The organism is Microbacterium sp. LWH7-1.2 (assembly GCF_038397755.1).
Taxonomy (GTDB): domain Bacteria; phylum Actinomycetota; class Actinomycetes; order Actinomycetales; family Microbacteriaceae; genus Microbacterium.
Window position 1 is genome coordinate 3,238,503 of the sequence record NZ_CP151637.1, and the last position, 222,910, is coordinate 3,461,412.

Annotated in this window: 209 protein-coding genes and 1 riboswitch (2 of these 210 only partly in view); of the genes, 131 read left to right on the plus strand and 78 right to left on the minus strand. The window is 70.7% G+C overall.

The window, feature by feature from the left end:
* Window positions 1–348 carry the 3' portion of an aminomethyl transferase family protein gene (locus MRBLWH7_RS15030; RefSeq protein ID WP_341995866.1) on the plus strand. The gene continues 1,059 nt to the left of window position 1, outside the view, so 348 of the gene's 1,407 nt are visible here — the last part of the coding sequence; its start codon lies off the left edge, out of view; it ends in the stop codon at window positions 346–348.
* A 178-nt stretch (window positions 349–526) separates the two neighbouring features.
* On the opposite strand, the gene MRBLWH7_RS15035 is transcribed toward MRBLWH7_RS15030, so the two are convergent.
* From MRBLWH7_RS15035 to MRBLWH7_RS15045, 3 genes are all read right to left on the minus strand, one after another.
* Entirely contained in the window at window positions 527–1,312 is a 786-nt protein-coding gene (locus MRBLWH7_RS15035) for a DUF1932 domain-containing protein (RefSeq protein WP_341995869.1), read from the minus strand.
* A gap of 10 nt (window positions 1,313–1,322) precedes the next feature.
* The gene (locus MRBLWH7_RS15040; protein WP_341995870.1) at window positions 1,323–2,219 is read right to left on the minus strand and encodes an IclR family transcriptional regulator; all 897 of its coding nucleotides are present in this window, start codon (window positions 2,217–2,219) and stop codon (window positions 1,323–1,325) included.
* Between the two features lie 89 nt (window positions 2,220–2,308).
* A complete protein-coding gene (locus MRBLWH7_RS15045) occupies window positions 2,309–3,703 on the minus strand; it encodes an aminomethyl transferase family protein (RefSeq protein WP_341995873.1) in 1,395 nt (464 codons plus the stop codon).
* Window positions 3,704–3,956: 253 nt separating this feature from the next.
* Here MRBLWH7_RS15045 and MRBLWH7_RS15050 point away from each other — a divergent pair, with 253 nt between their 5' ends.
* From MRBLWH7_RS15050 to MRBLWH7_RS15070, 5 genes are read left to right on the plus strand one after another with little or no spacing between them, the layout of a single operon-like run.
* Window positions 3,957–4,736, plus strand: a complete 780-nt coding sequence (locus MRBLWH7_RS15050) for an ABC transporter ATP-binding protein (protein ID WP_341995875.1) — start codon at window positions 3,957–3,959, stop codon at window positions 4,734–4,736.
* Complete coding sequence (locus tag MRBLWH7_RS15055) at window positions 4,723–5,433, plus strand: ABC transporter ATP-binding protein (protein ID WP_341995877.1); 711 nt, start codon at window positions 4,723–4,725, stop codon at window positions 5,431–5,433. Before MRBLWH7_RS15050 ends, MRBLWH7_RS15055 begins: the two co-directional genes overlap by 14 nt.
* Before the next feature lies 1 nt (window position 5,434).
* Complete coding sequence (locus tag MRBLWH7_RS15060; protein WP_341995881.1) at window positions 5,435–6,322, plus strand: branched-chain amino acid ABC transporter permease; 888 nt, start codon at window positions 5,435–5,437, stop codon at window positions 6,320–6,322.
* The gene (locus MRBLWH7_RS15065) at window positions 6,322–7,434 is read left to right on the plus strand and encodes a branched-chain amino acid ABC transporter permease (RefSeq protein WP_341995883.1); all 1,113 of its coding nucleotides are present in this window, start codon (window positions 6,322–6,324) and stop codon (window positions 7,432–7,434) included. The genes MRBLWH7_RS15060 and MRBLWH7_RS15065 overlap by 1 nt, the downstream gene beginning before the upstream one ends.
* A gap of 42 nt (window positions 7,435–7,476) precedes the next feature.
* Window positions 7,477–8,748, plus strand: coding sequence for an ABC transporter substrate-binding protein (locus tag MRBLWH7_RS15070; RefSeq protein WP_341995885.1), 1,272 nt, complete (start codon window positions 7,477–7,479; stop codon window positions 8,746–8,748).
* A 68-nt stretch (window positions 8,749–8,816) separates the two neighbouring features.
* On the opposite strand, the gene MRBLWH7_RS15075 is transcribed toward MRBLWH7_RS15070, so the two are convergent.
* Window positions 8,817–9,476 (minus strand): GntR family transcriptional regulator, encoded by a 660-nt coding sequence (locus tag MRBLWH7_RS15075; RefSeq protein WP_342002080.1) that lies wholly within the window; start codon window positions 9,474–9,476, stop codon window positions 8,817–8,819.
* 178 nt (window positions 9,477–9,654) lie between these two features.
* Here MRBLWH7_RS15075 and MRBLWH7_RS15080 point away from each other — a divergent pair, with 178 nt between their 5' ends.
* The 3 genes from MRBLWH7_RS15080 to MRBLWH7_RS15090 all read left to right on the plus strand — a co-directional run bounded on the left by MRBLWH7_RS15080 (window position 9,655) and on the right by MRBLWH7_RS15090 (window position 14,578).
* Complete coding sequence (locus MRBLWH7_RS15080; RefSeq protein WP_341995888.1) at window positions 9,655–11,178, plus strand: aldehyde dehydrogenase family protein; 1,524 nt, start codon at window positions 9,655–9,657, stop codon at window positions 11,176–11,178.
* Between the two features lie 48 nt (window positions 11,179–11,226).
* The gene (locus MRBLWH7_RS15085) at window positions 11,227–12,111 is read left to right on the plus strand and encodes a PaaX family transcriptional regulator C-terminal domain-containing protein (protein WP_341995889.1); all 885 of its coding nucleotides are present in this window, start codon (window positions 11,227–11,229) and stop codon (window positions 12,109–12,111) included.
* A gap of 94 nt (window positions 12,112–12,205) precedes the next feature.
* Window positions 12,206–14,578, plus strand: a complete 2,373-nt coding sequence (locus tag MRBLWH7_RS15090) for a DUF6351 family protein (RefSeq protein WP_341995891.1) — start codon at window positions 12,206–12,208, stop codon at window positions 14,576–14,578.
* A 175-nt stretch (window positions 14,579–14,753) separates the two neighbouring features.
* Here the strand turns inward: MRBLWH7_RS15090 and MRBLWH7_RS15095 are convergent, their stop codons facing one another.
* From MRBLWH7_RS15095 to MRBLWH7_RS15110, 4 genes are all read right to left on the minus strand, one after another.
* On the minus strand, window positions 14,754–15,335 hold the full coding sequence (locus tag MRBLWH7_RS15095) for a PadR family transcriptional regulator (RefSeq protein WP_341995893.1): 582 nt from the start codon (window positions 15,333–15,335) through the stop codon (window positions 14,754–14,756).
* Between the two features lie 150 nt (window positions 15,336–15,485).
* The gene (locus MRBLWH7_RS15100; protein ID WP_341995894.1) at window positions 15,486–16,892 is read right to left on the minus strand and encodes an aminomethyl transferase family protein; all 1,407 of its coding nucleotides are present in this window, start codon (window positions 16,890–16,892) and stop codon (window positions 15,486–15,488) included.
* A gap of 68 nt (window positions 16,893–16,960) precedes the next feature.
* The gene (purU, locus tag MRBLWH7_RS15105) at window positions 16,961–17,836 is read right to left on the minus strand and encodes a formyltetrahydrofolate deformylase (protein ID WP_341995896.1); all 876 of its coding nucleotides are present in this window, start codon (window positions 17,834–17,836) and stop codon (window positions 16,961–16,963) included.
* On the minus strand, window positions 17,833–18,654 hold the full coding sequence (locus MRBLWH7_RS15110; protein WP_342002082.1) for a methylenetetrahydrofolate reductase: 822 nt from the start codon (window positions 18,652–18,654) through the stop codon (window positions 17,833–17,835). Before MRBLWH7_RS15110 ends, purU (MRBLWH7_RS15105) begins: the two co-directional genes overlap by 4 nt.
* Window positions 18,655–19,049: 395 nt before the next feature.
* Here MRBLWH7_RS15110 and MRBLWH7_RS15115 point away from each other — a divergent pair, with 395 nt between their 5' ends.
* From MRBLWH7_RS15115 to MRBLWH7_RS15135, 5 genes are all read left to right on the plus strand, one after another.
* On the plus strand, window positions 19,050–20,042 hold the full coding sequence (locus MRBLWH7_RS15115; RefSeq protein ID WP_341995898.1) for an ABC transporter substrate-binding protein: 993 nt from the start codon (window positions 19,050–19,052) through the stop codon (window positions 20,040–20,042).
* 92 nt (window positions 20,043–20,134) lie between these two features.
* Window positions 20,135–20,974 (plus strand): ABC transporter permease, encoded by an 840-nt coding sequence (locus tag MRBLWH7_RS15120; protein WP_341995900.1) that lies wholly within the window; start codon window positions 20,135–20,137, stop codon window positions 20,972–20,974.
* On the plus strand, window positions 20,971–21,795 hold the full coding sequence (locus MRBLWH7_RS15125; protein ID WP_341995903.1) for an ABC transporter permease: 825 nt from the start codon (window positions 20,971–20,973) through the stop codon (window positions 21,793–21,795). Before MRBLWH7_RS15120 ends, MRBLWH7_RS15125 begins: the two co-directional genes overlap by 4 nt.
* Complete coding sequence (locus MRBLWH7_RS15130; RefSeq protein WP_341995904.1) at window positions 21,788–22,609, plus strand: ABC transporter ATP-binding protein; 822 nt, start codon at window positions 21,788–21,790, stop codon at window positions 22,607–22,609. The genes MRBLWH7_RS15125 and MRBLWH7_RS15130 overlap by 8 nt, the downstream gene beginning before the upstream one ends.
* Entirely contained in the window at window positions 22,606–23,433 is an 828-nt protein-coding gene (locus MRBLWH7_RS15135; protein WP_341995905.1) for a PaaX family transcriptional regulator C-terminal domain-containing protein, read from the plus strand. Before MRBLWH7_RS15130 ends, MRBLWH7_RS15135 begins: the two co-directional genes overlap by 4 nt.
* 94 nt (window positions 23,434–23,527) lie before the next feature.
* On the opposite strand, the gene menE is transcribed toward MRBLWH7_RS15135, so the two are convergent.
* Genes menE through MRBLWH7_RS15160 form a run of 5 tightly spaced genes read right to left on the minus strand, consistent with a single transcriptional unit; the run spans window position 23,528 to window position 28,612 of the window.
* Entirely contained in the window at window positions 23,528–25,051 is a 1,524-nt protein-coding gene (menE, locus tag MRBLWH7_RS15140; RefSeq protein WP_341995907.1) for an o-succinylbenzoate--CoA ligase, read from the minus strand.
* Window positions 25,052–25,103: 52 nt separating this feature from the next.
* Window positions 25,104–25,556, minus strand: coding sequence for a MaoC family dehydratase (locus MRBLWH7_RS15145; RefSeq protein WP_341995909.1), 453 nt, complete (start codon window positions 25,554–25,556; stop codon window positions 25,104–25,106).
* 50 nt (window positions 25,557–25,606) lie between these two features.
* Window positions 25,607–26,797 carry an acyl-CoA dehydrogenase family protein gene (locus tag MRBLWH7_RS15150; RefSeq protein WP_341995911.1) on the minus strand — a complete coding sequence of 397 codons (1,191 nt, stop codon included), beginning with the start codon at window positions 26,795–26,797 and terminating at the stop codon, window positions 25,607–25,609.
* Between the two features lies 1 nt (window position 26,798).
* Window positions 26,799–27,686, minus strand: a complete 888-nt coding sequence (locus MRBLWH7_RS15155) for an amidohydrolase family protein (protein ID WP_341995913.1) — start codon at window positions 27,684–27,686, stop codon at window positions 26,799–26,801.
* Complete coding sequence (locus MRBLWH7_RS15160) at window positions 27,683–28,612, minus strand: SDR family oxidoreductase (protein ID WP_341995915.1); 930 nt, start codon at window positions 28,610–28,612, stop codon at window positions 27,683–27,685. Before MRBLWH7_RS15160 ends, MRBLWH7_RS15155 begins: the two co-directional genes overlap by 4 nt.
* A gap of 124 nt (window positions 28,613–28,736) precedes the next feature.
* Between MRBLWH7_RS15160 and MRBLWH7_RS15165 the strand changes: the two genes are divergently transcribed.
* On the plus strand, window positions 28,737–29,201 hold the full coding sequence (locus MRBLWH7_RS15165) for a MarR family winged helix-turn-helix transcriptional regulator (protein ID WP_341995917.1): 465 nt from the start codon (window positions 28,737–28,739) through the stop codon (window positions 29,199–29,201).
* A gap of 28 nt (window positions 29,202–29,229) precedes the next feature.
* Here MRBLWH7_RS15165 and MRBLWH7_RS15170 read toward each other — a convergent pair whose 3' ends face one another.
* From MRBLWH7_RS15170 to MRBLWH7_RS15180, 3 genes are all read right to left on the minus strand, one after another.
* Window positions 29,230–30,456 (minus strand): MFS transporter, encoded by a 1,227-nt coding sequence (locus MRBLWH7_RS15170; RefSeq protein ID WP_341995919.1) that lies wholly within the window; start codon window positions 30,454–30,456, stop codon window positions 29,230–29,232.
* Between the two features lie 165 nt (window positions 30,457–30,621).
* Window positions 30,622–31,806 carry a 4-hydroxybenzoate 3-monooxygenase gene (locus tag MRBLWH7_RS15175; RefSeq protein WP_341995921.1) on the minus strand — a complete coding sequence of 395 codons (1,185 nt, stop codon included), beginning with the start codon at window positions 31,804–31,806 and terminating at the stop codon, window positions 30,622–30,624.
* Between the two features lie 136 nt (window positions 31,807–31,942).
* Window positions 31,943–32,695, minus strand: coding sequence for an IclR family transcriptional regulator (locus tag MRBLWH7_RS15180; RefSeq protein ID WP_341995923.1), 753 nt, complete (start codon window positions 32,693–32,695; stop codon window positions 31,943–31,945).
* Window positions 32,696–32,743: 48 nt separating this feature from the next.
* On the opposite strand from MRBLWH7_RS15180, the gene MRBLWH7_RS15185 reads away from it, so the two are divergent.
* From MRBLWH7_RS15185 to MRBLWH7_RS15230, 10 genes are all read left to right on the plus strand, one after another.
* Window positions 32,744–33,502, plus strand: coding sequence for an IclR family transcriptional regulator (locus tag MRBLWH7_RS15185; RefSeq protein WP_341995926.1), 759 nt, complete (start codon window positions 32,744–32,746; stop codon window positions 33,500–33,502).
* A gap of 249 nt (window positions 33,503–33,751) precedes the next feature.
* The gene (gene pcaH, locus MRBLWH7_RS15190) at window positions 33,752–34,621 is read left to right on the plus strand and encodes a protocatechuate 3,4-dioxygenase subunit beta (RefSeq protein WP_341995928.1); all 870 of its coding nucleotides are present in this window, start codon (window positions 33,752–33,754) and stop codon (window positions 34,619–34,621) included.
* Entirely contained in the window at window positions 34,621–35,205 is a 585-nt protein-coding gene (gene pcaG / locus MRBLWH7_RS15195; protein WP_341995930.1) for a protocatechuate 3,4-dioxygenase subunit alpha, read from the plus strand. Before pcaH ends, pcaG begins: the two co-directional genes overlap by 1 nt.
* Window positions 35,195–36,598 (plus strand): lyase family protein, encoded by a 1,404-nt coding sequence (locus MRBLWH7_RS15200; protein ID WP_341995932.1) that lies wholly within the window; start codon window positions 35,195–35,197, stop codon window positions 36,596–36,598. The genes pcaG and MRBLWH7_RS15200 overlap by 11 nt, the downstream gene beginning before the upstream one ends.
* The gene (locus MRBLWH7_RS15205; RefSeq protein ID WP_341995934.1) at window positions 36,595–37,392 is read left to right on the plus strand and encodes an alpha/beta fold hydrolase; all 798 of its coding nucleotides are present in this window, start codon (window positions 36,595–36,597) and stop codon (window positions 37,390–37,392) included. Before MRBLWH7_RS15200 ends, MRBLWH7_RS15205 begins: the two co-directional genes overlap by 4 nt.
* Window positions 37,389–37,790, plus strand: coding sequence for a 4-carboxymuconolactone decarboxylase (gene pcaC / locus MRBLWH7_RS15210; RefSeq protein WP_341995937.1), 402 nt, complete (start codon window positions 37,389–37,391; stop codon window positions 37,788–37,790). The genes MRBLWH7_RS15205 and pcaC overlap by 4 nt, the downstream gene beginning before the upstream one ends.
* 252 nt (window positions 37,791–38,042) lie before the next feature.
* Window positions 38,043–38,804: a 3-oxoacid CoA-transferase subunit A gene (locus MRBLWH7_RS15215; RefSeq protein WP_341995939.1), complete on the plus strand. Its 762-nt coding sequence runs from the start codon at window positions 38,043–38,045 to the stop codon at window positions 38,802–38,804.
* Window positions 38,805–38,815: 11 nt separating this feature from the next.
* On the plus strand, window positions 38,816–39,484 hold the full coding sequence (locus MRBLWH7_RS15220) for a 3-oxoacid CoA-transferase subunit B (protein WP_342002084.1): 669 nt from the start codon (window positions 38,816–38,818) through the stop codon (window positions 39,482–39,484).
* A gap of 1 nt (window position 39,485) precedes the next feature.
* The gene (locus MRBLWH7_RS15225) at window positions 39,486–40,658 is read left to right on the plus strand and encodes a thiolase family protein (RefSeq protein WP_341995941.1); all 1,173 of its coding nucleotides are present in this window, start codon (window positions 39,486–39,488) and stop codon (window positions 40,656–40,658) included.
* Between the two features lie 161 nt (window positions 40,659–40,819).
* Window positions 40,820–41,578: an IclR family transcriptional regulator C-terminal domain-containing protein gene (locus MRBLWH7_RS15230; protein WP_342002086.1), complete on the plus strand. Its 759-nt coding sequence runs from the start codon at window positions 40,820–40,822 to the stop codon at window positions 41,576–41,578.
* A 115-nt stretch (window positions 41,579–41,693) separates the two neighbouring features.
* On the opposite strand, the gene purU (MRBLWH7_RS15235) is transcribed toward MRBLWH7_RS15230, so the two are convergent.
* The gene (gene purU, locus MRBLWH7_RS15235) at window positions 41,694–42,569 is read right to left on the minus strand and encodes a formyltetrahydrofolate deformylase (protein ID WP_341995942.1); all 876 of its coding nucleotides are present in this window, start codon (window positions 42,567–42,569) and stop codon (window positions 41,694–41,696) included.
* Between the two features lie 97 nt (window positions 42,570–42,666).
* Between purU (MRBLWH7_RS15235) and MRBLWH7_RS15240 the strand changes: the two genes are divergently transcribed.
* Complete coding sequence (locus MRBLWH7_RS15240; protein WP_341995944.1) at window positions 42,667–43,671, plus strand: hotdog domain-containing protein; 1,005 nt, start codon at window positions 42,667–42,669, stop codon at window positions 43,669–43,671.
* On the opposite strand, the gene MRBLWH7_RS15245 is transcribed toward MRBLWH7_RS15240, so the two are convergent.
* Window positions 43,655–44,059: a MerR family transcriptional regulator gene (locus MRBLWH7_RS15245; RefSeq protein ID WP_341995946.1), complete on the minus strand. Its 405-nt coding sequence runs from the start codon at window positions 44,057–44,059 to the stop codon at window positions 43,655–43,657. The two genes, MRBLWH7_RS15240 and MRBLWH7_RS15245, sit on opposite strands and share 17 nt — an antisense overlap.
* A 78-nt stretch (window positions 44,060–44,137) precedes the next feature.
* Between MRBLWH7_RS15245 and MRBLWH7_RS15250 the strand changes: the two genes are divergently transcribed.
* Entirely contained in the window at window positions 44,138–45,349 is a 1,212-nt protein-coding gene (locus MRBLWH7_RS15250; RefSeq protein WP_341995948.1) for an MFS transporter, read from the plus strand.
* A 24-nt stretch (window positions 45,350–45,373) separates the two neighbouring features.
* Here MRBLWH7_RS15250 and MRBLWH7_RS15255 read toward each other — a convergent pair whose 3' ends face one another.
* A complete protein-coding gene (locus MRBLWH7_RS15255; protein WP_341995950.1) occupies window positions 45,374–46,327 on the minus strand; it encodes a LysR family transcriptional regulator in 954 nt (317 codons plus the stop codon).
* 213 nt (window positions 46,328–46,540) lie between these two features.
* On the opposite strand from MRBLWH7_RS15255, the gene MRBLWH7_RS15260 reads away from it, so the two are divergent.
* The 4 genes from MRBLWH7_RS15260 to MRBLWH7_RS15275 are packed head-to-tail and all read left to right on the plus strand — an operon-like array spanning window position 46,541 to window position 51,727.
* The gene (locus tag MRBLWH7_RS15260) at window positions 46,541–47,842 is read left to right on the plus strand and encodes a DUF6379 domain-containing protein (RefSeq protein WP_341995952.1); all 1,302 of its coding nucleotides are present in this window, start codon (window positions 46,541–46,543) and stop codon (window positions 47,840–47,842) included.
* Window positions 47,843–47,860: 18 nt separating this feature from the next.
* Window positions 47,861–49,342 carry a DUF6379 domain-containing protein gene (locus MRBLWH7_RS15265; RefSeq protein ID WP_341995954.1) on the plus strand — a complete coding sequence of 494 codons (1,482 nt, stop codon included), beginning with the start codon at window positions 47,861–47,863 and terminating at the stop codon, window positions 49,340–49,342.
* Entirely contained in the window at window positions 49,335–50,258 is a 924-nt protein-coding gene (locus MRBLWH7_RS15270; protein WP_341995956.1) for an alpha/beta hydrolase, read from the plus strand. The genes MRBLWH7_RS15265 and MRBLWH7_RS15270 overlap by 8 nt, the downstream gene beginning before the upstream one ends.
* On the plus strand, window positions 50,255–51,727 hold the full coding sequence (locus MRBLWH7_RS15275; RefSeq protein WP_341995958.1) for a family 43 glycosylhydrolase: 1,473 nt from the start codon (window positions 50,255–50,257) through the stop codon (window positions 51,725–51,727). Before MRBLWH7_RS15270 ends, MRBLWH7_RS15275 begins: the two co-directional genes overlap by 4 nt.
* A 374-nt stretch (window positions 51,728–52,101) precedes the next feature.
* On the opposite strand, the gene MRBLWH7_RS15280 is transcribed toward MRBLWH7_RS15275, so the two are convergent.
* A complete protein-coding gene (locus tag MRBLWH7_RS15280; protein WP_341995959.1) occupies window positions 52,102–53,403 on the minus strand; it encodes an ABC transporter substrate-binding protein in 1,302 nt (433 codons plus the stop codon).
* A gap of 150 nt (window positions 53,404–53,553) precedes the next feature.
* Window positions 53,554–56,757 carry a glycosyl hydrolase gene (locus MRBLWH7_RS15285; protein ID WP_341995961.1) on the minus strand — a complete coding sequence of 1,068 codons (3,204 nt, stop codon included), beginning with the start codon at window positions 56,755–56,757 and terminating at the stop codon, window positions 53,554–53,556.
* 153 nt (window positions 56,758–56,910) lie between these two features.
* Here MRBLWH7_RS15285 and MRBLWH7_RS15290 point away from each other — a divergent pair, with 153 nt between their 5' ends.
* The 13 genes from MRBLWH7_RS15290 to MRBLWH7_RS15350 all read left to right on the plus strand — a co-directional run bounded on the left by MRBLWH7_RS15290 (window position 56,911) and on the right by MRBLWH7_RS15350 (window position 69,148).
* Entirely contained in the window at window positions 56,911–57,873 is a 963-nt protein-coding gene (locus tag MRBLWH7_RS15290; protein WP_341995963.1) for a sugar ABC transporter permease, read from the plus strand.
* Window position 57,874: 1 nt separating this feature from the next.
* Window positions 57,875–58,711: a carbohydrate ABC transporter permease gene (locus tag MRBLWH7_RS15295; RefSeq protein ID WP_341995965.1), complete on the plus strand. Its 837-nt coding sequence runs from the start codon at window positions 57,875–57,877 to the stop codon at window positions 58,709–58,711.
* 98 nt (window positions 58,712–58,809) lie between these two features.
* Window positions 58,810–59,604, plus strand: coding sequence for a TIM barrel protein (locus MRBLWH7_RS15300; RefSeq protein ID WP_341995967.1), 795 nt, complete (start codon window positions 58,810–58,812; stop codon window positions 59,602–59,604).
* Entirely contained in the window at window positions 59,601–61,127 is a 1,527-nt protein-coding gene (locus MRBLWH7_RS15305; protein ID WP_341995969.1) for a GMC oxidoreductase, read from the plus strand. Before MRBLWH7_RS15300 ends, MRBLWH7_RS15305 begins: the two co-directional genes overlap by 4 nt.
* Window positions 61,128–61,201: 74 nt before the next feature.
* On the plus strand, window positions 61,202–61,606 hold the full coding sequence (locus MRBLWH7_RS15310) for a DUF6379 domain-containing protein (RefSeq protein ID WP_341995971.1): 405 nt from the start codon (window positions 61,202–61,204) through the stop codon (window positions 61,604–61,606).
* The gene (locus MRBLWH7_RS15315; protein WP_341995973.1) at window positions 61,603–62,709 is read left to right on the plus strand and encodes a sugar phosphate isomerase/epimerase; all 1,107 of its coding nucleotides are present in this window, start codon (window positions 61,603–61,605) and stop codon (window positions 62,707–62,709) included. The genes MRBLWH7_RS15310 and MRBLWH7_RS15315 overlap by 4 nt, the downstream gene beginning before the upstream one ends.
* Window positions 62,706–63,752, plus strand: coding sequence for a sugar phosphate isomerase (locus tag MRBLWH7_RS15320; protein ID WP_341995975.1), 1,047 nt, complete (start codon window positions 62,706–62,708; stop codon window positions 63,750–63,752). The genes MRBLWH7_RS15315 and MRBLWH7_RS15320 overlap by 4 nt, the downstream gene beginning before the upstream one ends.
* Entirely contained in the window at window positions 63,745–64,530 is a 786-nt protein-coding gene (locus tag MRBLWH7_RS15325; protein WP_341995977.1) for a nuclear transport factor 2 family protein, read from the plus strand. The genes MRBLWH7_RS15320 and MRBLWH7_RS15325 overlap by 8 nt, the downstream gene beginning before the upstream one ends.
* Before the next feature lie 9 nt (window positions 64,531–64,539).
* Window positions 64,540–64,956 carry a DUF6379 domain-containing protein gene (locus tag MRBLWH7_RS15330; RefSeq protein WP_341995979.1) on the plus strand — a complete coding sequence of 139 codons (417 nt, stop codon included), beginning with the start codon at window positions 64,540–64,542 and terminating at the stop codon, window positions 64,954–64,956.
* Window positions 64,953–66,143 carry a Gfo/Idh/MocA family oxidoreductase gene (locus MRBLWH7_RS15335; RefSeq protein ID WP_341995982.1) on the plus strand — a complete coding sequence of 397 codons (1,191 nt, stop codon included), beginning with the start codon at window positions 64,953–64,955 and terminating at the stop codon, window positions 66,141–66,143. The genes MRBLWH7_RS15330 and MRBLWH7_RS15335 overlap by 4 nt, the downstream gene beginning before the upstream one ends.
* A 61-nt stretch (window positions 66,144–66,204) precedes the next feature.
* Window positions 66,205–67,212: a sugar phosphate isomerase/epimerase family protein gene (locus MRBLWH7_RS15340; protein WP_341995984.1), complete on the plus strand. Its 1,008-nt coding sequence runs from the start codon at window positions 66,205–66,207 to the stop codon at window positions 67,210–67,212.
* 70 nt (window positions 67,213–67,282) lie between these two features.
* On the plus strand, window positions 67,283–68,152 hold the full coding sequence (locus MRBLWH7_RS15345; protein WP_341995986.1) for a ThuA domain-containing protein: 870 nt from the start codon (window positions 67,283–67,285) through the stop codon (window positions 68,150–68,152).
* A 3-nt stretch (window positions 68,153–68,155) separates the two neighbouring features.
* Window positions 68,156–69,148: a Gfo/Idh/MocA family oxidoreductase gene (locus MRBLWH7_RS15350; RefSeq protein WP_341995988.1), complete on the plus strand. Its 993-nt coding sequence runs from the start codon at window positions 68,156–68,158 to the stop codon at window positions 69,146–69,148.
* A 22-nt stretch (window positions 69,149–69,170) separates the two neighbouring features.
* Here MRBLWH7_RS15350 and MRBLWH7_RS15355 read toward each other — a convergent pair whose 3' ends face one another.
* From MRBLWH7_RS15355 to MRBLWH7_RS15365, 3 genes are all read right to left on the minus strand, one after another.
* A complete protein-coding gene (locus MRBLWH7_RS15355) occupies window positions 69,171–70,310 on the minus strand; it encodes an ROK family transcriptional regulator (protein WP_342002088.1) in 1,140 nt (379 codons plus the stop codon).
* A 132-nt stretch (window positions 70,311–70,442) separates the two neighbouring features.
* On the minus strand, window positions 70,443–71,504 hold the full coding sequence (locus tag MRBLWH7_RS15360) for an ABC transporter permease (protein WP_341995990.1): 1,062 nt from the start codon (window positions 71,502–71,504) through the stop codon (window positions 70,443–70,445).
* Window positions 71,501–72,976, minus strand: a complete 1,476-nt coding sequence (locus MRBLWH7_RS15365) for a sugar ABC transporter ATP-binding protein (protein ID WP_342002091.1) — start codon at window positions 72,974–72,976, stop codon at window positions 71,501–71,503. Before MRBLWH7_RS15365 ends, MRBLWH7_RS15360 begins: the two co-directional genes overlap by 4 nt.
* 297 nt (window positions 72,977–73,273) lie before the next feature.
* On the opposite strand from MRBLWH7_RS15365, the gene MRBLWH7_RS15370 reads away from it, so the two are divergent.
* Window positions 73,274–74,320 carry a substrate-binding domain-containing protein gene (locus MRBLWH7_RS15370; RefSeq protein ID WP_341995991.1) on the plus strand — a complete coding sequence of 349 codons (1,047 nt, stop codon included), beginning with the start codon at window positions 73,274–73,276 and terminating at the stop codon, window positions 74,318–74,320.
* 117 nt (window positions 74,321–74,437) lie between these two features.
* Window positions 74,438–75,583, plus strand: coding sequence for a Gfo/Idh/MocA family oxidoreductase (locus tag MRBLWH7_RS15375; protein ID WP_342002093.1), 1,146 nt, complete (start codon window positions 74,438–74,440; stop codon window positions 75,581–75,583).
* Between the two features lie 18 nt (window positions 75,584–75,601).
* Here the strand turns inward: MRBLWH7_RS15375 and MRBLWH7_RS15380 are convergent, their stop codons facing one another.
* Both MRBLWH7_RS15380 and MRBLWH7_RS15385 read right to left on the minus strand, forming a co-directional pair.
* The gene (locus MRBLWH7_RS15380) at window positions 75,602–77,053 is read right to left on the minus strand and encodes a DUF6379 domain-containing protein (protein ID WP_341995992.1); all 1,452 of its coding nucleotides are present in this window, start codon (window positions 77,051–77,053) and stop codon (window positions 75,602–75,604) included.
* Between the two features lie 118 nt (window positions 77,054–77,171).
* The gene (locus MRBLWH7_RS15385) at window positions 77,172–78,449 is read right to left on the minus strand and encodes an ROK family protein (protein ID WP_341995994.1); all 1,278 of its coding nucleotides are present in this window, start codon (window positions 78,447–78,449) and stop codon (window positions 77,172–77,174) included.
* Between the two features lie 103 nt (window positions 78,450–78,552).
* Here MRBLWH7_RS15385 and MRBLWH7_RS15390 point away from each other — a divergent pair, with 103 nt between their 5' ends.
* The 10 genes from MRBLWH7_RS15390 to MRBLWH7_RS15435 all read left to right on the plus strand — a co-directional run bounded on the left by MRBLWH7_RS15390 (window position 78,553) and on the right by MRBLWH7_RS15435 (window position 90,107).
* The gene (locus tag MRBLWH7_RS15390; RefSeq protein WP_341995996.1) at window positions 78,553–79,584 is read left to right on the plus strand and encodes a Gfo/Idh/MocA family oxidoreductase; all 1,032 of its coding nucleotides are present in this window, start codon (window positions 78,553–78,555) and stop codon (window positions 79,582–79,584) included.
* A complete protein-coding gene (locus MRBLWH7_RS15395; protein WP_341995998.1) occupies window positions 79,581–80,363 on the plus strand; it encodes a hypothetical protein in 783 nt (260 codons plus the stop codon). The genes MRBLWH7_RS15390 and MRBLWH7_RS15395 overlap by 4 nt, the downstream gene beginning before the upstream one ends.
* A gap of 105 nt (window positions 80,364–80,468) precedes the next feature.
* Window positions 80,469–81,488 (plus strand): VOC family protein, encoded by a 1,020-nt coding sequence (locus tag MRBLWH7_RS15400; protein WP_341996000.1) that lies wholly within the window; start codon window positions 80,469–80,471, stop codon window positions 81,486–81,488.
* A 97-nt stretch (window positions 81,489–81,585) separates the two neighbouring features.
* On the plus strand, window positions 81,586–82,545 hold the full coding sequence (locus tag MRBLWH7_RS15405; protein ID WP_341996003.1) for a fumarylacetoacetate hydrolase family protein: 960 nt from the start codon (window positions 81,586–81,588) through the stop codon (window positions 82,543–82,545).
* 103 nt (window positions 82,546–82,648) lie between these two features.
* Window positions 82,649–83,647: a cyclase family protein gene (locus MRBLWH7_RS15410; protein WP_341996005.1), complete on the plus strand. Its 999-nt coding sequence runs from the start codon at window positions 82,649–82,651 to the stop codon at window positions 83,645–83,647.
* 39 nt (window positions 83,648–83,686) lie between these two features.
* Window positions 83,687–84,820, plus strand: a complete 1,134-nt coding sequence (locus MRBLWH7_RS15415; protein ID WP_341996007.1) for an FAD-dependent monooxygenase — start codon at window positions 83,687–83,689, stop codon at window positions 84,818–84,820.
* Window positions 84,817–85,821 (plus strand): amidohydrolase family protein, encoded by a 1,005-nt coding sequence (locus MRBLWH7_RS15420; protein WP_341996009.1) that lies wholly within the window; start codon window positions 84,817–84,819, stop codon window positions 85,819–85,821. Before MRBLWH7_RS15415 ends, MRBLWH7_RS15420 begins: the two co-directional genes overlap by 4 nt.
* On the plus strand, window positions 85,818–86,786 hold the full coding sequence (locus MRBLWH7_RS15425; RefSeq protein ID WP_341996011.1) for a fumarylacetoacetate hydrolase family protein: 969 nt from the start codon (window positions 85,818–85,820) through the stop codon (window positions 86,784–86,786). Before MRBLWH7_RS15420 ends, MRBLWH7_RS15425 begins: the two co-directional genes overlap by 4 nt.
* A gap of 220 nt (window positions 86,787–87,006) precedes the next feature.
* Window positions 87,007–88,494, plus strand: a complete 1,488-nt coding sequence (locus MRBLWH7_RS15430; protein ID WP_341996013.1) for an MFS transporter — start codon at window positions 87,007–87,009, stop codon at window positions 88,492–88,494.
* 17 nt (window positions 88,495–88,511) lie between these two features.
* Complete coding sequence (locus MRBLWH7_RS15435) at window positions 88,512–90,107, plus strand: GMC oxidoreductase (protein ID WP_341996015.1); 1,596 nt, start codon at window positions 88,512–88,514, stop codon at window positions 90,105–90,107.
* A gap of 117 nt (window positions 90,108–90,224) precedes the next feature.
* On the opposite strand, the gene MRBLWH7_RS15440 is transcribed toward MRBLWH7_RS15435, so the two are convergent.
* The 3 genes from MRBLWH7_RS15440 to MRBLWH7_RS15450 form a co-directional block, all read right to left on the minus strand.
* On the minus strand, window positions 90,225–90,992 hold the full coding sequence (locus MRBLWH7_RS15440; RefSeq protein WP_341996017.1) for an SDR family oxidoreductase: 768 nt from the start codon (window positions 90,990–90,992) through the stop codon (window positions 90,225–90,227).
* 80 nt (window positions 90,993–91,072) lie between these two features.
* Window positions 91,073–92,692 (minus strand): peptide MFS transporter, encoded by a 1,620-nt coding sequence (locus MRBLWH7_RS15445; protein ID WP_341996020.1) that lies wholly within the window; start codon window positions 92,690–92,692, stop codon window positions 91,073–91,075.
* Window positions 92,693–92,811: 119 nt separating this feature from the next.
* On the minus strand, window positions 92,812–94,152 hold the full coding sequence (locus MRBLWH7_RS15450) for an MFS transporter (RefSeq protein WP_342002095.1): 1,341 nt from the start codon (window positions 94,150–94,152) through the stop codon (window positions 92,812–92,814).
* Window positions 94,153–94,359: 207 nt separating this feature from the next.
* Between MRBLWH7_RS15450 and MRBLWH7_RS15455 the strand changes: the two genes are divergently transcribed.
* Window positions 94,360–95,073, plus strand: coding sequence for a GNAT family N-acetyltransferase (locus MRBLWH7_RS15455; RefSeq protein WP_341996022.1), 714 nt, complete (start codon window positions 94,360–94,362; stop codon window positions 95,071–95,073).
* Between the two features lies 1 nt (window position 95,074).
* On the opposite strand, the gene MRBLWH7_RS15460 is transcribed toward MRBLWH7_RS15455, so the two are convergent.
* Window positions 95,075–95,278, minus strand: a complete 204-nt coding sequence (locus MRBLWH7_RS15460; protein WP_341996024.1) for a hypothetical protein — start codon at window positions 95,276–95,278, stop codon at window positions 95,075–95,077.
* Between the two features lie 2 nt (window positions 95,279–95,280).
* The gene (locus tag MRBLWH7_RS15465; RefSeq protein ID WP_341996026.1) at window positions 95,281–96,087 is read right to left on the minus strand and encodes an SDR family oxidoreductase; all 807 of its coding nucleotides are present in this window, start codon (window positions 96,085–96,087) and stop codon (window positions 95,281–95,283) included.
* Between the two features lie 161 nt (window positions 96,088–96,248).
* Between MRBLWH7_RS15465 and MRBLWH7_RS15470 the strand changes: the two genes are divergently transcribed.
* From MRBLWH7_RS15470 to MRBLWH7_RS15515, 10 genes are all read left to right on the plus strand, one after another.
* On the plus strand, window positions 96,249–97,166 hold the full coding sequence (locus MRBLWH7_RS15470; RefSeq protein ID WP_341996027.1) for a cyclase family protein: 918 nt from the start codon (window positions 96,249–96,251) through the stop codon (window positions 97,164–97,166).
* A gap of 71 nt (window positions 97,167–97,237) precedes the next feature.
* Window positions 97,238–97,402 carry a hypothetical protein gene (locus MRBLWH7_RS15475; RefSeq protein ID WP_341996028.1) on the plus strand — a complete coding sequence of 55 codons (165 nt, stop codon included), beginning with the start codon at window positions 97,238–97,240 and terminating at the stop codon, window positions 97,400–97,402.
* A gap of 39 nt (window positions 97,403–97,441) precedes the next feature.
* A complete protein-coding gene (menC, locus tag MRBLWH7_RS15480) occupies window positions 97,442–98,575 on the plus strand; it encodes an o-succinylbenzoate synthase (protein ID WP_341996032.1) in 1,134 nt (377 codons plus the stop codon).
* Between the two features lie 65 nt (window positions 98,576–98,640).
* Window positions 98,641–99,579, plus strand: coding sequence for a hypothetical protein (locus MRBLWH7_RS15485; RefSeq protein ID WP_341996034.1), 939 nt, complete (start codon window positions 98,641–98,643; stop codon window positions 99,577–99,579).
* A 62-nt stretch (window positions 99,580–99,641) separates the two neighbouring features.
* The gene (locus MRBLWH7_RS15490; protein WP_341996036.1) at window positions 99,642–100,019 is read left to right on the plus strand and encodes a DUF4870 domain-containing protein; all 378 of its coding nucleotides are present in this window, start codon (window positions 99,642–99,644) and stop codon (window positions 100,017–100,019) included.
* Between the two features lie 75 nt (window positions 100,020–100,094).
* Window positions 100,095–101,912 carry a glycoside hydrolase family 15 protein gene (locus MRBLWH7_RS15495; protein WP_342002097.1) on the plus strand — a complete coding sequence of 606 codons (1,818 nt, stop codon included), beginning with the start codon at window positions 100,095–100,097 and terminating at the stop codon, window positions 101,910–101,912.
* Between the two features lie 84 nt (window positions 101,913–101,996).
* The gene (locus MRBLWH7_RS15500; RefSeq protein WP_341996038.1) at window positions 101,997–103,334 is read left to right on the plus strand and encodes an alpha-hydroxy-acid oxidizing protein; all 1,338 of its coding nucleotides are present in this window, start codon (window positions 101,997–101,999) and stop codon (window positions 103,332–103,334) included.
* Between the two features lie 63 nt (window positions 103,335–103,397).
* A complete protein-coding gene (locus MRBLWH7_RS15505) occupies window positions 103,398–105,257 on the plus strand; it encodes a substrate-binding domain-containing protein (RefSeq protein ID WP_341996040.1) in 1,860 nt (619 codons plus the stop codon).
* Window positions 105,258–105,268: 11 nt separating this feature from the next.
* Window positions 105,269–106,309: a hypothetical protein gene (locus MRBLWH7_RS15510; RefSeq protein WP_341996042.1), complete on the plus strand. Its 1,041-nt coding sequence runs from the start codon at window positions 105,269–105,271 to the stop codon at window positions 106,307–106,309.
* Window positions 106,310–106,378: 69 nt separating this feature from the next.
* Window positions 106,379–107,764, plus strand: coding sequence for a glycine--tRNA ligase (locus tag MRBLWH7_RS15515; RefSeq protein ID WP_341996044.1), 1,386 nt, complete (start codon window positions 106,379–106,381; stop codon window positions 107,762–107,764).
* 81 nt (window positions 107,765–107,845) lie between these two features.
* On the opposite strand, the gene MRBLWH7_RS15520 is transcribed toward MRBLWH7_RS15515, so the two are convergent.
* Window positions 107,846–108,436 carry a TetR/AcrR family transcriptional regulator gene (locus MRBLWH7_RS15520; RefSeq protein ID WP_341996046.1) on the minus strand — a complete coding sequence of 197 codons (591 nt, stop codon included), beginning with the start codon at window positions 108,434–108,436 and terminating at the stop codon, window positions 107,846–107,848.
* Between the two features lie 62 nt (window positions 108,437–108,498).
* Here MRBLWH7_RS15520 and MRBLWH7_RS15525 point away from each other — a divergent pair, with 62 nt between their 5' ends.
* Window positions 108,499–109,281, plus strand: coding sequence for an SDR family oxidoreductase (locus tag MRBLWH7_RS15525; protein ID WP_341996048.1), 783 nt, complete (start codon window positions 108,499–108,501; stop codon window positions 109,279–109,281).
* 205 nt (window positions 109,282–109,486) lie between these two features.
* On the opposite strand, the gene MRBLWH7_RS15530 is transcribed toward MRBLWH7_RS15525, so the two are convergent.
* Together MRBLWH7_RS15530 and MRBLWH7_RS15535 are read right to left on the minus strand one after the other, a co-directional pair.
* The gene (locus MRBLWH7_RS15530; RefSeq protein ID WP_341996050.1) at window positions 109,487–111,001 is read right to left on the minus strand and encodes an SPFH domain-containing protein; all 1,515 of its coding nucleotides are present in this window, start codon (window positions 110,999–111,001) and stop codon (window positions 109,487–109,489) included.
* A 60-nt stretch (window positions 111,002–111,061) separates the two neighbouring features.
* Complete coding sequence (locus tag MRBLWH7_RS15535) at window positions 111,062–111,529, minus strand: NfeD family protein (protein WP_341996052.1); 468 nt, start codon at window positions 111,527–111,529, stop codon at window positions 111,062–111,064.
* 245 nt (window positions 111,530–111,774) lie between these two features.
* On the opposite strand from MRBLWH7_RS15535, the gene MRBLWH7_RS15540 reads away from it, so the two are divergent.
* The 3 genes from MRBLWH7_RS15540 to MRBLWH7_RS15550 all read left to right on the plus strand — a co-directional run bounded on the left by MRBLWH7_RS15540 (window position 111,775) and on the right by MRBLWH7_RS15550 (window position 115,377).
* The gene (locus MRBLWH7_RS15540; RefSeq protein WP_341996054.1) at window positions 111,775–112,791 is read left to right on the plus strand and encodes an ATP-binding cassette domain-containing protein; all 1,017 of its coding nucleotides are present in this window, start codon (window positions 111,775–111,777) and stop codon (window positions 112,789–112,791) included.
* Complete coding sequence (locus MRBLWH7_RS15545) at window positions 112,788–113,609, plus strand: ABC transporter permease (protein ID WP_341996056.1); 822 nt, start codon at window positions 112,788–112,790, stop codon at window positions 113,607–113,609. Before MRBLWH7_RS15540 ends, MRBLWH7_RS15545 begins: the two co-directional genes overlap by 4 nt.
* 178 nt (window positions 113,610–113,787) lie before the next feature.
* Window positions 113,788–115,377, plus strand: a complete 1,590-nt coding sequence (locus tag MRBLWH7_RS15550; RefSeq protein WP_341996058.1) for a DUF222 domain-containing protein — start codon at window positions 113,788–113,790, stop codon at window positions 115,375–115,377.
* 61 nt (window positions 115,378–115,438) lie between these two features.
* Here MRBLWH7_RS15550 and MRBLWH7_RS15555 read toward each other — a convergent pair whose 3' ends face one another.
* The 3 genes from MRBLWH7_RS15555 to MRBLWH7_RS15565 are packed head-to-tail and all read right to left on the minus strand — an operon-like array spanning window position 115,439 to window position 119,533.
* Entirely contained in the window at window positions 115,439–118,477 is a 3,039-nt protein-coding gene (locus tag MRBLWH7_RS15555) for an ATPase (RefSeq protein ID WP_341996060.1), read from the minus strand.
* A 52-nt stretch (window positions 118,478–118,529) separates the two neighbouring features.
* Window positions 118,530–118,952, minus strand: a complete 423-nt coding sequence (locus MRBLWH7_RS15560; protein ID WP_341996062.1) for a DUF1801 domain-containing protein — start codon at window positions 118,950–118,952, stop codon at window positions 118,530–118,532.
* 14 nt (window positions 118,953–118,966) lie between these two features.
* On the minus strand, window positions 118,967–119,533 hold the full coding sequence (locus MRBLWH7_RS15565; RefSeq protein ID WP_341996064.1) for an HhH-GPD-type base excision DNA repair protein: 567 nt from the start codon (window positions 119,531–119,533) through the stop codon (window positions 118,967–118,969).
* 52 nt (window positions 119,534–119,585) lie between these two features.
* Here MRBLWH7_RS15565 and MRBLWH7_RS15570 point away from each other — a divergent pair, with 52 nt between their 5' ends.
* From MRBLWH7_RS15570 to MRBLWH7_RS15600, 7 genes are all read left to right on the plus strand, one after another.
* Complete coding sequence (locus MRBLWH7_RS15570; protein ID WP_341996066.1) at window positions 119,586–121,076, plus strand: FAD-dependent oxidoreductase; 1,491 nt, start codon at window positions 119,586–119,588, stop codon at window positions 121,074–121,076.
* Between the two features lie 99 nt (window positions 121,077–121,175).
* On the plus strand, window positions 121,176–121,565 hold the full coding sequence (locus MRBLWH7_RS15575; RefSeq protein ID WP_341996069.1) for a hypothetical protein: 390 nt from the start codon (window positions 121,176–121,178) through the stop codon (window positions 121,563–121,565).
* 4 nt (window positions 121,566–121,569) lie between these two features.
* Complete coding sequence (locus tag MRBLWH7_RS15580) at window positions 121,570–121,971, plus strand: phage holin family protein (protein WP_341996071.1); 402 nt, start codon at window positions 121,570–121,572, stop codon at window positions 121,969–121,971.
* Window positions 121,961–122,260 (plus strand): hypothetical protein, encoded by a 300-nt coding sequence (locus MRBLWH7_RS15585; protein ID WP_341996073.1) that lies wholly within the window; start codon window positions 121,961–121,963, stop codon window positions 122,258–122,260. The genes MRBLWH7_RS15580 and MRBLWH7_RS15585 overlap by 11 nt, the downstream gene beginning before the upstream one ends.
* A gap of 182 nt (window positions 122,261–122,442) precedes the next feature.
* A complete protein-coding gene (locus MRBLWH7_RS15590) occupies window positions 122,443–123,291 on the plus strand; it encodes a uroporphyrinogen-III synthase (protein ID WP_341996075.1) in 849 nt (282 codons plus the stop codon).
* Between the two features lie 7 nt (window positions 123,292–123,298).
* Window positions 123,299–124,282, plus strand: a complete 984-nt coding sequence (gene cofD / locus MRBLWH7_RS15595; protein ID WP_341996077.1) for a 2-phospho-L-lactate transferase — start codon at window positions 123,299–123,301, stop codon at window positions 124,280–124,282.
* 2 nt (window positions 124,283–124,284) lie between these two features.
* Entirely contained in the window at window positions 124,285–125,028 is a 744-nt protein-coding gene (locus MRBLWH7_RS15600) for a sulfite exporter TauE/SafE family protein (protein WP_341996079.1), read from the plus strand.
* A 9-nt stretch (window positions 125,029–125,037) separates the two neighbouring features.
* Here the strand turns inward: MRBLWH7_RS15600 and MRBLWH7_RS15605 are convergent, their stop codons facing one another.
* The 5 genes from MRBLWH7_RS15605 to cofG are packed head-to-tail and all read right to left on the minus strand — an operon-like array spanning window position 125,038 to window position 131,031.
* A complete protein-coding gene (locus MRBLWH7_RS15605; RefSeq protein ID WP_341996081.1) occupies window positions 125,038–125,469 on the minus strand; it encodes a cupin domain-containing protein in 432 nt (143 codons plus the stop codon).
* A 9-nt stretch (window positions 125,470–125,478) separates the two neighbouring features.
* Entirely contained in the window at window positions 125,479–126,159 is a 681-nt protein-coding gene (gene cofC / locus MRBLWH7_RS15610) for a 2-phospho-L-lactate guanylyltransferase (protein ID WP_341996083.1), read from the minus strand.
* A complete protein-coding gene (gene fgd / locus MRBLWH7_RS15615; protein ID WP_341996085.1) occupies window positions 126,156–127,166 on the minus strand; it encodes a glucose-6-phosphate dehydrogenase (coenzyme-F420) in 1,011 nt (336 codons plus the stop codon). The genes cofC and fgd overlap by 4 nt, the downstream gene beginning before the upstream one ends.
* Window positions 127,163–128,632 carry an NAD(P)/FAD-dependent oxidoreductase gene (locus tag MRBLWH7_RS15620; protein ID WP_341996087.1) on the minus strand — a complete coding sequence of 490 codons (1,470 nt, stop codon included), beginning with the start codon at window positions 128,630–128,632 and terminating at the stop codon, window positions 127,163–127,165. Before MRBLWH7_RS15620 ends, fgd begins: the two co-directional genes overlap by 4 nt.
* The gene (gene cofG / locus MRBLWH7_RS15625; RefSeq protein ID WP_341996089.1) at window positions 128,629–131,031 is read right to left on the minus strand and encodes a 7,8-didemethyl-8-hydroxy-5-deazariboflavin synthase CofG; all 2,403 of its coding nucleotides are present in this window, start codon (window positions 131,029–131,031) and stop codon (window positions 128,629–128,631) included. Before cofG ends, MRBLWH7_RS15620 begins: the two co-directional genes overlap by 4 nt.
* A 104-nt stretch (window positions 131,032–131,135) precedes the next feature.
* On the opposite strand from cofG, the gene MRBLWH7_RS15630 reads away from it, so the two are divergent.
* Window positions 131,136–131,600, plus strand: coding sequence for a hypothetical protein (locus tag MRBLWH7_RS15630; protein WP_341996090.1), 465 nt, complete (start codon window positions 131,136–131,138; stop codon window positions 131,598–131,600).
* Window positions 131,601–131,644: 44 nt separating this feature from the next.
* Here MRBLWH7_RS15630 and MRBLWH7_RS15635 read toward each other — a convergent pair whose 3' ends face one another.
* Both MRBLWH7_RS15635 and MRBLWH7_RS15640 read right to left on the minus strand, forming a co-directional pair.
* Complete coding sequence (locus MRBLWH7_RS15635; protein WP_341996092.1) at window positions 131,645–132,463, minus strand: ABC transporter permease; 819 nt, start codon at window positions 132,461–132,463, stop codon at window positions 131,645–131,647.
* Window positions 132,460–134,388: an ATP-binding cassette domain-containing protein gene (locus MRBLWH7_RS15640; protein ID WP_341996094.1), complete on the minus strand. Its 1,929-nt coding sequence runs from the start codon at window positions 134,386–134,388 to the stop codon at window positions 132,460–132,462. The genes MRBLWH7_RS15635 and MRBLWH7_RS15640 overlap by 4 nt, the downstream gene beginning before the upstream one ends.
* A 147-nt stretch (window positions 134,389–134,535) precedes the next feature.
* On the opposite strand from MRBLWH7_RS15640, the gene MRBLWH7_RS15645 reads away from it, so the two are divergent.
* From MRBLWH7_RS15645 to MRBLWH7_RS15660, 4 genes are all read left to right on the plus strand, one after another.
* On the plus strand, window positions 134,536–135,609 hold the full coding sequence (locus MRBLWH7_RS15645; RefSeq protein WP_341996096.1) for an enoyl-CoA hydratase/isomerase family protein: 1,074 nt from the start codon (window positions 134,536–134,538) through the stop codon (window positions 135,607–135,609).
* 39 nt (window positions 135,610–135,648) lie between these two features.
* Complete coding sequence (locus MRBLWH7_RS15650) at window positions 135,649–136,494, plus strand: LssY C-terminal domain-containing protein (RefSeq protein WP_341996098.1); 846 nt, start codon at window positions 135,649–135,651, stop codon at window positions 136,492–136,494.
* Window positions 136,491–137,015, plus strand: a complete 525-nt coding sequence (locus tag MRBLWH7_RS15655; RefSeq protein WP_341996100.1) for a hypothetical protein — start codon at window positions 136,491–136,493, stop codon at window positions 137,013–137,015. The genes MRBLWH7_RS15650 and MRBLWH7_RS15655 overlap by 4 nt, the downstream gene beginning before the upstream one ends.
* A gap of 87 nt (window positions 137,016–137,102) precedes the next feature.
* A complete protein-coding gene (locus MRBLWH7_RS15660; protein ID WP_341996102.1) occupies window positions 137,103–138,029 on the plus strand; it encodes a DnaJ domain-containing protein in 927 nt (308 codons plus the stop codon).
* 41 nt (window positions 138,030–138,070) lie between these two features.
* On the opposite strand, the gene MRBLWH7_RS15665 is transcribed toward MRBLWH7_RS15660, so the two are convergent.
* A complete protein-coding gene (locus MRBLWH7_RS15665) occupies window positions 138,071–139,237 on the minus strand; it encodes an ROK family transcriptional regulator (RefSeq protein WP_341996104.1) in 1,167 nt (388 codons plus the stop codon).
* Between the two features lie 82 nt (window positions 139,238–139,319).
* Here MRBLWH7_RS15665 and MRBLWH7_RS15670 point away from each other — a divergent pair, with 82 nt between their 5' ends.
* On the plus strand, window positions 139,320–141,506 hold the full coding sequence (locus MRBLWH7_RS15670; protein ID WP_341996106.1) for an alpha-galactosidase: 2,187 nt from the start codon (window positions 139,320–139,322) through the stop codon (window positions 141,504–141,506).
* A 48-nt stretch (window positions 141,507–141,554) separates the two neighbouring features.
* On the opposite strand, the gene MRBLWH7_RS15675 is transcribed toward MRBLWH7_RS15670, so the two are convergent.
* A complete protein-coding gene (locus MRBLWH7_RS15675) occupies window positions 141,555–142,235 on the minus strand; it encodes a FadR/GntR family transcriptional regulator (protein ID WP_341996109.1) in 681 nt (226 codons plus the stop codon).
* Between the two features lie 75 nt (window positions 142,236–142,310).
* On the opposite strand from MRBLWH7_RS15675, the gene MRBLWH7_RS15680 reads away from it, so the two are divergent.
* The gene (locus MRBLWH7_RS15680; RefSeq protein ID WP_341996111.1) at window positions 142,311–143,159 is read left to right on the plus strand and encodes an amidohydrolase family protein; all 849 of its coding nucleotides are present in this window, start codon (window positions 142,311–142,313) and stop codon (window positions 143,157–143,159) included.
* 4 nt (window positions 143,160–143,163) lie between these two features.
* Here MRBLWH7_RS15680 and MRBLWH7_RS15685 read toward each other — a convergent pair whose 3' ends face one another.
* Window positions 143,164–143,925 (minus strand): SDR family oxidoreductase, encoded by a 762-nt coding sequence (locus MRBLWH7_RS15685; protein ID WP_341996114.1) that lies wholly within the window; start codon window positions 143,923–143,925, stop codon window positions 143,164–143,166.
* Entirely contained in the window at window positions 143,922–144,782 is an 861-nt protein-coding gene (locus MRBLWH7_RS15690; protein ID WP_341996116.1) for a fumarylacetoacetate hydrolase family protein, read from the minus strand. The genes MRBLWH7_RS15685 and MRBLWH7_RS15690 overlap by 4 nt, the downstream gene beginning before the upstream one ends.
* 137 nt (window positions 144,783–144,919) lie before the next feature.
* On the opposite strand from MRBLWH7_RS15690, the gene MRBLWH7_RS15695 reads away from it, so the two are divergent.
* The 3 genes from MRBLWH7_RS15695 to MRBLWH7_RS15705 are packed head-to-tail and all read left to right on the plus strand — an operon-like array spanning window position 144,920 to window position 147,606.
* Window positions 144,920–146,215 (plus strand): L-fuconate dehydratase, encoded by a 1,296-nt coding sequence (locus MRBLWH7_RS15695; RefSeq protein ID WP_341996117.1) that lies wholly within the window; start codon window positions 144,920–144,922, stop codon window positions 146,213–146,215.
* Complete coding sequence (locus MRBLWH7_RS15700; RefSeq protein ID WP_341996119.1) at window positions 146,202–147,179, plus strand: aldo/keto reductase; 978 nt, start codon at window positions 146,202–146,204, stop codon at window positions 147,177–147,179. The genes MRBLWH7_RS15695 and MRBLWH7_RS15700 overlap by 14 nt, the downstream gene beginning before the upstream one ends.
* A gap of 13 nt (window positions 147,180–147,192) precedes the next feature.
* Window positions 147,193–147,606, plus strand: a complete 414-nt coding sequence (locus MRBLWH7_RS15705) for an RbsD/FucU domain-containing protein (protein WP_341996120.1) — start codon at window positions 147,193–147,195, stop codon at window positions 147,604–147,606.
* A 19-nt stretch (window positions 147,607–147,625) separates the two neighbouring features.
* Here the strand turns inward: MRBLWH7_RS15705 and MRBLWH7_RS15710 are convergent, their stop codons facing one another.
* Window positions 147,626–149,275, minus strand: a complete 1,650-nt coding sequence (locus MRBLWH7_RS15710) for a D-alanyl-D-alanine carboxypeptidase (RefSeq protein WP_341996122.1) — start codon at window positions 149,273–149,275, stop codon at window positions 147,626–147,628.
* Between the two features lie 36 nt (window positions 149,276–149,311).
* A riboswitch (TPP riboswitch) is annotated at window positions 149,312–149,421 on the plus strand.
* Between MRBLWH7_RS15710 and MRBLWH7_RS15715 the strand changes: the two genes are divergently transcribed.
* From MRBLWH7_RS15715 to MRBLWH7_RS15725, 3 genes are all read left to right on the plus strand, one after another.
* Entirely contained in the window at window positions 149,414–150,058 is a 645-nt protein-coding gene (locus tag MRBLWH7_RS15715; protein WP_341996125.1) for an ECF transporter S component, read from the plus strand. (Overlaps the previous riboswitch by 8 nt.)
* A gap of 1 nt (window position 150,059) precedes the next feature.
* A complete protein-coding gene (locus tag MRBLWH7_RS15720) occupies window positions 150,060–151,535 on the plus strand; it encodes an ABC transporter ATP-binding protein (protein ID WP_341996127.1) in 1,476 nt (491 codons plus the stop codon).
* On the plus strand, window positions 151,532–152,332 hold the full coding sequence (locus MRBLWH7_RS15725) for an energy-coupling factor transporter transmembrane component T (RefSeq protein ID WP_341996129.1): 801 nt from the start codon (window positions 151,532–151,534) through the stop codon (window positions 152,330–152,332). Before MRBLWH7_RS15720 ends, MRBLWH7_RS15725 begins: the two co-directional genes overlap by 4 nt.
* Before the next feature lie 128 nt (window positions 152,333–152,460).
* Here the strand turns inward: MRBLWH7_RS15725 and MRBLWH7_RS15730 are convergent, their stop codons facing one another.
* Genes MRBLWH7_RS15730 through MRBLWH7_RS15740 form a run of 3 tightly spaced genes read right to left on the minus strand, consistent with a single transcriptional unit; the run spans window position 152,461 to window position 154,058 of the window.
* On the minus strand, window positions 152,461–152,967 hold the full coding sequence (locus tag MRBLWH7_RS15730) for an SRPBCC domain-containing protein (protein WP_341996131.1): 507 nt from the start codon (window positions 152,965–152,967) through the stop codon (window positions 152,461–152,463).
* Window positions 152,964–153,689: an aminoglycoside 3'-phosphotransferase gene (locus MRBLWH7_RS15735; protein WP_341996133.1), complete on the minus strand. Its 726-nt coding sequence runs from the start codon at window positions 153,687–153,689 to the stop codon at window positions 152,964–152,966. The genes MRBLWH7_RS15730 and MRBLWH7_RS15735 overlap by 4 nt, the downstream gene beginning before the upstream one ends.
* An 18-nt stretch (window positions 153,690–153,707) precedes the next feature.
* A complete protein-coding gene (locus MRBLWH7_RS15740) occupies window positions 153,708–154,058 on the minus strand; it encodes a DUF488 family protein (protein ID WP_341996135.1) in 351 nt (116 codons plus the stop codon).
* Between the two features lie 57 nt (window positions 154,059–154,115).
* On the opposite strand from MRBLWH7_RS15740, the gene MRBLWH7_RS15745 reads away from it, so the two are divergent.
* From MRBLWH7_RS15745 to MRBLWH7_RS15755, 3 genes are all read left to right on the plus strand, one after another.
* Entirely contained in the window at window positions 154,116–154,631 is a 516-nt protein-coding gene (locus MRBLWH7_RS15745; protein ID WP_341996137.1) for a hypothetical protein, read from the plus strand.
* Between the two features lie 119 nt (window positions 154,632–154,750).
* The gene (locus tag MRBLWH7_RS15750) at window positions 154,751–155,527 is read left to right on the plus strand and encodes an SDR family NAD(P)-dependent oxidoreductase (RefSeq protein ID WP_341996139.1); all 777 of its coding nucleotides are present in this window, start codon (window positions 154,751–154,753) and stop codon (window positions 155,525–155,527) included.
* 8 nt (window positions 155,528–155,535) lie between these two features.
* Window positions 155,536–156,318, plus strand: a complete 783-nt coding sequence (locus MRBLWH7_RS15755; RefSeq protein ID WP_341996141.1) for an enoyl-CoA hydratase/isomerase family protein — start codon at window positions 155,536–155,538, stop codon at window positions 156,316–156,318.
* A gap of 105 nt (window positions 156,319–156,423) precedes the next feature.
* On the opposite strand, the gene MRBLWH7_RS15760 is transcribed toward MRBLWH7_RS15755, so the two are convergent.
* Window positions 156,424–157,659 carry an IS30 family transposase gene (locus tag MRBLWH7_RS15760; RefSeq protein WP_341996143.1) on the minus strand — a complete coding sequence of 412 codons (1,236 nt, stop codon included), beginning with the start codon at window positions 157,657–157,659 and terminating at the stop codon, window positions 156,424–156,426.
* A gap of 59 nt (window positions 157,660–157,718) precedes the next feature.
* Here MRBLWH7_RS15760 and MRBLWH7_RS15765 point away from each other — a divergent pair, with 59 nt between their 5' ends.
* Together MRBLWH7_RS15765 and MRBLWH7_RS15770 are read left to right on the plus strand one after the other, a co-directional pair.
* On the plus strand, window positions 157,719–158,570 hold the full coding sequence (locus tag MRBLWH7_RS15765) for an NAD(P)-dependent oxidoreductase (RefSeq protein ID WP_341996145.1): 852 nt from the start codon (window positions 157,719–157,721) through the stop codon (window positions 158,568–158,570).
* Window positions 158,571–158,707: 137 nt separating this feature from the next.
* The gene (locus tag MRBLWH7_RS15770; protein ID WP_341996147.1) at window positions 158,708–159,094 is read left to right on the plus strand and encodes a VOC family protein; all 387 of its coding nucleotides are present in this window, start codon (window positions 158,708–158,710) and stop codon (window positions 159,092–159,094) included.
* A 22-nt stretch (window positions 159,095–159,116) separates the two neighbouring features.
* Here MRBLWH7_RS15770 and MRBLWH7_RS15775 read toward each other — a convergent pair whose 3' ends face one another.
* Window positions 159,117–159,998, minus strand: coding sequence for an HAD family hydrolase (locus tag MRBLWH7_RS15775; protein ID WP_341996149.1), 882 nt, complete (start codon window positions 159,996–159,998; stop codon window positions 159,117–159,119).
* Window positions 159,998–160,636, minus strand: a complete 639-nt coding sequence (locus tag MRBLWH7_RS15780) for a LysE family translocator (RefSeq protein WP_341996151.1) — start codon at window positions 160,634–160,636, stop codon at window positions 159,998–160,000. Before MRBLWH7_RS15780 ends, MRBLWH7_RS15775 begins: the two co-directional genes overlap by 1 nt.
* Window positions 160,637–160,700: 64 nt before the next feature.
* Here MRBLWH7_RS15780 and rlmN point away from each other — a divergent pair, with 64 nt between their 5' ends.
* From rlmN to MRBLWH7_RS15815, 7 genes are all read left to right on the plus strand, one after another.
* Window positions 160,701–161,966 carry a 23S rRNA (adenine(2503)-C(2))-methyltransferase RlmN gene (gene rlmN / locus MRBLWH7_RS15785; RefSeq protein ID WP_341996152.1) on the plus strand — a complete coding sequence of 422 codons (1,266 nt, stop codon included), beginning with the start codon at window positions 160,701–160,703 and terminating at the stop codon, window positions 161,964–161,966.
* 119 nt (window positions 161,967–162,085) lie between these two features.
* Window positions 162,086–163,714 carry a DUF4407 domain-containing protein gene (locus tag MRBLWH7_RS15790; protein ID WP_341996154.1) on the plus strand — a complete coding sequence of 543 codons (1,629 nt, stop codon included), beginning with the start codon at window positions 162,086–162,088 and terminating at the stop codon, window positions 163,712–163,714.
* A gap of 271 nt (window positions 163,715–163,985) precedes the next feature.
* Complete coding sequence (locus MRBLWH7_RS15795) at window positions 163,986–165,719, plus strand: ABC transporter ATP-binding protein (protein ID WP_341996156.1); 1,734 nt, start codon at window positions 163,986–163,988, stop codon at window positions 165,717–165,719.
* A complete protein-coding gene (locus MRBLWH7_RS15800) occupies window positions 165,716–167,842 on the plus strand; it encodes an ABC transporter ATP-binding protein (RefSeq protein WP_341996158.1) in 2,127 nt (708 codons plus the stop codon). The genes MRBLWH7_RS15795 and MRBLWH7_RS15800 overlap by 4 nt, the downstream gene beginning before the upstream one ends.
* 53 nt (window positions 167,843–167,895) lie before the next feature.
* Window positions 167,896–168,909 (plus strand): aldo/keto reductase family protein, encoded by a 1,014-nt coding sequence (locus MRBLWH7_RS15805; RefSeq protein ID WP_341996160.1) that lies wholly within the window; start codon window positions 167,896–167,898, stop codon window positions 168,907–168,909.
* Window positions 168,910–168,912: 3 nt separating this feature from the next.
* Window positions 168,913–169,389, plus strand: a complete 477-nt coding sequence (locus tag MRBLWH7_RS15810; protein WP_341996162.1) for an NUDIX domain-containing protein — start codon at window positions 168,913–168,915, stop codon at window positions 169,387–169,389.
* Window positions 169,390–169,460: 71 nt separating this feature from the next.
* Window positions 169,461–169,823 carry a VOC family protein gene (locus MRBLWH7_RS15815; RefSeq protein WP_341996163.1) on the plus strand — a complete coding sequence of 121 codons (363 nt, stop codon included), beginning with the start codon at window positions 169,461–169,463 and terminating at the stop codon, window positions 169,821–169,823.
* A gap of 51 nt (window positions 169,824–169,874) precedes the next feature.
* On the opposite strand, the gene MRBLWH7_RS15820 is transcribed toward MRBLWH7_RS15815, so the two are convergent.
* On the minus strand, window positions 169,875–170,261 hold the full coding sequence (locus MRBLWH7_RS15820) for a hypothetical protein (protein WP_341996165.1): 387 nt from the start codon (window positions 170,259–170,261) through the stop codon (window positions 169,875–169,877).
* Window positions 170,262–170,280: 19 nt separating this feature from the next.
* Here MRBLWH7_RS15820 and MRBLWH7_RS15825 point away from each other — a divergent pair, with 19 nt between their 5' ends.
* Window positions 170,281–171,747 (plus strand): PLP-dependent aminotransferase family protein, encoded by a 1,467-nt coding sequence (locus tag MRBLWH7_RS15825; protein WP_341996167.1) that lies wholly within the window; start codon window positions 170,281–170,283, stop codon window positions 171,745–171,747.
* A gap of 3 nt (window positions 171,748–171,750) precedes the next feature.
* Here MRBLWH7_RS15825 and MRBLWH7_RS15830 read toward each other — a convergent pair whose 3' ends face one another.
* The 4 genes from MRBLWH7_RS15830 to MRBLWH7_RS15845 are packed head-to-tail and all read right to left on the minus strand — an operon-like array spanning window position 171,751 to window position 175,355.
* Window positions 171,751–172,281 (minus strand): ribonuclease H, encoded by a 531-nt coding sequence (locus MRBLWH7_RS15830; RefSeq protein WP_341996170.1) that lies wholly within the window; start codon window positions 172,279–172,281, stop codon window positions 171,751–171,753.
* Between the two features lie 10 nt (window positions 172,282–172,291).
* On the minus strand, window positions 172,292–172,801 hold the full coding sequence (locus MRBLWH7_RS15835; RefSeq protein WP_341996171.1) for a helix-turn-helix domain-containing protein: 510 nt from the start codon (window positions 172,799–172,801) through the stop codon (window positions 172,292–172,294).
* Between the two features lie 14 nt (window positions 172,802–172,815).
* Window positions 172,816–174,435 carry a polyketide antibiotic transporter gene (locus MRBLWH7_RS15840; RefSeq protein ID WP_341996173.1) on the minus strand — a complete coding sequence of 540 codons (1,620 nt, stop codon included), beginning with the start codon at window positions 174,433–174,435 and terminating at the stop codon, window positions 172,816–172,818.
* A complete protein-coding gene (locus MRBLWH7_RS15845; RefSeq protein WP_341996175.1) occupies window positions 174,432–175,355 on the minus strand; it encodes an ABC transporter ATP-binding protein in 924 nt (307 codons plus the stop codon). The genes MRBLWH7_RS15840 and MRBLWH7_RS15845 overlap by 4 nt, the downstream gene beginning before the upstream one ends.
* 83 nt (window positions 175,356–175,438) lie before the next feature.
* Here MRBLWH7_RS15845 and MRBLWH7_RS15850 point away from each other — a divergent pair, with 83 nt between their 5' ends.
* Window positions 175,439–175,858, plus strand: coding sequence for a DUF1801 domain-containing protein (locus MRBLWH7_RS15850; RefSeq protein WP_341996177.1), 420 nt, complete (start codon window positions 175,439–175,441; stop codon window positions 175,856–175,858).
* On the opposite strand, the gene MRBLWH7_RS15855 is transcribed toward MRBLWH7_RS15850, so the two are convergent.
* Window positions 175,859–176,437, minus strand: coding sequence for a hypothetical protein (locus MRBLWH7_RS15855; protein ID WP_341996179.1), 579 nt, complete (start codon window positions 176,435–176,437; stop codon window positions 175,859–175,861). It lies immediately after the preceding gene.
* 187 nt (window positions 176,438–176,624) lie between these two features.
* On the opposite strand from MRBLWH7_RS15855, the gene MRBLWH7_RS15860 reads away from it, so the two are divergent.
* The 6 genes from MRBLWH7_RS15860 (at window position 176,625) to MRBLWH7_RS15885 (ending at window position 182,688) form a co-directional block, all read left to right on the plus strand.
* A complete protein-coding gene (locus MRBLWH7_RS15860) occupies window positions 176,625–177,260 on the plus strand; it encodes a GntR family transcriptional regulator (RefSeq protein WP_341996181.1) in 636 nt (211 codons plus the stop codon).
* Between the two features lie 10 nt (window positions 177,261–177,270).
* Window positions 177,271–178,797: an MmgE/PrpD family protein gene (locus MRBLWH7_RS15865; protein ID WP_341996182.1), complete on the plus strand. Its 1,527-nt coding sequence runs from the start codon at window positions 177,271–177,273 to the stop codon at window positions 178,795–178,797.
* Entirely contained in the window at window positions 178,797–179,696 is a 900-nt protein-coding gene (gene prpB / locus MRBLWH7_RS15870) for a methylisocitrate lyase (protein WP_341996183.1), read from the plus strand. The genes MRBLWH7_RS15865 and prpB overlap by 1 nt, the downstream gene beginning before the upstream one ends.
* A gap of 102 nt (window positions 179,697–179,798) precedes the next feature.
* Window positions 179,799–180,989 carry a bifunctional 2-methylcitrate synthase/citrate synthase gene (locus tag MRBLWH7_RS15875; RefSeq protein WP_341996184.1) on the plus strand — a complete coding sequence of 397 codons (1,191 nt, stop codon included), beginning with the start codon at window positions 179,799–179,801 and terminating at the stop codon, window positions 180,987–180,989.
* Between the two features lie 4 nt (window positions 180,990–180,993).
* Entirely contained in the window at window positions 180,994–181,449 is a 456-nt protein-coding gene (locus tag MRBLWH7_RS15880) for a hotdog fold thioesterase (RefSeq protein ID WP_341996185.1), read from the plus strand.
* Window positions 181,450–181,512: 63 nt separating this feature from the next.
* On the plus strand, window positions 181,513–182,688 hold the full coding sequence (locus MRBLWH7_RS15885; RefSeq protein ID WP_341996186.1) for a thiolase family protein: 1,176 nt from the start codon (window positions 181,513–181,515) through the stop codon (window positions 182,686–182,688).
* Between the two features lie 18 nt (window positions 182,689–182,706).
* Here MRBLWH7_RS15885 and MRBLWH7_RS15890 read toward each other — a convergent pair whose 3' ends face one another.
* Window positions 182,707–182,937, minus strand: coding sequence for a YkvA family protein (locus MRBLWH7_RS15890; protein WP_341996187.1), 231 nt, complete (start codon window positions 182,935–182,937; stop codon window positions 182,707–182,709).
* Between the two features lie 255 nt (window positions 182,938–183,192).
* On the opposite strand from MRBLWH7_RS15890, the gene pulA reads away from it, so the two are divergent.
* Complete coding sequence (gene pulA / locus MRBLWH7_RS15895) at window positions 183,193–188,916, plus strand: pullulanase-type alpha-1,6-glucosidase (protein ID WP_341996188.1); 5,724 nt, start codon at window positions 183,193–183,195, stop codon at window positions 188,914–188,916.
* Window positions 188,917–188,968: 52 nt separating this feature from the next.
* On the opposite strand, the gene MRBLWH7_RS15900 is transcribed toward pulA, so the two are convergent.
* From MRBLWH7_RS15900 to MRBLWH7_RS15915, 4 genes are all read right to left on the minus strand, one after another.
* Window positions 188,969–189,319, minus strand: a complete 351-nt coding sequence (locus MRBLWH7_RS15900) for a hypothetical protein (protein WP_341996191.1) — start codon at window positions 189,317–189,319, stop codon at window positions 188,969–188,971.
* A 9-nt stretch (window positions 189,320–189,328) separates the two neighbouring features.
* Window positions 189,329–189,700, minus strand: a complete 372-nt coding sequence (locus tag MRBLWH7_RS15905; protein ID WP_341996193.1) for a VOC family protein — start codon at window positions 189,698–189,700, stop codon at window positions 189,329–189,331.
* Between the two features lie 39 nt (window positions 189,701–189,739).
* Window positions 189,740–190,729 (minus strand): IS481 family transposase, encoded by a 990-nt coding sequence (locus MRBLWH7_RS15910; protein WP_341995282.1) that lies wholly within the window; start codon window positions 190,727–190,729, stop codon window positions 189,740–189,742.
* A 117-nt stretch (window positions 190,730–190,846) separates the two neighbouring features.
* Window positions 190,847–191,026 (minus strand): hypothetical protein, encoded by a 180-nt coding sequence (locus tag MRBLWH7_RS15915; protein WP_341996195.1) that lies wholly within the window; start codon window positions 191,024–191,026, stop codon window positions 190,847–190,849.
* Between the two features lie 201 nt (window positions 191,027–191,227).
* Here MRBLWH7_RS15915 and MRBLWH7_RS15920 point away from each other — a divergent pair, with 201 nt between their 5' ends.
* The 4 genes from MRBLWH7_RS15920 to MRBLWH7_RS15935 all read left to right on the plus strand — a co-directional run bounded on the left by MRBLWH7_RS15920 (window position 191,228) and on the right by MRBLWH7_RS15935 (window position 194,819).
* Entirely contained in the window at window positions 191,228–191,560 is a 333-nt protein-coding gene (locus MRBLWH7_RS15920; RefSeq protein ID WP_341996197.1) for a YciI family protein, read from the plus strand.
* Window positions 191,561–191,779: 219 nt separating this feature from the next.
* Window positions 191,780–192,952, plus strand: a complete 1,173-nt coding sequence (locus tag MRBLWH7_RS15925; RefSeq protein WP_341996199.1) for an acyl-CoA dehydrogenase family protein — start codon at window positions 191,780–191,782, stop codon at window positions 192,950–192,952.
* Window positions 192,953–192,976: 24 nt separating this feature from the next.
* Window positions 192,977–193,876 (plus strand): 3-hydroxyisobutyrate dehydrogenase, encoded by a 900-nt coding sequence (gene mmsB, locus MRBLWH7_RS15930; protein WP_341996201.1) that lies wholly within the window; start codon window positions 192,977–192,979, stop codon window positions 193,874–193,876.
* A gap of 142 nt (window positions 193,877–194,018) precedes the next feature.
* Complete coding sequence (locus MRBLWH7_RS15935) at window positions 194,019–194,819, plus strand: enoyl-CoA hydratase (RefSeq protein WP_341996203.1); 801 nt, start codon at window positions 194,019–194,021, stop codon at window positions 194,817–194,819.
* Window positions 194,820–194,959: 140 nt separating this feature from the next.
* Here MRBLWH7_RS15935 and MRBLWH7_RS15940 read toward each other — a convergent pair whose 3' ends face one another.
* On the minus strand, window positions 194,960–195,496 hold the full coding sequence (locus MRBLWH7_RS15940) for a MarR family transcriptional regulator (RefSeq protein WP_341996205.1): 537 nt from the start codon (window positions 195,494–195,496) through the stop codon (window positions 194,960–194,962).
* 179 nt (window positions 195,497–195,675) lie between these two features.
* Here MRBLWH7_RS15940 and MRBLWH7_RS15945 point away from each other — a divergent pair, with 179 nt between their 5' ends.
* From MRBLWH7_RS15945 to MRBLWH7_RS15955, 3 genes are read left to right on the plus strand one after another with little or no spacing between them, the layout of a single operon-like run.
* Window positions 195,676–196,452, plus strand: coding sequence for an electron transfer flavoprotein subunit beta/FixA family protein (locus MRBLWH7_RS15945; RefSeq protein ID WP_341996207.1), 777 nt, complete (start codon window positions 195,676–195,678; stop codon window positions 196,450–196,452).
* Between the two features lie 10 nt (window positions 196,453–196,462).
* The gene (locus MRBLWH7_RS15950) at window positions 196,463–197,428 is read left to right on the plus strand and encodes an electron transfer flavoprotein subunit alpha/FixB family protein (protein WP_341996209.1); all 966 of its coding nucleotides are present in this window, start codon (window positions 196,463–196,465) and stop codon (window positions 197,426–197,428) included.
* 6 nt (window positions 197,429–197,434) lie between these two features.
* Window positions 197,435–199,183 (plus strand): cytochrome b/b6 domain-containing protein, encoded by a 1,749-nt coding sequence (locus tag MRBLWH7_RS15955; RefSeq protein ID WP_341996211.1) that lies wholly within the window; start codon window positions 197,435–197,437, stop codon window positions 199,181–199,183.
* 9 nt (window positions 199,184–199,192) lie between these two features.
* On the opposite strand, the gene MRBLWH7_RS15960 is transcribed toward MRBLWH7_RS15955, so the two are convergent.
* Window positions 199,193–199,873, minus strand: a complete 681-nt coding sequence (locus MRBLWH7_RS15960) for a pentapeptide repeat-containing protein (RefSeq protein WP_341996213.1) — start codon at window positions 199,871–199,873, stop codon at window positions 199,193–199,195.
* 257 nt (window positions 199,874–200,130) lie between these two features.
* On the opposite strand from MRBLWH7_RS15960, the gene MRBLWH7_RS15965 reads away from it, so the two are divergent.
* The 3 genes from MRBLWH7_RS15965 to MRBLWH7_RS15975 are packed head-to-tail and all read left to right on the plus strand — an operon-like array spanning window position 200,131 to window position 202,948.
* Window positions 200,131–201,396 carry a histidine kinase gene (locus tag MRBLWH7_RS15965; RefSeq protein ID WP_341996215.1) on the plus strand — a complete coding sequence of 422 codons (1,266 nt, stop codon included), beginning with the start codon at window positions 200,131–200,133 and terminating at the stop codon, window positions 201,394–201,396.
* Complete coding sequence (locus MRBLWH7_RS15970; RefSeq protein ID WP_341996216.1) at window positions 201,384–202,094, plus strand: response regulator transcription factor; 711 nt, start codon at window positions 201,384–201,386, stop codon at window positions 202,092–202,094. The genes MRBLWH7_RS15965 and MRBLWH7_RS15970 overlap by 13 nt, the downstream gene beginning before the upstream one ends.
* On the plus strand, window positions 202,091–202,948 hold the full coding sequence (locus MRBLWH7_RS15975; RefSeq protein WP_341996218.1) for a DUF4097 family beta strand repeat-containing protein: 858 nt from the start codon (window positions 202,091–202,093) through the stop codon (window positions 202,946–202,948). Before MRBLWH7_RS15970 ends, MRBLWH7_RS15975 begins: the two co-directional genes overlap by 4 nt.
* A gap of 175 nt (window positions 202,949–203,123) precedes the next feature.
* Here MRBLWH7_RS15975 and cofE read toward each other — a convergent pair whose 3' ends face one another.
* On the minus strand, window positions 203,124–203,936 hold the full coding sequence (gene cofE / locus MRBLWH7_RS15980) for a coenzyme F420-0:L-glutamate ligase (RefSeq protein ID WP_341996220.1): 813 nt from the start codon (window positions 203,934–203,936) through the stop codon (window positions 203,124–203,126).
* A gap of 101 nt (window positions 203,937–204,037) precedes the next feature.
* Window positions 204,038–204,544: a GNAT family N-acetyltransferase gene (locus MRBLWH7_RS15985; protein WP_341996222.1), complete on the minus strand. Its 507-nt coding sequence runs from the start codon at window positions 204,542–204,544 to the stop codon at window positions 204,038–204,040.
* Window positions 204,545–204,691: 147 nt separating this feature from the next.
* Here MRBLWH7_RS15985 and MRBLWH7_RS15990 point away from each other — a divergent pair, with 147 nt between their 5' ends.
* Window positions 204,692–205,252 carry a thioesterase family protein gene (locus tag MRBLWH7_RS15990; RefSeq protein WP_341996224.1) on the plus strand — a complete coding sequence of 187 codons (561 nt, stop codon included), beginning with the start codon at window positions 204,692–204,694 and terminating at the stop codon, window positions 205,250–205,252.
* A 20-nt stretch (window positions 205,253–205,272) separates the two neighbouring features.
* On the opposite strand, the gene MRBLWH7_RS15995 is transcribed toward MRBLWH7_RS15990, so the two are convergent.
* Complete coding sequence (locus tag MRBLWH7_RS15995; RefSeq protein ID WP_341996226.1) at window positions 205,273–205,587, minus strand: ATP-dependent DNA ligase; 315 nt, start codon at window positions 205,585–205,587, stop codon at window positions 205,273–205,275.
* Between the two features lie 137 nt (window positions 205,588–205,724).
* On the opposite strand from MRBLWH7_RS15995, the gene MRBLWH7_RS16000 reads away from it, so the two are divergent.
* Complete coding sequence (locus MRBLWH7_RS16000) at window positions 205,725–206,513, plus strand: EAL domain-containing protein (protein ID WP_341996228.1); 789 nt, start codon at window positions 205,725–205,727, stop codon at window positions 206,511–206,513.
* A gap of 45 nt (window positions 206,514–206,558) precedes the next feature.
* Here the strand turns inward: MRBLWH7_RS16000 and MRBLWH7_RS16005 are convergent, their stop codons facing one another.
* Window positions 206,559–206,816 (minus strand): hypothetical protein, encoded by a 258-nt coding sequence (locus MRBLWH7_RS16005; RefSeq protein WP_341996230.1) that lies wholly within the window; start codon window positions 206,814–206,816, stop codon window positions 206,559–206,561.
* 42 nt (window positions 206,817–206,858) lie between these two features.
* On the opposite strand from MRBLWH7_RS16005, the gene MRBLWH7_RS16010 reads away from it, so the two are divergent.
* Window positions 206,859–207,161, plus strand: a complete 303-nt coding sequence (locus MRBLWH7_RS16010; protein WP_341996232.1) for a hypothetical protein — start codon at window positions 206,859–206,861, stop codon at window positions 207,159–207,161.
* Here the strand turns inward: MRBLWH7_RS16010 and MRBLWH7_RS16015 are convergent.
* On the minus strand, window positions 207,153–209,102 hold the full coding sequence (locus MRBLWH7_RS16015; RefSeq protein ID WP_341996234.1) for a diguanylate cyclase: 1,950 nt from the start codon (window positions 209,100–209,102) through the stop codon (window positions 207,153–207,155). The genes MRBLWH7_RS16010 and MRBLWH7_RS16015 overlap by 9 nt on opposite strands.
* Window positions 209,103–209,316: 214 nt before the next feature.
* Between MRBLWH7_RS16015 and MRBLWH7_RS16020 the strand changes: the two genes are divergently transcribed.
* Window positions 209,317–209,919: a hypothetical protein gene (locus tag MRBLWH7_RS16020; RefSeq protein WP_341996237.1), complete on the plus strand. Its 603-nt coding sequence runs from the start codon at window positions 209,317–209,319 to the stop codon at window positions 209,917–209,919.
* A gap of 49 nt (window positions 209,920–209,968) precedes the next feature.
* A complete protein-coding gene (locus MRBLWH7_RS16025; protein WP_341996238.1) occupies window positions 209,969–211,330 on the plus strand; it encodes a hypothetical protein in 1,362 nt (453 codons plus the stop codon).
* On the opposite strand, the gene MRBLWH7_RS16030 is transcribed toward MRBLWH7_RS16025, so the two are convergent.
* From MRBLWH7_RS16030 to MRBLWH7_RS16045, 4 genes are read right to left on the minus strand one after another with little or no spacing between them, the layout of a single operon-like run.
* Window positions 211,234–211,758: a hypothetical protein gene (locus MRBLWH7_RS16030; protein WP_341996240.1), complete on the minus strand. Its 525-nt coding sequence runs from the start codon at window positions 211,756–211,758 to the stop codon at window positions 211,234–211,236. The genes MRBLWH7_RS16025 and MRBLWH7_RS16030 overlap by 97 nt on opposite strands.
* On the minus strand, window positions 211,743–212,312 hold the full coding sequence (locus MRBLWH7_RS16035) for a hypothetical protein (protein WP_341996242.1): 570 nt from the start codon (window positions 212,310–212,312) through the stop codon (window positions 211,743–211,745). Before MRBLWH7_RS16035 ends, MRBLWH7_RS16030 begins: the two co-directional genes overlap by 16 nt.
* The gene (locus MRBLWH7_RS16040; RefSeq protein WP_341996243.1) at window positions 212,302–212,967 is read right to left on the minus strand and encodes a hypothetical protein; all 666 of its coding nucleotides are present in this window, start codon (window positions 212,965–212,967) and stop codon (window positions 212,302–212,304) included. Before MRBLWH7_RS16040 ends, MRBLWH7_RS16035 begins: the two co-directional genes overlap by 11 nt.
* A 49-nt stretch (window positions 212,968–213,016) precedes the next feature.
* Window positions 213,017–213,913, minus strand: a complete 897-nt coding sequence (locus tag MRBLWH7_RS16045; RefSeq protein ID WP_341996244.1) for a LysR family transcriptional regulator — start codon at window positions 213,911–213,913, stop codon at window positions 213,017–213,019.
* Between the two features lie 158 nt (window positions 213,914–214,071).
* Here MRBLWH7_RS16045 and MRBLWH7_RS16050 point away from each other — a divergent pair, with 158 nt between their 5' ends.
* Complete coding sequence (locus MRBLWH7_RS16050) at window positions 214,072–217,821, plus strand: bifunctional proline dehydrogenase/L-glutamate gamma-semialdehyde dehydrogenase (protein ID WP_341996246.1); 3,750 nt, start codon at window positions 214,072–214,074, stop codon at window positions 217,819–217,821.
* 309 nt (window positions 217,822–218,130) lie between these two features.
* On the plus strand, window positions 218,131–220,362 hold the full coding sequence (locus MRBLWH7_RS16055; RefSeq protein WP_341996248.1) for an alpha/beta hydrolase-fold protein: 2,232 nt from the start codon (window positions 218,131–218,133) through the stop codon (window positions 220,360–220,362).
* A 116-nt stretch (window positions 220,363–220,478) separates the two neighbouring features.
* On the opposite strand, the gene MRBLWH7_RS16060 is transcribed toward MRBLWH7_RS16055, so the two are convergent.
* Window positions 220,479–221,501 carry a LacI family DNA-binding transcriptional regulator gene (locus MRBLWH7_RS16060; RefSeq protein ID WP_341996250.1) on the minus strand — a complete coding sequence of 341 codons (1,023 nt, stop codon included), beginning with the start codon at window positions 221,499–221,501 and terminating at the stop codon, window positions 220,479–220,481.
* A 168-nt stretch (window positions 221,502–221,669) separates the two neighbouring features.
* On the opposite strand from MRBLWH7_RS16060, the gene MRBLWH7_RS16065 reads away from it, so the two are divergent.
* On the plus strand, window positions 221,670–222,647 hold the full coding sequence (locus MRBLWH7_RS16065) for a sugar phosphate isomerase/epimerase family protein (protein WP_341996252.1): 978 nt from the start codon (window positions 221,670–221,672) through the stop codon (window positions 222,645–222,647).
* A protein-coding gene (locus MRBLWH7_RS16070; RefSeq protein WP_341996254.1) for a dihydroxyacetone kinase family protein crosses the window boundary here: on the plus strand, window positions 222,644–222,910 show its 5' end (the start). 1,479 nt of this gene lie beyond the right edge of the window; 267 of the gene's 1,746 nt are visible here — the first part of the coding sequence; its start codon is at window positions 222,644–222,646; its stop codon lies off the right edge, out of view. Before MRBLWH7_RS16065 ends, MRBLWH7_RS16070 begins: the two co-directional genes overlap by 4 nt.

Here is a 222,910-nt window from a genome sequence, read left to right on the forward strand (position 1 = left end):
GACCGCGAGGGCCCCGGCTACCAGTTCTTCGACCTGCCGAACGCGAACTACGGCTCCTCCAACTACGACGCTGTGATCGACGCTGCTGGCAGCACCGTCGGCCTGTCGCTGTTCACCGGCGTGACGGCGAACGAGAAGCGTGGGCTGTCGCTCGCCACCGTCGACCGCGACGTGCCGATCGGCGCCGAGGTGCGCGTCGTGTGGGGCGAGCCCGACGGCGGCTCCGGCAAGACGACGGTCGAGCCGCACGAGCAGATCGAGGTGCGCGCGGTGGTGAGCCCCGTGCCCTACGCCGAGACCGCACGCCAGGAGTACCACGGCGGCTGGCGCACCGCCGGCACGGCGTAAACGCAGGCGCATCCGTTCGGGGGCCGCGCCACGCGGGGTGCGTGCGTCGATTCCGCGTGTTGCGGCACGTGAGGGCGCCGCTTGCGGGGCCGGCGGGGTCCGAGCCGGCGGGGTTTCGGGGGCCGCGACACGCGGGGTGCGCGCGTCGATTCCGCGTGTTGCGGCCCCTGAAGCGGGCTCAGGGGGCGGGGTGGTGGCGGTCGGCGACGAGGCGCTCGAACCAGGCGAGCGTCGCGCGGGTCATGTCGGCGGGCTGCCCGGAGGACTCGAGCGCCGAGAGAGCGGCGCGCACCTCGTGCTCACGGCGGACGGCGTGGGTCGTCGAGCCCTCGACCAGGCGATCGATGAGCGCGGCGCCCTCGGGACCGAGTTCCTCGGACATCTGAGCGTGCAGCCAGTCCTCGGCGCCCGCGGCCCGCGCCGCGCCGAGTCCTTCGAGCACGAGCGCCGCGAGACCCTTCATGAACACGCTCCGCAGCAGCCGTAACCGCGCCGCCTCGCCGGCGTCGCCCTCGACGACCTCGACCGGCACCTCGAACGGGCCGACGAGCGCGGCGAACTCGCGTGCTCCGGGCCCGCTCGCGAGCAGCGGCGTGCGGTGCCCCGCGCGCATCACGGGCGCCAGCACCGCGACATCCGCCATCGCGAGTCCGCGGTCGGCGGCGAGGCGCGCGATGCGCTGCTTGAGCTCGGGCGCCGCGGTGTTGAGGTCGGCGTAGACCGCGCCCTTCCCGACGTGCGGAAGTGCGTCACGGGCGACGGATGCTGCGGCGTGGCCTGTCACAAGGCTCAGGGCGACGTCGGCCCCGGCGAGCGCGTCGGCGAGGGAAGAGAACTGCGGCACGTCGGGATCGCCCAGCTCGTGGGCGGGGTCGAACCCGCGGACGTCGGCACCGGCATCGGCGAGGCCCCGCGCGTAACGGCGGCCGGCCTCGCCGAGTCCGAGGATCGCGATCGTCGTCATGGCCGAAACCCTAGAGCACGGCGCGGGGACCGGAGGAGGGAAGGGAGCCGGCATCGTGCGGGTCGGTGTCGAGGCTCTCGAGGTACTCGATCGACCGGCGTGAACCGCTCACGAGCGAGCGGATGCCGTGGGTGCGCTCGTCGACGTCGGGCCGGTACGCGACCGCGAGGTCGTGCGCGATGCCGGCGGCCGCACGGCGCAGCAGCTCGACGTAGCCGTGAGGTGAGACGCCGTCATTCGGCACCACCACGCCGATCGCGGCGTACACGGTCCCACCCGGGCCCATCACGGGCACGGCGATGCCGCGCGATTCGGGATGGATCGCCCCCTCGGTCACGGCATACCCCTCCTCGCGCACGCGTCGCAGCTCGTCACGAAGCTCCGCCCCCGTGTGGATGGTCCGATTGGTGTAGGTCCGCAGCCCGTGCGCGACGACCTCGCTCACGAGCGCCGCATCCGCATGAGCCAGCAGCACCAACCCGCTCGACGAGGCGTACAGCGGGATGCGGCCGCCGATGAGCGTCGCGTTCACGACGGCTTCGCGGGTCGACATCCGGTCGATGAAGAGCACGTCGCGCCCGCTCAGCACCCCGAGCTGGGTGTGCTGGCGCACCCGCTCGTGCACCGCCCCGAGCCACGGTCGCGCGATCTCGCGCAGCCCCACCGCGCCGGGCGTGCGGCTGGCGAACTCCCACAGCCGCACGCCGAGGCGGTACGTGCGATCCGGGAGGCGCTCGAGCAGGCCCTCGCGCTCGAGCTCGGCGATCAGGCGGTGCGCCGTCGAGCGCGGCACATCGGCGGCGTCGGCGATCTCGCTGAGCGTCAGGAACGGATGCCACGCATCGAAGCTCTCGAGCACGCGCAGGTGCCGGTGAAGCACCGACTCGCCCGCAGATCCTCGTGCCACGACATCCTCCTCGACGCCGCCATGCTAACCCCGCTCCGGCGTCGTGGTTCCGCTCAGCGGAAGCCGGGCTTCCCAGCCATGAGCGCGGCTCATGTGTTCTGGCGGTACACCGTCCGGGCGAAGTCGTGGTACGGCGCCGGCGCGACGGTCGCGCGGATGCGCACCTGCCGGTGCGCCGCCTCCACGGAGTCCTTCTTCGAGATGGGGTCCTCACCCCACACGACCTCGACCTCGTCCCCGTCACGGATGCCGGCGTCCAGGGTCGCCAGCGACATGTAGAGCTGGTCGTACGCCACGTACCCGGCATCCGTCGAGATCCCGACGCGCTCGCCGTCCTTCCGGATCTCGTCCATCTGGTAGAGCCCGTACCGCGCCTTCGGGAAGTCGAGGTACTTCGCGGGCGTCCCCGGCTCGAGCTGCGAGCGCACGACGGCCGCGACGTCGTCGGCGTTCCAGATCAGCGTGACCTTGCGGCGCCGCGGGTTCTCGGCGTGCCTCTCGAGCGCCTCGCGCCCGTGGAAGTCGTGGTCGAAGCGCACCGAGCGGCCGAGGCCGATGTCGAACGGCGTCATGTAGTAGTCGTGGATGTCGGTCGAGTACAGCGATCCACCCACCGAGCCGATGCGCGCGGCGGGGAGCCACTCGCGGTACTCGGCGAAGTCGTCGTCGAAGACGGCGGGGAACGGTGTCGGCACCCAGCCCGACTCGAGCGGCGACGACGAGTACGCCTTGGCGCCGACGCGGCGGATGCCGTGCTCGTCGCCGGCCTCCATGAGCGCGTTGAGCACGACCTCGTTGTCCTCCCACGGCCCGTAGAACTCGAAGCCGGGCTGTCCGGCCATGCCGTGGCGCAGCGCTTTGACCGGGCGTCCCGCGATCTCCACGTCGCCGATGTGGAAGAACTTGATCTCGGGCGCCGGCCCGCCGAACACCTTCTCCATGACGAGGTCGGCGTGCGGTCCCTGCAGCTCGTAGCGGTAGAACGTGGGCGGGCCCTGCCGCATGTGCGAGTTCGCCTCGAGCCGGTAGCGCACGTCCTTTCCGTCCGACTGCGCCTTCTCGATGTTGAAGCGCACCCAGTCGATGAGGATGTGGTGCCCGATCAGCACGAGGCCCTCGGGACCCTCGGCGTTGTAGAACAGGATGCCGTCGCCGATGAGGTAGCCGTCCTGGTTCACCGAGATCAGCTGCTTCGCGACGCCCGGGCGGAAGGTCGTGAACGTGTTCGGCGAGATCGAGCTCAGGAGCGGGATCAGATCGTCGCCGTCGAGGAACAGCTGCGTCATGTGGTGCGACTGGTCCATGAGCGCCACGGACGTGTTCCACGCGCGCTGCTCGTCGCGCCAGTTGGTGAATTCCGGCGCCACGGGGAACGTGAACGCCGGCCAGTTCTGGTTGCGCAGCAGCTCGACGGGGCTGCCGGCCCGGTCGATCGCCTGAGCGAGGGACTCGGCCGTCGTGTCGGTCGTCGTCGTGGTGATCATCGTCGACCCTCCTTCGTGGTTGGGGAAGCTGCGGTCAGCGTAGGAGCGCCGCGGCCCGCCTGGTCGAACCATTTCCATTGGGCGGAAACGGATGCTGCGCCCCCGGCGGCCGCGGGCCAGCATCGAGTCGCAACATCACGGTCGGGGAACTTCACACCAAAATCGTTGACAATCCGGCCGCAGATCCGTAGCTTTCGGAGCAGGGGGAGGACTCGAGTCCCCTGATCGACCGCGACGACGCGAAAGGTGGAGCATGGGTGCTCGGCTCGCAGTCCGGGACGTCAGCCTTCACTTCGGTGGCGTCAAGGTCCTCGAAGACGTGACCTTCACCGTCGAGGCGGGGCAGATCTTCGGCCTCGTCGGACCGAACGGCGCCGGCAAGACGTCGCTGTTCAACTGCGTCAGCGGGCACTACCGACCGAGCGCCGGCTCGATCACGATCGACGACGACGAGGTGCTCGGCTCGGCCCCCGCCTCTCTCGCGCGGAAGGGCGTGGCGCGCACGTTCCAGCATCCCGCGCTCCAGCTGCGGGAAACGGTGCTCGAGAACGTGCTGCTCGGCGGGCACAGCCGGCTGCCCGGCGGCCCATGGGAATGGTCGCTGCGGCTGCCGCGCACGGGGCGATCCGAGAAGGCGCTGCGCGCGGAGGCTCTCGAGCTCCTCGAGGCCCACGGCCTCGGGTGGGCGGCGAAGACCCGCGCCGACGAGCTCTCGCACGGACTGCACAAGGGCGTGGAGATCTGCCGGGCCCTGCTCATGAAGCCCCGCCTCCTGCTGCTCGACGAGCCGGCGGCGGGCCTGCCGCACGCCGAGGTCGAGCAGCTGATCGAGACCGTGCGGCGGGTGCGCGACGATGACATCACCGTCGTGATCGTCGAGCACAACATGGGGCTCATCTCGGCCCTCACCGATCGCGTCGTCGTGCTCGACCACGGGCGCAAGCTCATGGAGGGCTCGGCGGCCGAGGCGCAGGCCGATTCCCGGGTCATCGAGGCGTACCTCGGGAAGGACGCGGTCGATGACGCTGCTTGAGGTCGCCGACATCCGCGCGTTCTACGGGCGCGTGCAGGTGCTCGAGGGTGTCTCGCTCGCCGTGCCCGAGGGCGGCGCCGTCGGCATCCTCGGCGCCAACGGCGCCGGCAAGACGACCACGCTCCGCGCCGTGTCGGGCACCGTGCGGTCCACCGGCACGATCCGCTTCGACGGCAAGGACCTGCGGGGACTCCGCCCCGACCAGGTCGCTGCGCTCGGCATCGCGCACGTGCCCGAGGGGCGCGGCACCCTCGCCGACCTGACGGTGCGCGAGAACCTGCGGGTGGGCGCGTACCACCGCAAGGACGCCAAGGCCATCCGCACCGACATCGACTACTGCCTCGACCTCTTCCCGCAGCTGCAGGACCGCATCCGCTCCACCGGGTCGGCGCTGTCGGGCGGTGAGCAGCAGATGCTCGCCATCGCCCGCGGGATCATGGCCCGGCCCCGGCTGCTGCTGCTGGATGAGGCATCACTCGGCCTTGCTCCCGGCACGGCGAAGACGGTGTACCAGGCGATCGGCCGGCTGCGCACCGAATCCGGCATCGCGATGGTCGTGGTCGAGCAGAACGCCAACCTCGCCTTCACCCTCGTCGACAGCGCGACCGTGCTCGAGACGGGGCGCAACGTCCTCACCGGCTCGACCGCGGAGCTCAAGGGCATGGACGAGATCCGCCGCGCGTACCTGGGAGGCTGACGTGAACCCGGGTACCTTCATCCAGCTCGTGATCGACGGCCTGTCGACGGGGTCGATCTACGCGGCCCTCGCGCTCGCCATCGTGCTCGTGAACCAGGCGACCGGGCTCATCAACTTCGCGCAGGGCGGCATGGCCGTGCTCTCGGCCTACATCGCGTGGTCGCTCAACGGGTTCGGCGTCCCGCTCATCCTCGCGATCCTCGCCGCCGTCGTCGTCTCGTTCTTCCTCGGCGCGCTGATCGAGCGTTACCTCATCCGCCGCTTCGAGCGGGGCGACCCCGATACCGCGGTCGTCGTCACGATCGGTCTGCTGACGCTCATCACGGGTCTCTGCGCCTGGATCTGGACGTACAACAACCGGCTCTTCCCTTCGCTCTTCCCCCTCGAGACGATCAAGGTCGCCGGTGCCGTCATCAGCGTCCGCTCGCTCGGCACGATCATCGTGATCGTCGTGATCATGGGGCTCATGCAGGCGCTCTTCCTCGGCACGAAGCTGGGCCTCGCGCTGCGGGCCGTCGCGATCAACCCTGCCTCGGCCGCGTTCTCGGGCATCAACGTGGGCCGCAACCTCATGGTGGGCTGGGGCCTCGCCGCCGTGCTCGGCGCGGTGGCGGGCGTGCTGGTCGCCCCGCAGCTGACCCTCACGCCCGGGATGATGGACTCCGCCCTCGTGTACGCGCTCGCCGCCTGCATCCTCGGTGGCCTCTCCAGCCCGATCGGCGTCGTCGTGGCGGCGTGGCTGATCGGCGTGCTGGAGAACCTCGCGGCCGTCTACATCCCCTTCATCGGGCACGACCTCAAGATCGCCGTGCCCTTCATCCTCATCTTCGTGGTGCTCCTCGTGCGGCCACAGGGCCTGTTCGGCCGGAAAGCGGTGGTGCGCGTCTGATGCCTTCGACCGCGGAGTTCTCGAACCGGACCCCCTTCCTCGACCGGGGGTGGGTGCGGTGGGCGGCGCTCGGTCTCATCGTCGTGCTGATGATCGTCGTGCCGCTGATCCTCCCCGAGTTCGCCAACCAGACCATCGCCCGCATCGGCGTCTTCGCGGTGGCGGTGCTCGGCCTCAACGTCGTGATGGGGTACACAGGGCAGATCTCGCTCGGCCAGATCTTCTTCGTCGGGGTCGGCGCCTACGCCACCGCGTTCGGCGTCAACGCCGACTGGAACATCCTGCTCGTCTTCCTCTTCGCGTGCGCGCTGCCCGCAGTGCTCGGCCTCATCGTGGCGCTCGCCGCCGCACGGCTCGGCGGCCTCGCGATCGCGATGGTGACGATCGCGCTGCCGCTCATAGGGGTGCCGCTGGCCAAGCGCCTGTCGGACTTCACCGGGGGATCGCAGGGCACCTCGGCCCGGTTCTCGGACGCACCGGAGTGGACCGGGCTCTACGACGACCAGTGGCAGCTCTACATCGTCTTCCTCATCGGCGGCATCACGTTCCTCCTCACACGCAACCTCGTGCGCGGGAAGTACGGCCGGGCCTTCGCGATCGTGAAGGGCAACGAGGCCGTGGCGGGGTCGATGGGGATCTCGCCGTACCGGTACAAGGTGCTCGCGTTCACGATCGCCTCGCTCATCGGCGGCGTCAGCGGCTTCCTCTACATGGTCGTCGTCCAGTACACGTCGCCAGAGACGATGAGCTTCGGCCACTCGATCGAGCTCCTGGCCTCCATGGTGATCGGCGGCGCCGGCAGCATCGTCGGCTCGATCCTCGGCGGCATCTGGTACGTGCTGGTGCCGCAGATCACGAACATCATCGACCCGAACATCACCGCGATGCTGCAGGGCGCCATCCTCCTGATCGTGCTCTTCGTCCTTCCCGGCGGCCTGGTGTCGCTGCCGAGGCTGTGGCGTCGCCGCCGCCGGGGCGCCGACTCTCCCCGCGGCCCCGGCGCCACCGGAGCAGGCGCGCGGACGGATGCTGCAGCATCCGTCTCCGGATCCTCGACGGTCGGCGACGCCCTGGGCGCGCCGCCCGGCTCGCCGCCCCCGTCGAAGCCATGACCTTCCCGAACGCAGCCACAGAAAACACAGAGAGGCAGGACCATGAGCACGAAACGCAGGAAGATGCGCGTCGCCTCGGTCGTCGCCGGGATCGGCGTCATCGCCGTGCTCGCCGCCGGCTGCTCGCGCGGCGGCGGCACACCGAACAGCACCGAGGACGGCGGCTCCGCCGAGGCGAGCCCGGGCATCACCGACTCGTCGATCACGCTCGGCATCACGACCCCGCTCTCGGGACCGACCGCCGGGCCCGGCACGTGCACGGTCGCCGGCATCACCGCGTACTTCGGCGCCAAGAACGCTGAAGGCGGGGTGGAATTCGGCGACGGCAACACCCGCACGGTCGAGATCGAGGCGCTCGACGACGAGTACGACCCGCAGAAGGCCAAGGCGAACTACGACCAGCTGAAGAGCAGCGTGTTCGCGATGACCTCCGGACTCGGCACGCCGACCAACCGTGCCTGGCGCGAGGCGGCCATCGCCGACGAGGTGCCGCAGGTGCTGATCCAGACGGGCGACCCCATCTTCAGCAGCCAGGAGGAGAGCCCGTGGCAGCTCGGGTTCGTCCCGATCTACCAGAACGAGGGCCAGGCGTTCGGCGAGCTGCTGGCCGGGTCGGCCGAAGAGCACACGGTCGCGATCCTGTCGCAGAACGACGACTACGGCGAAGGCTACGTCGAGGGCTTCAAGGCCGCGATCGAGGGTGCCGACAACATCGAGGTCGTCAAGGAGCTCACGTACGAGGCCACCGACACCTCGGTCGACGCGCAGCTCACCGAGCTCGCCGGCTCGGGCGCCGACGTCTTCTTCAACGCGATGTCGATCACGCCGCTCGTGATCTCGTCGCTGCAGAAGACGCAGGAGCTCGGCTGGCTGCCCTCGTGGTTCCTGCCGTCGAACACGTCGAGCCCGAGCGCGATCCTCGAGCCCGGTGGCGCGGCGGCGTTCCCCGGCGTGTACACGGTGGCGTTCGCGCAGTCCGCGGCCGCCCCGACCTTCGCGGAGAGCGAGGAGGGCGCCGCGTTCCTCGAGCAGCTCAAGGAGTACGCGAACTACCCGGACGTGCCCGCGTTCCCGCACTGCGTGTGGTCGTACCAGATCGGCGCGACGCTGGAGGAGGTGTTCGGCAACATGACCGAGCCCACGCGCGAGAACTTCATGGAGGCGCTGCGCGACGTCTCGGGCTTCACCGCTCCGCTGATGCTCGAGGGCTCCACCGTCGACACGACCGAGGACGGTCAACCCGCCGTCTCGACCGTGCAGGTGCAGAAGTACAACGGCAAGGGCTACGCCCCCGCCGAGTCATGGGATCAGTGACCTGAGGACACGAGGAGGGGCGGGCGGAGGCATCCGTCCGCCCTCTCTTCTTTGATCTGGGTGAAGGCTCACTCCATGCCGTGCAGGACCTCGACGATGCCCGAGAGGTGGGCGCGAGTCGCTGCCTCGGCGGCGTCGGGGTCCTTCGCCAGGATGGCGTCGATGATCGCGATGTGCTCGGGCGCCGACGTCGCGGCGCGGCCCGGGTGGAACGCGAGCCGGAACTGGTGGCGGGCGGACTGCGCACGCAGGCGCTCCAGTAGCTGCGTCGCGGTGGCGTGGTGGCTGAGGTCGCGGATGCGGCGATCGAGCTCCTGGTTGAGGCGCGAGTACGCCATGAGGTCTCCCGACCCGATCGCCGCCGCGATCTCGGTGCGCAGCGCCCGCAGCTCGTCGGCATCGGCGGGCGTGAGATTCTCGGCGGCCTTGCGGGCGCAGAGGGTCTCGAGCCCGATGCGCACCTCGACGATCTCGATCGCCTCGTCGACCGTGATCGCGCGCACCCGCGCGCCGCGGTTGGGGAGGCGCTCCACGAGCCCTTCGCCGGCGAGGTTCAGCAGGGCGGTGCGCACGGACGCCCGCGAGGCCCCGTACCGCTCGCTCAGATCGGCCTCGATGAGGCGCTGGTGGGGTGCGAACTGGGCGTCGAGGATCGCCTCGCGGATCACCTGCGTCAGGTCGGGGCGCTCGGCGATCTCGTCGTCGCTCAGCACGGCAGCATCCGTCATCTCGGCCAACCCCCTTCAGCGCCTTCGTCCGTGCACTGACACTATCTCGCGGGAGAGCGGTCATCGCGAAGATCTCATACGAAACTCGCGCGAAAATCGTCGACAATCTTGATTCATGCCCATGGGGGAGGCACGCTGGGAGTGGTGTCGATCCGCGCCGACCCGAGGCGGATCCACGTTGGACAACACGGAGAGGTGGACGTTCATGGGCGAGGCGGCGATGGGGACTTCGGTCCGGACGGGGCTTTACATCGGGGGTGAGGAGCGGTTCACCGACGACGTGCTGACGATCCCCGACCCGGCGAAGCCGGGTGCGATCGTGGGTGAGGCGGCCGCCGCGACGGAGTCGGATGTGAAGGATGCCGTGGCCGCGGCGAAGAAGGCCTTCCCGGCGTGGGCGGCGCTCACGCCTCAGGAGCGTGCTGCCGCCATGGCCGACGCGATCGCCGGGATCGCCGACGACCGCGACGAGGACGCGGCGGTCCTGTCGCAGGAGAACGGCAAGATCCGCATGGAGGCGTGGATCGACGCTCTCGTGTTCGAGATCCGCTGGAACCTCGCGCTGATGCTCGCCGACGAGGTCGATGCGTCCAAGACCCTGCCGCCGGTTCCCGGCGCGATCCCGGTGTCGACCGACGTGACGTACCAGCCGCTGGGTGTCGTGACCGTGATCGTGCCGTTCAACTGGCCGATCGCGATCCTCGGTGCCTCCCTGCCGCACGCACTGCTGGCGGGCAACACCGCGATCGTGAAGCCGCCGCCCTCGACGCCGCTGGCCACGACCCGCGTCGTGCAGCGCGTGGCCGAGAAGCTGCCGCCCGGCGTGCTCAACGTCGTGACGGGCCGCGACCAGGACATGGCGGGGCTCATCCAGAGCCCCGACATCGCCAAGGTCTGCTTCACGGGCAGCGTCAACGGCGGCAAGCGGATCATGGAGATGGCTTCGAAGACGCTCACCCGCGTCACCCTGGAGCTCGGCGGCAACGACGCGGCGGTCTTCCTCGAGGACGCGATCCTCGATGACGCGCACCTGGACCGCCTGTACGCGGCGATCTACGACACGACGGGGCAGATCTGCATGAACGCGAAGCGCGTCTTCGTGCACCGCTCGCGCGCCGACGAGCTCATTGCGGGGCTGTCGGCCCGACTCGAAGCGGCCCGGCTGGGCTACGGCCTCGACGAGGGCACGACGATGGGGCCGCTGCATCAGCCGGCGCAGAAGGCGTTCGTCGACGAGATCATCCAGGAGGCGAAGGATGCCGGCGCCGACGTCCGCGAGTTCGGCGAGCTTCCCGGTGGCGAGCTCGAGGGCGGCAACTTCGTGCGGCCGGCGATCGTCGTCGACCCCGACCCGCAGCTGCGCGTCGTCACGCAGGAGCAGTTCGGACCGGTCATCCCGGTGATCCGGTTCGACGACGAGGCCGAGGCCGTGCGTCTCGCCAACGACACGTGGGGCGGGCTCTGCGGCTCGGTGTGGACCGGCTCGCCCGAGGCGGCGCAGCGCGTCGGCTCGCAGCTGGTGTGCGGCTACGTGTGGGTCAACGACCACGGCGCGACCAGGCTCGACCTGCGCGCGCCGTTCGGTGGCATGAAGCAGTCCGGCTTCGGCCGGGAGCAGGGGATCGAGGGCGTCCGCGCCTTCCAGGACACCCGCTCCATCGCCACCCTCGACCCGGAGGTGCTCGCCTCGATGGCCCACTGACGCGGAGCGACATCATCCCGTCGGTGCGCCGATGGGATGATGTCACGCATGACTCTCGCCGAGGACGCCGCCGACGCGCCCGAGTTCCGCAGGGTGTCGCCGGTCCGACAGGTCCTCACCGTCTTCGGCGACTACTGGTGGGGCGTCGACGATGCTCTTCCGACCGGCGCGCTCGTGACCGCGCTCACCGACCTCGGGCTCAAGGAGGCCGCCGCGCGGGCGACGCTGGGGCGCATGGTGCGGGGCGGGCTGCTGGGCGTCGAGCGGGCGGGCCGGCGGACGACCCACAGCCTCACGCCGCGGGCTCTGGACATCGTCGAGGAGGAGGGCGCCTGGCTCGAATCGTTCGGTCTCGTCGAACCGGCGTGGGACGGGTTGTGGACGGTGCTCGCCTTCTCGATCCCTGAATCCGAGCGATCGTCGCGGCATCTCGCGCGGTCCCGGCTGCGCTGGCTCGGGTTCGCGCCGCTGTACGACGGCGTGTGGGTGTCGCCGCGGGATCGCGCCGCGGCGGCGATGTCCGAGCTTCGGGACCTCGGCGTCAGCGACGTCACGGCGATGCGTGCCACCCTCCAGACGACGATCGCGGGTGGTGCGCAGTCGGCCTGGAACCTCGACGACATCGCCGCGGAGTATCGGCGATTCGCCGCCGGCATGAAGCCAGGGCAGCCGGATGGGCCCGTGGCGGCCTTCGTCGAGCGCATGCGGCTCATGCTGGGCTGGCAGACGTTCCGCCTGCTCGACACGGGCATGCCCGCCGAACTGGTGCCCGGCGATTGGCCCCGTGCGGCCACGCGTCGTGCGTGGGCGTCGCGCTACAACGAGCTCGGGGACGCCGCAGAGAGCCGCATCCGCACGCTCGTCGGCGAGATCGACGCCGACCTCGCGCAACGGGTCACGCGACGCCGGATGGTGGAGGACTACGACACTTAATCTTTCGTTGACGAGCGTCACTGCGAGTTCTACTCTGTCGCGTAGGCGGCAGCGACGATGCTGCGCCATGACGACGACGTCGACGGAGGGTGCAATGAAGAGATCCAGAACCGGGCCGCTCGCATCAGGGGTGCTCGCCTCGGCGGGACTGATCCTCGCCGGCCTGTCGCTGCCGACCGCGGTCAGCGCTGCGCAGCCGGTCACGATCGAGATCGAGTCGGGACGCGCAGACAGCGTCTCCGGCGGCGACGCCCTGGTCTCGATCGCCGGCGCCCGCGACGACTTCCGCATCGTGTCGGCCGGTGTCGATGTGACCGAAGCGTTCCACCCGGTCGACGGGCGCCTGATCGGGCTGGTCGACGCACTGCCGCTGGGCGTCAGCGAAATCCAGGTCACCAAGAAGAACGGTCAGGTGCAGGCCGCGCTCGAGGTCGAGAACCACCCCATCACCGGTCCGGTGTTCTCGGGGCCGCAGCATCCGATGTACTGCACGGCGGCCGGTGCACCGTGGAACCTGGGTGCGGTCGACGAGGACTGCCACGTCGCGGCTCCCTCGGTCAGCTACCGCTACCGCACCACTGCCGGGCAGTTCGCCGACTATCCGACCGACGGATCCACCCCGGCAGGCCTCGCCACCACCACCGTGGACGGCGTCACGGTCCCGTTCATCGTGCGCATCGAGCGCGGCACCATCAACCGCGCGGTCTACGAGACCGCGGTGCTCCACGTCCCCGGAACCGCCGAGCCCACACCGTGGGCGGCCACCCCGGGCTGGAACGGCAAGCTCGCCTACACCTTCGGCGGCGCGTGCGGCGTCGGCTACTGGCAGGGCAGCAGCACCGGCGGCGTGCAGAACGACCTCTTTCTGAGCCGCGGCTACGCCGTCGCGTCAGCGACGTTCAATGTCTACGCGCAGAACTGCAACGACGTCACGAGCGCAGAGACCGCGATGATGGTCAAGGAGCACATCGTCGAGCAGCTCGGACCCATCGATTACACGATCGGGTCGGGCGGATCGGCGGGCACCATGCAGCAGCTGCTCCTCGCCAACAACTACCCGGGCATCCTCGACGGCGTCCTGGGTGAGATCGGATACCCCGACGAGCGGTCGACCACGATCGGCGGCCACGACTGCCGAGGCCTCCTCAACTACTGGAACTCGCCCGCCGGTGCCGGCTGGACCGACGCGCAGAAGGTCGCGGTGACGGGGCACGCCGTACCGGGAACGTGCTTCGGCTTCACCTTCTTCGACGGCGTCGACGACCCCAACCGCGGTTGCAACCCGGCGATCCCCGTCGCCGACCGCTGGTCGCCGAGCAACCCCGAGGGTCTGCGCTGCACGATCGCCGACATGGTGAAGAACGTCTACGGGACGGATGCCGAGGGCCGCGGTCTGCGCGTGGAGCCCGACAACGTCGGCGTGCAGTACGGCTGGAACGCCCTCGAGAGCGGAGCGATCACAATCGAGCAGTTCGTCTCGCTCAACGAGCAGGTCGGCGGCATGGGCGTGGACGGCAATCGCACCGCGGCGCGCTCGGAGGCGAGCGTCGAAGCGATCGAACGGGCGTACGCGACCGGGCGCATCAACATGATGACGGGCGGTCTGGCGTGGACGCCGGTGATCGAGATCCGCAACTACACCGACCCCACGGGCGACTTCCATGAGCGCTACCGGTCGGCGATCATCCGCGAGCGCATGCTCGCGGCGTACGGCGACGCCGGAACGCACGTCAACTGGACGGGCGCGAACATCGGCGCCAACACCAACCAGATGCGGGTCGCGGCGCTCGACAAGCTGGAGGACTGGCTCGACGCGATCGAGGCGGCGGGCGGGCCGGGCGACCGCGCGCGCACCGTGGCAGCACGGCCGGCCGACCTCGTCGACGGCTGCTTCGACGCGCAGATGGCCTTCATCGCCGAGCCGCTCGATTACGACGACCCCTCGACGGCATGCAACACGCTGTACCCCTACCACTCGCAGCCGCGGGCGGAGGCGGGCATGCCGCTCATCGCGGACGGATTGAAGTGCGCGCTGACGCAGCCGGTGCGCACCGACTATCCCGCGATGGACGATGCGCAGTGGGCACGACTGCTCGCGACGTTCCCGTCGGGCGTCTGCGACTGGGGCCAGCGCCCGCAGGGGTACACACCGCTCGAGGGCACCTGGCTCGACTTCGGGACGACCGAGGCCGTGACCGCCGCCGCGCCCGAGGTCGCGGGCACCCCGCGCGTCGGCGAGGTGGTGACCGCCCAGGTCGACGCGCCGGCGGGCGCGGCGATCGCCTACCAGTGGATCGCGGACGGCGTGCCGATCGACGGCGCCACCCAGGCGTCGTTCGGCCCCACGGCCGACCTCGTCGGAGCGCAGCTCCGTGTGAGAGTGACGGTGTCGGCGGACGACCGCGTCTCGCAGACGCTGCTCTCCGCCGAGACGGAGAAGGTGAAGAAGGCGCCGGGCCAGCCCTGACCCTCGCATCCGCATCCCCCTGGCCGACGCGTCGGCCAGGGGGATGCGGCGTTCGGCCCCGGGCAGCTTCGCCGTTCGGGGCGTGCGGCGCGCGTTCGGGGCGTGCGGTACGCGCCCCGAACGTGCTCGGTACGCCCCGAACGAGAGGATCCGCTCCGACCGGGGGAGCGCCGGGTCAGGACCCCAGGCGGTCCACCAGCGTCAGCCCCCGGCGAGCCCACGCGATCTCGCCCTGGGCGCGCTCGACGAGGCCCTCGTAGGCGAAGCGCTTGTAGGCGATGGTGCGCTCGCGCTCGGTGTCGGGTGTCACCGCGAGCCGGCGGACCAGCATGGGGTTGGCGACGGCGTCGATGCGCTCGAGCTCGCCCTCCCACTGCGCCAGCTCGCCTTCCCACTGGGCGATGTGCCGCTCGAGGAAGGTGCGGGCGACCTCGGGGGTCGCCGTCTCGAGGTAGGCGGCCCGCAGGTGCGCCGGGTCGCGCACGCGCTGATAGTCCAGGGGAGCGGCCATCCAGTCGAGGAAGGCCTGGTTGCCGGCATCCGTCACGTGGTACATCCGCCGCGTGCCGCGCTCGCCGCGCGTCTGCTCCTCGCCCTCGATCAGGCCGAGCTCCTCCATCTTGCGCAGCTCGGGGTAGATCTGGGAGTCGGGCGCGTGCCACACGTGTCCGACGGACTGGTGGAATTGCTTCTGCAGGTCGTAGCCCGAGAGCGGGCCGACCCGCAGGATCGCCAGCAGTGCGTAGCGCAGGCTCATCAGGTGCTCTCCTTCCTCGCCCGAGGGTAGCGGGGCAGCGGGACCATCCCCGTCATCGAGCGGGCGAAGGGACGCGAAACGCGCCTGAGCCTTCGCGAAGGTCAGGCGCGTTTCGACTCGCTCGCTCGGCGACCGGAGGGCGCGCCCCGGTCAGGCCGGCTGGTACTGGGTGCGCCAGCCGCCGTGGTAGGTCTGACGGGCGACCGTCGAGTACGGCACGGGCGAGACGACCGCGCGCACCTCGAGCTGCCGGTGCGGCTCCACCGAGGCCTTGGTGGTGCCGCCGTTCGGCTCGCCCCACACGACCGTCACCTCGGCGCCCTCGGGCACGTCAGGGTTCACGGTCGCCAGCGACAGGGCGCGCTTCTCGTTCGCGCTGTACCCGGTGAACATCGAGAAGCCCACGACGTTGCCGTCGGCGTCCGTCACCGAGTCGTAGTTCGCCGACCCGTAGTTCGCCAGCGGCAGGTCGAAGAACTTGTAGCTCTCGTTCTCGGTGTCCAAGAGCGACGAGAAGATCTTCGTGACGTCCTCGGCGTCCCACGCGAGGGTGACCTTGCGGCGCTGCGTCGCGGGATCGATCTTCTCGAGGGCGTCGCGGCCGATGAAGTCGTGGTCGAACTTCACGAACGAGCCGTACCCGAGCTCCCACGGGGTCAGGTAGTAGTCCGAGATGTCGTCCGACACGAAGGACCCTGCCAGCGTGCCGGTCGCCTCGTAGCTGTCGACGCCGAGCCACTCGCGGTAGCCGCGTTCCTCCTCGCCGGAGTAGATCGCCGGCAGCGGCGACGGGATCCAGCCGGACTCGAGGGTGTTCGACGGGTACGCGCGGGAGCCGACCGGCACGAGCCCGAACTCCTGGCCGGCCTCGACGATGATGTCGCGCACGCGGTGGTGGTCCTCGTACGGGCCCCATATCTCGAGGCCGGGGGCGCCCGCCATGCCGTGACGGAGCGTGCGGACGTTGGCGCCGCCGATCTGCATCTCGGACATGCTGAAGAACTTCAGCTGCTCGAGCGGCCCGCCGTTGAGCTTCTCGATGACCTGCCACGCTGCCGGACCCTGGATCTGGAACCGGTAGTAGCGGCGGCTCACCGCATCGCCGTAGGGGCGCGAGGGCGAACGGCGGTCGACGGTGACGTCGAGGTTCGAGTAGCCGCCGGTCTCACCGTGGTACATCAGCCAGTTCGAGGCGGGCGCGCGGCCGACGTAGACATACTCGTCCTCCGCCTCGTGGAAGAGGATGCCGTCGCCGATGACGTGGCCCGACGCGGTCGTCGGCACGTACTGCTTGGCGCGGTTCACCGGGAAGGTCGCGACGGAGTTGATCGCCGTGTCGGAGATCAGCTTGATCGCGTCCGAGCCCTTCAAGAACACGTTGTCCATGTGGTGCGACTGGTCGTAGAGCACGGCGGTGTCGCGCCACGCCCTCTGCTCCTTGATCCAGTTCTGGAAGTCCGCGGGGACCACCGGGTAGATGTACGAGCCGATCTGCGAGTTGCGCAGCATCTCGACGGCGTTCTGCGCGTCGAGCAGCTCCTGCAGATTCTTCGCCATGATGAACCTCTCTGTTCTGGGTGTTGGGTCGGAGACGGATGCCGCGGCCCCGCGGCATCCGTCGTCGTTCAGGTGAAGACGATGGTGTGGTTGCCGTGACGGATGACGCGGTCTTCGGCGTGCCACTGCACGGCGCGGGAGAGCACCGCGCGTTCGACGTACGCTCCGCGAGCCTGCAGGTCGGCGGCCGTCATGGCGTGCGTGACCCGGGCGACGTCCTGCTCGATGATGGGTCCTTCGTCGAGGTCTTGGGTGACGTAGTGGCTCGTCGCGCCGATGAGCTTGACGCCCCGCTCCTTCGCTTTGCGGTACGGGGCCGCGCCGATGAAGGCGGGCAGGAAGGAGTGGTGGATGTTGATCACCGGCACCCCCACATCGTCGAGGAACGAGTCGGAGAGGATCTGCATGTAGCGCGCCAGCACGACGAAGTCGACGTTGCCCCTGAGCAGCTCGACGATCCTCGCCTCGGCGGCGGACTTGTCGGGACCCTGCGAGGGCACGTGGAAGAACGGGATGCCGAAGCTGCGGACGTCCTCGGCGGTGTTGGTGTGGTTGGAGATGACCATCGGGATGGTGACCGGCAGCTCGCCGCGGCGGTGCCGCCACAGCAGTTCGAGCAGGCAGTGGTCGCTCGTTGAGGCGAGAATCGCCATGCGCTTGGGGATGGACTGGTCGGTCATCCGCCACTGGAGGCCGAGCGGGTCGAGCGTCTCGTCGAGGTCGGCCTCGATCTCGGGGAGTGCCGCCTGCAGGTCGGGGCGGTGGAACACCACGCGCTGGAAGAACTCGCCGCCCTCCGGGTTGTCGGAGTACTGATCGAGGGTCACGATGTTGCCCTGGTTGCGGGCGACCAACGCCGTCACCGCGGCGACGATGCCCGACCGATCGGGCCCGTGCACGATGAGGCAGGCGTGATCCCGCCGCACCTCGAGGTGGGTCGTCATCGACGAGCCCCCGAGGACTGCGCCGCGACGAACTCCCGCGCCCACTGCGATGTGGCGAGAAGGCCGCCGAACGTGTAGAAGTGCAGCTTCACGTCGCCCGACTTCGGGTCGTCGGCCAGCAGCGTGGCGAGGTCCGACACGAAGCGGTCGGGTCCGGCGGTGCCCATGAGGTTCGTGAGCGAGAAGCCGTACTTCTTCACGATCATGGCGTTGGCGCCGATGCCGAAGCGGCGGGCGAAGCCCAGCAGTCGCTTGATGCCGGCGGGTCCGGGGGTGCCGATCCGGATCTGCGCGTCGATGCCGCGCTCGCGCACCTGGTCGATCCACGTCATGACGGGTTCGGTGTCGAAGGCGAACTGGGTCAGGACCACGGCATCCAGTCCCTCCTGTGCGAGTGCGAGCGCCTTCTCGTCGAGGTGGCGCCACAGCACGTCGTCCGGGATGTCGGGGTGCCCCTCGGGGTAGCCGGCGATCGAGACCTCTCGCACGCCGAACCTCTGCAGCACGCCCGAGCGGATGACGGTGAGGGAGTCGGGGTAGGGGCCTTCGGGCTCGGCGGGGTCGCCGCCGACCGCGAACACGTGCTCGGTCGCGCCGACCTCCTGCAGCCGGCCGAGGAACTCCTCGAGCTCGTCCTGCGATCGCAGCCGGCGCGCCGAGAGGTGGGGGACCGGGACGAAACCCAACTCCTTCACCGCCTTGGCCGCAGCCACCCGCATCTCGAGGTCCTCGTTGCCGAGGAATGTCACGTTGATCTTCGTCCCCTGCGGGATCATGTCCCGAGCCTCTTCGAGGCCGGCGATGTCCTTGCCGGTCATCTCGAGCGAGAAGCCGTCGACGAGAGCGGCGGCCTTCGGCGAGACGGGATTCTGGTGTGCCACTGATCGAGGTCCTTTCCTCGGCGCGGGCGCCTTCGCACCGCGGGGAGTGATGTCAGATTACCTATGGACATAGGTAATGGCAATAGTCAACTGGGTGACGATGCCCGGCAATCCTCCGGGACGGCGCCCGGCGGTGCTCGCCTCGGTTCCGTTGAACGGATGCTGGCGGCCGTTAGTTCAAGTGAAGCGTGACGGGCGTCACGAAACGGTTGACAATCACCCGCATCTGGCGGACGATGACTTATGTCCGGCACGCCGAGGTGAGGACTCCGGCTCTTCGTCGGACGAAACCCGGCCGCCGGCGGACCCGCACCGTCACGAGAGGCCCGTCAATGAAGAAGAGTCTTGTCACCCTCGGCGTTCTCGCCGTCGCCGCGCTCGCCCTGAGCGGCTGCACCGATTCCGGCGCCGATCCCGCGTCCACCGCCACGTCCACCGGTGACGCCGGGGACGCGGGCGAGCTGACGAAAGTCCGTGTGGCCGCGCTGCCCATCGCCGAGACCGGCGCCCTGTGGGCGGCGATCGACGAAGGCATTTTCGAGGAGCACGGTCTCGAGATCGAGGTCGTGCCCTCCCAGGGCGGCGCGAACGCCATTCCCGCGCTCCTCAGCGGCGACATCCAGTTCGCGATCGGCCAGCCGTTCGGGCCCATCCGCGCCGACCAGCAGGACCTCGGCGTCGTGATCGTCGGGAACTACGCCAACAGCCTCCCAGACGAGACCGACGTGAACGCGGTGGTCGCGCTCGGCGACTCGGGCATCATGCGGCCCGCCGACCTCGCCGGCAAGAAGGTGTCGGTGAACACCATCGGCGCCGCCGGCGACCTCACGATCCGCAAGGCCGTGCAGGACGACGGCGGGGACCCCTCGACGATCGAGTTCGTCGAGGTCGCGTTCCCCGACGTCCCGGCTCAGCTCGAGGCGGGCACCATGGACGCCGCGTGGGCACCCGACCCGTTCCGCGCGATGATCGTCGGGGACGGCGGGGTGTCGGTCGTGCAGCCGTACCAGGCGACGATCCCGGGGCTCTCGGTGCTCACGAACATCACGACGCAGACGCTCATGGACGAGGACCCCGACCTGGTGACGGCGTACTCCGAGGCGATGGCCGAGGCGCTGGACTGGGCGGCCGGCAACGAGGATGCCGTACGCGCCGCGATCGCGACCAACCTCGACATCCCGGAGGAGGCCGCGGCGGGCATCACGCTCCCCACCTTCACGTGGGACCTCGCCGGCGCCGGCATCGAGGACCTCGGCGCTCTCGCCGTCGAGTTCGCCTACATCGAAGCCGAGCCCGACTACGACCGCCTGCTCCAGCAGCAGTAACCGCATGAGTGAGGGGACGGATGCCTCGGCCCGAGGCATCCGTCACCTCCCGCGCCCTTTCGTCCCCTCGCCTCCACCAGATCGGACCCCCGATGGCCACCGTTGACGCTCCCCTGATCGTCGCCGCGCCGCCGCCCCCGCGCAGCGTCCGCCGGTCGCGCACGCTGCGCAAGTTCGCGCTCGGCGTCGCCGGCATCCTCGGATTCCTCCTGACCTGGCAGCTGCTGCCCACGCTGGGCATCGTCGACCCGCGCTACTTCCCGGCCGCGACCACGACGCTCGCGGAGCTCGGTCAGCAGATGCGCGACCTGGAGTTCTGGCGCAATGTCGGACGCACCATGACCGCTTGGGGCATCGGCCTGGTGATCGCCACCGTGCTGGCGGTCGTGCTCGGCACCGTCATCGGACTCGTTCCCTTCCTCCGCCGGGCGACCCACACGACGGTGGAGTTCCTGCGCCCGATCCCCTCGGTCGCGCTCATCCCGCTCGCGATCCTCCTGTTCGGCCTGCGCATCGAATCCGCGCTCGTCATCATCGTCTACGCCAGCTTCTGGCAGGTGTTCATCCAGGTTCTCTACGGCGTCGCCGACGTGGACACGGTCGCCCGCGACACGGCGCGCAGCTTCGGGCTGTCGCGAGGATCGCGCATCGTCAACCTGGTCTTCCCTACCGCGCTGCCGTACCTCATGACGGGCCTCCGCCTCGCGGCCGCGGTCGCGCTGATCCTCGCGATCACCGCCGAGATGTTCATCGGCAATCCCGGCCTCGGTCGCGAGATCGTCTTCGCGCAGTCGGCGGGCGATTGGCCGGCCGTGTACGCCCTCGTCATCGTCACGGGCGTGCTCGGGCTCATCATCAACCTCGTCTTCCGCGCGATCGAGCGGCGCTCGCTCGCGTGGCACCAGTCGGTGCGAGGGGAGGAAGTGCTGTGACCCTCTATACGAGCACCGTCGTGACGCCGCGCCGAGCATCGCGCGTGTGGGTCAAGATCGGCGAGAACACGCTCTACGCCATCGGCCTGCCCTTCATCCTGCTGATCATCTGGGGCATCTGGGCGACCCTTGCGCCGGCGAAATTCTTCCCCGCGCCGCTGGAGATCCTCGACGCCTTCATCGACACCTGGGTCGGCCCCGCGTTCGTGACCGATGTGCTGCCGAGCCTCGGCCGCCTGGCCATCGGCATCATCATCTCGATCGTCGTCGGCATCGTCGGCGGCACGGTAATCGGTCTCAACCGATGGCTCCGCGAACTGCTCGAGCCCATGCTGGAGTTCTTCCGCGCGGTTCCGCCGCCGGTGCTCCTGCCCATCGTGGTGGTGCTGATGGGCCCCACCGACGCGATGAAGATCGTCGTGATCGTCGTGGGCTCGGTGTGGCCGATCCTGCTGAACACGATCGAGGGGGTGCGCGCCACCGATTCGGTGATGACGGAGACGGCGCGGTCGTTCGCGCTGACCTCGGGGGAGCGGCTGCGCTACCTGGTGCTCCCTGCCGCCAGCCCGCGCATCATGGCGGGCGTTCGGCAGTCCCTTTCCATCGCCTTGATCCTCATGGTGATCTCGGAGCTGGCGTACTCGTCCTCTGGCCTGGGCTATCAGATCGTCTTCTTCCAGCGGAACTACCTCATCGCCGAAATGTGGAGCGGCATCCTGCTGCTGGGACTCATCGGCATTCTTCTCGCAGCGATCTTCGGCTTCGTCGAGCGACGAGTGCTGCGCTGGTACCACGGAATCAAGGAGGTGGAGCGTGCCTGAATCGCTTCGAACTGCACAGACGCTTCTCAACGTCGAGAACCTGCGCAAGGTGTACGAATCATCGACCGGGAACGTCGAGGCGATCGGCGACATCGGATTCCGGATGAATTCCGGCGAGCTGGTGTGCATCGTCGGCCCCTCGGGGTGCGGCAAGACGACGCTGCTGAAGTGCATCGCCGGTCTGCTCAAGCCGACGTCGGGAATGGTCGAGCTCGACGGCAAGCGCGTCACCGGCCCGCCGCCGAAGATGGCGCTCGTGTTCCAGGAGTACGGCCGCAGCCTGTACCCGTGGCTGACCGTGCGCGGCAACGTCGAGCTGCCGCTCAAGCACAAGAAGCTCTCGCGTGCCGACCGCGACAGGCTGATCGACGACGCCCTGACGGCGGTCGGACTCGACCATGCGGCGGGAAGCTACCCGTGGCAGCTCTCGGGAGGAATGCAGCAGCGCGTCGCTATCGCCCGCGCGGTCGCGTACCAGCCGGAGGTGCTCATCATGGACGAGCCGTTCGCCGCCGTCGACGCGCAGACGCGTGCCGACCTCGAAGACCTCGTGCGGACTCTGCACCGCGAGCGCGGCATGTCGATCCTGTTCGTGACGCACGACATCGACGAGTCGGTCTACCTCGGCGAGCGCGTCATCGTGCTGTCGAAGTCTCCGACGTGGGTGCAGGAGGACCTCGCGATCGACCTCGCCCCCGAGCGCGATCAGATCACGACGCGGGCGCTGCCCCGCTTCGCCGAGCTGCGTACACACGTCTACGAGCAGATCCAGCGCGCCAAGCGCGGTGAGGCCGTCCGTCCGGGGGCCGCGTGAGCGTCGTCACCCCCGCCGACGCGTCGGTCCTCACGCGCAAACCGCGTCAACTGCTGCTGGCGTTCTTCGGCGAGTTCGTGTGCGACCGCTACTTCGAGCCGCTGCGCGCAAGCGTTCTGATCGGCGCTCTCGAAGTCGCCGGCGTCGCGGCGTCGGCGGTGCGGGTGAATCTCGACCGCATGGTGTCCAGCGGCATGCTGGAGCGCCGCCGCCTGGGTCGCGAGATCGGGTTCGAGCTCACCGCGCACGGCAGCGAGGTGCTGCGGGAGGCGGCTGTCCGCGTCAACGGCCCTGACCCCTTCGAACCGCAGGGCGACGGCTGGACTCTGGTGACCTTCAGCGTGCCGGAGCACCAGCGCGACCTGCGTCACCGTCTGCGGGCGGCCCTCACGTGGGCGGGCTTCGCCGTGCTGCGCGACGGACTGTGGATCGCGCCCGGAGCCGTGGATCTCGCCGCGGCGCTCGGCGCGATCATCCCCGACCTGCCGCCGGGTTCCGTGAACGCCTTCTCGGCGTCGGAGCTCGACGGGTTCCCCATGGCCGAGACCGTGCGCGTCGCCTGGGACATCGAGGGCATCCGGGCCGCCCACGCCGAGTTCATCGAGCACTGGGAGCGGGAGGACGCGGCATCCGAGCTCCCGGCCGTCACGGCCCGCACGCTGCTCGTCGCCGACTGGCTCGCCCTGCTGCGCGCCGACCCGCGCCTGCCCCGGCAGTACATGGGCGAGGACTGGCCCGCCGACCGCTCGTTCGAGCTCTTCACACGGCGGCATCGGGAGTTCGCGTTCCCTGCGGTGCGCGACTTCGCCGGACTCGTCGACTGAATCCCGTGGACGCTTCGCGGCTCAGGTGACGCGGGAGGCGACGTCGGCGGGATCCACGTCCTCACCGCGCACCAGCGCCTCGAGCACGGCCGCGTTATCCGCTCTCCCGGAAGCGGGCGCGGAGGTCGGCCTTGCGGACCTTCCCGGAGGCCGTGCGGGGCAGGTCCTCGACGACGACGACGTTCTTGGGCAGCTTGTAGCGTGCGAGCAGGCCGTCGAGGTGGGCGCGAACGAACTCCGTGTCGACCTCGGCGCCCTCACGGAGCGTGACGACGGCCCAGGGGACCTCGCCCCAGCGCTCGTCGGGCACGCCGACCACCGCGACGCCCGAGATGCCCTCGATGTCGGCGATGAGATTCTCGACCTCGGCCGGGTAGATGTTCTCGCCGCCCGAGATGATCATGTCCTTGAGACGGTCGGCGATGTAGAGGTAGCCGTCGGCGTCGAGGTAGCCGAGGTCGCCGGAGCGGAACCAGCCGTCGTCAGTGAACGTCGCCGCGGTGGCCTCGGGCTGATCGTGGTAGCCGAGGAAGACGTTGGGTCCGGCCACCTCGATCTCGCCGACGGTGCCGCGCGGCACCACCTCGCCGTGCTCGTCGGTGATCCGCACCTCGGTGAAGAAGTGCGGCAGCCCGACGCTGCCCTGCTTCTCGCGGGTCATCGCGGGTGAGAGCGACGTCGCACCGGGGGAGGTCTCGGTCATTCCGTAGCCCTGTGAGAACGACAGTCCGCGCTCCTCGTAGGCGTTGAGGATCCGCGTCGGCACGGCCGATCCGCCGCATGTGAGCTTCTCCAGGGTCGAGAGATCGGTCGTCGCCCAGGCGGGATGGTCTGCCATCATCTGGTACGTCGTGGGAACGCCGCTCAGCATCGTGATCCTGCGCTCCTGGATGAGCGAGAGCGCGCGGCCCGGCTCGAAGCCCTTCTCGAGCACGAGGGTCGCTCCCTTGAGGAGCACCGGCAGCGCGCCCATGCCGAGTGAGGCGACGTGGAAGAGCGGCGAGATCATCAGCGACACGTCGGTCGAGACCACGTCGTAGTCGACGATGCAGTTGAGGGCGACCCATGTGAGGTTGCCGTGGCTGAGCACCGCCCCCTTCGGCTTGCCGGTCGTTCCGGACGTGTAGATGATGGCGGCCGGGTCGTCGAGCGTGACATCGGCGACGGTGTGCCCACCGGGTGCGTCCGCGACGAGCCGCGCCAGCCCGGGATGCTCGGGAAGGCCCTCGCCCGTTGCGATGACGTGGGCGATGCGGCCGGCCTCCACGCCCGGCATCGCGCGCGGGAGGAACTCGGCATCGAGCACCACGGCGCGCGCGCCGGAGTCGACGAGCACGTGCTGCATCTCGGGCGCCGCGAGCCGGGTGTTCACCGGCACGAACACCGCTCCCAGCTGTGCGGCCCCGAACATCACCTGCAGGAACTGCGGGCTGTTCTCGCCGATGTAGGCGACGGCGTCGCCGTGGCGGATGCCGCGGTGCCACAGCACGGCGGCCACCCGGTCGGCGGCGTCCGCCAGCTCGCGGTACGTGAGCTCGCCGTCGCCGAAGACGACGGCCGTCTTGCCGGGGTCCTTCAGGCGCCGTTTGGCGAGCCAGAACCCGATTCCCCTGTGCATCGTTGCGGAGTCCTCTCCCTCGAGGAGGTGGTGTGTGCTCGGACCCGGTGGGTCAGGCGTAGAACCGGTACAGGCCGCGCGCGACCACGGCCGGCTTGCCGCCGCCCTCGATCTCGATGGTCTGGTCGACGGCGAACTGGTAGCCGCCGGCGATCTCGGTGACCTCGGCGATCACCGCGCCGCCGCGCACCCGGGCGCCGACCTTTACCGGCGACACGAAGCGCACCTTGTCGAGGCCGTAGTTGACCCGCGTGGTCACTCCCGTGACGTCGAACAGCTCCGACCAGAACTTCACGGTCAGCGACAGAGACAGGAAGCCATGCGCGATCGCACCGCCGAACGGCCCCTCGGCCGCCCGCGCGGGGTCGACGTGGATCCACTGGTGGTCGTCGGTGGCGTCGGCGAAGAGGTTCACGCGCTCCTGTGTGACCTCGAGCCACTCGGTCCAGCCGAGGTCGGTGCCGGCGAGGCCTGCGACGTCGGCGTAGTCGACGGTGGTGGTCATGGGTTCTCCTTCGATGGGTCGGCGCTTCGACGGGGCTCAGCGACCAGCGGTCAAGTGAACGCGGACGCGCCCGTCAGGGCGCGGCCGACGATGAGGGCGTTGATCTCGTGCGTGCCCTCGTACGAGTACACGGCTTCGGCGTCGGTGAAGAACCGGGCGACGTCGTGCTCGAGCAGGATGCCGTTGCCGCCGAGCACCTCGCGGCCGAGCGCGACGGTCTCGCGCGCGAGGCGTGCGGTCTGCAGCTTGGCCAGGGCGGAGTTCTCGTCGGCGTACTCGCCCTGGTCCTGCCGGGCGGACAGCTGCACCACGAGCGCGAGGGAGGCGACGGTGTTGCCGAGCATGCGCGCGAGCTTCTCCTGCACGAGCTGGAAGCCGCCGATGGGTCGCTCGAACTGGTGCCGCTCCCGCACGTAGCGCACGGCGGCGTCCAGCGCGCCGGCCTGCAGGCCGGCGGCGATCCAGGCCACATCGGACCGCATCGCCCGCAGGATCCGCGCCACGTCGCGCCAGCCGTTCACGTTCCGGAGGCGCTGCGCCTCGGTCACCCGCACGCCCTCGAGCGTGATCACCGCGTTCTGCATGGGACGAAGCGCGACCTTGCCGCCGATCGCCTCGAGTCGCACGCCGGTCGCGTCGGTGGGCACGAGGAACGCCTTGACCGCGTGGTCGTCCACGTCGCGGGCGAAGACGACGAGCACATCGGATGCCGCAGCCCCGCCGATCCACTTCTTGCGGCCGTCGATCACCCACGCGTCGCCCTCGCGGCGCGCGGTGGTGGCGAGACCTCCGGCGATGTCGGACCCGTGCTCGGGCTCGGTGAGCGCGAACACGCCCTTCAGCTCGAAGCTGCGCACGCGCGGGTCGAGCTCTGCCGCCTGCTCGGGCGACCCGCCGAGGGCGATCGCGGTGCGGAACAGCCCGGACTGCGCGTTGTAGAGCGTCGCCACCGACACGTCGGTGCGCGCCAGCACGTAGTTGCGGAACCCGGAGTACACGCTCGACGCCGCCTCCGCGGCATCCACCCCCGCCGGCTGCATGAGGTCGAGCGGGATGAGCGCCTCGAGGACCTCGGCCGGCATGGTCGCTGTCTCCCACGCCTCGGCGAGGAGGGGGCGGATGCTGCGCTCCAGCGTCTGCTGAAGACGCCCGAGCGCCGCTCGCGCGGCGGGGCTCAGATGCGCCTCCGCGATCGCGTACGGGTCGAACCCGAACGTCGCATCCGCCTCGAGGGTGGGCATGTCAGCCGCCCAGTCCCAGCAGGCGCACCGCGTTGTCCTTCAGGATGCCGGGCATCGCCTCGGGCTTGAACGAGCCGACGGTCTCGGCATCGCGCATCCAGCGGTCGGGGGTGAGCAGCGGGAAGTCCGAGCCGAAGAGCACGCGGCGCGTGAGGTAGGAGTTCGCGGCGCGCACGAGAGATTCGGGGAAGTACTTCGGGCTCCAGCCCGAAAGGTCGATCCACGTGTTGTGCTTGTGGGTGGCGACCGAGAGCGCCTCGTCCTGCCAGGGCACCGACGGGTGGGCCATGATGATCTGCAGCTCGGGGAATCGGGCCGCGACGGGGTCGAGCAGCATGGGGTTCGACAGGCCCAGCAGCAGGCCGCGCCCGCCCGGCAGACCCGCGCCGATGCCGGTCTGCCCGGTGTGGAAGAGGGCGACGACGCCGGCGTCCTGCAGGGTCTCGTAGAGCGGTGCGTACGCCGGGTCGGAGGGGTCGAACCCCTGCACGGTCGGGTGGAACTTGAAGCCGCGCACGCCGTGGTCCTCGATGAGGCGGCGTGCGTCATCGACAGCGGTCGCCTTGAGCGGGTCGACCGAGCCGAAGGGGATGAGCACGTCGTTGTTTCGTGCAGCGCCCTCGGCGATCTCGGCGCTCGAGAGCGGCGAGTGCCCGAAGTTCGTCTCGGCGTCGACCGTGAAGACCACGGCCGCCATCCGCCGCTCGCGGTAGTACGCGGCGACCGCGTCGAGGTCGGGGTGGGGTGCGTCGGTGGTGAAGTACTTCGCCGCAGCGTCGCGGAGGTCGTCGGGAAGCGACGAGTGTCCGTGGCGGTCGACCTCGATGTGCACGTGCACGTCGATCGCGGTGATCGCGTCGAGGTCGATCGCGGGTTCGTAGCGGGTCACGGGCGCTGCAGCTCTTCGGGGAGCGGCGGGAACTTCTCGCCGACGGACTGCAGGGGTCCCGCCGCCTCGGCGAAGCCGGACGCGAGGTCGTCGTACGACCAGCCGCCATCGCTGTAGGCGGTCGCGACGGCTTCGGGGTGCGACCACAGCTGCAGCCTGTCGCCGCCGATGCCGATGGCCTGACCGGTGACGGCGGCCGCAGCATCCGACGCGAGATACGCGATGAGCCCCGCGACGTCGTCCGATGTGCCGAACCCGAGGTCGTGGCGGAAGAACGCGGGCATCGGCTCGCCGGCGGCGTCGGCCTCGACGGCGGCGGCGAAATAGGGCACGGTGGCGGTCATGGCGGTCGCGGCGACCGGGATGACCGCGTTGGCGGTGATGCCGGCGCGCTTGAGCTCGAGCGCCCAGGTGCGCACCATGCCGACGATGCCGGCCTTCGCGGCGGCGTAGTTCGTCTGGCCGAAGTTGCCGCGCTGACCGGTGGGGGAGCCGATGCAGATGATGCGGCCGGGCACCTCGTTCTCGCGCATCCAGGTCGCCGCCTCGCGCACGCAGGTGAAGGTGCCGCGCAGGTGCACGTTGATGACGGTGTCGAAGTCGTCGTCGCTCATCTTCCACAGCACCGTGTCGCGCAGCACGCCGGCGTTGGTGACGAGGATGTCGAGCCGTCCGAACGTATCGACCGCGGTGCGCACCAGCTGCCGCGCGGTCTCGGTGGGGCCGACCGGTGCGACCATTGCGACCGCGCGGCCGCCTTCGGCCTCGATCGTGGCGACGGCGTCGGCGGCGGTGGGCTCGTCGACGTCGTTGATCACGACGGCGGCGCCCTGGCGGGCGAGCTCCTGGGCGTAGGCGAGGCCGAGGCCGCGGCCCGAGCCGGTGACGATGGCGACCTTGCCGTCGAGCGGTGCGTCGTGAGGCATGGGTGAGACTCCTTCGTTCCGAGGCCGGCGGCTCGCCGCAACCGTGCCCGAGCACCATTGAAGTCCGGATCGTTGAAAAAGTCAATCATTCAGATCGTCATGGAATTGAGCTAGCATCGTGGCCATGCCGAAAGCCGCAGACGTCGCCGCCTCGCGAGGCCTCCGCGCGTCGGCGCTCACGGACGACCTGAGCTTTCTGCTGGCGCGCGCCAACGCCATCGCGCTGGCCGCGGGCAACGCGGCGCTGTCCGAGCACGGGCTCAAGGCGCGGTCGTACTCGGTGCTGGTGCTGACCTCGGGCGATGCCCGGCCCTCGCAGCGCGAGCTCGCCGAGTTCCTCCGGCTCGACCCGAGCCAGGTGGTGAGCCTCGTCGACGACCTGCAGGCCCGCAGGCTCGTTGAGCGTCAGCCCGATCCGGCCGACCGGCGCGCGAACGTCGTCGTGGCGACAGAAGCCGGACGGGCACTGGTCGTGGCCGCCGGCGAGGCCGCGCGCGCCGCGGAGGAGCGCGTCCACGGCGACCTGTCGGAGTCCGAGCGGGCGACCCTGGCCACCCTGCTGCGAACGCTCGCCTTCCCGTCCGACTGACGCCGCGGCGCGGCATCCGTCCCCGTCGTCATCGACGTTCGAGGACGTAGCGGTCGCGGCCGGCGAACACGCCGACCAGTGTCAGGGCCACGAGGACGGCGAGCACCAGGGCGAGCGACGCCGCCCAGCCGCCGGTGAGGCTGTGCAGACCGCCGAAGGCGATCGGTCCCAGCGCCGCGATGACGTAGCCGACCGACTGCGACATTCCCGACAACGCCGCGGACGTGTCATGGTCGCGAGCGCGCTGGGCCATGAGTGTGAGCGACATGGCGAGGGTCGCCCCGCCGGTGAGCCCGATGAGCGACCCCCATGCCAGGACGCCATCGGGCGCGATCATGAGGCCCACGACGCCGACGATCGCGAGCGAGGGGATGAGCGCAGGCGCCCACCGTTCGAGCCCGCCTCGCAGCGCGAGCGGCAGCAGCAGGCAGCCGGCGAGCGAGAACAGCTGGTACACCATGACGTCGATGCCGGCGACGACCTCCGAGCGCCCGATCGACATCGACAGCGGGGCGAGCCAGGTCACGAACATGTAGAACATCGATGCCTGCAGCCCCATGTAGGCGGCGACCAGCCACGCGATCGGGTCGCGCCAGATGCCGGTGCGTCCGCGCGGCGCCTTCGACCGGTCGTGCGCACGGGCGACCCCGCGGTGCGCCCACCACCAGGCGACGATCGCGAACGGCAGGAGCGCGGCGCCGGTGACGAGCAGCGCGAAGCGCCAGCCGGCCGGATCGCCGCCGAGCTCGATGTGCGAGATCGGCACGACCACGCCCGATGAGACCGCGCCGAGACCGGCGAGCAGCGCCGTGTACGCCGCTGTCACGGCGGGCACGTGGCCGGAGAACTCACGCTTGACCACGGCGGGCATGAGCACGTTGATGATGGCGATCCCGATGCCGATGACCGCCGTGCCGATCCAGAGGCTCGCCACCGGGCCCGGGATCGAGCGCACGAGCGTGCCGACCAGCAGCACCAGCAGCGACCACAGCAGCACTCGCGGCTGCCCGAACCGGCGGCTGAGGTCGTGCGCGAGCGGCGAGAAGAGCGCCCATGCGACGAGCGGCACCGCCGCGAGCAGACCCAGCGCCGAGACCGACATGCCGGTGTCGGCGCCGATCTGGTCGAGGAGGGGCCCGAGTCCCGTGATCGCCGGCCGCATGTTCATCGCGACCAGGCACACGGCCGCGAGCAGCATCAGGGCCGACGCCGTGCGCGACGGCTCGGCTCGCGCGGTCCGCGACGATGAGGCCATAGGCATCGGACTATAGCCGAGGCCCAGGCCGCGGCATCCGCCCACTCCCGTTGAGCGGCAATGCCCGGTCGTCGGGGTTCGGGGCGCGGCGTGTGCGTTCGGGGCGCGCGGCGTGCGCCCCGTCTGCACGCACTGCGCCCCGAACGGACCTCACGCACCGCCGCGTCAGGCGAGGCCCTCGAGGGGCCAGCCGGTGTACGCCTCCGCGAGGTATCGTCGGCCGGCTTCGGACTCGACGACCGACCGCAGCTCGCCGAGCTGGCGGAGGCGATCGAAGTCCGACGCGTCGGGCGCGACGTGGAGCATGCTGGTCATCCACCACGAGAAGTGCTGGGCCTTCCAGATGCGGTGCAGCGCCTTCTCGGGGAAGGCCTCGATGAGCCGGTCGTCGTTCTCGAGCAGCAGGGCGCGCAGCGCCCGCTCGAGCACGAGCACGTCGGCGACGGCGAGGTTCATGCCCTTCGCGCCGGTCGGGGGCACGGTGTGCGCGGCGTCGCCGATGAGCGCGACACGGCCGTGCAGCAGCTCGTGGGCGACGAAGCTGCGGAAGCGCAGCACGTCGCGCTGGAAGATCCGGCCCTCCTTGAGGGTTGTGCCGGGCACCCGCTTCTGCAGCTCCTCCCACAGCTGCTCCTCGCTGAGGGCGTTCGGGTCGGCGTCGGGGTCGCACTGGAAGTACATGCGCTGCACCGTCGCGCTGCGCTGGCTGATGAGCGCGAACCCGTCGGGGGAGTTGCTGTAGATGAGCTCGTCGGCGCTCGGGGGCGCCTCGCACAGGATGCCGAACCACGCGAACGGGTACTCGCGGAAGTAGCCGCCGGTGGACGACCCGGTCACCGCCTCGCGTGCGACGCTGCGCGATCCGTCGGCGCCGACGACGAACTCGGCCTCGATCTCGAGCGGGGCGCCGTCGGCGTCGGTCGCGATCACGCGAGGGAGGTCGGATGCCGCGTCCTCGACGCGCAGGGCAGTCACGCCGAAGCGGAGATCCTGGCCCTTGTCGAGGCGCACGGCGATGAGGTCCTTGAGGGCCTCGTGCTGCGGGTAGAGCCACACGCCGCGGCCGACGAGATCGGCGAAGTCGATGCGGTGCCCGTGGCCGGCGAACCGCAGCTCGATGCCGTCATGGCGATTGCCGACCGTGCGCACGCGGCTCGAGGCCCCGGACGAGTCGAGCACCTCGACGGTGCCCTGCTCGAGGATTCCGGCGCGGATCGTGGTCTCGATCTCCTCGCGCGAGCGCTGGTCGATGACGACCGACTCGATGCCGGCGATCCCCAGGAGGTGCGACAGCAGCAGACCGGCCGGGCCGGCGCCGATGATGGCGACGCGGGTGCGGATCGTGGACATGGACGTCTCCTTCGACGTTCGGGAACGGATGCCTCGGCCCAGTGTCCCCCCGGCCATGCCGCCGTGGTGATGGATTCCCGTTCATCGGGACAGCCTCGGCGTCCTCGATTGAGGATCGGGGAAGCGGTGGGAGAGATCAGCGGCGGTCGGCGCGAAGTGCGGACTCGATGCCCGCCGCGGCGTCGCGCAGGGCCTCGATCGCGGCTGCCGGATCGGTCTCGCGCGGGAGCACGACCGACAGCGCGGCGACGACCTCGCCCGCGTCGCGGATCGGCACCGCCACGCCGGTCGACACGGCCTCGATGGAGCCGGGCGCCACGACCACGCCGGCGCGGCGCACGTCGGCGATGAGGCGGCGCAGGCGCGCGGCATCCGTCACCGTCTCGGGGGCGAGGGCGCGCAGCGGACCGGCGAGCACCCGCTCGCGCAGGGTGGATGGGGCATGCGCGAGCAGGACGAGGCCCGACGACGAGGCATGCAGCGGCAGGCGGCCGGCGATGCGGGTGATGTTGGCGCCGGCGTCGGGGTGGGAGAGGCGCTCCAGGAAGAGGGCCTCGTCCTGCTCGAGCACGGCGAGCTGCGTGTGCTCCCGGATGCGCGCCTGCACCCGCTCCATGTGGGGGAGCGCGGCCTGGCGGAGGCGCAGCGCCGTCGAGCCCCGCAGGGCCAGCTCCCACAGCCGCATGCCGAGGTGCACGCGGCGGTCCTCGTCGCGTTCGAGCAGGCCCGCGTCGACGAGCTCGTCGACGATGCGGTGCGCGGTCGACGACGGCAGCCCCGCACGACGGCCGATCTCGGCGGCAGACTGCATCGAGCGCTCCGCGGTGAAGGTCTCGAGCACGCGCACGATGCGGTCGGTCATCGAGTCGCCGGAGGGCGAGTTGGCCATGCGCCCACTCTGCCATCCGGGCCGGGTAACGTCGCTCGGGGAGGATCCATGGCGGAGGGCGAGGGTGTGCTCGAGCGCACGCTGCGCGTGCTCGGGTGCTTCACCGACGACGAGCCGGCGGTCACCGCGACGAAGCTCGCGGCCCGCACGGGACTCGCGTCATCGACACTGCACCGCCTGCTCGCGACGCTCGTCGCGGAGGGCCTGCTCACCCGCGGACCCGGCCACACGTACGCGATCGGGCCGCGGCTGTGGGAGCTCGGCGAGCTCTCGCCGCTGTCGCTGCGCCTGCGCGAGACGGCGCTGCCGCACATGGTGCGGCTGTACGAGGCGACCGGCGAGAACGTGCACCTCGCGGTGCTCGACGGTGCGACCCCCGAGACCTCGACCGCCCTCTACGTCGGTCGCCTCACCGGCCGCCAGTCCATCCCGACCTTGAGCCGCATGGGCGGTCGCGGCCCCCTGCACACGACCGGCGTGGGCAAGGCGCTGCTCGCGACGCGCGACGAGGGGTGGCTGCGGCAGTACTTCCAGGCGCCGCTCGAGCGCGAGACCGTGAACTCGATCGCGACCGAGCCCGAGCTCCGCGCCGACATCGCGCGCACCCGGGCGCTCGGCTATGCGACGACGCGTGAGGAGATGACCCTCGGCAACGTCTCGGTCGCTGCGGCACTGCCGCGCGTCGAGGGCCTGCCGCCGGTGGCGCTCGGACTCGTCGTGCACCTCGGGCGCGCCGACGAGCGGCGGCTCGGCCCGCTGGTGGTGCAGACCGCGAAGGACCTCCACCACGACCTCCGCGGTGCGTGACCCCGGCCTCCCGACGGTTTGGGGCGCATACTGTGCGTTAGGGCGCACGTCGCGCGCCCCGAACGCACGCTCCGCGCCCCGAACGCACGCTCCGCGCCCCGAACGCACGCTCTGCGCCCCAAACCCGGGGATGGACACTGATGCTGCGGCCTCACGCCTCCCCGGATTCCCGCTGAGTGGGAATCCACGGCGCCGTGGCCGCTCCGGAGTGCGACCCTGGGACGACCCGAGTCGTCGAAGGAGACCTCTATGACCGCGACCCAGCCCGATTCCCGGGGCGAGGAGGCGTTCTCGTCGTCGGTGGTGCTCGAGCAGACCGTGGCGGCGCCCGAGTCGCTGCTGGCATCGCCCGACCAGCTGACGCAGAACGAGATCACCCAGGAGATCGTCGACTACCACGCCGCCACCGCGCGGCGCGAGGCCGCCGGCGAGAAGCTCAACATCAGCCTCCACGACTTCCCGCCGTACCGGTCGAGCCTGCTGCGCCACCCGACCAAGAACCCCAAGCTGGTCGATCCCGAGACGATCGAGCTGTGGTCGCCGGCGTTCGGGCAGCGTGATGTCGCCGCGATCGAGTCCGACCTGACGCTGCAGCACATCGGCGAGCCCCAGGGCGAGCGCATGACGGTCGAGGGCCGCCTCCTCGACTCGTGGGGGCGACCGCTGGCGAACCAGCTCGTCGAGATCTGGCAGGCGAATGCCGCAGGCCGCTACATCCACCAGCGGGATCAGCATCCCGCCCCCCTCGACCCGAACTTCACCGGCGCCGGACGCACCGTCACCGACGACAACGGGTACTACAAGTTCACGACGATCAAGCCGGGCGCCTACCCGTGGAAGAACCACGTGAACGCGTGGCGCCCCGCCCACATCCACTTCTCGATCTTCGGCTCGGGCTTCACTCAGCGCCTCGTGACGCAGATGTACTTCCCGGGCGACCCGCTGTTCCCGCTCGACCCGATCTACAACACCATCTGGCGCCAGAAAGACCGCGACCGCCTGATCGGCCTGTACGACCACGACCTGTCGGTGCCGGAGTTCTCGATGGGCTACCGCTTCGACATCGTCGTGGACGGCCCCGATGCGACCTGGTTCGAGCCCGAAGAAGGAGAGCACTGATGGCCGGCGCAACCCGCACCAAGCGCGATCTGGGTCCTGCGACCCACGAGCCCACCGGTGGGCAGACCGTCGGCCCGTTCTTCGCCTTCGGCCTGGACTTCGACAAGAAGCACCAGGTCGTCTTCCCGCACAGCCCGGGGTCGGTCGTGCTCGGCGGCACCGTGTTCGACGGCGCCGGCAACCCGATTCCCGACTCGGTGATCGAGATCTGGAGCGCCGACGAGAACGGCGAGGTCCCTCGCGCGCACGGTGCGTTCCGCCGCGACGACCACTCGTTCACGGGCTTCGGCCGTGCGGCGACCACCGACGTCGGTCGCTACGAGTTCTGGACCCGCAACCCCGGTCCGGTCGACGGGGGCGCACCGTTCTACTCGGTGATCGTCTTCGCTCGCGGTCTTCCCGACAAGCTCGTGACGCGCATCTACCTGCCCGAGCACGAGGACCTCCTCGCCGCCGACGCACTCCTGTCCTCGCTCGACGAGGACGAGCGCGCTACGCTCATCGCGACGCGCCTGCCGGACGGCAACCTGCACCACGACATCCACCTGCAGGGCGAGAAGGAGACCGTGTTCCTTGCCTTCTGACCGTGACCGGCCCGCACTCGATGCGGGCCTGCTCTCGCCGGTGACCGTCGGTCACGACGAGACGGTGACGGATGCCGCGTACCTCGACGCCCTTGTGACCGCGGAGGTCGCGCTGGCGCGGGCCTTCCGCGAGACCGGTCTCGCGCCCGACGAGGCGGTCGACGAGATCGAGACGGAGTTCGGCTGGCAGGGCGCGCTGCGTGGATGCCGCGACCACGGGGTCGACGCCGCGACGCTGGCCGCCGCTGCGGTGGCGGGCGGCAACCCGGTGATCCCGCTCGTGGGGCGCCTCAAGGAGCGGGTCGGAATCGACGCGCGCGTGTGGGTGCACCGCGGTGCGACGAGCCAGGACATCGTCGACACCGCCGCGATGGTGGTCGCACGCGCGGCCACGAGCCGCGTCGTCGCGGCTCTCGTGCACACCGGGGTCTCGCTGCGCTCCCTGGCCCGTTCGCGTCGCGACGAGGTCACTGCGGCGCGCACGCTGACCCAGCACGCGGTGCCGACGACCGTCGGACTGCGGGCTGCCGGGTGGCTGCGGGGTGTCGAACGTGCCAAGGAGCGCGTCGAAGACGTGCAGCACCGGCTGCCGGCCCAGCTCGGCGGTGCCGCCGGAACACTCGCGTCGTTCGCCGAGATCGGCGGAGCCGATGCCGCGGCCGCCCTTCCCGCCGCCTTCGCCCACGAACTCGGGCTCGCCGCGCCCGATGCCCCGTGGCACACCAGCCGCTGGCCGATCACCGAACTGGGCGACGCGCTCGTGCAGGCGATCGACGCCGTCGGCAAGATCGCCACCGACGTCGCAACCCTCAGCCGCACCGAGATCGGCGAGCTCGCCGAGGGCGCCGGCGGCGGGTCGTCGGCGATGCCGCAGAAGCGCAACCCCGCAGCATCCGTCCTCATCCGCTCGGCTGCGCTGCGCGCGCCCCAGCTCGGCGCCACGCTGCATCTCGCATCGGCCCTCGCCGCCGACGAGCGCCCTGACGGCGCGTGGCACGCGGAATGGCCGACGCTGCGCGAACTGCTGCGGCTCGCGCTCGGCGCGACAGCCCACGCCGCGACGCTCGTCGCCGACCTGCACGTCGACACGGATGCGGTCGCCCGCAACCTCGCGGCCACCGGAGGGCTCATCGTCTCGGAGCGCCTCTCGATCGTGCTCGGGCCGGTGCGGGCAGCGGCAGGCGTGGCGGACCTCGTGACCGCAGCCGCCGCGGGCGGCGATCTGGCCGCACTTCTCGCCGCGTCGCCCGACGTCGCCGCCGCCGCCGCGGAGCGCGGGGTGACCCCCGAGGCACTCGTCGCCGACCTGCTCGACCCCGCCCGCTACACCGGACTCTCCGGCCGTCTCGTCGACGAGGCTGCCGCACCCACCGCAGAGGAGGACGACGCGTGACCGTCCCCGCCATCTCCCTCACCGGCCCCGCCGGCCCCTCGACGACCTCGGGGACGACGGGCGCGCCGCTGCTCGTGCTCGGCCCGTCGCTGGGCACCTCGACGCTCCTGTGGGACCGTGTGATCCCGGCGCTCGCCGAGCACTACCGCGTCGCCCTGTGGGACCTGCCCGGTCACGGCGCCGCGCCAGCGTCGACCGAGGGGTTCACGATCGCCGAGCTCGCCGACGCCGTCGCCGCTGCGATCGACGGACCGTTCCTCTACGCCGGGGTCTCACTCGGGGGCGCCGTCGGGCTCGAGCTGCTGCTGCGCCACGGCGACCGGATCGGCGCCGCGGCGATCCTGTGCTCGGGCGCGAGGATCGGCACGCCTGAGGGCTGGCACGAGCGGGCCGCGCAGGTGCGGGCGCAGAGCACGTCGAGCCTCATCATCGGGTCCGCGCAGCGCTGGTTCGCGCCGGGCTCGATCGAGCGCGATCCCGATCTCACCGGGCGGCTCCTGCACGTGCTGCAGAACACCGACGACGAGAGTTACGCCCGCTGCTGCGACGCGCTCGCCGCCTTCGACGTGCGCGACCGGCTGGGCGAGATCGCCACCCCGGTGCTCGCGGTGTGGGGCGATCACGACGCGGTCACACCCGAGGCATCCGCTCGCGAGATCGCCGCGGGTGTGCAGCGCGGCGAGGCGATCGGGATCCCGGATGCCTCGCACCTGGCGCCCGCGGATTCCCCGGCGGCGACCGCCGCGCTGCTGCTCGACTTCTTCGGCACGGTCGCCGCGGAGCGTGCCGCGTGAGCCGGCCAGAGGGTGAAGGCCTCACCGACGCCGAGCGCTACGACCAGGGCATGGTCGTGCGTCGCGAGGTGCTGTCGGATGCGCACGTCGACCGCGCGATCGCCGGCACGACCGAACTGACCGCCGACTTCCAGGACTTCATCACCCGCGTCGCGTGGGGCGACATCTGGTCGCGCCCGGGGCTCGACCGCCGGTCACGGTCGGTGGCAGTCCTCACGGCGCTCATCGCGCTCGGACACCACGAGGAGCTCGCGATGCACCTGCGCGCGGCCCTGCGCAACGGGCTCACGGTCGACGAGATCAAGGAAGTGATCCTGCAGGCCGGGCTGTACTGCGGAGTCCCGGCCGCCAACACCGCGTTCCGCATCGCGAAGGACGTGTTCGCCGAGGTCCAGTAGCCGGCCCTGGCACTGGTTCGGGGCGCGCGGCATCGGTTCGGGGCGCGCGGCGTGGGTTCGGGGCGGGCGGCGTGCGCCCCGAACGCGCGTGATGCGCCCCGAAACCGAGAGGGCGACGGATGCTGCGGCCCCCCAGGCGCTCTCGCAGGCCGGGCGCCGGCGGGGCGGGGGTACCGGCGCCTCTGAGCCGGGAGTACAATAGATCGCAGAGCGTACATGTGTTCGCACAGCGAACAGCAAGGAGGCGAGTACATGATCGACAAGACCGTGGGCTCGGTCGAGGAGGCTGTGGCCGGCATCCGCGACGGGGCGACCATCATGATCGGCGGCTTCGGGCGGGCCGGGCAGCCCGTCGAGCTCATCGACGCCCTCATCGCGCAAGGTGCGACCGATCTCACGATCATCAACAACAACGCGGGCAACGGCGACGTGGGGCTCGCCGCACTCCTCGCGAAGAAGCGGGTGCGCAAGATCCTCTGCTCGTTCCCCCGCCAGCATGACTCCTGGGTGTTCGACGGCCTCTACCGCGCCGGCGAGATCGAGCTCGAGCTCGTGCCGCAGGGCAACCTGGCCGAGCGCATCCGCGCGGCGGGGGCGGGCATCGGCGCGTTCTTCTCACCCACGGGCGTCGGCACACAGCTGGCGGAGGGCAAGGAGATCCGCGAGATCGACGGCCGCGTCTACGCGCTGGAGTACCCGATCAAGGCGGACTACGCCCTGGTGAGCGCGTACCGCGCCGACCGGTGGGGCAACCTCGTCTACCGCCAGACCGCCCGCAACTTCGGCCCGATTATGGCAGCGGCCGCGACCACGACGATCGTGCAGGTCGACGAGCTCGTCCCGCTCGGCGCGCTCGATCCGGAGGCCGTCGTGACCCCCGGCATCTTCGTCGACCGCGTCGTCGCGGTGGGGGAGCGCGCGTGGCTCGACCAGGGCGGGTTCACCGGCGGCGTGGACATCGAAGGGCGCCCGATCGCCGGCGCCGCAGCATCCGGGACGGAGGTCGACCAGTGACCGACACGACCATCGCCACCCGCATCACGCGTGAGCAGCTCGCCGCGCGCATCGCGGCGGACATCCCCGAGGGCTCGTACGTCAATCTCGGCATCGGAGCGCCGACGCTGGTGGCCGACTACCTGCCCGAGGACCAGGAGATCATCCTGCACACCGAGAACGGCATGCTGGGCATGGGGCCGTCGCCCGCCGAGGGCGAGATCGATCCCGATCTCATCAACGCCGGCAAGCAGCCGGTCACCGCTCTCGCGGGCGCCGCGTACTTCCACCACGCCGACTCGTTCGGCATGATGCGCGGTGGACACCTCGATGTCTGCGTGCTCGGCGCGTTCCAGGTGTCGCAGGGCGGCGACCTCGCGAACTGGTCGACGGGCGCTCCCGGCGCCATCCCCGCGGTCGGCGGCGCGATGGACCTCGCCATCGGCGCGAAGAACGTCTACGTCATGACCGACCTCCTGACCAAGACCGGCGAGTCGAAGCTCGTCGAGGCGTGCACCTACCCGCTCACCGGCGTCGGCTGCGTCACGCGGGTCTACACCGACCACGCTGTCTTCGACGTCACACCCGAGGGCTTCGCGGTGCGCGAGGCCTTCGGCGACAACACCGTCGAGCTCCTCGCCGAGCTGACGGGCCTGGAATTGACGGATGCTGCGGCCCGCGGCATCCGGGAAGGTGAGTGACATGACCACCTACGTGTACGACGCCGTCCGCACGCCCTTCGGCCGCGCCGGCGGGGCGCTCGCGGGCGTCCGCCCCGACGACCTGGCGGCCGTGGTGATGAAGGCGACGATCGAGCGGACCGGCCTCGAACCCGGCCGCGTCGACGACGTGATCTTCGGCGACGCGAACCAGGCAGGCGAAGACAATCGCAATGTCGCGCGCATGGGCGCTCTGCTCGCCGGCTTCCCGACGTCGGTGACCGGCGTCACGGTCAACCGGCTGTGCGCCTCGTCCGTCGAGGCGGTCATCCAGGGCTCGCGCGCGATCGACGCGGGCGACGTCGATGTCGTTCTGGCGGGCGGCGTCGAGTCGATGAGCCGCGCGCCCTTCGTCGTCGAGAAGTCGCCGCGGCCGTGGCCGAGCGTCGGCAACCAGACGCTGTGGAACACGTCGATCGGGTGGCGGATGACCAACCCGAAGCTGCCGAAGCACTGGACGATCTCGAACGGCGAGTCCGCCGAGCTCATCGCCCGTGAGTGGGGCATCTCACGCGACGCGCAGGACGAGTTCGCAGTGCGCTCGCACCGGCTCGCCGCCCAGGCGTGGGCGGAGGGCGTGTACGACGCCGAGACGGTGCAGGTGCCGGGCGCCGAGCTCTCCCGCGACGAGGGCATCCGCGACGACACGTCGGTGGAGAAGCTGGCGGGGCTCAAGGCGCTGTTCGCCGCCGACGGCGAGGGCAGCGTCACGGCGGGGAACTCGTCGCCCATCAACGACGGCGCCTCGGCGGTGCTGCTCGGTCGCGAGGGCGTGCTGCCGACCGAGCCGCTCGCCCGCATCACCGGTCGAGCCGCGCACGGCGTCGACCCCGACCAGTTCCCGATCGCGCCGATCGACGCCGCGAACAAGGCGCTCGCGCGCGCCGGGCGCAGCTGGGCCGACGTGGACTTCGTGGAGCTCAACGAGGCCTTCGCATCCCAGTCGCTGGCCTGCCTGGCGGGCTGGCCCGACCTCGACCCCGAGAAGCTCAACATCCACGGCGGGGCACTCGCGATCGGCCACCCGCTCGGGGCGTCGGGCGGCCGCATCATCGGCCACGCCGCGCACGAGCTCGCCCGCCGGGGCGGCGGCGTCGCGGTCGCGGCCATCTGCATCGGCGTGGGCCAGGGCCTCGCCGTCGTGCTCGAGCGCTGAACCGGGGCCCCTGCGTGGCACTGCAGCAATTGCGCGACACGCCGGCGGACGGTCGGCGGCGGGGCGGATAGGGTGAGCCGGTGACCGACGACGCGGGCCGCATCAATGACAGCGCCGCAGACCCAGGCAAAGACAGCGCCGCAGCCCCGGGCAAAGACACCATCCAGTCCCTGGTGCGCGGGCTTGCGGTGATCCGGGCATTCGACGCAGAGCACCCCGACCTGACCCTCAGCGAGGTCGCCCGCCGCGCCGCCATCCCGCGTGCCGCCGCGGGTCGCTTCCTGCGCACCCTCGAGGACCTGGGCTACGTCCGCGGGTCGGCGGGGTCGGGCGTCGGCCGGACGTTCGCGCTGACCCCGCGCGTGCTCGAACTGGGCTTCAGCTACCTGTCGGCGCTGTCGATCCCCGAGATCGTGCAGCCCCACCTCGAGCGGCTGTCGCGCGAGGTCGACGAGAGCGTCTCGGCCGCGGTGCTCGACGACGGCGACATCGTCTACATCGCGCGCGTTCCGACCCGGCGCATCATGAGCGTGCGGATCACGATCGGCACCCGCTTCCCAGCCTTCGCCACGTCGATGGGCCGCGTGCTGCTGGCGGGCCTGCCGGCTGCCGCGCTCGACGAACTGCTCGCAGCATCCGTCCTCCCGTCCCTCACCGAGCGCACTGTGACAGACGCGGCGCAGCTGCGTGCGGAACTCGACCGCGTGCGCGCAGAGGGCTGGTCCCTCGTCGACGGCGAACTGGAGCCGGGCCTGCGGTCGGTGGCCGTGCCGCTGCGCGATCGCCGGGGCGACGTCGTCGCCGCGGTCAACGTCTCGACCAGCGCCACGCGCGACACTGTCGAGCACGTGCTCGAGCGCCACCTGCCCGCGCTGCAGCAGACGGCCGCCGCGATCGACGCCGAGCTGCGGCTGGTCTGACCCCCGGCCCTCGAAGATTCAGGAGAAACCGCGTCGCCGCGAGCCTGCGCGGCTCGATGTGCGGCGTTCGTCCTGAATCCTTGACGTGCGACCGCGGGGCCTACGGCTGCGCGCGTCAAAACACGATCGTGTGGTTGCCGTGGCGGATGACGCGGTCCTCGGCGTGCCACAGCACCGCGCGGGAGAGCACCTGGCGCTCGACGTCGGCGCCGCGGCGGGCGAGCTCCGAAGCCGAGTCGGCGTGCGTCACCCGGACGGTGTCCTGCTCGATGATCGGGCCCTCGTCGAGGTCGTCGGTGACGTAGTGCGACGTCGCGCCGATGAGCTTGACGCCGCGCTGCTTGGCCTTCTTGTACGGCTCGGCGCCGATGAAGGCGGGCAGGAACGAGTGGTGGATGTTGATCACCGGCACCCCGAGCTCGGCGAGGAAGTCGCCGGAGAGGATCTGCATGTAGCGGGCCAGCACCACGAAATCCACGTTCCCGCGCAGCAGCTCGAGGATCTTCGCCTCGGACGCCGACTTGTCGGGACCGGCGACGCCCGGCACGTGGAAGAACGGGACGCCGAACGACCGCACGTCCTCGGCGGAGGCGGTGTGGTTCGAGATCACCATCGGCACCGTCACGGGCAGATCGCCCCGGCGATGGCGCCACAGGAGGTCGAGCAGGCAGTGGTCCTGCTTCGACGACAGGATCGCCATGCGCTTGGGCACCGACTGGTCGGTCAGCGACCACTCCAGGTCGAAGCCGGCGAGCGTCCCGGCGATCTCGTCTTCGATGCGCGGGCGGTCGGCCGCGAAGCCCGGCCGGTGGAAGACGACCCGCTGGAAGTACGCACCGCCTTCAGGGTTGTCGGAGTACTGGTCGAACGCGACGATGTTGCCGCCGATGCGCGTGATCATCGCCGACACGGCCGCCACGATTCCCGGCTGGTCGCTGCCGTGGACGATGAGGCAGGCATGGTCGGGATTCAGGTGCGGAGAGGCGGCCATTGTTCGATTCTGCCCTGTGCGAAGGAACGCCGCTTCTTGAGGCCGGCCCGCGCGACATGCAGGGGCGGACGGATGCTGCGCCCCGTACCCTGACGGCATGAGCACCGCTTCGCAGGGCAGAGCCGCGGCGCGCGACGACCGCATCACGCTGCGGTTCATGGCGGTCCCCGCCGACACCGCCGCCGGCGGACACTCGGTCGCCGCCGGCAGCGTCATGGAGTGGATCGACAAGGCCGGCTACGCGTGCGCCGTCGGCTGGGCCGGGGCGTACTGCGTCACCGCGTACGTCGGGAACGTGCGCCATCGGCGGCCGATCGCTCCAGGGAGCCTCATAGAAGTGCAGGCCCGCATCGTCTACACCGGCCGAACCAGCATGCACGTGGTGGTCACCGTGTCCTCGACCGGGGTCAGCGAGCGCCTCTACACGCCGGCGACGACGTGCATCCTCGTCTTCGTCGCGAAGGGCGCCGACGGACGCCCCACCGAGGTACCGGCGTGGCACCCCGTGACCCGCTCCGACCACAAGCTCGCCGAGGGGGCGCTGGAGCGCATCGAGTCGCGCGCCGAGATCAAGCGCCTCATGCTGGCGGAGGACTATACGGATGGCTCTACCGCCCCGCGCGCGATGCTGAAGTTCCTGGCGCCGCCCGGCGTCGTGAACTTCGGCGGCAAGGCACACGGCGGCACGGTCATGCGCTGGATCGACGAGGCCGGTTACGCGGTCGCGGCGGCGTGGGCGATGGACGGCGAGGATGCCAGCGCCGCGATCGGCGTCTACTCGGGCGGCATCCACTTCCTCGCGCCGGTCGTGATCGGGCACCTCGTGGACGTGGACGCGCGCATCGTCTACACGAGCCGACACAGCATGCACGTCAGCACGCGCGTGTGGACCGCTGATCCGCGCACCCCCGACGACCGCACGCTGACCACGCAGTGCCTCAGCGTCTTCGTCGTCCCCGGCGCCGACGGCGTCGCTCAGCCGGTCCCGCAGTGGACGCCGGAGCTCGCGGAAGACGAGCGGCTGCAGGAGCACGTGCGCGAGATCATGGCACTGCGCGAGGAGATCGTGCCGATCGCCGCCTCGCTCACGCTCGAGCCGTAGCCGGCTCGCGAACCTGGGCCGCGCCGACCAGGTCGCCGTTGCGGGTGAGGTCGAGGTAGCGAGCGACCGCGTCGCGGCTCTTCGTGAGGCACGCCAGGCGGTCGTCGAGGGCGATGAGCTCGGTCGCGAGCATCTCGGCGAGCTCGCGCGAGCACGTCGGCTGTGCCATCGCGCACTGCCGCTCGACGTCGAGCACGACCTTCGCGAGGCGCGTCGACAGCCCCGCCTGGACCAGGCCACGCGCCCGCGTGGCCCGCTCGACGTCGGCCTCATCGTACGCGCGGTAGCCGTTCGCCGAACGCTCGGACGCCAGCAGTCCCTGGTCCTCGTAGTAGCGCAGCATCCGTGCGGGGATGCCGGTGCGCTGCGACAGTTCGCCGATCTTCATGCCGCTGTGCCCTTCGCGTCGATTCGAGTCAGGCGAAAGCTTGACATTGACATTGGTGTCAAAGTTTAGCCTCGCTGCATGACCTCGTCCACCGCCTCCGTCGCACTGCCCGACACCTCCGTCTCGCGCTTCCCGCTCGGCCCCCTCCTGCTGCTCTCGTCGGGTGTCTTCGTCACCGTCACCGCCGAGTCGCTGCCGGCTGGCCTCATGCCCGAGATGGCCCGCGACCTCGGGGTCGATCCCCTGCGCGTCGGGCTGCTGGTCTCCGTCTGGGCGATCGTGGTGATCGCCACGAGCATTCCGCTCACGCGGGCGACGCGCCGCATCGACCGCCGCGTCGTCGTCGCGGTCTCGCTCGCAGTCCTCGCGGCGGCCAACGTCGCCACGGCCTTGGCGCCCACGTACGAATTCGCGTTCGCGACGCGGGCGGTCGCCGCGGTCGCACACGGGGTGTTCTGGGCGATCGTCATCGTGTACGCGTCGTCGCTGCTGTCGGGTGGGCAGTTGGGCCGCGGACTCGCCCTCGTCACCGGCGGGGGCACGGCGGCCACGGTGCTCGGCCTCCCGGTCGCGACGGCTCTCGCGCAGCTGACGAGCTGGCGCGTCTCGTTCGCGGTGATGGGGGCCGGGATGCTGCTGCTCGCCGCCGTCGTGTACCGCCGGCTGCCGCGGTCCAAGGTCGAGCCGGTGGCTGCGGGCCGGCGCGAGCCGCTGCGCCACGACCGGTCGCTGCCGCCACTGATCGCGTTCGGCATCGCGGGGCTGCTGATCGGCCTCGCGCAGTTCCTCGCCTTCGTCTACATCCGGCCGTACCTCGCCGAATCTGCGGGCATCGCGGACGGCTGGGCCAGCGTCCTGCTCTTCGTGTTCGGCGCCGCCGGCACGGTGGGAGTCGCGGTGGCAGGCATGCTCGCCGACCGGTTCCCGCGGACGGCCCTGACCGCGACGCTGCTGGTGTTCGTCGGCGCCTTCGCCGCCCTCGCGCTCCTGCCGCGCGCCCCGTTCGTCGTCGTGATCGCTTTGGCGCTCTGGGGCGCCGGCACCGGCGCGATGTTCCCGCTGATCCAGACGGCGCTCATGCGCGCAGCATCCGATCGCCTCCGCGACCTCGCGAGCGCGTCCATCGTGGTCCTCTTCAACGTCGGGATCGCGGGCGGTTCATGGGCCGGCGGCCAGCTCACCGCAACCTACGGGCCGACGGCGAACATGGCGGTCTCGGCGGCGGTCGTGCTGCTGGCGGCGGGCCTCACCGCGCTGGGCGCCGGACTCGCGACGCCACGAGGCGCGTGAGGCCGGCGCCGCCCGGGCCACGTGTCAGGCCGGCCCGCTCACCTGAGACGACGGACGATTCGACACGGATGCTGCGGCCTGCTCGAAGATGCCGCGCATCCACGCGTGCTCGGGGTCGCGGCCGTGCACGGGATGCCACCACAGCGCGTTCACGACGGGTGTGGCGTCGAAGGGCGCCTTCAGCGTGCGCACTCCCGCCACAGATTCGGCGACGTGGGCCAGTCCCGCCTGGATCAGGCCGAGGCGATCGGTGCCTGCGATGAAGTGCGGCAGCGCAAGGAAGCTCTCGACGACGGCCTCGACGTGGGGCTCGATCCCGAGCTGCTGCAGCTGGCGGGCCGCCGAGGTGAACGCCGTGCGCGATTGGTAGGTGAAGACCCACGGCAGCGCGCCGAGCACGTCCATCGTCAGCTCGTCGCCGACCAGCTCGTTCGACGCCGAGGCCACGACCACCCAGCCGTCCCGCCACAGGTCCGCATAGGGAAGGTCCACCAGGTAGCCGTGCGGGATCACCATGCCGTCGGCTGAGCGCAGCCGGTTGAGCGCGTCGTCCACGATCGCCGGGTTGTGCAGCATGAAGCGGAAGCGCACACCGGGCGCGGCTTCCGCCGCGAGGCGTGACACCTCGCTGCCGATCGTCGCGAACCCGTAGTCGGACCCGTAGATCGAGAACTCGCGCGTCGAGTCCCTCGGGCTCCACGTCGCCTGACTTTCGAACACCCGGCGGGCGGCTTCGAGAGCCGTCGTCGTGTGCTCGGTGAGGCGGAGTGCGAGTGGGGTGAGCTCGTAGGTGTTGCCGCGGCGGGCGAGGATCTGGTCGTTGAAGTGCGTGCGCAGTCGGGCGAGCGAGGCGCTGAGCGCCGGCTGGCTCAGGTGCAGGCGCTCGGCCGCACGCGTCACGCTGCGCTCGGTCAGCAGCGCGTCCAGGGCGACCAAGAGGTTCAGGTCGAGCCGGGAGAGGAGCGGTTGATCGGACACGACGATGTGCTCCTCCGGGGTTCGAGATGCCTGCGCCCAGTGTATCCGTGCAATCTATGCGGGGTGGAGGTGACATCGCTCGCAACGATGCGCCGATGGTGAGGCGATTATGCGCACATCACACTTACTTATGTCTAAATAATGCCTAACCTTGATATCCTCAGGAGGACACCCGGCCCGCGAACGCGGTCCCGACCCAGAGAGCGAGCATCGATGCTTCTCGAGAGAGATCTCATCCAGTCCGTCGGCTTCCGCAACGTGCGCGAAGGGGGCGAGATCACCGGCTTCCAGTTGCGCCTGCGCATGCCGTCGTACCGCGGGATGGCGGCATCCCTCATCGATGGCGTCGCGGTGCGTGTCGGCGACCTCGTCGACGTCCCCGCGGATGTGCCCCGATGGACCTTCGCCGGCCGCACGTACTCGCTGCAGGAGCTCTGGGACTCCGAGGGCGTGCGCTGGCCGCTCGAAGAGGCGGCGATCGTCACCGTGCCGCATCCGGGCGGGCTGCCGGAGGGCACGCACGAGGTGTCGATCCAGCTGCGGCTGCGCACGTCGTACATCCCTCAGGAGCATCAGCCCTCGATGTACGACGTCTCGCGGCACATCACCCTCACCTCGTCCGAGGAAGGCGGCCCCTTCAAATACGGTGTCAGCCTCTACAGCTTCATGACCGACTACGGCACCGTGATGGACCTCGAGACCGCGCTCGCCGCGGTGGCCGACGTCGGCGCGACCGGTGTCGAGATCCTCGGCGAAGGACACATCGAGCGGTACCCCGAGCCCCCGACCGAGTGGATCGACCGCTGGTTCGCGCTGCTCGACAAGTACGCGCTCGAGCCGACGAACTACGGCTCGTGGATCGACACCCGCCTGCACTCGAGCGGCCTGAACGCCCGCGACCTCACGGCAGCCGAGGGCGCGGCGATGCTGCAGCGCGACCTGCGTCTCGCGAAGCTCCTCGGGTTCCGATTCGTGCGACCGAAGATCGGCGTGGTCACGAGCGACCTCATCCCGCATCCCATCTGGACCGAGTCCGTCGAGCGGTCGCTCGACCTCGCCGCCGAGCTCGACGTCGTGATCTGCCCCGAGATCCACGCGCCGACGCCGATCAAGCACGAGGTCGTCGACGACTACATCGAGCTCATCCGGCGCACGGGCACGAAGCACTTCGGCCTGCTGCTCGACACGGGCATTTTCCAGGACCGCCCGATCCCGCTGAAGCCCGGTGAGCTGCCCGGCCGCCGGCCGGCGTTCATGGACGGGATCGCCGTCGACCCGGCCGACATCGCCGACATCGCGGAGCACGTCGTCTTCATCCAGGCCAAGTTCCACGACATCGACGAGAACCTCGAAGACCAGCAGATCCCCTGGGAGCCGGTGCTGCGCGCCCTCAAGGGTGCCGGCTACACCGGCTACTTGTCGAGCGAGTACGAGGGCGAGCGCATCCCGTGGCGCTCGATCGAGCAGGTGCGCCGCCAGCACTCGCTCATCCGCTCGATCGCCTCCCGCCTCTGACCCCGAAACGAGACAGCAATGCCCAACGGACTCATCGCCGACGACAGCCTGCGCCCGCACCCCGAGGGTCTGGCGCTGAAGCTCACCCTCCCCTGGTACCGGAGCCTGTGGCTCTCGTCCGTCTCGACGCTGCGCGTCACCCTCGACGGCGTCGAGATCCCGGCCGACGACCTCGCGTTCGAGCTCGGAGGGACCCGCTACGCCATCGCCGAGCTGCCGCAGCAGAGCGAGACGCTGTGGTTCCTGCAGCAGCATCCGCTTCTCATCGTCCGCCGCGACCAGCCCTTCGCTCTGGGCGAGCAGCACGAGGTCGAGATCTTCGGCGAGCTGCGCCTGCCCTACATGCAGATCGCACCCGGCCAGGACGGCGGGCCGGGCATGTACGTGCCGAACATCGTGCGCCAGTCGCTCACGCTGACGGTGACGGAGACGGATGCTGCGCCCCCGGCGACAGCGACCGACATCGCGCCCCCGCCGCCGGCGTCGGACGACGACCCCTTCAAGCTCGGCCTCACGCTGTACTCGGCGAGTGCGGAGTTCCGCGCCGGCTGGTACGACTTCGACGGGCTGCTCGATCGCGTGGCCGAGCTGGGCATCGGTCCGGGCATCGAGATCGTCGCGTCGCAGGTGCTGCCGACCTATCCCGTGGTGTCGGACGAGTTCGTCGCGCAGTGGCGCGCCGCGTTCGACAAGCACGGGTTCGACGCCAGCTCCTTCGGGGCGAACCTCGACATGGGGCGCCGGCGCGATCGCGACATGACCCCCGACGAGGAGTTCGAGTTCAGCGAGCTGATGTTCCAGGGCGCGAAGAAACTCGGGTTCCCGCTGGTGCGCATCCAGTCCGCGAAGCCGCAGCTGCTGCGCCGGCTGCTGCCGGTGGCGGAGCGCCTGGAGCTGCAGCTGGCGTACGAGATCCACGCCCCGATGGGGCCGAATGCCGAGCCGATCATGAAGGTGCGCGACACCTACGCCGAGCTGGACTCGCCGCTGCTCGGCTTCGTCGCCGACTTCTCGTCGACGATGCACAGCATGTCGCCGACGCTGCTGCGCGCCGTGCGGCGCGCGGGCCTGGATGACGACGCGCTGGCTGAGCTTCAGCGCATCTGGTCGACCGACGCCACCATGCAGCAGCGGCAGCAGGAGTTCATCGGGTACCTGAAGGGCCGAGACTTCGATCCGGGTCGGCTCGGCTCGTTCGCCCACCTGGCTTTCAACATGCACGGCCACGTGGACCCCCGCGAGTGGGCCGACATCGTGCCGCAGATCCTGCACGTGCACGCGAAGTTCTACGACATCGACCAGAACGGTCAGGAGCCCGCCATCGACTACCCCGAGCTGGTGCGCGTCTTCGTCGAGGGCGGCTACCGCGGTTACTGGTCGAGCGAGTGGGAAGGCCACGCGTTCGCCGAGCTCGGCGAGGTCGACCCCCTGCTGCTCGTGCGCCAGCAGCACGATCTCATCCGCCGCTCGATGCACGCGGTCGCAGGCGCCCGTGTCTGACACCGAGGTCGACTTCCGCACGCTGCCGCTTCCCGAGGTGCTGCGCCTGTTCCGCGAGAACGGCGAGCCGTCCGACCCGCGTCCCGACATCGACACGTCATCCCTGAAGCGCCGCTTCCCCCGGCTCGGGAACGTCGAGGCGCGCGACCTGAAGATCGACGGTGGCGTTCGGCCGGTGCCGGCGCGCCTGTATCGGGATGCCTCCGCCGAGGCGTGCGGTCGTGCCCTGGTGTGGGTGCACGGCGGCGCCTTCATCGGCGGACACCTCGACATGCCGGAGTCGAACTGGCTGGCTCTCGAGCTCGCCGCGCAGGGCATTCCCGTGCTGGCGCTCGACTACGTCAAGTGCCTCGGCGACGTGCACTTCCCCGAGCCGTCCGACGACGTGCTCGCGGGGTGGCGGTACGCCGTCGCGCACACCGAGGAGCTGTTCGGGGTGCCGGCCGGCTCGGTGCTCCTCGGCGGGGCGAGCGCGGGCGGCAACCTCACTGCGGGTGTGGTTGCGCGGCTGCGGGATGCCGGTGCCGGCGTCCCGGCAGGGCTCATCCTGGTGTATCCCGTGGTGCACCCCAACGGTCCTGAGGCGTCGGCCGAGGTCGACCCCGAGTCCGAGCATGGTCACTTGGCGCTCAACTTCGCCGGATCCCGGGACGGCCTTCGCGACCCTCATGCTTTCGCGGCGCTGGGACCGGTCGAGGGCTTTCCCTCGACGATGATCGTGGTCTGCGAGCGTGACCAGTTGCGTCCGTCGGGGGAGGCGTTCGCGACCCAGTTGGGGGATGCCGGCATCCCGAGCGCGCTCCACCTCGAGCGGGGCGCCGACCACGGCCACATCAACGAACCTTCGGACCCGACCGCGCTCCCCACGATCGCGGCGATCACGAAGTGGATCGGCGGAGGGGTGGCGACATCATGACCACCTACACGAACCCGGTCCTGGCCGGCGACCGGCCCGACCCCGCGATCATCAAGGTCGGCGACGAGTACTGGATGACGTACTCGTCGTTCGAGGCGGCGCCGGGGCTGCTGCTCTACCGCTCGAGCGACCTCGTGAACTGGACGTACGTGACGGCGGCGTTGCCCGAGCCGGTCGGCAACACGTTCGCGGTCGACATCGCCGAGCACGACGGGCGGTTCTTCATCTACATCCCGTTCATCCCCACCGCATGGTCCGACCTCACCGAACCGTCGATCTTCGTGATCCATGCCGACTCGATGAAGGGGCCATGGTCGGAGCCGATCGATCTCGGCATCCGGCGGGCGATCGACCCTGGCCACGTCGTGGGCGAGGACGGTCGGCGCTACCTGTTCGTCAGCGGCATCCGTCGCACCGCGCTCAGCGACGACGGACTTTCGACCGTGGGCGAGCTGGAGAAGGTCTACGACGGCTGGCGCTACCCGGACGAGTGGGTGACCGAGGCGTACGCCCTCGAAGGGCCGAAGCTCTTTCGGCGCGGGGAGTGGTTCTATCTCGTGAGCGCCGTCGGTGGCACGGGCGGCCCGCCCACCGGTCACATGGTGATCGTCGCGCGGTCGCGATCGGTGCACGGACCGTGGGAGAACCACCCGCGCAATCCCGTCGCGCGAACGACGGATGCCACGCAGAAGTGGTGGTCGCGCGGCCACGCGACGCTCGTGCCAGGGCAGGGTGGGTCCGTGCTCGACGACGACTGGTGGATGGTGTCGCACGGGTACGAGAACGGCTACCGCTCGCTGGGACGGCAGATCCTGCTCGAGCCCATCCGCTGGAGCTCCGATGGCTGGCCCGAGGTCTCCGTCGACGATCCGGGCGGGGAGCTCGAGGCTCCCGCGGGCGCGGCGGAGCAGCATCCGGCGTCGTCCTTCGCCGACGACTTCTCCGAGCTGCGGCTCGGCGAGCGGTGGGCTTTCCACGCTCCCGAGCATGACGAGGTCGCGCGCCTGAGCCTCGATGACGGGCTCGTGCTCGCCGGCAAGGGGTCGTCGCCGGCGGATGCCTCCCCTCTCGCGATCCTCACCGGCGAGCATTCGTATGAGGTCGAGGTCGACGTCGAACTCGACGGCGACGTCGAAGCCGGGTTGCTCCTCTTTTTCAACAACCGTCTCTTCTGCGGCATGGGGATCGACGGCGAGCGCATGCTGAGCTTCTCGGGCGGCATCCGCACGCACTGGCGCGAGCCGGCGCCGGCCGTCCGCCGTCTGCAGCTGAGACTGCGCAACGACGAGCACATCGTCACGGGGTGGTACCGCGAGCCCGGCGACGAATGGACCCGGCACCATGTGCGCTACGAAGCCTCGGGTTACCACGCGAACACTGTGGGCGACCTGCTCAGCCTGCGGCCGGCGCTCTACGCCGCGGGCGCCGGATCTGCGCGGTTCCGCGACTTCCGCTACACGGTGCTCTGAGAGCTCGGGCGGGTGTTCTGCACCGCTCCGCGCTGCAGCGCGTTGGACGGGCCGTGCGGTCCATCGCTTCTCCTTCTCACTCCTTGAACAGGCTTGCTGCCCGGGGGACCTTCGGCGACTCGCATTCGGGGGCCGCGACACGCGGGGTCGCGCGGGCCATTCCGCGTGTTGCGCCACCCGAGGGGGCGACCCGGCGCGACCTCTCGGTTCGGCGACTCGCATTCGGGGGCCGAGACACGCGGGGTCGCGCGGGCCATTCCGCGTGTTGCGCCACCCGAGCCGGGCGGCCCGAGAGCCAGGGCGGGGTGTGTGACGACGATGCCGCCCGAGGCCGAAGCCCCGGGCGGCATGTCCCCCCATCAGTCAGCGCGTGCTCAGCTGTCCCAGGCGGCGTCCATCTCCTCGAGCACCTGGTCGACGGTCTTCTGACCGGTCAGCAGTCCCTGGACGCCGACGCCGAGCGACTCGTAGACCTTCGGGTTCGGCCACGTGGCGTTGGGCAGCCCCGCGTAGTCGCCGTTCTCGAGCAGGTCGCCGATCGGCTCGTAGATGGGCAGCAGGTTGTCTGCGGTGGCACCCGAGATCGAAACGAAGCCCGATAGGTCGGCGAAGGCCTGCGCCTCTTCCGGAGTCGCCAGCCAGTCGAGGAACTCCTGCGCCGACGCCTTGACGTCGTCCTCGGATGCCGCGTTGACAGCCCAGGCGTAGTTCGCCGAAGCGAGGGTGTAGGGCTCGCCGCCGTCGGCGGGCGGGAATGCCTGCACCGTCAGGTCGAGACCCGTTCCCGCCGCGATGGAGGACGCCGCGGAGCCGGGGACCGCGGCGGTGAGCGACGACTGCGACCCGATGCCCTGGGTGATGGAGTCGAACGTGCCACCGGCGACGCCGTCCTGGAAGCATCCGCCCTCGTTCATCTCGATGACGTCCTCGAGAACGTCGCGCCAGCCGCTGTCGGTGAAGGTGACGTCGCCGGCGGCACGCTGCTCGTTCCAGTCCGGCGTCTCGGCGTACACGCGGGTCGCCGAGACCAGCATCGAGAAGAGACCCGTGTTGAACGGCACGCCGCCCGCGAGCACCGTGAAGGTCTTGCCCCCATCGCGCGCCGTGGTGCAGGCCTCGAGGAGCTCCTCGTACGTGCCCGGGTACTCGTCGATCCCGGCCTCTTCGCCGCCGGGGCCGTTGTAGATGAAGCCGACGGGCACGAGAGCAGCGGGCTGCGCGTAGATGCTCCCGTCGTAGGTGTATTCGGCCTCGGTTCCAGCCGGGATCGTGGCGGCGGAGGTCTCGTTCAGCGGCTCGAGGAAGCCGGCCTCGGCGAGATTCACCACGGAGATCGGCTGGCCGGTGCCAGGAGCGAGGATCATCATGTCGGCCGCATTGCCGGCCTGCAGCTGCGTCGTGACCTGCGTGTTGTACGCGTCGGAGGGGTACGGGATGACCTCGATCTCGACGCCGGTCTGCTCGGTGTACTTCGCAGCGGTCTCGCCCCAGTAATCGTCCTGGTCGTTCGCTTGAGCGACCATGAGCGAGAAGCCGGCGGCGGTGTCGCCCCCGTCGCCGTTGCTGTTGCCGCCGTCATCGGCGCCGCCGCCGGAACAGCCGGCGAGGATGAGGACTCCTGCGATCGGGGCCGCAAGGAGCGGCCACCGGAGCCGGGAAGCTGTGTGCTGTGGCATTTCGACCCTTTCGTGACTTCGTTGTCGCCAGCTTCGGGTTGCTGGCTCGGCCGCTGGCCGCGAAATCACTCTGACACACATTCGCCAGTTTCCGACATTAGTATCGTTTATGTGAGGCAATAGCCCGGCTGATCCGCAGATTCGGCCCGGTCAGCCGTGCTTCTCGATGTGCAGCTCGACGGGCCCCGCGAGACCCGCCGGCAACGGTTCCGCCGACGGTTCGAACACCCCGGTCATCGGAGCGAAGATCTCGCCGGAGAGGCGGCCGGCCTCCGCGATGAGCCGGTTGCGCCACGGCGTGGCCACTTCGACCTCGATCGTGTTGTCACCACCTCGGACAGCGTATGTCACCTCGACGCGGAAGGGCGCGGTCCAGGCGATGCCGCAGTCGACGCCGTTGACGAGCACCCGCGCGATGTCGCGGACGCGACCGAGGTCGAGCCAGACGCGATCCCCCAGGGGCCGGGAGCTGAGGGTGAACCCGGCTCGGTAGACGGCTGTCCCCGAGAAGCTCCGTGCAACGTTGTCGAGCTCGGTCCACAGCGCGGGGCCGGCGGGGAGCGCGACATCCGCCCGGGCCGGGAGCGCGAGCGACCATTCCTCGCCGACGGAGAGGATCTCGACGGATGCCGCGGCCGCGTGTGGTTCCCGCCCTGAGGGCACCACGAACACCGACCCGGAAGCGGGCAGCTCGACGTCGAGGAGAATGCGGCCGTCCTCACCGCGGCTGCCGGACAGCGGGTCGGCGCGCAGGGCCACCGGGTCCCACAGGCTGAGCGGGCCGACAGCCTCGGGCACGGAGATGCGCACGCGCACGTCCTCGGCGGCCGGGTTGGCCAGGAACGTGATCCGCCGCCCGTCCACCCTGCGCGCGATGGTCCGGATCGGCGGGCCCTCGATCTCGAAGTCCGAGCGCAGGCTGAGCACGTGCAGGGCGTGGGCGAGATCCGACGTGGTGATCACGCGCCCGCGGTCGCGTGCGGCATTCCAGATCCGGTCTCTCAGACGGCCGAACTCGCCGTCGTCATCGGCGAGCGACGGCGACCCCTGTGGGGGGAGCCCCACGATGGTCGCGCCCCGATCCGCGAGCAGTTCGAGGCGACGCAGCGTCGCCACCGTCAGGCGCCGGCTGGATCCGCCGAGGAACAGCAGCCGGTAGCGTGCGCCCATCGAGCGCAGATCGCCGTCTTCGACCCGCAGGAGCGCGAGCGCGTCGGGCCCGACGTAGTCGAAGTCGAACCCCGCCGGGACGGAGGTGTCCACGGCGTGGTCGAACAGGCCGGTGACCGGCGCCTCCTCGCCGACGAAGACGGCGATGTCGACGGCGGGCTCGCCGGCCGAGAGCAGGGCGGAGCAGCGTGCGAGGTAGTCGATCCACGGACCCGCCATCCCCGCCCAGGTCTCGTTGACGGTGAACGCCTGACCGAGGAACGGCGCGAGCGCCACGCCGGGCGGGGCAGCGGCGAGCGGCTGATGAGGGGACGTGTGGATGCAGAAGCGCGTGACTCCGAGCGCGAGCTGCAGATCGGCGACGTGCTTCAGACTGCGGGGCGACGACGCCCACGGCCGGTCGAAGCTCGTGAACGCCTCGGCGCCGGTCCAGCCCTTGCCGTGGACGTGGGCGACGGATGCCGCCCCCTTGAGGTCGGCCACATACGTGGGGTGCGGACCCGACTCGGGGTCGAACGTCCACATGGCGCCCATGGGCACGTCGGCGTGCGACCGCATCGCGAGATCGTCCCCGAGCTGAGGGCGCCCGTCCTCGAGCGCCTCGGCGTAGTAGGTCATCCCGCGCCGATGCGCTTCCGCCGCGAGCGTGCCGTAGTACTCCGTGGCGAGGAGTTCGCTGAGCGTGCGCCGGTAGTCGTAGAGGAAGCGATCGGATGCCTCCGCCCCGCCGACCAGATAGCCCGCGAGCGCCGGCAGCCAGGGGAGGGGATCGTAACCGCGGAGCTCGCGGAAGCGCTCGCCGATGTCGTCCGTCCAGTTCTGGCTGCCGGCTTCGATGCTGTCGCTGAGAAGGGCATCGAAGGTCTCGGCCCCGAACCGCGCGAGGTGATGCGAGAGGAACGCCGCGACGCGGCCGCCATCGAGCTTGTCCACCTCGAGCCCGGTCGAGTCGGCGAGGGCGGGGCCGTTCGTCTGCCCGGTGAGGGAGGCGCCCAGTCGGAGGACGCGCCATCGTCCGGGCGGGGCATCCCATTCCAGCCGGTCGCCCACCACGAGGGCTGTGAGGTCGTGCACCTCGGAAGGACGAATGGCGGCCGCGTCCCCCTCTTCGGGGGTGTCCACGGCGTAGTAGTCGGGGACGACTCCGAAGCCCGCCTTGACCTCCGCGTGGTGGATCCGCCCGCCCGCGAACAGCGCGAACTCGGAGACGACGAACGCGTCGCTCCGGCGGAGCACCGGCGGCACGCGCACGCCGTCGGCGACCGGTGGAAGCGCCTCCGCCGCGCTCGCCCCCGACAGGACGAGGCGGAAGCGGCGGGCCGTCACGGGGGCGAACGCGGCCGTGCGCGCCGGCACCGTCGTCGCGTTGAGTGTCGCGATCGTCCGGTAGTCCCCGTCGTCGTCGCCGGCCTCCAGCACGGCGTCCGGCGGTGGCGCGGCGCCGAAGCCGCGGGGGCCCGGGAGGCCCACCGTCACCGCCCCGACGGTGACCGGCTCGTCGAACTCCGCTTCGATCCAGGCGGACGACCACGCGTCCGGGTCCCTGGGCAGTGAGACCGCGGTGTCGAAGGAACCGTCGGTGAGGCTGGCGGAATCGGCCACCGCGGCAGACGCGCGGATACGGGTCGGTCGCAGCGCGTCGTGCGTGGCCTCGGCGGGGAAGGCGATGACGCGCCACCCGGTCGCCCAGGGCTCGCCGGCGGCCGCGCCCCACCTGGCGGCGTCCTGGAAGAGACCGGCCACGGCGGGCAGCGCCGGCAGGTCGATGGTGCGACGGCCCTCGCCGTCGATCACCGTCTCGGACCACACGATCTTCTTCATGGCGTCCCGCGGCTCGACCCAGGGGCCGCCTGTCGCGCTCCAGCCGGCCGACGTCGCCACCGCGAGCTCGAGACCGAGCTCGCCGGCCGTCCGAACGGCCGTCTCGATCGCCTCGCGCCATGCCGCGGATCCGGGACGGACCGGGGCCGGCACGACCAGGGGCACGCCCATGCCCCCGTCGAAGAGCTGGACGCCGCGCACGCCGACGCCGTGAAGCCACGTGAGATCGCGGACGATCCCGACCGGATCGATGTTGCCGTCCATCCAGTGCCACCACGCCCGCGGGCGCGCGGCGTCGGGCGGGTCGACGAACTTCGCCCACAGATCGGAGAGAGCGGGCGACGTCGGCGCTGGCTGCGGCATGGTGCTCATCCTCTCCGCCCGGCCCGGCGATCCCGGGCCCGCGCCACTTATATCCGATATCGCTAAAACCAATGTGTGCTTTCGACGCAAGTGTGTGAAAGTGGCATCAGCGCCGCCGAAGCCGGGGCGCGTGACGACGAGGTCAGAGAGCAGATGACAGTGACGATCGAGCGCGATGCCACTCGCACCCTCACGGTGCCTCCCGATGCACGCCGCACTCCGCGCCCACGTGGCCGCAAGCCGCTGATCAGCTACGGGCATTGGTGGTGGGCGCTGCCGGCGATCATTTTGGTGATCGCCGTGCACTACGCCGCCACCCTCACCGGCGGCTTCTTCGCCTTCACGAACTGGACGGGGCTGGGCGACTGGGAGTTCATCGGGCTGGACAACTTCGTCCGGATCTTCAACGACCCGCTGATGGTCGGCGCCGTGGTCAACACGCTGTTCCTCGCGTTCGGCTCGGTCATCCTCACGAACATCCTGGGTCTCGGGTTCGCCCTCGCGATCAACCGCACCCTCAAGACGCGGTACATCCTGCGCACGCTCCTCTTCCTCCCCGTCGTGCTGAGCCCGCTGGCCGTCGCCTACGTGTGGAAGTTCATCTTCCAGTTCAACGGCCCGCTCAACGGGTTCCTCGGGGCGATCGGCCTGGAGTCATGGCAGAAGGTGTGGCTGGCCGACCCGACCTGGTCCATCTGGGCGATCCTCCTCACCGTCGTCTGGCAGCAGACCGGCTTCGTCATGGTCATCTACCTGGCGGGCCTCGCGTCGGTCCCCGTGGAGATCGAGGAGGCGGCGGCCCTCGACGGTGCCAACATCTGGCAGAGATTCCTGCACGTCACGGTGCCGGCCATCCGTCCCTCCATCGCCATCGCCACGACGCTCGGCATCATCCAGGGCCTGCGCATCTTCGACCAGATCTTCGCCTTGACCGGCGGCGGACCGGCCGGCGCCACCGAGACGCTCGCGACGCAGGTCTACAAGCAGGCCTTCTCGCTCGGCCAGTTCGGCTTCGGCTCGGCGCTCGCGCTCGTGCTGACGCTCATCATCCTCGTCTTCGCCATCCTCCAGCAGTACGCCACCCGCGACCGCGACGCCGTCGGAAGGGCCGCCTGACATGTTCCGCTACACCAAGCTCACCGCGGTCCGCGAGGTCGCCATCTGGGTCGTGACCCTGCTCGGGCTGCTGCCCTTCTACTTCCTCATCGCCACCGCGTTCAAGACCGACCAGGAGGCGCTCACGACGAGCGCGATGGCGCCGCCGTCGTCGCTGGACTTCAGCGCCTTCGTCGAGGTCCTCACCACCGGCGGCCGCAACAGCATCCCGATGAGCATCCTCAACAGCGTCATCATCACCGGCGGTGCCATCGCAGGCCTCGTCCTCTTCGGATCGGTCGCCGCGTACGTGATCACGCGGCGGACGCGGGCGTGGACGAACCTCACCTTCTATCTGGTGCTCATCGCCATCATCCTTCCGGCCCAGCTCGGAACCGTGCCGCTGTACATCGGCGCGCGCTCGGTGGGGCTCACCGGCAACGCGATCGGCATGATCCTGCTGTGGATCGGCATCCTTCTGCCGCTCTCGGTCTTCCTCTACGCGAGCTTCTTCCGGGGGCTCACCACCGAGTACGAGGAGGCCGCCGTGATCGACGGCGCGTCGCCGACCCAGGCCTTCTTCCGGGTCGTGCTCCCGCTCATGGCGCCGGCCACCGGCACGGTCGCGATCCTCGCGGGCCTCATCGTCTGGAACGACTTCTTCAACTCGCTGATCTTCCTCGGCGGATCCACGACGCAGACGCTTCCCGTCGCGATGTACACGTACGTCGGCGGACTCGTCTCGGCGTGGAACAAGATCTTCGCCGTCGTGATCATCTCGATGATCCCGATCCTGCTGTTCTACATGTTCGCGCAGAAGAAGTTCATCCAGGGCTTCGGCGGAGGCCTGAAGGGCTGACGTCGCGGCACCGATTCGGGGGCGGCCGGATCGTCGAGCGGACGGCTGAGAAGCATCCGCACGTCGCCCACTCATCCGACACACCGACCGGAGACGTCATGTACCAACTCGCACCCAATATCGAGCTCCTCTTCACCGAGGCGGGCGATTACCACGACCGCGTGCGGGCGGTCGCCGCCGCCGGCTTCACGGCCGTCGAGATGTGGGGGCCGACCGGCGTCGATGCGCCCGCGACGCCGAAGGACCTCCCCGCACTGAAGGCCGCTCTCGAAGAGACCGGCACGCAGCTCACCGCGCAGCTCGCGGAACCGCGGACGCAGTTCATGATCCCGCCGTGGGACCACTCGGAGTTCTATCGGAAGCTCGATGAGGGCGTCGGGATCGCGCAGGACCTCGGCTGCCCCCGGATCGTCGTGGGCAGCGGCACCGGTTTCGGCGGCTGGAAGCGCCAGGTGCAGCTCGACAAGCTCATCGAGATCTACCAGAAGGCGGTTGCGCAGATCGACGGCTCGGGAATCACCCTCGTGCTCGAGCCGGTCAACGTTCGCGTCGACCACCCGGGATCCCTTCTGGACCGGACGGCCGAGGCCGTCTACGTGGCCCGCGGCGTGGACTCGCCCTCCTTCGGCGTGCTCTACGACATCTACCACTCCGCCGTCGAGGGTGAGGACATGGCCGCCGAGCTCGCGAACGCCGGCGACATCGTCAAGTACGTCCAGCTGGCCGACGCGCCCGGTCGCGGCGAGCCGGGCAGCGGCTCGCTGGACTGGGCCGAGCGCCTCGGCATCCTCCGCTCCGCCGGCTACGACGGGCCGATCGGCCTCGAGTACTACCCGACGCAGGAGTCCGAGGCATCCGTCGCCCTCATCCGCGACGTGGCGACATCCGCATGAGCAGGTACCCGGAGTCCGTCGATGTCGCCATCGTCGGCAGCGGACCTGCGGGTGCGACGTACGCGCGCATCCTCAGCGAGCGGGCGCCCGAGGCGTCGATCGCGATGCTCGAGGTCGGCCCGACGGTGTCTGACCCGCCCGGCGCCCACGTGAAGAACATCGAGGACGCCGAACTCCGCGCCCGGGCGCAGCGAGCGTCGGAGGGCCCCGGCGCGGGCGAGGCGACCGTGAACAATCCGGGTGCGGTGACCTCAGGCATGCGTCGCGCACGACCAGGCACCTTTCTGCTCGCCGACGGCTACCAGATCGACGGCGAGGACGGCCTGCCGGTCGCCGCCTTCTCGAGCAATGTCGGCGGCATGGCGGCGCACTGGACGGGGGCGTGCCCGCGCCCGGGCGGGAGCGAGAGGATCGCCTTCCTCCCCGACCTCGACGAGCTGCTCGACGAGGGCGATCGCCTCTTGGGCGTGACGACGGATGCCTTCGACTCGGCGCCGTTCACGGCGCTCGTGCGCGATCGGCTCGCCGCCGCGGTGGACGAGGGGCGTGTCGACGAGACCCGCGTGCAGCGGATGCCGCTGGCGGTGCATCGGCGCGAGGACGGCCGGCTGGTGTGGTCGGGATCCGATGTCGTGCTGGGCGATGTCACCCGGGAGAACCCGAACTTCTCGCTCTTCGACGAATCGCTCGTGACGCGGGTGATCGTCGAGGGCGGCCGCGCGACCGGTGTCGCCGTACGCGACCTCCGGACGGGCGAGGTCCACGAGATCCGGGCGCGCTTCGTCGTGGTCGCCGCCGACGCGCTGCGCACGCCGCAGGTGCTGTGGGCCTCTGGCGTCCGACCCGCGGCGCTCGGACGCATGCTCAACGACCAGGCGCAGGTGGTCTACGCCGCGCGCCTCCGCGACGTCGAACCGCCCGCTGACGACCAGGTCGCAGCATCCGGCGCCCTCAGCGAGCAGAGCGGCGTCAGCTGGGTCCCTTTCACGGACGCCATGCCGTTCCACGGCCAGATCATGCAGCTGGATGCCTCGCCGGTGCCGCTCGCGGACGACGACCCCGTCATCCCCGGCTCCATCGTCGGCCTCGGGCTGTTCTGCGCGAAGGACCTGCAGTGGGACGACCGGGTCGAGTTCTCAGACACGGACAGGGATTCGTACGGGATGCCGGCGATGCGCCTGCACTACACGCTGACCGAGCGCGATCACGACGTCCTCGAACGCGCCCGCGCCGAGATCGTCGAGCTGGCGAAGGCGATCGGCGAGCCGATCGGCGACCGGCCGTTCACCATGCCGCTCGGTGCGTCCCTGCACTACCAGGGCACCACCCGGATGGGCGAGACGGACGACGGCCGCAGCGTCTGCGGTCCCGACAGCGAGGTGTGGGACGTCCCCGGACTCTTCGTCGCGGGGAACGGCGTCATCCCCACCCCGACGGCGTGCAACCCGACGATCACGTCGGTCGCGCTCGCTGTTCGCGGCGCGCGGGCGATCGCACGCGAGCTCGCCGAGCGCCCGATCTAATACATTGTCCATTGCTTATGTCTGATTTAGACATTAGAGTGTAGAAAGAAGATTTAAGTGTCAAGGAGGACTCTGTGATCCCCGATCGCATCATCGAGCAGGGAACGCTCACGACCGACGGCGCGCGCGCCGCTGTCGAGGTTCGGCTGCCCTGGTACCGCGCGCTGCCGGCTTCGTGCATCGCCGGCGCCACGCTCACCGTGGACGGCGTCGCCGCACCGACCGAGTCGCTCCGCTGGGAGATGAACGGGCGCACCTTCACGTTCGAGGAGCTCGTGCCCAACACAGAGGAGTGGTGGTTCCCGACCGACTCCGCCGTCCTGTCGGGCGACCTCGCGCTCACCGACGGGGCCGAGCACAAGGTCGAGGTCGGCCTTGTGCTCTACATCCCCTACATCGTCATCGGCGCCGACGAGGTGCTCCACATCGAGGAGCGCGACGCGAAGACCATGACCGCACGAAAGGCGGTGGCCGCATGACCACGCTCGGCTCGCCCATCCAGGGCGTCACGCTCTACAGCTTCACGCGCGCCTTCCACGGCCGCGAGTACGATCTCGAAGGTCTGATCCGCAAGGTCGCCGACGAGGGCTATGGCCCGGGCCTCGAGATCATCGGGTTCTCGAGCTTCCGCGGCTTCCCCGAGATCGACGACCACTACGCCGGCTGGTTCCGCGATCTCATCGCCGAGACGGGGCTCGTGACGACCTCGCTCGCTGTCAACGCCGACATCGGCATCCACCGCGATCGCCTGCTCACGCAGGACGAGCTGCTGGAGTACATGCGCCGGCAGATCGCAGCGGCGGCCAAGCTGGGCTTCCCCATCGCGCGCGTGCAGATCTCGATCACGCCCGACTCGATGGAGGCGCTCGCGCCGATCGCCGAGGATTACGGCGTCACGCTCGCCCTCGAGGTGCACGCCGACCAGTACGCGTCGCACCCGCGCATCCTCGCCCTCCGCGACCGCTACGAGAAGGTCGGCTCGCCGTTCCTCGGTTTCACCATGGACTGGGGTGCGACCGTGTCGGGCTTCGCGCCCTCGCTCATCGAGGCCTACCGTCGCCGCGGCGCCTCGGAGGAGCTGCTCGCGGCCGTCACCGGACTGTGGGACGAGTTCTCCCAGCAGGGTCCGCCGGCCGACCAGGCCGACCACGGTCAGCGCTTCGGTCGCTTCATCGGGCTCGCCGCCCAGCACGGTCGCCCCGACCTCGGGATCGACATGGGCATCAATGCGACCGGCCTGTTCGGTCCCGCGCGCGTGGACGATTGGCTCGAGATCTTCCCGTGGATCAAGCATGTGCACGGGAAGTTCTTCGGCATCGACGACCGGCACGAGGAGCCCTCGGTCCCGGTGCGTGACCTCATCCGCCTGCTCGTCGAGAACGGCTACAACGGCGCGATCTCGAGCGAGTACGAAGGGTGGCACTGGAACTACTGGCAGAGCCCGTTCGACATCATCCGCGACGAGCAGGCCGTGCAGCGCTCCGCTGCCGCCCAGGCGGGCTCGCACATGACCACCGACCTCGCCGAGGCGCGGGCGCAGCTCGCGGCCTGGCTTCCCACCACGCAAGGAGCATCCGCATGACCGACGGCATCGCCGGCACCGGGATCAAGCTCGGGACCACCCTCTACTCGATGACGAGCGAGTTCGCCGCGGGCCTCTACACGCCCGAGACGCTCATCGCCGCCGTCGCCGAGGAGGGAATCGGCCCCGGCGTCGAGTTCAACATCGCGCAGCTGCTGCGCACCTACCCCGACGTCGACCAGGAGTTCGTGAAGCTGTGGTTCGACTCGCTCGAGAAATACGGCCTCGAGGCGAGCGCGGTCGGCACCAACCTCGACATGGGGCGCCGCAAGGACCGCGACATGACCCCCGACGAGGAGCACGACTTCCTCGCGCGCCAGCTCAAGACGGCGCACACGCTGGGGTTCAAGCGCGTCGTGATCCGCTCTCACGGCAAGGAGCTGCTGCGCAGCCTCCTGCCTCTCGCGGAGAGGTACGACCAGTATCTGGGCTACGAGATCCACGCACCGTCCGGGCCGAACAACCCGCAGGTGCTGCAGATGCGCGAGATGTACGACGAACTTCAGAGCGAGCGTCTCGGGTTCACGGCCGACTTCTCCTCGACGATGCACAGCCTGTCGCCGACGCTCCTGAGCACGCTCTCCCAGATGGGGATGGACGAGAAGCACTTCCCGGTCATGGACGAGATCTGGCACGAGCCGACTCCGATGCACGTGCGCAACCAGAAGTTCGAGGACTACCTCGTGAGCGAAGGCGTCGACCCGTTGACCTTCGGCCCGTTCACGCGCCTCGCCTTCAACATGCACGGGCTCGTGCCGGCGGAGGAGTGGCTCGACATCATGCCGCAGATCTTCCACGTGCACGCGAAGTTCTACGACATCGACGAGTCCGGCCAGGAGCCGGCCATGGACATCCCGCGCATCGTCAAGCAGTTCGTCGTCGGGGGCTACCAGGGATACCTGTCCAGCGAGTGGGAGGGTCATGCCTTCCAGGACCTCGGCGAGGCTGACCCGATCGACCTCGTGAAGAAGCAGCACGCGCTCATGCGCAAGGCCATCGAAGAGACGGTGGCCGAGCAGTCGAGGGAGACCGCCGATGTCTGACACCGCCATCGCTCCCGCCTCGATCGCCGAGCTGCAGGCGGAGCTCGCCTCCCTCCGTGAAGAGGTCGCCGCCGCGCGCGCTCTTGCGCAGCGCGCCGAGGACCGCGGCCAGGTCGACAACCTGTTCAACCGCTACATGTACCTGCACAACGCCTTCGAGGACGAGCAGATCATCCCGTTGTGGGTGAAGGAGGGCACGGAGGGCATCCGCGCGCGCTACACCAACGCCGGTCAGTACACGACGTGGGAGAGTGTGACGCGCTACCACCGCGACCGCCCGCACCCCGAGGGCAAGCTCATCCTGCACGCCACGACGACGCCGGTCATCGAGGTCGCCCAGGACGGCAAGACCGCCAAGGGCGTGTGGCTCATGGCGGGCACCGAGTCCGGCCTCACCGACCCGAAGGTGGCCGAGGCGTTTCCCGACATGTACTCGCCCGCGGAGGTGCTCGGCAAGAAGGTCTGGGCTCACTGGGTGTGGTGCAAGTACGCCATCGATTTCCTCAAGCAGGACGGCGAGTGGAAGTTCTGGAAGTTCCGCTGCTACGAGCTGGCCCGTGCCCCGTTCGAGGAGAACTGGGTGAGCTTCGGCCTGAAGAACCAGGGCGCGTTCGACCTCGACCTCATGTACTTCGGCGACGACGGCAAGCCCGTCTTCATGCCGCCGGCCGATGAGCCGGTCTCCTCGACCAACCACCCGTACAGCCCGCAGACGGTGCAGAAGCTCGAGCCCGCCCCGCCGGTGCCGCACGAGACTTTCACCGACACCTACGCCTGAGGATCAGCCATGGCAACCCACAACTCCCTCTTCTCCGAGAAGGACGTCCGCCGCACCGACAGCGGCATCGCCGTCGCGGTGCAGCTCCCCTGGTACCGGAGCCTCTGGCTCTCGGCGGTCGACGACGTCGCGGCATCCGTCAACGGCGTCGAGATCCCGAAGGACTCGCTGCGCTTCGAGCTGCAGGGCAAGAGCTACCGCATCGAGGAACTGCCCGAGCAGTCCGAGACGCTGTGGTTCGTCGCGGACAAGCCCGAGGTCGTCATCGATCTGGGTCGCGCACCCGAGCCCGGTGAGAAGCTGACCGTCGAGGTCGTCCTCACGATGCGTCTGCTCTACATGCAGATCATGCCGGGCGTCGACGGCGGCCCTGGCCGCTACGTCACCAACCGCGTCCCCGTCGAGCGCGAGGTCGTCCTCGCATGACCCTTCGTGTCGCCATGATCGGCTACGGCTTCATGGGAGCTGCCCACTCGGTCGGCTGGCGTCAGGCTCCTCGCATGTTCGGTCTGCCCGACGACGTGGAGATGGCCGTCGTCGTGGGCCGCAACGCCGAGGCGGTGGCGGATGCCGCGGCCCGGTGGGGCTGGGCGGAGTCGGCGACCGACTGGCGCGAGGTCATCGCCCGTGACGACATCGACATCGTCGACATCGTCACGCCGGGTGACTCGCACGCGGAGATCGCCATCGCGGCGCTCGAAGCGGGCAAGCACGTGTTGTGCGAGAAGCCGCTGGCCAACACCGTCGAAGAAGCGGAGGCGATGGCGGATGCCGCGTCCCGCGCGGCCGCTCGCGGCGTGCGCTCGATGGTCGGCTTCACGTATCGCCGTGTGCCCGCAGTGACGTTCCTGCGCGATCTCATCGCACAGGGCGCGGTCGGGAAGATCGCCCAGGTGCGCGCGGCGTACCGGCAGGACTGGCTCGTCGACCCGGACATGCCCCTTGCCTGGCGGCTGCAGAAGGAGCACGCCGGATCGGGAGCGCTGGGTGACATCGGCGCGCACATCATCGACATGACGCAGTTCGTGACCGGTCTCGACGTGTCCGCGGTGTCCGGCGTCGTCGAGACGATCGTGAAGCAGCGTCCGCTGCAGGGGTCGGGTTCCGGCTTGTCGGGCGTCGCAGGCGAGGGCTACGGCGAGGTCACCGTCGATGACATCGCGATCTTCACCGGGCGCCTCTCGACCGGCGCGCTCGTCTCCTTCGAGGCGACGCGCTTCGCCACCGGGCGCAAGAACGATCTGTCGATCGAGGTGTCGGGAGACAAGGGCGCGCTGCGGTTCGACCTCGAAGACCTCAACACGCTGTGGTTCTACGACCGCACCGCCCCCGAAGCCACACAGGGCTTCACGCGCATCCTCGTGACCGAGCCGCAGCATCCCTACGTCTCCGCGTGGTGGCCCGCCGGCCACATGCTCGGCTACGAGCACGGCTTCAGCCACCAGGTCGTCGACCTTGTCACGGCGATCGCCGAGGGTGCCGACCCGCACCCCTCGTTCGCCGAGGGGCTGTCGGTGCAGCGCGTGCTCGCCGCCGTCGAGGAGAGCTCGGCGAACGAGTCGTCCTGGGTGCGCGTCGGCGCGCGGGTCTCCGCCGACACCACCGGCCGATGACCCGTTCCCCCGCGGCGATTGCGGGATAGGTTTATAGCAACAACAAAGCAAGGGAGCTTCGATGCCTCGTCCGATCACCCTCTTCACGGGCCAGTGGGCCGATCTGCCGTTCGAGGAGGTCGCGCGACTCGCCGGCGACTGGGGCTTCGACGGCCTCGAGATCGCCTGCTGGGGCGACCATATCGACGTGTCCCGGTGGGACGACGACGAGTACGTGCAGTCCCGCAAGGACATCCTCGAGCGCAACGGCCTGAAGGTGTGGGCCATCTCGAACCACCTCACCGGCCAGGCCGTGTGCGACGACCCGATCGATGGGCGGCACAAGGACATCCTTCCCGCGCGGGTGTGGGGAGACGGCGAGCCCGAGGGCGTGCGACAGCGGGCCGCCGAGGACATGAAGAACACGGCCCGGTTCGCCGCGAAGCTGGGCGTCAAGACGGTGAACGGCTTCACAGGCTCGTCCATCTGGAAGGCGGTCGCGATGTTCCCGCCGGCGTCCGACGAATGGATCGCCGCCGGGTACCAGGACTTCGCCGACCGGTGGCACCCGATCCTCGACGTCTTCGAGGAGGTCGGCGTGCGGTTCGGGCTCGAGGTGCACCCGAGCGAGATCGCGTACGACTACTGGACCGCCAAGGCCACGCTGGAGGCAATCGGGCACCGCGAGAGCTTCGGCCTGAACTTCGACCCGTCCCACTTCATGTGGCAGCAGCTGGACCCCGTGGCGTTCGTCCTGGACTTCGCGGACCACATCTTCCACGTGCACGTGAAGGAGTCGATCACCAATCTCGACGGACGCAACGGCGTGCTCGGATCGCACCTGCCCTGGGCGAACCCGCGTCGCGGCTGGACGTTCGTCTCGACCGGGCACGGTGCCGTGCCGTGGGAGCCGCTGTTCCGCGCGCTCAACGCGATCGGCTACGACGGACCCACCTCGATCGAGTGGGAGGACGCCGGCATGGACCGCCTCGACGGCGCGCCCGAGGCGATCGAGTTCGTGCGCAAGCTCAACGCGATCACGCCTCCCGCCGCCGCGTTCGACGCCGCCTTCTCGACCAAGACCGACTGACGCGGGACTGCGGGAGACCGGCCCGATGGGGCCGGTGTTCGGCGTGCCCGGATACGAGAGGAACTCGACCATGACCGATGTGCTGAACGTGCTGATCCTGTCCGGGCACATGACCCGGGAGCACGACAACGAGCACCGCAGCTTCCGCCTGCACAACCAGTGGATCACGACGCTTCTCGAAGACACCGGGCGCTTCAAGGTGCGGGTCGTCGAAGACCCGCGCGGGCTCGGCGCCGACATCATCGACAAGTACGACGTGCTGATCGTGGTGTTCGAGGGTCGGGACGGCTTCTTCGAGAAGGCGGTCGGGTTCGGAGCGGAGACGGATGCCGCGATCCTGAAGTTCGTGCACGACGACGGCAAGGGGATCGTGTGGTTCCACGGCTCCGCCGCGCAGGAGGACGACTGGGGGTACCCCGACGAGTACAACGTGATGCGCGGCTCGCGGCTCACCGTCGCGGGCGGGCTGCGCCCGCGGCCGTGGGGCGAGGCGCAGCTCGACACCGTCGAGCCGCGCCATCCCATCACCGAGGGCATCAGCGCCCGGTGGACCGTCACCGGCGACGACATCCTCACGGGTGTAGAGATCCTCGACGGGGCGCGGGTGCTGCTCACGACGTACGACGACCTGGAGTCGTACGAGAAGGCGCCCGTGTGGCCGATGTCGCACTATCCGGTCGCCATCCCCGAAGAGGGCATCGCGGCGCTGCCCGGGATGGACACCGATCAGCCGATCGCCTGGATCAACGAGTACGGCGCGGGCCGATCCTTCACGATCACGATCGGCCATGACATCGACACGTTCCGGCGCATCGAGTTCATCCGCATGTTCCCGCGCGGCGTCGAGTGGGCTGCGACCGGCGAGGTGACGCTCGAGGGCCCCGACCGCCGCGGCGAGCGCCGGTTCCTGCCCTGGCCGTACGACAACCACGAGGGCTGAACGATGGTGTCGGAACTGCGGATCGGCATCCTGGGTGCCGGTGGCATCGCCGAACGCGCGATGGTGGAGCCTGCCCACGAGGTGGAGGGCGTTCGCGTCGTCGCCATCGGCGCGAGAGACCCGGAGCGGGCTCGAGCCTTCGCGGAGCGGTGGGACCTGCCGAAGCACGGTGACTACGAGACGATCCTGTCGGATCCCGACATCGACCTCGTGTACCTCGCCCTCCCGCCGATCACCCACGCCGAGTGGGGGATCCGTGCGCTGGAGGCGGGAAAGCATGTCCTCTGCGAGAAGCCGCTGTCGGTGAACGGCACGACCGCATCAGCCATCGCCGACGCCGCTGCCGCAACCGGCCGGCGGGCGTTCGTCGGCTTCCACTATCGACTGCACAGCTTCACGCGGCGTCTTCTCGACGTCATCGCGTCGGGTGTGCTCGGCGACATCGAGCGCGTGGACGTCGACTTCAGCATCCCGCACTTCGTCGTGAAGCCGGGCAACATCCGTCTCGACGGCGACCTCGGCGGGGGTGCCGTCATGGACGTCGGATGCTACGCGGTCGACCTCATCCGAGCGGCGTGGGGCGAGCCCGCCGTCGAGTCGGCCACGGCGGTGCTCTCCGACGACGACCCGCGGATCGACCTTCAGACCGATGCCGTCCTGCGGCTGTCGTCAGGTGCTCCCGTGCACGTGCGCGGATCCTTCATCGGCGACGACCAGGGTGCAATGTCGTTGCGGATCGAGGGATCGGAAGCCCGCCTGGCGGCCACGAGCGTCATCGTGCCGCAGTGGGGAGCGACGCTGCGCGTCAGCGCGGGCGATGGGCTCCTTCTGGAGGAGAAGGCCGCCGAAGGCGACAACAGCTACGCGCGTCAGCTGGAGCACCTCGTCGCCGTGCTGGCGGACGGCTCTCCCAGCATCCTCGACGTTCGGCGCGGGGTGGGCACGATGCGTGTCGTCGACGAGATCTACCGCGCCGCGGGACTCGAGCCCCGCTGACGCGGCGTGGCGCGCCGGACGTTCAGCCGGCGAGCGAGTGGAAGGCCTCCGGCGAGAGCGCGTGCTCGATAGCCAGCATCCCCGCCCCGATGACGCCCGCGTTCTCGGCGGCCGCCGACGGCACGATGGCGAGGTGCTCGGTCGCGAGCGGCATCGACCGCGTGTAGACGACCTCGCGGACGCCCGCGATGAGATGCTCCCCGACGCGTGACATCGAGCCGCCCATCGCGATGACCGAGGGGTTCATGAGGCTCACGCACGCCGTCAGCACCTCGCCGATGTCGCGGCCGGCCTGGCGCACCGCCTGGATCGCGTCGAGATTCCCGCGCTGCACCAGCGCCACGACGTCGTCACCGTTCTCCGCTGCCACACCCTGGGCGCGCAGTGCGCGGGCGATGGCGGGCCCGGACGCTATGGCCTCGAGGCATCCCTGATTGCCGCAGTGGCACGCGACCGACGAGGCGCGCGCCACCCGTACGTGCCCGATGTCGCCCGCGACGCCCTGAGCGCCCCGCTGCAGCTCACCGCCCGAGATGACACCGGCGCCGATCCCCGTCGCGACCTTGACGAACATGAGGTGCGCCGTCGTCGGCCACGCGGTCGCACGCTCGCCGAGCGCCATGATGTTGACGTCGTTGTCGACCAGGACGGGCACCTGCAGGTGCTGCTGCACCCACCCGGGCACGTCGAACCGGTTCCAGCCCGGCATGATCGGCGGGTTCACCGGCTGCCCGGTCGAGTGCTCCACGGGACCGGGCACCCCGATGCCAATCGCCACCAGCGAGCGGATGTCCCGGCCGGCCTCCTCGAGGATCGTGCCCGCCGCATCGATCACCCATGTGAGCACCCGCTCCGGCCCCTCCGCGACGGCGAGGGACTCGGTGCGGGTCGCCAGGATCGCACCCGTGAGGTCCATGACGGCGACGGTGGCGTGCGACGCGCCGATGTCGACGGCGAGCACGACGCGCGCGCTCGGATTGAGCGCGAACTGCGAGGGAGGCCGCCCGCCGGTGGACGCGGCATCCGCCACCGGCATGATGAGCCCCATCCGCATGAGCTCCTCGACGCGGGCGGCGATGGTCGACCGGGCGAGGCCGGTCGATTTCGCCAGCTGCGCCCGCGTGCGCGGAACGCCGTCCCGCAGCAGCTGGAACAGCTCCATCGCGCCGGTTCCGGCAGCCGCCGCCGATTCGGGGGAGAGAGTGACCACGACTCAGTCAATCAATTGCAGGGAGGTCGCCCGACCGCGGGCGCGGAGCCGACGGATGCCACGCCCCCGCGACGGCCGGCGCGCTCACGTCGCGCGACCCGTGGGCCTGGCGAAGCGCTGCTGCAGCAGCACCGCGATGACGATGATGACGCCCTTGACGACGGCCTGGATCGACGAGTTCAGGTTGTTCTGCACGAACACGTTCGTCAGCGTCGTGAAGATGAGGACGCCGAACACGGTGCCCGTGATGGTTCCTCGGCCGCCGACGAGCAGCGTGCCGCCGACGACGACGGCTGCGATCGCGTCGAGCTCGAGAAGCGTGCCGTGCGTGGAGGTGCCGGCTGTCGTGCGGCCGAGGTACATGATCGCGGCGATGCCGGCGCACAGCCCCGAGATCGCATAGAGCCACATGGTGTGACGCTTGACGTTGATGCCCGCCAGGCGAGCGGCCTCGCGGTTGCCGCCGATCGCCACGGTGCGGCGGCCGAAGGTGGTGCGGTTGAGCACGACCCAGCCGATCGCCGCGACGATCGCGAAGATCCAGATGAGGATGTCGACCCCGATGATGTCGAGGTTCAAGAACTGGATGAAGTCGCGGTCCTTCACCTGGAGCGTGCGACGCTCCGCCAGGACCTCGGCCAGTCCGCGGGCCGCGATCAGCATGGCCAGTGTCGCCATGAAGGCGACGACCTTGCCGTACGCGATCACGATGCCGTTGATCAGCCCGGCCGCGACGCCGACGAGCAGTGCGATCACGATCATGAGGACCCAGTGGATCTGATCGGCGAGGTCTTGGATGGCGGCCAGCGTCGCGACGACCGAGGCGAGACCGAGGACCGAGCCGACCGACAGGTCGATGCCGCCCGCGGTGATGACGAGGGTCATGCCGATGGCCACGACGCCGAGGATCGACGCCTGGCGCAGGATCGTGAGCGTGTTGCTCACGCTCAAGAAGGTGTCGGGCGCGGTGATCGCCCCCACGATCACGAGGAGGAGCAGTGCCACGACGAGACCGAGGTTGCGCCCGACCGACCCCGAGAGCACGCGTCGGAAGCCGGATCTCTGGGTGGTCTCCGGTTCGCCCGCGGGCGGCGGCGCCTCGCTGGCGGTGGGGACTCCTGCAGTCCCGGTGGTCTGCTCGCTCACGCGGCGGTTCCTTTCATGACGAGGTCGAGCACACCGTGCTCGTCGATCTGGGAGGCGGGGCGGGTGTCGAGGATGCGGCCGTCGGCGACGACGAGCACGGTGTCGGCGAGACCGAGCACCTCCTCGATCTCGCTCGAGACCACCACGATGGCGTTCCCCGCTGCGGCGAGCTCGCGGATGAGAGCGTAGATCTCGGCGCGCGCGCCGACGTCGACGCCCCGCGTCGGTTCGTCGAGCAGCAGCACCTCGGTGCCGTGCACGAGCCAGCGCGCGAGCAGGATCTTCTGCTGGTTTCCGCCTGAGAGCGTGATCGTGGGACGGTCGGGATCGGCGGGACGCAGCTCGAGCGACTCGATCTGCGCGCGGGCCGCAGTCCGTGCGCCGCGCTCGTCGAGGAATCCCGCCTTCGCGAACCGCCTCATCGATGCCAGCGTGACGTTGAAGTAGACCGGCTCGTCGAGCACGAGCCCCTGGCTCTTGCGCTCTTCCGGCGAGAGTCCGATTCCCGCATTCACCGCCGCGACGACCGATCCGCGCCGGAGCTCGGCGCCGGCGACCTTCACTGTGCCGTTCGTCGAGCGACGTGCTCCGTAGATGGTCTCGAGGATCTCGGAGCGTCCCGATCCGACGAGACCCGCGAGCCCCACGACCTCACCGGCGCGAACCGAGAACGACACGTCCTCGAAGACGCCGGACAGCGCCAGGTCCTGCACCTCCAGCACGACCGGGGCGCCGGCCGGGACCGGGGCGGAGGGTGGGAAGACGTTCGCGACTTCACGACCGGTCATGAGCTTGATGAGCTCCGCGGTCGGCGTGCCCGAGACGGGGATGCCGCTGGCCATCGACCTGCCGTCCTTCAGGACCGTGATGCGGTCGCCGATCTGGCGGATCTCTTCCAGGCGATGCGTGATGTACACGACAGCGATGCCCGACGCGGTCAGCTCCCTGACGACGTGGAAGAGATTCTTCACCTCCTCGGTGTCGAGCACGGCGGAGGGCTCGTCCATGATGATCAGCTTGATGTCGTGCGAGAGGGCGCGCGCCATGCTCACGATCTGCTTGTTGGCAGCGCTGAGCGTTCCGACCTCGGCGTGCGGCGACAGCTTGTCGTGGCCGAGCCTGCGCAGGAGCTCGCGCGTCTGCCGGGCCGCCTCCGAGCGCTTGGTGAAGCCGCCGCGTGAGAGCTCGTGGCCCAGGAAGATGTTCTCGGCGATCGTCAGGCCGTCGACGACGTCCAGCTCCTGGTACATCGTCGCGATGCCCAGCTCGATCGCGGCTTCAGGGTTCGGGATCTCGACCTGGTCGCCGAGCCAGGAGATCACACCCTCGTCGGGACGGTGAACGCCGGCGAGCGTCTTGATGAGCGTCGACTTTCCGGCACCGTTCTGCCCGAGGATGCAGTGCACCTCGCCGGCGCGCACATCGAGGTCGACACCCCGCAGTGCCCGTACTCCCGCGAACGATTTGGTCACACCCTCGACGACGAGTAATGCCGATCCATGGTCGTCTTTGATCACGGCACGAACATAACATGCGCGCAGTATCGCGTCGATGGCCCACCAAGCCACGGTTGCCGGGGAGACGGTCGTGGTTATCCTCAGCGCGCGAGCGAAAGTTTCGTAAAAGCGCTTTTGCCGCAACTAATGCAAAAGCTGTCGCAATTTCAGTCCGCCTGCTACCGTGAGCCCGTCAGCGTGGACGCCGTGCGCCGTTGCTTCGGAGCTCGCCCCGTGCGCTGCCGCACTGCATCACATTTCAAGGAGGAAAGAATGCGCTCACATCTGAAGGTGCGCACACGGCTTCTGCTGACCGGTACCGCCGTCGTCGCAGCGGCCGGACTTCTCGCGGGCTGCACCGGCACCGGGGCGGACGAGGAGAACGTCGTCGATCAGGGCACGACGACGGAGGAGAACGCCGAGTCGGGCGACACGGTCGTCATCGGCTTCTCGGGCCCCGCGGCCGACCACGGCTGGCTCGGCGCCATCAACTCCGGCGCGCAGGCCGCGGCCGAGAGCTTCGACGACGTGGACCTCCGCGTCGCAGAGGGCACGAACGACCCGATCGCGCAGATCGCCGCAGTCGAGACCTTCGTGAACGACGGCGTCGACGCGATCGTGCTGCTGCCGACCGACGGCGCAGCCCTCACCGAGGCCGCCATCGCCGCAATGGAGGCCGGCATCCCGGTCATCAACGTCGACCGCGAGTTCTCCAGCCCGTTCGCTGCGCGCACGACGATTCTGGGCGACAACTACGGCATGGGGGTGAGCGCCGGCACGTACATCTGCGAGCAGCTCGGCGACAACCCCGACGCCATCGTCGCCGAGATCGCCGGCATCGACTCGCTGCCGCTGACGCAGGACCGGTCGGAGGGATTCGCGGACGCACTCGAGGACTGCGGCCTGGAAGTGTCCGCCCGGGTCGCGGCCGACTTCACCGTCGCCGGCGGTGAGGCCGCGGCATCCCAGCTGCTCTCCGCCAACCCGAAGATCGACGCCATCTGGAACCACGACGACGACCAGGGCGTCGGCGTTCTGGCGGCGATCGACTCGGCCGGTCGCGACGAGTTCTTCATGATGGGCGGTGCGGGCAGCCGCAGCGCGATGGAGGCGATCGAGGCCGACGACACGGTGCTCAAGGCGACGGTCATCTACCCGTCGACGCAGGCCGCCGATGGCGTCGCGCTCGCCCGCCTCATCGCCCAGAGCAAGACGATGGGCGACCTCATCACGCCGAGCATCCCCAACCGGGTGGTGCTCGACGCCCCCGTCGTGACGAAGGACAACGTCGACCAGTACATCGACCTGTCGTTCGAATAATCCATCGCCTCGCGGGCGCCTGCCGAACGCGGCGGGCGCCCGCGCCCGGTTCCGAGAGAGGACATCGCGTTGACCAACCACGAGCCCGCCGGCGCCAACCCGCCGCTGCGCGTCGCCATGATCGGGTACGGCTTCATGGGTGCCGCCCACTCGCAAGGCTGGCGCGTCGCGCCGCGCTTCTTCGACCTGCCACTCACGCCGTCGATGGACGTCGTCGTGGGGCGGGATGCATCTGCGGTGGCGGCCGCTGCCGACAAGTGGGGCTGGCGCGAAAGCGCCACCGACTGGCGCGAGGTCATCAACCGTGACGACATCGACCTCGTCGACATCGTCACGCCGGGCGACACGCACGCCGAGATCGCGATCGCCGCGCTGGAAGCCGGGAAGCACGTGCTCTGCGAGAAACCTCTGGCCAACACGGTGGCCGAGGCCGAGGCGATGACGGATGCCGCCGCGCGGGCAGCCGCCCGCGGTGTCCGCTCGATGGTGGGCTTCACCTACCGGCGGGTGCCCGCCGCCACGTTCGCGCGCGACCTCGTCGCCGCTGGCCGCATCGGCGACGTCCGCCAGGTGCGCGCGGAGTACCTGCAGGACTGGCTGATGGACGCCGAGGCGCCGCTCACCTGGCGGATGCAGAAGGAGCGCGCGGGCTCCGGTGCCCTCGGCGACATCGGCGCCCACGCGCTCGATCTGACCGAGTACATCACGGGCCAGCGCGTCGAGACCGTCTCCGGCATCCTCGAGACGATCGTGAGCGAGCGTCCGCTGCTCGGCGAAGGTGTCGGTCTCTCCGGCACCGCGCTGCAGGAGCGTGGCGCCGTCACGGTGGATGACCTCGCGCTCTTCACCGGCCGCCTGTCCTCCGGCGCTCTCGCCTCGTTCGAGGCGACCCGCTTCCGCACCGGCCGCAAGAACGCTCTGCGCATCGAGGTCGCCGGCTCCCTCGGGGCGATCTCGTTCGACCTCGAGAGCATGAACGAACTGGGGTTCTATGACGCGACCCTTCCCGACACCGAACAGGGTTTCCGCCGGATCCTCGTGACCGAGCACGACCACCCCTACCTCGCGCCGTGGTGGCCGACGGGGCACATGCTCGGCTACGAGCACGGTTTCAGCCACCAGGTCGCCGACCTCGTGACGGCGATCGCCTCGGGCACGCAGCCCGAGCCGTCGTTCGAGGACGGCCTCCACGTTCAGCGCGTCCTGGAGGCGGTCGAGCGGAGTTCGGACAACGGCAGCGCCTGGACGCCCACCGGCAGCTGAGCGGGACGGCTCCCACGCTCACCCGGCGGGGACGGATGCCCCCGCCAGCGCGCGCCGGGCGAGGTCCAGGTGCGCCCGGGTCGTGGTCGTCGGGTCGGCGTCCAGCCACTCATGGCCACCCCACTCGCTCGTCAGCGTCCCGGTGAACCCGGTGCGCCGCAGCGCGGCGCCGATGTCGCTGATGGGTCGTGAGACTCGACCGTTCGCATCGTCGAGGTCCCAGAACTTGAGGTGCACGGCGGCGGTGAGCGGAAGCAGCGGCTCCAGGTCCGCGATCTCAGATCGGCCGAAGCGCACGAGGAGATTCATGAAGAGGGTGCGCACGGCCGGCGGTACTCGCCCGCTGCGCAGCGCGGCGAGCACGGCGTCGTGCGTCTCCGGGGCCTGCCACTCGGTCTCCAGCCGGAAGGCGAGAGCCTCGTCGACCCCGCCCCGGCGGAGCTCCTCGAGGTAGCTCGGCGGGAGCGACGGCATGAGCATGCTGATGTCGATCAGCACGCGGATGCGCGGGTCGTCCAGCTCCTTCAGCAGGGCGAGGTTCGCGGCCACGGCGGGGGAGTCGGGGCTCTGCTGGCCCTGGATCTCCTCGAACAGCACGACGCCGAGTTCCGCCAGTACCGGCTGGACGAGGCGCAGCAGCTCCGGCCCGGCCTGGCCGAACGGCACGCGCACGCCCCGAGCCCCCAGCCGGGAGGCGGCCCGCAGCTGGGGCACGAGGAAGGCCAGCCGCTCGGCCGCGGTGCGCCGGCGGGCGGGCAGCACCCAGTCGTCCAGGCTGGCGCCGACGATCGTCACCTCACCGCCGACGTCGGCGAGTCGCTCGCGCAGCCGATCGACCTCGACGTCGGCCGGCTGCGGGAAGGTCCGCCACACCTGTCCGGCCTCGATCTCCAGGGTGCGGCTCACGCCGTCCGCCACGACGGCGACGGCGATGTCCTCCGCCGTGCACTCGCCGCGGATCACCTCGGGCGTCCAGTTGAAGGCGCTTGCAGACAGGGTCCATCCGTCGGGCAGACCGTGCTCGACGAATCCCGCCTGCGAGGCATCCGTCGCCCCGGAGGTCGTCGCCTCGATCCGAGGGGCGTCGCCGACGCCGGGCGCCGTCGCTCGCAGAGCGCGCTGGACTCGGAACGGCAGAGTCAGGGGTCCGGCCGGGCCGACCTGCAGGTACGGCACTGCCAGGACGAACGAGAGGGCGACGTCATGTTCGCCCGGCGACAGGGCGTGGGTGCCCCGCAGCTCCAGACGATCCTGGATGAACCACCAGCCGTCTTCCCGCCACAGCTCGGCTGGAGCCGCTTCGCGCCCGTCCACGGCAGCGTGGACGGTGACGGGCTCGCCGTCGACCGAGACCGAGAGGTCGCTCACCGCTGCGAGCGGCATCGACCGGATCCACGGAAGGCTCACGCGGAGGACGAAACCCGTCTCGGTCATGACGAGCGCGTCGTCCAGCAGCATCGGCAGCGTCATCGTGGGCCCGCTTCCTCGTGTCCAGGCCGGGAAACTCCGGCTTCAGACAGGAAGCTACACGCTTTTGTCGCTTTTCGTAAGAAGTTGACAAGCACTGCCGACTCGGGTTCGGTGCCGGTCAGGCCACTGACTCCGGCGTGCCGTGGATCGCGGCGATCGTGGGCCGGCCCACGCTGAACCACCGGGGGAACGTGACATCGAACAGCTGCTCCCGCACCATCTCGGCGCCGCCGCGCAGCGGTTCTCGCCGGTCGTTGATCGACGTGGCGATCGTGAGATCACGCGTCGCGAGGGGGATCGACAGTTCGTAGACGCGCTGGCGGACCTCTGCCAGCAGCAGTTCGCCTGCGCCGGCCATGGCGCCGCCGATCACGATGACCGAGGGGTTGAACATGTTGACGAGCGCCGCGATGGACTCGCCGACGACTCGGGCCGAGCGCTGCACGAGGCGGATGGAGAGGGCGTCCCCGTCCTCCGCGGCGCTCGAGATCCGCTCGGGAGTGAGTTCTTCGCCGGCGCCGACCGCGGTGGCGAGCGCGCCCGTCGCACCGCCCGCTATCTCGGCGAGCGCATCGCGGATCAGCGCCCACCCTCCGGCGACCGCTTCGAGGCAGCCGATCTTGCCGCAGCGGCAGAGAACCTCGGAGTCCCGCACCCGCACGTGACCGATGTCTCCGGCGGCGCCGTTGACGCCGCGGTGGATGTGGCCGTGCGAGAGCAGACCCGCTCCGATGCCCGAGCCGATCTTGCAGTAGATGAGGTCGAGGGTGTCGTCGCCGCGCCTCGCCCGCTCGCCGAAGGTGAGGAGGTTCACGTCGTTGTCGACCCAGACAGGGACGTCGTAGCGCTGCTCGAATCGGCGGCGCACGTCGAAGCCGTTCCAGCCCGGCATGATGGGCGGCGCGACCGGGCGGCCGCTGTCGAAGTCGACGGGACCCGGAACTCCGACGCCGATGCCCCACACGGGGACGTCGGGCGTGCGCGACAGCACGTCGTCGATCATGCTCAATGCCTTGTCGAGCGTCTCTGCGGGCCCGCGGGAGATGTCCCATGCCTCGTGCGCCTCGTCGAGGACGTCGCCGTCCAAGTGCGTCACCCCGACGTGGATGTGAAGCGCGCCGAGTGCGCACACGACGATGCGCCCAGCCTCCCCGCGGAACCGCAGTGTGCGCGGTGCGCGGCCTCCCGACGAGGGGCCGAAGTCGCCGTCTGCGAGGTAGCCCATCTCGATCGCATGATCGACCCGCTGGGTCACGACACCGCGGCCGAGGCCCGTGACACGGCCGATCTCGGGGCGGGTCGACGCCTCGCCGGTGCGCACCATGTTGACGATCCGCAGAAGGCTCGTCATCTCGTCGGTCTGTGCGCCGAAGCGCAACGTGGAGTCCCTGGCCATGGTCGATTCTTGCATAACTGTGCACCACTCCCGCGGATTCGAACCCCGCTATAGTCAAACGCCACCCGACTTAGGTACAGTTCAAGCGAAAGTGGAGGACACCATGACCCATCGCGTCGGCGTGATCGGGGCAGGCCCCGGCCTTGCCGCACTGCACCTGCCGACACTCGCCCGCCTGGGCGATCTGTTCGCCGTGGTGCATGTATCCGACGCGGGAAGCGGCCGCGCGGCCGCGCTCGCCGCCCGCACGGGCGCTCGCTGGTCCACGGGCACGGAGCAGCTTCTCGCCGACCCCGATGTCGACGTGGTGGCCATCTGCACCCCGCCCGAGCACCATGCTCCCGAGATCCTCGCCGCGATCGCAGCCGGAAAGCGAGCGATCTTCTGCGAGAAGCCCGTGGCCACGAACGTCGCCGACGCCGAGCAGGTCTTCGACGCGTGCCGCGCGGCAGGAGTCGCCCTCATCGTCGGCACCCATCACTACTACGACCCCGCCTGGGGACGCGCCCGCCATCACCTCGCGGCCACGGGAGGGCCCGTCGTCTCGATCTCGGTCACGCTCGCCCTCCCGCCGAACGGGCGCTACCACGACGTCGTGACCGAGATGTCCGAGCCCTTCGCGATGCGCATCGCGCCGGATCTCGCTCGACCCGAGGTCGCGGCAGGCGTCGTCCGCGCACTCCTCACCGGCCTCGCGATCCACGACCTTCCTCTCGTCCGAGACCTGGCGCCGCGCTTCGAGGGCGTCTCGTTCGCCCGCGCGCTCGCGCCGATCGGATTCGCCGTCGGTTTCGTCGCGAGCGGCATCCCGGTCCAGTTCACGACCGTGATGCTGCCAGGGGGCGTCGACGCACTGTGGCGCGTGACGGTCACCACGACGCGCGACCGGCTCGACGTGGCCTTCCCGCCGGCCTTCGTGCACGCCGGGAGCGCCGGGGTCCGCGTGCAGACCGCCGACGGTCGCGACACCACTTACGACCGCGATCCCGACGACGGCTACGTCGCGGAATGGCGTGCGCTCGCCGAGCTCATCGACAGCGGCCTGCCCGTCGAGTACGAGGAGCTCCTCGACGATGTGCGGTACACCGTCGGACTCGCAGACGAGGCTGCGTCGTTCGCGGGGGTTCCGGCGTGACTGTCGCGCTGTTCACGTCGCTGCAGCCGTACCGGGTCGCCGCGGCCGAGCTGCCCCGATCCGTCCGACTCACGAGTGACCCGTCCGGTGCGGTGGCCGCGGTCGGCGGAGAGCGGTGGACGGATGCCGTCGAGCAGATCGTCCGAGCCGGGGCCGAGGCTGTGGTCGTCAGGCGCCCAGGGGCCGCCCGGCGAGAGGATCTCGCACGGCTCGCGGAACTCGGCATCCCGATCGTGCTCGATCGTCCGCTCGCGCGGGCAGATGCCCTTCTCGCCGCCCACGCAGCGATCGACGGTGCCCCGCCGTTCGCGACCGTGGTCGTGGAGTGCCATGCGCCGACCCGAGCGTTGCGCGATACGCTCCGCGACGCCGTCGCCTGGACGCGCGTTCTCGTCGGCGGCGCTGTGCGCGCGACCTCACCGTCGTCGGAGGGCATGTCGCCGGGGGGCGGGGCACTCGCCCTCCTACAGGCACCCGGCGGCGTCGCGGTCTCCCTGCTCGCGGCGACCAGCCCCGGGTCCCCGCCGCTCGGACGCGTCCGCGCGACCGGGCTCGGCGAGACCCTGGTCGAGTTCGACGGCGACGAGCAACAGCTGCGGATCGTGGTCGGCGACGCCACCGGACACCGCGTCCTGCCGCGCCTGTTCGAGGCGCCGGAGCGCGTGGCGCTGCGACGTGCGACGGCCGCGCTGACCGGCGGGGAGGTCCCGAACGACCTGGAGGATTTCGCCCACGACGAAGCGCTCGCGGCGGTTCTCCACGGCGGGGCTGATGCATAAACGGGGTTGATCTGGAGGATCGGCGATATGCCGTTCCCAGATATGCCCGACTCCGACGAAAGTGGAATGCGGGATCACCCGCAAGCTCATCCGAAAGGGTCGATGATGATCAAACTCCTGTCCCACCTCTCCTACGTGGAGATCTCGTCGCCGGATGTCGAGGCATCCGTCGACTTCTACGTCAATCAGGTCGGCCTGACGGTCGTCGACCGCGTCGACGGCGCCGTGTACCTCCGCTGCTGGGGCGACTACTACGCCTACAGCGTCGTCGTCGTGCCCGGTGACGAGCCGGGCCTCGTCACCGCCGCGTGGCGCACCTCGAGCCCCGAAGCGCTCGAGGAGGCCGCCAAGCGCGTCGAGGCGGCCGGTGTCGAGGGCGAGTGGGTCGACGTCCACAAGATCGGCCGCGCGTACCGCTTCACCGGCCCGTGGGGCCACACGCTGACGCTCCACTGGGACGTCACGCGCCACCACGACACCGAGGGCGACGCCGCGTCGATCTACCCCGACCGCCCGTCCCGCCGCAGCAAGGTCGCGGGCGCACCGCGCCAGCTCGACCACGTCACGATCGCCACGAGCGACGTCGACGGCTTCGTCAAGTGGTACGTCGACGTCCTGGGCTTCCGCTTCATGGCCCGCACGGTGCTCGACGAGGCGCCCATCTCGGTCTTCTCGGTGCTGACCACGAACGAGAAGTCGCACGACCTCGGCGTCGTCCTCGACGGCTCCACCCGCGCCGGCCGCGTGAACCACTACGCGTTCTGGGTCGACACCCGCGAGGAGCTGCTCATCGCGGCCGACGTGCTCGGGGAGAACGGCTACCCGATCGAGTACGGTCCGTCGATCCACGGCATCGGCGAGCAGAACTTCCTCTACTACCGCGAGCCCTCGTCGCTGCGCATCGAGCTCAACACCGGCGGCTACCGCAACTACGTGCCCGACTGGGAGGCGAACACATGGAAGCCGTCGCAGGGATCGAACAACTTCTACCGCAACAGCGTGATGCCGATGTCGATGACGGAGTCCTTCCCGCCCGCCGACGGGCCGTCGGCGACGGAGGAGGGCGTGCCGGAGGAGATCAAGGAGGCGCTCTTCAACCCCTACGCCAAGCACGGCCAGGGCTGACAGGCTCGAGGGTGGGATGCCGGGCCGGCCTCCCACCCTCGCACCACGTTCCGACCACGGACACGGAGACACGATGACGATGACGTCGACAGCAGGAATGACCGCCCCCCTCGCCCTCGCGCGCTACCGCGACGGCGGTTCCGTGCGCCTGGGACTCGTGGCCGGCGACCGCATCCGCGCGGTCTCGGGCGACGACCTCGGCGCCGCCGATCTCAATGCCTTCCTTGCACAGCCCGACTGGGACCGCCTGCGTCGCCTCGCCGAGGTCGACGACGAGGGGTGGATGCCGCTCGCCGACGTCGTGCTGACGGCTCCGGTCGAGCCGCGGCAGGTGCTGCAGGCGGGCGCCAACTACCGCACGCACGTCGTGCAGCTGATCATGGCCGGCCTCACCAGGGGCGGCGAGGCGGGGTGGTCGCCCGACGAGGTGCGGGCCAAAGCGGAGAGCATCATGGACGCGCGTGCCGCGAGCGGGCGCCCCTTCATCTTCCTGGGCCTGCCGCAGTGCGTCGTCGGTGACGACGTGCCGCTCGTGCTGCCGGATTACAGCGAGACGCATGACTGGGAACTCGAGCTCGCCGTCGTGATCGGCCGCGAGGCCTTCCGCGTCGACGCCGAGCACGCGCTCGACCATGTCGCCGGCTACACCATCGTCAACGACATCACGACGCGCGACCGGGTCTTCCCGCCCGACGTCGGCGACATCGGCGCCGACTGGTACCGCTCCAAGAACGCTCCGGGGTTCCTCCCCACCGGGCCGTTCCTCGTGCCGTCGACCGCCGTCGATGCGAGCGACCTCTCGGTGAAGCTGGAGCTCAACGGCGACGTGATGCAGGATGCCACGACTGCCGAGCTGGTCTTCGATGTCAAGACGCTCGTCGCCGCGGCATCCCAGACCCTTCCGCTCCTGCCGGGCGACCTCCTGCTCACCGGGAGCCCCGCCGGCAACGGCCAGCACTGGAAGCGCTACCTGCGCGACGGCGACGTCATGACCGGCACGATCGAGGGCCTCGGCACCCAGGTCGTCCGCTGCCTCGCGGAAGGCCCGGCCGTCTGATGATGTCCCACTTTCCCGCCCTCGTGTCCCGATTCCATTCGGCTGGAGGCCCTTCACGTGAGCGAAATCGGGACATGGTCGACCTGAGGACGGAGAACCGACGATGACCGGCCCGAGCGAGAACCCCGCCGACCTCGACCGGCACGACCCCGAGGCCGAGATCGCCGCGCGCGCCGAGGCGTTCCGCAACTGGGGGCGCTGGGGCGAGGGCGACGTGCTCGGCACCCTCAACTTCATCGACGCCGCCAAGCGCGTCCAGGCCGCGGCGCTCGTGCAGGCCGGCGAGGTGATCTCCCTCGCCCAGGCGTTCGACACCGACGGTCCGCAGAAGGGCTGGCGCCGCCGCACCAACCCGGTGCACACCATGACCGACACCGGCACCGACGCCGAGCGCGGCAACCAGGGCTTCCCGCACGGCATCGGCGGCGCCGACGACGTCATCGCCATGCCCCTGCAGTGCTCCACGCAGTGGGACGGGCTCGGCCACATCTTCGATCACGGCAACGCGTGGAACGGCCGGCGCGCCGGCGACGTCGTCACCAGCGACGGCGACCTCGTCACGGGCATCGAGCACGCGGCATCCGTCATCGTCTCGCGTGGCGTCCTGCTCGACGTCGGCCGCCACCTGTCGCCCGAGACGGGCGAGCTCGACGACGGGCATGCGATCACCGCCGCCGACCTCGAGGCGACCATCGCCGCGCAGGGCGAGACGAGCCGGGTCGGCCGCGGCGACATCGTGCTCGTGCGCACCGGCCAGTACGCCCGCACGCGTCGCGACGGCTGGGGCGAGTACGCCGGCGGACCCGCACCCGGCCTCTCGCTGACGACTGCCGGGTGGCTGCACCGCACCGAGATCGCCGCCATCGCCACCGACACGTGGGGCTTCGAGGTGCGCCCCAACGAATTCGACGTGCCGGCGTTCCAGCCGCTGCACCAGGTCGTGATCCCCAACCTGGGGCTCACGATCGGCGAGATGTGGAACCTGGAGGCCCTCGCCGACACCTGCGCGCGCCGGGGACGGTACGACTTCCTGCTCTCGGCCGCCCCGCTGCCCATCACGGGAGCCGTCGGGTCGCCGATCAACCCCGTCGCCATCCTCTAGTCACGACATACGCACGATCCAGAACAGGGAGGTTCTGACATGACCGCAGTTCGCAAGGTCGCCATCGCCGGAAGCGGCGTCGCCGGACTCGCCGCCGCCATCCAGCTCGCGAAGGCGGGCGTCGAGGTGGACGTCTTCGAGGCCAAGCCCGAAGTCAGCGCGCTCGGCTCCGGCATCTCGCTGCAGGGCAACGCCCTGCGGGTGTTCGACGCGCTCGGCGCATGGGACGACATCCGCGCCGCCGGCTACGCCTTCGAGGGCCTGAACCTCCGCGCGCCCGGACCCGGTGCCCCGATCGTCGCGCAGCTGCCCGACCTCAAGACCGGGGGTCCCGACTATCCGTCGAGCATGGGCATCCCGCGCCCCGATCTCGCCCGCATCCTGCTCGACCACGCCGAGAAGGCCGGGGCCGACGTCCGCTTCGGGGCGAGGATCACCGGGATCGAGCAGACCGACGACGCGGTCGAGGTCTTCGTCGACGGAGCCTTCGTCGGCACCTACGACCTGCTCATCGGCGCTGACGGCCTCAACTCCACCGTCCGCGAGATGGTCGGCATCGACACCAAGCCTGAGCCGACCGGAATGGGCATCTGGCGTGCTTTCGTCTCCCGGCCCGCGGAGGTGACGAGCACCGAGCTCTACTACGGCGGGCCCATGTACATCGCCGGGTACACGCCGACCGGCGACGACAGCATGTACGCGTTCCTCGTCGAGAAGGCGCAGGACCGCTTCGGGGTGTCCGACGAGGAGGCCAGCCGCATCATGCGGGAGGAGTCCCGCGCCTACGACGGGCCGTGGAATGCGATCCGCGCCGACCTGGAGGCGGGGGCCCACGCGAACTACACGTGGTTCACGAAGCACCTGGTGGAGGAGCCGTGGAACCGCGGCCGGGTCGTCATCATCGGCGATGCCGCGCACTCGTGCCCCCCGACGATCGCGCAGGGCGCGGCGCAGGGCCTCGAGGATGCTCTCGTGCTCACCGAGCTGCTGGTCCAGCGCGACGCCCTCGATCAGCAGCTCTGGGACGACTTCCACACGCGACGCCTGCCGCGCGCGAAGGCGGTCGTCGAGGCATCCGTCCAGCTCGGTCAGTGGCAGCTCGACGGCGTGCGCGATGCGGATGCCGGCGGTCTCATGTTCGGGCTCGCACAGATGACGGCGCAGCCGGCATGACCACGGACGTCCACGCGCACCTCCTGCTGCCGGCCCTCCACGCCGAGGTCGAGCGGCGCGTTCCCGAGCTCGTCGCCGAGGCGGCGGATCTCGAGCGCCGGCGCAACGGCGTCGAGAGCCTGCAGGCGTCGGGCGCCATGGTCGGCGCCCGCATCCCTAAGCTGACCGACGTCGGAGCGCGCCTGGCGGCGATGGACGAGCAGGGTGTCGATCGGCAGTGGGTGAGCGTCTCGCCGAACCACTTCTACCCGTGGGCTCCGGAGGGGCTGGCCGTGTGGGTCGCGATGGAGACCAACCGCCTCATCGCCGCGCACGTCGCGCAGGCGCCCGACCGTCTCACCGGCCTCGGCGTCGTGCCGTTGCAGTACCCGGAGCGGATCGTGGAGTACCTCGACGACGCGATCCTCGGCCGGGGCCTCGCGGGCGTGGAGATCTCGTCCTTCGCGGGTGACGTCGAGCTCTCGGACGAGCGGCTCGAGCCCTTCTGGGCGCGTGCCGCCGAGCTGGGCGCCGTCGTCTTCCTGCATCCGTTCGGATGCAGCCTCGATGAGCGGCTGGACCGGTTCTACCTCTCCAACACGGTGGGGCAGCCGACCGAGAACGCCGTCGCCCTGTCGCACATCATCTTCTCGGGCGTACTCGACCGGCATCCCGACCTGAAGATCGTCGCGGCGCACGGGGGCGGATACCTGCCGTTCGCGATCGGCCGCTCCGACCGCGCGTGGCACGTGCGCCCCGAGGCCCACCGGTGCGAGCACGCCCCGTCGACCTATCTGCGCAGGCTGTGGTTCGACACCGTGGTGCACGACCCGGTCGCCATCCGGCACCTCGTCGAGGTCGCCGGCGCGTCGCAGGTCGTGCTCGGCAGCGACTTCCCGTTCGACATGGGCCTGGACGACCCCGTCGCCCTCGTCAGAGGCGCCGGTCTTCCCGTCGAGCTCAGCGACCGCATCCTCGCGGGCAATGCGGCCGCGCTCCTCGAGACGCGGGTGCGGGCATGAGGATCGCGCGCTGGGCGATGGGGAGTGTCATCGGCGAGGGGTTCGTCATCGACGATCGCGTCGTCGCCTTTCCCGACGGGCAGACGGTCGCCGACATCCTCGCCGGCGGGTCGGATGCCGCGCACGCGGCGTTCGGCCGCGTCCGCGACGAGTCGGGCACGGCGCTGAGCGACGTGCGTCTGCTCGCGCCGGTGGTCCCGGCATCCGTCCGCGATTTCGTGGCGTTCGAGGAGCACGTCGAGGGCGTCAGCGCGGGCGTGGAGGGCAAGAGCTTCGTCGCCCCGGAGTGGTACCAGGCGCCGACCTTCTACTTCACCAACCCCCACACGATCCTGGGTCCGGGCGAGCCGGTCGCGCCCCCGGTCACTGAGCGGCTCGACTTCGAGCTCGAGGTCGCCGTCGTCGTCGGCAACGCGCCGGGGGTCGGCGAGGCGAACCTCACGGCGGCGGATGCGGCGTCCCGCATCTTCGGCTACACGATCATGAACGACTGGTCGGCGCGCGACCTGCAGGGCCGCGAGATGAAGGTGCGCCTCGGCCCCGCGAAGGGGAAGGACTTCGGCACCAGCCTCGGTCCCTGGATCGTGACGGCCGACGAACTCGAGCAGTACGTCGATGCCGACGGCTTCCTCGCGATCCGCGCCGAAGTGCGCATCAACGGCAGGCTCGTCGGCGAGGACCTCGTCTCGAACATGGGATGGCCGTTCCCCGAGCTCGTCGCGTACGCCTCGCGCAATTCCCGGGTCGTGCCGGGGGACGTGCTGGGCAGCGGGACGGTCGGAAACGGCGGATGCCTCGGCGAGCTGTGGGGCCGAGGCTCGAGCCTTCCGGCCCTCCGTGAGGGCGACGAGGTGCGCATGACCGTCGAGGGGATCGGCGAGCTCGTCGGGACCGTGGGCCCGCGGGTCGTGGCGCCGGAGCTGCCGCCCGCTCGGTCGCGCCCGCGCGCCCGCCGCCGAATGTGAGGAGATCTGCCGTGCAGAGGGCGGATTCGCGGCATCCGTCCTCTCTGCGGCCGACCTCCTCGCCTTCGCGGAATCTACTTATGTTGATTTTGGGCTAAACGATGGCTAGAATCGACAGTGACGTCGGGGCCTCCAGGGCCCGTTCCCTGAGGCGAAGCCGCGCAGGGGCACACCCCGTCGCGTCGATCGCCCGGTCGTACGGGCCTGAACGCGTATGAGCATGTCACCGTGGAGGCTCCGCCTCCTGATCGTCTCCCTCCTCACCGTCGCGATCCTGGGAGCCCTCGACCACACGATCGTCGCCACGTCGCTGGCTACGGTCGCCGGCGAGCTGGGAGCCCTGGCGCAGATGGGCTGGGTGGTCGTCGGCTACACCCTGGCGAGCACCGTGCTGCTGCCGATCCTCGGCAGGCTGGGCGACGCGGCGGGCCCGCGCGGCGTGTTCCTGGTGTCGCTCGTGCTGTTCCTCGTGGCGTCGCTCGCCTGCGGCTTCGCACAGGACATGCCGCAGCTCATCGGGGCGCGCGTCGTGCAGGGCATGAGCTCGGCGGGCCTTCATCTGATGTCGCAGACCATCGTCGCCCGCGTGACCACCCCGCGCGAGCGCCCCCGCTATATGGCGATCATCGGCGCCGCGTTTCCGGTCGCGATCCTCATCGGCCCCGTCCTCGGCGGCCTCATCATGGACTACTGGGGCTGGCCGTGGGTGTTCTGGATCAACATCCCGTTCGGCGTCGCCGCACTCCTCCTCGCGCTTGTCGCCGTCCCTCGGCTCGCGGGCTTCGGCCGGCGGCGCTTCGACATCGGCGGATCCGTCTCGTTCGCGATCGCGATGGTCGCGCTCGTGCTGGCGGTGACGTGGATCGGCGATCCGGCGCTGGCCGCAGCATCCGCCGTCTCCTTCGTCGTGGCGGGCATGGCGTTCGCCGCGTTCTTCCTGATCGAGCTGCGGGCCGTCGAACCGCTGGTGCCGCTGCGGCTCTTCGCGAACCGCACGATCGCCGCCGGCACGGCGCTGTCGGCCATCATCGGCATCGGCCTGTTCTCGATCACGGCGTACCTGCCGACGTACTTCCAGATGGCGTATCGCACGAGTGCGACGGTGTCGGGTCTCGTTCCGATCGCGACGGTGTTCGGGATGCTGGTGTCCAACCTCGCGACCGGGTGGCTCGTCAGTCGCACCGGCCACTACCGCGTGTACTGCATCGTCGGCACGGCGCTGAGCGCGGCCGGGCTGCTCGCGATGTCGGTGCTGCCGGCGGGGCTGCCGCTGTGGGTGCCGATGATCGTCATGGCCGTCGTCGGTGTCGGCACCGGCGCCTTCATGAGCCTCGTCATCGCGGTCGTGCAGTCCGCCGCACCGCGCCGCGACACCGGCAGCATGACGGCCACCGTCAACCTCGTGCGGCAGGTCGGCTCGACCGTCGCGACCGCGATCATCGGCGGTGTGATCGGCTTCGGCGTCGCGGCGCTCCTGCCGTCGTCGCTCGATGCCGCGGCGCTGACCCCCCAGTTCGTGCACGAGGCATCCGCCGCCGTGCAGTCCCACGTCGCCGAGATCTACAGCGGCGTCTTCGCCCCCGTGTTCCTGGCGCTCGCCGTCACCTACGCCGCCGGCGTCGTCGCCGCGGTGCTCCTTCCGGCCGGCCGGCTCTCGGACGAGTCCGAGCCTGCGCCGGCACACAGCTCCGAACCCCTCACCGCGTGACCAGAAGAGGTACTCCCATGTCGCACACCCCCACCGTCGCCGTCGTCGGCTCAGGGCCGATCGGTTCCGCCTACGCCCGCCTCATCCTCGAGTCGAGCCCCGACGCCCGCGTCGTGATGTTCGAGGCCGGGCCGCAGCTCACCGCTGTTCCCGGCGAGAGCGTCCGCAACATCGCGGACCCCGAGGAGAAGGCGCGCGCCCGTGAGATGTCGCAGGGCCCCCAGTCGGGCGCGTTCCGCGAGAGTCTCGGCATCCCCGCGGGGGCCGTCGTCGAGGGCATGTTCACCGCCCGGCAGGGGACGCATCTGCTCGACTTCGGCGGCCCGGGATCCGCGCACGCCCCGACCTTCCCCGCGGCGGCCGCCGCCACGAACGTCGGCGGCCAGGGCGCGCACTGGACCTGCGCGATCCCGCGCCCGGGCTTCAGCGAGAAGGTCGACTTCATCGACGACGCCGAGTGGGAGGACCTCATCTCGACCGCGGAGGGTCTGCTGCACGCGCAGAGCGCGGCGTTCGCCGACTCGGCCATCGGCACGGCGATCCGGTCCCTCCTGAACGACGAGTTCGGCGCCGAGCTGCCCGCCGGCTACGGCGTGGGCACCCTGCCGGTCGCCGGCGATCCGCAGCCCGACGGCTCCATGGTGTGGGCGGGTGCGAACACGGTCCTCGGCCCCCTCATCGAGGAGGGCACCCCGGAGTCGGCGCGGTTCGAGCTGCGCGACCTCACGCTCGTGCGACGGGTCGAGCACGACGGCGGGCGGGCCACCGGCGTCACGATCGAGGACCTGCGCACGAAAGAGGTCTCGTTCTTTCCGGCAGACGTCGTCGTCGTGGCCGCCGACGCGTTCCGCTCCCCGCAGCTGCTCTGGGCCAGCGGCATCCGTCCCCCCGCCCTCGGGCGCTACCTCACCGAGCACCACGTCGTGATCACGACGGTCGCCCTCGACGAGGAGCGCATGAGCGCGCTGATCTCGGACGACGAGTTCGAGGCCGAGCTCGCGCGCCGCGCCCAGAACGCGGCCGACCCGGTGGCTGCCGTCAACCGCATCCCGTTCTCGGAGCCCGATCACCCGTACTCGCTCCAGGTGATGTACGCCGAGAACCCGCCGTTCCAGCTCGACCCCTCGCACCCCGCCGCCGGCAACCGCTGGGGCTACGTGAACATGGGCTACGGCGTGCGCAAGCACCCCCGCGTCGAGGACGGCGTCACCTTCGACGACAGCGAGCTCGACTACCGCGGCTTCCCGAACATGACGATCGAGTACGCGCTGACGGATGCCGAGCAGCCGGAGCTCGACGAGGCGACCACGCGCGTGCGCCGAGCCGGCGCCGCGCTCGGCGCGTTCGTCGCGGAGCCGCGTCTGCTGCCCAACGGCTCGAGCCTGCACTACATGGGCACGATGCGGATGGGCCCGGCCGACGACGGCACGTCGGTCGCCGACCCCTACTCGCGGGTGTGGGGCTTCGACAACCTCGTCGTCGGCGGGAACGCCCTCATCCCCACAGCCAACACGATGAACCCGACGCTCATGAGCGTCGCGATCGCGGTGCGCGGGGCCCGCAGGCTCGTCGAGCAGCTGACTGCGGCGCGGGTGGAGGAGGTTGCCCGGTAACGCCCGAGGGCGTCGCCGACATCGTGTGCTCTCGCCGAGATGACACGATGCGCGCGCGCAGAACGTGCGCTCTCGGCGAGAACGCATGCTCTCGACGAGCCCCACGCGCGGGCCGGGTCAGATGCCGGCGATGCGGTCGGCCATGAACTTGGCGCCGGCCGATGACGTCGCGCCGCCATCGACCGGGATCTCGGCGCCGGAGAGGTACGACGCCGCGTCCGACAGCAGGAACGCGACGGCCTCGGCGACCTCGTCGGCCCGACCGAGTCGCTCCAGCGGTGTGAGGGCGAGCTGCGCGGCGCGCATCGCCTCGGGCGCGTTCGCGGTCATCGGCGTCTCGATGAAGCCGGGGTGCACGACGTTGACACGGATGCCGCGTGGCCCCAGTTCGGTCGCGGCCACATGGGTGAGACCGCGAAGCCCCCACTTCGACGTCGTGTAGGCGACGGGGTAGTGCGCGTTGAGCGCCGCCGAGGAGCCGATGTTCACGATCGACGAGCCGGAGCCCATCAGCGGCGCGAGCGCCTGGATGCCGAGCATCGGGCCGGTGAGATTGACCGCGAGCACCCGGTCCCAGTCCGCGCGCTCGACCGCGCCCAGCCGCGCGCGGTGAGTGATGCCGGCGTTGTTCACGAGGCCACGGAGCGCCTCGCCGCCGAGCTGCTCCGCGAGGTGAGCCGTGAGCGCGGCCCAGTCGTTTTCGTTCGACACGTCGAGTCGCCGGTACTCAACGCCCGCGATCGGTGTTGCCGCAGCATCCGTCACATCCGTGGCGATGACGCGTGCTCCCGCCTGCGCCAGCACGCGCGCCTCGGCCGCGCCCTGGCCGCCGCCCGCCCCGGTGACGACGATCGTGCGTCCCTCGAGCCCCGGATACCTGTTCATGACGCGACGCTAGCCCGCCGCCCCGCGTGCGGGAACCGGCATCCGCTGATGCCGCGCATCGGCGTCGGCGAAGCGCCGACTCAGCGCACTCCGCGCATCATCCTCAGCACGGGCTTGACCGAGGCGAGCAACGCCAGGCCGAGGACGATCGCGATGCCGCCGAGGATCGTGAAGTACGGCACTTCGTCCTCGGGGTTGTAGAACTGGGCGAGCCAGCCGGCGATCGCGGTGCCGAGGGCGATCGAGAGGAAGTAGAGCGCCACCATCTGGGTGTGGAACCGCTCGGGCGCGAGCTTCGTCGTCACGGAGAGCCCAGGGGGCGAGATGAACAGCTCGGCGATCGTGAAGACGAACAGGATCATCACGATGGCCATCAGCGGCGTCGAGTTCGGTGCACCGTTCGCCCAGGGGAGGAACAGCAGGAACGCGACGCCCATGATCATCGCGCCGAGCGAGAACTTCACCGGCGCCGACGGGGCGCGGTCGCCGAGCTTGGTCCAGATCGCCGCGAACACGCCGGAGAGGATGATGACGAAGATCGGGTTGATCGAGTTCACCCACGACACCGGCATCTCCCAGCCGAAGATCGTGCGGTCCAGCTGCTTGTCGGAGTAGATCGTCAGCACGGTGAACTGCTGCTGGTACAGCGACCAGAAGCCGACGTTCACGATGAACAGCGGAATGAACCCGATGACGCGGGAGCGGTCGTCGCCGGTGATCGCGCGCGAGGAGATGATCACGGAGAAGTAGGCGATCGCCGCGCCGAGCGTCACGAGGATGACGATGCCCGCGAGATTGTCGGCGCGGATCACACCGGTGAGCACCAGCACGACGATGAAGAGCAGTCCGGCGATGCCGATGCCGATCATCATGCCGCGGCGGTTCGCGGGGAGCGGGTTCGCGACGACGCGTGACGAGGCAGGCAGCTGCTTGCGGCCGAAGGAGTACTGCGTGAGGCCGATCGCCATGCCGATCGCGGCCGCGCCGAAACCCCAGTGGAAGCCCACGTTGCTCTGGAGGAACCCGGTGACGATCGGCCCGAGGAACGCGCCGAGGTTGATGCCGAGGTAGAACAGCGAGAAGCCGGCGTCGCGCCGGGGATCCTTCGCGGAGTACAGCGTGCCGACGACGGCGGTCGCGTTGGCCTTCAGCCCACCCGAACCGACGGCGACGAGGATGAGGCCGACGCCGAGTCCCCACACGCTCGGCAGCAGGGCCAACGCGATATGCCCGGCCATGATGACCCAGGCGCTGTAGAAGAGAACGCGCTCCGAGCCGAGGAGGCGGTCCGCCACCCACGCGCCGAGGATGGTCGAGAGGTATACGGTGCCGCCGTAGGCGCCGACGATGCCGGTCGCGGTGGCCTCCGGGATCCCGAGGCCGCCGTCCGCGACGGAGTAGTACATGTAGATGAGCAGGATGCCCTGCATGCCGTAGAAGCTGAACCGCTCCCACATCTCCACGCCGAAGATGTGTGCGAGGGCCCACGGCTGACCGAAGAACCGGGTGTCGTGGTCGGCGCCGTCACTCGGGGCGGTGGTGCCCGCGGCATCCGTCCCGCTCGCTGCGGCGACCGTCCCGGTGCGCGTCGCGTCGGCCGCGGCGGTTGCGCCGTCGGGGGGCCCGACCGGGACCTGTTCGGGCTTGCGCTCGCCCCGCGTCGGATCCTCCCCCTGAAAGCCCTGATCACGCCCGTCCATGCGCTCGCTCCCGTCGCCCCGGTAGAGGTCAGGCTAGCGATGGGCTGTGCGGGCGCGATAGACCCCGGCGCGCACGCCCGAGCGCCTCGTTCCGGACTCGGCGAGCCTGCAGCGGTCGTTCACTCCGGGAGGGACGGATGCCGCTCCTCGGGTGCGTGATGGCGCGGGATGAAGAGGGCGACGAGCAGCGCGACGAGGGCGGCGCCTCCCCCGAGGAGGAACGAGATGTGGAACGCCGCCGGCTCGGGAACGGGCACCCCGTCGATCTCGACCGCGAAGGTCGCCAGGACCGCGCCGACGACGGCCGCGGCGGTGCTCGTGCCGAGCGAGCGGAACAGCGCGTTGAGGCCGTTCGACGCGCCGGTCTCGGACTGCGGCACCGAGCGCATGATGAGCATCGGCATCGCGGCGTAGCCGAAACCGATGCCGAACCCGATGCCGATGTTCGCCACGAGGATCTGCCACACCTCGCTCGCGAACAGGAGCGTGAAGCCGTAGGTGACGACGAGCGCCACGGCACCCACCACGAGGAGCAGCTGGGGTCCGACCGTGCGCGCGAGCCGGCCAGAGAACGGCGAGAGCACCATCATCACGAGGCCTGCCGGCATCACGATGAGGCTCGCTGCCACGAGCGACAGACCGAATCCGCCGGCCGCGATCGGCAGCTCGAGCATCTGGGGGTAGATCACGTTCGACGCGAACAGCGAGAAGCCGAACGCGATCGACGCGAGGTTGGTGAGCAGCACCGGCCGGCGCGCCGCGACGCGGAGGTCGAGGAGCGGATCGGCGATGCGCAGCTCGTACCAGCCCCACAACAGCAGCACGGCGACGCCGCCGAGGCCGCAGGCGAGCACGGCGGGGGAGGTCCAGCCCCACTCGTTGCCGCGCGACACCGCGAGCAGCACGCCGACGAGGCCGACCGCGAGTCCGAGGGTTCCGACGTAGTCGAACTTCCCGCCTGTGCGCAGGGCGCTCACCGGCACGATCCACAGCACGAGCGCGAACACGACCGCGCCGAGTGCCGCCGACGCCCAGAACAGCACGTGCCAGTCGCTGCGCTCGGTGATGAACGCGCTGACGGGCAGCCCGAGCGCCCCGCCCACGCCGAGTGTCGCGCTGATGAGGGCGATGGCCGAGTCGACCCTGTCCTCGTGCAGCACGTCGCGGAGGATCGAGATGCCGAGCGGGATCACGCCGGTCACGGCACCCTGCAGCGTCCGTCCCACGATCACGCCGATGATGCCGGTGGATGCCGCGGCGATCACCGATCCCGCGACCAGCAGGGCGAGCAGCACGAGCACGATGCGCCGCTTGCCGTACATGTCGCCGAGGCGTCCGGCGATCGGCGTCATCACGGCGGCCGCCAGGAGGGTCGATGTGACGACCCACGCGGTGTCGTCGCGGCTGGCGTTCAGCAGCTCCGGCAGCTTCGACTGGATCGGCACGACCAGCGTGAACATGAACGACGACGCGAGACCCGCGATCGCCAGCACCGCGACGATGGCGCCCGGCGAGGCATCCGGGTGAGTCTTCGTCTCGCGTCCTCGCCACCCGTACCCATCGGTTCAGGCTATCGGGGCTGCACGCACCCGGCTCCGCGCGTCCCGCGTCCCCGACCATGCGTGATCGCGGTGAAAGGGACGTGGCCGGCGGAGTACCGTGAGCACATGGCCGAGACCGCGACGCCGCCCGGCATCGACATCCGCTTCCTCGACACCGTCGAGGAGGTCCACCGCGCCTCGGCCGTGCTCTCCGAGGTATGGGGCGGGGACCGGGGCGGGATGCCGCCGAACCTGCTGCGTGCGCTCGCCCACGCCGGCAACTACGCGGTCGGCCTGTACGACGAGGACCGCATGGTCGGAGCATCCGTCGCGTTCTTCGCGGAGCCCGCGGCACGCTCGATGCACAGCCACATCACCGGCGTGCTCTCCGACCACCAGTCGCAGGGACTCGGCCGGGTCCTGAAACGGCATCAGCAGGAGTGGGCGCTCGCCCGAGGCGTGGGCCACATCACGTGGACCTTCGACCCCCTCGTCGCCCGCAACGCCCACTTCAATCTGCGCGTGCTCGGCACCCGGGTCACCGAGTACCTCGTCAACCACTACGGGCCCATGGACGACGGCGTCAACCGCGGGGATGAAACCGACCGCATCATGGTGTCGTGGGCGCTCGCCGCGCCGCCGGCGCCCACCCCCGACGACGCGCGGGTGGTCGCGTCGGTCGAGATCCCGCACGATATCGAGACCCTCCGCAGTGAGACGCCGGTGGATGCTGCGGTCTGGCGCGCGCGCGTGCGCGAGCAGCTCGTCGGGCACCTCGCCGACGGCCTCGTCGTCGGCGGCTTCGACGACGCGCGCGGGTACCTGCTGGTCCGCCCCTGACCTACTCCTCCGGGTCGCGGGTGGGATCGCCCGGCCGCACGTCGGCGTCGTCGCGGATGTCGATGCGGGTGACCCCGTCACGATGTGTGACATCGATGCGCGGTTCCGCGTCGGACTCCACGGAGTTCGGCGCCGAGGTCAGCTGATCGCGCCGCTTCTCCTCGTCGGTCATGCCGGTGCTGTCGGTCTCGTTCTCGCGGTCCATCCTCATCCCTTCCGCCACTCGTCGCTCTTCAGGTGCGAGCCCGCCTGCGGGCCCATCAGCAGCATGCCGCCGTCGACGCTCCAGCTCGCGCCGGTGACGTAGCTGGCGGCCGGCGAGGCGAGGAAGGCGACGACGGCCGCGATCTCCTCGGGCTTGCCGGGGCGTCCGAGCGGTATGCCCGGCCGATGCGTGCGCTCCGCGTCTTCGGATTCCTGGTTCGTCAGGGGAGTCGCGATCTCGCCGGGGGCGACCGCGTTCACCGTGATCGCGTGCTCGCCGAGCTCCTGCGCCATCGTCTCGACGAGACCGCCGAGCCCGTGCTTGGCGGCGACGTAGGCCGCAGACCCGACGCGCGGCTGCGTCTCGTGCACGCTCGTGATCGCGATGAGCCGCCCGCCCCGGCCCGCGCTGACCATGTGGCGGGCCGCCGCCTGGAGCCCGGCGAAGGCGCCGTCCAGGTTCAGCGCGATGATCCCGCGCCAGTCCTCGATCGACACGTCGAGGAACGGCCCGCCGGCTCCGCCGCCGGCGTTGTTGACGAACACGTCGAGGCCGCCGAGACGCTCGGCGAGGTCGTCGACGACGCCGCCGACCTCGTCGAGCGCGGTGGCGTCGAAGCGCGTCACCTCGGCGTTGCGTCCACGCTCGCGGACGGCGTCGGCGGTCTGCTGCGCGCCCCCCTCGTCGCTGTGCCAGGTGATGCCGACGTCGAGGCCTGCATCGGCGAGGGCGAGGGCGGTCGCCTGTCCGATGCCAGAGTCCGCGGCGGTCACGATCGCGCGTCTCGGGGTGAAGTCGAAGGTGTCCATGCCCCGACGCTACGGACGGGGCCGCGAACGGCCGACGGGGTTGCCATTCCCCGGCCGACCGCCTAAGCGCCCGCGCAGCATTCCTGCCGAGTCGCACGGATCACCTGCCATTGTGCGGATCATCCCGCAGGCGACGGATGCTGCGCCCCTACGCTGACCGCATGCCCGAGTACCGCGCCCACTTCGACTTCGACATCCGCTTCGCCAACGGCGGCGGCCTCGCCGGCACGGGCTTCCGCCTCGACCTTCCCGCCGCCGACGCGACGGAGGACGAGGTCGCCCGCCTGTTGATCACCCACCTCGGGCTGGCGCTCGTCGACGAGGTGGAGCTGCGGGGTCTCCGCATCGTCGAGGAGCCGCACCGTGGCAGCAGGGGAGTGGATGCCGCGTCCTCGGCGACCGGCGCGACGCGCGTGGTCGATCTCAGCCACCCCATCCGCGCCGGGCTCGTGACGTACCCCGGCCTTCCCGCGCCGACCATCACGCCGCACCTCACCCGCGAGGACTCCCGCGCCCGGTACGCCCCGGGCACGGAGTTCGCGATGGACGTCATCCACATGATCGGGAACACCGGCACCTACCTCGACTCGCCGTTCCACCGGTACGCCGACGGCAGTGACCTGGCGGGCCTCGACCTCTCGTCGCTCGTGGGCCTACGCGCCGAGGTGTTCCACCTCGAGGACGCGTGGGACACCTCGCGCCGAGGCATCCGTTCCGCCACGCTCGCCGATCGCGACGTGCGCGGCGCGGCCGTCCTGCTGCACACCGGGTGGGACCGCTGGTTCGGGCAGCCCGAGTACGGCGTCGGCGCGCCGTTCCTGACGGGCGAGGCCGCGCAGTGGCTCATCGACGCCGGCGTGGTGCTCGTCGGCATCGACTCGGTGAACATCGATGACACCGAGTCCGGCGGCGAGCGGCCGGCGCACTCGCTGCTGCTCGGGGCGGGCGTGCACGTCGTGGAGCACCTGACGAACCTCGGATCCCTGCCGCCGCGCGGCGCCCGGTTCACCGCCGCCCCGCCGGCGGTCGAGGGATTCGGCACGTTCCCGGTGCGCGCCTTCGCCGAGCTCCCCGCCTGACGTCGGCCGCCGCACGGCGCAGGTATCACCGGCGGCACCGCGGGCTCTTCTCAGGGGAACGAGGAGGAATCATGCGCGAGCACATCGAGACCCTGATCGTCGCCCTGGGCGACGCGATGCGGGCAACGGCGCACCACGCGGCGCCCATCGAACCACGAAGCCGACGGCCGCGGGTCGCCCGGTCGACGTACGTCCCGGTGCTCCGCGACGCCGCGACGGCTCGCTTCGCGCACTGACCGCCTCGCTCCGTCGCCGGCCGGGCGTACGCTGAGCGCATGCCCATCGCCCGGCCGTCGGCATCCGTCACCCTCGAAGGATTCGAGCTGCGAGTGCTGCACCTGCCGCTCGTCGCCCCGTTCACGACGTCGTTCGGCACCGAGACGGTGCGTGAGGTCATCGTGGTGCGGGCGCTCACCGCCGACGGTGAGGGCTGGGGCGAGATCGTGACGCAGGCCGATCCGCTCTACTCGAGCGAGTACACGCAGGGCGCATGGGATGTCGCGTTGCGCTTCCTCGCGCCCGCCCTCCTCGACCGGGAGCGGCTCGCCCCCGAGGAGGTCGCGGGCGTGCTCGAGCCCTTCAAGGGCCATCGCATGGCCAAGGCCGGACTCGAGCTCGCCGTGCTCGACGCCGCCCTCCGTGCGGAGGGCCGCAGCTTCGGCGAGTACGCGGGGGCGGTGCGCGACCGCGTGCCGAGCGGGGTGTCGGTCGGCATCCAGCGCGACCCCGCGGCTCTCGTCGAGACCGTGCGCGGTTACCTCGACGAGGGCTACGTGCGCATCAAGATCAAGATCAAGCCCGGTCGCGACGTCGGCGACACGGCGGCGGTGCGCGACGCCTTCGGTGCGATCCCGCTGCAGGTGGACGCGAACTCCGCCTTCACGATGGCGGATGCCGACACCCTGGCCGAGCTCGACCGCTTCGACCTGCTCCTCATCGAGCAGCCGCTGCAGGAGGACGATCTCGTCGACCACGCGACGCTGGCTCGGCGACTCCGCACCCCCGTCTGCCTCGACGAGTCCATCGTGTCCGACAAGGCGGCGGCCGACGCGCTCGCGCTGGGCTCGGCATCCGTCATCAACATCAAGGCGGGCCGGGTCGGCGGGTACGTCGAGGCGGTCAAGATCCACGACCGGTGCCTCGCGGCCGGCGTGCCGGTGTGGTGCGGCGGCATGCTCGAGACGGGCATCGGCCGCGCGGCGAACGCGGCCCTCGCGGCACTGCCCGGCTTCACGCTGCCGGGCGACGTGTCGGCGTCGGCTCGCTTCTACACCCGCGACATCGTGACCGAGCCGGCGGTGCTCGAAGACGGCCACGTGCGCGTGCCGATCGGCCACGGCCTCGGTGTCGACATCGACCCGGTCGCGCTCGAGGACTTCACCGTCGTCCGCGAGACGCTGACCCGCTGAGCCCGCGCCCGCCCATGCCCGTCCCTTCCCGAGCGCGGACCGTTCTCAGGATCGACGGTGGCTGGATGCGGCGACCCGCCGCATGCGCGAGGTCGAAGCGTCAGTCGGTCCTGCGAACGGTCTCCCGCGCGGCCTGCGCCGGACGCGGCAGGGCGCTCGGGGCGAGCCTGGCGCTGCTGGCCTTGACCGGCTGCGCGTCGGCCGCCCCCGAGGTCCCCGAGCCCGTCGCCACGCTGCCGGCCGGGGTCGCCGTCGAGCTCCAGCAGCTGCGTTCCGATGTGGCGGGTCGGCAGGCTCAGGTGCATCTGGTGAACGAGGGGGACGCGCCCCTCACCGTGGGGGCGGTCCGCGTCGAGGACGACCGGTTCGACGGCGCCGCGGTGCGGGTGATCGCCGACCGGGTCAGCACCGTGTCGCCCGGGGGCAGCGTCGACATCCGCGTGCAGCTGCCGCCCGTCGACTGCACGGCGCCCGACGACGGCGAGGCCCACATCGTGCTCGAGGTGACCCGGGACTCCGCGGCAACCGAGGTGGCGGCATCCGCTCCCGACCCCCTCGGCTTCATCGCCGAGCTGCATGCCCGCGAGTGCCTGCTCGAGCGGGTGACGGATGCCGCCTCCCTCACCTTCACCGGCTTCGAGCCATCCGCCCCCGGCGCGCCTGCGGCGCTGGAGCTCACGGTCAGTCCGACGGGTGACGGGGCGGTGACGATCGCGGGCATCGGACGCACGAACCTCATCGACTTCGCCGGGGCAGCCTCCGAGGAGGTCCGCCCGCTCGGCATCGAGGTCGCCGAGGGCGACGCCGAGCCGATCGTGGTGCAGATCCCGATCGTGCCGCTTCGGTGCGACCCGCACGCCGTCCAGGAGGACAAGCGCGGCACGATCTTCGATCTGGTCGTCGAGCTGGAGGGCGAGTCCGGCGAAGTCGAGCTGTTCGTCGGCGAGGAGATGCGAGGCCGCATCCTGACGTGGGTCGCCGCCTGGTGCGGCTTCGGCGGCTGACCCGCGGGAACACGGGGGAGAACCCCCTCTCACCTCCGCGGCGGCGCCACTAGGCTGACGCCATGACGACCCCTCCACCGCAGTACCCGTACGGCGCCGCAGCCCAGCCGCAGCCGATGGCACCCGCCGATGAAAAGCTGTGGGCGACCCTTGTGCACCTCGGAGGGCTGTTCTTCGGCTTCCTCGCGCCGCTCGTCGGCTACCTCGTGCTGAAGGATCGTGGCCCCTTCGTCCGTGCCCACACCGCGACGGCGCTGAACTTCCAGCTCACGCTGGTCATCGCCTATGTCGTGGGGGCGGTGCTGAGCATCGTCTTGATCGGCATCTTCATCCTCATCGCCGCATACATCCTGAACATCGTCCTCTGCATCGTCGCGGCGGTGAAGGCGAATCGTGGCGAGTGGTACACGTACCCGCTCACCATCAGGTTCCTGAGCTGACCCGGGCGGGATCAGAAGAGCCGCGGCACGGCGCGAGGTCGACCGAGGAAGCAGGCCGATGGGCGATTACCCGACATCTCGAACCACGGAGTGATCGGCGACCTGCAGACCGCCGCGCTCATCGACACCGAGGGCACGATCGACTGGTTCTGCGCCCCGCGCTTCGACTCGCCCAGCATCTTCGGCTCGCTGCTGGACGCCGAGCGGGGCGGGCACTGCCGCGTGCGACCCGACACCGACGAATACGTCACGCGCCAGCTGTACCTGCCCGACACCGCGATCCTCCTCACGCGCTACATGACCGAGGCGGGCGTCGGCGAGGTCATCGACTTCATGCCGATCGCCGGGCATGAGCCGACGGACCGTCACCGGATCGCGCGGCTGATCCGCGTGGTCCGCGGCTCGATGGCGTTCGTCGGCGACATCCGGCCGGCGTTCGAGTACGGTACGGCCACGCAGACCGGCATTGCACCGGCGCCCGGCGACGGCGTCGTGTTCACGGGCGGCGGGCAGTCCCTGACCGTGCACCGGATCGGCGACGTCGTGCGCCGCGGAGACGGGCAGGCCGGAACGATCGAGCTCGTCGAGGGCGGGCTGCGAGTGCGTGGCATGCTCCACGCGGGTGAGCGCACCGGCGTGCTGCTCGAGACCGGCGGCGCGGCGCCCACCCGCGTCCCGGTCGAGGATCTCGAGGCGATGCTCCTCGACACCCAGCGGTACTGGCGCGACTGGGTGGCACGGTCGACGTACCGCGGACGCTGGCGCGAGATGGTGAACCGCTCCGCGATCACGCTCAAGCTCCTGACCTACGCCCCCTCGGGAGCGATGGTCGCGGCGCCGACGGCCGGTCTCCCCGAGCAGGTCGGCGGAGAGCGCAACTGGGACTACCGCTACACGTGGATCCGCGATGCCTCGTTCTCGGTGCATGCCCTGCTGGGGCTCGGCTACGTCGAAGAGGCCGAGGCGTTCGGGCAGTGGCTCCTCGCCCGCGTGCAGGAGAGCGCCGGCAACGAGTCGGGGCCCCTGAAGATCATGTACCGCGTCGACGGGTCGTCCGACCTCGACGAGTCGACCCTGCCGGGCTGGAGCGGCTATCGCGACTCCGCGCCCGTGCGCATCGGCAACGGCGCAGCTGACCAGCTGCAGCTGGACATCTATGGAGAGGCGATGGATTCGATCCATCGCGCGGTCGACCAGGGCTTCCAGCTCACCCATGTCGGCTGGACCGAGGTGGGCCGCATGCTCGACTGGGTCTGCGACCACTGGGACACTCCCGAGGAAGGGGTCTGGGAGACGCGGGGCGGCCGCCAGAAGTTCACGTTCGGCCGCTTCATGTGCTGGACGGCCCTGGACCGCGGCATCCGTCTCGCCGAATCGGGAGGCCGGCCGGCCGACATCGTCCGCTGGCGGGACCAGCGCGACGAGATCTACCGCCGGCTCATGACGACGTCGTGGGATGCGGAACGCGGAGCGTTCGTGCAGTACGACGGGAGCGCCGTGCTCGACGCCGCGAACCTCCTGATGCCCGTCATGGGCGTCATCTCGTCACGCGACCCGATGTGGCTCTCGACGCTGCGGGCGATGGAGCAGGAGCTGGTGTCGGACAGCCTCGTCTACCGCTACAACCCGGCCGCATCGCCCGACGGGCTGCGCGGCTCGGAGGGCACCTTCACGCTCTGCTCGTTCTGGTACGTCGACGCGCTCGCGCGCACCGGCCGCACGGAGGAGGCGCAGCTCACCTTCGAGAAGATGCTCACCTACGCCAATCACCTCGGCCTCTACGCCGAAGAGATCGGGCTGACCGGCGAGCAGCTCGGCAACTTCCCCCAGGCCTTCAGTCACCTGTCGCTCATCAACGCGGCGGTGAACCTGGACCGGCTGCTCGATCTTTGACATCGACGGATGCCGCGATTCGTGGCATCCGCACCTTCGTGTATCCGCGCAGAGCCCGCGGAGCACCCTGGTTAGGCTGGCGCCATGGCTCACAGTAGCGCCGCTCCCGAAGACCCCGTCGCGGCGTCGCGCGGCATCTCGCGCCGGACGCAGTCCGACATCTACCGCGCCGGCATCAGCGGCACCCGGCCTCGTGTGCCCGTCGACACCGACGCCCTCGAAACCGCGGCGCGCAAGGCGCTGAGCGCCGAGGCGTTCGCCTACATCGCCGGGGGAGCGGGCGCCGAGCGCACCGTCGCCGCGAACCGCGCCGCCTTCGGCCGGTGGCAGGTGTGGCCGCGGCCGCTGCGGGACGTGTCGTGGCGCGACCTGTCGATCGACTTCCTCGGCGCGCGGCGGCCGACCCCGCTCCTGCTCGCCCCGCTCGGGGTCATGGAGATTGCCCACGCCGACGCCGACCTCGCGGTGGCGCGGGCCGCGGCCTCCCTCGGCGTTCCGTACACGCTGTCGAACCAGGCGTCCTTCCCGATGGAGGAGGTCGCCGCGGCGGGTCCCGACGGATCACGGCTGTTCCAGCTCTACTGGTCGGCCTCCGACGAGCTGAACGCCTCCCTGCTGCGGCGCGCCGAGGCATCCGGGTGCGAAGCCGTCGTCGTGACGCTCGACACGCACCTGCTCGGCTGGCGCACGCGCGATCTCGACCTCGCCTACCTGCCGTTCACCCGCGCCATGGGTATCGCGCAGTACACGAGCGACCCCGTCTTCCAGCAGCTGGTGCGCGAGCGGTCGCGGGGGACGGATGCTGCTGCCGACGCTGCACCGCCCGTCAAGGTCACCCCGAAAGCCGTGGCCGCCGGGGTCCGCATCGCGCGCAAGGGCGCGGTGCTCACGGGCACGAGCAGCGTGCGCGAGAACCTGCGCTCACCGCTGCCGCGCGCGGCGGTGGAGACGTTCCTCGACGTGTTCTCGACTCCCACGCTCACCTGGGACGACCTCGCGAAGGCGCGGCAGTGGACGTCGCTGCCGATCATCCTGAAGGGCATCGTCCATCCCGACGACGCGATCCGCGCCCTCGACGCCGGCGCCGACGGCATCTGGATCTCGAACCACGGCGGACGCCAGATCGACCAGTCCGTGCCGACCCTCGAGATGCTGCCCACGATCGCCGAGCGCGTCGCCGGGCGCGTGCCGATCGTGTTCGATTCCGGCGTGCGGCAGGGCTCCGACGTGTTCATCGCGCTCGCGCTCGGCGCGACCGCGGTCGCGCTCGGGCGCCCCTACTCCTACGGCCTGCGCATCGCCGGCGAGACCGGCGTGCGCGAGGTGGTGCGCAACGTGCTCGCCGAGCTCGACATCACGCTGGGGCTGTCGGGCCACAGTTCGATCGTCGACGTGGGGCGCGACGCCCTGCGTTCCGCCTGATCCCGCGCCGGGGAAGGTTCCCGGCGTCTGTGCGCGCCGACCGCTGAGCCTTAGGCTTCTGCCATGCCCGCACGAACCCGGCGTTCGTCCGCCGACCGCTCGTCCCTCGCCCGGACTCGACCGCGTCTCTACGCCGGTGCGGCGGTGCTGATCGCCTCGGCGATCGCGCTGACCGGATGCTTCGGAGCCGACCCCGTGACCGAGGGACTGGGCGACGGCGACTTCGCCGACGACGGCTGCACGAGCGTCGTCGTCGCGACCTCGTCCGAGAAGGTCAACATGCTCGACGCGCTGGCCGACGCCTTCAAGGAGTCGTCCCAGCACGCTGAGCTCGCCGAGTGTGCGACGGTGCACCCGATCAACGTCTCGTCGGGCGACGCGACCCGCTTCCTCACGGCGGGCGGCGACTGGCCCGACGACGACACGCGCCGCTGGCCGACGATGTGGTCGCCCGCGTCGACGGTCTGGACCGATCGGGTCGCGGCCGCAGCATCCGCTTCCCTCGTCGGCGAGCCCGAATCGTTCACCCACACGCCGGTCGTCTTCGGCGTTCCCGAGACGATGGCGAAGGCGCTCGGCTATCCGACGTCGCCGATCGGCATCGCCGACTTCGAGGCGCTCTGCCAGGATCCGGAGGGCTGGGCGAGCGTCGGCAAGCCGCTGTGGGGCTCGTTCAAGATCTCGAAGACGAACCCCAACACGTCGACGACCGGGCTCTCGGCGATCCTGATGCAGTCGTACGAGGCATCCGGCAAGACCGCTGATCTCACCGCCGGCGACGTCGCGGCCGCCGCGGAGTTCTCGCGCGTGTTCGAGGAGTGCGTCATCCACTACGGCGACACCACCGGCAAGGTGCTGACGCGGCTTTACGACGAGACGCAGAACGGCGCCGGCGGCTCGGGCTACGTCTCTGCGGTCGCGCTGGAGGAGACCTCGCTGCTCAACTACAACCAGGGCAACCCCGACTCGCACACGGTGCAGCCGGGCGAGACGCTGACCCCGCCCAAAGAGAAGCTCGTCGCGGTGTATCCCTCGGGCGGCTCGATGTGGTCCGACAACCCGATCACCGTCCTCGGCGCCGACTGGGTGACGCCCGAGCAGGCCGAGGCCGGTGCCGCCTTCGCCGCCTTCCTGCAGACGGACGCCGCGCAGAAGATCCTGCCCGAGTACGGCTTCCGTCCGCTGGATGCCTCGGCGCCGCTGGGCGACCTCTTCACGGGCGAGTACGGGGTCGATGCCGCCGGCCCCGCGGTCACGCTGCCGAAGCCCGCGGTCGACGTGGTCTCGGCCGCGATCGACCAGTGGACGCAGATCCGCAAGCCCTCGTCGGTGCTCGAGGTGATCGACATCTCCGGCTCGATGGATGAGGCGATCGGGGACGGCCGCTCGAAGCTCGACGGCGCGATCGAGGGTGCGCAGGCGACTCTGGGCCACTTCCGCTCGTCGGACGAAGTCGGGGTCTGGGCCTTCACGACCGGCGTCGAGTCCGAGGCGGGGCAGAACACCGTCGTGCTGCGCGACGTCGAGCCGCTGGCGTCCGATCGCGAGTCCGTCGACTCGTCGCTCGACGACCTGCGTTTCGCCCACCGCGACGGCACGCCGCTGTACGACGCGATCGCCGCGGCCTACGACGAGATGGTGGCGCGCGCGCAGCCCGGCCGCATCAACGCGATCGTGCTCCTGTCGGACGGCCAGGACACCGACTCCGAGATGTCGCTCGACTCGCTCGTCGCGAAGATCGGCGCGTCCTCGAAGGAGGGCGGCGACGACGCCCCTGTCCGCATCTTCCCGATCGCGTACGGCGAGGGCGCCGACACCGGCGCACTGCAGCGCATCGCCGAGGCCACCGGTGGTCAGTGGTTCGACGCGTCCGACGCCGCGAAGATCGACCTCGTGTTCGCGTCCGTCATCAACAACTTCTGAACGGCGGACGGATGCTGCAGACCTTCGCCGCCGACGGCTCCGGCGTCTACGTCGACGAGGCGGAGGAGGCGCTCGCGACCAGCAACGTCTACGTCTCGAACGAGGTGCAGGGGGCGGACGCCCTGCGGCAGACGTTGGAGCAGGAGGTGACCGACGAGTCGATCGCGGTCGCGGTGTTCTCCGACAACGCGGCGCTCGAGGCGACGGGCATGGATATCGTGCGGGAGCTGGCCGGGCTGCCCGGCTACCAGACGATCATCGTCGCGGTCGGCGACGATCTGTCCGCCGGCTCCCGGGTCGTCCAGCCGACCGGCGAGGCCCTGCGCATCGCGAACGAGGCGGAGCACTCGGCCGACTCGCTGGAGGGCGCGATCCTCCAGACGGTCGAGGGCGTGGTCGCCGCGACGCCCGTTGATGCGGCCCAGGGCGGCGGGGTGGACGGCGGCCTCGTCGTCGGCGGTGCGCTGGGGCTCGTCGCGCTCGTCGCGGCCGGCGGCGCGCTGTGGGCGGTTCTGCGGCGGCGGCGCGGCCGCGGCACGGCGGGCCACCACGCGCCGCTTCCCGACACCGTGCGCCCGCTCGTGGGAAGGCTGCGGGTGCTGAGCGGCGAGTACGCGGCGGCCGGGGGATCCGGCAATCGCGACGCCACCAAGGTGGCCGGCGAGATCGCGACCGTCGCGAACAACACCACCGAGCTCTTCGACCGCCTCGACCGCAAGGGCGACGAGGGCCAGCGGGCCACGGCCGCCGTCGAGTACGGCGAGACGCTGCGCAAGCTCACCGCGGCGCTCGATCGCGACTATCTGCTCGACATCCTGCAGCACCCCGACCTGTGGGACGACCCCGTCGACCGCGTCCGCGAGGTGCGCACCGCCCTGACGTCGTTCTCGACGGAGCTCGTCGAGAACATCAAGCAGGTGAACGCCCGCCGCGGCCTCCACTTCCAGGTCTCGCTCGACGGCCTCATCGGCCGCCGCAAGGAGCTGCAGGAGTGGGACCGCGCATTCAAGAGCGCTGACGGCCAGGCCGGCCCCTCGCCGCACGACGACTAGAATCGACGGATGCCGCGGTCAGCGGCTTCTCGCACCCTCGTGCATCCCCTCCCGACCATTGGAGCCACCGTGGCCGAGCAGTCTCGCCTCGACAAAGTCATCGCCCTCGCCCGTCATCGCGGGTTCGTGTTCCAGGCGGGTGAGATCTACGGCGGATCCCGGTCGGCGTGGGACTACGGCCCCCTCGGCACGGAGCTCAAGGAGAACATCCGCCGCCAGTGGTGGCAGACGTTCGTCCGCGGCCGCGGCGACATGGTGGGCCTGGATTCGTCGATCATCCTGCCCAAGCGCGTGTGGGAGGCGTCCGGCCACGTCGCGACCTTCACGGACCCGCTCGTGGAGTGCCTCCACTGCCACAAGCGCTTCCGCGCCGACAACCTCGTCGAGGACTTCGAGGCACGCAAGGGGCGCAAGGCCGAGAACGGTCTCGCCGACGTCCCCTGCCCCAACTGCGGCACGAAGGGCCAGTACACCGAGCCCAAGGCGTTCTCGGGCCTGGTCAAGACCTACCTCGGCGTCGTGGACGACGAGTCGGGCCTGTACTTCCTGCGACCCGAGACGGCGCAGGGCATCTTCGTGAACTTCTCGAACGTGCTCACCGCGAGCCGCAAGAAGCCCCCGTTCGGCATCGGCCAGGTCGGCAAGGCGTTCCGCAACGAGATCACGCCCGGCAACTTCATCTTCCGCACGCGTGAGTTCGAGCAGATGGAGATCGAGTACTTCGTGCCGCCGGCCGAGGCTCAGGAGTGGTTCGAGCACTGGGTCGACGAGTGCTGGGACTGGTTCGTCGGCCTCGGCATCGACCCCGACAACATGCGCCGGTTCGACGTGCCCGAAGAGGACCGCGCCCACTACTCCGACGGCACGATCGACCTCGAGTACCGCTTCGGCTTCGCCGGCAAGGAGTGGGGCGAGCTCATGGGTGTCGCCAACCGCACCGACTACGACCTCGGCTCGCACTCCGAGGCGTCGGGCCAATCGCTGACCTACTTCGACCAGGCGTCGGGCGAGAAGTACATCCCGTACGTCATCGAGCCCTCCTTCGGCCTCACCCGGGCCATGATGGCCTTCCTCGTCGACGCGTACCACGAGGAGGAGGCGCCGAACGCGAAGGGCGGCACCGACACCCGCACCGTGCTCAAGCTGGACCCGCGTCTTGCCCCGGTCAAGGTCGCGGTGCTCCCGCTGTCGCGCAACGAGCAGCTCTCGCCGATCGCCCGCGAGGTCGCGGAGCAGCTCCGCGGTGACTGGAACATCGACTTCGACGATGCCGGCGCCATCGGCCGCCGCTACCGCCGCCAGGACGAGATCGGAACGCCCTTCTGCGGCACGGTCGATTTCGACTCGCTCGACGACCGTGCCGTCACCGTGCGCGACCGCGACACCATGGGCCAGGAACGCGTCCCGCTCGAGGGCCTGCACGACTACCTCGCGGAGCGCCTGAAGGGCGCCTGAACCGCAGGAGAACGGATGCCTCGACCCGGCCGGGTCGGGGCATCCGTCGCTTCGGTCTGCCTGAATCCCGGCACTGCGGGTCTACGGCATGAGGCCGCTGCGCACGAAGTCGATGACCGCGTCGGCCGCGGTCTCCCACGGCACGCCGTTCAGCAGGTCGTCGGTCGCGAGCGTCGCGACGCCGTGCACCGATGCGAAGGCGACGAGTGCGTGCAGTTCCGGCGGGCCGGCGCGGACGTCCCCGGCTTCCTGCCCCTCCGCGACGAGGGAGACCAGCCCCGTCATGCCGATGTGGCTGAGCGTCCGGAGCTCTTCCGATGCCTGCGGGTGATGCTTGGCGGAGTACATGACGGCCAGCACCGCCGGATGCGACACCGCGAAGCCGACGTACGCCCGACCGGCTGCCGCGAATCGTTCGGAGAAGGGTCCGGGCCGGGTCGAGGCATCCGTCAGCGCCGCGTTCATGCGCGCGAACCCCAGGGCGGCGAGAGCGTCGAGCAGCGCCGCCTTGTCGCGGAAGTGGCGGGCGGATGCTCCGTGGCTGACGCCGACGTCGCGCGCGAGCTGGCGCAGCGAAAGGGCGTCGGCGGCCCCCTCCTCGTCGACGACGTCCCACGCGCGCTGCAGGAGAGCGGACCGCAGATTGCCGTGGTGGTAGGTGCGCTCCGTCACGGTCCCACCCTAGCGCGATGTTGGCATTGACAACAATGCTGTCAGTGTCTACATTGGCTGCCATGACCAGAGACTACCGCGGCACGACCGCGCTCATCACCGGCGCCAGCGCCGGACTCGGCGTCGAGTACGCGACGCAGCTCGCCGCGCGCGGCGCCGACGTCGTGCTCGTCGCCCGCCGCGAGGACCGGCTCCGCGATCTGGCGGACCGGCTCACCCGTGACCACGGGGTGCAGGCGACGCCGGTCGCCCTCGACCTGACGCGGCCGGATGCCGCGGCCGCGCTTCGGCGGGAACTCGACGAGCGGGGCATCCGCGTGCAGACGCTGGTCAACAACGCCGGCTTCGGCATGAAAGGTGCGTTCGCCGAGGCCGACGCGTCGCGCATCGGCGAGATGGTGCAGGTCAACGTCGCGGCGCTCGTCGCGATCACCCGCGAGGTGCTTCCCGAGATGATCGCCGACGGGCGAGGTGCGCTCGTGGGCATCGCGAGCACGGGCGCGTACCAGCCGTGCCCCAACATGGCGGTGTACGGCGCGACGAAGGCGTTCGTGCTGAGCTTCACCGAGGCACTCGCGTACGAGACGAAGGGCTCGGGGCTGGGCGTGATCGCGGTGAGCCCGGGTGCGACCCGCACCGAGTTCTTCGACATCACCGGCGCCGACGCCGCCGTCGGGCGCTTCCAGACGCCGGCGCAGGTGGTCGAGCTGACCCTGCGCCGGCTCGATCGCGGCGACGTGCCGCCGAGCGTCGTCTCCGGCCGCGCCAACGCCTTCAGCGCGTGGGCAGCGCGGGTGATGCCGCGACGGCTCACGCTCGCCGTGAGCGGCCGCGTCCTGGGGTAATGGCCGGGCAGCCGGCATCCTTCCCTCACCGCACACTCCGTCCCGAACCGTTTGCAGGACCGATCTCGTCAGGGAGCGGTTTCCGCGCGCTGTCGGGCGTGTACGGGTGATCGGTCCTGCAAACGGTCGGCGCAGTGGCTCTGCCGTGCGGAGGTACGGCGAAACGCCCGGCCCCTTCCAGGGCCGGGCGCTTCACAAGGGAGGGTCAGCCGCCGATCGCGGCGGCGGCGTCCTTCGCGGCGTTCTTCGCCGCCGTGCCTGCGCCGTCGGCGGCGGCCACGGCATCCGCCCCGGCGGTCTTGAGCGCGAAGGCCTGCAGGATGGTGTTGAGGTCGAGCCCGGTGAGGCCCTTCACGACCTCGGTGCCCTCGCCGAGCACGCGTCCGACCGTCTTCGTCATCTCGGATGCGCCGTCGGTCGAGACGACGGTGAGCTTGTCGATCGAGGCGATCGGCTCGGCCGCCGCCCGCACGATGTCGGGCAGGCGCGAGATGATCTCCTGCGCGAGGGCGGCCTCGCCGTACTTCTGCAGCGCGAGCGCTTTCGCGTCGATCGACGTGGCCTCGGCGAGACCTTCGGCCTGGGTCGCGGCCGCCCGGGCCTCACCCTCGGCCTTGATACCCGCCGCCAGGGCGACCTGCTTGTCGCGCTCGGCCTCGCCCGACACACGAACGGCCGTCGCGGCGGCCTCGGCGTCCTGCACGGCGGCGACCTTGTTCGCCTCGGCGATCTTGGTGCGCTTGTACGCGTCGGCCTCGGTGGCGGCATTCGCGGCGTCGCGCTGCGCGTTCGCGCGCTGCACCTCGGCGTAGGCCTGCGCCTCGGCGGGCTTGCGGATCTCGATGTCGAGGCGCTCCTGCGTCACGAGCGCCTGCTCGGTGAGGGCTTCGCGCTCCTGCACGGCGACGAGCTTGTCCTGCTCGGCGGTGGCCAGCTGACCGGACGCCTGCGCCTCGGCGTTCGCGCGGTCGGTCTCGGCCTTGATCGTGGCCTGCTTGAGGGCGAGGGCCTTCTGGCGCTCGGCGATCTGCTCGGAGGCCTCGATGCGCGCGAACTCGCTGGCTCGCGACGCTTCGGCCTCGCTGATCTCGGCGACCTGTCGGGCGCGCGCGGCCTCGGCGCGGCCGAGGTTCGCGAGGTAGTCGCTGCCCGGCGTCGAGATGTCGCTGATGTTGAGCAGGTCGACCTGCAGGCCCTGCTCGACGAGGTCGGCCTTGGTCTCGGCGACGACGCGATCGGAGAGGCTCTTACGGTCCGAGATGATCTGCTCGATCGTCATGTCGCCCACGATCGAGCGCAGCGACCCCTCGAGCGACTCCTTGATGATCTCGGTCAGGAGGTCCTGCTGCGACAGGAAGCGCTGGGCCGCGCGCCGCACGCCGTCCTCCGTGCCCGAGACCTTGAAGTTGATCGACGCCTTGATCGCGATCTTGATGCGGTTCTTGTCGACGCCCTCGACGGTGATCCCGATCTGGCGCTGCTCGAGCGAGATCGAGAAGCCTTGCTGCAGGATCGGCCACACGAAGGTGCGGCCGCCGATCACGACGCGCTGGCCGCTGCCCGTCTCGCCGGGCGCCGGGCGTCCGGCCCCGCGGCCGACGATGACGAGCGCCTCGTTCGGGGGAACGCGGCGGATGCGCCGCGCGATGAACGTGATGAGCCCGAGCACCGCGACGACGAGCGCGACGGCGGCGATCACTTGGATGAGTTCGTTCGTCATGGACGACCTTTCTCGTGGGATGCCGCGACCCGGGGCTCCCGGCCCGGAACGCGGTGGGTTCTACTCCGCGACGACCTTGACGCGGGTGCCGGAGTGCTCGATGACGCGGATACGCGCGCCCTCGGCGATGGTGTCGTCTGAGTATGCGAGGCGTCGCTCGACCTCGTGGGGTCCGTCGAGGCTCACCTCGCCGCCCGCCGGGGAGACCGTGGAGCGCGTGACGCCAGACAGGCCGAGCGCCGAGGCGGGCACGCCGTCCGAGCTCTTGGTGAGCCGCTTCACGAAGACGACGGCGATGACGTACGCGAGGACCGCCAGCACGGCGGCGAGGACGTAAGCCCACACGGTGTCGAGTCCGTTCGTGGTGGTGAGTGCGCCGGATGCCCCGAACACGACGGCCGCGATGCCCAGCGCGGTGCCCGAGATGGCGCCGTCGCCGATGTCGAAGTGATCGAAGATGTCGCCGACGATCAGCGAGATCAGCAGGACGGCGAGGCCGACGCCTCCGACGATGAGGAACGGCAGCATGATCTGTCTCCAGGCGAGGGGCGGGCCGTGCGGATCCTCCCACCCTAGCCAGCGGTTGGGACCCGGTGTCCAGTTCTCTGGCCGGATGTGGAAAAACGCGCTCCGCGGGCGTGCTGTCGCAGCATCCGTCTCCCCATCTTCGCCACGACAGCGCCATGACAGCGCTGTGACAGCCGCGACGCCCGCACGACAGGGCGGTGACAGCACGCGCGGCGCACTCTGGATGACGTCGAAAGGCGAATCCCATGACCATCACCAGTTCCGCATCCCGCATCCCCGCGGTCCGTGCCGAAGGGCTCGTGAAGAGCTTCGGCGCCAACCGCGCGGTCGACGGCGTCGATCTGACCGTCGAGGCCGGCACCGTCTACGGTGTGCTCGGCCCCAACGGTGCCGGCAAGACCACCACCATCAGCATGCTGGCGACGCTCCTGCGCCCCGACGCAGGCAAGGCCGAGATCTTCGGCTACGACGTCGTGCGCGAGCCGCACATCGTGCGCCAGCTCATCGGTCTGACCGGCCAGTTCGCGTCGGTCGACGAGACCCTCTCGGCCACCGAGAACCTCGTCATCTTCGGTCGCCTGCTCGGCCTGTCGCGCATCGACGCGAAGCGCAAGGCCGCGGAGCTTCTCGAGGAGTTCTCGCTCACCGAGGCCGCCACCCGGCCCCTGGCGAAATTCTCCGGCGGCATGCGCCGCCGCCTCGACCTCGCCGCATCCCTCATCGCGCAGCCTCCGCTCATCTTCCTCGACGAGCCGACCACGGGTCTGGACCCCCGCACCCGCGGGCAGATGTGGGACACCATCCGTCGTCTGGTCGCCACGGGGTCCACGGTGCTTCTCACCACCCAGTACCTCGACGAGGCCGACCAGCTCGCCGACCGGATCGCCGTGATCGACCGCGGCACCGTCGTCGCGGAGGGTACGGCGCTCGAGCTCAAGGCATCGGTCGGTCAGGCCTCGCTGCTGCTGAGGCTGCGCGCCGGATCCGACATCGCCGAGGCGCAGCGCGCGATCTCGCGCGTGCTCGGCGTGACGGCCATCGTGTCGCCGGAGGCCGCGCGCCTCACCGTTCCCATGAGCGACCCCGACCGCGTCGCCGACCTGCTGGTGGCATTCCGCGAGTCGGAGCTGCACCTCGACGAGCTCAGCGTGCAGCAGCCGACGCTCGACGAGGTGTTCCTCACCCTCACCGGCAAGGGCGTGCCGGAAGAAGACGAGGCCGCCCACGCCACGGCCGACGAATTGGAAGGAGTGCGCGCATGACCGCCATCGCGACACGCATCACCCCGGTCGCTGACCGCGACCTCTCGAATCGCTCGACGCTCGGGCTGACCGCCCGCAACACGCTCACCATGGCGTGGCGCGGCATTCTGAAGATCCGGCGCACGCCCGAGCAGCTGATCGACGTGACCGTGCAGCCCATCATCTTCACCCTGATGTTCACGTACATCTTCGGCGGCGCGATCGCCGGCGACGTGCAGAACTATCTGCCGATCATCATCCCGGGCATCCTCGTGCAGACGGTGATCACGACCTCGGTCGTCACGGGCGTCCAGCTGCGCGAAGACATGGACAAGGGCGTGTTCGACCGCTTCCGCTCGTTGCCGATCGCGCGCATCGCGCCGTTGTCGGGCGCGCTGCTGGCCGACACCCTGCGCTACACGATCGCCACGACGCTCACGTTCACGATGGGTTTCATCATGGGCTTCCGCCCGGGCGGCGGGCTCGCCGGGGTCGTGGCGGCGGGTCTGCTCGTCATCGCGTGCTCGTGGGCGATGAGCTGGATCTTCGCCTTCTTCGGCGTGATCGCCCGCACCGCGTCGAGCGTGCAGGGCATCTCGATGCTCATCCTCTTCCCGCTGACATTCCTCTCGAACGCATTCGTGCCGGCCGAGACCATGCCCGAGTGGCTGCAGTGGTTCGTCGGGGCCAACCCCGTCTCGCACCTCGTGACCGCGGTGCGTGGCCTTGTCAACGAGGGAACGGTGACGGCAGACGTCTTCACCGCACTGCTCGGCGCGGCCGTCATCGTGGCCGTCTTCGCGCCGCTCACGGTGCGTGCGTACATGCGGAAGGCATGAACGGATGCCGCGTCCCGCGGCCGTGAAAACGGGCCGGGGTCTTCGAGAGGCCGGGGCGGCGCAAGCTGCCCCGGCCCTGAGATCGCTGGCGTGCGGCTGACGATCCGGCTGCTCGTCTTGGGGCGGCCGCGGCGTATGTCGGAGGGTGGTTCTAGGCTTCGGGTAAGAGATCGAGCTCGTGCCCACTTCGTTCGGTCTTCCGTCGCACCCGTTCGGGGTGCTGTGCAGCGGGAGCATCATGGGCCAGCCAGTCGACACCGGCGACGCGACCTGGGGTGCGCTGGAGCGGGTGGTCGCAGAGGTGCAGACCACGCGGGCGCAGATCGCCCGGTTGCAGGCGACGGAGGCGCGGCTGCTCACCGATGCCGTCGACATCGTCCGCGTCCGGGAGCAGGCGCGGCGAGACAAGGGGCGCAAGGGTCCGCATGATCTGCCGCTGCGGGAGATCTCGGCGGAGCTGGGTGCTGCGATGCGGCTCAGCGACCGCACCGTGCAGGCCCGGATGTCGGCGGCCAGCACGTTGCGGGACTCGTTCGCCGCCACGTTCGACGCATTGGCGCAGGGCCGCATCGACCTGGCCCACGCGTCGGCGATCGTCGACGCCGGGGCAGTGATCGCCGACACCGTGATGCGGGAGCAGTACGAGCGCATCGTGCTGGAGGCGTCCGAGCTCGAGACCCCGCACCGGCTGCGCGCGATCGCCCGGGTGGTCGCCGGCCGCATCGACCCCGACCTGGCCGAGGAACTGCGGCGCCGCGCGGTCGGGGGGCGCCGGATCCGAGTCGTCGACCTCGACGACGGCATGGCTCGACTGCTCGCCGATCTGCCCGCGGTGCTCGCCCACGCGATCTGCGACCGCCTCACCCAGATGGCCGAAACCGAACACGCTGCCGAAGCGGCCGCAGTTGAGGCGGCCGCGCAGCCGCGGGCAGCGGAGGCACTGGCGGCGAGTGCGACGGCCGCGGCCACGGCGACACTGCCCGACGCGAGCGAGGCCGCGGGCGCGAGCACGCCGAAGGACACCACCGACGCGGGCGGGCCGGATCATGTCGATGACAGGAGGCGCACATTCGACGGCAACCCGGCCGAGCCGGCGATTCGACACGCTGCGCAGCTGACCACCGGCCCGCAGGGCGATACCCGCTCCCTGGACGAGCTGCGTGCCGACATCTTCGCCGACCTGATCCTCACCGGCGCACCCACCGGGCACGGCGGCGGCGACACGCTGGCTTCGATCCGCGCCGAAGTGCACATCACCATCCCGGTGCTGACCGCCGCCGGCCGCAGCAACGAACCCGCCCTGCTCGCCGGCTACGGTCCGATCGACCACGACACCGCCCGCGCCCTCGCCGCCGGCGCGCCCGGCTGGGACCGCGTCATGTACCACCCGCACAACGGACTGCCCATGGCCGTCGACCGATACCGGCCCACCGCCGCACTCAAACGCTTCCTCCGCGCCCGCGACCAACACTGCCGGTTCCCCGGCTGTCCCCACCGACCCAGACGATCCGACATCGACCACACCATCGACCGCGCCCTCGGCGGCGAAACCGCCGACGACAACCTCGCCCACCTCTGCCGCCGACACCACACCCTCAAACACGCCACCGCATGGCGGGTCCGACAACTCGGCGACGGCGTCCTCGAATGGATCAGCCCCACCCGACGCCGCTACCCCGACAAACCGGTCGCCGGCGTGCAATTCGTCCCCTCCACCGCCTACACCCGACTCCTCGCCGCGCCCTCCGACGGCGAAGCCCCCTTCTGATGAAGACTCCGACGGTGCCGATCGACGGGTCAGCCCACGGGGATCGACCGGGAAACGGCTATCAACCGAGGAGCGACGCAAGGACGGCGGGGTCGTCGTCGCCGTCGCGATCAAGCGGGGCGACGGGGGTCGCCCTGCCGGGCACGAGCACATCGTTCGCGAGTCGCTCGCGCATCACGCGCAGGAACGGGTCCGATGCGTCGACGCCGCCCCTCAACCGCGCGGCGGCGACGAGCGCGCGGCGGGCGTCGGCATCCCGCCCGGCTGCGGCCAGCCACCCGCCGATCGACACGGCCACATCCGCGACGATCGGGTGGTCGCCACTGCGTGCGGCCGCAGGCAATGCCTCCGCGAGCACGTCGCGCGCCTCGTCGTCGCGCCCTTGCAGGAGGAGGGCCTGCGCGCGGCGCGAGCCCGACCACGCGATCAGCTGGTCGGGGAAGGAGGGCACGAGCTCGGCGGCGACGGCATTGAGGTGGTGCAGCGCCGCCGCCCCGTCGCCGACGGCGATCTCGATGGCCGCGGCGTCCATCTCGGTCTGGGCCAGACCGCGCTGCGAATCCTTCGCGCGCGCGAGCTCCTGCGACTCCCGCAGCCGCTCGCGCGCGTCGTCGATGCGCCCGAGCCGCAGCAGGAGCCCGATGCTCTGCGAGCGCTGCTGCACGAGGTCGGTGACCGACGTCAGGCCCGACAGGCCCGCCGACGAGGCGTCGGCGACCGCGAGGGCCTCGTCCAGTCGACCCGCCAACTGCAACCACTCCGACCGCATCTGGCTCGCGAACGCGGTGCCCCAGACGTCGCCGAGCTCCCGGAACATCGAGACGGCCTTCTCGCTCTCGACGCCGAGTGTCTCGTTGTCGCCGCCGTTCTGCGCGATCGCCGAGCGCAGCATGCTGATGAAGGCGAGCGTCCACGCCGGAGCGTCCTCGAGGCCCTCGTCGCCGATCGCGACACCGCGCCACCATGGTGTGCCGGGCCGATGGTGCTGCACCGCCAGGAGGATCGCCGTCAGCAGCGGCTCCAGGGCGGCGGAGAGTTCGCTGCGATGCACGGCGGCAGCCTCGATCACGGCGGGCACCTCCCGTTCGAAGCGCGCCACCGCCGCGGCTGCCGTCTCGCTCGGGCGCGTGTCGGCGCTGCCGGCTGCGGGGGCGCCGGCCTCGCCGACCTCGCCGGACGGAGTCCCGCCCACCTCGACCGGGCCGTCTGCCGGCTCCCGCCGCGCTGGGGCGTCGCCGTCCTCCCGGTCCCGGGCCAAGGCCGCGCCGAGCAAGGCGATCGCACGAACCACCACGGCCGCCTCCGAGTCCAGACTCCCGGCCGCCTCGCCGAACCGCATCACGCCGGACTGGAGATCCTCGAAGCGCTCGCGCATCAACCACGCCCAGAAGCACGCGCGCACGAGCTGCACCCCGACGTCGTCCATACCGGGCTGGTCGGCGCAGGTGCGCAGCGCGGCGCTCAGGTTCTCCTCGTCCGCGTCGAACCACGCGAGCGCGGCGCGCACCTCCGGGCCGCGCAGCCGCGCATCCTCTCGCGCCGCCAGCCGTGCCATCGCCCGCGCCTGCACCGCCCGGAACTCGGCCTCGCGGCCCTCGCTTCGCAGGCGGTCGAGGCCGTACTCGCGCACCGTCTCGAGCATCCGAAGCCGCCGGTCCGATCGCCGCAGCAGCGACTTGTCGACGAGCGCGTCGAACGCCCCCGCACCCACGTCGAACGCGTCTCCGATCGCCGCCACTTCGCGCACGTCCACGCCGTCGGGGAAGACGGCGGCGGCGCGCAGGGCGGTGCGCTCCGCGTCGGTCAGCGTCTCCCAGCTCCAGTCGATGAGCGCGCGCAGCGTCTGGTGCCTCGCTTCGATCGCCTTCGGGCCGGTCGCGAGGAGCGCGAAGCGGTCGTCGAGACCGCTGTCGATCTCGGCGATCGTCAGCGTCCGCGACTTCGCCGCGGCGAGCTCCAGCGCGAGCGGAAGACCGTCCAACCGCGTCACGATGCGCTCGACGGCGGCTTCCTCCTCGACGCCGGGCGGAGTGCCTCGCGCCGCGCGCACGCGCCGAGCGAAGAGCTCGCGCGCATCGACGTCGGGAAGCGGGCCGAGATCGACGAACGCCTCGCCCGCGAGCCCCAGCGGTTCGCGGCTGGTCGCGAGGATCCGCGATCCCGGAGCACTGCGCAGCACATCGAGGGCGACGTCCGCGGCCTCCGCCGAGACATGCTCGCAGTTGTCGAACACAACCAGCAGGGTCCTGCCGGCGAGGGCCTCCGCGACGCGGTCGCGCGCGCTGGTCGAGACGAGTTCACCGACACGGATGCTGCGCCCCACGGCTCCTGCGACGGCCGCCCACACCTCGCCCGGCGCCGCAGGTGCGAGCTCGACGACGATGGCCCCGGGCGTGCGCCGCGCGGTCTCGAACGCGAGAGTCGTCTTGCCCGCGCCGCCCGGACCGATCAGGGTCACCAGCCGCTCTTCGCGGAGCTGGTCGTGGATGAGCTGCAGCTCGCGCTGCCGCCCGATCAGGGGAGTGAGGGCTGCCGGCACGGAGGCTTCGGCACCCGCGGCGACCACACCGCCGGCGTCACGAGATGAGGCCGGGGCGGCAGCATCCGCTCCCTCGGCATCCGACTCGGCCGCCGCGAGGATGCGTTCGGCGTGAGCGCGGTCCTCGAGGAGGTCGCGCACGACCCAGTCGAACCCCTCGCCGGGAGTCCAGGGGTCGCCGCGCCAGAGGTCCAGCGCCGTGCGCGCATCGGCGGTGGCCGCCGCGTGATCGGCCGCGCGCCGGGCGCGGGCGACCAGGTCCTGGAACTTCGCGAGGTCGACGTCGTCGCGGGCGATCGTCAGCCGATACCCGCCCGGCACTGCCTCGAGCGTGCCGGCGGGCAGCCCCCGGCGCAGACGCGAGGCCAGGGACTGCAGTGAGGCGCGCGGGTCTTCGGGCAGGTCGTCGGGCCAGACGTCCTCGGCGAGCGAGCGATACGCGACCGTCGTTCCGGCGTCGAGCGCGAGACGGAACAGCAGCGCCTCCTGACCGCGCCCGCGGATCGCGAGCAGAGCGCCATCCGCCTCCGCCTCGAGTCCTCCGAAGAACCTCAGCCGCACGTGGTCAACCTTAGGACTCACGACCCGGACGGCCCGGAAGGGCGACCGGGCGTCAGCCCGTAATGGTGTACGTCATGTCGCCGGTCTCGCCGGCCAGCACGCGGCGGTAGTCCTCGGCGACGATCTCGCGGAGCACCCCGGCATCGACCTGGTCCAGGTCCTTGAGGTACAGGCAGCTCACGCCCGTCTCGTGCGGTCCGAGCCGCGCGAGGCGCTCGCCGTGCGCAGCGGTGCGCAGCGTGTACACCGTGGTGGACTCGCGTCGCGGGGAGAACGCCGCGATCGGGGCGTCGCCCTCGGTGCCGGCCGCAGAGCGGTAGTGGCACGACCCGAAGCCGATGATCGTGCCCCACAGCTCGGGCTCGCGGCCGGTGACATCGCGCAGGAGGTCGATCATCGCGGCGGCATCGCGCTGCCGCTTCGCCGGCCGCACGCCGGCGACGAACTCGTCGACGTCCCCTCCGGTCTTCTTCATCGCGCCGCTCCGCGTCAGCCCTTGGCCGCGGCCTTCATCGCGCGCTTGTGCTCGCGCACCTTGGTCAGCGACTCGGGCGAGACGATGTCGGCGACGCTGCGGAACGAGCCCTCGTCGCCATACGAGCCTGCCGCCTCGCGCCAGCCGGCGCCGGTGAAGCCGTACTGCTTGCCCAGAAGCGCGAGGAAGATCTTCGCCTTCTGTTCGCCGAATCCCGGCAGCGACTTCAGGCGCTTCAGCACGGTCGCCCCGTCGGGCTCGTCGCGCGTCCAGATCGCGGAGGCGTCACCGCCCCAGTCCTGCTCGACCGCCGCGCACAGCGCCTGCACACGGGCCGCCATCGAACCCGGGAACCGATGCACCGCGGGCGTGGCCTTGAAGAGCTCGGTGAACGCCTCCGGATCGAAGCTCGCGATGGCCGCGGCATCCAGCGTCCCCGCCCGCTCCGAGATCTTGAGCGGCCCTGCGAAGGCCGTCTCCATGGCCACCTGCTGGTCGAGGAGCATGCCGATGAGCAGTGCGAGCGGGTCGTCGGTCAGCAGGCGATCGGCGTCGTCGTCGCCCGTGATGTGGAGCGTCATGCCGCCAGTCTCCCACCGGCCGCCCCGGCCGGCACAGTTCGCGGATGGGAGGATGGATGCCGTGACCGACGCCGAACCGCTCCAGGAACTCGTCGACCACGCCCGCCAGACGCGGGTGGTCGTGATCGGCGGCGGCATCGCCGGACTCGTCGCGGCCTGGGAGTGCGCCAAGGTCGGCATGGCGGTGACGCTGGTGGAGGCATCCGATCGTCTCGGCGGCACCATCGGGTCCGCCCGCATCGCGGGACTCGAGCTCGAGACGGGCGTCACCTGTTGGTCCACGAAGGGCGGCGCGGTGCGCAAGCTCGTCGAGGAGGTGCTGCCGGATGCTGCGATCGTGCGCCCGCGCGATGACCGCGAGTGGATCGCGGGCCTGCCGAAGGGCGCTGCGGCGCCGCTGCCCGCCGAGCAGGTGCTCGGCATCCCGGCCAATCCGTGGGACGAGAGCGTCCGCCGGGTCATCGGCTGGGGCGGCACATGGCGCGCCTACCTCGACCGCCTGCGCCCGCCGCTCACGATCGGCGCCCAGCGCAGTCTCGGCCGTCTCGTGCACGGCCGGATGGGCGACAGAGTCCTGGATCGCCTGGTGGCACCGCTGACCATCGACCGCTTCGGCCTGGACCCCGTCGACGTCGACGTCGAGATCGCGGCACCCGGACTCAGCAACGCGCTCACCCGCACAGGGTGGCTGGGCGGCGCCGTCGCCGACGTGCGCGTCGACGCCCCCGGTTCCTCGATCGAGGGATTGGCCGGTGGGATGCCGCAGCTCACGGCCGCGCTCGCCGACAGGCTCGCCGAGCGCGAGGTGGCCGTCCACACCGGAGCGCTGGCGACGGGTCTGGTCCGCGGCGACGGAAGGTGGACGGTGGAGCTCGCGACGATCGCTCCCGAGGGCGCAGCCGTCGCACCGGACCGGCTGCACGCCGACGCGGTGATCGTCGCGACCGACGAGACCGCGGCGCGCACTCTCCTGGCGCCCGCCCTCGACAACCCCGCGTTCGCAGATGTCGCCGCCGTGGGCATCGCCCGAGAGGTCGTGACGATCGTGGTAGACGCCCCCGAGCTCGATACGGCGCCGCGCGGCGCCCATGTCCACGCCGTCCCCGGCGCGCTGCGCGCCACGGGGCTCGTCCACGAGACCGCGCGGTGGGAGTGGCTCGCGCGGGAGGCGGGCGCCGGGCGCCATGTGCTGCGCGTCGCTTTCGGCGCCCCCGGGATCGCGCCCGCGACCGAGGGGCTGTCCGACGCCGATGCGGCGGCGATGGCCGTGGCCGAGGCATCCGTCCTCCTCGGTGTGGAGCTCGACGAGGACCGGATCGGCGGCGCGCGTCGCGACGCGTACACCCTCGTGCCGCCGGCGTCGGCCCTCGGCCGGCGCGAGCGCACCGACGCCGCCCGCGCCGCGACCGCCCGCGCGCCCGGCCTCGCCGCGGTCGGTGCGTGGCTGTCGGGGAGCGGCCTCGCGCAGGTCGTCGCCGACGCGCAGGAAGAGGCGGATCGACTGCGTCACCGCGCGCTGTGGGGTGCCGCGGCGGCGGAGTGAACCCTCCCGTTGCGGGCCCTGTCAAGAGTGGATGCCGGAATCGGCATACAGGGCTACCCTGGGAAGGTCGTCAGGTCACACCGAGCGTGAGGAGACCTCATGAAGGGCAAGGCTGGACTCGTCATCGGACTCGCGATCGGGTATGTGCTCGGTTCGCGCGCGGGTCATGAGCGCTACGAGCAGATCAAGACGCAGTGGCTCAAGGTGTGGAACACCGAGCCGGTGCAGACGCAGGTCGGCAAGGTGAAGGACTTCGCGAAGTCCCAGGCGATGGCGCTGCCGTCGACGCTGTGGGAGTCCGCCGTGAAGGTCACGCAGGCCGCCGGCTCGAAGGGCACCCCCGGGCAGAAGCTCGACGCGGCGCTCAAGGTCGGCAAAGACTCGGCCGACGACGTGGGAAAGGCGGCGCAGACCTCGGCGCAGGCCGTGAAGGACGCCGTCGACGAAGCCGTGGACGACGCCTCCGAGAACGGTCGCGGCGGGGCCTGACGTGATGACCACCCCCCGCGGCTTCCGTGACCGCGCGGACGACAGCCTGCTCACTCTGCTCGGTGAGATCCCGGAGCTGATCCGCAACCTCGTCATCGCGGAGATCGACGCCGCGAAGGCCTGGCTCGCCAAGACCGCGAAGGACGGCGGATGGGGAGCTCTCTGGGTCTTCGCCGCGCTGTTCGTGCTGTTCTGGTCGGTGCCCGTCTTCGGCACGTTCGTCATCGCGGGGCTGTCGTCGTGGTGGCCGGTGTGGCTGTCGGCGCTCGTGGTGTTCTTCGCGATGCTGATCGTCACCGCGGTCTTCGCGATCATCGGCGTCCTCTACTTCCGCCGGATCGGCGAGCGTCGCAACCCGGTCCAATCGATCGCCCTGGACGTCAAGGAGGTGCGCGATGAGCTCTGACGCGCCCGTTCCGCTGTCGAAGAACTCGGTCGCGCTGCCCCGCACCGCCGTGCCCTTGGGGATCACCGATCCCGTGGAGCAGGCGAGGACCGAGCTGAAGGCTGCGCTCGCCGCCATCGAGGCGAAGGCGAACGTCCCGCGCCGGGTCGAGCGGGCGCTCGACGTGAACATCGAACGGGCCCGGGCGTTCAATCGCCGCAATCCCGCCCTCACGGCCGTGGCCGTCATCGCGGGCGCCGCGGCGGTCGGCGCGGCGGTCTGGGGCTTCGTGCGCCTCTATACCCGCTGATCCGGCATCCCCAGCGCCCCGCCTCGCCGAGGTCACGGCATCCGCGATCGGGGGTATGCTCGGGAAGCAAGGCAGTGCAATGGTGCGTTAGCTGCCGATAGCGCGAACCCGATTCGAATCGCGCATCGGCTGTCTCGAGCTTCTTGGGCGGCCGACTGAGCATCATCGAGAGTCGACCCCCTATGAACACCGCCGCAGCACAGCAGCAGTCCGTCAAACCACTGGCCGGCTGGCGCGTTCTCGTGCCCCGCGGCGGTCCCTGGGGCGACGGCGTCGCGGCGACTCTCCGCCGCCAGGGCGCGATCCCCGTGATCGCCCCGCTCATCAACTTCGCCCCCACGAACGACCAGGCCTCCCTCGACCAGGCTCTCGCCGACCTCGCCGCGGGAAGGTTCGAGTGGCTCACGGTCACGAGCGCGACCACGGTCGATGTCCTCTACGCGTACCGCGCAGTCGTCCCGGCGGCGACGAAGATCGCGGCCGTGGGGGAGACGACGGCGGCGGCGCTTCTGGCCGTCGGCTATCGGGTCGATCTCGTGCCCGAGCGCGACAACTCCGCGGCCGGCATGGCCGAGCAGCTCATCGCCCTCGAGCCCGAGCCGCGCGACATCCTCGCCCTCCGCAGCGAGATCGCGAAGCCGGTCCTCACCCGCATGCTCACCGAGGCGGGGCATCGCGTGCGCAGCGTGGTCGCCTACCGCACCGTCGGCGTGCCGGTCACCGAGCGCATCGCCGAGGACGTCCAGTCGGGCCGCATCAACGCCATCCTTGTGACGAGCGGCTCGGTGGCGCACCAGGTGCACGAGCAGTTCCCCGAGATCCCCGAGACCACGCTCATCGCCGCGATCGGTCCCCGCACCGCGAAGGACGCGCGCCGCGCGGGCCTCGACGTCGACGTCGTGGCCGACGCGCAGACCGTCGATGCCCTGATCGACGCGGTCGGCAAGTTCTCCCTCCCGCACGCGGCCGACGAGTTCGCCCCCAAGACCGGCATGATCCCGCGTCTCGGCGGCATCGATACGCGGAACTGACCCGCCTGTGACCGGCACGCCCCGCATCGTCGTGCTCGCGGGCGGAGTCGGGGGCTCCCGCTTCGTCCTCGGTGTCCGCGGCGCGCTGCGCGCCCGCGGCGTCGACGACACCGCCGCATCCCTCACCGTCGTCGTCAACACCGGCGACGACCTCTGGCTGTCGGGCGTGCGGCTGCAACCCGACGTCGACTCGATCACCTACGCCCTCGCGGGCGTCAACGACGCCGAGCGCGGCTGGGGCCGCCAGGGCGACAGCGAGCGCGTCAACCACGAGCTGCAGGAGTGGGGCGCCGGCTGGCCCTGGTTCACCCTCGGCGACCTCGATCTCGGCACGCACCTCGCCCGCACCGGCTGGCTGCGCGACGGCCTCACGCCCACCGACGTGCTCGAGCGCATGTCGCACCGCTGGGATCTCGGCGCGCGGCTGCTCCCGATGACCGACACCGAGGTCGACACCATCGTGGTGCTCGACGACGGCACGCGCCTGCACTTCCAGGAGTGGTGGACCCGCCACCGCGCGACCCTCGCCCCGGCGCGCTTCGAGAACCCCGGCATCGAGGCGGCAGCCCCCGCGCCCGGCGTCGTCGAGGCGATCGCCGACGCCGACGTCGTGCTGCTGGCACCCTCGAACCCGGTCGTGTCCATCGGCCCGATCCTCGCCGTGCCGGGCGTGCACGAGGCGCTCAGCGCGACGGCGGCACCCGTGGTGGGGGTCTCGCCGATCATCGGCGGCAAGGTGGTGCGCGGCATGGCCGACGTGTGCCTCACCGCGATCGGCGTCGAGACCTCCGCGACGGCGGTCGCAGGTCTGTACGGTGCCCGCGAGACCGGTGGGCTGCTCGACGCGTGGCTCCTCGCCGAAGAGGACGAGGCTGCCGCTGACGAGGTCGCCGGGCTCGGCATCCGTCCCCTCGTCCGTCCGCTCTGGATGACGGATGCCGCGCGCCAGAGTGCCCTCGGCGAGGCGGCGCTCACGGCCGCAGGGGTCTGAAAGTGCCCGAACTCGCGTGGTGGGCGTGGGCCCTGCTCGCCGTCGGCGCGGTCGTCGTCGGACTCTCGAAGACCGCGGTGCCGGGCGCGGGCACGATCGCCGTGGCCATCTTCGCGGCCGTGCTGCCGGCGAAGCAGTCGACGGGCGTGCTGCTGCTCCTGCTCATCGTCGCCGACCTGTTCGCCGTCACCATGTATCGCCGGCACGCGGACTGGCGCACCCTGCTCAGACTCGCACCCGCGGTCGTGGTGGGCGTACTGGTCGGCGTGGTGTTCCTGTGGTTCGCCGACGACGTGTGGGTGAAGAAATCGATCGGCGTGATCCTGCTCGCGGTCATCGCCATCACGCTGCTCCGACGACGCTTCACCTCGAGCGTCGAGGCCGCCCGACCCCACCCCGTCGCCGCAGCGACCTACGGCTCGCTCGGCGGCTTCACCACGATGGTCGCGAACGCGGCGGGACCCGTGATGTCGATGTACTTCCTCGCGGCCCGCTTCGAGGTGAAGGCGTTCCTCGGCACGGCGGCCTGGTTCTTCGCGATCGTCAACCTATTCAAGGTGCCGTTCTCGGTCGGCATCGGCATCATCACCGTGCCCGGACTGCTGATCGACCTCGTGCTCGTGCCGCTTGTCGTGGCCTCCGCGTTCCTGGGCCGCTGGCTCGCCGACCGCATGCCGCAGTCGGTGTTCGAGAAGCTCGTGATCGTCTTCACGATCGTCGGCGCGGTGTACCTGCTGATCGTCTGACGCGGACCCTCACGCCCAGGGCGAGGGGCGGTCGTTGTCGCGCGTGCTGTCGTCGGGAAGGTGGGGGAGCTCCTCGCCGCCGGCACGGATGCACAGCCACCGCAGCTGCCCGGGACTGTCGGGGCTCGCGCGCCACGTGCGCCAGACCCCCTCTCCGACGCGAACGACCGTGCCGGGGCCGACGTCGACGATGTCGTCGTCGAGGCCCATCTGCCCCTGGCCGGCGAGGAACACGTACAGCTCCTCGACGCGTGCGTGGGAGTGCCAGTAACCGGCCTGCTCACCCGGCTCGAACGCGTTCGCGGTCAGGCCGATGTACTGCATGGTCATGTCGTGGTCCACGACACGGCGGCCATCACGCGACCTCTCCGGCGTGAACCCGCCGTAGTGCGCCCGCCACTCCTCGAGCCCGCCCATCTCCAGCACCTGGTAGTCGCTCATCGGCCCAGGCTATCCGTGAGCGGAGGTGACGAGGGCCGCCGTGCGCGGGCCCAGGCCCAGCGCGCGAGCGGTGTCGAGCTGGTCGGCGGTGTCGACGTCGCGACGGAGGGTCGAGGCATCCGTAATCCCGATCGCCGTGCATCCGAGGGCGACGTGCCGCGCGAACGAGCCGTCGCCGAACGACGACTCCCAGGCGGTCCCCGGCCCCGCCGTGACCAGCGTCGAGCCCGTGCCTTCCGCGTCGGGAACGACGCCGCGGGGGACGGATGCCGCGGCCCGCAGCGCGTCGGCGAGGTCGGCGGGTCGCAGCGCCGGAAGGTCGCCCAGGAGCGCGGCGCGCGGCATCCGTCCGTTCGGATCGATCGCCGCGACGCCCGCCGCCACCGCGGCGTCGAGCCCCTGCGCGTCGCCCTCGGGGACGAACCGCAGCGCCGGGATCATCGCCGCTTCGCGCGCGAGGGCGGCGTCGTCGGTCACCACCACGACCTGCGCGACGAGCTCGCACGCGCTCGCCGCCGCCAGCGTGTCGAGGGCGATGGCGCGGGCGAGGTCGGAGCGGCCGACGCCGGCGACCTCCAGGCGCGACTTCGCGCGCGCGGAGGGCTTGACCGGCACCACGACCACCCAGCGGGGCGGCGGCGCCGCGGAAGCGGAGGAGCTACGGCCGCGTCGGCCGAACAGCGGGGTCACGCGTACTTCGCGCGCAAGCGCGGCAGGATCTCTTCGCCGTACATCCGCAGGAAGGCGCCCTGGTCGTGGCCCGGGTCGTGGAAGACGAGGTGGCGGAAGCCGAGGCCGATGTACCAGCCGATGCGCTCGACGTGCTCGTCGGGATCGTCCGAGACGATGAACCGCGACGCCGCGCGCTCGATCGGCAGTGCCTCGCCGAGCCGCTGCATCTCGATGGGGTCGTCGACGCCCATCTTCTCCTCGGGGGTGAGGGCGAGCGGTGCCCAGAACCGGGTCTTCTCGCGCGCGGCGTCGATGGTCTCGTCGAGCGAGACCTTGATCTCCATCAGTGTGTCGATCGCGTCGGCCGGGCGGCCGGCCTTCTCGAGCCCTTCGTGCAGCGCGGGCAACAGGGTCTCGGTGTAGAGCTCCCGCTTCTTGCCCGATGTCGTGATGAAGCCGTCGGCGATGCGGCCGGCGAGGCGCGTCGCGGCGGGACCGGCGGCGCCGATGTAGATCGGGACGGGCTCGGGGAGCTTGTCGTAGATCGTGATGTTGCGGGCCGTGTAGTACGTGCCGTCGAAGTTGACGCGATCCTCCGACCACAGCCGGCGGATGAGCCCGATCGCTTCTTTCAGGCGCTGGAACCGCTCCGGCGGCTCGGGCCACGTGATGCCGAGGTTCGCCTCGTTGAGCGCCTCGCCCGTTCCGACGCCGAGGATGACCCGGCCCGGGTACATCACGCCGAGCGTCGCGAAGTCCTGGGCGACGACCGTGGGGTTGTAGCGGAAGGTCGGCGTCAGCACCGAGGTTCCGATCAGCACCCGCGAGGTCTTGGCGCCGAGCGCGCCGAGCCAGGGGACGGATGCCGGGGCGTGCCCGCCGTCGTGCAGCCACGGCTGCAGGTGGTCCGAGATGAACACCGAGTCGAACCCGGCCTCCTCGGCCTGGATCGCATAGTCGAGCAGCTCGGCGGGACCGAACTGCTCGGCGGACGCCTTGTAGCCGAAGCGCAGGGGGACGGTCATAGGGTGCTCCCTTCGAGAGCGGGTTCGGGGAGGAACTCGGAGCCGTCGGCCCGGCCGAGTCGCTCGCGGAAGGCGTCCACCGTGCCGGGCCACAGCAGGGCGAGCCGGCCCGAGCGTTCGTCGACGTACCAGTTGCGGCATCCGCCCGTCATCCAGCGGGTGGATGCCGCGGCCCGAGCGATCTCGTCGGTGTAGGCGCGCTCGGCTTCGGGGTCGACACGCAGCACGCGGCCGGCGCGGGCCTCGAGGGCACGGGTGACGTAGCCCGCCTGCTCCTCGATCATGAGCACGGACGACGAGTGGCCGAGAGACGCGTTCGGGCCGTTCAGCACGAAGAGATTCGGGAAGCCGGAGACGACGGTCGAGGCGAACGCCGTCATGCCGCCCGACCAGTGCTCGGCAAGCGCCACGCCGTCCTCGCCGGTGACGAGCTCGGCGTAGGGCTGGCGGGTCGAGGCGAACCCGGTCGCGAGGACCAGCGCGTCGACCTCGTGGCGGGTGCCGTCGGAGGCGACGAGCGCCGACCCCTCCACCTCCGCCAGCGCGGAGGACACGAGCGAGACGGCGTCGGACGCGACGGCGGGGTAGAAGTCGTCCGACAGCAGCACGCGCTTGCAGCCGAAGGCGTAGTCGGGGGTGAGTGCGGCGCGCAGCGCGGGGTCGGCGACCTGCCGGCGGAGGTGCGCGAGCGCGACGGCTTCGGCCTCGGCGGCCGCAGCGGAATCGCCCGAACGCGACGCGAAGCGCGCCTCGCCCTCGGCGTAGAGCTCGGCACGGAGGGCCTCCAGCGCCTGCGGCGTCGCGGCGAACCGCGCGCGGTCGGCGTCGGAGTAGGCGTCGCCGCCGCGCGGCACGATCCACGCGGGAGTGCGCTGGAAGAGCGTGACGTGCGCCGCGGTGCGCGCGAGCTCCGGCACGATCTGTACGGCGCTGGCCCCGGTGCCCACGACGCCCACGCGTGCGCCGGCGAGATCGGTCGAGTGGTCCCACCGCGCCGAGTGGAACAGCGGTCCAGGGAACTGCTCGAGTCCGGGCACCCGGGGGATGGCCGGCTCCGTGAGGCGTCCGCACGCGAGCACGAGAGCGTCGGCCACGACGAGTCCGTCGGGTGTCGTGATGCGCCACACCGCGTGCGCGGCATCCCACTCGGCCGATCTCATCGGGGTGCCCAGGCGCAGGCGGTCGCGCAGGCCCTCGGCGTCGACGACCCGCTCGAGGTAGGCCTGGATCTCCGCGCCCTTCGCGTACGTGCCCGACCACGCCGGATTCGGGTGGGCAGCGAAGCCGTACAAGTGCGAGGGCACGTCGCACGCGATGCCCGGATACGTGTTGTCGCGCCACGTGCCGCCGACGGAGCTCCCACGCTCCAGCACGACGAAGTCGTCGCGGCCCGCCCGGCGCAGCGCCGACGCCACGCCGATGCCGGCGAATCCGGCACCGACGACGGCGACCTCGACGCGGGTCACCGCGGACCCACCTGACCGTACGTGGTCGTGCGGAGGCGGAACGGCCGGAACAGGCGCGACACCATGGCCGAGGCATCCCTCACGGGCAGCTCGAGGCCGTGCTCGATGCCGGCCTCGGGCTTCACCCGGCCGTCGAGCAGAGTGCCGCCGAGGTCGTCGCCGCCGGACTGCAGCAGGACGACGGATGCCTCGCGCCCGACGCGCGTCCACGGGATCTGGATGTGCGGGATGCTGCCCGACAGCAGCAGCCGCGAGACGGCGACCATGGCGCGGTGCTCGTCGAGCGGCGCGCGGCCGGGAACGAGCGCGACACCGCCGGCGGGCCCGGGCAGCGGGATCGGCACGAACTCGGTGAAGCCGCGGGTGTCGTCCTGGATCGCGCGCAGCTGCCGCAGGTGCGCGATGCGCTCGGCGGCGGTCTCGACGTGACCGTAGAAGATCACGCTCGTCGAGCGGAAGCCGGCACGGTGAGCGGCCGTGATGCCTTCGACCCAGCCGTCGATCTCGAGGTCCGTCGGCGCGACGAGCCCGCGCACGCGTTCGCTCAGCACCTTGACGCCGGTGCCGGGCACGGTGTCGACGCCGGCGCCGCGCATCGCGGCGAGAGCCTCATCGAGCGTCAGGCCGGAGCGTTCGGCGAGGTCGCGCACATCCTGAGGGCGGTACGCGTGGAGATGCATGCCCGGCGCCGCCGCCTTCGCCCGGCGCGCGATGTCGAGGTAGCCCGCCGGGTCTTCCGACGCGGCGAGGAGCCCCTGCACGCAGAGCTCGGTGGCGCCGAGGTCCCATGCGTCGGCCGCGATCGCGCCGACGTCGTCGAGCGTGAAGGTCGCGGGGTCGGCGGTCGCGCTCGCGCGGAGGCCGGTGGAGGTGAGATTGCGGTTCACCACGAGGGTGACCGCTTCGCCCACCGTGTAGCGCCGTACGTCGTCGGCGGTCGCGGCGAGCACGTCCAGCTCATCGCCGGTGGCTTCGAGGAGCGCGACCCACTCGGCGTCGTCGAGGGCGAGCGGGTCGGCCGCCGCGGTCTCCGCGAGCCGCTTCACGGTGCGCTCCGGTAGAGAACTCAGGAGATCCGGGTCCGGGTGGTCGCCAGGGACGCCGTCGACCGGCGTGTCTCCTGAATCATTGGCGGCGAGAGCAGCGAGCCCGGTTTCCGGGTCCGCGAGCGCAGCCACCGCCGGGCGCAGGGCGGGGTCGATCCACGTCTGGGCGGCCAGCACGAACTCGGGCTGCGCGGTCAGGCGCTCGCGCAGCTCGAATCCCAGCTCCGCCGTCATGCGCGCGAGGTCGTCGAGGTGCGGCCACGGGCGCTCGGGATTCACGTGGTCGGCGGTGAGGGGCGAGACCCCGCCCCAGTCGTCGGCGCCGGCGCGCACCAGCAGGCCGAACTCCGTGGCGTCCGACAGGTTGGGCGGCACCTGGATCCGCATCCGAGGACCCATCACCAGCCGGGCCACCGCGACGGCGGCGACGTACTCGAGCAGATCCGCGTCGGGCGCGCCCTGCATCGCGGTGCGGGGCTTCGCGCGGAAGTTCTGCACGATCACCTCCTGCACGTGGCCCTGCCCGTCCACCTGATGCCGTTCGTGAGCCTCGCGGATCGCGACGAGCGACTCGGCGCGGTCGCGCGCGGTCTCGCCGATGCCGACGAGGATCCCGGTGGTGAAGGGCACCCGCTCACGCCCCGCGGCCTCGATGACCTCGAGCCGCACCGTCGGGTCCTTGTCGGGCGACCCGAAGTGCACCTGCCCGGGCTCCTCGAACAGCCGACGCGAGGTCGTCTCGAGCATCATGCCCATCGACGGCGCGGTGGGGCGCAGCATCCGCAGCTCGTCCACGGTCATGACGCCGGGGTTCGCGTGTGCGAGCAGACCGGTTTCGGCGGTCACCCGGCGCGCGATGTGCGCGACGTACTCGATCGTCGATGCGAACCCGTGCTCGTCGAGCCACGCGCGGGCCTCGGGCCACCGCTCCTCGGGGCGGTCGCCGAGGGTCAGCAGCACCTCCTTGCAGCCTGACGCCAGCCCCTGCCGAACGACGGCGAGCACCTGCTCGGCCGACATGAACGCGGGCTTGTGCTTCTTGAGGAGCTGCCCGGGGGTGTCGACGAACACGCAGTAGTGGCAGCGGTCGCGGCACAGCGTCGTGAGCGGCACGAACACCTTGCGCGAGTACGTGATCACTCCGGGCCGACCGGATGCTGCGAGCCCGGCGTCGCGCAGATCGCCGGCGATCTCGAGCAGGCGCTCCAAGTGCTCGCCGGTCGCGGCGAGCAGTGTCTCGGCGTCGGTCGCGTCGAGCCGCTCGCCGGCCGCGGCGCGCGCGAGCGCGGCGTCGACGGCTGAAGGGGAGGCGGTCCGGGGCGACGCGGTGACGGAGGGGAACACGACGGTCACCGACCCAGTCTTGCACCGCCTACGGGTACCGGGGCCGAAGGATCGTTGCCCTCCCGTAAGCAAATGAGTCCGGTTCCGTGCGCCTGCGCTGGCAGACTGGGCACATGGTGACGCTGCTGCTCGACTCGACGCAGCTCGAAGTGGTGCTGTCGGTGTCCGAGCGCGCCCTGTCATTCCGCAAGGGGAATGTCGTCATCGAACGCTCGACCATCACCAAGGTGCAGCTCACCGACGACGCGTGGACGTGGCTGCGCGGCATCCCGAGCCCCGGCACCCACGTGCGCGGCATCATCGCGGCCGGCACCTGGCGCTCCGCGGGCGGGGATGATTTCGCGATCATCCGCCGCCGCCGTCCGAGCGTCGTGATCGACCTCGAGGGCCACCCCGAGTACCAGCGCGTCATCCTCACCACGCGCCACGGCCTCGCCCTCGTGCAGGCGCTGCGCGTCGAGCTGGCCGCCGAGCCGACGGACGTCGTCGACATCGCCGCCGAGACCGGCACCATCCCGGTCGTTCCCGAGCGCAAGCCGCGGGGGCGCAAGACGCCCGCACCCGCACCCGCGGTCTGATCGTTCACGTTTCGACTCGCAGGCTCGCTCGACGACCGGAAGCCTCAGCTGACGTCGCGCCGCCAGCTCACCAGGTGGCCGAGCACGACGAAGACGACGGCGTAGCCGAGCAGCACGAGTCCGCCCACCCACCACTCGAGCGGGTCCGCCGAGCCCTGCGGGATGGTCGCCGCGTAGACGCTCGCACCGACGAGCGCATCGCTTGCGGCTCCCGGCAGGAAGCGCGTCACGTCCGACAGTCCCTCCACGAACGCGGCCGCGGTGCGTCCGATCGGCTCGATGAACTGCGTGAACACGAGCACGCCGACGATCGCACCCACCTGATTGCGCACGAGGGCGCCGACGCCGACGCCGATGAGCGTCCAGAGGACGTAGGCGAGCAGCATCCGTCCGAGCATCGCCCACGTGTCGGGCGAGGTGATGTCCGTCGCGAGCCCGAACCCGGCGAGGAACGCCGCCGAGGTGCCGACCGCGGCGACGATGCCGATGACCCCGAGCACGACGCCGATCAGCACCGCCACGGCGAGCTTCGCGACGAGCACGCGGCCGCGGCGGGGCGTCGCGAGGAACGTGGGCGTCAGGGTCTTGTGGCGGAACTCCGCGGTCACCATGAGCGTGCCCACCAGCAGCGGGAAGACGTAGCCGACGGTGGTCGCCGTGCTGTACAGCGTCGCGGCGAGGCCCTCCTCGGGCAGCGGCGGCGCGTTGCCGGGGAGCGACCCCGTCGCGGCCGCCGCGTAGACGAAGCCGAGCGCCGCTGCCGTAAACGCGACGTAGGCGAACAGGACGATCGCGAGGATCCACCAGATGCTCGTCGAGAACAGCTTCGTGCTCTCGGCGCGGGTCGCGGCGGTGAGGCTCATCGGTCACCGCCTTCCTCGTCGGCGGGTGCGGTGACGGCATCTGCCGCCGGGTCGGCGTCGGAGGGGGCGACGGATGCCTCGTCCCCCGGCTCGTGCGGGGCTTCGGCGTCGGCCGCGGGCGGGGTGCGCGTGACGGCGTCCTCGAAGGCCTCGGCTTCGGGCGGCACCCAGGCTTCGGGCTCGAGCTCGGCGTCGGGTCCGGGTTCGGGTTCGGGTTCGGGTTCACCCTGGGGCTCGGGCTCGGGCTCGGATTGCCCGCTCGAGGCGGTGTGGTCGAAGGCTGCGAAGAAGGCGTCGGCCTCGATGTCGGAGTCGGTCTTGACGTAGTGCTCCCACGGGCGGTCGTCGTCGGCGTCGGGCGGCTCGAGGGTCGAGAGCTCGTCGTCGATCTCGCCGATGGCGTCGACATCGGGATTCGCGTCTTCGGGAGCCCACGGGTCGGCGGGGCCGGGCTCCGGAGAGGATGAAGGTTCCGGTTCGGGTTCGGCCTCGGCCTCGGGTTCGGATGCAGGTTCGGGTACAGCCTCGGCCTCGGTCGCAGGTTCGACTTCGGGCCGGGGCTCGGGTTGTGGCGCCGGTTCCGGTGCGGGCTCAGACTCTGCCGACAGCTCTTGGTCGATCTGGCCGATGGCCTCGACATCGGGATCGGCGTCCTCGGGGGGAGCCGACGGCACGATGTCGATGACGCCGGTGCTCGCCACCGCGTACGCGACGGGGCCGGGAACCGGGGGAACATCAGGCTCGGTGTCTGCCTCGTGCTCGGGGCGTTTCGACTCTGCGTTTCGACTCGCAAGCTCGCTCAACGTGCGAGGGGAAGGGTCTGGCTCGTCGCGCTCGGCCGCCCAGGCCGCGCCGGCGGCGGCGGCCAGCGCGGACGCCGCCCCGGGGGCCGCGGTCGCCTCGGCGTCGAGCTCGGCCGCCGTGAGCGCCGACTCGGCGGCCTCCTCGGAGTCGGGCGGCGTCGCCGCGACGGGCGCCGCCGGGGGCGCGGCATCCGTGCTCCCCGCATGTCCGGCCGCGCTCGGGTGCACCCGCGTGCCGTTCACCAGGTCGAGGAAGACCTCTTCCAGCGCCGGGCCGCGACGGTGCAGCGACGACAGCGCGACACCGCCCGCGGCGGCCGCCGCGCCGACCGCGGTCGGGTCGACGCCGCGCACGGTGAGTCCCGAGCGCAGCACCTCGAACGCCACCCCGGCGGCTTTCAGCGCCGCGCTCAGCGCCGGCCGGTCGGGGGAGTCGACGACGGTGGCGTACTCGCGCGGGTCGGTGAGCTCGTCGACCCCGCCCTGGAACACCAGGCGTCCGCGCGAGATGATCAGCAGCGCGTCGACGGTCTGCTGCACCTCGGCGAGCAGGTGCGACGAGACGAGCACGGTGCGGCCCTCGCCGGCGAGCTGCCGGAGGAACCCGCGCATCCAGCGGATGCCCTCGGGATCCAGGCCGTTCGCCGGCTCGTCGAGCACGAGCACGCCCGGGTCGCCGAGCAGCGCGTACGCGAGGCCGAGGCGCTGGCGCATGCCCAGCGAGTATCCGCCGACCTTGCGGTTCGCAGCATCCGTCAATCCGACGAGGTCCAGCACTTCGCCCACCCGTGACTTGGCGATGCCGGCGGCCTGGGCGTAGATCGTGAGGTGCGCGGCGGCAGTGCGGCCGGGATGGAAGCTGGATGCCTCGAGCACTGCGCCCACGGTCTGCAGCGGCTGGTCGAGCTCGGCGTAGCGCCTGCCGCCGATCGTGGCGTGACCTTCGGTGGGCTTCTCGAGGCCGAGGAGCACGCGGAGCGTGGTGGTCTTGCCGGCGCCGTTCGGGCCGAGGAATCCGGTGACCATTCCCGGTTCGACCCGAGCCGTGAGGCCTGCGACCGCCGTGACGGCGCCGAAGCGCTTGGTGACACCTGAGAACTCCAGCGACTGGCCTTCGGGCATGCCGAACCCTCTCGTTGGTCGTAGGCGACTCCCCGGGGGCAATCTACGGGGCCGCGCCATTGCGGACTCATGCAGAACTGCGTCCCATCCTGGCGGAAATCCGGTCTCAGCGTGGGAGAAGTTGGCGCGGCCGGTAACGTTGCGCTCGTGACCGACCTCGCTGAGACCGCCGCCGAGCCCACCGTCCTCGTGAGCACGAGCGGCGGCCTCGGACGCCTCACCCTCAACCGGCCTCGCGCGATCAACGCCCTCAACCTCGAGATGGTCGAGCAGCTTCACGCGGCGCTGGACGCGTGGCAGCACGACACCGAGGTCGACATGGTGCTGCTGGACGGCGCCGGCGAGCGTGGACTGTGCGCCGGCGGCGATGTGCGCGGGCTCGCCGAGCAGGTCACGAGCGGCCACGCCGACGACGCTGCGGTGTTCTTCCGTGCCGAGTACGCGATCAACGCGCGGATCGCCGAGTACCCGAAGCCGTTCGTCGCGTTCGCGGACGGCATCACGATGGGCGGCGGGATCGGCGTCGCCGGTCACGCCGCGATCCGAATCGTGACCGAGCGCTCGCAGCTGGCGATGCCCGAGACCCGCATCGGCTTCACCCCCGACGTCGGCGGCACATGGCTGCTCGCCCACGCACCGGGCCGCCTCGGCGAGTATCTGGGGCTCACGGGCGCGGTGATGGATGCCGCGGACGCGATCTACGCCGGATTCGCCGACCACTACGTGCCGCACGAGAACCTCGACGCGGTGCGCGACGCGCTCGAGACGCGGGCCGACCCATCCAGCCCGACCGAGCTCGTCCTGCTGTTCGACGAGACCCCCGCCCCGTCGAAGCTGATCCGGGCCCGGGAGTGGATCGACGACGCGTTCGCAGCCGACACCGTCGCCGAGATCGTCGAGCGCCTGCGGGCGCGCCCCGAGCCCGCGGCATCCGCCACCGCCGACCTGCTCGGCGAACTGTCGCCGACCGGTCTCGCCGTGACGCTCGCCGCGATCCGCCGCGCCCGGGAGCTTCCCGGGCTGCGCGAAGCCCTCGACCAGGAGTACGGCCTGGTGATGTGGTTCGCGACCTCTCAGCCCGACCTGCCGGAGGGTATCAGGGCGCAGGTCATCGACAAGGACCGCACGCCGCGGTGGCAGCCGGCGACGCTCGCCGACCTGCCCGACGACCTCGCCGAGACCGCGCTCGCCCACCGACCCGACGTCCCCCTCTGGGACTGACGCCCGCATCGGCGACGAGCATCGGCGACGAGGAGGATCGTGAGCACCCGGCACCGGAGGAGCTACTCGATCGGCGTCGCGATCGACTGGTTCTTCTTCGTCTTCGCCGGACTCGCGGCGCTGTGGCTCGCCTACCTCAGCCTCACCGAGACGTTCCACGTCGGGTGGTGGGGCATCCCGTTCTTCCTCGCGTTCTGGGTGCTGCTCGCGTACCTCGTGCTGCCGCGGCTGCACCGCATCCTCACCACGATCTACGTGCCGGACTACTTCATCGGGCGCACCCGCACGAGTGACGGGCTGCTCGGCGACCCGGTGAACCTCGCGTTCCAGGGCGGCGGCGAGCAGATCCGGGCCTCTCTCGAGGCGGCAGGCTGGACGCAGGCGGATCCGGTGACGCTCGGCTCGTCGTGGCGCATCATCACGTCGACGCTCAGCCGGCGCAGCTACGACGAGGCGCCGGTGAGTCCGCTCTTCCTCTTCGGGCGCCAGCAGGACTTCGCCTACCAGCAGGAGGTCGACGGCAACCCGGCCCAGCGCCACCACGTGCGGTTCTGGCGCTGCCCCGACGACTGGCTGCTGCCCGGAGGCCGCCGCGTCGACTGGCTCGCCGCCGGCACCTTCGACACCAGCGTCGGGCTGTCGCTGTTCACGCTGCAGGTCACCCACCGCATCGACGCCGACACCGACGTCGAGCGCGACCACATCGTCTCCTCGATCTGCGGTGCCGACCCCCGCGTCACCGTGGACGTCATCGCCGACTTCGCTACCGGCTATCACGCCCGCAACGGCGGCGGCGACAGCATCCGCACCGACGGGGACCTCCCCATCGTGGACGTGCGCGCCGTCGAGCCGCGCGTCGAGAGTGCGGGGGAGGTGCCGGCATGAGCGCCGAGATGCCCGCGCCGCACAAGCGGCCTGCGTACGAACCGGCCGGGCGACTGCTCAAGCCGCCGCGCTTCGACCCGGAGATGAAGCGCCCGATCTCGACCGTGGCGGGCGTCCTGCTCATCGCGCTGAGGGTGATCGCCGGCGTCGTCGTGCTCATCAGCATCGCGACAGGGTGGGACGCCATCCTGTCCGACCCCGACTCCGTGCTCGAAGGGTTCGACCCCACGCCGGGGGGGAAGCAGGCCGCGCTGTGGCTGGTGATCGGCACCGGGGCGACGGTCCTCCTCATCGATCTCGCACTGGCGTTCTTCGTGTACCGGGGCGTCAACTGGGCGCGCGTGGTCGTCATGCTCATCGCGGTGCTGTCGATCAGCACCTCGTTCACGGCGTGGTGGGCGCAGGGGCAGGAGATCGAGATCGCAGGGACCTTCCTGTCGCTGAGCATCGACATCCTGCTCCTCCTCGCCCTCTCGAGCCGCAGCGCCGCCGCCTACGCGCGCCGCAACGAGCACCGCTGAGCCCGGACGCGCCGGCGTGACGTAACCTGAGTCCCGCCGCAGACAGCGGCGCGCAGCATCCGTCATCGCAGTCCCGGGGGAGGGCACGTGTTCGACAGTCCGCTCTCGGCGTCGGCGTACGAGGTGCTCGCGGTCGACCCCGAGGTCGACGAGGAGACCCTCCGCAAGGCGTACCGCCTGCGCCTCAGGCAGACGCACCCCGACACCGGCGGCGATGCGGCCGTGTTCATCCAGGTGCAGCGGGCATGGGAGCTCGTCGGCACGCCGGACGCGCGCGCGGCATACGACCGAGGTCACGGCTTCGGTGAGGCGGCCGCCCCCGAGTGGTCGGGCTGGCGGCCGCCCGCAGCGCGCACCGACACCCGTCCGCGCGCCCGGTCCTACGGACACCCCGGCGGCTGGCGCCGCGAGCGCTACCTCACGCTGATCCGGGAGTGGGCGGGCCGCGGCGTCACCCTCGAGGACCCGTACGACCCCGCGCTCGTGCGCTCGGCGCCGGTGGCGCTCAGGCGCCTGCTCGCCGACGCGCTCGCCGAGGAGGCGACCGCCCGGATCGTGGCCGACCTCGGCATGGGATACACGGTGTGGCACGACGTGGCTGCGGCAGGGCGGGACGCCGACCCCGACGCGAAGATCGACCACATCGTGCTCGGCCCGAGCGGCCTGTACGGCGTGCTGTCGGAGGACTTCGGCGGCCCGGTGCGGATCCGCCGCGGCGAGTTCGTGGGCGACGGCGTGCCCGGCGCCCCGCTCGCCGAGCTGCTCGCGCGCATGCGGGTGATCTCACGTGCCGCCGGCGTGCGCTTCAGCGGCGCGATCGTCGTGCTCCCCGACGAGGACGTGCTCACCCCCATCGACGAGATCGGTCGCGTGCGCGGCGTGCGGGTCGCCGTCGTCTCGCGCAGCGCGTTGGCCACGGTGCTGCGCCGGGGCATCACCGGCGCGCGCGACGTCGGCGGCAATGAGGTCTTCGACTACCGCACGCGCCTGCAGCAGACCGTGCGCTTCGCGTAGATCCGGGGCTCACGGGGACGAACGGATGCTGCGGCGCGGCGTCAGCGGACGAGCGACTGGATCGCGGCCGCGGCCGCGCCGCGCGCCCAGTCCTCGAAGGTGTGCGGCCGCGTCACGATGGGGCATCGGGCGGCGGCGCCGAACGCGTGGGCGTCGAACGCGCTCCGCAGCGTCTCTTCGAAGAGGTCGAAGTTCGACACGCCCTCGCCGCCGATGATGACGACCTCGGGGCCGGCGAGGTTCACGAGGGTGGCGATGGCGGTGCCGATGATGCGCGCGGCCTCACGGAAGGCGGCCTCGGCCGCCGGGTCGCTCGCGTGTGCGAGGCGCACCGCCTCGTCGATGCCGATCTCGCGACCGTGGGCGGCCGAGACTGCGGCAGCGATCGCGGGGGTGGCGGCGACCGCCTCGACACAGCCGCGGCGTCCGCACGAGCACACGTGCTCAGGCGCGGCCAGCGGGAGGTGCCCGATCTCGCCGGAGACGCCGTAGGCGCCGGAGATGACCTGGCCGTTGAGATGCAGGCCGCTGCCGATGCCGAGTCCGATGGTGACGATGGCGAAGGAGGCGGTGCCGAGCCCGACGCCGAACCAGTGCTCGCCGATCGTAAGGGCGTTCACGTCGTTCTCGAGGGTGACGGGCCACGCGAGCCGGTCCTGGAGCGCGGCGCCGAACGCCACGTCGGTCCAGCCCATGATCGCCGACGCGCGCACGACTGCGCTCGACGTGTCGATGTCGCCGGAAATGGCCAGGCCGACGCCGGCGATCGACTCGGCCTTGTCGCCCAGGTCCTGCTCGAGCGCGATGATGACGTCGACGACGGCGTCGGCGACCGCCTCCGGATCATGTGTGGCGAGGGCACGCTGGGCTCTGACCAGGACGTTGGTGGCGAGGTCGGTCGCCACGGCGATGATCTCGTCGGGGTTGATCTTGATCCCGAGCATCACCATCGCGTCGGGCACGATCGAGACCGGGGCGGCGGGGCGTCCGGGCAGACCGTCACGCTGGGTGACCGGGGGGGCGTCGACGAGCCCCGCGGCTACGAGGGGCGACACCGCCTTGGTCACGGCGGCCTGCGACAGTCCGGTGTGCCGCGCGATGTCGATGCGGCTGATCGGGCTGCGCGTCAGGATCGTCGCGAACACCTTCGAGCCGGCCTCGGACGCCGAGCGGATGAGCGTCATGCGCGCGGCGGTGTCGTGGTCCATGGGCTCCTCGCGTTCTGTGTTGCGACGCCAAGGTGAACATGATTAATTACCGATGTCAAGAAACCAGTCGAAGGAGTTGCGGATGAGCAACGGCGAGGGCAGCGTCCACACGCTCCGGGCAGCGGGCGTGTCGCTCGTCGTCGATCTGGGGGGTGTCGTGCCCCGAGTCCTGCACTGGGGCGCCGACCTCGGTCTCGTCGACGCGGATCTCGCCGAGGCGCTGCGCGAGACCTCGATCCCGGCCGTCCTCTGCAGCTCGCCGGACGTCCCCCGGGCGTTCTCGGCGTGGCCGACCGAACAGGACGGGTGGGCGGGTACGCCGGCGCAGACCGGCAGCCGCGCCGGCACCGCGTCCACGCCTCGGCCGCACGTCGTCGGCGGCGAGGTCGAGGAGTCCCCGGACGGGGGAGGCCGGATCTCCATCGCCCTCGGCGACGCGATCGCCGCGACGCGGGCGCACCTGGAGTACCGGATGGATTCCGCCGGCGTGGTGTCGGTGGACATGTCGGTAGAGAACCCGTCGGAAGCAGCATCCATCTACGTCATCGACGGCCTGCGCGCGCTGATGCCCGTGCCGGAGCGCGCGGGCGAGCTGCTCGACTTCACCGGCAAGTGGTGCCGGGAGCGCTCGCCCCAGCGCCTGCCGTTCGCCTTCGGCACGCACGCCCGCCGCGCTCGCCGCGGAAAGCCGGGCCACGACTCGCCCTTCCTGCTCGCGGCGGGTACGCCTGCCTTCGGCTTCTCGCACGGCGAGCTGTGGGGCGTGCACCTCGCGTGGAGCGGCGACGGCGAGTACCTGGCCGAGCGACTGCCCGAGGGTGCTGGCGCATTTTCGCGCGTGCTCGGCGCCGGGGAACTGCTCCGCTCGGGCGAGGTCATGCTGCAGCCGGGAGAGCGCTACAGCGCGCCGACGGTGCTCTTCACGTGGTCGGATCGCGGCCTCGACGGAGTCGCCGCGCGGTTGCACCGCCGGCTCCGCGCCCGCGCGCACCACCCCGCCGGGCCGCGGCCGCTCGTGCTCAACACGTGGGAGGCGGTGTACTTCGACCACGACCTCGAACGGCTGATCGAGATCGCGGATCGCGCGGCCGAAGTCGGCGTCGAGCGCATCGTTCTCGACGACGGCTGGTTCCGAGGGCGGCGCGACGCCGACGCAGGTCTCGGCGACTGGCTGGTCGACGAAGACGTCTGGCCCGACGGCCTCGGGCCGTTCGTCGACGCCGTGCGCGGGCGCGGTATGCAGTTCGGGCTCTGGTTCGAGCCCGAGATGATCAGCCCCGACTCCGATCTCGCCCGGGAGCACCCCGACTGGGTGCTCGCGCCCCGTGAGGGCGCAGGCCCGACCGCCCGCAACCAGCAGGTGCTGGACCTCGCGAATCCCGAGGCCTTCGAGCTCGTCCTCGAGCGCGTCAGTGCGCTCGTCGCGGCGCACGACATCGACTACGTGAAGTGGGACCACAACCGCGACCTCGTCGAGCCCGTGGCCCTTCGCGACGGCGGTGACCGCCCCCTCGTGCACGACCAGACGCTCGCGCTGTACCGCATGCTCGACGAGCTGCGGGACCGGCACCCTCGCCTCGAGATCGAGACGTGCTCGGGCGGCGGGGGACGCGTGGACCTCGGGATCCTAGAGCGCGCCGACCGCGTGTGGGCGTCGGACTGCAACGATCCCGTCGAGCGCGCGCGCATCGAGCGATGGACGCGACTGCTCGTGCCACCGGAGCTGATCGGCTCGCACCTCGGTGCCCGGCGCTCGCACACGACATCGCGCGAGACGGATCTGTCGTTCCGGCTCGCGATCTCCCTCACGGCGCACGCCGGCATCGAGACCGACCTCACCACGGCGACCCCCGACGACCTCCGCACCATCACAGCGTGGGCCGGGCTCTACCGCGAGCTGCGCGGTCTCATCCACACCGGCGACATCGTCAACGCCGACCTCGCGGACGAGGCGGCGATGCTCACCGGCATCGTGGCGCCGGACGGCGGCCGGGCGCTCTACACGTGGGCGCGCCTGGCCACCTCGCCCGACGGGCAGAGCGGGCGGGTGCGCTTCCCCGGCCTCGACGCCGGCGCACGGTACCGCGTGCGGGTGCGTCCCGAGCTCGGCGCGGCGAGCCGGCAGGAGGTGTCGGATCCGGCGTGGATGTTCGCGGCCACGTACGGCGGCACGGAGCTGCCCGGCGCCGTGCTCGCCGTGGCCGGCGTGCCTCTGCCGACGCTCAACCCGCAGCAGGCGCTGCTCCTCGACGTCGAGCGGCTCCCCTGAGCCGCTTGAGCAGACCAGGGGCATCCAGAACCGCCCCGTCACCCGGGCTCAGGCGTCGCCGCGGGCCTGGCGCAGCCAGCGCTCGATGCCCGAGATGTGCACCTGCGCGGCCGCGGTCGCGAGCTCGATGTCGTGGTCGGCGATCGCGTCGAGGATCGCCCGGTGCTCGTGAAGTGTGCGCTCGACGGCGCCGGCCTGGGTGAGCCCGCGCCACACGCGGGCCCGCACGGTCTGGCTGGTCAGGCTCTCGAGCAGGCTCGCGAGGTAGTCGTTGCCCGCGAGCCGTGCGATCGCGCTGTGGAAGCGCACGTCGTGCTCGACGAGGGACTCGATGTCGGTGTCGATCGCGACGCCGCTGATGGCGGCATCCAATCCGGCCACGTCGTCGTGATCCGCGCGCTGCGCCGCCAGCCCCGTGGCGTGGGACTCGAGGATGCGGCGCACCGCGAAGATCTCGAGCAGGGAGTCGTCATCGTGCAGGTCGACGACGAACGAGACCGCCTCGAGCAGCAGCTTCGGCTCGAGGCTCGTGACGTATGTGCCGTCGCCGCGCCGCACGTCGAGCACGCCCATGACCTCGAGCGCCTTGACGGCTTCGCGCATCGAGTTGCGGGAGAGGCCCAGGCGTTCGGCGAGGTCCTTCTCGGGAGGCAGGCGCGACCCGGGGGTCAGCTCGCCGCGGACGATCATGTCCTTGATCTTCTCGATCGCTTCGTCGGTGACGGCCACGCGCCCATCATAGACATCCGATGTCAGGGCGAAACGGATGCTGCCTCCACCGCGCGTCGACGGCATGATGGTGACATGAGAGTCGTGGACGGACACCTCCATCTCTGGGACCCCGAGGTCCTCACCTACGAGTGGCTGGAAGGAGCTCTGCTCCGATCTTTCGGTCCGGATGAGCTCGACGTCGCCTTGCAGGACGCCCCCGACGCGGACTGCGGCTTCGTGTTCGTGCAGGCGGAATGCGCGCCCGAGCAGGCGATCGCCGAGACGGACTGGGTCGCGTCACTGACTTCTCGCGTGCCGGTGCGGGGGATCGTGGCCCGCGCGCGGCTCGAGAACCCGGCCGCGACCGACGAGCACCTCGCGGCCTTCGCCGAGCGGCCGCTCGTCATCGGGGTGCGGCGCCTGCTGCAGTCCGAGCCCGACGGCTTCTGCCTGCGGCCGGGCTTCCTCCGCTCGGCCGAGGCGGTCGCCGCGGCCGGACTCACGTTCGACGCGTGCGTGCGCTGGGAGCAGCTGCCCGACGTGGTGGCGCTCGCGGACACCCTGCCCGACCTCGCCATCGTGCTCGACCACCTGGGCAAGCCCGAGGTGGGTTCGCCGGATGACGCGGACCCCGCCGACGGCACGCCGTGGGCGGAGTCGCTGCGCGACCTCGCGCAGCGCCCGAACGTCGTGTGCAAGCTCTCGGGCCTGCCGGCGGAGTCGGCCGGCGAATGGACCGACGCCCAGGTGAGGCCGTTCCTCGACGTGGCGCTGGACGCCTTCGGCCCCGACCGCCTGCTGTTCGGCAGCGACTGGCCTGTCTCGGGTCCTTACGGACGATGGCTCGACACGGTGTCCTCGTGGCTGGCCGACCGCGTCGGCGAGCACCACCGGAGAGCGGTGCTCGCCGAGAACGCCGAGCGGTTCTACCGCCTGGGCTGACGGGTCAGGAGCCGGCCGGACGGAGGCGCAGCGGCGACATCCCGCCGTCGACCTCGATGTAGGTGCCGGTCGTCGAGCCCGACGACGGGCTCACGAGGTAGAGCACCGCGCCGGCGACCTCGGCGGCCGACACGAGACGTCCGTGCGGCTGTCGCGCCTCGAGCGCGGCGCGCTCGGCGACGGGATCGGGGGCGCTCGCGAGGAGACGGCCGATCCACGGGGTGTCGGCGGTGCCCGGATTGACAGCGTTGACGCGGATGCCTTCGCGCAGGTGGTCGGCCGCCATCGCGCGCGTGAGCGAGAGCACGGCGCCCTTCGACGCGCTGTAGAGCGCGCGCTGCGGCAGTCCCGCCGTAGCCGCGATCGAGGACGTGTTGCAGATCGCGGCGGACGGGGAGCGCCGCAGCCACGGCAGCGCCGCCGACGCGACCCGCGCGATGCCCGTGACGTTGATCGAGAACACGCGGGCCCACTCGTCGTCGTCGTTCGCGGCGATGTCGCCCTGCGCGCCGATTCCGGCGTTGTTGACGAGGATGTCGATGCGCCCGAACCGCTCACCCACCGCGGCGACGGCCCGGTCGACCGCGGCACGGTCCGACACGTCCGCGGCGAACGCGGCGAAGCGCGGGTCGGCGCCCGAGGGATCGAGGTCGAGCACCGCGACCTCGGCTCCCTCATCCGCGAGTGCGGTCGCGATCGCTGCACCGATGCCCGACGCCCCGCCCGTCACGACGGCGACGAGGCCGCCCAGCGCCCGGCCGCTCATCGGGTCGCCTCCCAGGCCACGAACCCCTGGCGCTGCGCGCCGAGACCCTCGATCTCGATGTCGACCACGTCGCCCGGCTTCAGGTATGGGAACTTCCCGCCGAACGCCACGCCCTGCGGCGTGCCGGTGAGGATGAGATCGCCCGGCTCGAGGGTGACGAACTGCGAGAGGTGGTGCACGATGGCGCGCACGTCGAAGATCATGTCGCTCGTGTTCGAGTCCTGACGGGGCTCGCCGTTGACGAAGCTCTTCAGGCGGAGACTCTGGGCGTCGACCTCGTCGGCCGTGACCAGCCACGGACCGGTCGGGTTGAAGCCCTGCGCGATCTTGCCCTTCGACCACTGTCCGCCCGAGACCTCGATCTGGAACGTGCGCTCCGACACGTCATTGGCGACGACATAGCCGGCGATGTGCGCGTCGGCTTCGTCGGGGCTGTCGAGGTAAGCGGCGCGGCGGCCGATCACGACGCCGAGCTCGACCTCCCAGTCCGTCTTCTCGCTCCCGCGCGGGATCGTCACGGTGTCGTTCGGACCGACGACGGTGTTCGGGGTCTTGAGAAACAGGATCGGAACGGTCGGCGGTTCCGCACCCGATTCCCGAGCGTGCGCGGCATAGTTCTGGCCGATGCAGATGACGGCGCTGGGCCGGGCGATCGGGGCGCCGATGCGCAGCTCGGCCGCGCCCTCGAGCTCGGGGAGGAGCCCTTCGGCGATGGCGTCCGTCGTCCGGCGGACGGGGTCGTCGGCGAGGAATTCCCCGTCGACATCGGATGTGAGCGGGCGCAGATCGAGGTATCGGTCTGTGTCGACGACGACGGGGATTTCACTGCCGGACTCGCCGAGACGCGCGAACTTCATGGCTCTCCTGGATTTCTCGATGCGGGGGCGGCCTCGGTGCCGCCGCGGCCCGCGGGCGTGATTGACAGTATAGACATCCGATGTTTACACTTCGAGCGGTTCGACTCCCCGAACCGCGAAACGCTGGAGACGCCCCCGTGAGCCGCATCGTCGCCTTCGAAACGACAGACATCCGATTCCCCACGTCGCTGAGCCTCGACGGCTCCGATGCGATGAACCCCGACCCCGACTACTCGGCCGCCTATCTCCGTATCGTGACGGACGCGTCGGACCGCGTTTCGGGACACGCCTTCGTGTTCACGATCGGGCGCGGAAACGACGTGCAGGTCGCTGCGCTCGATGCCCTCGCCGGACACCTCATCGGCCGCGAGATCGAGCCGCTCCTCGACGACATGGGTGCGATCAACCGGGAGCTCATCGGCGACTCGCAGCTGCGCTGGCTCGGCCCCGAGAAGGGCGTCATGCACATGGCGATCGGGGCGGTCGTCAACGCGCTGTGGGACATCAAGGCCAAGCGCGCCGGACTTCCGCTGTGGCAGCTGCTGTCGCGGATGAGCCCCGAGGAGCTCGTCGCCCTCGTCGACTTCCGCTACCTCACGAACGCCCTCACCCCCGACGAAGCGCTGCAGATCCTCCGCGCCGCCGAGCCCGGTCGCGCCGAGCGCGAGCGCGACCTTCTCGCCACCGGCTACCCGGCGTACACGACCAGCCCCGGCTGGCTCGGCTACTCCGACGAGAAGCTCGCGCGCCTGTGCCGCGAGGCGATCGCCGACGGCTTCGGCCAGATCAAGCTCAAGGTGGGCGCCGACCTCGACGACGACATCCGCCGGCTCCGCGTCGCCCGCGAGGTGTGCGGCCCCGACTTCCCGATCGCGATCGACGCGAACCAGCGGTGGGAGGTCTCGGAGGCGATCGAGTGGGTGAACGCGCTTGCCGAGTTCGACCCCGCGTGGATCGAAGAGCCCACGAGCCCCGACGACGTGCTCGGCCACGCCGAGATCGCGCGCGGCGTCGCGCCGGTGCGGGTCGCCACGGGCGAGCACGCCCAGAACCGCGTGATCTTCAAGCAGCTGCTGCAGGCCGGCGCCATCTCGGTGATGCAGATCGACGCGGCCCGCGTCGGCGGGGTCAACGAGAACATCGCGAACCTCCTGCTGGCGGCCAGGTTCGGCGTGCCGGTGTGCCCCCACGCGGGCGGCGTCGGGCTCTGCGAGGCCGTGCAGCACCTGTCGATGTTCGACTTCGTGGCCGTCACCGGCACCCGCGAGGGCCGCATGATCGAGTATGTCGACCACCTGCACGAGCACTTCGTCGTACCGACCGAGGTGCGCAGCGGCGTGTACGTGGCGCCGACCGCGCCCGGCACCGGCATGGAGATGAAGACGGCCAGCCGCGCCGAGTACGAGTTCGGGACGACGCATGCTGCGGCCTGAGCGCGCCGCCCTCCACAACCCCGCCCTGACCCGCCTCGGGTACGGCGCGGCGAACGTCGGCAACCTGTTCCGCGAGCTCAGCGACGACCAGGCCTGGGCGATCCTCGACGCGGCGTGGGAGAGCGGCATCCGCTACTACGACACCGCCCCGCACTACGGCCTCGGGCTGTCGGAGCAGCGCCTCGGCGCGTTCCTCAGGACCAAGCCGCGCGACGAGTTCGTGATCTCGACGAAGGCCGGGCGTCTGCTGCGCCCCAACCCGGACGATGACGGCGGACTCGATCTCGCCGCCGACTTCCACGTGCCGACGACGCTGCGCCGCGAGTGGGACTTCTCCGAGGCCGGCGTCCGCGCGAGCCTCGAGGAATCCCTCGAGCGTCTCGGACTCGACCGCGTCGATGTGCTCTACCTGCACGACCCCGAGCGGCACGACCTCGACCTCGCGCTCCGCGAGGCGTTCCCGGCGCTCGAGCTGCTGCGCGCCGAGGGTGCCGTCGACGCGATCGGCATCGGCTCGATGGTGAGCGAGGCGCTCGCCGCTGCCGTCGAGAGCGCCGATCTCGACCTCATCATGATCGCCGGCCGCTACACGCTGCTCGAGCAGCTGGCCGCCGACGCCGTGCTGCCCGCGTGCCACGAGCGCGGAACCGGGGTGGTGGCAGCATCCGTGTTCAACTCCGGTTTGCTCGCCAAGGAGGAGCCGTCGCGCGACGACCGTTACGAGTACGGACGGATGCCGCAGCCGCTGTGGGAGCGCCTGCAGGCGATCCTCGCCGTGTGCCGCGCGCACGACATGCCGCTGCCCGCGGCGGCCGTGCAGTTCCCGCTCCGCGACGCCGCCGTGCGTTCGGTCGTCGTCGGCAGCAGCCGCCCCGAGCAGCTGCGCCGGAACGCCGAGCTCATGGCGGTCGACATCCCCGCTGCCCTGTGGGACGATCTGGCCGCCGCGGGCCTCATCCGCTGACGAGGGGATCCTCATGCTCGAGGGCATCAACCCGCTGCTGACGGGGGAGCTGCTGCTCCACCTGGATCGGATGGGTCATTCCGACGCGGTGGTGATCGCCGACGCGCACTTCCCGGCGTGGGCGATCGGCGCGCGCGTCGTCGACCTGCCCGGCACGACGACCCCCGCCGTGCTGGCGGCCGTGCGGAGTGTCGTGCCGCTCGACGACGCGCCCGCGCTCGACCTGATGGCGTCGGCCGACGGCGAGGTGCTCGACGTGCAGCGGGAGCTCGCCGCCGCGGCGGGCGTCGAGGATCCGCGCTACGTCGACCGCTTCGAGTACTACGAGGTCGCGAAGACCGCGTTCGTGATCGTCCGCACGGGCGAGATCCGCAAGTACGGCAACGCCCTGCTGCGCAAGGGCGTCGTCGGACACCCGTCCGCCTGAACGCGCGCCCGGCGGCGCCTCAGCCGTTGAGGCCGAAGAGGTCCAGCGGGTGCGTGAGGCGCCACCACGGCGACGGCTCGGTGATCTCCGCTGCGAGCGTCAGGTCGACGGTCGTGGCGTCGAGCGGCCCGGTCACGCTGAGCGATCCGACGACGTCGCCGGCGTCGCGGCTGTCGCCCAGATGGTAGGTGGTCGCGACCGTGCCGCTGCCGCCGTTCCACAGGATCACCGACGCGTCGCCCGACGTGACGATGTCGACCTTGTCGCCCCACAGCGTCTCGACCTGACCGGCGAGGGTGCTCGCCGTCACCGAGGGCTTGAGCTGCAGTTCCGACTCCATCTGCGCGTACAGCGCGCGGGACGCGGCGAGGCGTGCCTCGTCGTCCGGCTGACCCAGCACCGATGCGTACAGGCGCACGGTCTTGTCGCCGATCGTGACGTCCTTGGCCGAGAGCAGGTTCCAGGCGTCGAGCGTTCCGGTCTTGATGCCGACGACGCCCGGATCCGCGAGGAGACCGTTCGTGTTCTCGACCTGCCCGGCGCCGGGAAGATCGACGGACTGCTTCGCGACGATCTCGGCGATGACGGGGTGCGCCATGGCCTTCTGCGCGAGCGCCACGAGGGCCTCGGGACTCGCGGCATTGCGCGGGTCCATGCCGGTGGGCTCCCGGATCGTGACGCCCGAAACGCCGTGGGCGGTGAGCCACGCGTTCGCGGCGGAGGCGTACACCGCGTCGGAGGGCCAGATGCCCTGGGCGAGGCGGTCGGCGTAGTTGTTCGCGGAGCCGATGAGCATGCCCTCGAGCATCTGGTACTCGGTGAGCGAGCCCCCGACCGGGACGTCGAGCGCGGACTCGCCGCCCGAGCGGTACTGCCAGTAGCGCGAGCGGTCCGCCGACGTGAAGCGGTACTCCGGGCCCTGCTCGCCGACCGCGAGCGGCATCTCCTCCAGCACGACGAGCGCGGTCACGACCTTGGTGATGCTGGCGATCGCGGCGGGGTCGGCGGTCGAGGCGAGTGTTCCCGGGATGCCGGCGACGGCCTCCGCGGCGCTTCCCTCGGCGGGCCACGCCGGCGCGGCGGCGGGCGCCGCGATCGGCTGCACCTCGATCGCCGTCACCGTCGGGGCGACCGAGTGCAGCGGCCACAGCAGCGTCGTCCCCGCGTACGCGCCGACGACGGCCGCGATCGCCAGCGTCGGCACGACGACGGCGGCACGCAACGGCGAGCGTCGCGGGGCGTCGGCGAGGAGATCGGCGTCGACCGTCACGTACGGGGTCGCCGCCGCGGTCAGGTCGGCAGGCGCCGCGCCGCGCTCGACGACGGTCTCGTCGACCCAGGCGAGCGCCGTGCGACCGCTCGCGGCGCCGGCTGCCGTCGTGGCGGTGGTGACGGCCGGGGGCGAGAAGCCGGACGGGTCGACAGCATCCGTCGGGTTCCACGTCGCGACCGAGGGCACATCGGCGACGGGCACGGTCGCGATCGTCGGAGCGACCGCGGTCACGTCCGCCGGAGCCGTGCTCGTGGGCGGGGACACGGCATCCGTCTCACCCGTCTGCATCGTGAGGATGCCGCCGTCGGAGACATCCTCGGGACCCGGCGTCGGAACGGCACCGGTCTGCACGCGTCGCGCGCGACGCGTGGGCGCAGGGGTGTCGTCCGATGTCACCCACCCAAAATACCTGCTGAACCGGCGGTATACTGGCGCCACAACCACGGGAGTCCGGTGAGCCGGGCTGAGAGGAAGCGGCCCACGCTTCGACCGTCGAACCTGATCCGGATCATGCCGGCGCAGGGAGGAGCTCAAATGCACGCGTCCACGTCCGCATCCACCCCCGTTGCGGGCCGTTCGCAGGGCCCGCGCAGCCTGCGCTGGCGGGTCGTCGACATCGTCGTCGCCGCGGTGCTCGGTGTCGCGATCGGCCTCGTCTTCTGGGCCTGGAACACCGTCGGCTACGCCTGGTTCATCGCGATGGACGGCCTCACGCCGGGTCTCGGCGGCATCGCCGTCGGCATCTGGCTCATCGGCGGCGTCATCGGCGGCCTCGTCATCCGCAAGCCCGGCGCGGCGCTCCTGGTCGAGGTGATCGCCGCGATCGTGTCGATGCTCATCGGCAACGTGTGGGGCGTATCGACCCTGCTGTCGGGACTGGTTCAGGGTCTCGGCGCCGAGCTGATCTTCGCGATCTTCCTGTACCGCCGCTTCACCCTCCCCGTCGCGATGCTCGCCGGTGTGGGCGCGGCCGTCGGCGCGTGGGTGTTCGAGCTCTTCTACGGCAGCTCGCCCAACATCCTGAAGACCCTCGAGTTCAACGTCATCTACCTGGTGTCGCTGGTCGTGTCGGGGGCGCTGCTCGCGGGCGTCGTCGGCTGGTTCGCCGTGCGCGGGCTCGCGGCGACCGGAGCGCTGAGCCGCTTCGCCGTCGGACGCGAAGCGCGCCGCGAGGTCTGACATGACGGCGACCCGCCCGGCTCGCATCACGGCGGCGGGCTGGGGCTGGCGGTACGGCGGACGGCGGGCTCCCGCCGTCCGCGATGTCTCGTTCGCGATCGAGCCCGGCCAGCGCGTGCTCCTGCTCGGCGCATCGGGCGCGGGCAAGTCCACGCTCCTCGCCGGGATGGCCGGCCTCCTCGGCGGCGCCGACGAGGGCGAAGAGACCGGCTCGCTCCTCATCGACGGCGAGCGTGCCGAGGCCCACCGCGGCCGCGTCGGGCTCGTGCTGCAAGACCCCGACTCGGGCGTCGTGCTGTCGAAGGTGGGCGACGACGTGGCCTTCGGCTGCGAGAACCTCGGCGTGCCGGCATCCGAGATCCCTTCCCGCGTGGCCGAGGCGCTCGACGCCGTCGGGCTCGACGTGCCCCTCGCCCGCGCGACGAAGGCGCTCTCGGGCGGGCAGAAGCAGCGACTCGCCCTTGCCGGCGTCCTGGCGATGCGGCCGGGCGTGCTGCTGCTCGACGAGCCCACCGCCAACCTCGATCCGGACGGCGTCCGCGAGGTGCGCGACGCCGTCGAGCGTGCGGTGCGCGAGACCGGCGCCACCCTCGTCGTGATCGAGCACCGGACCGCCGTGTGGGCGGACCTCATGGACCGCGTCATCGTGGTCGGCGCCGACGGCGGGCTCCTCGCCGACGGCTCGCCGGCCGAGGTGTTCGCGCGCCACGGCGCCGCGCTCGCCGCCGTCGGCGTGTGGGTGCCGGGCCACCCGGTCGGCCTGCGCGTGCCGGGCGCAGCGCGGGGCGACGCGCGGGCGGCGGTGGCAGCATCCGCACTCTCGATCTCCCGTGACCGTCGCACCATCGTTCGCGCCGGACTGGACCTCGCGGTGCCGCGCGCGGCCGCGACCGTGATCACCGGACCCAACGGCGCCGGCAAGTCCACGCTGGCGCTGACGCTCGCGGGGCTGCTGCCCGAGGCGGCGGGGCGCGTCGAGGCCGCCCCCGAGCTGGCAGGACGCTCCGGGCGGCGCCCCTCGAAGTGGACGTCGCGCGAGCTGCTCACGCGCATCGGCACCGTGTTCCAGGAGCCCGAGCACCAGTTCCTCGTTTCGACCGTGCGCGACGAGCTCGCGATCGGGCCGCGATCGCGGGGCGTCGATCCGGCCGCCGTCGACGAGATCGTCGGAGAGCTCCTCGAACGGCTGCATCTCGCGCCCCTCGCCGCCGCGAACCCGTTCACGCTGTCGGGTGGCCAGAAGCGCCGACTGTCGGTGGCGACCGTGCTCGCCGACGCGCCGCCGGTCATCGTGCTCGACGAGCCGACCTTCGGACAGGACCGTCGCGGGTGGATCGAGCTCGTGCAGCTGCTCCAGTCCGAGATCGCCGCGGGCACGACGGTCGTCGCCGTCACCCACGACGAGGACGTGCTGCGGCACCTCGGCGGCCACCGCATCGAGCTCGGCGCTCCCGTGCACGCGAGGGTGCGATCGTGACCGCCGTCGACACGCTCGCCGCCGAGGTCCCGGCGCCTCCCCGCGCCTGGCTCGACGGGGTGAACCCCGTCACCAAGATCGTGCTCGCGCTGCTGCTGTCGGTGCCCCTCTTCGCCTCCATCGACGCCACCAGCGCCCTGGTCGCGATCGCACTCCAGCTCGCCTGCATCCCGCTGACCGGCCTGGCGGCCATGACGGTGCTGAAACGGATGCTGCCGATCCTGGTCTTCGCGCCGGTCGCGGGTGTCAGCATGCTGCTGTACGCGGAACCCGGGGGCACCGTCTACTGGTCGTTCTGGTACGCGACGATCAGCGACGACTCCATCGCGCTGGCCGTCGCGGTGTGCCTGCGCGTGCTCGCCCTCGCGCTGCCGACGATCCTGCTCTTCGGCCGCACCGATCCCACCGAGCTCGCCGACGCGCTGGCGCAGGTCGCGAAGCTGCCGTCGCGCTTCGTGCTCGGAGTGCTCGCGGGCACCCGCACGCTCGGCCTCTTCCTCGACGACTGGCGCAGCATGAGCCTCGCGCGCCGCGCGCGCGGCGTCGGCGACAGCGGTGCGATCCGCCGGTTCTTCTCGATGGCGTTCGTGCTGCTCGTGTTCGCGGTGCGCCGCGGCACGAAGCTCGCGATGGCGATGGAGGCGCGGGGCTTCGGCTCAGGCGTCCCGCGCACGTGGGCACGGCCGTCGCGACTGCACCCGCGCGACGCCGTGGCGCTGCTCGGCGGCACCGCGATCATGGCCCTGGCGATCGGCGCCGCGGTGGCCGCGGACACGTTCCGGTTCGTGTGGTCCTGACGCCGTCGGTGCGGCGACGTTCCGTCTGCGGGCGCCAGAACTCCCCCGCTCAATGACCGGTGCTTCGAGTCCCGGTCGTTGAGCGAGCTTGCGAGTCGAAACGCCTGGCCGCGGCGCAGCACCCGGCATCAGCCGCCGGCCACCAGCCGCTCGTAGCCGGGCTGCAGCGCGGGGAAGTAGTCGTCCCACTTGACCGTTGCGACCTCGACGCCCGCCTGCGCGGCCACCAGTCGATCGAGGTAGTACTCCCAGCCCGGCCCGATCGAGCCGACCTCGTCCTCGGGGCCCAGTCGCTGGCCGAAGGTGAGCACCGTGTCACCGTGCTCGTCCGGGGCGAGCTCGAACCACAGGTGCCACGCACCCGACCCGGCCGAAGTGTCGCCGGCGAAGCGCCGGGGGCGGTCGCACTCGAGGATCGTGTACTCCTCGCCCGCGGCATCCGGATCCTCCGCGGTCATGTAGAACGTGACGTGCCCGCTCGCGGGATCGCCCTCCCAGCGGCCGATCCAGCGCTCGAGCCGCGCGGAGTCGGTCAGCTCGCGCCACACCTCGTCGGCCGTCGCGCGGAAGCGTCGCAGGATCACGAGGTTGGGCTTGCCGTCGATGTCGCAGACGTTGCCGGTGATGTCGGTCATGTCGCGTTCCAGAGCTCCCGGTAGTACGACAGGCGCTCGCGATCGGGTTCGATCCCGTACGCCTCGATGAGGGCGTCCTCCCATCCCTCGCCATAGTTCCACGCCGTCGACATCGACGCCACGGCGATGTCGGCCCAGCGGTCGCCGACGCCGAGCGCCCCGAGGTCGACGTGTCCGCTCCACCGGCCGTCGCCGCCGATCAGGGTGTTGGGGCAGCAGGCGTCGCCGTGGCACACGACGAGCCGGTCGATCGGCGGGGCGTCGCGCAACGCCGCGGGAAGACGGATGCCGCGTCCCGCCGCGTTCGCGATCCGCGCGGGCACGCGCCAGTCGAACGGGCAGTCATCGACCGGCAGCGCGTCGTGCAGGGCGCGCAGACCCTGGCCGACGGCGCGGACGGCGGTGGCGGCATCCGTGATCCATCGCGGATCGACCGCCGACAGCCCCGGGAGTGCCGCCGTCACCAGCCATTCGTGGCTCTGGTCGCCCCCGGCTTCGAGAAGCTGCGGCACGGCGGTGTAGGCCGCCGCCCACCGCAGTCGCTCGGCCTCGCCGTCGAACGACGTCTCGTTGTTGCGCGGACCGTACTTGAGATAGCGGCCGTCGTCGGTGCGGAACGTCATGCCGCCGAGCTCGTTGAGCCAGACCGGTGTGAGGTCAGCTCCGCGAGCCAGCTCCCGCACGCGCTCGGGGACGGCCACGTCTTCGAGGGGGATCGACACCATCCCATCCTGCACGGGTCAGGACGCGAGGACCTCGCGGAGGATGAGGGCGTGGTTGTGCGTGTCGTCGTGGACGGCGTGCAGCAGCGTCACGACGGGGTGCGGGGCGAGCTCCTCCCGGAGCGACGCGACGGCGGTGGCCGTCGGTCCGTCGAGTTCGGCCCGGTAGGCCGTCTCGAAGTCGGGCCACGCCATGTCGTCATGGTGGAACGCCGTGCGCAGCTCGGTCGAGGGTGCGACCTCCTTCGCCCACAGGTCGAGTGCGGCCCGCTCCTTCGAGAGTCCGCGCGGCCACAGCCGGTCGACGAGGACGCGGAAGCCGTCGTCAGGGGCCGGGTCGTCGTAGACGCGCTTGAGCCGGATCTCCATGCGTCCATCCAACCCGCCGGCCCCGCCGCGCGCCACCGGCGTGGTGGGATGGGAGGCATGCCCACCACGCGCGCCACCCGACGGCGAGGACCCCTGACGGCGCTCGAGGGCGCGGAACCCTCGGTCGCGATCGGCGACACCGCGGCGCGGCGCGTGCGGCTCTCGCCGGAAGGGCTCTCCCGTCACATCGGCGAGCCCCGGTTGCAGTTCGTGCCGTGGACCCGGGCGCACGCGGTCACGGTGGACCCGCCGGGGTCCTGGTGGCCGTATCCTGCGGTCACCGACATGGCGGCGGCGCTGCTCGGCGGCGTGGCCGGCGGCCTGGAGGCCGGCGATGCGGCCGAGACGCCCACCTTCGTCGTCGTGATCACGACGCTCGAGGGGGAGCGGCTGGAATGGCGCGCCACGCAGCACCACCTCTCGGGCTACCGCCGCGGCGACGCGCAGGCGACGACGCGGCTGGTGGAGTACCTGACCGCCCGCGGCGAGGCGCGCATGCTCCTCGCACGGCCCGCCGAGCTGATCGACCGGATCTCGGCCCTCACGCGCATCGGTCCGCAGTTCGGGCCGTGACGGCCCGGGCGAGCGCCGTTAGCCTGGTCCTGTCGCGCCGCCGGCCGGTGAGCGATGGGACTGAGTACCGCGTATGCTGATACGCGGTTCCGCCGAATCCGGACTTCGAAGGAGAATCCATGGACCTCACGGGCACCGCCGCACTCGTCACCGGTGGCGCGAGCGGACTCGGCCTCGCGACGGCCCGGCGTCTCGCCGCCGCCGGCGCGACCGTCACGATCGTCGACCTGCCGAACTCGGCGGGCGCCGAGGTGGCCGCAGAGCTCGGGGGAACGTTCGCGCCGGCGGACGTCACGAGCCCCGAACAGGTGGCAGCCGCGGTCGCGACGGCCGCAGCATCCGGCCCCCTGCGCGTCGTCGTGAACTGCGCCGGCATCGCCCCGCCGGCCAAGGTGCTCGATCGTGAGGGCAACCCCTCGCCGCTCGAGGGCTTCGAGCGGATCATCCGCGTGAACCTCATCGGCACGTACAACGTCATCTCGCAGGCCTCGGCGGCCATCGCGAAGACCGAGCCCACCGCCGACGGCGACGGTGCGTCCGGCGAGAGGGGCGTCATCGTCAACACCGCGAGCGTCGCCGCCTTCGACGGCCAGATCGGGCAGCCCGCGTATTCGGCGTCGAAGGGCGGCGTGCACGCCATGACCCTGCCGATCGCCCGCGAGCTCGCGCGCTACGGCATCCGCGTCGTGACGATCGCCCCGGGCATCATGGAGACCCCCATGCTGATGGGCCTGCCGCAGGCCGCACAGGACTCCCTCGGCGAGCAGGTGCCGTACCCGCGGCGCCTCGGCAAGCCCGACGAGTACGCCCGCCTGGTGATGTCCATCGTCGACAACGGCTACCTCAACGGCGAGACCATCCGCCTCGACGGCGCCATCCGCATGGCGCCGAAGTAAGGAGAAACGTGAGCGACTCGATCCTCGTCACCCGCGACGGCGCCCTGGCGCGCGTGCGGTTCAACCGGCCGGCGTTCCTGAACGCGATGGGCTTCGAGATGGGCACACGCTGGCGCGACGTCGCCCACGAGCTCACCTCCGACTCGTCCGTGGGGGCCATCATCCTGGATGCTGCGGGCCCCGCCTTCTGCGCCGGCGGCGACGTGATCGAGATGGCGACGTCGGGGGCGTCGGGTGGGGACGTGACCGGCGCCGCGCACACGATCCACGACGGCATCCGCACGTTCGTGGAGTCGGACAAGCCCATCGTCGCCGCCGTTCAGGGCGCCGTCGCGGGCGGCGGGCTGGGGCTCATGCTCACCGCGGACTACATCGTCGCCTCGGAGCAGTCCAAGTTCGTCAGCAAGTACGCCAACATCGGACTCACGCCCGACCTCGGCGTCTCGACGCTGCTGCCCGCCGCGGTCGGCCAGCGCCGCGCGCTGCAGCTGCTCCTGCAGGACCTCACGATCGACGCCCCCACAGCACTCGACTGGGGCCTGGTGACCGAAGTCGTGCCCACAGCCGACGTCGCCGCGCGCGCCGAGGCGGTGGCGCGGTTCTGGCTCGACAACGCCACCGGCGCTTTCGGGCAGGCCAAGCGCCTCGTCCGCACGGGCGCCGGGCGCCCGTTCGCCGAGAACCTCGACGACGAGGCCCGCTCGATCGGCGCGCGCTTCGACACCGACGAGGCCAAGGCCCGCGTCGCGGCCTTCGCCGCAGCATCCGCCAAGTCCGCGCGCCCGGCCTGACCGCCCCCATGTCCCACTTTTCGCCGAACGCGGCGCCCGCAGCGGCGGAAATCGCGACATGAGGGCCGGAAAACGGGACACCAACACCGGCTTGCATTCCAGCGGTCATCGCAACGAGGGCTGATTCTCGGACATTAGCAGGGTGGCGAAGAGGTCCGCGGGTGCGCGGTCGCCGAGCGTCATTCGGGGTCGGCGATTGAGCTCGTCCTCGACTCTGGCGAGGTCCCGCGGCGTGTGGACGGCGAGGTTCGTCGACTTGGGGAAGTACTGGCGCAGCAACCCGTTTGTGTTTTCGTTGCTGCCGCGTTGCCAGGGGCTGGCGGCGTCGCAGAAGTAGATCTTCGTGCCGGTGTCGGCGGTGATGTCGAGGTGCTTGGCCATCTCGGTGCCTTGATCCCAGGTCAGCGTCCGCCGCAGCCCCTGCGGGAGAGCGCGGAGGGCCCGCACCAATGCTGCGTGCAGTTCGGATGAGGTGGGCGCGTTCAGGTGCAGCAGCTTCACGTAGCGGGTCTGCCGCTCTACGAGTGTGCCGATCGCGGAGCGGTGGTGCGGGCCGACGATGAGGTCGCCCTCCCAGTTGCCCGCCACCGATCTGTCTGTCGGTTCGAACTCGCGGTCGTGGATCGACAGCATCGGCTGCGCGAACCGGCGTCCGGCTCGGATCAGGCGGGTGTGCGCCCTGCGGTGGTCGCGTCCTGTCCGCAGCGGTGACGGGTCGGGTTTGCGGAGAAGCCCTGTTCCGGGCCGGTAGATCGCGAGATAGATGCTCTCCGTCGCGACCCGCATGCCGGCATCGTCGGGGTGTGCGGCGCGCAGGGCGCGGCTGATCTGCTGCGGACTCCACCGCTCCTTCAATCTCGCCTTCACGTACGTGCGCAGCACTGGATTGGTCGACAGCTTCAACGGCTTCGGGCGCCGGCGACGGGTCGCGGCGATGCTGTGCGCGTGGAACGGTCGGTACTGGCCGGACTCATGTGCGTTGCGTCGCAGCTCCCTACTGATCGTCGACGGCGACCGGCCCAGCGTCTTGGCGATCTCCGTCGGTCCGGCGCCCCTGCTCGCGAGGTCGGCGATCCGGATGCGTTCCTCCTCGGACAGGAAGCGGGGCGAGATGGGGCGAAGCGCAAGCGGCTCGAGCGGCGGCACGACTTTCACCGTGCCATCCTTTCGCCGCACCGTCGTGCCGTCTCTCCAGATATACGCCGTGGTGCGCACGACACCGACCTCGCGCGCCGCGGCGGCCAACGGCCACCCTTGCGCGAGCAGCTCCATGAACCGCTTCCGCGCCAACGACTTCGGCCTCCGCCCAGGACCCTTCGGAACACGACGTGACGACAACATGACCTCCAACTGGTGTGATCACGTTGCGACGATCACTGGAAACCACCCGGAGGAATACAGTGACCGAATCGACGGATGCCGCGCCCCTCGCCGGCAAGACGATCCTGATGTCGGGCGGCAGCCGCGGCATCGGCCTCGCGATCGCGCTGCGCGCGGCGCGCGACGGCGCCAACATCGCACTGCTGGCCAAGACCGACACCCCGCACCCCAAGCTCGAGGGGACCGTGCACTCGGCGGCCGAAGCGATCCGCGCCGCCGGCGGCCACGCGCTGCCGATCGTCGGCGACGTGCGCAACGACGACGACGTGACCGAGGCCGTGCTCAAGACGCAGGGCGAGTTCGGCGGCATCGACATCGTGGTGAACAACGCGTCGGTCATCGATCTGTCGCGCTCGCTCGACCTCGACGCCAAGAAGTACGACCTCATGCAGGACGTCAACGTGCGCGGGACGTTCATGCTCTCGCGCGCGGCGGTGCCGATCCTGAAGGAGGCGGCGAACCCGCACATCCTCTCGCTCTCGCCGCCGCTCAACCTCTCGCCGAAGTGGCTCGGCGGACACACGGGGTACACCCTCGCGAAGTACGGCATGACGATGGTGACGCTGGGGATCGCGGCGGAGTTCGCCGACGCCGGCATCGCCGCGAACACGCTGTGGCCACGCACCACCATCGCGACCGCGGCCGTGCAGTTCGCCCTCGGCGGCGACCGCATGATGAAGGTCAGCCGCACGCCCGAGATCTACGCCGACGCCGCGCACGAGATCTTCACGAAGCCGTCGCGCGAGTACACCGGGCAGACCCTCATCGTCGAGGACGTGCTCGAGGCCGCGGGCGTGACCGACTTCTCGGACTACGCCGCTGTGCCCGGCACGCCGGACGAGGCGCTGTTCCCCGACATCTTCCTGGACTGAAGCTCGCCCGCGAATCCCGGCCTCGCCGAGACCGGGGATCCGCCGCGAAACCGGGAACGTCGTCCTCGGTCTCGGCGAAATCCCCCTGTCTCGCCGCGTCACTACCTCGTCCGGGCGCGCGGACGTAGGGTGGGGGCATGGCGGTGCGGAGCCTGTTCCCCATCCTGCTGGCGCGCGAACTCCCCGAGCTCGTGCGGTTCTACGAGCGGGCGCTCGGCGGGGTCGTCGACTACCGGTTCCCTGACGAGCACGGCGCCGACGCCTACGTGTCGCTGAAGATCGACGGGGTGTCCCTCGGCATCGGCCGCGACGACGACGCGCTGCCGCCCGGTGCGGGCGAACGGGTCGGCCTCTGGTTCTACGTCGACGACGTCGACCGCACGTTCTCGGCCTGGGTGGCCGCCGGCGGCCACCCGATCCAAGCGCCTGCCGACATGCCCTGGGGCGAGCGCATCGCGCAGGTGCGCGACCCCGCCGGCAACCTCGTGAACCTCGGCGCGGAGCCGCCCGCCGCCGAGAGCTGACCCGGCGAATGAGGCGGCCGCGTCAGATCAGGCCGAGGCGGCGGAACGCGTTCGCGATCCCGTCGTCGAGCACGTCGGTCGTGACGAAGTCGGCGAGCTCCTTGAGCTCCGGCTGCGCGTTGCCCATCGCGACCGAGACGCCGCACACCTGGAACATCTCGATGTCGTTCCGGCTGTCGCCCACCGCGATCGCATCGGCCGCGTCCATGCCGAGATGAGTGAGCAGCAGCTCGATGGCCGACCCCTTCGTGGTCTCGCGCTCGCTGATCTCGCCGTTCGAGCCGCCGGGCAGCGGCATGCTGCCCGGCACGATGAGGAACTCGTCGCCGAGGTCGGCGCGCAGCTCCTCGAGGCCTTCCGGGTGGTCGCTGACGAAGACGGCCTTGTCGATGCGCGTCAGGTCGGCCTCGTCGGCGCTCGGGAAGGTGCGCTGGGCGAGCCCCACCAGCGAGTCCTCCGGCCGCACCTCCTGGCCGGACGCCTCACGCGCCGCGAGCGCCGCCGCATAGTCGCGCATCAGCTCTGCCATGCCGTCCGAGGCGTAGACGGCATCGCGCGTCTGCAGGAAGTAGCGGATGCCGCGGCTTCGCAGCGCCGTGAGCATGCGGTCCGTCGCGGCCGGTGACAGGGGGCGGTCGACGACCACCTCTCCGTCCGAGACGACGAGCGCACCGGAGTTCGTCACCGCGCCGTCGAAGCCGATCTCTGCGACGTCCGGATGGATGTCGGAGGCCGACCGCCCGGTGCTCAGGTACACGAGATGCCCGGCTTCGCGCACCGCGCGGATGGCCGGACCAGTCGAGGGGCACACGTGCGAGCCGTGCTCGAGGAGAGTGCCGTCGACGTCGAGGAAGATGATGCGCCGGCGAGAGGAGAGGGCCGAGGTCTCGGCATCCGTGTTCATCAGTGCTTGTTCCCGGTGAAGAGGAGGATGCCGCCCAGGCCGATCATGAGCCCGCCGCCGGTGGCAGAGAGGGTCGAGATGCGCTTCGGGGAGCGCCCGAACCACTCGCGCGCGCCCGCCGCGACGAGCGCCCAGATGCCGTCGGAGATGAGCGCGATCACGAAGAACACGAGTCCGAGCTCGATCATCTGCAGCGGCACCATTCCGGCGTTCAGGTCGACGAACTGGGGGAGCACCGCCACGAAGAAGGCGATCGTCTTCGGGTTCGTGATGCCGACGACGAACCCCTCGCCGAGCTGGCGCCAGGCCGAGCGCGGCAGCGCGCCGCCGTTGGCCTCCGCGGCGGCGCGACGACGGTGGCGGATCGCCTGTACGCCGAGGTACATGAGGTACAGCGCTCCGGCGACCTTGACGACGGTGAACAGCACGACCGACTGCGCGACGACGCCGCCGACGCCGACTGCGACGAGACCGATGATCGGCAGCAGTCCGAGCGCGTTGCCGAGCACGCTGAGCAGCCCGCCGATGCGGCCCAGGGCGAGCGCGCGCCCGATCGTGAAGAGCACGCTCGGACCCGGGATCACGATCAGGACGAGCGCGGCGAGCGTGAAGGCGAGAAGGTTGGGGGCGGGCACCACAGGGCGAGCCTAGTCCGGGGCCCGGATCGGCATCCGTCCAGGAGTGTCCGCGTACCCTGGACGCATGACCGAGTCGCCCGTCCGCGCCACCGACCCAGCCGTGCGCAGCACAGGACAGCGCCGCCAGGTGCGTCCGGCGACCGAAGGCTGGACGCAGAAGAAGGATGCCGAGGGCCGGCCCCTCCTGCAGTTCGCGAGTCCCAAGCGCGGCAAGCCGCCCGTGCACATGGCGGACTTCACCCCCGAGCAGCGCGTCGAGAAGGTCAAGGAGCTCGGACTCCCCGGTTTCCGCGCGAAGCAGCTCGAGAAGCACTACTTCCAGCACTGGACCCATAACCCCGCCGACATGACGGACCTCCCGGCCGACGGCCGCGAGGAGTTCGTGCACGGCATGCTGCCGGCGCTCCTCACCGAGGTGCGCCGCCTCGAGACCGACCGCGGCGACACCATCAAGTTCCTCTGGAAGCTGCACGACGGCGCACTCGTCGAGTCGGTGCTCATGCGCTACCCCGGCCGCATCACGCTGTGCGTCTCGTCGCAGGCCGGCTGCGGCATGAACTGCCCGTTCTGCGCGACCGGCCAGGCCGGCCTCACGCGCAACATGTCGGCCGCCGAGATCGTCGAGCAGGTCGTGCGCGCCAACCGCCTCATCGCCGACGGCGGCCTCGGCGGCAAGAAGAAGGACGACCACTCGGCCGAGCGCGTCTCGAACATCGTCTTCATGGGCATGGGAGAGCCGCTCGCCAACTACGCGCGCGTGATGCAGGCGGTGCGCGTGATGACAGACAAGCAGCACGGCCTCGGCATGAGCGCCCGCGGCATCACGGTCTCCACCGTCGGCCTCGTGCCCGCGATCACGAAGCTCGCCGCCGAGGACATCCCGGTCACCTTCGCGCTGTCCCTGCACGCGCCCGACGACAAGCTCCGCGACGAGCTCATCCCGGTGAACTCGCGGTGGAAGGTCGACGAGGCCCTCGACGCCGCCCGCGCCTACTTCGACAAGACGGGTCGCCGCGTCTCGATCGAGTACGCCCTCATCAAGGACATGAACGACCACGGCTGGCGCGCCGACCTCCTCGCCGAGAAGCTCAACGCCCGCGGGCGCGGCTGGGTGCACGTCAACCCCATCCCGCTGAACCCGACGCCCGGCTCGATCTGGACCGCGTCCGAGGTGTCGGTGCAGAACGAGTTCGTGCGCCGCCTCAACGACGCCGGCATTCCGACGACCCTCCGCGACACCCGCGGCAAGGAGATCGACGGCGCCTGCGGCCAGCTCGTCGCCACCGAGGAGGACGAGGCGGTCGCCGCCGTCACCCCGCTCGAGGACTGATCCCCCGGTCGTCGAGCGTGCCCGCGAGTCGAAACGCAGAGTCGGAACGCCGCGGCATCCGGGATCTCACGCTCCTCTAATACACCTGGTGCACAGGTTGCCCGCTCTAGGGTGTGCGGATGTCTTCTTACTCCGCACACCGGCCGGGCCGGTTCGGCTCCGACGGCCGGATCGAGTTCGAGACAGACGAGGAACAGACGGAGGATCTGTACCTCGACGACGTCCGCGCTCAGCAGGCCGCCGGTGAACCCGTGCGCGAGCGTCGGGACGCCGACGGTCCTGAGGATCCGTTCCCCGAGACCCGCGATCTGCTCGAGGACGCGCTGGCGATGAACCCGACGCAGCCGGTCGCCGTGAGCGAGCCGGTCGTGGCCGAGCAGCCGGCGACGATCGGCGAGTGGGGCGCTGTCGACGAGCCGCGCGTGGACGAGCCCGTCGCCGACGCGCGGGTGGCGGACGAGCCGGTGGTCCATGAGGAGCCGGAGGCCGCAGCATCCGTGCCCCCCGTCCGTGAAAAGCGTGCGAAGCGCCCGCGTCGCGAGCGGACCTCCGGATGGCGCAAGCTCGCGATCCTCGGCGGTGCCGACGGATCGGTGCTCGACGAGGTGCCGACCGAGACGCCGCGCTTCGTGCAGATGTTCTTCGTGATCGCCGGCACCGCGCTGATCTCGGCGACCTCGATGTACTTCGCGCTGACCACCGGCGTGCGGATCGTCGCGTGGGGCGCGCTGCCGCTCGCGATCGTGTGGGCCCTCATCATCTTCAACCTCGACCGCTTCCTCACCTCGACGATGCGCTCCTCGCAGAGCATCGGACGGCTGATCGCGCTCGCGATCCCGCGCGTCATCATGGCCGCCGTCATCGGCATCGTCGTGGCCGAGCCGCTCGTGCTGCAGATCTTCCACAACGACATCGCGCGCGAGGTCAACGCGACGAACATCACGCAGGCGCAGTCGGATCAGGACGCCGTCACCGCCGGGCCCGAGAAGCAGGCGCTGGATGCCGCGAGCGAACGCGTCGCCGCGCTCGAGAGCCAGGCGGCCAGCGGCGTCGTAGCGGGCGCGGACACCACGTCGGCGTCGACGGCATCGGCGCAGCAGACCGTGGACGACCTCACCGCCAAGCTCGGCGCGCAGCAGCAGGTGATCGACCAGGCGCGTGCGATCTACCAGTGCGAGCTCACCGGGCAAGGGGCGGGCGAGGTTCCCGGCTGCAGCGGCGTCGCGGGCGAGGGTGCGAGCTCGGATGCCGCCGAGGCGCAGCTCGCGGCCGCGCAGGCGGCGTACGACGACCTGAACTCGCAGCTGACCGCTGCGCAGGCCGATCTCGCCGCAGCGCAGGCGGCCGGTACGGCGGACGCCGGCGCATCGGAGGCGACGAACAAGCAGCAGGCGAAGGACGAGCTGCCTGGCGCGCGCGAGCAGTACCAGGCGGCGCTCGCCGCCTACGATGCCCGTGCGGCGGAGATCGCGAGCGGCAACTCCGGTGCGGTGGGCCTGCTGAGCCAGATCAGTGGGCTCGAGCGGCTGTCGCAGCGCGAGCCCACCCTCGCGTGGGCGCACTGGCTGATCGCGGGGCTGTTCTTCATGATCGAGCTGCTGCCGGTGCTCGTGAAGGTGCTCACGAGCTACGGCGAGCCCTCGCTCTACGAGAAGGCCGACGGGTTGCGCCGCCAGGTGGCGCTCGACCGCGTCACGGCGCGCAGCTGGCGCGAGCGGGCCGACATCGCGCAGGGCGGGCAGGCCTAGCCGGTTCCACCGCGGACGAGACGGATGCCTCGGGCAGAGGCATCCGTCTTCCCCGCTGTCGGCGGCGCAGTGGTGGGAGCGGTCTCGCGCGTCGCGATATATCGTGTTAGAGTGACCGGCGGGTCGCCGCTGGGAGGCGATCACGCCCCCGTTCCGCCCTCAGTGAACGGGACTGCCGCGATGTCGGTGGCCCGTGCGAAGGTGGGTCGGCACCCTCACATCCGCAGAGGCGGAGCCCTGCCATGGCTTCACCGCGTCCGGGAGAACCCTCGTGCTGGCAAAACTCCTCGTCCGATATCTCAAACCATACGGCTGGCTGCTGCTCGGCGTGCTGCTGTTCCAGTCGGCCTCCGCCGTGGCCTCGCTGTACCTGCCCAGCCTGAACGCCGACATCATCGACAACGGCGTCTCGAAGGGTGACACCGACTACATCTGGCGCACCGGCATCGTCATGCTGACCGTTTCGCTGGGGCAGATCGTCGCCTCGATCATCGCGACCTACTTCGCGGCGCGCGCCGCGATGAGTCTCGGCCGTGACATCCGCGACGACATCTTCGAGCGCGTCTCGGGCTTCTCCGAGCGTGAGGTGACCGGCTTCGGCGCCGGCTCGCTCATCACCCGCAACACGAACGACGTGCAGCAGGTGCAGATGCTCGCGATGATGGGGGCGACGTTCCTCGTCACGGCGCCCCTGCTCGCGGTCGGCGGCATCGTGCTCGCGATCGAGCAGGCGGCGAGCCTCGCATGGATCCTGGCCGTCGCCGTGCCGGTGCTCCTGCTCGTCGCGGGCCTGCTGATCGCCCGCATGGTGCCGCTGTTCCGCAGCTACCAGGGCAAGCTCGACGGCGTGAACCGCGTCATGCGCGAGCAGCTCACCGGCATCCGCGTCATCCGCGCCTTCGTCCGCGAGCCCATCGAAGAGGAGCGCTTCCGCGAGGCCAACACCGACATCATGGTCGTCGGCCGCAAGGTCGGTTCGCTGTTCGTGGTGCTGTTCCCCGCGGTCATGCTGATCCTCAACGTCACGGTGATCGGCGTGATCTGGTTCGGCGGCATGCAGGTCGACAGCGGTGAGATCCAGATCGGCACCCTGTTCGCCTTCATGCAGTACGCGATGATCATCCTCTCGGGTGTGTTGATGGCGAGCTTCATGACGCTGATGATCCCGCGCGCCGCCGTGTCGGCCGAGCGCGTCGGCGAGGTGCTGGACACCCACTCGTCGCTGGAGCGTCCGTCCGATGCGGTCGGCGTGTTCCCGACTCCGGGCACCGTCGAGTTCCACGACGTCGCATTCACCTATCCGGGCGCCGAGCACCCGATCCTCTCGCGCATCAGCTTCCGCGCCGAACCCGGTGAGACGGTCGCGATCGTCGGCTCGACGGGAGCCGGCAAGACCACGCTCGTGTCGCTCATCCCACGTCTGTTCGACGCCACCGACGGGGTCGTCGAGGTCGGCGGCGTCGACGTGCGCCGGGCCGACCTCGATGCGCTGTGGAGCACCATCGGACTGGTGCCGCAGCGCCCGTTCCTGTTCTCGGGCACGATCGCGTCGAACCTGCGGTTCGGGCGTGAGGACGCGACCGATGCCGAGCTCTGGCGCGCGCTCGAGATCGCCCAGGCGAGCGACTTCGTGAGCCAGATGGATGCAGGGCTCGATGCGCGCATCGCCCAGGGCGGCACCAACGTGTCGGGCGGGCAGCGCCAGCGGCTCGCGATCGCGCGGGCCATCGTCCACCAGCCGCGGGTGCTGGTGTTCGACGACTCGTTCTCGGCGCTCGACCTGACGACCGATGCGCGCCTGAGGCAGGCGCTGTGGCGGGAACTGCCCGACGTCACCAAGATCGTCGTGGCCCAGCGCGTCTCGACCATCACGGACGCCGACCGCATCGTCGTCCTCGACGACGGCGGCATCGTGGGCATCGGCACCCACGAGCAGCTGCTCGAGACGAGCCAGACATACCGCGAGATCGTCGAATCCCAGCTCGGAGCGGAGGTCGCGCGATGAGCGACGAGAAGAACACCGAGAAGACCTCCCGCCGCCGCGGGCGCCAGGCCGTCGCGGAGCTCAGCGCCGAGGAGAAGGCCGAGATCGAGCTCGGGGAGCAGGCGCGCATCGCGGCCGACGACTGGAGCGGCGCCGTCGCCCCGGGCAAGGCCGCGCACTTCTGGCCCGCCTTCCGCCGGCTGATCGGGCTGCTGCGCCCGAACGCCTGGGCGTTCGTGTTCGTGTCGATCCTCGGCTCGATCGGCGTCGTGCTCGCGGTGCTGTCGCCCAAGGTGCTCGGCGAGGCGACCAACATCCTCTTCGAGGGCGTGGTGTCGTCGATGGCGCCGGCCGGCATGACCAAGGAGCAGGTCGTCGCGGGGCTGGAGGCCACGGGGCAGCAGGACCTCGCCAACATCGTCTCGGCGATGGAGCGCTTCGTCCCCGGTGCCGGCGTCGACTTCATGGCGCTCAGCCGCGTGCTGCTCATCGTGCTCGGGCTCTACTTCGCGTCGTCGCTGCTGATGTGGCTGCAGGGCTACGTCATCAACGTGATCATGGTGCGCGTCATGTGGCGCCTGCGCGAACAGGTCGAGGCCAAGATCAATCGCCTGCCGCTGCGCTACTTCGACCGCGTGCAGCGCGGCGAGCTGATCTCGCGGGTGACGAACGACATCGACAACATCACGCAGATGATGCAGCAGTCGCTGTCGCAGGCGCTGACGAGCGTGCTCACGGTGATCGGCGTGCTCATCATGATGCTGACCATCTCGTGGCAGCTGACGCTCGTGGTGCTGGTGAGCTTCCCGCTCATGGGCATCCTGTTCGGCGTCATCGGGCCCCGCTCGCAGAAGGCGTTCGGCATCCAATGGCGTAAGGTCGGCCGACTCAACGCGCGCGTCGAGGAGTCGTTCTCGGGCCACGCCCTGGTCAAGGTCTTCGGCCGTGAGCAGGCGTCGCGCGAGGCGTTCCGCGAAGAGAACGAGGAGCTCTACCAGGCCTCGTTCAAAGCGCAGTTCCTGTCGAACATCATGATGCCGACGATGATGTTCATCGGGAACCTCACCTACGTGGGCATCGCGGTCTTCGGTGCGCTGATGGTCGCCAGCGGCCAGCTGCGACTCGGCGACGTGCAGGCGTTCATCCAGTACTCGCAGCAGTTCACGCAGCCGCTCGCGGAGCTCGGCGGCATGGCCGCGGTCGTGCAGTCGGGCACTGCCTCGGCCGAGCGCGTGTTCGAGCTGCTGGACGAGCCCGAGCAGGAGCCCGACGCCGAAGACGCGCCCGCGCTGGTCGAGGGCGACGGCACGATCGAGTTCCAGGACGTCGCGTTCTCGTACTCGCCCGACCGGCCGCTCATCCACGACCTATCGTTCCGGGTCGAGCCCGGCCAGACGGTCGCGATCGTGGGTCCGACCGGTGCCGGCAAGACCACGCTCGTGAACCTGCTGATGCGCTTCTACGAGCTCGACGGCGGCCGCATCCTGCTCAACGGGCAGAACATCGCCGAGCTCACGCGCCGCGACATCCGCGCCGAGACGGGCATGGTGCTGCAGGACCCGTGGCTGTTCGCCGGCACGATCCGCGAGAACATCCGCTACGGCCGCGCCGACGCCACCGACGACGAGATCCTCGCCGCCGCGCGGGCGACGTACGTCGACCGGTTCGTGCACTCGCTGCCCGACGGGTACGACACGCTCCTCGACGAGGACGCGTCGAACATCTCGGCGGGGGAGAAGCAGCTCATCACGATCGCGCGCGCGTTCGTGGCGCAGCCCTCGGTGCTGATCCTCGACGAGGCGACGAGCTCGGTCGACACCCGCACAGAGCTGCTGCTGCAGCACGCGATGGCCGCTCTCCGTGAGGGACGCACGTCGTTCGTGATCGCGCACCGCCTGTCGACCATCCGCGACGCCGACCTCATCCTCGTGATGGAGAACGGCGGGATCGTCGAGAAGGGCACGCACGAGGAGCTCATCGCCGCGAAGGGCGCGTACTTCCGCCTGTACAACTCGCAGTTCGAGCAGGCCGCGTCCGATCTCGACGAGGAGGCCCGCGCGCTGACCGTCGATGCGGAGTCCGGCGAGCGCGTCGAGGGCGCGGAGGACGACGCGATCGAGGACGAGACCGCACCCGTCGTGTGACGAACCGACGCTGCCCGCTCCGACGCATCCGCCGGGGCGGGTAGCGTTTTCTCATGGTCAATTACCGGTACCTCGGAAACAGCGGTCTCAAGGTCAGCGAGATCACCTACGGCAACTGGGTCACCCACGGCTCGCAGGTCGACGACTCCGCCGCCATCGCCACGGTCCACGCCGCGCTCGACGCCGGCATCACCACGTTCGACACGGCCGACGTCTACGCCAACACGGCCGCCGAAGAGGTCCTCGGCAAGGCGCTCTCGGGTCAGCGTCGCGAATCCCTCGAGATCTTCACCAAGGTCTACTTCCCGACCGGCCCGCAGGGACCGAACGACACCGGCCTCAGCCGCAAGCACATCTTCGAGTCCATCAACGGGTCGCTGAAGCGCCTCGGCACCGACTATGTCGACCTCTATCAGGCACACCGCTTCGACTACGAGACGCCGCTCGAGGAGACGTTCCAGGCCTTCGCCGACGTGGTGCGCCAGGGCAAGGCGCTCTACATAGGCGTCTCGGAGTGGACCGCCGAGCAGCTGCGCGAGGGCCACGCTCTCGCCAAGAGCTACGGCGTGCAGCTCATCTCGAACCAGCCGCAGTACTCGGCGCTGTGGCGGGTCATCGAGGGCAAGGTGGTCCCGGCGTCCGAGGAGCTCGGCATCTCGCAGATCGTGTGGTCGCCGATGGCCCAGGGTGTGCTGTCGGGCAAATACCTCCCCGGCCAGCCGGTTCCCGAGGGGTCGCGCGCGACCGACGACAAGAGCGGCGCCCGCTTCATCCAGTCCTTCCTCCGCGACGACGTGCTCGAGGCCGTCCAGCGCCTGAAGCCCGTGGCCGAGCAGGCAGGCCTGTCGATGCCGCAGCTCGCCATCGCGTGGGTGCTGCAGAACAAGAACGTCGCGTCGGCGCTGGTGGGGGCATCCCGTCCCGAACAGCTCGCCGAGACCGTCAAGGCCTCCGGCGTCGTGCTCGACACCGACACCCTGGCGGCGATCGACACCGCCCTGGGCGACGTCGTCTTCAGTGACGCCGAGGACACCTACACCGTCTCGCCCAAGACCCGTATCGTCTGACGAGTGATCACGAGCGCCGGCATCCTGCTGTACCGGATCGCGCCCGAACCCCAGGTGCTCATCGCGCACATGGGCGGGCCGTTCTGGGCGAGCAAGGATGCCGGTGCGTGGTCTGTCCCCAAGGGCGAGTTCGCCGAGGGGGAGGAGAGCGCGTTGGATGCCGCGCGCCGCGAGTTCCGCGAAGAGCTCGGCATCGACCCGCCTGAGCCGCCCTACGCCGAGCTCGGCACCTTCGCCTATTCGTCGGGCAAGCGCGTGACCGTGTTCGTCGCCGACGGCACCGCGTTCTCGCTCGACCACCTCGAGTTCGGCGAATTCGAACTGGAGTGGCCGCCGCGCTCCGGGAAGACCGCGCGCTTCCCCGAGATCGACCGCGTGGAGTGGACCGGCCTCGATACCGCACGCGAACGGCTGGTGAAGGGTCAGCGTCCGGCGGTCGACGCGCTCGAGAAGCATCTCGCCGAGGCCGCCGCGGGATGAGCCGAGGGGCTTGTGGCGGCGGGGCCGGCGGCGGAGACTGACCGGGTCCGACCCGAACGAGAGGAAGACCCATGGCGCACGGCGACATCACGCACATCGACATCCCGGTCAGCGACCTCGGCGACGCGACCGCGTTCTACTCCGGCCTCTTCGGCTGGCAGATCGCCGAGATCCCGGGCTTCGAGGGCTATCCCATGTGGCAGGCCCCGAACGGTATCTCCGGTGGCGGACTGGGCCTGCGCGAAGAGGGCTTCACGAACACGCGGTCGTACGTCGAGGTGGACTCCATCGACGACACCGTCGCCAAGGCCACGGAGGCCGGCGGCAGCCTGGTGCGTGAGAAGCAGGAGATCACCCCGACGAGCTGGTGGGCGGTCATCGCCGACCCCGACGGCAACCAGATCGGCCTGTTCGAAGGCTCGATGCAGGGCTGACCCTGCCCGGACGCTCCCGCGAGCGGACGCATCCGCCGGATGCGAGCGGGCTCAGCTGACGCCGAGCAGCGGCCGGTGGACGGATGCTGCGCCCGGCACGTCGGCGCCGGGTTCGCGGTCGCCCTGCGGGAGGCTGCTCGTGTTCCGGGGTGTCAGCTCGGCGAGGTCGCCGATGCGCAGGTCGCGCAGCGCGGGTTCCTCGCGAAGCCGTGCGGCGAGGGCGCGGACGGAGGGCGCGGGCGACGTGGGCACCATGACGACGGCACCCCCTCCCACGCGCCGGTCGAGTGCGGCATCGATCGCGGCGAGCACGCCGATGAGCTGTTCGTCGTGGCAGCGGGAGTCGTCCTCGCCGATCCACTCCAGAAACTCCTGAGTGGTCCAATCAGAGGGAACTGGACTGCTGATGCGGGCAAGTGTGGCGGTAGCGCGGAACATTGGACCAGAATGCGGTGCTATGACGACCGTCGACAGGGCCAATGAGCGGCTGGTGGACCATAGGGTGGCCCTCGGTGGCACCGTCGAGGCGTCCCGCCTCGCCGGACGCCTGGGCCGGTGGGCGCACGGCGACGGCACTCTGACGCTGCGCCTGGCCCAGGCGATCGCCTCGCTCATCGAAGGCGGCGAGCTGCGTCCCGGCGACCGGCTGCCGGCCGAGCGCGCCCTCGCCGGTGCGATCGCCGTCTCGCGCGGAACGGTGGTCGCCGCCTACGGGCTGCTCAGTGACGACGAGCTCGTCGAGCGACGGCAGGGGAGCGGCACACGCGTCGCCGGGCCCATCGGGGCCGCAGCACCCGCCCGCGAGCGGACGGCCCGCGGTGAAGGCCTGTTCTCGGCCTCACCCTCGGGGATCGACCTGCTGCGCGCCGTGCCCGCGATGCCGCAGCTCGTGATCGATCTCGTGCGCGCGCACACTCCCACGCTCGATCCGGTGACCCTGGCCGAGACCGATCCGGCGGGCCTGCCCGTCCTGCGCGCCCGGCTCGCCGCGCTGTTCGAGGAGGAGGGCACGCCGGCGACGCCGGCGCAGATCCTCGTGACCCACGGCGCGCAGCAGGCGATCAGCCTCGTCGTGGACGAGCTCGTCTCACCCGGCGACGTCGTGCTCACCGAATCGGTGACGTGGCCCGGCCTCGCCGACTCGGTGCGGCGGCGCGGCGGGCGCGTGCACGGTGTCACCATCGGTCCCGACGGCATCGACGTCGACGAGCTCGAAGACGCGATCGTGGCGCTGCGGCCGGTGCTCATCGCCGTCAACCCGCACCACCACAATCCGACCGGCACGCGGCTGCCCGCCGCATCCCGGCAGCGCCTCGCCGACCTGTCGGCCGAGTACGGCGTGCCGCTGCTCGAAGACCGGGTGCTCGCCCACGTCTCCTTCGACGGGGTGGTGCCGCCGACCCTCGCCGCGCTTCGTCCCGACGCCCCGGTGATCGTCGTCGACTCGCTGTCGAAGTGGTCGTGGTCGGGCCTGCGCATCGGATGGGTGCGTGCCGACCCGGTGCTCGTGCGCCGCCTGCGGGGCGTCCGCCAGCTCGTCGACCAGTCGACGAGCGTGCCGGCTCAGCTTCTCGCACTCGACCTCGTCGACGAGGCCCGCGCACTGCGGCTCGCCACGTCGCAGACGCACGCCGTGGCGTCTGCGCACCTGCTCGCGGCGATGGCAGAGCACCTCCCCGACTGGGACGTGACCCCGCCGCGCGGCGGTCTCGCCTTCTGGGCGCGGCTGCCGGTGGGGTCGGCGACCGCCCTTGCGCGCGTCGCCGCGATGCGTGGCGTCGCGGTCGCGGGCGGCACCGAGTTCACCGCATCCGTCGTCTACGACGACCACATCCGCGTGCCGTACACCGCCCCGGAAGCCGTGCTGCAGGAGGGCGTGCGCCGCCTCGGCGAGGCGTGGCGCGACTACCGCGCGCGGCTGTAGCGGTCAGCGCCCGTTCTTCGGGCGGGTCGAGACGTCGATGCGGTCCTGCGCCCCGAGCGACGACCATGCGCTCGCGGTGCCCTTGGCGGCGTGCTCCGAGGCGCGCACCGCGCGCTCGTCGGCCCAGGCGTTCAGCACGTGGCCGGAGTGGCCGCGCACGTGCTCGAGCTCGACGTCGGGGAGTCCGGCGGCCCGGCGTGCGTCCCGTGCGGCGATGAGCTGCTCGAGGATGTCGACGTTCTTGGTCGGCGCGCCCGTCGAGGTCTTCCAGCCGCGGCGGCGGTGACCGTCCATCCACTTCGTGTACGTGTCGATCGCGTACTTGGAGTCGGCCTGCACCACGAGGTTGGCGACGTCGGAGTGATCCTCGATGGCCTTGAGCAGCCCGGTCAGCTCGCCGATGTTGTTCGTGCCGGAGGGGATCGATCCCGCTGCCCAGTGCCCGTCCTCGCCGACCCACGCCCACCCCGTCGGTCCCGGGTTGCCCTTGCAGGCTCCGTCGGTGGCAACGATGTAGCGGGGCGCGTCATTCACTCGGGCAAGGCTACCCGGCCGCGGCACTGTCGCCGCCCGCCGCGGGCTCAGCGGCCGCGTCGCCGGGCGCGCCGCGGCCTGCGCGCCACTCCGCCGCGAGCTGCGGCATCCGTTCCGCGAGATACCGGAGGAAGTCGGCGATCTCTCTCGCGCGCGCGGCCGAGGCCGGCGCCGTGGGATTCTCTTCGGCGATGCGGTCGAGCGACGCCGCCAGGGTGCCGTACAGCGGAGCGTTGGCCGTGATCATGCCCGACCACGAGTCCTCGGCGAGGTCGTAGCGATCGCGGCGGTCGCCCGGGCGCGAGAGCCGGTGGATGAGCCGCATCGAGACGAGGTAGCGCACCGCCCCCGACACGGCGGCGGCCGAGACGCCGAGGCGGTCGGCGAGGTCGGCGGCGGTATACCCGTCGTCGGGCGAGCCGGCGAGCGCCATCATGACGCGCGCCGGCATGCGCGGCATGCCCGCTGCGGCGAGCATGGCCGCCGCCTGCTCGGCCGCCTCGGATCCCGGATGATCCACCGTCACGTCGCCTCTCACCCGGCCGGGGCCAGCTCGCGGCGGCGCATCAGGACGAGAGATGCCGCCGCCCCGACTCCGACAGTGAGGACGAGCCACCACATCCCACGGACGTCCACCTCGCTTCCGCTGGGCACGGGCGCCACGGAGAACGGCGACAGATTCGCCACCCATTCCGGAAGACCCAGGAGCGGGCCGAAGAGGCCGAACACGATCGCGGCGGTGACGAGGGTCCAGCCCAGCGGGATCGTCCATCGCGGCGCGATCGTGAAGACGAGGGCCGTCAGGACGAGGAACACGGATGCTGCGATCACCTGCCCCCACGCGGCCACGAACGCATCGCCGGTCAGGGCGGCGCCGTTGTCGAGGCTCGCGGCGCCGGCCCACGCCCCGGCGACCGCCGCGGCGCAGGTCAGGACGATGGCGATGAACCCGACGACGACGAAGTCGGCGAGCCACCGCACGCGCTGCACCGGGGTCGCGAGGACGGGCTCGGCGGTCCCGTGCGCCTCCTCCTGACGGGCGCGCGCGACCGTCTGCACGCCCGCGCAGGCGGCGAGAAGGCCCACCATGGTGAAGAAGACGACGATGACCGCCTGCTCGAGGTCCGCTTCGGCCGAGAGGGCTTTCAGCACGTCGGCGACCGCCGGGTTGTCCGCACCTATCTCGTTCACCACCGATCCGAGCGAGGTCGACAGAGCCCCCGCGAAGAACGCGCCCGCCATCCAGCCGACCGTCGACCCTGCGGCAAGCCGCGTGACGAGCGCCGTCGGCGTCGACAGCGTCGCGCGCGCGGCGGCGCGGCCCTGGCGCTCGGGGATGATGCTCGCGTCGAGGTCGCGCACGGTCTGAAGGGCCAGCGCCGCCCCTGCCAGCACGATGAAGGCGCCGAGGCACAGGAACGCGGGCCACCACAGGTTCTCGTCGAACGCACGGGTGTTCTCGGCCCATCCGAACGGCGAGAGCCACGTCAGCCACGAACTCTCCATGTGGGTGAGGTCGTCGCTCGGGGTGCCGACGGCATTGCCGATGCCGGCGATGAAGTAGGTCACGACGAGCACCCACACCGCGAGGGAGTTCGCGCCGCGAGAGGTGCGCATGAGCTGCGCGGAAAGGAGCGCGACGCCGAGATACGTCAGCCCACCGCATGCGGCGGTGAACCCGGCGAGCCAGGACCCCTCGGCAGGCGAGCCACCGCTGAGGAAGGCGGCAGCCACCAGGACTCCGAGTACGAGGTTCGCGAGCACGCCATGAGCGATCGTCGCGACCGACGGCACCGTCCTGCCCGCGGTCGTCGCCGCGACGAGTTCGAGCCGCCCCGCCTCCTCGTCGCCGCGCGTGTGGCGCACGGCGAGGAACGTGCTCATGAACGCCGCCATCATCACGAGGAACGGCATGAGGAGGAAGACGATGAACGCCTGCTCGCCCGGCCCGGACGGCAGCCCGCGGAACAGCAGGATCACCGGGTTGGCCATGACCGTGGCGAGGAGTGCCGTGCGCTCCTGCTCCGTGCCGTAGGTGCTCGCGGCACCGGAGAGGCCTGCGAGCGCGAGCGCCATCGTGCCGGCGATCCACAGCGTCAGCTGCAGCCAGTCCCGCCGCAGCCGCTGCCCGAGCAGCGTCGCGAGTCGGCTCATCGCCCGTTCCTCTCCAGCACGGCGAGGTCGTCGCCGTAGTGGCGCAGGAAGAGTTCCTCGAGCGACGGCGGCGCCACGCGGAGCCCGGCGACGCCGAGGCGCGAGAGCTCGGGGAGTACGCCCGAGACCTGATCGCTGTCGACGGTGAAGCGCACGCGGCCGTCCTCGACGAGGGCGTCGTGCGCCGCCGCGAGTGCGGCGACCGGTGCGGCATCCGTCCCCTCGTACGAGACCTCGGTGCGCGTGAGGTGGCGCATGTCGGTGAGTGTTCCGCTCTCGACGACGCGACCCGCGCGGATGATCGAGACCCGGTCGCACAGCTGCTCGACCTCGGACAGGATGTGGCTCGACAGCAGCACGGTGGCACCGGCGGCGCGGACCCGGGCGACCTCACGGCGGAACATCACGTCCATGAGCGGGTCGAGGCCGCTCGTCGGCTCGTCGAGGATGTACAGGTCGGCCGGCACCGCGAAGGCCGCGATCAGCGCGACCTTCTGCCTATTGCCCTTCGAGTACGCCCGGCCCTTCTTGCGGGGATCGAATTGGAACGCCTCCATCAGGCGCGCCTTCTCATCGGCGTACGCGTTGTCGTGCCGCGAGGCACCGCGCAGGCGGGCGAGGAGGTCGATCGCCTCGCCACCCGACAGATTCGGCCACACACTGACGTCGCCGGGGATGTACGCGACCCGTCGGTGGATCTTGACGGCGTCGCGCCACGGCTGAAGACCGAAGACGGATGCCTCGCCCCCCGTCTTTCGCGCGAGCCCGAGCAGGATCCGGATCGTGGTGGACTTGCCGGCCCCGTTGGGTCCGAGGAATCCGTGCACCTGGCCCTCGTCGACGGCGAGGTCGAGCCCGTCGAGGGCGTGGACGCGGCCGTAGTGCTTCGTGAGGCCGGTCGTGCGGATGACTGTGGTCATGGCGCAGACGCTACGCCTGATTCACAAATTCCTGAATATTCCTCACGCTTTCCTCACGGCCGCGCGGGCGGTACCTTCGCGCCATGGCCGCCGGCATCGTCACCACCGACTCCGCCCCGTTCCGCGAGACCCTCGAGGGTCGCCCCGACGCCGTGCGCGAGATCGCCCTCGCGGTGCGCCGGCTCATCTTCGAGGTGCTGCCGCAGACGGTCGAGGTGGTGTGGCCCGCGCAGCGGAGCTCCGGCTACGGGACCGGCCCCAAGAAGAACTCCGAGCAGTTCGCGTGGATCCTCGCCCACGCGCAGCATGTCGCCCTCGCCTTCCCGTACGGCGCTGAACTCGACGACCCCGACGGTCTTCTCGGCGGGACCGGCGCGAAGGTCCGCAACGTGCGCGTCGAGTCGCTCGACGCCGTCGCCCGGCCCGAGCTGCGTGCGCTGCTGGAGCGCGCGATCGGGCACCGCGTGCCTCCGCCGCCCGCGGACGTCACCGTGCGCGACTGATCAGCTGGTGAACTCGATCAGATCGAGGCAGAAGTCACGATCCGCCGTATCGAACTGGCCCTTGCTGTCCCCGCTGACGAACTCGAGGAACTCGCCATTCTCGTCGACGATGATCGTCCCGAACGTCCGCCCCACGTCCTTGAAGAGCAGGTCGCCCTCATCGTCGTAGGTCTTGGTCGGCCCCGTGAACAGGATCGTGATCGTGAAGGTGCCGTCACCATTGTCGACGACCTCGTGGTCCTTCTCCTGCCCCTGCCAGACCGCGCTCATCGACTTCCCGGTGTCGAGGTTGGTCCACGACTGCTCGATGTGCACCGTGCTCGCGCCGTAGAAGACGCCCTTGCGCACCATGCCGCGGAAGTTCCCGTGGGAGTCCTCCTCGTAGAGCACGTCGAAGGGGACGATCTCGTTCCCCTCTTCGTCGAGGCAGAAGTCGTCGTGCTCCTCCTGCTCTATGTGGCTGTCGGTGAAGGTCCAGTGGTCGATCTCGGGCCGCGCCGCCGAGGCGGAGGTCGTTCCGAGGATGAGCAGCGTCGCCGATACGGCGGCGACAGCGGCCGCTGCGCGCGTGTGCTTCATGGCATCTCCTTTGCTCCATGCTCCGATGGTGCGGAGCGTATACCCGCGCGATGGGTGCCGACATCGGGCGAACTCCCTACGGAGATCGTGGCTATGTATACGAATGCTGGGCGATGGAGCCACAGAATGCGGCCGGAAGATGCTTGTGTATACAATAGCCGGGGTCGCGAACGAGGAGGTGGTGCGGATGCGAGCGAGTGACCGCGCCTACGCCACCCTCCTCGAGGAGATCCAGTCCGGCGTGCTGCGTCCCGGCGCCGTGCTCGGCGAGGTCGAGCAGGCCGCGCGGCTGGGTGTGAGCCGAACACCGCTCCGCGAGGCCCTCGGACGACTCGCCGCCGACGGGCTCGTGGCGCAGCAGTCGCCGCGCGTGACGGTGGTCACCGCGATCGACGCCCACGACATCCGCGAGATCTTCGAGGTGCGCCGCGCGCTGGAGGAATCCGCCGCCCGCCTCGCCGCCGTGCGCGGGGATGCCGCGACCTTCGCCGACCTCGCGCGAGACTTCGCGCGGGTCGATCTGGCCGGCGGCGGCACCGACGGCTACTACGCGCTCATATCGCGCTTCGACCTCGCGCTCGACGCATCCGTTGCGAACGACTACCTCACCGCGGCGCTGCGCACCGTCCGCACGCATCTCGTCCGGGTGCGGCGACTCGCACGCGACAATCCGGGCCGGCTCGCCGCGTCCGTCGCCGAGCACCGGCTGATCGCGGCCGCGATCGCGGCGCGCGACGCCGACCTCGCGGCCCATGCCACGCATGTGCACCTGCACAACGCCCTCACCAACATCCTCGACTCCCTCGACGCCTCGCGACCTTGAAAGGCCCGACATGACCGTCATCCATCACCTCCGCGTCCACCGCAGCGACGAGAACCTCGCGCGCGAGGGGCAGCTCGCGTGGCACATCGCCGAAGTCGCCGCCGACCCCGTCGAGGTCGACCAGGACGTCGTCGACATGATCATCAACCGCGTGATCGACAACGCCGCGGTCGCCGCGGCATCCCTCACCCGCGCCCCCGTGAGCGCCGCCCGTCAGCAGGCGCTGGACCACGCCGTGTCGGTCGGCGGCTCGGGTGCCACGGTGTTCGGCTGCGCGCTGGACCGCAAGTCGAGCCCGGAGTGGGCGGCGTGGGCGAACGGCGTCGCCGTGCGCGAGCTCGACTATCACGACACCTTCCTCGCGGCGGACTACTCGCACCCGGGCGACAACATCCCGCCGATCGTCGCGGTCGCCCAGCACATCGGCGCCGACGGCGCGGCGCTCGTGCGCGGACTGGCGACCGGGTACGAGATCCAGATCGACCTGGTGCGCGCGATCTGCCTGCACAAGCACAAGATCGACCATGTCGCGCACCTCGGCCCGTCGGCCGCAGCCGGCATCGGCACACTGCTCGGCCTCGATGTCGAGACGATCTACCAGGCGGTCGGCCAGGCGCTCCACACCACGACCGCGACGCGCCAGTCGCGCAAGGGCGAGATCTCCACCTGGAAGGCGCACGCCCCGGCCTTCGCCGGCAAGATGGCGATCGAGGCCGTCGACCGTGCGATGCGCGGCGAGACCTCGCCGAGCCCGATCTACGAGGGCGAGGACGGAGTGATCGCGTGGCTGCTGGACGGGCCGGATGCCACGTACGAGGTGCCGCTGCCGGGTCAGGGTGAGCCCAAGCGCGGCATCCTGGACTCGTACACGAAGGAGCACTCCGCCGAGTACCAGGCGCAGGCGTGGATCGACCTCGCCCGCAAGCTCCACGGCGAGCACCCGGAGCTCGCCGACCCCGCCAACGTCGAGGCGATCGTGCTGCACACGTCCCACCACACGCACTACGTCATCGGCTCGGGCGCGAACGACCCGCAGAAGTACGACCCCACCGCCTCGCGCGAGACCCTCGACCACTCGATCCCCTACATCTTCGCCGTCGCGCTGCAGGACGGCGGGTGGCACCACGTCGACTCGTACACCCCCGAGCGCGCCGGCCGCGCCGACACGGTCGAGCTCTGGCAGAAGATCACCACCGCCGAGGACGCGGAGTGGACGCGCCGCTACCACTCGGAGGATCCGAACGAGAAGGCGTTCGGCGGCCGCGTCGAGATCCGCCTCGCGAACGGCGAGACGGTCGCGGACGAGATCGCCGTCGCCGACGCCCACCCGCTCGGCGCGCGGCCGTTCGCGCGTGAGGACTACGTGCGCAAGTTCCGCCTGCTCGCTGAGGGCGTGCTCGCCGCGGACGAGATCGAGCGCTTCCTCGATCTCGCCCAGCGCCTCCCCGAGCTCACCCCCGAAGAGGTGCAGCAGCTCACGATCGTCGCCGACTTCGGCGTGCTCGCGGGAGCCCCGGCTCCGAAGGGCCTCTTCTGATGCTGTACTCCACTGTCCCGGCGCACGAGAAGCGGCGGCTGTTCCGCGAGCGGCTCGACTCGGGCGAGCTCCTGCGGTTCCCCGGCGCGTTCAATCCGCTCTCCGCCCGGCTCATCGAACGCAAGGGCTTCGAGGGCGTCTACATCTCGGGCGCCGTGCTCAGCGCCGACCTGGGTCTGCCCGACATCGGGCTGACCACCCTCACCGAGGTGGCCGCTCGCGGCCAGCAGATCGCGCGCATGACCGACCTGCCGGCGATCATCGACGCCGACACCGGCTTCGGTGAGCCGATGAACGTCGCCCGCACGATCCAGACCCTCGAGGACGCAGGGCTCGCCGGCACCCACATCGAGGACCAGATCAACCCGAAGCGCTGCGGCCACCTCGACGGCAAGGCCGTGGTCGACGAGGACACCGCGATCAAGCGCATCCGGGCCGCCGCCGATGCCCGTCGCGACCCGGACTTCCTCATCATGGCGCGCACCGACATCCGCGCCGTGGAGGGGATGGATGCCGCAGTCGACCGCGCGAAGGCGCTCGTCGACGCGGGTGCCGATGCGATCTTCCCGGAGGCGATGCGGACTCTCGACGAGTTCGCGGCGATCCGCGCCGCCGTGGACGTGCCGATCCTCGCCAACATGACCGAGTTCGGGAAGTCGGAGCTCTTCTCGGTCGACCAGCTGCAGAGCGTCGGCGTCAACATCGTGATCTGGCCGGTCTCGCTGCTGCGGATCGCGATGGGCGCAGCATCCCGTGCCCTCGATACGCTCATCGACGAAGGACACCTCACCTCCAAGCTCGGCGAGATGCAGCACCGCGCCGACCTCTACGACCTCATCGACTACGAGCACTACAACCACTTCGACCAGGACGTCTTCAACTTCCAGATCCAGCGCTGACCATGTCCCCATTTCCGCTCAGCATGTCCCAGAAACGGTCGCTCCGGCGCTTCGGAACGACCGAAAGCGGGACACGCACCACCTCGAAGGAGAGCCGCAACCATGAGTGAACCCGACATCAAGAAGGGCCTCGCCGGCGTCGTCGTGGACTACACGGCGGTCTCGAAGGTCAACCCCGAGACGAACTCGCTGCTGTACCGGGGCTATCCGGTGCAGGAGCTCGCCGCGACGCAGCCCTTCGAGGCCGTCGCGTACCTGCTGTGGCACGGCGACCTCCCGACCGACGTGCAGCTCGCGCAGCTGCGCGCGACCGAGCGCGCGTACCGGCACCTTCCCGCTGACGTGCGGGCCGCGATCGACCTCGTGCCGATCGACGCGCACCCCATGGACGAGGTGCGCACCGCCGTCAGCCTCATCGGTGCGAAGGACCTCGCCGGCGCCGGCTCGGTGCTCGATGTGAGCGGGAGCGCCGACGAGAACCTGGCGCGCAGCGTGCGTCTGTTCGCCGTGCTCCCGGCGATCGTGGCGTACGGGCAGCGCCGGCGCCGCGGCCTGCAGCCGGTCGCCCCGCGCGACGACCTCGACTACGCCGCGAACTTCCTCTGGATGACGTTCGACGAGCAGGCCGATGACATCGTCGTCGACGCGTTCAACCGCTCGATGATCCTGTACGCCGAGCACTCGTTCAACGCCTCCACCTTCACGGGCCGCGTGATCGCGTCGACCCTCAGCGATCTGTACTCCGCCGTCGTGGGGGCCATCGGTGCGCTCAAGGGCCCGCTGCACGGTGGTGCGAATGAAGCCGTGCTGCACATCTTCGACGAGATCGGCGCGGCCGAGAACGTCGGCCCGTGGCTCGACCAGGCGCTCGCCGAGAAGCGCAAGATCATGGGCTTCGGCCACCGCGTCTACAAGCGCGGCGACTCGCGCGTGCCCACGATGAAGGCGGCGCTCGACACGCTCGTCGAGCACTACGACCGTCCCGAGGTGGCCGCGCTGTACGACACGCTCGAGAGCGAGTTCGTGAGCCGCAAGGGCATCTACCCGAACCTGGACTACCCGTCGGGTCCGGCGTACAGCCTGATGGGCTTCGACACCCTGACCTTCACGCCGCTGTTCGTCGCGGCCCGCGTCACCGGCTGGACCGCCCACATCATGGAGCAGCTCGCCTCGAACGCCCTCATCCGCCCGCTGTCGGAGTACAACGGCCCGGACGAGCGCCACATCGAGGGCTACGTGGCGGATGAAGCGCACCAGGCCGCCGCCGAACGCGAAGAGGAAGCCGCAGGGTGAGGCGGTGAGCCTCTGGTTCGGCGACGTCGCCGCCATCGACCTCTCGGCGATGGCGCCGGGCACGCTCATCGAGAACCTCGGCATCGAGATCGTCGAGATCCGCGACGACGCACTGGTCGGACGGATGCCGGTGGACCACCGTTCCGTGCAGCCCGCCGGCGTCCTGCACGGCGGGGCGTCCGTCGCCCTCGCCGAGACGCTGGCGTCGTGGGCCGGCTACCTCGCGGTGGACCGCGAGCGGTTCCACGTTGTGGGCATGGAGATCAACGCCAACCACCTGCGCCCCATCTCGTCGGGCTGGGTCGTCGGCACGGTGACCGCCATCAACATCGGGCGCCGCGTGCACGTGTGGGAGATCCGCATCGCCGACGAGGCCGGCCGCCTCGTCTGCATCTCCCGCTGCACGCTCGCGGTGATCGAGCAGCGCAGCAGCTACGCGACCCCGGACGAGCGCGGCTGATCGACGGATGCCGCGGCCCGCAGCATCCGCCGCCGTCTTAGGCTTCTGAGCAGGAGGTTCCCCATGCCCCATGCCGTCATCGTCGATGTGGTCCGCACCCCGTCCGGGCGCGGCAAACCCGGGGGAGCCTTGAGCGCGGTGCACCCCGTCGACCTCGCGGCGCACGTGCTCACGACCCTGCTCGAACGCACCGGACTGGAGTCGCGACAGATCGACGACGTCCTCATGGGCTGCGTGAGCCAGGTGGGCGACCAGGCCATGAACATCGCGCGTCACGCCGTGCTCGCCGCCGGCTTCGACGAGGCGGTGCCCGCCGTCACCATCGACCGCCAGTGCGGTTCGAGCCAGCAGGCCGCGCACTTCGCGGCCCAGGGCGTGATCGCGGGCGCCTACGACATCGTGATCGCCGCGGGAGTGGAGTCGATGAGTCGCGTGCCGCTCGGCTCGTCGCGTGTCGGCGGCACGAAGGCCCCCGGGCTCGTGGATCGGTACCCCGAGGGCCTTGTGAACCAGGGGGTCTCCGCCGAACTCATCGCGCAGAAGTGGGGCTTCACCCGCGAACGACTCGACGCGTACTCCGCTGAGTCGCACCGGCGAGCAGCGGATGCCTGGAACCGTGGTGCGTTCGACTCGCAGGTCGTGCCGGTGCTGGGCGGTGCCGAGGCTGTCGCGTTCGACGAGACGGTGCGCCCCGGCACGACGGTGGAATCACTGGCGGGCCTCAAGCCCGCCTTCCGCACCGATGAGCTCGCCGCCCGATTCCCCGACCTCGATTGGCGCATCACGGCGGGAAATTCGTCACCGCTCACGGATGCGGCATCCGCTGCTCTCATCATGAGCGAGGAGAAGGCGGCCGGGCTCGGCCTCACGCCCCGGGCGCGCTTCCACTCGTTCTCGGTCGTCGGCGACGACCCGGTGATGATGCTGACCGGACCCATACCCGCCACCCGCCGCATCCTCGAGCGCAGCGGACTGTCGATCGACGACCTCGACGCGTACGAGGTGAACGAGGCGTTCGCCTCCGTACCGCTCGCGTGGCAGCACGACCTCGACGCCGACCCGGCGAAGCTCAACCCGTGGGGCGGCGCGATCGCGCTCGGTCACGCGGTCGGCGCCTCCGGCACTCGCCTGCTCGGCACCCTCGTGTCGTACCTAGAGTCCACGGGCGGTCGCTACGGGCTCCAGACGATGTGCGAGGGCGGCGGCATGGCGAACGCGACGATCATCGAACGGCTCTAGAAGATTCGGTGGCCGACCCTACGGCGCCCGCAGGCCCGCCTGCCACCGATGGTGCTCGCGCACCAGGAGCAGGGCGAGGATGCTCCAGACGCCGAGGTCGTCGGTGAATCCGAGGGGGCCGAGCACGAGCTCGGGGATCAGGTCGACCGGCGAGACCGCGTAGACGACCGCGGCGGTCGCCGCGAGCCACGTCGTCGGCGCGACGCGGTGCTCACCGCCCCTGAGTGCCTTGAAGAACCTCCACCACATGCATCGAGTGTGCGCCGTCGTCGGTGGCGAAGGGGCCTGCGATACCAACCTGTGACACTGTGCGTTTGCTGGACATCTCTGCAAGCGATTGCGCGAACAGGGAGTGAGCAGATGCTTCCACCCGTGACATCGGCGCGATGAAGGCCTTCTCAATGTGCAAGCGCTTGCAGTTTCTGTGACCCTGCTGTTAGTGTCGGCCGCACAACTGCACCGCGGGCACGTCGGCGTGCCCACCGCCCCACCCCAGGAGCTCCCGTGTCGAAGTCGACCCCAGGACGTGCCCGCATCCTCACCGCCAGCCTCGCCGCGGCGGCCCTCATCGTGACGGGGGGAGTGGTCGCGATCGCGCCCGCGGCCGCCGCGGAGCGCAGCTTCGCGCTCGTCGGCAGCCTCCAATCAGAACTCGGGTGCGCCGACGACTGGAAGCCCGAGTGCGCAGCGACCGACCTCGCCGCCACCGGCACGGCCGGTGTCTACGCCGCCGAGTTCGACGTGCCGGCCGGCTCGTATGAGTACAAGGTGGCTGTCAACGACGCATGGGACGAGTCTTACGGGCTGAACGGCGGCGGCGACAACATCCCGCTCACGATCGGCGGCCCCGCGACGCTGCGGTTCGTGTTCGACGACAACACCCACCGCGTCGGCCTCGAGGCGAAGAGCCTCCGCGCCGGCTACACCGCCGACGACGACGCGCTCGTCGCAGCGCCTGTGCGCCAACCGGGCAGCCAGGAGCAGTTCTACTTCGTCATGACCGACCGCTTCGCGAACGGCGACACGGCGAACGACCAGGGCGGGCTCACCGGCGACCGGCTCACGACCGGGTTCGACCCGGCCGACAAGGGCTTCTACAACGGCGGCGACATCGCGGGCCTCCGCGACAAGCTCGACTACATCGACGGCCTCGGCACGACCGCGATCTGGCTGACCCCGAGCTTCAAGAACAACCCCGTGCAGGGGGAGGGCGCGAACGCGAGCGCCGGCTACCACGGGTACTGGATCACCGACTTCACGCAGATCGACCCGCACCTCGGCACCAACGCCGAGCTCGAGGCGCTCATCTCCGAGGCGCACGCCAAGGGCATCAAGGTCTACTTCGACATCATCACGAACCACACCGCCGACCTGATCTCGAACGCCCAGGGCCAGTACTCGTACATCGACCAGGCGACAAGCCCGTACAAGGATGCCTCGGGCACGCCGTTCGATCCGGCCGACTACGCGGGGACCGACACCTTCCCGGAGCTCGACGCCGCGACCTCGTTCCCGTACACGCCGGTCGTGGACGACGCGACGGCCAAGGTGCCGGCGTGGTTGAACGACCCCACGCTGTACCACAGCCGCGGCGACTCGACGTGGTCCGGTGAATCGGTCACGTACGGTGATTTCTCGGGCCTCGACGACCTGATGACCGAGCACCCGACGGTCGTGAACGGCTTCGTCGACGTCTACCGGGACTGGATCGACCTCGGCATCGACGGCTTCCGCATCGACACCGCGAAGCACGTGAACTTCGAGTTCTGGGAGCAGTGGACGACCGAGGTGCTCGACTACGCGCACGCGCTGGGCAAGGACGACTTCTTCATGTTCGGCGAGGTCTACGACGCCGACCCGGTGAAGCTGTCGCCGTACGTCCGCGACACCGACATGAACTCGGTGCTCGACTTCACCTTCCAGTCCTCGGCCGTGAGCTTCGCCGCGGGCAACAGCGCGAAGGGACTCCAGTCCCTGTACGCGGGCGACGACTGGTACACGACGACCGGCACGTCGGCGACGGCGCTGCCGACCTTCCTCGGCAACCACGACATGGGCCGCGTCGGCTACATGCTGCAGTCGACCCCGAACGCCCTCGAGCGCGACCTGCTCGCGCACGACCTGATGTTCCTCGGCCGCGGCCAGCCTGTCGTCTACTACGGCGACGAGCAGGGCTTCGCGGGAACCGGTGGCGACAAGGACGCGCGGCAGACGCTCTTCGCGACGCAGGTGGCCGAGTACCAGAACCAGAAGCTCATCGACGGAACCACAGCCGGCTCCGTCGACCGCTACGACACGGCCGCCCCGGTCTACGAGCGCATCGCCGACCTCGCGGCACTGCGCGAGGCGCACCCGGCACTGGTCACCGGCGCGCAGATCGAGCGCTATGCCGACAACGGCGCCGGCGTCTACGCCTTCTCGCGCGTCGATCGCGATGAGAAGGTCGAGTACCTGATCGCGCTCAACAACACCACGGCCGCGAAGACGGTGAACCTCACGACGCTCACCGCGAGCGCGTCGTTCTCCCCGGTGTACGGCACCGACACGGCGGTGTCGACGGATGCCTCGGCAGAGGCGTCCGTCACCGTCCCGGCGCTGTCGGCCGTGGTCTACCGCGCCGGCACCGCGGTGTCGGCCCCGGAGTCGCCCCTCGCCATCTCGGTGAGCGCGCCGAGCGCCGGTGCCGGCCTCGCGGGCTCGGTCGCCGTCAGCGCGGACGTGGACGACGCGACCTGGCAGGAGACGAGCTACTCGTGGCGCGTGGTCGGGTCCGACGAGTGGCACGCGCTCGGCACCGCCGAAGACACCGACCCGCGCGTGTTCCACACGGTCGAGGGCCTCGCCAACGGCACGCTCGTCGAGTACCGCGCGGTCACGACCGACGCCGCGGGGCGCCACGCCGCCGCCTCGACCTACGCGTCGGTCGGCAACGCCGTGTCGCTCGTCGTCGAGGAGGAGCCCGAGTCGCCGATCGACATGGTGACCGTGCCCGGAAGCCTCAACTCCGAGATGGGCTGCGCGGGCGACTGGACCCCCGGCTGCGAGGCGGCCAAGCTCACGCTGCGCGCAGACGGCATCTGGGCGGGCACGTTCGACCTGCCCGCGGGCGACTACGAGTACAAGGTCGCGATCAACGGCACGTGGGACGTCAACTACGGCGCGAACGGTGCCCCGGGCGGCGGAAACATCGCGATCACGCACGCGGGAGGACCCATCACCTTCTACTTCGACCCGCGGTCGAACATCGCGCAGTCGACGGCCGAGGGTCCGACCGTGACCCTGCCGGGCTCGGCGCAGAGTGAGCTGGGGTGTGCCGGCGACTGGGCTCCGGACTGCCTCGCGACCCTCATGGCCGACGGGGACAGGGACGGCGTCTACGAGTTCTCCACCGACGAGATCCCCGCGGGCGCCTACGAGATCAAGGTCGCGCACGGCCTCAGCTGGAACGAGAACTACGGCGTCGGCGGAACCCCGGGCGGAGCGAACTACTCCTTCAGCGCGAGCGACGGCAAGCTGATCGTCTTCCGCTATGCGATCGCGACCCACGTGCTCGAGATCGAGGTCACCGACCCGCCGCTCGCCGGAGTGGGCGAACAGCGCGCGCACTGGATCGACGCCGACACGATCGCGTGGCCGGCCGACCTCGGCGCCCTGCCCGAGGACGCCTCGTGGCAGCTGCACGCCTCGGCCGACGCCTCCGTCACTCTCGTGGACGGCGAGATCACCGGAGGCGACGCCGTCGATCTCACGGTCGTCGACGGCGGCCTGACCGCCGAGCAGAAGGCCGGGTTCCCGGCACTCGCGAACTTCGTCGCGCTCCGCGTGCCGGAGGGGACGGATGCTGCCGCCCTCGTCCGCGGACAGCTGGCCGTATCGCAGCGCGACGCCGAGGGCGTGCTGTCGGGCTTCACCGGGGTGCAGATCCCGGGCGTCCTGGACGACCTGTACGCCGCTGCCGTGGCCGATGTCGACCTCGGCGTCACATTCCAGGGCAAGAAGCCGACGTTCCGCCTCTGGGCGCCCACCGCGCAGACCGCGACGCTGCTCACGTGGGAGGCGGGTGCCGACGGCGACCCCGTGCGCCACGAGGCGGCCTGGGACGCGGCATCCGGAATCTGGACCGTCAAGGGCACGAAGGCGCTCAAGGGCGACGAGTACCTGTGGGAGGTCGTCGTGTACGCGCCGACCACCGGCAGGATCGAGACCAACCACGTCACCGACCCGTACTCGGTCGCGCTGACGACGAACTCCGAGCGCTCGGTCGCGGTCGACCTCGCCGACAAGCAGTGGCGCCCGAAGGGCTGGGAGAAGACGAAGGCGCCCGTGATCGACCGCCCCGTCGACCGCGCGATCTACGAGCTGCACGTGCGTGACTTCTCGATCACCGACGAGTCGGTGCCGGAGGCCGAGCGCGGCACGTATCGTGCCTTCACCCGTGACAGCGCCGGCACGAAGCAGCTGCGTCAGCTCGCGGACGCCGGCATCGACACGGTGCACCTGCTGCCGACCTTCGACATCGCCACGATCGAGGAGGACCGAGCGAAGCAGGCCGTGCCCGACTGCGATCTCGCATCGTACGCGGCCGACAGCACCGAGCAGCAGGCCTGCATCGAGAAGATCGTCGACGCCGACGGCTTCAACTGGGGCTACGACCCGTACCACTACTCGGTGCCCGAGGGCTCGTACGCCGTCGACCCCGAAGGCGGCGCGCGCGTCGCGGAGTTCCGCTCGATGGTGGGATCGCTCCACGGGATGGGCCTGCAGGTCGTGCTCGACCAGGTGTTCAACCACACCTCGGCGTCGGGCCAGGCGCCGACGTCGGTGCTCGACCGGGTCGTGCCCGGCTACTACCAGCGCCTCAATCTCGCGGGTGGCGTCGAGACCTCGACGTGCTGCCAGAACGTGGCGACCGAGCACGAGGTCGCGCAGAAGCTCATGGTCGACTCGGTCGTGACGTGGGCCCGCGAGTACAAGGTCGACGGGTTCCGATTCGACCTCATGGGGCACCACTCGAAGGAGAACATGCTCGCGATCCGTGCGGCGCTCGACGAGCTCACCCTCGACGACGACGGCGTCGACGGCAAGGCGATCTACCTGTACGGCGAGGGCTGGAACTTCGGCGAGGTCGCGAACAACGCGCTCTTCGAGCAGGCCACCCAGGGGCAGCTCGGCGGCACCGGCATCGGCACGTTCAGCGACCGCCTTCGCGACGCCGTCCACGGCGGAAGTCCGGTCGCCGGCGAGACGATCCAGCAGCAGGGCTTCGGCACGGGCCTCGGCACCGACCCGAACGGCGTGCCGATCAACGGGTCGACAGAACAGGCTCTGGCGGACCTCGCGCACCAGACCGACCTGGTGAAGCTGGGGCTCGCGGGCAACCTCCGCGACTACACGCTGACCGATCACACGGGCGCCGTGAGGGCGGGCGACGAGCTCGACTACCGCGGTTCGCCGGCCGGTTACGCCGACCAGCCGGACGAGATCATCACGTACGTCGACGCCCACGACAACGAGACCCTGTACGACCTGTCGGTGCTGAAGCTTCCTGCCGACACGACGATGGCCGATCGCGTGCGCATGAACACGCTCTCGCTCGCGACCACGGCGTTCGCGCAGACCCCCTCGTTCTGGCACGCCGGCACCGAGCTGCTGCGCTCGAAGTCGCTCGACCGCAACAGCTACAACTCGGGCGACTGGTTCAACCGCATCGACTGGACCGGCCAGGAGTCGACCTTCGGCTCGGGGCTCCCGCGCGAGGCCGACAACGGCACCTCCTGGGCGATCAAGCAGCCGCTGCTGGCGAATCCGGCGAACAAGCCGGCGGCCTCCGACATCGCCGCGGCCGAGGCATCCGCTCTGGATCTACTCCGCGTGCGCGAGGAGGTCGGGCTGCTGCGTCTCGGGTCCGCCGAGCTGATCGGCGAGAAGGTCACGTTCCCGAACAGCGGACCGGATGCCTCGCCCGGCGTGCTCACGATGCTCATCGACGACCTCGTCGGCGAAGACGTCGACCCGAAGCTGAAGGGCGCGCTCGTGGTCTTCAACGCCGGGACCGAGACGACGACGCAGACGGTCGCGGAGCTGAAGGGCCGCTCGTTCGCCCTGACGCCCGCGCTCGCGAACGGCGCCGACGCGGTCGTGAAGTCGACCACGTGGAACGCGTCGACCGGAACGGTGACGGTGCCGGCCCGCACGGCGGTGGTGCTGGTCGAGTCCCAGCGCCGCTGACGCCCTGACACCCGCGCCCGCCCGTCGACGTGACGGGCGGGCGCGGTGCGTGTCAGAGGCTCATCCGGACGAGCAGCATGTCGGCGGCGCTCGAGATCGCGCTCAGCTGCCAGAGCACGACGACAAGGGCGATGAGGCCGAAGAGCGCGATCGTCGACACCGTTGCGTGGCGGATCACACGGTCGACGAGCAGGCCCACCACGGTCGCGATGGCGATCGCGGACCCCGCGACGCTCGCGAAAGCCATCCGTATGTAAGCCGCGTCGTCGGGCGCATCCCAGCTCGTCGTCAGCAAGGTCAGCGCAGCGGGCACGAGGACGATGCCGGTGAACAGCAGGATCGGGGCGGAGAACCCCCGCAGGCTGGTTCCGGGGTGGGAGTTCCTCGTCGCGACGTCGGTCATGCGGCGAGCCTAGGGGAGCGCGCTGCCGATGCGCAGCAGGTTGCCGCTGCGGTCGACGACCGCGAACTCGCACATCCCGTAGTCGGTGTCGACCGGCGGATCGATGCGGCTGCCCGTCGGCGGGTCGGGCTCGACGAGCCCGGCCCACTCGTGGAAGAGCCGCCGCGCGTCGTCGACGTAGAGGTAGCACATCGAGGAGGTGCTGAGGGGGTCGACGGCGGCGTGCTCGGAGAAGTGCAGCTCGATCGCGCCGCGACCGATGATCAGGTAATGCCACTCCTCGGGCGGGGCGCCGCGGTTCTCGAACCCGAGGCGTTCGAAGAAGGCGAGCGTTTCGGACAGGTCGCGGCTGAGGAGGATCGGCACGGCACGCTCGCTCATCCCGGCAGGCTAGCGCGAGGTCCGCGCGTCAGGACAGGCCTAGATGTGATGTCCAGGCAGGTTGTTGATCCTGCTGATGGGTGGGGCTCCGATTGCGGAGTGTCGCCTGTGGTGATTGTAGAAGTGGATCCAGCCGGGCAGGGCGTCGCGGCGTTCGGTCTCTGACGGGTAGAACTTCGCGTAGGCCCATCCGTCGGCCAGCGTGCGGTGGAAGCGCTCGATCTTGCCGTTGGTCTGCGGGCGGTACGGGCGGGTGCGCTTGTGTCTGATGCCGAGGTCGGCGCAGGCGTCTCGCCAGGCAAGGGACCGGTAGCAGGAGCCGTTGTCGGAAAGGACGCGCTCGACGGTCACGCCGTGATCGGCGAAGAACGCGATCGCGCGGGTGAGGACGCCGACGGCAGTCTCGGCTCGCTCGTCGTCGTGCTCTTCGACATAAGCCACCCGCGAGTTGTCGTCGACGACGGTGTGGAAGAACCCGGTGCCGGTCCTCGGCTTGTGGTCCTTGCCGCGCGGCAGTCCTGGCGTCTCGAGCTTGTTCCGGGCGCCCTGCTGCCGTCCGACGAACCGGTGCCCGCCGCCGTCGGGGATGCGACCGAACTTGGTGACATCGACGTGGATCAGTGCGCCGGGATGGTCGTGCTCATAACGGCGGATCGGCTCCCCGGTGACCCGGTCGATCGCGGAGAGGCGGTTGAGGCCGCAACGCACCAGAACCGCGTGAACGGTCGACGGAGCCAGACCGAGCTCACCGGCGATCTGGACCGGGCCCAGCCGACGCCGCCAGCGGGCCTTCACGATCTTCTTCACAACCGGCGACGGCGTCTTCGCAGGCATCGAGCGGGGGCGGCTCGACCGATCCGACATCCCCGCCGGCCCCTCGGATCGGAATCTGGCCGCCCACTTCCGGGCTGTCACGGTCGAGACCATGAACATCTTCGCTGCCACCTGCAGTGGCCACCCCTCGTCGACGATAAGGCGCGCGAGGCGCAGTCGGGCACGGGGAGTCAGAGCAGCGTTAGCGTGGGACACGAGGGCCTCCTGCGTTCGTGAAGCGGTTGAACTAGACAGCTCCACTTCACAACCGGGAGGCCTTCGCTACTCAGCTACTCCGGGCGTGTCCCGAAACAACGTCCCTGGACATCACACCTAGAGCAGCTCCCAGAGCTGCGGGCCGAATACGGCGACGGCGGCCGCGGCGACGCCGGCCACCCCGAGCGCGGCGATCGTGACGACGAGGATGTTGCCCCCGATGGTGAGGAGCAGTGCCGCTGCCGCGGAGAGCTCGCGGCGGCGGGTGACGGGGATCGCGGACGTGGTGCTGACCATGCCTTCGACGCTACGGATCGGGACTTGGGGCCGCGTCAGCCCGGAGTCTCGTCCGGGTCCACCCGAAGGATGATCTCTCGGCCGGGTGCGTCTCGAGAACCGCTCGAGAATCTCTCCGGAGAACTGTCGACATCGCCGGCGGTCGTGCGACGACCGGAGTGAGGCTGGCGGACGGCCGCCCACAACCGGAAGGATCACCCCATGAAGTACATGATGTTCGTCGTCACGTCGCTCGAGCCCGACGCCGAGTCCGACGAGTCCGACGTCGACCTGTGGGTCGACCCCCTCGACGCGAGCGGCAAGCGCGTCATCGGCGAGGTGCTCGCGCCGCAGTCCGACTCCACGGTGGTGAAGGTGCGCGGCGGCAAGGTGCTGACGAGCCGCGGCCCGTATGTCGAGACGGCCGAGGTCATCTGCGGCTTCGACATCCTCGAGGTGGAGAACCTGGATGAGGCGATCGAGATCGCGTCGCGGCATCCGATGGCCCGAAACGGTCAGCTCGAACTGCGGCCGTTCATGGTCTGGGACCAGTGACACGCACAGGCGGCCCCACCGGAAGGTAGGGGCCGCCTCGTGCGCGGAATGTCAGTCCGCGGTCCTCTCGCGACGCGTGCGGATCACGACGAGCGCCGCGCCGACGACCATCAGCAGCACCGAACGTTCCAGTGCACGGGTTTCCGAGCAGATACATGGATGTCCTAGTATTCTGTAAGTCGTGACGAAGCCGTCACCCTGACTCACCGGAGAGACGTAATGGACGCCACCCCTGTCCCCGTGCTCGCTCCCGTCGCCATCAGCGAAGACGAGCGCGCCGCCATCATCGAAGCCGTGCGCGAGTTCGCGCAGTCCGAACTCGCGCCGCACGCCCTGGAGTGGGACGCGGCATCGCACTTCCCCCGCGAGACGCTGCGGCTCGGCGGCGAACTCGGCCTCGGCGGGATCTACATCCGTGAGGACGTCGGCGGCTCGGGCCTCTCGCGCTCGGACGCCGCCCTGATCTTCGAGGAGCTGGCCAAGGGCGACCCCGCGATCGCCGCCTACATCTCGATCCACAACATGGTGGCGTGGATGATCGACAGCTATGGGACCGCCGCCCAGCGCACCGAATGGCTTCCGCTGCTGACGTCCATGCAGGGCTTCGGCAGCTATTGCCTCACCGAGCCGGGTGCGGGCTCCGATGCCGCCGCCATCGTGACGAGCGCGATCCGCTCGGGCGACGACTACGTGCTGACGGGGGTCAAGCAGTTCATCTCGGGCGGGGGTGAAGCATCCGTCTACATCGTCATGGCCCGCACGGATGCCGACGCCGGCGCCCGCGGCATCACCGCGTTCCTCGTTCCGGCCGACACTCCCGGGCTCTCTTTCGGCCAGATCGAGCACAAGATGGGCTGGAACGCCCAGCCCACGCGGCAGGTGATCCTCGACGAGGTGCGGGTTCCCGCGGCGCACATCCTCGGCGGCGAGGGCCAGGGCTTCAAGATCGCGATGTCGGCGCTCGACGGCGGCCGCATCAACATCGCCGCGTGCTCGCTCGGCGGTGCGCAGTGGGCCCTCGACCGCGCGGTGACCTACGTGCACGAGCGGTTCACGTTCGGCGAGCCGCTCGCCGAGAAGCAGGCGGTCGTGTTCGCGCTCGCCGACATGGCCACCGAGCTGCGCGCGGCGCGCGCGCTCGTGCGGGACGCCGCCGCGGCCCTCGACGAGAAGGCTCCCGACGCCTCGATGCAGTGCGCGATGGCCAAGCGGTTCGCCACGGACGCGGGCTTCACCGTCGCGAACCAGGCGCTCCAGCTGCACGGCGGGTACGGATACCTCCACGAGTACGGGATCGAAAAGGTGGTGCGCGATCTGCGCGTGCATCAGATCCTTGAGGGGACCAACGAGATCATGCGCGTGATCATCGGCCGCCAGCTGCTCGCGCACTGACGATCTCAGACGAGGAGGTCCGACATGAAGATCGCATTCCTGGGGCTCGGCCACATGGGCCTGCCCATGGCGCGGAATCTCGCCGGCACCGGCCACGAGGTGGTCGGCTTCGACGTGTTCCCCGCCGCGGTCGACGCGGCGCGAGAGGCGGGGATGACCGTCGCGGAATCGGGAACGGATGCTGCCACCGCCGCGGACGTCGTCATCACCATGTTCCAGTCCGGCGCGCAGGTGCTCGACGCGTATCGCGGAGCCGGTGGAGCCGAGGGTCTGCTCGGGGTCGCGGCATCCGGAGCACTGTTCATCGACTGCTCGACGATCGCCGTCGACGAGGCGCGCGCCGCGCACGCGCTCGCCGAGGCGGCCGGGCACCGCTCGCTCGACGCCCCGGTGTCGGGCGGTGTGGTCGGCGCCGAGAACGCCACCCTCGCCTTCATGGTGGGCGGGACGGAGGACGACTTCGAGGCGGCCAGGCCGCTGCTCGAGGCGATGGGCCGGCGGGTCGTGCACTGCGGCGGGGCCGGGCTCGGCCAGGCCGCGAAGGTCTGCAACAACATGATCCTCGCGGTGTCGCAGATCGCGGTCGCCGAGGCGTTCGTGCTGGGAGAGCGGCTGGGGCTCTCGCACCAGGCACTCTTCGACGTCGCTTCCAACGCGTCCGGTCAGTGCTGGGCGTTGACGACGAACTGCCCGGTGCCCGGGCCGGTGCCGACGAGCCCTGCGAACCGGGACTACCAGCCCGGCTTCGCGGGCGCCCTCATGAACAAGGACCTGGGCCTCGCCGAGCAGGCGGTCCAGCTCACCGGAGTGGACGCCCGCATGGGCATGCTCGCGCGCGAGATCTACGCGCACTACGCCGACGGCCCCGGAGCGGGTCAGGACTTCTCGGGCATCATCAACTCGATCCGCGAGTTCTCCGACTGACCCGGCCGGTCGGCCCGACCTCTCGTGTCCCGATTTCGCGCGCTAGAGGTCTGTCGAGTCGGCGGATCTGGGACACGAGGACGAGAATTCGGGACACGGACCCGAGGATCCAGAACACTCGCCCCCACCGGAACGGAGCCCCATGACCGAGCATCACGCGCACGAGTCCACCGAGTACGAGACCATCCTGGTCGAGACCCGCGGCCGGGTGGGGTGGATCACGCTCAACCGGCCGGAGGCGCTCAACGCGCTGAACTCGCAGGTGTGCCGCGACGTCGTGGCCGCGGCATCCGTCTTCGATGCCGATGAGCAGATCGGCGCCATCGTGCTGACCGGCTCGGAGCGCGCGTTCGCCGCCGGCGCAGACATCAAGGAGATGGAGTCCAAGTCGGGGCTCGAGATGCTGATGGGCGACCACTTCGGCGGCTGGACGCAGTTCGCCGCCGTGCGCACGCCGGTGATCGCGGCCGTCTCGGGCTACGCCCTGGGCGGCGGGTGCGAGCTGGCGATGATGTGCGACATCATCCTCGCCGCCGACACCGCCAAGTTCGGCCAGCCCGAGATCAACCTCGGAGTCATCCCGGGCATGGGCGGTTCGCAGCGCCTCCTCCGCGCCGTCGGCTACTACAAGGCCGCCGAGCTCATCCTCACCGGACGGATGATGGATGCTGCGGAAGCCGAGCGCGCCGGACTCGTCTCGCGTGTCGTGCCCGCGGCCGACCTGCTGACCGAGGCGCAGAAGACGGCCGATACCATCGCGTCGAAGAGCCTGCCGTCGCTGTATGCAGCGAAGGCGGTGCTGGATGCTGCGCTCGAGACCCCGATGGCCGAGGGTCTGCGCCTCGAGAAGCACGTGTTCGCGAGCCTCTTCGACACCGAGGATCAGAAGGAGGGCATGGCCGCCTTCCGCGAGAAGCGCGCCCCCGAGTTCACGGGCCGGTGACCTCCTGACCGCCCCGCACATTCGAGGCGTCTCGACTGCGGGCGCTGGAGCGAGCGAGGAGCGCGGTCGTTGAGCGAGCCTGCGAGTCGAAACGCAGAGTCGAAACGCCTCCGACGCGGTCGCGACGCCGGGCGACAGCCTCAGAGGGGGTCGGGCTGGGGCCTCGGCTCGGTGAAGTCGCCGGCGTCCTTGCGGAAGCGCGCGATGATGCGCACGAGCTCCGTCGTGTCGGCGTCCGACAGCCCCGGATCCTCGAAGACCTCAGTGTTGAGCGCCGCGGTCGCGCGCTCCACGAGCTCGCGGCCGGAGTCGGTGAGGACGAGCATCGCGGCGCGCCCGTCGCCGGGGTGCGGCTCGCGCGAGACGAGGCCGTCGCGGGCGAGGCGGTCCACGGTGTTCGTGACGCTGGTCGGATGCACCTGCAGGCGGGCGATGGCGCTGGCCATCGGCATCCGTCCCTCTCTCGTGAAGCCGAGGAGGCGCAGCATCTCGTATCGCGCGAACGACAGGCCGAACGGCTTCAGCGCGGTGTCGATGCGCGCGAACAGCAGCTGCTGCGCGCGGATGATCGACGTCACGGCGGTCATGCCCGCGGCGGCGTCCTCCCAGCCATGGGCGATCCACTGGCGCTTGGCCTCGGCGATCGGGTCGACCGGAAGACGCTTGGGTGCTGCCATGACGACCTCCTCCTGCCCACCGTATCGGTCCGGCGGCGTCGCGATGGACGACGGATGCCGCAAATCGGTGCTTTATGTATACACACGGCGGTTCCTGGTCGCTCATCGTCGGTTCATTTCGCGGGATTGGGTACATTGCGGCGCGAGCCATAGACTCGTGCCCAGCGTGAGGAGACCGTATGAAGATCGTCGTCCTGGTCAAGGAAGTCCCGGATACCTATGGGGATCGCAGGCTGTCGCTCGAGACCGGCCTGGCCGATCGCGCCGCGAGCGAGACCGTGCTCGACGAGATCGGTGAGCGCGCGCTCGAGGTGGCGCTCTCGTACGCCGACAACACGCCGGGTACGGAGGTCGTCGTGCTCTCGATGACGCCGGAATCGGCGTCGGCGACGGTGCGCAAGGGGCTCGCGATGGGCGCCTCGTCGGCCGTGCAGGTGGTGGATGAGGGCCTCCTCGGTGCCGATCTGGGGCTGACCGCGGAGGTGCTGGCGGCGGCGCTGCAGCGCACCGGTTTCGATCTGGTGATCGGCGGCAACCTGTCGACGGACGGGGTGGGCGGGATCGTCCCGGCGATGGTGGCCGAGATCCTCGACGTGCCGTCGGCGACGTACCTGAGCGCGGTCGAGATCCGCGAGGGCGAGGTGCTGGGCACGCGGGCATCCGACGGGGCGACGCTGCAGGTGACGGCGGCGCTGCCGGCGGTGATCTCGATCACCGAGGCCCTGCCCGACGCGCGGTTTCCGAATTTCAAGGGCATCATGGCGGCGAAGAAGAAGCCGTTCGAGACGCTCTCGCTCGCCGAGCTCGAGATCGACCCGCACACCCCCGACGCATCGCGGTCGATCGTGATCGCGCTCAGCGAGAAGCCGCCGCGCGAGGCCGGTGTGAAGATCGTCGACGAGGGGGACGCGGGTCAGAAGCTCGCGGACTTCCTCATCCAGAACCGGCTCGCGTGAGGAACCGCACATGACGTTCGCAGATGACTCGATCCTGGTCCTTCTCGACACCACGCCGTCGGGCGGGCTCGCCAAGACGGCGGCCGAGCTGCTGGGGGCTGCCGCCTCGGTGGGCACCCCGGTCGCGGTGATCGTCGGCGACCCCGCTCTGGCGACGGATGCTGCGGCCCTCGGCGCCGCGTCGGTGCTGGTCGCGCCGGCCGGCGACGGGCTGACTGTCCCGCGGGTGGACGCGCTGACGGAGGCTGCCGACCTGGTCCGGCCCGACGCGATCCTGGTGGCCAACTCGGTGGAGGGCCGTGAGGTCGCCGGCCGGTACGCCGCGCGTACCCGGTCGGGCGTCGCGGTCGACGCGGTCGGCGTCTCGCGGGACGCGGAGGGCGTCGTCGCGCATCATTCGGTGTACGGCGGTGCGTACAACGTCGACTCGGCCGTCACGTGGGGCGCTCCGGTCATCACGATCCGCCAGGGATCGATCGACGCCCGCGCCGAGGCGGTGACGGGCGTCGAGGCCGAGCCGCTCGAGGTGCGTGCGTCCGGCCGCAAGGCGGCGAGCGTGGTGTCGGTGGACGAGGCGGTGGTGTCGTCGTCGCGTCCCGAGCTGCGCGGCGCGGCGAAGGTGGTGTCGGGCGGGCGCGGGCTCGGGTCGGGCGACAAGTTCGCCCTCGTCGAGCAGCTGGCCGACGCGCTCGGCGCCGCCGTGGGCGCGTCGCGCGCCGCGGTCGACGCCGGCTACGTGCCGTACTCGTACCAGGTCGGGCAGACCGGTGTGTCGGTGTCGCCCCAGCTGTACGTGGCGCTCGGCATCTCTGGCGCGATCCAGCACAAGGCCGGAATGCAGACCGCGAAGACGATCGTGGCGATCAACAAGGACGCGGACGCCCCCATCTTCGAGATCGCGGACTTCGGCGTCGTCGGCGACCTGTTCACGGTCGTGCCGCAGCTGATCGCCGCGCTCGAGGCGAAGAAGGCGTAACCCGGGATGGCGACGTTCGGTTCCTCGGTGCGGCGCGGTCTGCCGCGCGTGCCCGGCGGCGAGCCCTGGCCCCCTGCCGGCGCCGCGCCCGGCGCGAACGGCAACGGCACCGCGCCCTCGGAGGCGCCGGTGGTCGAGGGGGCGCAACACGCGGCACCGGCGGAGCCGACGCCGCGTGTCGCGACCCCCGAGGTCGCAGCCGTTGCCCCTGAGTCCGCGCAGGTGGCCCCACACGCGGGAACCGAGGCTGCGGCCTCGAGCATCGCGGCCCCCGGCGCGCCGGCGCCCGGCGCGCGGACCGTGCGTCGCGGGCTTCCGCGTGTGCCGGGCGGCGAGCCGTGGCCGCCGGCCGGTGTTGCCCCGTCCGCGGCGGGCGTCGCCGCGGCGGAGGCGGCAGCTGTCACCGCCACCGAGCCCGCCACCCGGCCAGACGTGACACCTGCACGGCCTGCGGTCGAAGAGAAGGTGGCACCTGTGGTCGCCGCAGGCGCGGGGACCACGCCGGAGGTGACACCTTCGGTGGCGCGCGACGGGGCGAAGACCCTCCGACGCGGGCTTCCACGCGTCGCCGGCGGTGAGCCGTGGCCGCCGGCGGGTCTTGCGCCGATCGCCGCAGCTGCAGCGGTGACGGATGCCGCGCCCGCGCCGGTTGCGGAAGCACCGGCGGAGGCAGCCGCCGAGGTGGCAGCATCCGTCCCCATCGAAACCGTGGCGCCCGCGGCGCCCGCCACCGCCACCGGCACCCCGCTGTCTCAGCCGCTGCCGTTCCGGCGCACGGTGTGGGCGGGCAGGGCCGCGCGCACCCGCCCGGCGGCCAGGCCCGAGCCCCAGCGCATCGGGCCGTTCACCCGCGGCCAGTGGGCCGGCGCGGTGATCGTGGGCGGCGCCGGGCTGCTGTACGCGGCGGGCATGGCGGTGTTCGCGGTCCGCTGGCTGCTCTCGACGCAGTGGGGCGTGGACTTCCTCGCGGCCTATCCCGGCGAGTATCACCTGCCCGAGGGGGCGCCGGTCGGCATCCCCGCGTGGCTGGGGTGGCAGCACTTCTTCAACGTGTTCCTGATGGTGCTGATCATCCGCAGCGGTCTGCAGGTGCGCACCGACAAGAGACCGAGCGTGTTCTGGTCGCCGCGCAACAACGGCCGCCGCAAGATGAGCCTGAACCTGTGGTTCCACCAGTCGCTCGACATCCTGTGGATCGTGAACGGCGTGATCTTCGTGGCGCTGCTGTTCGTGACCGGGCAGTGGATGAAGATCGTGCCCACGTCGTGGGAGGTGTTCCCCAACGCGGTCTCGGCGGCGCTGCAGTACGTGTCGCTGGACTGGCCCACCGAGAACGGGTGGGTGAACTACAACTCGCTGCAGCAGCTCGCGTATTTCGCCACGGTGTTCCTCGCCGCGCCGCTCGCGATCGCCACGGGAGTGCGGATGAGCCACGTCTGGCCGAAGAACGCGACCGGGCTGAACAGGGCGTACCCGGTCGAGTGGGCCCGCGCGGTGCACTTCCCGGTGATGCTCTACTTCGTGGCGTTCATCGCCGTGCACGTGTTCCTCGTCTTCGCGACCGGGGCGCTGCGCAACCTCAACCACATGTACGCGGCGCAGGGCTCGGTCGATCCGAACGCCTACGCCGACAACTGGACCGGTTTCTGGTTCTTCGCCCTGTCGCTGGTCGTGATCGCCGCCGCCTGGGTGGCTGCGCGCCCGCTCGTGCTGGCGCCGATCGCCCGCCTCTTCGGCAAGGTCTCGGGCCGCTGACGCGACCGCCTATTCGACGACGAGACCGGCGAGGTCCGCGAGGGCGGGTGCCATGAGCTGCAGCTGGTCGGGTGAGATCGTCGCGCCGCGCAGGCCCTCCATCCCGATGACCTGGCCGATGTCGGCGCCGCGCAGATCCACGTCGGTGAGTCGTGCGCCACTGGTGTTCAGCGTGCCGATGCGGGCGCCCTCGAACGCGACACGGCGGGCCGCAGCATCCAACAGGTCCATCTCGTCGATGGTGCAGTCGACGAACGCGACGTCGAGCAGCTCGGCTCCGCGGAGGTTCACGTAGCCGAGCTTGCAGCGTGTGAACCGGATGCCGCGCCACGCCGCGTCGAAGGCCTCGAGCGAGCCGAGTCTGCTGCTCTGGAACTCGACATCCCGCCAGCCGCCGCGCGCCGCCGAGACCGCGGGCACGTTCGCCCCGGCGAACACGGACTCGACCAGGTGGGCGCCGCGCGCCGACCAGGTGCCGAGGTCGAGGCCGTCGAACCGGCATGCCTCGACGGTCGCACCCGACTCGAGCTGCCAGGCGTCACGGGTGATGCCCGAGTACGCGACGCCGTCGAGGCGGCCGGCATCGAGCATGTCGTCATCACCGGCGTCGAGCGAGCCCAGCGCCGATCCGTCGAAGTCGAAGGAGGGCGGCTGGGTGCCCTTGGTCTTGCGTGATCTGGCGGCTGGCATCGCCGCCACCCTAGCGCGGGGGACCGACGTCTCGCCCGCCGAGGTCCGGGTTCGGGGCGCCCCGCGTGCATTCGGGGCGCACGCCACGCGCCCCAAGCGGGCGCGGGGCGCCCCAGACGCCACGCGCCCCAAACGGGGGGCGCCCCAGACGCGACGGAGATCCGTCATGAAGCGAGCAGGGGAGGGGGGATAACCCGAAGAGAAGTCTCCGGATGCCTCGGGCGCGCGGCGCGGCGCACGCGCCTAACTTTGGTGACATGACCTCCTCGGACTCTCCTCCCGTCCGCCCGGTGACGCGGCCCGCCCAGGTGGCGGGCGCCATCGCGCAGCTCGCCGCGCTCGGCGTCCTCGGCGCAGCGGCCTTCTCCCTTCTCTTCACGCTGTTCGGCGTCGGCATCGGCCTCGTGTTCGTGCTCGGCATCGGCCTCGTGGTGCTCGTCGGGCTCGTCTACGTGCTCTTCGCGCTCGGGTGGCTCGAGACCGAGCGCGTCGAGGGCCTCTACCGTTTCGGGCTTGTGCGGCTGCGTCCGCGCTCGAGCGGTCGCCCCGGGTTCGGCGGCTTCCTCCGCACGCTCTGGCTGCAGACGATCGACCCCGGCACATGGCGCGCGATCGCGAACCTGGCGATCGCGACGATCCTCGGCTGGGTCGTGGTGGCCCTCGCGGGAATCCTCGTGTCGGGCGCGGTGCTCGCGTTCGCGCCGCTCTTCGCAGACGCGAGCGCCGTGCGCCTCGCCCGCACCGGCATCGAGGTGCCGCTCGCGTGGGCCGTCCCCGTCGGCATCTTCGCCGCGCTCTTCTCGGCCGCCGCGCTCATCGGACTCGGCGTGCTCCACGGCATCATCGCGCGGGCGATCATGGTCCCCTCGCGGGAGGCGCAGCTCGCCGCCGCTGCCCGCATGTCGAGCCAGCAGCACGCCGGCGCAGTCCGCGCCGCCGACGTCGAGCGCACGCGCATCGAGCGCGACCTCCACGACGGCGTCCAGCCGCGCCTCGTCTCCGTCGGCATGACCCTCGGGCTCGCGCAGCAGAAGATCGACGCCGACCCCGAAGCGGCGAAGGCCCTCATCACCGAGGCCCACACCTCGACGAAGGCGGCCATCACGGAGCTGCGGCAGCTGGCGCGAGGCATCCACACCTCGGTCCTCGATGATCGCGGGCTCGACGCCGCCATCTCGGCGCTCGTCGCACGGTCGGTCGTGCCGGTGCACACCGACGTCCGCCTGGACGGCCGCTGCAGCCGCGACACCGAGGCCGCCGCGTACTTCGTGATCGCCGAGGCGCTCACCAACGCCGCCAAGCACTCGCGGGCCACCGAGGTGCGCGTGGTCGCGCGCCTGCGCGAGCCCGGCACGCTGTGGGCGCGCGTCGAAGACAACGGAATCGGCGGCGCACGGGTCATCCCCGGCGGCGGCCTGGACGGCATCGTCAACCGCGTGCTCGCGGCCGGCGGCGAGGCGCGCATCGACAGCCCCGCCGGCGGACCCACGAGCGTGGAGGTGAGCATCCCGTGCGCATCCTGATCTGCGAGGACTCGGCGCTGCTGCGCGCCGGCCTGGTGCGGGTGCTCGAGGACGCCGGCCACGAGGTGGTCGCGGCCCTTCCCGACGCGTCGCGCCTCGACCACACCGTGGACGAGACGGCGCCCGACCTCTGCATCCTCGACGTGAGGCTGCCGCCGACCTGGGTCGACGAGGGCATCCGCGCAGCGCTGTCGCTGCGGGCGCGACTGCCCCGGCTCGCGGTGCTGGTGCTCTCGCAGTACGTCGAGGAGCGGTACGCCGCCGACCTCATCTCGTCCAGCGGCGGAGCGCTCGGCTACCTCCTCAAGGACCGCGTCGCCGACGTCACCGACTTCCTCGAGGCGATCGGGCGCATCGCGGCGGGTGCCACGGTGCTCGACCCCGAGGTCGTCGCGCAGCTGCTCAGCCGGAGGACGAGGGACGAACGGATGCTGCGCCTCACCGAACGCGAGGCCTCGGTGCTCGCGCTCATCGCGGAGGGCCGGTCGAACCAGGCCATCGCCAAGGCACTGCATGTCACCGAGGGCAGCGTGGAGAAGCACATCACGGCGGTCTTCCAGAAGCTGGACCTCGAACCCGACGAATCGGGCAACCGGCGCGTGCTCGCCGCGATCGCCCACCTCGAGCACGGCGGGCCGACGCCGCCGGCTCCCCCGACACCCAGCGGCCGCGGGCCGCAGACAGGAACGAACCGATGAGCACGACCCTGACCCCTCCTCCCGTGACCCCCGACAACCCCGTCGAACCGCCGCGGCCCTCCTCCGGCGGATCGCGTGCCGTCGCGATCGTCGTGATCGTGGTGGGCGGGATCGTGCTTCTGGGCGCGACGATCTCGTCGGCCGTCGGGACCATCGCCTCGGCGTCGGTGCACACCTCCACCCGCACCGTCGACGCCGCCGGCGTCGACGAGCTGAACGTCGATGCCGCCGCCGGCACGCTGCGCGTCGAGTTCTCCGATGTGCGGGAGGCGGAGCTCGAGGTGACGAGCTCGTGGGACGCCGACGCGTGGCGGCTCGAGCGCGACGGCGACACGCTTCAGGTCTCGTCGCCCGACCGCTTCGGCTGGTTCGGCTGGCGCGGCTGGTTCGGTGACGGGGGAGCAGACGCCGTGCTGCGGCTGCCGTCCTCCCTCGACGGCCTCGACGCGGACGTGTCGCTCGCGGCCGGCGAGTTCGTGACCGACGGAGAGTTCGGCGACCTCGCGCTGTCGCTGGCCGCCGGATCGTTCGATGTCTCGGGTTCGGCGGAGTCCCTCAGCGCCGACGTGAGCGCCGGACGGGGCACGCTCGAGCTCGAGGGCGTGCGCGAGGCCGACCTCACGGTGAGCGCCGGCTCCCTCGATGCGACGCTCACGGGAACACAGCCGGATGCGATGGATCTCGACGTGAGCGCCGGCTCGCTGCGGCTCACGGTGCCCGAGGGGCAGTACGACGTGCGCTCCGAGGTCTCGGCCGGCGACTTCGAGAACAGCATCGGCTCCACGCCGGGCGCCTCGAGCACGATCACCGTGCAGGTCTCCGCCGGTCAGGCGGTGCTGAAGTCCGGGCGCTGACCCGCAGCATCCGTCCCCGACCCGTCGTCGCGCTTGCGACGGCGGGTCGATTCGCGAGAAATCACGCTGGGGATGGGAAACCACGCCTCGCGTGGTTTCTCCACGGGCCCTGGGTTTCTCGCCGGGTAGGGGCGGGGTGGAGCCGCCGCGGCCCGTGATCCGCGGATGCGCGGGGTCAGGAGCCGGAGCTGAGGGCGTCGCGGTCGGTATCGCGTGGAGCGACGGATGCTGCGCCCGCGGCGAATCCTTCGGCGTAGGCCTCGTCGGCACCGAGGCGGAACATGTCCTTCTCGAGCGGGCGCACGATCGAGCGGGCGCCGGGCAGGTCCAGAGCGCCGACGAGGTCGCCGCGCCCGCGCACCACGGCGACGGGACGCCGGGCCGCCTTGCCCTTGACGAGGTCCGCCGCGGCGGCGATCTCGTCCCCGACGCAGGGCATGGTGACGACGAGCGGGCGGCCCTCGGCATCCGTGCCCCCGCGGAGGTCCTCGAAGACGTGGACGCCGCCTGCGCCGATCGCGTGATCGGTCTGGCCCTCCCGCCAGGCGCGGCCGAGCGTGTCCGACACGATGACGCCGACCTCGACGCCGAGGCGCTCGCGCAGGCCGGCGGCGATCGCGCGGGCGGAGGCGTCGGGGTCGACCGGCAGGAGAAGCACCGTGCCGTCCGGGGTGTTCGACGCGTCGACGCCTGCGGCCGCGGAGACCATGCCGAGGCGGTTCTGCACGATGCGCGTGGTCGAGCCGTTGGCGGCGCTGCGGGATGCCACGACCCGCACCGTCTCGGATGTGATGGCGTCTTCGCGGTCGTCGGCGACGACGAAGCGTCCCTCGGCCTTCGAGACGATCTTCGAGGTCACGACGAGGATGTCGCCGTCCGCCAGGTCGCCCTCCGCCCGGCGGGCGATGAGGTCGACGAGGTCGGCGCCCGCCTCGATCTCGGGGATGCCCTCGAGAGGCCAGACGGTGAGCGCGGTGCGAGGCGGCATGGGTCCAGTCTTCCGGATGCGCGACGGGGTCGGCGCACGCTGGGCGAGATGCCGAGGGGCGCGCCCGGTGAACCGGACACGCCCCTCGGGACAACGGTGGATCAGCGCACGAAGCGCACCTCGGTCAGGGTCTCGCCGAGGAAGGGCTCGGTGTGCGTCGCGCCATCGAGCGTGAAGCCGTTGCGCGTGTAGAAGCGGTGCGCACGCGGGTTGTCGTCGGCGACCCAGAGGTACAGGCCCTCCGCCGGCTCCACGACGGCGTCGAAGAGCTTCTGGCCGATGCCGGTGCCGTGGTAGGCGTCGAGGAGGTAGATGAAGTACAGCTCGCGGAAACGCGGAGCGTCCTTGTCGCGGGCGGGGCCGGAGCCGGCGAAACCGACGATGTCGCCGTTCACGAGGGCGGCGAACATCTTGAACTCGGGACCCTGGACGGCCCAGTGCGTCCAGAGCTCTGCGAGGCGCTTGGGTGAGACGGCCTCGAGGGCGGCCTTGCTGATGAGGTGGTCGTACGTCTCGTGCCAGGCGGTCGCGTGGACGCGACCGAGGGCCTCCGCGTCGACGTCGCGCACCGGACGGACGACGATGTCGGTCTGGGTTTCGGCTTCCATGGCCAGACTCTACGCGCGTCGGCGCGAGACCCGAAATCGGGGGAACGCCCGGTGAACAGGCAGTGGCGAACGGATGCTGCGGCCGTGGCTGTCGGGATCCGACAACTGAATCGGCACGGCCGTCGAGGATCGCTACGATCGCACCTCGTGAACGTGATGTGGCGCACCCTGATCGTGATGGTGACCGCGCGGCGGCGGCTGCGGCGAGGCGGGCGACTCGGCCCCAACGAGATCGGCCGCATCCGGCTCACCACGCTCCTCACCGACATCGACTTGCTGCGCCACATGAACAACGGGCGATACCTGTCGCTGTTCGACCTCGGCCGGTGGGACCTGCTCGTGCGGACCGGTCTCTGGGATGTCATGAAGACGTACGGCTGGTACGCCGTCGTCTCGAGCGAGACCGTGACGTTTCGCAAGTCGCTGAACCTCTGGCAGAAGTTCGACGTCGAGTCGCGCATGATCGGGCACGACGACAAGGCCGTCTACCTCGAGCATCGCGCTGTCGTGGGCGGCGAGGTCTATGCCCGCGCCGTCATCCGCGCCCGCATGATGAAGCGCTCCGGGGGAACGCTGTCGCACGAGGAGCTGTTCGCGGCGATAGGCCGCCCCGAGGGCGTTCCCGAGGTGGATGCATGGGTTCACGACTGGGCAGCAGCATCCGCTCTGCCTCCCACGCGTGCGGAAGCGCCCAGCGTCTGGAACTGACGCGTCAGACGCGTCGGCATCTATTGCGGTGCTGAGGGGTTTTCGGGCTCGGGCACGATCGTGAGACCCGCGGGCGAGTTCGCCGCCTTCGCGAGAGCGTCCACCCATGCGGGGTTGAGCCGCGGCTGGCGGCCGCCGAAGTACTCGAATGCCAGCGAGACGTTCGGACTCAGCCACACCGACGTGCGTCCGAGGCCGGCTCGGGTCGGGTCGCTCCAGGTGAACGGGAAGGACTCGCCGCGCCGCAGCTTGGCCCAGATGACCGCCTGCAGGTGCGCGAGGATCCGATCGTCGATCGACGTCGTGACGCGGGTGTCGTAGGTGAGCGTGCCCATCGACCCCACCTTAGCCCCGCGGGGGCGGATCCCGGCGATTCGGGTCGGGGCCACGGAGCTGGGGTGCGCATTATACGCAGTTCCTTCCTCCGTGTCTGGTGTTGCGCCTGGTTGCGAACGTCGTCGACCCTGGTGGCATGCCCCGCACTCCCCAGCTCACCCGTGACTTGCGCGCTGCGCTTTCGACCGGGGAGCTGTGGATCGCTTTCCAGCCGCAGTACGATCTGGCGCCGACGGGGTCGACCGATGCCGCGTCGCCGATCGAACCCGTCGCCGTCGAGGCCCTCTGCCGCTGGAATCACGCGCTCCTCGGCGCCGTTCCGCCGGACAGGTTCATCCCCCTCGCCGAGGAGGGCCGCTTCCTCGATGAGGTCGACCTGCACGTGTTCAGTGTCGCGGTGGACCAGGTGACGCAGTGGCGCGAGGCGGGCCATCCGCTCGGGCTGGCGGTGAATGCGTCACCGGCGCACTTCTCGCAGCGCTACGCGGACACGGTCGTCGCGCGACTGGACGGGCTCGGCATCGACCCGGTGGGAGTGACGGTCGAGATCACCGAGGCGCCGACGCCGCAGTTGCGACCGGAGATGCTCGCGGCGATGGAGTCGCTGCGGTCGGCAGGGATGTCGATCTCGGTCGACGACTACGCGGGCGGCGACACCACGGTGAGCATGCTGGAATCCCTGCCGATCGACGAGGTCAAGATCGACCGATCGCTCACTCAGCGCAGCGACGCCGGAGCCGACGACGCGATCGCGGCAGTGGTGGAGAGCAGCGCCGCACACGGCTGGCGGGTCGTGGCCGAGGGCATCGAGACCATCGCGGACCTCGAGCGTTCCCGCCGGCGCGGCTGCGACCGCGGGCAGGGCTACCTCTGGGGTGTGCCGATGCCTTCCGAAGACCTGGACGCGCTGCTCGCACGGGGCTGACCCCCTCGGATCGCGCGCCGCAGGGCGTGACCCTCGTGCCCGGCGTCAGAGCTCGTAGTCGGCGAGTTCGTCGTCGGGGTCGTCCATCGGAGCCGGCGCCTCGCCGACCTCGAACTGCGACCACGTCACCGGCATGCCGGGGGAGAAGAGGATGTCGACTCCCGGACCGCCGCGCAGCGGCGGGATGTTCACGTAGCCGCCCCCCGCTTTGATCGCCTCGAGGATGCTGCTCTTCAACTCCGCCACGGGGTCGGGCAGGAAGTAGTCGCGTCCATCCACGGTGAGCCGGTTCACGATCGCCATCGCCCCAGCGTACCTGCGCCCCGGCGCCCGTAGGATCGAGGAGTGGGCAAACTTCACTACGGCGCGCCGCCGGCGTCTTTCACGATCGACGATCGCACGCTCGCTCACCTCGAGCTGGTCATCATGGCGAAGCTGCGACGTCGGGAGAACCTCTCGTTCGCGCACATCGACCAGGACACGTCGCTGCGTCAAGCCGTCTGGATCTCACCGGTGACCCCCCTCAGGTTCGAGTACGAGGGGCCCATGCCCGAGATCAACCGGCTCTGGCTTCAGGATCTGGTCGACGCGGCGAACTCGTCCGCCGGGCTGCGGGTCCTTCCGGAGCCCGAACTCCCGTCACGCTGAGACGCGCCCGCCGCCACCGCGCTTCGCGCGGTACATCGCCGCGTCGGCGGCGTTCAGCAGACCTCCGGGCGAGACGCCGCGCTCGGCGGCCACGACGCCGGCCGAGGCTTTCACGGTGACCTCGACGCCCCGCACGATGATCGGCTCGGTGATCGCGGCCAGCGCGCGCCCCGCGATCGCGGCGGCCTCCTCCGGTCCCGCGCTGACGCACACGATCACGAACTCGTCACCGCCCAGGCGCACGACGACGTCGGAGCTGCGGGCCACCGCGCTCAGTCTGCGGCCGATGGCGGCCAGGACCGCGTCGCCCATCTCGTGGCCGTAGGTGTCGTTGATGAGCTTGAAGTCGTCGAGGTCGAGGAACACGACCGCCACCGCGGCTTCTGAACCGTGCAGCAGCTCATCCAGCCGGTCGTCGAGGAAACGCCGGTTGTGCAGACCCGTGAGCGCGTCGCGCAGCGCGAGCTCGGCGAGCTCGGCCTGCGTGCGGGCGATCATGGCGGACCTGATCTCCTCGCCGAGGTCGAACGCGTCCTGCGCGTGCTCGCCCCAGGGGAGGCTGCGGCCGGTGACGCTCTCGCGCCAGGCCGAGAAGGATCGGCGAGGAGACAGCGGCGTGTCGCGGTTCTCCGGTCGCTGGTCGCCGAGCCAATCGACCGTGCGAGACACCTCGCTGCGCACGAAGACGAGTGCATCGCCGTCGCCGCCGAGGGGGACGACGAGGAGGCCGGTCACGCCCGGCACCTCGACAGCGAACTCCGGACGTTCGATCGGCAGCGCCTCCCACAGCCTCCCCGGACCGAGCTCGTCGACGACCGCGAACAGGCGGGCCGGATGGGGCACGACGCCCACGGTGTGCACGGCGTCGCCCATCCGAAGCAGGGCGCCGTCCGCCGGGATCACATCGAGCACGGTCCGCTCGCCGCTCATGAGAACGGCACCGACATCGCCGCGCCCGTACAGCGGTGCGATGAGGGCGATCCGCCGCTCGCGCGCCTCGAGCTGCCGGCGCAGGCGCCGGATCTGGTCGGCGGCGGCGAGCTGCGTGACGATCTGGGTCGCCATGACCTCGAGGGCCCGACGCAGCAGCACCGGGATGCGTCGCGGGGTGCGGTGCGCACACGTGAACATGCCCACGAGGCGGTCCTCGATGACGAGGCCGAACGACACAGTCGACGCCTGCCCCATGTTCCGCATGAACTGAAGGTGGTGCGCAGACACGGCGCGCAGCTCGGTTCGCCCAAGGTCCAAGGGCGCCTCTTCAGAGAGGAGTGTGTGCAGGGCCAGTCCGCGGTCCTCCGTGTCGGCGATCACCCGGGAGCGCTTCTCGATGTACAGCGCGCGCGCCTGCGCGGGGATGTCGGAGGCGGGGAAGTGCAGCCCGAAGTACGGCTCCATGTCGGGTTCCCGCTCGTCGGCGACGACCTGTCCGTGGCCGTCATCGTGGAACTCGTAGCACATGACCCGGTCGTAGCCCGTGATGGCCTTGATCTCGCGAGCCGCCAGCCGGCGCAGCTCGTCGGGGTCGGTGACTTCCGCCAGCCGCTGGATCGCGCCGACGACCCCGGTGCGCACGTAGTCCAGCTCGGGCACGACGGGTTCGAGCTCGACGACCAGCGGCACCGTGCCGCGATGCGCGATCACGTCGTACACCGCGCCCTCGAACTCCGCCCGCACGGGATCGACGGCGAGCCCTTGGCTGATCGCCCACGACAGAGTGTCACTGCCGGCGTCCCGCAGATCGCGTCCGAGCCAGTGCTCGACGTTCTCGCTCGCGACGACCACGACTCCCGTCGCCTCATCGATGCCGAAGAGCGCACCATGCGCCTGGATGCGTCCGATCGTGCGGATCTGCTCCTGCGAGCATGCCTGGAGCCGGAGCGTCTCGGCATCATCGCGGGGACGGTCCGGATCGAAGAGGAGTGCGGGGGAATCTGTCAACGCGAGTCCTTCGGGGGCGTGGCGGATGGAGGGGAACTGCGTCGGCGAGAGCCTCATCCTATGCGCGCAGGAATCGGAAGCCTAAGGGGCCCCAGTGCCAGGCGTAGCGCAGCGGCAGCGCCCGCGCAATGGGTTTGCGGCCGACGGGCGCGCGGAGTTGCCTGACAGCGGTGGCGCCGGTACCCCGCCGGCGTCGGAGGGAGAAGGAGGAGCCGTGGACACGACCACCCTCATCTGGATCATCGTCGGCATCGTCGTCGTGCTCGCCATCGTCGTCGTCGCTCTGCTGCTCACCGCACGCGGGCGTCGCGAGCGCCGCCGGGAGCACCAGCACGACCGTGCCGAGAAGCTGCGCGAAGACGCGCGCCAGACGGAACTGCAGGCCCGGCAGCACGAGGCCGAGGCTGCCCGTGCGCAGGCGGACGCCGCCGCCGCGGCTGCGGCCGCGGAAGACGCCAAGGCCCGCGCCGCTGAAGCCTCGATCGACGCGGAGCGCCGCGCGGGACGCGTGGGCGACCACCGCGCTGAAGCGGAAGACCTGCGCCGGCAGCACGCGGAGGCGATGCGCAAGGCCGACGACGTCGACCCCTACGTCGATGGCTCCGGCAGCGCCGCGGCCCCGTCCGCGACCGCCTACACCGGCGACTCTGGTGACGGCCGCGACACCGTCGTCGAGGGCACCGAGCGTGAGCGCCCCGCAACGGATGCCCGCGCTGTCGACGACAATACGCACACCGGCACCGGCGTCCGCGACGCCGCCGCCGACGAGGCCATCACGCGGCCGCCTGCGCCGCCGCAGCGCACCGAGCGCGCCTGAATCCGGTCACCTCGAGCACGGCGGGCGCGGCGCCAGCTAGCGTAGGTGCGTGACCGCCGTGCTCGATGTGCTCCGCACCGCCGGCCGGCTGCTGTGGCACCACTGGCCGGTGCTGCTCGCGCTGTACGTCGGCGCGATCCTCGCACGCTACGTCGTGATCGAGTTCGCGGGGTGGGTCGGCTCCTACAGTGCGGTCGCCGGCTCCCTGTTGCTGCCCGTCGCCATCCTCGTGCGCCTGGTCGCTCTCGTCGGGATGCTGCTGGTGCTGCGCGACGGAATGCGCCGGCTCCGCGCGATAGCCCCACTTCCCGAGGATCGGCCATCGCGGCGCCGAGAGTTCTTCTCCGCGCTGATGTCCGGCATCCTGCCGTTCTTCGCCTTCTACGCCGCGTGGGGCTACCTCCGGGAGGACGCCGTGGCGTACTCAGCGCGCGTGCTCGAGGAAAGCACCGGTAGAGACCTCACCGAGATCGCGCTGGGAGTGGACGCCGGGGGCGACGGCCTCGCGGGAGAGATCACGCTCACGCCGGCCACGGTGGGCATCGTCGTCGTCGCCTACGCGCTGCGCTGGCTCCTGACGCGCTACCGTGAGCGGCTGCCGAAATGGTTCGGAGTCTTCGCCGCCTACCTCGAGGCGGTCTGGGTCTACTTCGCCGCGGTCGTCATCTCGATCGTGCTGGGCGCGATCGGCTCCTGGATCTCGTCCCGGCAGGGGATGGTGTGGCTCGCCGATCTGCGGGAGGCCGCTGCGTCGGTGTTCCTGCCGCTCGCGTGGCTCTGGGAGGCCGTGGAATGGGTGCTCGGCGAAGCCGGCGGTCTCATCCTGCTCCCTGTCGCGTGGCTGACGATCGCCGGTGTCGTGTACGGTCGCGCGGTGGCGCCGGCGCCGGTTCCGACCGAGGCGCTCGGTGGCGAGGTCGGCCGCCGCATCCGTTCCCGATATCGCTCGCTGCCGCAGCGACTCCGGGCTCGCGTCAGCGACATCTGGAGCGATCTCATGTCGCGCTTCACCCCTATCGGCCGGGCGCTCGTGCTCATGTGGCGCGCGGGGCCGGTGCTGATCACCGGGTTCGTGCTGCTGTACACGTTGCTGCTGTGGCTGCAGGGCGCGCTCGAGTGGGCGATCCCGCGCGCGATCGGGCCGCAGGACGTCGACGACTTCTGGTTCGTCTACGACCAGCTGATCTTCCTCATCGCGCCGCTGCTCATCGAGCCCGTCCGCATCGCGCTCGTCGCGGGCGGGTACGACGCCGTGGTCGGCACGCTGCGCCCGGGCGAGGCCGTGCCAGGGACGGACGACGCCGGCGCCCCGGATCAGGGCTCGACGACGGCGCTGACGAACTCGGGATACGCGGCGGGGGAACCGAACTCGACGGCCAACGGGCCCGAGACGTCCTCGGGAACGAGATAGTCGAGCGCCAACGTGAAAGCGGCGGTGGATTCCGGGTCGCAGTACGTCCGCCGGTCGGCGTCCGGCGCCCGCCCCAGATCGCTCGTCGAGTCCCACTGCCGGGCATCGCCGCCGACTTCCCGCAGCACAGGGAGGGTGCACGCGAACGCCCTCGCGCCGGGATCGATCTCGACGGCGACGGTCACGACGCGGGTGTCCTGCGGTGCGTTCGGAAGCTCGACGAACTCGGCGGTCACCGGCCCGACGACCGCGCCCGCATAGTCCGTCGCGGCGCCCGGAGCGAGAGCCACGGCCCGGGTCGGGCTGTTGGCGGAGCCGCCGGCGGTCTCGTTCCACCAGATCGTCGCCGCGAGCAGCGGCACCAGCACGGCGAGCGCCCCCAAGCCCAGGACGTTGGCACGCCACCAACCCCTCACGGGTTCGCCCATCCGGTCTCGCGAAGCTCGGCCCGTGTGACGTGTGATGCGTCGGCCACGTCGAAGGACAGCACGATCATCGAGTCCAAGCGCGTGTCACTGCGCAGTGCCAGCTCGAGCACCGCCTGGCCGGACTCGACGTCCGTCGGCAGTTCGAACGCCAGACTTCCCGACTGCGGGATGCCGACGGAGAGCGGCGCCCGTGCGAGCGAGTCCGGCCGGTCGCTCGCACTGTAACGGACGCCGTCGATCTCGATCATCGCGTGCTCGAGGCGGGTGAGGGCCTCCGACGTCACGGCCGCGACCTCGAGGTCGATCACCACCCAGTTCCCCTCCGCGACCCAGTTCCCGTCGTGCTCGCCGACCTGGGCGGCGCGACGGATCTCGATGACCGTCGCGGCGATGTTCCGGCCCGTCGCCGTCTCGCCCATCTCGGCCTCTACGACGAAGGGAGACTGCGACTGCTCCTCGCCGGGCGTCGCGAACGCGACGAACCACGCCGCGACGAGCAAGGATGCTCCCACAGCCCAGGGCGCCCAGCGCGGCAGGCCGCGGTCAGCTGCCATCTTCGCTGTCCTCCTCGACGCCCGCTCCCACGTCGTTCACGCTCACCGTCACCGTGGCGTCGGCGACCGGGTCGTCCCACCACTGCCCGGCCGTCACGAAGGAGCCGGTGTACAGCGAGAGATCGTACAGAGTCACCTCCACATCCTGGCCGTCCTCGAAGGCGGCGGCATCGACGGCCCAGGCGTACACGAGCTCGGCGGGCACGCCTGGCTGCAGCGCGGGGGATGAGGTGGCGTCGTCCATGCGTGCGGCGGCGGCGTCCGTCTTGCCGACGTCGGCCACACGAAACGAGCCGGCGACTCCGCTCGCGCCGGTCGAGGGGAGCGGCTCATCCCAGCGGTTCTCCACCTCGACGACGAGCGCGAGCACGCGCTGCCCGTCCTCGACGTACACCCCCGCCTCGGACAGGTCGTCGATCAGCACGGCACGCTGCACGGTCAGCGACCGCTGGCCGGTGACGTGCGCCTCACCGGGATCCAGCTTCGACAGCTCGGGCGGTGCGGCGGTCGCAAGACCTCCGAACGCGGCCGTCGCGAGCAGGAACGCGCCCGTGGCGAGGCCCGCGAACCACTTCGTGGGCACCCGGTCGCTCGCCGCCTGCAGCCAGGCGAAGCGGCGTCGCGGTGTGCGGGTGGCGTCGGGCGGCTCGGACACGAGCCCAGCCTAGGAGGAACAGGATGCAATCGTCGGCGGGATGGACACGTCAGTGCAAGGGCGGCGAGGGAAACGCGTCATGCAACGCGCGCCTCACCTCGAGGATCCCCGCACGGGCGCGGGAGGCCGTGCGCTGAGCGGTGAAGATCTCGCGCGCCGGACGACCGGGCAGCTCGAGCAGCGACACCGGGATCGCGGAGCCGTCCCACAGCAGATCGGGAAGCACGGCGACCGCCTGCCCCGCCGCGACCAGGCGCGCATGGGCCGAAAGGTCCGCCAGCTCGTACCGCACATCGGGCTCGAACCCCGCTGCCCGGCACTGCTGGACGGCCCACAGGCGGGCGGCGGTGCCGGCGGGCTCCATCACCCAGGGGCGGTCCCGCAGATCTTCGAGTGAGCGGGCGGGATCGAGGGATGCCACGGCCAGATGGATCGGGTCGGTGCCGAGCGGGTCGCGCTCCAGGCCTTTCGCGTGGGCGCGCGTGTGGCCGGGGTACTGTTCGGCGATGACGAGGTCCACGCCGCGCGCCGAGAGCTCGAACAGTCCGAGCTCCGGCGGCATCTCGACGAGCTCGACGCGCAGGTCGGGTGCGCGCTCCGCGAGGAGCGCGAGCGCGGCGGGAACGATCGCGAGCGCGGCGGTCTGCATGACCGCGACGCGCACCGGCGCGAGGCCGGGGTGCAGCGACTCGAGCTCGCCGCGCGCCTGCTCGTCGAGATCGAGTGCTCGCGCCGCGTGCGCCGCGAGGACGCGGCCGTGCTCGGTGAGGCGAACGCGGCGTCCTTCCGGCGCCAGCAGGGCGACTCCGGCCTCCTTCTCGAGCTGCGCGAGCTGCTGCGAGATCGTGGACGGACTGTATGAGAGCGCCTCGGCGACCGCCGCGAGCGTTCCCCGCAGCGCGAGCTCGTGGAGCAGTCGCAGGCGTCGCAGTTCGAACATCGGCATCCCATCGAGAATCTCGAATTATATCGATCATAAATGATCGCTTTTCACGAATGAATGGATGCCTCATCCTTGACCTCATGCAGCATGTGGAGCCGATGACGCACGATGAGGTGCAGGCTGGAAGCACGGAGTCCGACGAGGTGACAGCTGGAGTGCGAATGGAAGACCGATCCGACGGGCGCCTGGCCGGCGAGGCCGTCGCCCTGGCGCAGAGGTGGATCGCCGAGAGCGCCGAGGTCGAGGTCGACCCGGCCGCCGAGCGGCTCGCCGGTGTGCTGAAGGACCCGAACGGCCTGCCCTTCACCATCGGGTTCGTCGACGGCGTGATGCGTCCCGAGAGCCTGTCGGCCGCAGCATCCCATCTGCATCGCGTCGCGCCTCTCGTGCCCGAATTCCTGCCGTGGTACCTGCGCGGCGCCGTCCGCGTGGGCGGCGCGGTCGCACCGGTGCTGCCGTCGCCCGTGGTGCCGATCGCGCGCCGGGTGCTGCGCGAGATGGTCGGGCACCTCGTCGTCGACGCCCGTCCCGACAAGCTCGGCCCCGCCATCGCCGCGCTCCGCGAGAACGGCGCACGACTCAACCTGAACCTGCTCGGCGAGGCGGTCCTCGGCGAACAGGAGGCGCTGCGGCGGCTCGAGGGCATTCACGAGCTCATCCGCCGCCCCGACGTCGATTACGTGTCGGTCAAGGTCTCGGCGATCGCCAGCCACATCTCGATGTGGGCGTTCGACGAGGTCGTCGACAAGGTCGTCGACCGCCTCCGGCCGCTGTACCTGACGGCGGCCTCCCCGACGAGCTCGGTGAACGGACCGACGTTCATCAACCTCGATATGGAGGAGTACCGCGACCTCGACCTCACGATCGCGGTGTTCACGCGCCTCCTCGAGGACCCGCGCCTGCGGCAGCTCGAGGCCGGCATCGTGCTCCAGGCCTACCTCCCGGACGCCCTGCCGGCGCTCGAGCGGCTCACCGCGTGGGCGCAGGAGCGCGTCGCCGACGGCGGCGCCCGCATCAAGGTGCGCCTCGTGAAGGGCGCGAACCTCGCGATGGAGCGCGTCGACGCCGTCATGCACGACTGGAGCCTCGCCACCTACGGCGAGAAGGTCGACTCCGACGCGAACTACGTGCGGTGTCTCCGATTCGCTCTCGACCCGGCGCGCACCCGAGCGGTGCGGATCGGCGTCGCCGGCCACAACCTCTTCGACATCGCCTACGCCTGGTTGCTCGCCGGCGCGGCCGGGGTCCGGCACGACGTCGAGTTCGAGATGCTGCTCGGCATGGCGCAGGGCCAGGTCGAGGCAGTCACACGCGAGGTCGGCCATGTGCTGCTGTACGTGCCGGTCGTCCGCCCGGACGAGTTCGATGTGGCCATCAGCTATCTGGTGCGACGTCTCGAGGAGAACGCCTCGAGCGACAACTTCCTCTCGGCCGCCTTCGACCTCGCGGACGACCCGGCGATGTTCGAGCGCGAGCGCGACCGCTTCCTCGCATCGCTCGCCCGCGCCGACGACCCCGCCCTCGCGACGGGGCCCAACCGGGACCAGGACCGCGCCGCTGAGGCGACCGCGACCACGGAATCCGCCGGCGCCGAGGCCCCGCGGGCTCAGGCGCGTCTTCGCAGGGCCGCCGGGTCTTCCGACGAGGCCGGCCTCACACAGGCCGTGATCGGCATCGCGCGCTCGGCGGCGCCGGGCGACACGGCTCCGCTCGAGCGGTCCGTCCCCGAGCAGGTCTTCGGCGCCGAAGCGTTCGTCGAGACGGCCGTCTTCGCGCCCCGCGAGTCCGGCGTCCGGGTCGCCGGTGCCCCGGGCTTCCGCAACACCGCGGACAGCGATCCGGCCCTGCCGGCGAACCGGGCGTGGGCGCGCAGCATCCTGTCGCGCATCGAGACCTCGCGCGCGGGGGATGCGACCGTCGAGGCGGCCCGCGTCACCGACGAGCCGACGCTGCAGGGCATCGTGGCGCGCGTGCGCGACGCGGCACCGGCGTGGGGCGCGCTCCCCGCGGCCGAGCGCAGCCTCGTGCTGACCGCCGCCGCCCGCGCGCTCGAGGCGCGCCGTGGCGAGCTCATCGAGGTCGCCGCGTCCGAGACGGGCAAGGTGTTCGCCGAGGCCGACGTCGAGGTGAGCGAGGCCGTCGACTTCGCGAACTACTACGCCGCGACCGCGCGCGAGCTCGACCGCGTGAGCGGAGCGGTGTTCGAGCCGGCACGGCTCACCATCGTCACGCCGCCGTGGAACTTCCCGATCGCGATCCCCGCCGGCGGCGTGCTCGCGGCCCTCGCCGCGGGATCCGGCGTCGTCTTCAAGCCCGCTCCCCAGGCGCGGCGCTGCGCTGCGGTCGTCGCCGAGGCGCTGTGGGAGGCGGGCGTGCCGCGCGACGTGCTCGCCCTCGTCGACATCGACGAGGGGGGCCTCGGGCAGACGCTGCTGTCGCACCCGGACGTCGACCGGGTGATCCTCACCGGCGCGTGGGAGACGGCGGCGCTGTTCCGCTCGTGGCGTCCCGACCTGCCGCTCCTCGCCGAGACCAGCGGCAAGAACGCGATGATCGTCATGCCGACGGCCGACCTCGACCTCGCGGCAACCGATCTCATCAAGAGTGCGTTCGGCCACGCCGGGCAGAAGTGCTCCGCCGCCTCCCTCGCGATCCTCGTGGGTCCGGTCGGTCACTCGCAGCGCTTCGCGCGTCAGCTGGTGGATGCCGCGACCTCCCTCCGCGTCGGAGCCCCCTCCGACCCGCTCAGCGAGGTCGGGCCGGTCGTCGAGGTGCCGCGCGGCAAACTCCAGTGGGCGCTCACCACCCTCGACGAGGGCGAGTCCTGGCTCGTCGAGCCGCGGCGCCTGGACGCGGCCCCGGAGTACGACGGACGGCTCTGGAGCCCCGGCATCCGCACCGGGGTGCAGCCCGGCTCGCGCTTCCACCGCGAGGAATTCTTCGGACCCGTGCTCGGGATCATGCACGCGTCCTCGCTCGCCCACGCGATCGAGCTGCAGAACGCGGTGGCGTACGGGCTCACCGCAGGCCTCTACACGCAGAACCCCGACGACCTCGCGCTGTGGCTCGACCGCGTCGAGGCGGGCAACCTCTACGTCAACCGCGGCATCACCGGCGCCATCGTGCAGCGCCAGCCGTTCGGCGGCTGGAAGCGCTCGTCGGTCGGCGCCGGCGCCAAGGCCGGCGGCCCGAACTACCTGGTGGGTCTCGGTCGCTGGCGCGCCACCTCCGGCGCCCCGGCGTCCGCGACCCTGCACCTGCGCGGTCTCGACACCCGCATCGCCGCCCTCATCGAGGCCGCGCAACCGTCGCTCGACTACGAGGCGTTCGAGTGGCTTCGTCGCGGCGCCCTGTCGGACGCGATCGCGTGGGACCGCGAGTTCGGCCAGGTGAAGGACGTCTCGGGCCTCGGCGTCGAGCGCAACCTCTTCCGCTACCGGCCGATCCCGGCGGTCGCACTGCGCGCCACCGCGGACGCGTCGTGGCAGGCCGTGCTCCGAGTCGTCATCGCGGGCCTTCGTGCCGGATCGCGACTGACGCTGAGCGCGCCCGTCGGACTGCCCGCGGCCGTGCGACGCGTGCTCGCGGAGGAGGACGTCGCCGTCTTCGTCGAGAGCGACGAGCAGTGGCTCGAGCGACTCGCCGCCGTCGACATCGTCGCGGCGGTCGCCGACGCCGATCCGGAGCCGAAGCCCGCGCGCGTCCGGCTCATCGGCCCGTCCGAGTCGGTCGCGGCGCTGCACACCCTCGTCGCGAGTGCCTCGAACGGCGACCCCGATCTCGCGGTCTACGACAACGAGGTGACCACTGCCGGCCGGCTCGAGCTGCTTCCGTTCCTCCACGAGCAGTCCGTGACGATCACCGCGCACCGTTTCGGCAACCCCGACCCGTGGTCGGAGGAAGTGATCTGACGGACGGACGAGGGAGTGCGTGCCACGCATGCGAACCCACGCCCGGTGATCCTCCCACCCCGTCTGACATCGTGGCGCGACTCCTCGACCGGGAACCGGCGTCGTCCATTACAACGTTGAAGATTCTTCTTGACACACGTCTCACGCGTTGGCCACGATGGTTCTCGGAAGAATTTACGACGTTGTAAATCGCAGCCACACCGTGCGGATCGCACACGTCGTGACCCTCCACAGCGCTGAGGGGCGACCCTCTGCAATGCGAGTCCACCGCGCATGTCAATGTGCACGACGCAGTGAGGAAAAAATCGAATGAGTGTGAAGGAACAGCGGCGACGGGGCCGCCAAGGGCGTCGCCGGGCGTTGCCCGCAGTGCTCGCCGCGGCGGTAGTGGTCGGAGGAACCCTGGTCGCGGCGACGCCTGCGGCCGGAGCCGGGAGCGACCAATGGGTGTCGTTGCCGCCCAACGCCCCCGGCGTCGGAGACGTCTATCGCTTCACGGTGCCCAACTCGGCCATCCAGCCGGCGACGGGCATCAACGGCGCTGTTGTCGCGGTGGAAGGCAACTTCGCGCCCGGCAAGACGTGGACCACGCTGAACATGGGGTTGAGCGGCGGGAACTGGACGTCGACGATCGGACCCCTCGAGCCCGGCCTGTACTACTACCAGTACTCGGCGCGGTCGGCGTGGAACCAGGATGCGATTCCGTTCCGCAACCCCGCCAGTCCGCAGGAGGTGACCTCGAAGCCCGCGTGGAACACGCTTTTCGTCGACGGTCCGGGTGCCGAATGGCTCGCCGACGTCCCCAACGGAGGCGCGCTGGAGGATCTCACCTACGAGAGCTCGGTCACAGGCGCGGAGCGCTCGGCGCTGGTGTGGACCCCGCCGGGCTATGACGAGAACCGTGCTGAGCCTTACCCCGTGCTCTACCTCCTGCAGGACGAGGGCCAGAGTTATCGCGAATGGGTGGAGCTCGGGCGACTGAAGCAGATCCTCGACAATCTCGCGGTCGAGGGCGACGCCGAGCCGATGGTCGTCGTGATGGGTGACGGCGAGTCCGATGAGATCCGCGGTGAGGTCGTCAAGAACCTCCTCCCGGCTGCGGAGGGGGCCTTCAATGTCTCCCGCAACGGCGACGGTCGCGCAATCGCCGGCATCGGGCGAGGAGCCGACCAGGCCCTCAGCCTCCTGGTCAGCGCCACGGGAGAGTTCTCGGAGGTCGGCTCGTTCTCGGGCGACCTCGAGCAGAACGTCGGCAAGGGCAAAGCGCGGCAGATCAACGACGCGACCGATCTCATCCGTCTCTACGTCGGCAACGTCACCGACCCGAGCTACAACTCGACGGTGGACCTCGCCGCCAAGCTCAGCGCCGCGGGCGTCGAGTTCCAGTCGGACGGCTCCGATCCCGAGACCGGCGGAACGTGGGACACGTGGCAGAAGAGCCTTCACGACTTCGCACAGCGTGTTTTCCAGGATTCGGGCGACACCGGACCGAGTGAGGGGCACCTTCCACTCGCGCCGCACTCGCTCCCGGCCGCCGGCACCACGCCGACGCCGTGGATCGACGAGAACGGCGTCGTGACCTTCGAGACCGGCACGGAGTTCGCCGGCGCGAACAACGTCACGGTGTGGGGCAACTTCGGTCCGGCGGGCAGCTGGCCGCGCACGCCCATGACCAAGCAGGACGACGGGCGCTGGCGTCTGACGATGCCGGTCGAGGCCGGTTCGTACTACTACAAGTTCGTCGTGGAGGGGTCGGACCGCAAGGACACCACCAACCCGACGACGGTGCTCTCGGAGCCCAACTGGAGCACGTTCCAGGTGCCCGGCGACGACACGCTCCGTGGCGAGTACACGACGCCGGTCGCACCCGAGGCTCGCGGCAACGTCGAGGTCATGAACTACACGAGCAGCGCGAACGGCAACCCCATTCGTTCCGCTTACGTGTGGACGCCCCCGGGCTACGACCCCGATCGCGCCGAGGCCTACCCGGTCCTCTACCTCCAGCACGGCGGCGGGCAGACGTGGACGGACTGGGTCGAGGTCGGCTTCGCCGCCCAGATCCTGGACAACCACTACGCCAAGGGAGACATCGTCCCCATGGTCGTCGTGATGGCCAACGGCAACGGCGTGAACTTCCCCAACGAGATCACGCAGCGGATCACGGTGGCCGCCGAGGCGCAGTACAACGTCAGCAACGACCCCGAAAACCGTGCACTCGCGGGCCTGTCGATGGGATCGCAGGCGGCGCTGAGCACGTTGTACACGTTCCCGGGCCAGTTCGCTTACGTCGGAGCCATGTCGGCGTTCACCAACCCCCCTGCCAGCGCGAATGTGGCGGCGATCAACGAGGGCACGAAGCTCCTGCGCATCTACTCCGGTGACATGCAGGACTTCACCTACCAGAACACGCTGAGCCTCGTCAGCGCGCTGGACAGCCGCGGGATCGAGCACGAGTTCGCTCCGATCATCCCCGGTCCGCACAGCTGGGATGTCTGGCAGAAGGCGTTGATCGATCTGCTGCCGCGTCTGTTCAAGGGCTGACGCCTCAGCCGGCACTCCAGCGGAGTGACGCCGTCGTCGATGTCGGCGACGGCGTCACTCCGTCGGCACGCGAGAGCCGACCTCCGGCCCTGGCCGGGGGCCGACGCCGGTACTCCTCAGTCGGCGGTGGTGAAACCGGTCGACTCGCGCTTGACGATGCGGAAGTCGGGCTTGAAGGTCTGGGGCGGCCGCCGGTCGCCCTTCTCGTTGATGCGCTCGATGAGCCGGTCGACCGCGATCGCGGCGATCTCGTCGCGGCCAGGATCGACCGTCGTCATGGAGGGCACCGACCACTTGCTCTCGTCGATGTTGTCGAAGCCGATCACGGCGACGTCGTCGGGGACGCGCAGTCCTTCTTCGCCGAGCGCGCGCAGCACACCGAGTCCGAGGGTGTCGCTCAACGCGAAGACCGCATCGAACTCCACGCCCTCACGGACCAGCAGATGTGCGGCGGCCGCGCCTCCGGGCCGGTTCCATCGGGACATCTCGGTCGGACGCACGAGCGCGGGGTCGAGTTCGATGCCAGCGCGCTCGAGGGCGCGGACATACCCCTTGAGGCGCAGATTCGCCGAGCTCGCCTCGTCGCCGCCGTGAAGGTCGGCGCCGATCAGGGCGATCCGGTGGCGGCCGATCTCGAGGAGATGCTCCACGGCGGCCTCGGCGGAGGAGGTGTTGTGCATCGTGACGTGGTCGGTCGGCCCGCCGAAGATGCGCTCGCCCAGCAGGACGAGCGGCCCCTCCACGGCGAGGGCCGCGGCATCCTCCTGCCCGAGGCTCACGGGGCTGAAGAGGAGTCCGTCGAGAAAGCGAGGGCGGCTCGTCGACACCGCGAGCAGCTCTCCATCGCGCTGGCCGCTCGTCTGCTCGACCATGACGCCGAGGCCGCGCTTCTCGGCCGCGCGGATGACGGCGTCGGCGAGCTCGGCGAAGTAGTTCTCGCGCAGTGACGGCACGGCGAGGCCGATCACGCCGGTGCGGCCGGAGCGGAGTCCGCGCGCCGACAGGTTCGGGCGATAGTCGAGCTGCTCGATCGCCTCGTTGACGCGATCCCTTGTGCCCGGGCGCACGTGAGGGTAGTCGTTGATGACGTTGGACACGGTCTTGATAGAGACGCCGGCCACCCGTGCGACGTCATGCATCGTCGGTCCCATCGATGCTCCCGCCTGCCGTTCGAACCTCTGTACTCTACTGCCCGCCGAGCCATGGCCGCGGACGTCCGCGCAGTTCCTCTCCCGTTCGTGCAACGGAGAAATGCAACGTTGTAAACTAGTGTAGCTTGCCCGTATGACGTCATCGAGGACGAAAGAATGCTGAGTTCGAAGGAGTGGCCGATCGCGGCGGCGATGCTTCCGCTCGGGGATGCCCACCCGGTCGACGGACCGGAATCATCCGCCGAGCGCTGGCTGTCGGATCTCACGGAGGTGAGCGACGAGGGGTTCTCGGAGGTCGATCTCACCGACTCCTGGACCCGGTACGGCGACCTCGACGCGGAGCACGTCGCGGTTCTGCGAGAGTGCCTCCGGTCGGCGGGGCTGACCGCCGCCTCCCTCTCGGCCATCCGCCGCAGCGTGATCGACGAGCAGCACGGCCAGGAGCACCTCGCCTACGCGCACCGGACGATCGACTTCGCCGCCGAGCTGGGCATCCCGGTCGTCTCGGTGGGGCTTCATCGCGCCCTCACTCCTGCCCAGCGGGAGCAGCTCTGGTTCTGGACCGCCGAAGGACACCGTGACCCCTTCGGAGACGACGACGCATGGGCGCTCGCCGTCGGACGCCTGCGCGAGCTGGGACGGCATGCCGACGAGGCGGGGCTGCTGCTCTCGCTCGAGATGTATGAGCACACCTTCCTGGGCACCGCGCAGTCCTCCGTGCGCCTCGTGGAGGACATCGGCCTGGAGGCCGTCGGCCTCAACCCCGACATCGGCAACCTCATCCGGCTCCACGAGCCCGTCGAGGACTGGCGGGCGGTCGCGGAGGCGACCATGCCGTACGCCAACTTCTGGCACGTGAAGAATTACTCACGTGACGAGGATGCCTCGGCCGGTCTGTATTCGACCGTCCCGACGTCGCTCGAACTGGGCGTCATCAACTACCGCGAAGCGGTGAAGATCGCCCTGCGCAGCGGCTTCCAGGGCATCATCTGCGTGGAGCACTACGGCGGAGACGGCTTGAGCGTGAGCGCCACCAACCGCGACTACCTGCGTGATCACGTGCTGCCTCGACGGGAGTACACGGCAGGCGTCAGCAGAGTGCGTCAGACCCACGCGTCGGCGGTGTCGCGATGACCCGCATCCTGGGCGACGCCGACGCGTTCGTCGCAGACGCCCTCCGAGGCTTCGCGCGCGCCCACGCGGACGAGGTCTCGCTGGTCGACGGCGGGGTCGTGCGCGCGAACCCGCTCGAGCCCGGAAAGGTCGCGGTCCTCATCGGCGGCGGCTCGGGACACTACCCCGCCTTCGCCGGCTACGTGGGGACGGGCCTGGCCGCGGGCGCCGTGTGCGGCAACATCTTCACCTCGCCCTCGACCGCGCAGGCGCTGCGCGTGGCA

What these genes read in the sequence shown, in the direction of transcription:
- MRBLWH7_RS15740 (WP_341996135.1), bottom strand. Translation starts at nt 154,058, where the DNA reads ATGGAGATCCGGCTCAAGCGCGTCTACGACGACCCGGCCCCTGACGAC.
- MRBLWH7_RS15805 (WP_341996160.1), top strand. Translation starts at nt 167,896, where the DNA reads ATGGTCAATTACCGGTACCTCGGAAACAGCGGTCTCAAGGTCAGCGAG.
- MRBLWH7_RS15330 (WP_341995979.1), top strand. Translation starts at nt 64,540, where the DNA reads ATGGCAACCCACAACTCCCTCTTCTCCGAGAAGGACGTCCGCCGCACC.
- MRBLWH7_RS15100 (WP_341995894.1), bottom strand. Translation starts at nt 16,892, where the DNA reads ATGGCGAAGAATCTGCAGGAGCTGCTCGACGCGCAGAACGCCGTCGAG.
- MRBLWH7_RS15505 (WP_341996040.1), top strand. Translation starts at nt 103,398, where the DNA reads ATGCCCGCACGAACCCGGCGTTCGTCCGCCGACCGCTCGTCCCTCGCC.
- cofE (WP_341996220.1), bottom strand. Translation starts at nt 203,936, where the DNA reads ATGCCGCCTCGCACCGCGCTCACCGTCTGGCCTCTCGAGGGCATCCCC.
- MRBLWH7_RS15375 (WP_342002093.1), top strand. Translation starts at nt 74,438, where the DNA reads ATGATCGGGTACGGCTTCATGGGTGCCGCCCACTCGCAAGGCTGGCGC.
- MRBLWH7_RS15215 (WP_341995939.1), top strand. Translation starts at nt 38,043, where the DNA reads ATGATCGACAAGACCGTGGGCTCGGTCGAGGAGGCTGTGGCCGGCATC.
- MRBLWH7_RS15280 (WP_341995959.1), bottom strand. Translation starts at nt 53,403, where the DNA reads ATGCCACAGCACACAGCTTCCCGGCTCCGGTGGCCGCTCCTTGCGGCC.
- MRBLWH7_RS15165 (WP_341995917.1), top strand. Translation starts at nt 28,737, where the DNA reads ATGCCGAAAGCCGCAGACGTCGCCGCCTCGCGAGGCCTCCGCGCGTCG.
- MRBLWH7_RS15935 (WP_341996203.1), top strand. Translation starts at nt 194,019, where the DNA reads ATGACCGAGCATCACGCGCACGAGTCCACCGAGTACGAGACCATCCTG.
- MRBLWH7_RS15680 (WP_341996111.1), top strand. Translation starts at nt 142,311, where the DNA reads ATGAGAGTCGTGGACGGACACCTCCATCTCTGGGACCCCGAGGTCCTC.
- MRBLWH7_RS15540 (WP_341996054.1), top strand. Translation starts at nt 111,775, where the DNA reads ATGACCATCACCAGTTCCGCATCCCGCATCCCCGCGGTCCGTGCCGAA.
- MRBLWH7_RS15705 (WP_341996120.1), top strand. Translation starts at nt 147,193, where the DNA reads ATGCTCGAGGGCATCAACCCGCTGCTGACGGGGGAGCTGCTGCTCCAC.
- MRBLWH7_RS15925 (WP_341996199.1), top strand. Translation starts at nt 191,780, where the DNA reads ATGGACGCCACCCCTGTCCCCGTGCTCGCTCCCGTCGCCATCAGCGAA.
- MRBLWH7_RS15490 (WP_341996036.1), top strand. Translation starts at nt 99,642, where the DNA reads ATGACGACCCCTCCACCGCAGTACCCGTACGGCGCCGCAGCCCAGCCG.
- pcaH (WP_341995928.1), top strand. Translation starts at nt 33,752, where the DNA reads ATGACCGCGACCCAGCCCGATTCCCGGGGCGAGGAGGCGTTCTCGTCG.
- MRBLWH7_RS15535 (WP_341996052.1), bottom strand. Translation starts at nt 111,529, where the DNA reads ATGCTGCCGTTCCTCATCGTCGGAGGCGTCGGCCTCGCCGTCCTGCTG.
- MRBLWH7_RS15465 (WP_341996026.1), bottom strand. Translation starts at nt 96,087, where the DNA reads ATGGACACCTTCGACTTCACCCCGAGACGCGCGATCGTGACCGCCGCG.
- MRBLWH7_RS15175 (WP_341995921.1), bottom strand. Translation starts at nt 31,806, where the DNA reads ATGTCCACGATCCGCACCCGCGTCGCCATCATCGGCGCCGGCCCGGCC.
- MRBLWH7_RS15385 (WP_341995994.1), bottom strand. Translation starts at nt 78,449, where the DNA reads ATGGCCAGGGACTCCACGTTGCGCTTCGGCGCACAGACCGACGAGATG.
- MRBLWH7_RS15390 (WP_341995996.1), top strand. Translation starts at nt 78,553, where the DNA reads ATGACCCATCGCGTCGGCGTGATCGGGGCAGGCCCCGGCCTTGCCGCA.
- MRBLWH7_RS15800 (WP_341996158.1), top strand. Translation starts at nt 165,716, where the DNA reads ATGAGCGACGAGAAGAACACCGAGAAGACCTCCCGCCGCCGCGGGCGC.
- MRBLWH7_RS15770 (WP_341996147.1), top strand. Translation starts at nt 158,708, where the DNA reads ATGGCGGTGCGGAGCCTGTTCCCCATCCTGCTGGCGCGCGAACTCCCC.
- MRBLWH7_RS15530 (WP_341996050.1), bottom strand. Translation starts at nt 111,001, where the DNA reads ATGACGAACGAACTCATCCAAGTGATCGCCGCCGTCGCGCTCGTCGTC.
- MRBLWH7_RS15435 (WP_341996015.1), top strand. Translation starts at nt 88,512, where the DNA reads ATGTCGCACACCCCCACCGTCGCCGTCGTCGGCTCAGGGCCGATCGGT.
- MRBLWH7_RS15820 (WP_341996165.1), bottom strand. Translation starts at nt 170,261, where the DNA reads ATGTTCCGCGCTACCGCCACACTTGCCCGCATCAGCAGTCCAGTTCCC.
- MRBLWH7_RS16065 (WP_341996252.1), top strand. Translation starts at nt 221,670, where the DNA reads ATGCTGAGTTCGAAGGAGTGGCCGATCGCGGCGGCGATGCTTCCGCTC.
- MRBLWH7_RS15995 (WP_341996226.1), bottom strand. Translation starts at nt 205,587, where the DNA reads ATGGGCACGCTCACCTACGACACCCGCGTCACGACGTCGATCGACGAT.
- rlmN (WP_341996152.1), top strand. Translation starts at nt 160,701, where the DNA reads ATGACCGAGTCGCCCGTCCGCGCCACCGACCCAGCCGTGCGCAGCACA.
- MRBLWH7_RS15440 (WP_341996017.1), bottom strand. Translation starts at nt 90,992, where the DNA reads ATGAACAGGTATCCGGGGCTCGAGGGACGCACGATCGTCGTCACCGGG.
- MRBLWH7_RS15460 (WP_341996024.1), bottom strand. Translation starts at nt 95,278, where the DNA reads ATGGACCGCGAGAACGAGACCGACAGCACCGGCATGACCGACGAGGAG.
- MRBLWH7_RS15170 (WP_341995919.1), bottom strand. Translation starts at nt 30,456, where the DNA reads ATGGCCTCATCGTCGCGGACCGCGCGAGCCGAGCCGTCGCGCACGGCG.
- MRBLWH7_RS15510 (WP_341996042.1), top strand. Translation starts at nt 105,269, where the DNA reads ATGCTGCAGACCTTCGCCGCCGACGGCTCCGGCGTCTACGTCGACGAG.
- MRBLWH7_RS15730 (WP_341996131.1), bottom strand. Translation starts at nt 152,967, where the DNA reads ATGACCGACATCACCGGCAACGTCTGCGACATCGACGGCAAGCCCAAC.
- MRBLWH7_RS15470 (WP_341996027.1), top strand. Translation starts at nt 96,249, where the DNA reads ATGCCCGAGTACCGCGCCCACTTCGACTTCGACATCCGCTTCGCCAAC.
- MRBLWH7_RS15485 (WP_341996034.1), top strand. Translation starts at nt 98,641, where the DNA reads ATGCGGCGACCCGCCGCATGCGCGAGGTCGAAGCGTCAGTCGGTCCTG.
- MRBLWH7_RS15525 (WP_341996048.1), top strand. Translation starts at nt 108,499, where the DNA reads ATGACCAGAGACTACCGCGGCACGACCGCGCTCATCACCGGCGCCAGC.
- MRBLWH7_RS15475 (WP_341996028.1), top strand. Translation starts at nt 97,238, where the DNA reads ATGCGCGAGCACATCGAGACCCTGATCGTCGCCCTGGGCGACGCGATG.
- MRBLWH7_RS15120 (WP_341995900.1), top strand. Translation starts at nt 20,135, where the DNA reads ATGGCCACCGTTGACGCTCCCCTGATCGTCGCCGCGCCGCCGCCCCCG.
- MRBLWH7_RS15960 (WP_341996213.1), bottom strand. Translation starts at nt 199,873, where the DNA reads ATGCCAGCCGCCAGATCACGCAAGACCAAGGGCACCCAGCCGCCCTCC.
- MRBLWH7_RS15265 (WP_341995954.1), top strand. Translation starts at nt 47,861, where the DNA reads ATGCCCAACGGACTCATCGCCGACGACAGCCTGCGCCCGCACCCCGAG.
- MRBLWH7_RS15565 (WP_341996064.1), bottom strand. Translation starts at nt 119,533, where the DNA reads ATGACGCTCCACATCACGGGCGACGACGACGCCGATCGCCTGCTGACC.
- MRBLWH7_RS15860 (WP_341996181.1), top strand. Translation starts at nt 176,625, where the DNA reads ATGCGAGCGAGTGACCGCGCCTACGCCACCCTCCTCGAGGAGATCCAG.
- MRBLWH7_RS15745 (WP_341996137.1), top strand. Translation starts at nt 154,116, where the DNA reads ATGCCCACCACGCGCGCCACCCGACGGCGAGGACCCCTGACGGCGCTC.
- pcaG (WP_341995930.1), top strand. Translation starts at nt 34,621, where the DNA reads ATGGCCGGCGCAACCCGCACCAAGCGCGATCTGGGTCCTGCGACCCAC.
- MRBLWH7_RS15605 (WP_341996081.1), bottom strand. Translation starts at nt 125,469, where the DNA reads ATGAGCGACTACCAGGTGCTGGAGATGGGCGGGCTCGAGGAGTGGCGG.
- MRBLWH7_RS15335 (WP_341995982.1), top strand. Translation starts at nt 64,953, where the DNA reads ATGACCCTTCGTGTCGCCATGATCGGCTACGGCTTCATGGGAGCTGCC.
- MRBLWH7_RS15655 (WP_341996100.1), top strand. Translation starts at nt 136,491, where the DNA reads ATGAGCGCCGAGATGCCCGCGCCGCACAAGCGGCCTGCGTACGAACCG.
- MRBLWH7_RS16045 (WP_341996244.1), bottom strand. Translation starts at nt 213,913, where the DNA reads ATGCCGATGTTCGAACTGCGACGCCTGCGACTGCTCCACGAGCTCGCG.
- MRBLWH7_RS15290 (WP_341995963.1), top strand. Translation starts at nt 56,911, where the DNA reads ATGACAGTGACGATCGAGCGCGATGCCACTCGCACCCTCACGGTGCCT.
- MRBLWH7_RS15955 (WP_341996211.1), top strand. Translation starts at nt 197,435, where the DNA reads ATGGCGACGTTCGGTTCCTCGGTGCGGCGCGGTCTGCCGCGCGTGCCC.
- purU (WP_341995896.1), bottom strand. Translation starts at nt 17,836, where the DNA reads ATGACGACCCACCTCGAGGTGCGGCGGGATCACGCCTGCCTCATCGTG.
- MRBLWH7_RS15275 (WP_341995958.1), top strand. Translation starts at nt 50,255, where the DNA reads ATGACCACCTACACGAACCCGGTCCTGGCCGGCGACCGGCCCGACCCC.
- MRBLWH7_RS15150 (WP_341995911.1), bottom strand. Translation starts at nt 26,797, where the DNA reads ATGCCCACCCTCGAGGCGGATGCGACGTTCGGGTTCGACCCGTACGCG.
- MRBLWH7_RS15815 (WP_341996163.1), top strand. Translation starts at nt 169,461, where the DNA reads ATGGCGCACGGCGACATCACGCACATCGACATCCCGGTCAGCGACCTC.
- MRBLWH7_RS15560 (WP_341996062.1), bottom strand. Translation starts at nt 118,952, where the DNA reads ATGAAGAAGACCGGAGGGGACGTCGACGAGTTCGTCGCCGGCGTGCGG.
- MRBLWH7_RS15145 (WP_341995909.1), bottom strand. Translation starts at nt 25,556, where the DNA reads ATGACCACCACCGTCGACTACGCCGACGTCGCAGGCCTCGCCGGCACC.
- MRBLWH7_RS15760 (WP_341996143.1), bottom strand. Translation starts at nt 157,659, where the DNA reads ATGTTGTCGTCACGTCGTGTTCCGAAGGGTCCTGGGCGGAGGCCGAAG.
- MRBLWH7_RS15450 (WP_342002095.1), bottom strand. Translation starts at nt 94,152, where the DNA reads ATGTTCACGCTGGTCGTGCCGATCCAGTCGAAGCTGCCGGAGCTGCTG.
- MRBLWH7_RS15570 (WP_341996066.1), top strand. Translation starts at nt 119,586, where the DNA reads ATGGATGCCGTGACCGACGCCGAACCGCTCCAGGAACTCGTCGACCAC.
- MRBLWH7_RS15345 (WP_341995986.1), top strand. Translation starts at nt 67,283, where the DNA reads ATGACCGATGTGCTGAACGTGCTGATCCTGTCCGGGCACATGACCCGG.
- MRBLWH7_RS15865 (WP_341996182.1), top strand. Translation starts at nt 177,271, where the DNA reads ATGACCGTCATCCATCACCTCCGCGTCCACCGCAGCGACGAGAACCTC.
- MRBLWH7_RS15400 (WP_341996000.1), top strand. Translation starts at nt 80,469, where the DNA reads ATGATCAAACTCCTGTCCCACCTCTCCTACGTGGAGATCTCGTCGCCG.
- MRBLWH7_RS16030 (WP_341996240.1), bottom strand. Translation starts at nt 211,758, where the DNA reads ATGGGCGAACCCGTGAGGGGTTGGTGGCGTGCCAACGTCCTGGGCTTG.
- purU (WP_341995942.1), bottom strand. Translation starts at nt 42,569, where the DNA reads ATGGCCGCCTCTCCGCACCTGAATCCCGACCATGCCTGCCTCATCGTC.
- MRBLWH7_RS15630 (WP_341996090.1), top strand. Translation starts at nt 131,136, where the DNA reads ATGGTGACGCTGCTGCTCGACTCGACGCAGCTCGAAGTGGTGCTGTCG.
- MRBLWH7_RS15070 (WP_341995885.1), top strand. Translation starts at nt 7,477, where the DNA reads ATGAGCACGAAACGCAGGAAGATGCGCGTCGCCTCGGTCGTCGCCGGG.
- MRBLWH7_RS15325 (WP_341995977.1), top strand. Translation starts at nt 63,745, where the DNA reads ATGTCTGACACCGCCATCGCTCCCGCCTCGATCGCCGAGCTGCAGGCG.
- MRBLWH7_RS15295 (WP_341995965.1), top strand. Translation starts at nt 57,875, where the DNA reads ATGTTCCGCTACACCAAGCTCACCGCGGTCCGCGAGGTCGCCATCTGG.
- MRBLWH7_RS15090 (WP_341995891.1), top strand. Translation starts at nt 12,206, where the DNA reads ATGAAGAGATCCAGAACCGGGCCGCTCGCATCAGGGGTGCTCGCCTCG.
- MRBLWH7_RS15575 (WP_341996069.1), top strand. Translation starts at nt 121,176, where the DNA reads ATGAAGGGCAAGGCTGGACTCGTCATCGGACTCGCGATCGGGTATGTG.
- MRBLWH7_RS15455 (WP_341996022.1), top strand. Translation starts at nt 94,360, where the DNA reads ATGGCCGAGACCGCGACGCCGCCCGGCATCGACATCCGCTTCCTCGAC.
- MRBLWH7_RS15355 (WP_342002088.1), bottom strand. Translation starts at nt 70,310, where the DNA reads ATGGAGCTGTTCCAGCTGCTGCGGGACGGCGTTCCGCGCACGCGGGCG.
- MRBLWH7_RS15905 (WP_341996193.1), bottom strand. Translation starts at nt 189,700, where the DNA reads ATGAGCGAGCGTGCCGTGCCGATCCTCCTCAGCCGCGACCTGTCCGAA.
- MRBLWH7_RS15590 (WP_341996075.1), top strand. Translation starts at nt 122,443, where the DNA reads ATGAACACCGCCGCAGCACAGCAGCAGTCCGTCAAACCACTGGCCGGC.
- MRBLWH7_RS15845 (WP_341996175.1), bottom strand. Translation starts at nt 175,355, where the DNA reads ATGACCACAGTCATCCGCACGACCGGCCTCACGAAGCACTACGGCCGC.
- MRBLWH7_RS15685 (WP_341996114.1), bottom strand. Translation starts at nt 143,925, where the DNA reads ATGAGCGGCCGGGCGCTGGGCGGCCTCGTCGCCGTCGTGACGGGCGGG.
- MRBLWH7_RS15225 (WP_341995941.1), top strand. Translation starts at nt 39,486, where the DNA reads ATGACCACCTACGTGTACGACGCCGTCCGCACGCCCTTCGGCCGCGCC.
- MRBLWH7_RS15500 (WP_341996038.1), top strand. Translation starts at nt 101,997, where the DNA reads ATGGCTCACAGTAGCGCCGCTCCCGAAGACCCCGTCGCGGCGTCGCGC.
- MRBLWH7_RS15940 (WP_341996205.1), bottom strand. Translation starts at nt 195,496, where the DNA reads ATGGCAGCACCCAAGCGTCTTCCGGTCGACCCGATCGCCGAGGCCAAG.
- MRBLWH7_RS15920 (WP_341996197.1), top strand. Translation starts at nt 191,228, where the DNA reads ATGAAGTACATGATGTTCGTCGTCACGTCGCTCGAGCCCGACGCCGAG.
- menC (WP_341996032.1), top strand. Translation starts at nt 97,442, where the DNA reads ATGCCCATCGCCCGGCCGTCGGCATCCGTCACCCTCGAAGGATTCGAG.
- MRBLWH7_RS15790 (WP_341996154.1), top strand. Translation starts at nt 162,086, where the DNA reads ATGTCTTCTTACTCCGCACACCGGCCGGGCCGGTTCGGCTCCGACGGC.
- MRBLWH7_RS15690 (WP_341996116.1), bottom strand. Translation starts at nt 144,782, where the DNA reads ATGAAGTTCGCGCGTCTCGGCGAGTCCGGCAGTGAAATCCCCGTCGTC.
- MRBLWH7_RS15585 (WP_341996073.1), top strand. Translation starts at nt 121,961, where the DNA reads ATGAGCTCTGACGCGCCCGTTCCGCTGTCGAAGAACTCGGTCGCGCTG.
- MRBLWH7_RS16060 (WP_341996250.1), bottom strand. Translation starts at nt 221,501, where the DNA reads ATGCATGACGTCGCACGGGTGGCCGGCGTCTCTATCAAGACCGTGTCC.
- MRBLWH7_RS15415 (WP_341996007.1), top strand. Translation starts at nt 83,687, where the DNA reads ATGACCGCAGTTCGCAAGGTCGCCATCGCCGGAAGCGGCGTCGCCGGA.
- prpB (WP_341996183.1), top strand. Translation starts at nt 178,797, where the DNA reads ATGCTGTACTCCACTGTCCCGGCGCACGAGAAGCGGCGGCTGTTCCGC.
- MRBLWH7_RS15885 (WP_341996186.1), top strand. Translation starts at nt 181,513, where the DNA reads ATGCCCCATGCCGTCATCGTCGATGTGGTCCGCACCCCGTCCGGGCGC.
- MRBLWH7_RS15445 (WP_341996020.1), bottom strand. Translation starts at nt 92,692, where the DNA reads ATGGACGGGCGTGATCAGGGCTTTCAGGGGGAGGATCCGACGCGGGGC.
- MRBLWH7_RS15065 (WP_341995883.1), top strand. Translation starts at nt 6,322, where the DNA reads ATGCCTTCGACCGCGGAGTTCTCGAACCGGACCCCCTTCCTCGACCGG.
- MRBLWH7_RS15670 (WP_341996106.1), top strand. Translation starts at nt 139,320, where the DNA reads ATGAGCAACGGCGAGGGCAGCGTCCACACGCTCCGGGCAGCGGGCGTG.
- MRBLWH7_RS15950 (WP_341996209.1), top strand. Translation starts at nt 196,463, where the DNA reads ATGACGTTCGCAGATGACTCGATCCTGGTCCTTCTCGACACCACGCCG.
- MRBLWH7_RS15300 (WP_341995967.1), top strand. Translation starts at nt 58,810, where the DNA reads ATGTACCAACTCGCACCCAATATCGAGCTCCTCTTCACCGAGGCGGGC.
- MRBLWH7_RS15665 (WP_341996104.1), bottom strand. Translation starts at nt 139,237, where the DNA reads ATGGACCACGACACCGCCGCGCGCATGACGCTCATCCGCTCGGCGTCC.
- MRBLWH7_RS15580 (WP_341996071.1), top strand. Translation starts at nt 121,570, where the DNA reads ATGACCACCCCCCGCGGCTTCCGTGACCGCGCGGACGACAGCCTGCTC.
- MRBLWH7_RS15410 (WP_341996005.1), top strand. Translation starts at nt 82,649, where the DNA reads ATGACCGGCCCGAGCGAGAACCCCGCCGACCTCGACCGGCACGACCCC.
- MRBLWH7_RS15945 (WP_341996207.1), top strand. Translation starts at nt 195,676, where the DNA reads ATGAAGATCGTCGTCCTGGTCAAGGAAGTCCCGGATACCTATGGGGAT.
- MRBLWH7_RS15890 (WP_341996187.1), bottom strand. Translation starts at nt 182,937, where the DNA reads ATGTGGTGGAGGTTCTTCAAGGCACTCAGGGGCGGTGAGCACCGCGTC.
- MRBLWH7_RS15700 (WP_341996119.1), top strand. Translation starts at nt 146,202, where the DNA reads ATGCTGCGGCCTGAGCGCGCCGCCCTCCACAACCCCGCCCTGACCCGC.
- MRBLWH7_RS15250 (WP_341995948.1), top strand. Translation starts at nt 44,138, where the DNA reads ATGACCTCGTCCACCGCCTCCGTCGCACTGCCCGACACCTCCGTCTCG.
- MRBLWH7_RS16005 (WP_341996230.1), bottom strand. Translation starts at nt 206,816, where the DNA reads ATGGCGATCGTGAACCGGCTCACCGTGGATGGACGCGACTACTTCCTG.
- MRBLWH7_RS15850 (WP_341996177.1), top strand. Translation starts at nt 175,439, where the DNA reads ATGGCCGCCGGCATCGTCACCACCGACTCCGCCCCGTTCCGCGAGACC.
- MRBLWH7_RS15050 (WP_341995875.1), top strand. Translation starts at nt 3,957, where the DNA reads ATGGGTGCTCGGCTCGCAGTCCGGGACGTCAGCCTTCACTTCGGTGGC.
- MRBLWH7_RS15340 (WP_341995984.1), top strand. Translation starts at nt 66,205, where the DNA reads ATGCCTCGTCCGATCACCCTCTTCACGGGCCAGTGGGCCGATCTGCCG.
- MRBLWH7_RS15160 (WP_341995915.1), bottom strand. Translation starts at nt 28,612, where the DNA reads ATGCCTCACGACGCACCGCTCGACGGCAAGGTCGCCATCGTCACCGGC.
- MRBLWH7_RS15110 (WP_342002082.1), bottom strand. Translation starts at nt 18,654, where the DNA reads ATGACCGGCAAGGACATCGCCGGCCTCGAAGAGGCTCGGGACATGATC.
- MRBLWH7_RS15350 (WP_341995988.1), top strand. Translation starts at nt 68,156, where the DNA reads ATGGTGTCGGAACTGCGGATCGGCATCCTGGGTGCCGGTGGCATCGCC.
- MRBLWH7_RS15370 (WP_341995991.1), top strand. Translation starts at nt 73,274, where the DNA reads ATGCGCTCACATCTGAAGGTGCGCACACGGCTTCTGCTGACCGGTACC.
- MRBLWH7_RS15180 (WP_341995923.1), bottom strand. Translation starts at nt 32,695, where the DNA reads ATGGCCAACTCGCCCTCCGGCGACTCGATGACCGACCGCATCGTGCGC.
- MRBLWH7_RS15405 (WP_341996003.1), top strand. Translation starts at nt 81,586, where the DNA reads ATGACCGCCCCCCTCGCCCTCGCGCGCTACCGCGACGGCGGTTCCGTG.
- MRBLWH7_RS15985 (WP_341996222.1), bottom strand. Translation starts at nt 204,544, where the DNA reads ATGGAAGCCGAAACCCAGACCGACATCGTCGTCCGTCCGGTGCGCGAC.
- MRBLWH7_RS15320 (WP_341995975.1), top strand. Translation starts at nt 62,706, where the DNA reads ATGACCGACGGCATCGCCGGCACCGGGATCAAGCTCGGGACCACCCTC.
- MRBLWH7_RS15315 (WP_341995973.1), top strand. Translation starts at nt 61,603, where the DNA reads ATGACCACGCTCGGCTCGCCCATCCAGGGCGTCACGCTCTACAGCTTC.
- MRBLWH7_RS15075 (WP_342002080.1), bottom strand. Translation starts at nt 9,476, where the DNA reads ATGACGGATGCTGCCGTGCTGAGCGACGACGAGATCGCCGAGCGCCCC.
- MRBLWH7_RS15045 (WP_341995873.1), bottom strand. Translation starts at nt 3,703, where the DNA reads ATGATCACCACGACGACGACCGACACGACGGCCGAGTCCCTCGCTCAG.
- MRBLWH7_RS15260 (WP_341995952.1), top strand. Translation starts at nt 46,541, where the DNA reads ATGCTTCTCGAGAGAGATCTCATCCAGTCCGTCGGCTTCCGCAACGTG.
- MRBLWH7_RS16050 (WP_341996246.1), top strand. Translation starts at nt 214,072, where the DNA reads ATGGAAGACCGATCCGACGGGCGCCTGGCCGGCGAGGCCGTCGCCCTG.
- MRBLWH7_RS15635 (WP_341996092.1), bottom strand. Translation starts at nt 132,463, where the DNA reads ATGAGCCTCACCGCCGCGACCCGCGCCGAGAGCACGAAGCTGTTCTCG.
- MRBLWH7_RS15900 (WP_341996191.1), bottom strand. Translation starts at nt 189,319, where the DNA reads ATGACCGACGTCGCGACGAGGAACTCCCACCCCGGAACCAGCCTGCGG.
- MRBLWH7_RS15545 (WP_341996056.1), top strand. Translation starts at nt 112,788, where the DNA reads ATGACCGCCATCGCGACACGCATCACCCCGGTCGCTGACCGCGACCTC.
- MRBLWH7_RS15285 (WP_341995961.1), bottom strand. Translation starts at nt 56,757, where the DNA reads ATGCCGCAGCCAGCGCCGACGTCGCCCGCTCTCTCCGATCTGTGGGCG.
- MRBLWH7_RS15915 (WP_341996195.1), bottom strand. Translation starts at nt 191,026, where the DNA reads ATGGTCAGCACCACGTCCGCGATCCCCGTCACCCGCCGCCGCGAGCTC.
- MRBLWH7_RS15775 (WP_341996149.1), bottom strand. Translation starts at nt 159,998, where the DNA reads ATGAACACGGATGCCGAGACCTCGGCCCTCTCCTCTCGCCGGCGCATC.
- MRBLWH7_RS15965 (WP_341996215.1), top strand. Translation starts at nt 200,131, where the DNA reads ATGACCTCCTCGGACTCTCCTCCCGTCCGCCCGGTGACGCGGCCCGCC.
- MRBLWH7_RS15305 (WP_341995969.1), top strand. Translation starts at nt 59,601, where the DNA reads ATGAGCAGGTACCCGGAGTCCGTCGATGTCGCCATCGTCGGCAGCGGA.
- mmsB (WP_341996201.1), top strand. Translation starts at nt 192,977, where the DNA reads ATGAAGATCGCATTCCTGGGGCTCGGCCACATGGGCCTGCCCATGGCG.
- MRBLWH7_RS15420 (WP_341996009.1), top strand. Translation starts at nt 84,817, where the DNA reads ATGACCACGGACGTCCACGCGCACCTCCTGCTGCCGGCCCTCCACGCC.
- MRBLWH7_RS16055 (WP_341996248.1), top strand. Translation starts at nt 218,131, where the DNA reads ATGAGTGTGAAGGAACAGCGGCGACGGGGCCGCCAAGGGCGTCGCCGG.
- MRBLWH7_RS15055 (WP_341995877.1), top strand. Translation starts at nt 4,723, where the DNA reads ATGACGCTGCTTGAGGTCGCCGACATCCGCGCGTTCTACGGGCGCGTG.
- MRBLWH7_RS15715 (WP_341996125.1), top strand. Translation starts at nt 149,414, where the DNA reads ATGCACGCGTCCACGTCCGCATCCACCCCCGTTGCGGGCCGTTCGCAG.
- MRBLWH7_RS15855 (WP_341996179.1), bottom strand. Translation starts at nt 176,437, where the DNA reads ATGAAGCACACGCGCGCAGCGGCCGCTGTCGCCGCCGTATCGGCGACG.
- MRBLWH7_RS16035 (WP_341996242.1), bottom strand. Translation starts at nt 212,312, where the DNA reads ATGGCAGCTGACCGCGGCCTGCCGCGCTGGGCGCCCTGGGCTGTGGGA.
- MRBLWH7_RS15035 (WP_341995869.1), bottom strand. Translation starts at nt 1,312, where the DNA reads ATGACGACGATCGCGATCCTCGGACTCGGCGAGGCCGGCCGCCGTTAC.
- MRBLWH7_RS15825 (WP_341996167.1), top strand. Translation starts at nt 170,281, where the DNA reads ATGACGACCGTCGACAGGGCCAATGAGCGGCTGGTGGACCATAGGGTG.
- fgd (WP_341996085.1), bottom strand. Translation starts at nt 127,166, where the DNA reads ATGACCGTCCCCCTGCGCTTCGGCTACAAGGCGTCCGCCGAGCAGTTC.
- MRBLWH7_RS15115 (WP_341995898.1), top strand. Translation starts at nt 19,050, where the DNA reads ATGAAGAAGAGTCTTGTCACCCTCGGCGTTCTCGCCGTCGCCGCGCTC.
- MRBLWH7_RS15720 (WP_341996127.1), top strand. Translation starts at nt 150,060, where the DNA reads ATGACGGCGACCCGCCCGGCTCGCATCACGGCGGCGGGCTGGGGCTGG.
- MRBLWH7_RS15875 (WP_341996184.1), top strand. Translation starts at nt 179,799, where the DNA reads ATGAGTGAACCCGACATCAAGAAGGGCCTCGCCGGCGTCGTCGTGGAC.
- MRBLWH7_RS15840 (WP_341996173.1), bottom strand. Translation starts at nt 174,435, where the DNA reads ATGAGCCGACTCGCGACGCTGCTCGGGCAGCGGCTGCGGCGGGACTGG.
- MRBLWH7_RS15085 (WP_341995889.1), top strand. Translation starts at nt 11,227, where the DNA reads ATGACTCTCGCCGAGGACGCCGCCGACGCGCCCGAGTTCCGCAGGGTG.
- MRBLWH7_RS15095 (WP_341995893.1), bottom strand. Translation starts at nt 15,335, where the DNA reads ATGAGCCTGCGCTACGCACTGCTGGCGATCCTGCGGGTCGGCCCGCTC.
- MRBLWH7_RS15240 (WP_341995944.1), top strand. Translation starts at nt 42,667, where the DNA reads ATGAGCACCGCTTCGCAGGGCAGAGCCGCGGCGCGCGACGACCGCATC.
- MRBLWH7_RS15430 (WP_341996013.1), top strand. Translation starts at nt 87,007, where the DNA reads ATGTCACCGTGGAGGCTCCGCCTCCTGATCGTCTCCCTCCTCACCGTC.
- MRBLWH7_RS16000 (WP_341996228.1), top strand. Translation starts at nt 205,725, where the DNA reads ATGCCCCGCACTCCCCAGCTCACCCGTGACTTGCGCGCTGCGCTTTCG.
- MRBLWH7_RS15425 (WP_341996011.1), top strand. Translation starts at nt 85,818, where the DNA reads ATGAGGATCGCGCGCTGGGCGATGGGGAGTGTCATCGGCGAGGGGTTC.
- MRBLWH7_RS15245 (WP_341995946.1), bottom strand. Translation starts at nt 44,059, where the DNA reads ATGAAGATCGGCGAACTGTCGCAGCGCACCGGCATCCCCGCACGGATG.
- MRBLWH7_RS15975 (WP_341996218.1), top strand. Translation starts at nt 202,091, where the DNA reads ATGAGCACGACCCTGACCCCTCCTCCCGTGACCCCCGACAACCCCGTC.
- menE (WP_341995907.1), bottom strand. Translation starts at nt 25,051, where the DNA reads ATGCACAGGGGAATCGGGTTCTGGCTCGCCAAACGGCGCCTGAAGGAC.
- MRBLWH7_RS15640 (WP_341996094.1), bottom strand. Translation starts at nt 134,388, where the DNA reads ATGCCCGAAGGCCAGTCGCTGGAGTTCTCAGGTGTCACCAAGCGCTTC.
- MRBLWH7_RS15750 (WP_341996139.1), top strand. Translation starts at nt 154,751, where the DNA reads ATGGACCTCACGGGCACCGCCGCACTCGTCACCGGTGGCGCGAGCGGA.
- MRBLWH7_RS15185 (WP_341995926.1), top strand. Translation starts at nt 32,744, where the DNA reads ATGGCGGAGGGCGAGGGTGTGCTCGAGCGCACGCTGCGCGTGCTCGGG.
- MRBLWH7_RS15380 (WP_341995992.1), bottom strand. Translation starts at nt 77,053, where the DNA reads ATGACGCTGCCGATGCTGCTGGACGACGCGCTCGTCATGACCGAGACG.